Raw genomic sequence first — 226360 nt, 5'->3', positions numbered from 1 at the left:
CCCCCCCAGCCCCTGCGGGCTGATCTGTGCCTGGCGAATCGGATCGGCCTGCAGGCCGATCCGTGTCAATCCTTCAAATAAATATCCAGTCGCTGCGCCGCATTGCGCAGGTGCGTTTCGGCGGCGTGGGCGGCGGCGGCACCGTCGCGCGCCTCGATGGCGTCGAGAATCTGGTGGTGCTCGGTCTGCACGGCCATCACCAGATCTTGATGGTGGGTGACCGTGTTGGTGCGGGCCTGGCGGATGAGCCCGCGCACGTGCTGTTCGAGGTATTCGTTGAGCGCGATGAAGTGCGGGTTGTGCGTGGCATCGCAGATGGCCTGGTGAAAGGCGTAGTCCTCGCTGTCGCCGGGCTGGTCGTTGAGAATGGCGTATTCCATGCCCACCAGCGCGCGGCGGATTGCTTTCAGGTCGGCGGACGTGTGGCGCACGGCGGCGTGCCGCGCGGCGGCGGATTCGAAAGCCACCAGCAGCTCGATGATGTGCTCGATGGCGTCGTGGTCGTCGAGCGCCGTGCTGGAGAGCCGGAACGACTGTCGCGCGCTGCGCGCGTTGACGAACACGCCGCGCCCCTGGTGCGAACTGACCAGGCCCTCGGATTTCAGCTGGGAGATGGCCTCGCGCACGACCGAGCGGCTGACGCCGAATTGCTCGCACAGCTGTTTTTCGCTGGGCAGCTTGCTGCCCTCTGTGAGGCGATTCTGCTCGATTTCGTCCTTGAGCCAATCGACGATGCCGGTCGTCAGCGGCTGCGTGGGTGTATCCATGTTCCTGGTCGTCATATGCAAGGGGCTTTGGCCAGTATTACACGATATACAGGCCGCCGTTCACGTGCAGCGTCTCGCCCGTGACGAAGCTGGCCAGGTCGGAGCACAGGAAGGCGATGACGCTGGCCACTTCGGCCGCCGTGCCAAAGCGCTTCATGGGCGTGTTGTCCAGCAGCGCCTGACCTTTCTGGCGCATCAGGGGCTCGGCCATGGACGTGGCGATGATGCCGGGCGCGACGATGTTCACCCGGGTTCGGGGGGCCAGTTCGAGCGCGAGGCTCTTGCTCAGGCTGCTGACGGCCCCCTTGGAGGCTGAGTAGTGCGCGTGGCCCAGGCTGCCGCGGTGCCCTGCCAGGGATGACAAGGTGACGATGGCGCTGTGGTCGGTGAGGTGCGGGATGACGCTGCGGCACATGTAGAAGGTGCCGTCCAGGTTGATGCTCATGAGCTTGCGCCATTGCTCGTCGCTCATGTCCTCGACGCGCTGTTCCGGGTAGATGCCCGCCGAGTGCACCAGATAGTCGATGCCGCCGTGGTGCCGGGCCACGGTTTGTGCCAGCTGTCGGCAGGCCTGGGCGTCGGCGACGTCCACTGTGTGAGTGGAGGTGCCGCCGGGCGCCGCCGCCAGTTCGTGGGCCAGGGTGTCGAGCGCCTGGGTGGAGAGATCGCACAGGGCGACGTTGGCCCCAGCCAGGGCCATCTGCCGGGCCACCTCGCGACCAATGCCGCCGCTGGCGCCGGTGATGAGTACGGTTTTGCCGGTGAAAGAAATCATGTGGGTCTCCTCTTAGGGTTATTCCTAATGCTGTTCAAGCGATTGAAAACAAACGAATAATTCTTGTTGATCGAGAATTTGTCGCTCGTGCCACGGACTTTCGTTGACAAGCAATTTTCGACCTGACTAGAATTCTACAACTTGTCTGATAAGTGAAGCAAACATATCAGACAAGCATACATATGGATGATTACACAGGAGTGGCAGGAGTGAAGTACACAAAGATTGCAGCAATGATGTCGGTGTGCGGCTTGCTGGCCGTCGGCACCGTCCAGGCCGAACCGCTGAAGATCGCCTTGGTTGAAACTTTGTCCGGCCCGCAGGCCTCGACCGGGCTTCTGTACCGCACGGCGGTCAAGTACGGGCTGGAAGAAATCAACCAGGCGGGTGGCTGGGATGGCGCGCCGGTCGAACTGGCCGAATACGACAACCAGGGCGGGCCCGCGGGCGCGTCCGACAAGGTGAAGGCGGCGATTGCCGGTGGCGCCCGCGTCATCATCCAGGGCTCGTCCTCGGCGGTGTCGGGACAGATCACGGAAGACGTGCGCAAATACAATCTGCGCAACCCGGGCAAGGAAGTGCTCTACCTGAACATGGGCGGTGAGGCGCTCGAACTCACGGGCGACAAGTGCCACTTCTACCATTTCCGCTTCACCACCAACGCCCCGATCCGCGTGAAGACGCTGGTGCATGCCATGAAAGACGCGGGCGACCTGGGCACCAAGGTGTTCTCCATGAACCAGAATTATTCCTGGGGCATGGACATGCAAAAGGCCATCCAGGGCTTTGCCCAGGAGGGTGGCTACACCGTGGTCGAATCCGTCCTGCACGACGTCAACAAGATCCAGGACTTCGCGCCGTACACCTCCAAGATTCGCGCCAGCGGTGCCCAGACGGTGATCACCGGCAACTGGTCGAACGACCTGCTGCTGCTCATGAAAAGCGCGCGCAATGCGGGCCTGAACGTGCGCTTTGGCACGGTGTTCCTCGACCAGCCGGGCAATCTTGCCAACGCCGGTGAAACCGCGCTGGGCCACTACGTATCCACGGCCTTCAACCTCGGCCTGAACGACAAGACCGAGCAGTTCGGCGAGGCCTACAAGGCCAAGACCGGCCACTACCCGACCTTCATCGAGCCGCAGACGGTCTTTGGCATGGAAATGTTGGGCCAGGCGCTGAAGAACACGCCCGCCAAGGACGGCGCGATGCCGGTCAGCCAGCTGGCCCTGAACCTCGAACAGGTGAAGCTGCAGACCCCCATGGGCGAGCAGACCATCCGCGCGGCGGATCACCAGGTGGTGCTGCCCATCGTGGTGTCCAAAGTCAGCAAAGAGGCCAAGTACAAGGCCGACGACACCGACATGGGCTTTCTGGCCGTGAAGACCTTCACCGGCGAAGAAGCGGTCAATCCGGTGGAATCCACCTGCAAGATGAAGCGCCCCGCCTGATCCGGTAGCCGGGGCCGCCGCTGAAGGCGGCCCCGGCTGTCATCGTCTCCAAAAAAACGTCGTCCATCGCGCATGGCCTGGCCCTCGGCCCGGCGCTGCGCTACGGGGAATCCGCATGGAATTTTTCACCATCTCCTTGCTCAATGGCGTGATCTACGGATTGCTGCTGTTCATGGTGTCGGCTGGCCTGACACTGATTTTCGGCATGATGGGGGTTCTGAACTTCGCGCACGCGGCCTTCTACATGCTGGGGGCCTATCTGGCCTACAGTCTGCAGAAAGTGCTGGGGTTCTGGCCCGCCATCCTCCTGTCGCCCGTGCTGGTCGGGATCATCGGCGGCCTGGTCGAGCGCTACATGCTGCGCCGCGTGCACCAGTACGGCCACGGGCACCAGCTGCTGCTGACCTTCGGCGTGTCCTTCATCATCACCGAGCTGGTCAAGCTGTTCTACGGCAACTACCCGGTGGACTACCAGGTGCCGGCTTCGCTCGATTTTTCCGCCTTCAGCATCTTCGGGGCCAACTACCCCTTCTACCGCCTGCTGATCGGCGGCACGTCGGTGCTGATGTTCGCCCTCATCTACCTGCTGCTCACGCGTACCCGCGTCGGCATCGTGGTGCGTTCGGCCGTGTTCAAACCGCGCATGGCCGAGGCGCTGGGACACAACGTGCCCATGGTCTTCATGGGGGTCTTTGCCGTGGGCTCGGCGCTGGCCGGGCTGGCCGGCGCCGTGGCCGGGGCGTTCTATACGACCAATCCGAACATGTCGCTCGAACTGGGCGTCATGGTCTTCGTCGTCGTGGTGGTGGGCGGCCTCGGCTCGCTGGGGGGCGCCATGGTGGCCTCGCTGCTGATCGGCTTGATCACCTCGTTTGCCGTGGGCGTGGACTACAGCCTGGCCGACGGCCTGGGGCTGCTGGGCCTGGGCGATTGGGCCCGGCACGTGGGCGGCCTGCTGACGCTGAAAGTGTCGTCGCTGGCGGGCACCATCCCCTTCGCCCTGATGTTGCTGGTGCTGATGGTGCGCCCCTCCGGGCTGATGGGCAATCGGGAGTAAAAAATGATGTCAAGCCGTATTTTGACGCTGCTGGTGTTGCTGGCCTTGCTGGTGCTGGCGCCCCTGTACCTGCCCACGGCCCTGGTGAACGCCGGCATCCAGATGCTGATCGCCGCGCTGTTTGCCACGGCCTTCAACGTGCTGGCCGGGCAGGGTGGGATGCTGTCGTTCGGCCATTCGGCCTATTTCGCCATCGGCACCTTCGCCACGATCCACGCCATGAATGCCGTCGAGCAGATCGCCGGTTTTCCCACGCCGCTGTTGCCGCTGGCCGGACTGATCGGCGGCGGCCTGCTGGGCGTGGTGGCGGGCTGGTTCTCCACCCAGCGCAGCGGTGTCTACTTCGCCATGGTGACGCTGGCGCTGGCTGAACTGCTGCATTCGCTCGCGCCGCACCTGAGCGGCATCTTCGGCGGCGAGGGCGGGGTGTCGGCCATGCGCATGCCGGCCTGGGGCCTGGATTTCGGCTCATCCATCCAGGTGTACTACCTGACGCTGTTCTGGGTGGTGCTGGGGGTGGCGCTGCTGTTCTACTTCACCCGCACGCCGCTGGGGCGCCTGTGCGAGGGGCTGCGCGAGAACACGCACCGCCTGCGCTTCATGGGCTACGACGTGCACCGTCTGCGGCTCATGGTGTTCACCGTGTCGGCCGCCTTCTCGGGCCTGGCCGGGGCCTTGCTGGCCATGAACAACGAGGCCGCCAACTACGTGCTCTTCGACATGAATTTGTCGGCGCAGGTGGTGCTCAATGCCTACATCGGTGGCATCGGCGCCTTCTTCGGCCCAGCCCTGGGCGCGGCAGTCATGACGTTCTTCGGCTATGCCGTGTCCGACCTGACGCGCACCTGGCTGCTGTACCAGGGCGTGATCTTCGTGCTCGTGATGATGTTCATGCCCGCCGGGCTGTTCAGCATCGGCAAATGGTGGCGCCGCTACAGCGACCGCCATTCGGCGCGCCAGCTGGGCACGGTACTGGCGGGCTGGAGCGCCGCCTGCGTGCTGGGCGCCATCGGGCTGGTCTTCATCGTCGAGGTGCTGGCCGTGATCCTGGCCCAGGATTATCAATCGCTGCTCGTGGCCGGACAGCCGTGGCCCGCCATCCGGCTCTTTGGCCTGTCCCTGCTGCCGGGGCAGACGTGGGTGTGGCTGGTGCCGCTGGCCCTGATGGTGGCCGGGGTGCTGGGAGTGCTGGGTGTCAGCCGCCGCTGGGCCCGCTTGCGTGAGGAGTATGCATCATGAGTCAGGTACATCAGAGGGCGGCCTCGGCCCCGATCCTGCAGCTGTCCGGGGTTCACAAATCGTTTGGCGAGACGCAGATCATCCGTGGGGTGGACTTGTCCCTCATCGAGGGCGAGCGCCATGCCATCATCGGGCCCAACGGCGCGGGAAAATCCACGCTGTTTCACCTGATCTCGGGGCAGCTGCAGCCCACCAGCGGCACCATCACGCTGCAGGGGCGCGAGATCCAGGGCAAGACGCCGCGCGCCATCAACCAGATGGGGCTGGCCCGCTCGTTCCAGATCACCAACATCTTCCCCGGACACAGCGTGTTCGAGAACCTGCGCTTCGGGCTGCTGCGCCGCTATGGCCTGCAATACAACTTCTGGAGCCGTGTGAACCAGGCACGCCAGATCACCCGGGAAACCGAGCAGCTGCTCGACGAGCTGCGCCTGCTGCGTGCGCGCGATGTGCTGGCCGGCGAGCTGTCGTATTCCGAACAACGCTCGCTGGAGATCGGCATGGCGCTGGCCTCCGATCCCAAGGTGGTGCTGCTCGACGAGCCCATGGCCGGCATGTCGCGCGAGGAAACCGACTACACCGTGGGCCTCATCCGCGAACTGACGGCCACGCGCACGCTGATGATCGTCGAGCACGACATGGACGTGGTGTTCTCGCTCAGCGACCGCGTGAGCGTGCTGGTCTATGGCCAGATCATTGCCACCGGCACGCCCGATGAGATCCGCAACAACCAGCAGGTGCAGGAAGCCTACCTGGGCACGGAGGTGAGCGTATGAGCACCGGTCAGACGATACCGTCCGCGGCGCAGCCCTTGCTGTCGGTGCGCGGTCTGCACGCGCATTACGGCAAGAGCCATATTTTGCGTGGGCTCGATTTCGAAGTGGGGCGCGGCAAGGTGCTGAGCCTGCTGGGCCGCAACGGCGCGGGCCGCTCCACCACCCTGAAGGCGTTGATGGGCCTGGTGCCCCCGAGCGCCGGGCAGGTGCGCTTCGACGGCCACGAGCTGGCGGGCATGCAGCCCTATGCTATTGCCCGCCGTGGCATGGCGTTCGTGCCCGAAGAGCGCGACGTCTTTGCCAACCTGAGCGTCGAGGAAAACCTGGTGATGGGCATGCAGCCGCCCCGCAAGGGGGCGGCCCAGTGGACGATCGAGCAGATGTTCACGTATTTTCCGCGCCTCAAAGAGCGACGCAACACCCTGGCGGGCAATCTGTCGGGCGGCGAGCAGCAGATGCTGACCATCTGCCGTTCTTTGCTGGGCAACCCGCAGCTCATCATGATCGACGAGCCCACCGAAGGCCTGGCGCCCAAGATCGTCGAGGTGGTGGGCGAGGCCATCGAAGACATCCACCGGCATGGTGTCTCGGTCATCCTGGTCGAACAGAAACTCACCATCGCCATGAAGATATCCACCGACGTCTGCCTGCTGGGACACGGCCACATCGTGTTCAGTGGCACGCCCGGCGAACTTACCGATCAACCCCAATTGCTCAAGGACTGGCTGGCCGTATGACGACTCCCTACACACTCGATACCCTGCAGGGGCTGGCCCGCGGCCAAGGCTTCGCGGGCCTGCGCGACAAGGTCGTGGTCATCACGGGCGCGGCCAGCGGCATCGGGCTGTCCATGGCACATGCCTTTGCCGCCGTCGGCGCGCGCCTGGCGCTCATCGACCTGAACGGCGCGGCCCTGGAGGCCGCCGCACAGGGGCTGCAACAAGCCGTCCCCGATGCGCGGCTGGCGTGCCACGTAGCCGCGGTCAACGACGAAACCGCCGTGGCGCAAGCCTTTGCCGCCATCGACGCGCAGTGGGGGCAGGTGGACGTGTTGCTCAACAACGCCGGCATTTCCATGAACTGCCCCACGCTCGAACTCTCGGGCGAGGCCTGGCGCAAGGCGGTGGACGTCAATCTCAACGGCGTGTTCTATTGCGCGCAGGCGGCGGCCCGCCGCATGGTGGCGCGCGGCCAGGGCGTCATTCTCAACATGGCGTCCATGTACGGCGTGGTGGCCGCCCCCGAGCGGGCGGCGTACTGCGCCACCAAGGCGGCGGTGGCCATGCTGACGAAGTCCCTGGCCATCGAATGGGGCCCCGAAGGGGTGCGCGTCAACGCCATCGCGCCGGGCTACATCCGTACCGCGCTGGTGGACGATCTCGTGGCGCGCGGCCGCATGGATCTCGACGCCCTGGTGCGCCGCACGCCCAGCGGCCGCCTGGGCACCCCCGAAGAAATCGCCGCCCTGGGCCTGTTCCTGGCCTCGGATCATGCCGCCTTCATCAACGGCCACGTGGCCCTGGCCGATGGCGGCTGGTCGGCCTACAGCTATATCTGATCATCTCGTGGAGAGCACTCATGTCTAAACTTATTTCGCTGTCTCCCGCCGCCCCGTGGGCCGAATTGCGCGTCACCGAGGCCGACTGGAAAGCCGCCGACCCGGCTGTGCTGGGCACTTTGCTGGCGCACATGCACCTGATTCGCGCCTTTGAAGAAACCGTGGTGGGCCTGGCCCTGGACGGCCTGGTGCACGGCCCGGCGCACTCCAGCATCGGCCAGGAAGGCGGCGCCGCCGGGGCGCTGGCGATGCTCACGGCGGCCGACCAGGTCAATGGCTCGCACCGCGGGCACCACCACTTCCTGTCCAAGTCGCTGGCCTACCTCATGCCGTCCGGCGTGGATCCGCGCGCCGCACTGACCCAGCCCGTGCAAGCCCTGCTGCAGCGCACGCTGGCCGAGATCCTGGGCCTGTCGCAGGGCTTTTGCCATGGCCGTGGCGGCTCGATGCACCTGCGCTGGGAAGAAGCCGGCGTCACCGGCACCAACGCCATCGTGGGCGGCGGCGTGCCGCTGGCGGCGGGTTCGGCCTGGGCGCAGCGCCATGCGGGCAGCGATGCCGTGGCGGTCACCTTCTTTGGCGACGGGGCCGTCAACATCGGCTCGGTGCTGGAAACCATGAACCTGGCCGCCGCCTGGAAGCTGCCGCTGTGCTTCTTCATCGAGAACAACCGCTACGCGGTGTCCACCAACGTCGAGGAAGCCACCGCCGAGCCGCGCCTGTCGGCGCGCGGCCTGGCCTTCAACATCCCCAGCTGGAAAGTGGACGGCATGGATGTCTACGCCGTGCACCTCACCATGCAGCGCGCCCTGGCGCACATGCGCGCGGGCAAGGGCCCGGTGGTGATCGAGGCCGACGTCTACCGCTACCTGCACCAGAACGGCGGTTTCCCGGGCAGCGCCTTTGGCTACCGCAGCAAGGAAGAAGAAGCCGCCTGGCGCAAGCGCGATCCGCTGGATCACCTGGCCGCGCGCATGCAGGCGCTGGGCATGATCACCGCCGCCGAGGTCGAGGCCTTGCGCGCGCGCATGCAGGCCGCCATGCAGCAGGCGGTGGACGCCCTGACCGAGGCCGACCCCGCGGGCAAGGCGGGCAAGAAGCGCATCCGCCCCGAACTGTGGCCCGATCCGGGGTTTCGCGACGTGGGTCTGCGCGGCGACCTGCGCGAACTCGACGGCGCCCGCTGCGAGGAGGAATCCAGCTTCCAGGGGGCGCTGCACGAACGCAAGTTCATCGACGTGATCGCCGATACGCTCGATCGCCGCATGGCAGCCGATGAGCGCATCGTCGTGCTGGGCGAGGACGTGCACCGCCTGAAGGGCGGCACCAACGGCGCCACGCGTGGCCTGAAAGACAAGTACCCCACGCGTGTGCTGGGTACGCCCATCAGCGAGAACGCCTTCGCGGGCCTGGGCGGTGGTATGGCGATGGACGGGCGCTTCCGGCCGATCGTCGAATTCATGTATCCCGACTTCCTCTGGGTCGCGGCCGACCAGGTCTTCAACCAGATCGGCAAGGCGCGGCACATGTTCGGTGGCGACAGCAAGATGCCGCTGGTGCTGCGCTCAAAGGTGGCCATGGGCACGGGCTATGGCTCGCAGCACTCGATGGACCCCGCCGGTATTTTCGCCACCAGCCCCGGCTGGCGCATCGTGGCGCCGTCCACGCCCTTTGATTACGTGGGCCTCATGCATGCCGCGCTGCAGCTGGAAGACCCGGTGCTCGTCATCGAGCACGTCGATCTGTACGCCAGCAGCGGCCTGGCGCCGGTGGACGATTTCGACTACCAGACCGCCTTTGGCAAGGCCGCTGTCCGGCGCGAGGGTTCGGCGCTCACCGTGCTGACCTACCTGTCCATGGTGCGCCACTCGCTGGAAGCCGTCGAGCAGACGGGCGTGGACGCCGAGGTGATCGACCTGCGCTGGCTGGATCGGGCCAGCCTCGATTGGGAAACCATCGGTGCCAGCATCCGCAAGACCAACAACGTGCTCATCGTCGAGCAGGGTGCGCGCGGCACGTCGTACGGCGCCTGGCTGGCCGACGAAATCCAGCGGCGCTTCTTCGACTGGCTCGACCAGCCGATCCAGCGCGTCACGGGTGGCGAGGCCTCGCCCAGCATTTCCAAAGTGCTGGAGCGCGCCGCGTGCGCGCGCACCGAAGAGGTGGTCGAGGGGCTGGAGCGGGTGATGCGCGAACAGGGCGCGCCCCTGCGCCCGTGAGGCCGATGCTGCTCGTATCCCCTATCGACGCCCTTGCTGTCGTCGTACGTCAGGCAAGGGCAATCATGATCAATCTTGAACAAGGAGGGCGGTGACATGGCCGTTCTATTACAGATGCCCGAGGTGGCTGCCAATATGGAATCCGCCACCATCGTGGCCTGGAGCAAGGCCGAGGGTGACCCGGTGGCCGTCGGCGACTGCCTGGCGGAGATCGAGACCGACAAGGCGGTCATCGAGTTCAACGCCGAATCCGACGGGGTACTGGGCAAAATTCTGGTGTCCGCGGGCCAGGCGGCGGCCGTGGCCGCGCCCATCGCGGTGCTGCTGTCCCCCGGCGAAACAGACGCGGATGCGGCGGCTTTGATGGGGCAGGTGCGCGATGCGGCAGCGGCCCAGGTGGCTGCGCCGCCGTCGGCCCAAGCAGCCGGTGCGGGTGTGTCGCCTGCCGCTGGCGCGGCAGCCTCTGTTTCGGCGGCGTCGCTGGCCGACGCGCAGCAAGGCCGCGTGTTCGCCAGCCCCTTGGCGCGTCGCCTGGCCGCTGACGCAGGTTTGGCGCTGCAGGGCTTGCCGGGCAGCGGGCCGCATGGCCGCATCGTGCGGCGCGACGTGCAGGCCGCCTTGCAGCAGCCTCGGGCACCCGTTGCGACCGCAGCAGCTGGCGCCGCCACCGCGGGTGCTGCCGCGCAGGTTGCCGGCACGGCAGCCGCCTCAGCGACAGCGGCCGATCAGCCCGGCGTGACGCGCATCCCGCACACGGCCATGCGCCGCACCATTGCCCGCCGCCTGCTGGAGAGCAAGACCACGGTGCCGCATTTTTACCTGCGTGCCGACTGCCGCATGGACGAGCTGCTGGCCTTGCGCCAGCGCATCAATGCCAGCGTGGCACAGCGCATCTCGGTCAACGACCTGATCGTCAAGGCGGCGGCCGTGGCGCTGGCCGAGCTGCCACAGATGAACGTCAGCTGGACAGACGACGCCTTGCTGCAATACGACGCGGTGGACGTGTCGGTGGCTGTGGCCACCGAGTCTGGCCTCATCACGCCCATCGTGCGCCAGGCCGACCAGAAGGCGTTGTCGGCCATCAGCACGGATATCGCCGACCTGGCGGCCCGCGCGCGCGAGGGCCGCTTGCAGCCGCACGAGTACCAGGGCGGCAGCTTTACCGTCAGCAACCTGGGCATGCACGGCGTCACCGAGTTTGCCGCCATCATCAACCCGCCCCAGGCCGCCATCCTGGCCGTGGGCGCCACCGAAAAGCGGGCCATCGTCGATTCGGAAGAGCAGGTTTTCGTCGCCTCCATGATGACGGTGACGCTGTCGGTCGATCACCGTGCCATCGATGGCGCGCTGGCGGCCCGCTGGCTGAAGGTCTTCAAGCGCCTCATCGAGGCGCCCATGAGCATCTTGATCTGAGGGCACCATGGCACAGACTGCATATGACTATGACGTCGCCGTCGTCGGCGCGGGGCCCGGCGGTTACGTCGCCGCCATCCGTGCGGCGCAGTTGGGGCTGCGCACGGCCCTGATCGAAAAGGCCGACCTGGGCGGCATCTGCCTCAATTGGGGCTGCATTCCCACCAAGGCGCTGCTGCGCTCGGCCGACGTACTGCGCCTTGCCCGCGCGGCGGCGCAGTTTGGCGTGCAGGTGACCGAGCCGCGCGCCGACCTGGCCGCCATGGTGGCCCGCTCGCGTCAGGTGGCGGGCCAGCTGCAGCGCGGCGTGGCGCACCTCATGAAAAAGCACGGCGTCGAGGTTATCCGCGCGCAGGCCAGCCTGGCCGGGCGCGGCTGCCTGAACCTTGCCGCCGTGACGGGTGACCAGACGCCGACCCGGCTGCGGGCCAAGTCCATCATTCTGGCAACCGGCGCGCGCGCCCGTGAGCTGCCGGGGCTGGCGCCCGACCCGGCTTCGGTCTGGTACTACCGCGAGGCCCTGGCGCCCACGTTTCTGCCCCGGCGCTTGCTGGTGGTGGGCGCGGGGGCCATCGGCATCGAGTTCGCCAGCTTCTATCACGCCCTGGGCGCGCAGGTGCAGGTGGCCGAGATGGCCGAACACGTCCTGCCCGCAGAAGACGTCGAGGTCAGCGTCCACATGGAAGCCTCCCTGCGCAAGCAGGGCATCCGCCTGCACCTGGGCACGCGCATCACGGCCACCCGCCGGGTGGCGGGGGCCTGGCAGGTGACGCTCGAAGGCCACGAGCAGCCCTGCGACGTGGACGTGATCCTGGTGGCGACCGGCATCCAGGGCAATGTCGAGCAGCTGGGGCTGGAGCGCACCGCTGTGCGCGTCGAGAAGACGCACATCCTGACGGACGCCTGGTGCCAGACTGGCGAGCCCGGCGTCTACGCCATCGGCGATGTGGCCGGAGCCCCCTGGCTGGCGCACAAGGCGTCGCACGAGGCCGTCCTGTGCGTGGAAAAGATCGCCGGGCTGGATACGCACCCGCTGGTGGCCGCGCGTGTTCCGGCGTGCACCTACAGCCATCCGCAAGTGGCCCACGTGGGCCTCACCGAAGCGCAGGCGCGCGCCAACGGGCGCGCCGTCAAGGTGGGCAAGTTTCCCTTCGTGGCCAACGGCAAGGCCATCGCGCTGGGCGACACCGAGGGCTTCGTCAAGGTGATCTTCGACGACGCCAGCGGCGAGTTGCTGGGGGCGCATATGGTGGGGGCGGAAGTGACCGAGATGATCCAGGGCTATGGCATTGCCATGGGGCTGGAAACCACCGAGGCCGAACTCATGCAGGCCATTTTCGCGCATCCGACGCAATCCGAAGCCATGCACGAGGCCGTGCTGTCCGCTTACGGCAGAGCCTTGCACGTCTAGTGCGCTGTTTGTCGGGTTTGCGTGCCCGCCCCGGTATCCGTGGCGTGCACGCTGCGTTGTACTGATGGGCAATTGCCGTTGCTGACGCACACATGGGATGCCGCAGGCCGCCCTGTGGCATGGATGTTCGCCGGGTGGTGACTCCTGTGCGTCGTTTTTATGTGCGACAACATAGGGTTTTACATATTTGAAGCGCTTCATAATTGGTGCTAAATTTGAAGCGCTTCAATTTTGCGAGCGAGACAATGAAACTGATCGATCATGGGAAGGGTGGCGACGCGGCGTGTCTGCGGCTCGTCGAGGCGCCTGTGCCCCGGCCCGGCCCCGGGCAGGTGCTGATTGCCGTCCAGTATGCCGGCGTCAACCGGCCCGACGTGCTGCAGCGTTCGGGCTCTTATCCGCCGCCCGCCGACGCTTCACCTTATCTGGGGCTCGAAGTGTCGGGCCGCGTGTCGGCGGTGGGCGAGGGCGTCACCCAGTGGCAGCTGGGCGACGCCGTCTGCGCGCTGACGCCGGGTGGCGGCTACGCCGAATACTGCGTGGCGGACGCCGGCCACTGCCTGCCGGTGCCCAAGGGTCTGACGATGACGCAGGCCTGTGCCCTGCCGGAAACCTATTTCACGGTCTGGACCAACGTCTTTCAGCGCGGGCGCCTGCAAGCGGGTGAAAGCGTCCTCATCCATGGCGGTTCCAGCGGCATCGGGCTCACCGCCATCCAGCTGGCCAAGGCCCACGGCGCGCGCGTGCTCACCACCGTGGGCAACGCGGCCAAGGCGCAGGCCTGCCGCGAACTGGGGGCCGATGTGGCCATCCAGTATCGCGAGCAGGATTTTGTGGATGTGGTGGCGCAAGAGACCGGAGGGCGCGGCGTGGACATGGTGCTCGATATGGTGGGTGGTGACTACATCCCGCGCAACGTGCGCTGTCTGGCCCTTGAAGGGCGGCTGGTGCAGATCGCCTTCCTGCAGGGCAGCCAGGTCGATTTCGACTTCATGCCCATGATGCTGCGCCGCCTGACACTCACGGGCTCTACCTTGCGGGCGCGCCCGGCGGCACAAAAATCGGCCCTGGCCGCCGAGGTGCACAAGCACGTCTGGCCCTTGCTGGAGCAGGGCCAGTGCCTGCCCGTCATCCACCGCGTGTTTGCCATGGATCAGGTGCAAGAGGCGCATCGCCTCATGGAAAGCAGCCAGCACATTGGCAAGCTGGTGCTCGACATCGCGGGAGAACAGCATGCGGCATGAAGATCGGGTCGTTCTGGTGACGGGCGCAACGGGCGGCATCGGCAGCGCCCTGGTCGAGCGCTACCTGCGCGAGGGCGCGCGCGTGGGCCTGGTCGATCTGGATGACGCGCGCGGCCAGGCTGCCGTGCAGGCCTGGCGCCAGCAGGGGCATGCCGTCAGCTTCGCGGCGGCGGATGTCAGCCGGTACGACGCCTGCGCGGCGGCCGTCGAACAGATTCGCGCCGAGCTGGGCGAGATCGACACCCTGGTGAACAACGCGGGCATTTCACCCAAGCACGATGGGGCGCCGTCGCCGGTGCAGGCCATGGACGCGCTCGAGTGGGATCGCGTGGTGGGGGTCAACCTGAACAGCGCGTTCTACCTCACGCGCCTGCTCGCGCCGGGCATGATCGCCCGGGGGTTTGGCCGCATCGTGTCCATGTCGTCGGTGGCGGGCAAGGTGGCCATCAGCAGCATCGTGGGCGCGCACTACAGCGCCACCAAGGCGGCGCTCATCGGCTTCACTCGCCACGCCGCCGCCGAGCTCGGGCCCCACGGCATCACCGTCAATGCGCTGGCGCCGGGGCGCATCAGCACGCCACTGCTCAGCACCGTGGCCGATGCGGCCAACCAGGCCGTCATCCGCGAAACCGCGCTGCGGCGCCTGGGCAAGCCTAGCGAAGTGGCCGACGTCTGTGCCTTTCTTACGTCGAACGAGGCGGCGTTCGTCACCGGCCAGGTGGTGGACGTGGCGGGCGGCTGGTTGATGACCTGAACGCAGGCGCATAGACCCCCGGCCAAACCACCCGTGTCCCGTTTGGTTGAACCGTATATTTAAATTCGGATGGATACGCGGCATGGCTGCATCAGCGACGAATTTAGGCACGAGTATTAACCAATACGGGATCCCGGATAGGGGCCGATCAAGACTGATGGAGCGACTTTCTCATGATCAACGGAAACACCCGACTCTTCGCCATTGTGGCCGACCCCATCGCGCAGGTGCGCACGCCGCAAGTGCTCAATGCCTACTTCGAGGCGCGCGCGCTCGATGCCGTGCTGGTGCCGGTACACGTGGCGCCCGAAGGCCTGGCCGCCGTGGTCGAGGGCTTTCGCCGCACCCGGAACCTGGACGGCTTCATCGTCACGGTGCCGCACAAGACGGCGGTGGCGGCCTTGTGCGACGCGCTGGGCCCGGCGGCCCAGGCCACGGGCTCGGTCAACACCGTGCGCCGTGACCCTGATGGCCGTTTGGTGGGCGACATGTTCGATGGCGCCGGTTTCGTGCAAGGCCTGCGCACCCAGGGTCATGATCCGGCGGGCAGGCGCTGCCTGCTGCTGGGGGCGGGCGGCGCGGCCGGGGCCATTGCGTTTTCGCTGGCGCAGGCGGGGGCCGCGCAGGTGGTCGTCGCCAACCGCACGCGCGCCAAGGCCGATGCCGTCGTGCAGCGTGTGCGCCAGGCCTTTCCGCAGGCCGATATCCAGGCCGGAGACGCCGACCCACAGGGCTATGACGTGGTCGTCAACGCCACGTCGCTGGGCATGAAGCCGGACGACCCCCTGCCGCTGGCGATCGACCGGCTGCAGCCGCACACCCTCGTGGCCGAAATCATCATGAAGCCGGAACTGACCCCCTTGCTTGCCCAGGCGCAGGCGCACGGCTGCCCGGTGCACTTTGGCCGCCACATGCTCGACGAGCAGGTGCGGCTGATGGCACGTTTCATGTTGCGGGATTGAGGCATCGAGCGGGGCGGACATGCAAGAGTATGACTACGTCATCGTCGGCGGCGGCACTGCGGGCTGCATCCTGGCCAACCGCCTGACGGCGTCCGGCAAGCACCGCGTGCTCTTGCTGGAGGCGGGCGGCGAGGGGCGCGGGTTCTGGATTCCGATTCCCGCAGGCTTCAGCAAGCTGCTGGTCGATCCGCGTTTCAACTGGCGCTTCGAGACCGCGCCCGAGCCCAACACCCTGGATCGCGTCATTGCCGTGCCGCGTGGCAAGGGCCTGGGCGGCTCGTCGCTCATCAATGGCATGATCTACGTGCGCGGCCAGCCCGCCGACTACGACCACTGGCAGGCGCTGGGAGCCCATGGTTGGGGTTGGTCAGACGTCGAACCCTATTTCCGCAAGCTCGAAAACTACGCCCAGGGCGGGGCCGCGCGCGGACACGACGGGCCCATGTACCTGAGCGAGGTGGGCGAGCGCCACGTTCTGGCCGACGCCCTGCTGGCCGCCGCCGCCCAGGCGGGCCAGCCGTATAACGCCGACTACAACGCGGGCGAGCAGGAGGGCTTTGGTTATTACCAGGTGCTGCAGCGCCAGGGTCGGCGCTGGAGCGTCACCCAGGGCTATCTCGATCCGGCGCGCGGCCGCGCCAACCTGACGGTACACACCCAGGCCCAGGTGCTGGGGCTCGACCTGGACGAGGCCCAGCGCCGCTGCGTGGGGGTCAGTTACCTGCACAATGGACAGCGCGTGCAGGTGCGCGCCCGGGCCGAGGTCATCCTGGCCGCCGGCACGGTGCAGTCGCCGCAGATCCTCGAACTCTCGGGCATTGGCGATCCGGGCGTGCTGCAGTCCATCGGCGTGCCGGTGCGCCATGCCCTGCCCGCCGTGGGCGAGAACTACATCGATCACTTCTGCACGCGCATGAACTGGCGCGTGCGGCACACTCAGACGCTCAATGAGCTTACACGCGGTTGGCGGCTGGGGCTGGCGGTATCCGAGTATTTTGCCCGCCACACCGGCATCCTGACGCTGGGTACGGGCCTGGTGTTTGGCTTCGTGAAAAGCCACCCCGATCTGCCCGCACCCGACGTGCAGTATTTTTTCATGCACGCCAGCTATGCCAATGCGGCCGAGCGCAAGCTCGATCACCGCCCCGGCATGACGCTGGGTGTGGCCCAGTTGCGGCCGCAGTCGGTGGGCAGCATTCACGCGCGCAGCGCCGATCCCAACGTCGGCCCGGTCATCCGGCCCAACTTTCTCGATTGCGTGGGCGACCAGGACAGCCTCATCGGCGGCATGCGGCTGGCGCGCCGCATCATGGATCAGCCCGCCATGGCCCGCTACGTCGAACAGGAACTCAGCCCGGGCGCGCAGACGCAGTCGCGCGACGATTGGCTGCGCTTCGCCCGCGAAAACGGCCAGACCATCTACCACCCCATCGGCACGTGCCGCATGGGTTCGGATGCCGCCAGCGTGGTGGATACCGAGCTGCGCGTGCGCGGGCTCGACGGCCTGCGCGTCGTCGATGCTTCGGTCATCCCGGCCATGGTGTCCGGCAATACGCAGGGGGTGGTGATGATGGTGGCGGAAAAGGGCGCCGATCTCATTTTGCAGGCCGCCGCCCGCTGATTGCGAATTCGGGGGCTTGCCGCCAGAAGGCGTCCAGGGAAACGTTTTACTTGGACAGCAGGCGCATTGCCTGTTCCAGGCCGTCGATCGTCATGCCGAACATGCGCTCGTGCATCAGCTCGCGCACCAGGGCAATCGACTGACGGTACTGCCACGAACCGGAGGGCTCTGGGTTGAGCCACACGGCGTGCGGCCAGTGGCCCAGCAGACGCTGCAGCCAGGTTGCCCCCGTCTCGGTATTGTGGTGCTCGATCGAGCCGCCCGGGTAGAGCAGCTCGTAGGGACTCATCGAGGCGTCGCCCACCAGGATCAGGCGCCAGTCTTCGCCATGGCTGCGCAGCAGGTCTTGCGTGTCGATGCGCGTGCTGCGGCGGCGTTCGTTGTGGCGCCAGACCGATTCATATGGGCAGTTGTGGAAATAGAATACTTCCAAGTGCTTGAATTCGCTGCGCGCCGCTGAAAACAGCGCTTCGATGCGGGCGATGTGATCGTCCATGCTGCCGCCCACGTCCAGCAGCATCAGCACCTTGACCGTGTTGTGGCGCTCGGGCACCCAGCGCAGGTCGAGCAGGCCGGCTTGTTCGGCGGTGCCGCGGATCGTGCCGGGCATGTCCAGTTCCAGGGCGGCGCCCTGGCGCGCGAAGCGCCGCAGCCGCCGCAGCGCCATCTTGAAGTTGCGCGTGCCCAGTGCCTGCTGGTCGTCGTAGTCGCGGTAGTGGCGCTGTTCCCAGACCTTGACCGCCGTGCGGTTGCCCGCCGAGGGGCCGCCGATGCGGATGCCCTCGGGGTGGTAGCCGCCGTGACCATAGGGCGAGGAGCCGCCCGTGCCGATCCATTTGCTGCCGCCCGCGTGGCGTTCTTTTTGTTCGGCCAGACGCTCGCGGAACATCTCCATCAGGCGATCCCAGCCGTATTTTTCCAGCGCCGCCTTTTCGGCATCGCTGAGATGCTTGCGGAAGGTTTGCATCAGCCAGTCGGCGGGAATGTCCGCACCCTTGCCCGCGCGGGCTTGCAACTGGCCGATGAAGCTGGCAAAGACCCGGTCGTAGCGGTCATAGCGGGTTTCGTCCTTGACCAGCGCCATGCGCGCCAGGTGGTAGAAATCTTCCGTGCTGGTGGGGGCGGCGGGGCTGCTCAGCAGTTCGAGCAGGCTGAGGTATTCCTGGGTGGAGACCGGGATGCCGGCCGCGCGCAGCTGGGTGAAGAAATCGATCAGCATGGGGTGCTCGATGGGAAGCGCCTAGCGCCCACCGCGCTGGGTGAGCGCGGCGAGCCGCCGCAGCAGGCCGAGGTCTTGCTCGTTCTTGAGCAGGGCGCCGGCCAGCGGCGGGATGTCCTGGCGGGCCAGTGTTTCGGGGGCGACGGATTCCGCCAGCAGCAGGCGCAGCCAGTCGAGAAACTCAGAGGTGGACGGGCGCTTTTTCAGGCCGGGCACCTCGCGCAGGCGAAAGAAGACATCCAGCGCGGCGCCGAGGATGTCGGCCCGCAGCTCGGGAAAGTGCACGGCGACGATGTCGCTGAGCGTGGCGCGGTCGGGAAACTCGATGTAGTGAAAGAAGCAGCGCCGCAAAAAGGCGTCGGGCAGGTCTTTTTCGTTGTTCGAGGTGATGATGATGAGCGGCTTGTGGCGCGCCTGGATGGTCTGCCGGGTTTCGTAGACGTGGAATTCCATGCGGTCGAGTTCGCGCAGCAGATCGTTGGGAAATTCGATGTCGGCCTTGTCGATTTCGTCGATGAGCACGACGCTTGGCGCTTCGGCTTCAAAGGCCTGCCACAGTACCCCGCGCACGATGTAGTTGCCGATGTCGTGCACCGAGGCGTCGCCCAGCTGCGAGTCGCGCAGCCGCGAGACGGCGTCGTATTCGTACAGCCCTTGCTGTGCCTTGGTGGTGGACTTGATGTGCCACTGCAAGAGCGGGCGGCCCAGGGCCTGCGCCACTTCTTCGGCCAGCATGGTCTTGCCCGTGCCGGGTTCGCCCTTCACCAGCAGGGGGCGCTGCAGCACCAGGGCGGCGTTGACGGCCATCTTCAGGGCATCGGTGGCGACGTAGTGCTCGGTTCCCTGGAAGCGGGGAGAGGCGTTGGAGGCGGTGGGGGTGGTCATGATGTCCCGGAAAAGAGGGTGAAAGGTGGCGGGCGGCCCATGCTGTATCAGGGTTTGCTATAGGGTTCAACCGTTTAAGGCTGTCTGTATCAGGTAACTATCGTACAATCGGTAGGCCTCATCGGTCAGGGTTTGAGGGTGGCCGATGCCGACACTAAAACACGAAACACGAGACAAGAGGCCATATGAAGTCAGTCAGATTGACGCGTCATGGTGCGGTCGCCAGTGTGGTGGCATCGTTTCTGGTAGCCGGTTCGGCCCTGGCCGCAGACCCCCCCGCCGTTCAGGGCAATGCGCAGGCGGGTTCTCAGAAAGTATCCATGTGCATCGGCTGTCACGGCATTCAAGACTACCGCGCAGCCTACCCCGAGTTGTACCACGTGCCCATGATCGCCGGCCAAAACGCGGCCTACATCGTCGCGGCGCTTAAAGAATACGCCAGCGGGGCCCGCTCGTTTCCCACCATGGATGCCATCGCGCAGTCCCTGTCGCCTCAAGACATGGCCGATGTCGCTGCCTACTATTCCAGTCTCAAATAGGAAGCCCCCATGCGAACCGTCTCGATTGCTCTCCTGGCCCTGGGCCTGATGTCCGCGGGCGCGCAGGCCGCCGATCTTGCCGCTGGCCAGGCCGCCTTCCAGAAATTCACCTGCTTTTCCTGTCACGGGGCCGACGCCAAGTCACCCATCCAGCCCGATTACCCCATTCTGGCCGGCCAGCACCGCGACTACCTTGCGCATGCCCTGGTGGCCTATCAGCGCGGCCAGAAGGGCGAGCCCGCCTCGGCCAACGTGCGCAAGAACGCCGTGATGGGGGCCATGGCGGCGCAGCTGTCGGCCAGCGACATCGACAACATCACTTCATGGCTGGCCACCTTGCCTTCGCCGCTGTCGGTGCACCCGGACAGCTTCAAATAGTCCGGCTACGCGGCGCTGGGCGCTTGCGCGCGGCATCTCAGCCAACGGTCAGCGCTGTCCGGGCGTGGTGCCAAGTGTGTTCTTTGCTGGCGACCGGGCGTCAGCGCCCGCGGCTGGCGTAGCGCCGGATCAGATCCAGATAGTGGTCATTGTCCAGCGGCGTGCCCAGCCGCTGGGCTTCCCAGACGACCTCGCCCAGCGCGTCCATGATGACGTGGGCGGCTTCGTGTTCGTCGTGCGTCTGCAGCAGGGTGTTCCAGGCCGCGCGGATGCCGGGCGGGTGATCGATCGAAATCTGTTCCTGGATGGCCAGGTGCATCGACAAGTGCAGGAAGGGGTTGGTGCGCCCTGCTTCGACGGGGTATTCGCGCGCTGCGGCCTCGGGGTCTTGCAGGTCGTCGTGGTATTCGGGATGGCGCTCGACCAGATCCGCGGCCATGGTCTCGAGCGGGGTCAGCACCCCGCCCGTGCGTCGCTTGCGCCAGGCCTCAGTGAAAAACTCGCGAACTTGCTCTTTGGACGGATTGAACATGCGGCGGCCAGCGGAAAGATGAGAACGATACACTCATTTTAGCGGCCTGGCGCGGCTATCGCCCGCCGGGCGGGATCAGTAGAATACAGGCGTGACCAGGGGGGCTGCGGTGCCCGTGGCATCGGGTGTACGGCGCCGGAGTGGCGCCAAGGCCCGGATCGGGCCGCAGCGCATTGGCAGGCAGAACGTGAGCGTCTTGATGGGCAGTTTACGTTAAACTCTTATATAAGACTCACACCAGTCACACCATCCTCTTTTTGAACAACAACCCCAGCAACACTGGAGCACTCATGTCTTATCAGCACATCAAAGTCCCGGCCGGTGGTCAGAAAATCACGGTCAATGCCGATTTTTCTCTCAATATCCCAGACGAACCCATCATCCCTTACATCGAAGGCGATGGCACGGGCCAGGACATCACCCCGGTGATGCTGAAAGTCGTGGATGCCGCCGTGGCCAAGGCCTATGCCGGCAAGCGCAAGATTCACTGGATGGAAGTCTATGCCGGTGAAAAGTCCACCAAGATCTATGGCCCGGACGTCTGGTTGCCCGAAGAAACCCTGGAAGCCGTGCGCGACTACGTCGTGTCCATCAAGGGCCCGCTCACCACGCCGGTCGGCGGCGGCATCCGCTCGCTGAACGTGGCCCTGCGCCAGCAGCTCGACCTCTACGTCTGCCTGCGTCCGGTGCGCTACTTCACGGGCGTGCCTTCGCCGGTGCGTGAACCCGAAAAGACCAATATGGTCATCTTCCGTGAAAACTCCGAAGACATCTACGCGGGCATCGAGTTCGAAGCCGAATCCGACAAGGCGCGCAAGCTGATCGAATTCCTGCAAAACGAACTGGGCGTCAACAAGATCCGCTTCCCGGCCACCTCGGGCATCGGCGTCAAGCCCGTCTCGCGCGAAGGCACCGAACGCCTGGTGCGCAAGGCCATTCAGTACGCCATCGACAATGATCGTGCCACGGTCACCCTGGTGCACAAGGGCAACATCATGAAGTTCACCGAGGGTGGCTTCCGCGATTGGGGCTACGCACTGGCGCAAAAAGAATTCGGCGCCCAGCTGATCGACGGCGGCCCGTGGTGCAAGTTCAAGAATCCCAAGACCGGGCGCGACATCACGGTCAAGGATTCCATCGCCGACGCCTTCCTGCAGCAAATCCTGCTGCGCCCGGCCGAATACGACGTTATCGCCACGCTCAACCTCAACGGCGACTATGTCTCCGACGCCTTGGCCGCCCAGGTGGGTGGCATCGGCATCGCCCCGGGCGCCAACCTGTCCGACTCCGTGGCCATGTTCGAAGCCACCCACGGCACGGCGCCCAAGTATGCCGGCAAAGACTACGTCAACCCGGGCTCCGAAATCCTCTCCGCCGAGATGATGCTGCGCCACATGGGCTGGACGGAAGCCGCCGACCTCATCATCCGCAGCATGGGCAAGTCCATCCTGTCGAAAAAGGTCACCTACGACTTCGCCCGCCTGATGGAAGGCGCCACACAAGTGTCGTGCTCGGGCTTTGGGCAAGTGATGATCGACAATATGTAATCGGTTTTCGACTGATTCATTGAAGTCTGCAAAGGCCCCGCTTTCATAGGAGAGCGGGGCTTTTTAGTGCCCGGTAGGGTAGGGCTGAATCCGGGGCCATCGCGTGAGTTTGGGGCCATAGTTTGGGGCCATATTTGCTATCATGGCCCCAAAATTTCAGGATCATGGCCCCATGTCTCGTGCTTTTGCCCACGCGCTGCGCCCCGTCGTCATCAATGCCGCCAAACCCAAGGACAGACCCTATGCCTTGACGGATGGCGGTGGGCTGTAAGCTCCATGAACGCCTTCGAGGATGGACGGGAATTGCGCCGCGCACTCTTGACCTATTGTATGCGCCGCGCTGGGTGTGCAACTGACCGCCCGGCCTGTGCATTCATAGGCAGGCCGTCACCGCACCAAAGGGGCAGCCAGCCAGTAGTGAGGTATTTGGCGAGGTATATTTTCCGGCACTGAACGAAACAGCCGCATAAACAAAGGCTCTTCAGGCAAATTACACAGAATGATCGACTGTTGGATCTTTGGCCAACTGCAAGGTTGGATGATCCGGGCCTCGCTCTTCTTGGGAGAGTGGGGCCTTTGCTTTTTCATGTGAATGAGCGTGTGAGGGGAGTGGGCACCTTGGTTTGTAGTCCGGGAAGGACTACAACAAGACCACGGAGAGATTTGCTGAATCATGGTTTGAAGTCTGAGGCGTGCGACGAACAGCCCGCCGGATCATCCTGCGGTCGTCGTAAACAGGCTTTGTGCGTCGATATAGTTGAAATCGCTGCGCAAGGCGTCGAAGGTGCCTGTGTCGCGGATTGTCCGAACCGCATTCCGGACGCTGCCCAGCGCCAGAGCCGTGAGCGCCGTGGCTGTGCTCAGGCGCTTGACCCCGGCGGCTTTCAGTTCAGCCAGGGGGGGCGTGGCGGCAACGGCCATGACGTTGACAGGGGCGTTCAGCGCCGTAGTGAACGCGCTGATTACTGGCACGTCGAGCAGACCAATGGGATACAGGCAGTCTGCGCCAGCGGCAAGATAGGCGCGGCCGCGGGCAATGGCGTCTTCCAGCGGCGCCTGAGGGTTGTCTTTGGCGTGCATCCAGGCGTCTACGCGGGCGTTGATGACGATGGGTACGCCTGCCTGGTCTGCGGCCTGGCGTGCGGCGCGGATGCGGGCGGCCGCTTCGTCGACCGGGCGCAGCGGCCCGTGTCCGGGCAGGCTGTCCTCCAGGTTGATGCCGGCGGCGCCGGCCTGGATGATGGCCCGCACGGATTCGCCGACGGCTTGCGCGCTGGCACCGTAACCGCCTTCAAAGTCGACCGTGACCGGGACCTTGACGACGCGCGTGATGCGGCCGACGGCGGCCAGCACCTCGGCGAGCGGCGTCTGTTCGCCGTCTCCGTAGCCCAGTGCCCAGGCGATGCCGCCGCTGGTGGTGGCGACGGCCGGAAACCCCTGCTGCTCGAAGACGCGCGCCGTGAGCACATCCCAGGCATTTGGCAGCAGCAGCACGTCCTGGCCGTGGTGCAGCGCGCGCAGCGTCTCGGCGCGTGCCGCCGATGTGTTCTTGTCCATGATGCGATGATCTCCTGAAGGTTGGCCGCAGTTCGATGGCCTGCCAAAGGCCGCGCTGCCGTGTCGTTGACTCGTCGAAGTAATAACATGTTTTGGCGTCCGCAACGGCGGTTCCCGCGAGCCCGACGCTGTCATCCCGTCCGCCCGGGGGCGGACGCCCGGTTCAAGTTCAATGCAAGCCCAGTTCAAGTGGGCGGCGCGCGTATCTGGAGGTTGCCGCATGAAGGTTCCTGTCTTGTCCAGTGCTCCCGAGGCTGGGCAACCGGCGCCGCCGGTCGATCCCCGTACCCGGTTGCGCGTGCTTGTCATTCTCACGATCTGGTTCTGCATGGCGCTGGTCGATGTCGGCATCGTCAATGTGGCGCTGCCCTCCATACAGGAAGATCTGGGCGCCAGCGCCGCCGACTTGCAGTGGATTCTCTCGGGCTATGCGCTCACCTTCGGGACGGTGCTGATTGCCGCCGGGCGCGCTGGCGACATCCTTGGTCATGGCGCGGTGTTTCTGGCCGGGCTGGTGGTTTTTACCGGGGCCTCGCTGGCCGCGGCGCTGGCTGTTTCGCCTGCCTGGTTGAATCTCATGCGGTTTCTGGCCGGTATCGGCGCCGGGGGCATGAGCCCGCAGGTTTACGGCATGGTGCAGCGCTACTTCTCGGGCGCGGCGCGTGGCCGGGCGTTTGGCACGCTGGGCATGGTGGCCAGCCTGTCCGTGGCGCTCGCCCCGCCCTTGGGCGGCGCCCTCATCATGCTGGGCGGCCCGTCTTGGGGCTGGCGGCTGACGTTTCTCATCAACGTGCCCATCGGCCTGGTCGGCCTTGTACTGGGCTGGTGCTGGTTTCCACGCCCCCTGCTTGTCCGTGGGCAGAAGACGGCGGTGCTTGCCGCGCTTGACGGGGTCGGCGGCCTGCTGGCGGCGCTGGCCGTGTTTTCCCTGCTGTTTCCCTTCGTGCGCTTTCATGAGGCGACGGGGCTGGCCGTATGGTCGTGGCTTCTTGTCAGCGGCGTTGCCACGTGGGCGTGGGTCGTCTGGGAGCGGCGACAAAAGCGGCTGCGGCGTCCGATGATGGTGGACGTTGCCGTGTTTGCCGAAGCCGGTTTCCGGAACGGGCTGGCGATCCAGCTGCTGTATTTTCTGGGCATGACCAGCGTCTGGGTGCTCGTCATGCTGTACGCGCAGCAACAGGCGCACCTGTCGGCGTTGGCGGCCGGGCTTTTGAGCGTTCCGTCGGCGGTCGCGGCCGCGTGCGCCGCGCGGTGGGCGGGGCAGCGCGTGCACCGGCTTGGGCGCCGCCTGGTGGTGCTGGGGCAGGCACTGGCGCTTGCCGGGGTCTTGCTTGCCATGGGGGCGCTTGCCGCCAATGCGCTTGCTGGCGCCAGCCTGTGGTGGGTGGCCGCTGCCTTGACGGTCTACGGCGCCGGGCAGGGGGCGATCATCAGTCCCAACCAGACGCTCACCCTCGAGCGCGTGCCGTCCGCTTATGCCGGCAGTGCCGGGGCACTGGTGTCGGCCACGCAGCGCGTTGGTGCCGCAGTCGGGATCGCCATCGTGACGGGCACCAGTTTTGCGGTGCTGGCGCGCAGTACGTGGGGCTGGGCCGCGCTGGCGGGCTTGCTCGTCATCGTGTGCATGATGCTCGTCGCCTTGGGCGTGAGCTGGCTGGACTTGCGCGGCGCGCGGGCGCGTGTTCCGCTGCCGGGCTGATGACGCTTCGCCAACCACCCCGCCGACCATCCTGATGCCCGCGGAATGCGGGCGTCAAATTGACGAATGTCGGCAGATGGGCTCTTTTCGTCCGGACAGGTATTTGACGCAGATGTAACAAGCCGTACAGAATCACAAGATCAACGAAAAGGAACCGTCAACATGACTACCGATGCATCCTGGCAGCAGGCCTCCATGGCCGAACTGGCCAACCATATCGTCAATACGCACCATGCCTACATGTACCGCGAACTGCCGCTTGTCGAGTCGCTGCTGACGGCGCACCTGCGCGCGCACTGGTTCAAGCATCCCGAGCTGCTCAAGGCGCACCAGCTGTTCCGGCAGATGCAGACCGAACTCATGCAGCACATGATCAAAGAAGAAACCGGCGGCTTCTCCCTGCTCAATGCGCGTGCGCAGAACCCCGAAATCTCCATCCAGCCATTTGTCGATTACATTGGCCAGCACCTGAAAGACCATGCTTCGGTGCACGAGCTGCTGGCGCAGATCCGGGCCGCCTTGCATGACTACGTACTGCCCGACGATCTGAAATCCGACATGGAAAGCACCTGTGATCGTTTGCGTCGGATCGAGGCCGATCTGGCACAGCACATTCACCTGGAAGATGACATCTTGTTTGCGAAGTGCCGCCAGGCATGAGCCTGGCCTGGGGCCTGAAGCGGCGCCCGGGCAGTCACAGCCCGCAGAGGTCGGGCATTTCGCGCACCTCGATGTGTACTTCGGCCTTGGTCATGGCCGCCGATGGCAGGGCATAGAGCGCATCCAGAAACGCCGGGATGAAGCTGCCTGGCCCCTGCGCCTGCTGCCCGGCGGCCTGCCCAGCCAGTTTGAAATGCGCGTGGGCGGCAATGGTGGCGTCAAAGGCACTGGCGCCTTCCTTGCAGCAGGCCGCCAGGTAGGCGGCCGTGAGCGAGCCCAGCGAGCAGCCGGTGCCGACGACGCGTGGCATCAATGCATGGCCGCCGCCCAGCCGGGCCACGCGAACCGTGCTGCCGCTGGCTTCGACCACGGCATCACGCGGCCCTGACACCGCCACGACAGCGCCCGTGGTCTGGGCCAGGCTCAGCGCCGCCGTCAGCACGGCATCGACCTCGTCGGTCGAATCCACCCCGCGTCCGCCCGTGCCCAGCCCCGCCAGGGCGGCGATTTCAGAAGCATTGCCGCGGATCACCGTGGGCTGCTGTTCGGCAGCCTGCCGGATGCGGGTGCTGCGATAGTCGATGACCCCGATGCTCACTGGATCGAGCACCCAAGGCTTGTGCAATGCGCGAGCCACGCGGATGGCCGCGTCCGCCGCCAGCAGCTGCTGGTTGGTGGCGGTGCCGAAATTGACGAGTATCGCATCGGCGAGGGCGGCGAACTGGCCCGCGTCGGCCTCGTGATCCAGCATGGCGGGGGCCGCGCCCACGGCCAGCAGCACGTTGGCGCTGAACTGCTGTACCACCGTGTTGGTGATGTTCTGAATCAAGGGGGCTGTGGCCAGCAGCCGTGCATGCAGGGCGGGTAAATCCAGTGCCATCGCGAGTCCTGTCCATCTAGATCAAAAGTCAGAAGGATCTATTGTGCGCCCGCGGGCCACTTGCCGATATGATGATCGTGTCTCCGGGCACGTTGCCCGGGCGTCCGACAAACACCAGGAGAACCTCCATGCTAGGTCGTATTGCCATCCACCTGAGTGACGATCATGACTGCGCCCGGCGCATCGAAGCCGGCCTCATGCTGGCCAGGCAGCACGGCGCCGAGGCCGTCGGCCTGTACGCGCCCGGCGGCAATCTGGGGCGCATGTATGAAGAAAACCTCTTGCCACCCGAGGCCAGCCAGATTCTGCACCAGCGCTACCAGGCCGACCATGATCGTGTGCGCGAACTGTTTCTCGATCGGGCCGCCGCCGTGGGCGCCGCTGCCCAATGGCGGGCGCTCAAGGGGCAGACCGACGTCGCCCTCAGCCTGCACGTCCGCTATTGCGACCTGCTCGTCATGAGCAAGAGCGCCAGCACGGATCGCATGTCTTCTCTGGTGTCCAACCTGCCCGAGGCGGTGATGATGGCGGCCGGGCGCCCCGTGCTGATGATCCCCAATCATGGCACCTTCGATTCCATCGGCCAGCGCGTCCTGTACTGCTGGGATCAGCGCCGCGAAGCGGCCCGCGCCTTTGCCGACGCGGCGCCGCTGCTGCGCCAGTGCCAGTCGCTGGCTGTGCTCGAAATCGACCGCGACACCGAGATGCTGAAAGAACAGGGCCTCACTCCCGACGATTTCGACCACTATTGCGTCAGCCTGGGCTACCCCGGCCCCCAGCACTTGCTGAAAGACAGCGAAGGCTACGGGGTGGGCAACACCATTCTCAACACCGCCGCCGATCTGGGCAGCGACCTGATCGTCATGGGCGCCTACGGGCACAGCCGCATGCGCCAGTGGATCATGGGCGGCGCTTCGCGCACGCTGCTGTCCACCATGACGGTGCCGGTGCTGCTGTCCAACTGAAATACCGCCCGCCACGGCCTGGCGCCCGCCAGGCTGTGGCGTCCGCCCGGATACAAGGCGCCGCGCGCGGTTTTTCACGTTTTCCCTAATTATGAAGTGTCCGGCCCTCGGCATATGATTTCTGACATGTCAGCTTAGATATGCATAGACATTCAAACTGGCATCAACTGCGATTGCCATCCTCCGGTTAAGCCAAGGGTCACCGCAATGAAAAAATTCTGCAAAAGTCTGTTCGGGCAAGTCGTGATCGCCCCTGGTTCTGGGCGTGGTGGTGGGGCTCGAATTCGCCGTGTCGGCAATTGCGTGGGCACGGTGGTCATCGGCGCCTGGGAAGGCGACGTGGATTACCAGCGGGCCCACGACGTGCTGGATGGCCGCGTGACGGTCGATCTGCGCGACAGCGAAAGGGAAGCCGATGAGCCACTGCCGGATGCGGGCCTGCCGCCTGTGGACGCCCCCGTTCGTGCCGGACATGCGTAGATGAAAGATATTCTGCTGGCCGATCAGGCCTTTCAGGCGGTGCGCGGGCTCTTGCTGGATGGCAGCGTGCGGGCGGGCCAGCTGGTGTCGGTGGCCGAACTGGTAGAGGCCACCGGCCTGCCGCTGGCGCCCGTGCGCGAAGCCGTCAAGCACGCCGAGTCGGTGGGCCTGATGCAGATCTTGCCGCGTCGCGGGATTCTGGTCATCGAGCCCGTGCCCCAGACCGTGCTGGCCTGCTTCAATCTGCGCTATCTGTTCGACCAGGAAGGGGCCCGCCTGCTGGCCTTGCACCAGCAGGTGGATGCCCTGGCCGCGCTGCGACAGCAGCACGTCGATGTGCGCCAGCAGGCGGCGCGCGAGATCACCCCCGAACTGCAGCACCGGGCCATCGAGGTCGATTGGCAGCTGCATCAGTCGCTGGCGCAGGCACTGGACAATCCCCTGGCCATCAAGGCGTACACCAACAACCTCGACCGCATCATCGTGCTGCAGCGCTCGCGCCGCCTGCTGCCCGAGCGCATCATCCCGGCCATGGACGAGCACATGAAGATCATCGATGCCGTGCTGGACGGCCAGGCCGAAGAGGCCATGCAGGCGGTCAGAGACCACCTGTCGGGCACGCTGCGCTGGTGGGGCGTACTGAACGCCTTTTAAAGGGCCGCCTCGCGGCGCACAGAGGGCAGGGCGGCATGCGCCGCACCGCGCGCGCCCGTGTGGTTGAACATCAGGTTCAGCACGATGGCCACGACCGCGGACGAGCTGATGCCGGATTGAAAAATCGTCGAGAACCAGGCGGGGAAAGCGTCATAGAAGCGCGGCGCGACGATGGGGATCAACCCGGCGCCCAGCCCTGTGGCGACGATGACCAGGTTGGCGTTGTGCTCATAATCGACGCGTGCGAGAGTGCGGATGCCGCTGGCCGCCACCGTGCCGAAGAGCACGATGCCCGCGCCGCCCAGCACCGGGGCGGGGATGCTGGCGACGAGTCGGCCCATTACCGGCGCCAGGCCCAGGGCAATCAGGATCAGCCCGCCAAAAGCCACCACGAAGCGGCTCTTGACGCCGGTGACGGCCACCAGGCCGACGTTCTGTGCGAAGGCGCTTTGCGTGAAAGAGCCGAACACCGGGGCGATCATGCTGGACAGCATGTCGGCGCGCAGGCCGTTGCCCAGGCGCCGCGAATCGATCTTGGTTTCGATGATGTCGCCCACGGCCAGGATGTCGGCCGAGGTCTCCACCAGCGTCACGATCATGACGATGAACATCGAGACGATGGCCGCTGCCTGAAAGGTGGGCCAGCCGAAGTGAAAGAGCGTCGGCAGCCCCAGGTACGCGCCCTGGGTGACGCCCGAGAAATCAGCCTGCCCCGTGGCGGCGGCGATCGCGGTGCCGATGAGAATCGCCAGCAGGATGGACAGGCGCGCCACGGCCGCGCTGCCCAGGCGGCTGAGCACCAGTACGATAGCCAGGGTGCCCGCGGCCAGGCCGATGTGCCCCATGCTGCCGAAGTCGGGGGCGGCGCTGTTGCCGCCCATGGCCCACAGGGCGGCCACGGGCATCAGGGTCAGGCCAATGGTGGTGATGACGATGCCGGTCACCAGCGGTGGGAAAAAGCGGATGATGCGCGAAAATACCGGTGTGACGAGCAGGCCGAGCAGGGCCGAGGCCATGACGGCGCCGAAGATGGCGGGCAAGCCGCCGCCCGTGTTCAGGATCGCGATCATGGTGGCCACCCCGGAGAACGACACGCCCTGCACCAACGGCAGCTGTGAGCCGAACAAGGGGATGCCCAGGGTTTGCAGCAGGGTGGCCAGGCCACCCATGAACAGACAGGCCGTGATGAGCAGGCCCAGCTCGCCAGGCGGCAGCCCGGCAGCCTCGCCGATGATGAGGGGGACGGCGATGATGCCGCCGTACATGGTCAGCACGTGCTGAAAGCCGAAGGCCAGATTGGCGAGCAGGCCGGGGTTCTCGTCTTCGGGGCGGGTCGATCCGGGCTTAGTGTCGGTGTCGGTCATGGGATGTCTCCTGATTATTGTGGTGAAAAGCGGCGCCGATGCCTGTCGGCCCGCGATGGGGCGCTGAAATGTGTGATTTAGTGTTAGGCCCGGTGGCGCAGCCGCTGCGCGGTGGCTGTATCCGGTTGGCTTCCTGTCGTGCTGCGATCCTGGGCATGATAGGCACGCGTTGTGCCGTGGCCTATTGATGGGCCATGATGTCGGTCATTTGCCGTTCGATATAAGTGCGCTGTTCCCCTATGAACCGGCTTCACTAGGGACATCCCTAGGTGTCAGTTCGGGCGCCAACCTGCATAATGCAGCCCATGCAGGTGAGGAGACAGCCCTGCTTGGGCACTGGCGCTGCGAAGATGGCGCTTTCATTTGTAGCAGTACCCATAAAAACGAAAACCTGACGAGGCCGGTGATTCATCACCGGCCTCGCTCATTCGTGTCCGCTTTATATCCGCTGTCGCCAGTGTCGCGGTGCCGCCCCTGTTTCGGCGTCGTCCGGGTTCGGCGTCGTCCGGGTTCGGTGTTGCGCGCGGCGCTTCAGTGTCCGCCCGAGGCCGAGAACACATTCAGCACCAGCACACCCGCCAGAATCAGGCCAATGCCGATCAGGGCCGCCGCATCCAGCGTCTGGCCAAAGAAAAAATAGCCGATGGCGGCAATGGCCACGATGCCCACCCCCGACCAGACGGCATAGGCGACGCCCACCGGAATCGTCTTCAGCGCCAGGGCCAGCAGGTAAAACGCCAGGCCGTAGCCGACGATAGTCACGATCGACGGCGCCAGGCGGCTGAAGCCTTCCGATACCTTCAGCGCCGAGGTGGCGATCACTTCCGCCACGATGGCGATGAACAAATAAAGCCAGCTGGCATGCATCGGGTTCTCCGTGGACGCGCGCCGGGGCATGGCGCGCAGGCCAATGTTTATTCAGCGGGCCCCTTGTGCGGCAGCCGCAGCAAGACCGTGACGGCGCCGGCCCCGCCGTCGCGTTCTTTGCTCTGCACCCAGGCCTGCACGGCTTCCAGGCGACACAGGTGCTGGCGGATGGGGGCGCGCAACACGGACTCGCCCTGGTGCGAGCCGATGCCTTTGCCGTGGATGATGCGCACGCAGCGGACGTCGTGCTCCAGGCACGAGAGCAGGAAGCGCTCCAGCCGCTCTTGCGCCTCTTCGAGCGTGCTGCCGTGCAAGTCGAGCGTAGCCTGAGCCACCCATTTGTCGCGCCGCAGGCCGCGCAGCAGGTCGGGGCCGCAACCCGGTTGCAAAAATGCCTCGGCGTCCGGGTCGAAGGCCTGCGCTTGCCGGGGACGGTGGCGCGCGGGCCGGGCGCGCGCGGCGGGTTCCGGCCCGCCCTGGGCGTGTTCGCGGCGCGCTTGCAGCAGCGTATCGGGGTCGCGGTGCGCCAAGGCACGAGCGCGCGGCCCGTGGTCGGGCAGCGGCTGCACGAAACGCATGGCCTGGCGAAACAAGGCGCGGTCGGCGGCATCCAGCAACGACGCATCGGGCGGCACCCGCCCGGGCGCGTCGGGCCGAGCCTGCCCGGCGGCGCGTGCCTGTGTACCGGCTTGCACCGATGTCGTGCCTCGTGCCTGCGTGTCGGCCTGTGCCCGCTTGCCGCCTCGCGCCGGGGCGTCCTCCTGGCCGGTGGCGTGTGCGGCCGCCTTCTGGCGCCGCTGGCGGGTCTCGGCCGCGCTTTGCACCTGGCCTGGGCTGATCATGCCTTTGTTGCGCCGGACGGCTGCCGGGCGCGGCGGCTGGGCTGCGGGGGCTGCGTCTTGCTGGTGGGTGAGCTGGCTGGCGGCCGCCTGCAGCCTGCGCAGGTCGGCCAGGGTGGGTTTAGCGTGCTTCATCCAGCCAGCGCTGTGCGTCCAGGGCGGCCATGCAGCCCGTGCCGGCGCTGGTGGTGGCCTGGCGGTACACGTGATCTTGCACGTCGCCCGCGGCGAACACGCCTGGCACGGACGTCATCGTGGCCAGGCCCTGGCGGCCCGTGCGAGTGATGATGTAGCCGTTTTCCATATCGAGCTGGCCTTCAAAGAGCGCCGTGTTGGGCTTGTGGCCGATGGCGATGAAGGTGCCCGTGACGGCCAGGTCTTCGGTGGCGCCCGTCTGCTTGTTGACGAGCCGCGCGCCCGTGACGCCCGAGGCGTCACCCAGCACCTCTTGCAGCTCGCAAAAGAGCTTCAGGCGCATGTTGCCGTTGTGTACCTTGTCCATCAGTTTGTCGACCAGGATGGGTTCGGCGCGGAACTTGTCGCGGCGGTGCACCAGCGTGACCGTACGGCAGATGTTGGACAGGTACAGGGCCTCTTCGACCGCCGTGTTGCCGCCGCCCACCACCAGGACGTCCTGGTTCTTGTAGAAGAAACCGTCGCAGGTGGCGCAGGCCGACACCCCGCGCCCCATGAAGCTGTGTTCGGATTCGAGCCCCAGGTATTGCGCCGAGGCGCCCGTGGCGATGATGAGCGCATCGCAGGTGTAGGTGGCGCCGGTGTCGCCGGTGAGCACGAAAGGCCGCTGCGACAGATCGACGCGGGCAATGTGGTCGAACACCATGTCGGTGCTGAAGCGCGCCGCGTGTTCCATGAAGCGCTGCATCAGGTCGGGGCCCTGGACGCCCGCCACGTCGGCGGGCCAGTTGTCGACCTCGGTGGTGGTCATGAGCTGCCCACCTTGTTCCAGCCCGGTGATCAGCACCGGAGACAGGTTGGCGCGCGCGGCGTAGACCGCCGCGGTATAGCCGGCCGGGCCAGAGCCCAGAATCATCACTTTCGCGTGTTTTGCAGTAGACATCACAGAAATTCCGTTCCTCTCAACCCGGCAATTATAATGTCGTGATGGCTAGAATTCCGGTTACCTCTTCCCGATCCACGCGCAACGTCCGTAACGGCCCCTCGCCCCTGCAGGCGCGGCTCACCGGCCTGTTGCGCGAAGCGCGCTGGATTCTGCTCGCGGCGGTCGCAGGCTGGCTCATCCTGGTGCTGGCCACCTGGCACAAGACCGATCCGGGCTGGTCGCATTCCATGACCTTCGGCACGCCGCAAAACTGGGGCGGCACCTTCGGCGCCTATGTGGCCGACCTCCTGCTGTATCTGTTCGGCGGGGCCACGTGGCTCTGGATCCTGCTCATGCTGCGCCGGGTCGCCATCGGCTTCTACCACCTCACCCGCATCGTGCTGCCCAACAAGGTGCCCGAACTCCTGCCGCGCGTGCGCTGGGAAGTCGGCATCGGCTTCACCCTGCTGTTTCTGGGCTGCATGGGGCTGGGTTCTTTACGCCTGCCCACGCTGGGGGCCGCGCTGCCGGCCGGCACCGGGGGGCAGCTGGGCCACGTACTGGCCTCGATGCTCACCGAGGCCGTGGGCGGGGCGGGGGGCACCTTGTTGCTGCTGGCCTTTGTCGTGGTGGGCTCCAGCCTGTTTTTCGGCTTTTCGTGGCTCACGGTATCCGAGCGGGTGGGCTGGTTCATCGAGACTGTCGTGCGCCGCGTGCGCGACATGCGCAACGCGCGCCAAGACCGCCAGGTAGGGGTCGTCGCCAAGGCCGAGCGCGAAGAAATCGTCGAAACCCGCCAGACCCAGCTCACGCACGAACAGCCCGTGCGCATCGAGCCCACGGTCACCTCGGTGCCCAAGTCGCCACGCGTGCAGCAGGAAAAGCAGCAAACCCTCTTTACCGTCAAGGAAGACCCGGCGCTGGCAGGCAGCCTGCCCGCCCTGTCGCTGCTCGACCCCGTGCAAGATTCACAAGAAACCGTCTCACCCGAGACCATCGAGTTCACCTCGCGGCTCATCGAAAAGAAACTGTCCGATTTCGGCGTCAACGTCACCGTGGTGTCGGCGCAGTCCGGCCCCGTCATCACGCGCTACGAAATCGAACCCGCCACCGGGGTCAAGGGCAGCCAGATCGTTAATCTGGCCAAAGACCTGGCCCGTGCGCTCAGCCTGGTGCGCATCCGGGTGGTCGAGACCATCCCGGGCAAGAGCCTCATGGGGCTCGAACTGCCCAATCCGCGCCGCCAGATGGTGCGCCTGTCCGAAATCCTCGGCTCGCAGGTGTATCACAGCAGCGCCTCGCTGCTGACCATGGCGCTGGGCAAGGACATCGCCGGCAACCCGGTGGTGGCCGACCTCGCCAAGATGCCGCACCTGCTGGTGGCGGGCACCACGGGTTCGGGCAAGTCGGTGGGTATCAACGCTATGATCCTGTCGCTGCTGTACAAGGCCGATGCCAGCCAGGTCAGGCTCATCCTCATCGACCCCAAGATGCTCGAAATGTCGGTCTACGAAGGTATCCCGCACCTGCTGGCGCCAGTGGTCACCGACATGCGTCATGCCGCCAATGCCCTCAACTGGTGCGTGGCCGAGATGGAACGCCGCTACAAGCTCATGAGCAAGCTGGGGGTGCGCAACCTGTCGGGCTACAACGGCAAGATCCGCGAGGCGCAGAAAAAAGAAGAACCCATCCCCAACCCCTTTTCGCTCACGCCCGACGCGCCCGAGCCGCTGGGTACTCTGCCCATGATCGTGGTGGTGATCGACGAGCTCGCCGACCTGATGATGGTGGTGGGCAAGAAGGTCGAAGAACTCATCGCCCGCCTGGCGCAAAAGGCCCGTGCGGCGGGCATCCACCTCATTCTGGCCACCCAGCGGCCCAGCGTGGACGTCATCACGGGCCTCATCAAGGCCAACATCCCCACGCGCATCGCCTTCCAGGTGTCCTCCAAGGTCGATTCGCGCACCATCCTCGACCAGATGGGCGCCGAAACCCTGCTGGGGCAGGGCGACATGCTTTACCAGCCGCCCGGCACCAGCGTACCCACGCGGGTACACGGGGCCTTCGTGCATGACGACGAGGTACACCGGGTGGTCGAAGCCCTCAAAGAGGCGGGCGAGCCCGATTACGTCGATGGCCTGCTCGAAGGCACCGCCGAGGGCGAGACGGGCGACGGGGTCAGCTCGGTCACGGGTTTCGTCGATCAGGAAAACGACCCCCTGTACGATCAGGCGGTGGAAGTCGTGATGCGCAGCCGCCGGGCGTCCATCTCCTTCGTGCAGCGCAACCTGCGCATCGGCTACAACCGCTCGGCCCGCATTCTCGAACAAATGGAACACGCCGGGCTGGTCAGCCCGCAGCAGCCCAACGGCAATCGCGATATCTTGGTGCCGGCCAAGCCCGGCGAGGATGAGTAATATGGTTTTCCCCGTTTTTGGGCGCCGCACCTGGATGGGCGCTTTGGTCTTGGCGTGTGCCATCGTGCTGCCCGGGGTGGCCCAGGCCGTGGACAGCGCCCAGCTGCAGCTCGAATCCTTCATCCAGAAGGTACAGTCGGCCACGGGCCAGTTCCAGCAGGAACAGGCCGGCAAGGACGGCGTCAAGCGCGCGCAAAGCGGCACCTTCGCCTTTCAACGGCCCGGCAAGTTCCGCTGGCAGGTCGTCAAGCCCTATGCGCAGCTCATCGTCTCCGATGGCCAGCGCGTCTACCAGTACGACCCCGATCTTGAACAGGTCACCGAGCGCAAGGCGGGGCAGGCCATCGGGGCATCGCCCGCCGCCCTGCTGTTTGGCTCGGGTTCGCTCGATGACGCCTTCAAGCTGCAGGCCCAAGAAGACCACGACGGCCTGCAGTGGCTGCGCGCCGTGCCCAAATCGCCGGATGCCGGTTTCGTGCACGTGGATATCGGCTTTTCCGATGGCTTGCCGCGCCAGCTGGTGCTGCTCGATGCCTTCGGCCAGACCTCGCGCATCCAGTTTGCCGAGCTGAAGGCCAATCCGGGTATTGCCGCCAGCCAGTTCCAGTTCAGCGTCCCCAAAGGGGCCGCGCTAGTGAAAATGAATTGACGGTGCGCTGATGGTCACGCAAGGAGACCTCCTGGGCGACGCGCCTGACGGCCCGAACGCCGCCCCTGGCTTGGGCACTGATTCTGGCCCGGGCGCCGCTGCTGGCGTGCGCCGTTCCCGGCGCGCCAGCCCGGCGCAGGCCGCGGCGGGCGTTGCCGCGGCGCCTGCCGCTTCCTTGGCCGATCGCGCGCATGCGCCGCTGGCCGAACTGCTGCGCCCGGCCACGCTTGACGAGGTCATCGGTCAGACGCATCTGCTGGGCGAGGGCAAGCCGCTGCGCCTGGCCTTCCAGTCGGGCAAGCCGCATTCCATGATCTTCTGGGGGCCGCCGGGCGTGGGCAAGACCACGCTGGCGCGGCTTACGGCCTCGGCCTTCGATTGCGATTTCATCGCCCTGTCGGCGGTCTTCTCCGGGGTCAAGGACATCCGTGCCGCCATGGCGCAGGCCGAAGGCGGCCAGGCGCGGGGGCGGCACACCATCCTCTTCGTGGACGAGATCCACCGCTTCAACAAGTCGCAGCAGGACGCCTTGCTGCCTTATGTGGAAAGCGGCCTGGTCACGTTCATCGGCGCGACCACCGAGAACCCGTCGTTCGAGGTCAATTCGGCCCTCTTGTCGCGCGCCCAGGTCTATGTGCTGAAGTCGCTCACCGAGGACGAACTGCGGCAGCTGGTGCGCCGGGCACAGGCGCAGACTATGGGCGATCTGGCCTTTGATGATCTGGCCATCGACACCCTGGTCGGCTATGCCGATGGCGACGCCCGGCGACTGCTCAATCTGCTGGAGCAGTGCCAAAGCGCGGCGCAAGCCAGCCGTGTCAACCAGGTGGATGCGGCTTTCATCGAAAACGCGCTCACGCTCAACGCACGGCGTTTCGACAAGGGCGGCGACAACTTCTACGATCAGATTTCCGCCTTGCACAAATCGGTGCGTGGCTCGCACCCGGATGCCGCCCTGTACTGGTTCACGCGCATGCTGGATGGTGGTGCCGACCCCCGCTACCTGTCGCGGCGCATCGTGCGCATGGCCTGGGAAGACATCGGCCTGGCCGACCCGCGCGCCCTGCAGATCGCCAACGATGCCGCCGCCACCTTCGAGCGCCTGGGCAGCCCCGAAGGCGAGCTGGCCCTGGCACAAGCCGTCATTTATCTGGCCATCGCCGCCAAGAGCAATGCGGGCTACGTGGCCTACAACCGGGCACGTGCCTTCGTGAAGCAAGACAAGAGCCGCGAGGTGCCGGTGCATTTGCGCAACGCCCCCACCAAGCTCATGAAAGAACTGGGCTACGGGCACGCCTACCGCTACGCGCACGACGAGCCCAACGCCTATGCCGCGGGTGAAACTTACCTGCCCGACGGCATGGCGGAACCCGGTTGGTATCAGCCTGTCCCGCGCGGCCTCGAACTCAAAATTGCCGACAAATTGGCGCAGCTGCGCCAGTGGGACGACGAAGCGGGCAATTGACGCCGTGCCGCCGGATTATGCCTGCCGCCGTGCCGTTCATCTTCCATTCATCCATGGTGCGCGATGATGCAGCTAGTTTTTTTCAGCTGTTTTTCAGGAAGCCATCCATGTCCGCTCCCAGCCGTTATTCTCCTTTGTCGATCAGCTTGCACTGGCTCACTTTGCTGCTGCTCGTTGTCGTCTACACGACCGCCGAGCTGAAAGGCTTTTTCCCGCGTGAAAGCGCCACCATGGCCACCTTGAAGATGCTGCATTCTTCCTGCGGCTTGACGGTGCTGGTATTGGCCGTGCTGCGCCTGGGAGCCCGGCTCGCGCAGCACGCGCCCGGGATCACGCCCGCGCCCGCCGCCTGGGAGACCCGCCTGGCACAGTTGATGCACGTTGCCCTGTATGCCCTCGTCATCGGTCTGCCGCTGCTGGCCTGGTTTGGCATCAACGCCGCTGGCGGCAGCCCGCGGCTGTGGGGCCTGCCCCTGCCGGTGCTCTCCGCTGAAAACAAGGCGCTGGCCAAGTCGGTGCTGGGCGCCCACAAGCTGATCGCCAATATCGGCTACGGCCTGATCGGACTGCATGCCCTGGCGGCGCTCAGGCACCACTACATCCGCCGCGACGATACCTTGCTGCGCATGCTGCCCGCGCGCAACTGAAATTCCTTGTAATTTGTGCCCTACAATTCTCCCTTCGCCTGCCCGAAGCAGGTCTGGAGAACACAGTTGGATTGCAAGACCGCCCCCAACCAGGGGCATGCGGCGGCCCCCTCTACCCTGGGGGGCACCATGATCGTCGCCGGCACCGTGATCGGTGCCGGCATGCTGACCCTGCCCATCATTGCGGCGGGGATGTGGACAGGCTGGACGCTGGCCGTGCTGGTGCTGTCGTTTTTCATGATGCGCGCCAGCGCGCACATGATTCTGCGGGCCAACTTGCGTTATGCGCCGGGGGCCAGTTTCGACACCGTCGTACGCGGCACCCTGGGCCGCGGCTGGAACCTGCTCAACGGCCTGTCGGTGGGCTTCGTGCTCTACATGCTGATGTATGCCTACACCAGCGGCGGCGGCGCCACGCTCGGGCACAGCCTGGGCTTGTCCTGGCCCCAGGGGCTGGTCAGTCTGTGCTTTGGCCTCTTGCTGGCGGCCTGTATCTTCTGGAGCACGCGAATAGTCGATCGCCTGTCCGTCATCCTGATGGTGGGGATGGTCGTGGCCTTCGTGGCCGCGCTGGCGGGCATGCTGCCCGCCTTTCGCGTAGAGCACCTGGGCGACGGCGGCACGCTGGTCGCGGGTGGCGAGCGGCTGCCCAGGGCCTGGTACGTGCTGGCCACTTTGCCGTACTTTCTCACGTCGTTCTGTTTTCATGCCAGCGTGCCCAGCTTGGTCAAGTATTACGGCCCGGACGAAAAGCGCATCGGCCGCTGCATCTTCTATGGCCTGCTGATCGCGGGTCTGTTCTACGCCGCCTGGATTCTCACCGGTTTTGGCGTGCTCAGCCGCGAGGGCCTGCGCGCGGTCTATGCGCAGGGCGGCAACATCAGCCACTATCTGGCGGCGGTGGAACAGGTTCGCGCCGATGCCTGGCTGGGGCAGGCGGTCTCCGTATTTGCGTTCTTGGCGGTGGTCACCTCGTTTCTCGGAGCCGGGCTGGGGCTGTTCGACTACATCGCCGATGCCTGCTCGTTTGACGACCGTGTGCCAGGCCGCGTGAAGACGGCGCTGGTGGCTTTTGCCCCGCCTGTGCTGGCGGGCACGATTTTCCCGGACGGCTTCATCATGGCGATTGGTTTCGCGGGCTTTGCCGCCGCCATCTGGTCAGTCATCATCCCGGCTCTGATGGAGTGGAAGAGCCTGCTTGCCCACCAGGCAAACCGCGGGCGCCTTGCGCTGGTGTGGCTGGTACTGATCTATGGGCTGCTGTCGGCGGGGTTTCATCTGCTGTCGCCCGACGTGCTCGACATCCTGCCGGTTTACCGCTGATCTCCCGGATACAGGTTCAGGCGCGCGTCGGCCAGGCGCGCGCCCGGCGTAAGCGGGGTCAGCCCCAGCTTGAAGAAGGGCACGTAGTCCAGCGTGATGTGCAGGGTGTCGCCTGTGTCCAGCAAACGTTCGCCACCCAGGTGGGCCGGGAAGCTCGCGCGAAACCGCCCGTGCAGGCAGTGCAGGATGGTGTCGCCGGGGCGCAGCGGCAGCTGTTGTTCGCGTGTGCGCAGATCGACGCAGCCGTGGCCCTGCTTGCGGCGGAACATCAGGTCGAAGGTGTGTGTCGGGCCTTCCGGCAGCGTGGCCCGGTAGGGTGTCTCGCCGGCAAAGTACAGGCGGCCCCCGTAATCCAGCCGTGTGTCGCGCTGCTGTTCTGTGTGGGTCAGGCACAGGGGCGTGTCGCCAGTGACCAGCAGGATGCGATCAATGTCCACCCAGGCATCCAGGGGCCCGTCTTGGCGGATGTCGGTGGTGCTCACGCGCCACAGAAAATCATCTGCCGATGCCTGGGCCGGATACTGCGCCAGCTGTCGGGTGATGGCCGCGTCGTGGTGGCAGGGCGCGCTGGCAAGTTCGTGTGCGTGGATGAGGCGGATAGTGTCGTGCATAGGTGCCCAGTGTACGTGGCCCCAGGCTGAATTGAATACAATGTCCGATTCCCGAATACCGTCATTATCTCGACCATCACTATGCTAGATACCAATCTGCTGCGCAAAGACCTGGATCGCGTCGTGCGCGCCCTGGCCCGCCGCGGCCTTGCCTTCGATACCGACCGCTATCACGCGCTGGAGGCGCGCCGCAAGGCGGTGCAGGTGCAGACCGAAGAACTGCAGGCCCGCCGCAATGCCCTGGCCAAGCAGATTGGGCAGCTCAAGTCCCGGGGCGAAGACGCCTCGGCGGTGCTGGCCGAATCCCAGGCCATTCCCGAGCAGCTGAAAACGCTGGAACAAGACCTGGCCGCCGTGCAGCACGAACTCACCCAGTGGCTGATGACCATTCCCAATCTGCCCGACGACAGCGTGCCCGAGGGCTTGTCCGAGGCCGACAACGTCGAAGTGCGCCGCTGGCTGCCGGGCGCGGCGGACGCTGCGGGCAACCCCGCGGGCTTGGGCTTCGAGCCGCGCGATCACGTGGCGCTGGCCGAACCCTTTGGCCTCGATTTTGAATCCGCCCGCCTGCTGGTGGGGGCGCGCTTCATGATGCTGCGCGGCCCCATCGCCCGCCTGCATCGTGCCCTGGCCCAGTTCATGCTCGACCTGCAAACCGGCGAGCACGGCTACCAAGAATGCTACACCCCTTACATCGTCAACAGTTCCACGCTGTTTGGCACGGGCCAGCTGCCCAAGTTCAAGGACGACATGTTCTGGGTCACCAAGGGCGGCAAGGGCAGCACGCCCGACGATGAAGGCCAGGCCGAAGACCTCTACCTCATTTCCACGGCTGAAATCCCGCTCACGGGTACGATCCGCGAGCGCATTCTGGATGCGCATGATTTGCCCATCAAGCTCACGGCGCACACGCCGTGCTTCCGCTCCGAGGCGGGCAGCGGTGGGCGCGACCTGCGCGGCCTCATTCGCCAGCACCAGTTCGACAAGGTCGAGATGGTGCAGGTCGTACACCCCAGCCAGTCGTGGCAGGCGCTCGACGAAATGGTCGGCCACGCCGAACACGTGCTGCAGGCGCTGGGCCTGCCGTACCGGGTGGTGTCGCTGTGCGCGGGCGACATGGGCTTTGGCTCGGCCAAGACGTTCGACCTCGAAGTCTGGCTGCCCGCGCAGAACACTTGGCGCGAGATTTCGTCGGTTTCCAACTGTCTGGATTTCCAGGCGCGTCGCCTGCAGGGGCGCTTTCGCCCCGAAGGCCCCAAGGCCAAGCCCGAATACGTGCATACGCTCAATGGCTCGGGCCTGGCTGTGGGTCGTGCCCTGGTGGCGGTGCTCGAAAACTATCAGCAGGCCGATGGCAGCATCGCCATTCCGGCCGTGCTGCAACCGTATATGGGCGGGCTGGACGCCATCCGCGCCTGAAAGCCTGGGATCGGCCAAGCCAGGCGCCGCGCAGCGTGTCTGACGCGAGCGCGGGCTGCCTGGTCGAGTCCGCCGCCGCCTGATCACACTCGATTGCGTGCGAGTGTGTGGTGGTGCCTGTTTCCTGGTCGCCGAGTGTGTTGCGCGCGGCTTTCGCGGGTATCAGCCCGAGTGCTTATGGGGCTTGGGGCCGCGATAGTGCGGCATGCCCGGGATGACGGGCGGCGCGGCCTGTGTCGAGGCTTTGGGTTCGCGCTGGGCGCCGATGCGCGTCAGCAAATACAGCACCAGCACCCAGAAGACGAGACTGGCCCCGGTGGCCAGCAAGCTGTTGAAACTGGCGTAGCCTGTGGCGGCCGACGCCTGAATGCCAAACGTGTTGGCCACGAGGGGGATGTTGCCCAGACCTTCGACCAGCAGGCGCCCGGGCAGGGTGACACCCCATTTGAGGGCATCGATGACTTCCCAGCTGGAAATGCTGCCATTGCCGTCGATGTCGAGCACGAAATGCAGAGCCTGGATGTTCATGATGGCCTCCGAAAGCTTGCGATGCCTGAATTCACTATAAGCGGTCTGTCAGCTTTCAACAATATGGGCGGGCGAATTGCATGAGCCAAATTCCGTGCTAGAATGCCGGACTTGACCGCAGTCGAACCGGAGAGGTGGCAGAGTGGTCGAATGTACCTGACTCGAAATCAGGCGTACGGTAACCCCGTACCGTGGGTTCGAATCCCACCCTCTCCGCCAGTTTGAAAAACCTGCCTCGGTCAAGCCGATGCAGGTTTTTTTCTGCATCCTCAAAACCAGGCGGGATGAGCGGTCAAGCCCTAAGCGTCCAGCGCCGCTGCGTGCCGAGGTGCCAGCAGCACCACCAATAGCGTCAGCACCGCCGCCCACAGCATGCCTGTGTATACCTGACGGGTGGACAGATCGAAGGCGGTGAGCAGGAACTGGTGGCTGGCCGTGCCGGGCGCTTCGGTCTGCAGCACACTCACCAACTGGCTCACCGGGGGCAGGGTGTCCGTCAGCGCCGCCGGGGCGGCCGCCAGCTGTTCGCGGATCGTGTGGTTGAACAAGGCGCCGACGATGGCCGCCCCCAGGCTTTGTCCCAGGTATCGCGACCACATGTTTGCGCCAGTGGCGACACCGCGCTGCTGCCACGGCACGGCGGCCTGTACGCCCACCAGCAGCGGCGTGGACAGCATGCCGAAGCCCGCGCCCAACAGAATCTGGTCGGCGGTCACCAGCCAGACGGCGGGGTGCTCGGGCAGCAGGGTAAAACCCAGCACCGCCAGCAGAATCAGCAGGCCGCCAAACAGGGCCGTGTCGCGAAATCCGTACCGCAGGTACAGCCGCCCCGACCAGGCCGAGGCCGACACCCAGCCCAGGCTCATGCTGGCCAGCACCAGGCCGGCGGCGATGGGCCCCAGGCCCAGCACCGACTGGGCAAAGATGGGCAGATAGGTGTCGGGCGCCATCATGATGAGCCCCATGCCCAGCACCCCCAGATTGGCACCCAGCATGGTGCGGTCTTTCCAGACCCAGCCCGGCATGATGGGCTCCGCCGCGCGGCGCTCGCGCCAGACGGTGGCGGCGACCAGCGCGGCGGCCAGGGCGAAGGTCAGCAGGCTGGGCAACGACCCCCAGGCCCAGGCATTGCCGCCTTGCAGCAGGCCGAAGACCCCGACGGAGCCCGCCAGCATCATCAGGATGGCGCCGCCGTAGTCGATGGCATGGCGGCGGCTGGGCGCCTGCTCGTGCAGGAAGTGGGCGATCAGGCCGATCGCGGCCAGGCCGATGGGGATGTTCACCAGAAACACCCAGCGCCACGTGGCGTATTCGGCAAACGCGCCTCCCAGCGTGGGGCCGACGATGGCGGCCACCCCCCAGACGCTCGACAGCCAGCCCTGGATGCGGGCGCGCTCGCGGGTGGAATACAGGTCGCCCGCCAGCGTGTTGACGGTCGCCATGATCGAACCCGCCCCCAGGCCCTGCAGCCCGCGAAAGACGATCAAGGGCACCATGCCCCAGGCCAGGGCGCAGGCCGCCGACCCCAGCAGAAACAGCGAGGCGCCGCCAATGAGCACCGGCTTGCGGCCATACAGGTCGGCCAGCTTGCCGTAGATGGGAATCGTCACTGTCTGCGCCAGCAGGTAGATGGAGAACAGCCAGCTGAACTGCTGGAAGCCGCCCAGATCGCCCACCACCTGCGGGATGACCGTGGCGACGATGGTGATGTCCATGGCCGCCAGCGACATGGTGAGCATGAGGGCCGCGAGAATCCAGCCCCGGTGGGCAACGGGGGGTATTTCGTCGGCGTCGGTGTAGGGGCTCTCCTGCTTTTCCGGAGTGATCGCGTTCATAATGACGGCTATGCAATAGGGCCTCAATGTTAGCCCACGTCAACACAGGAAACACGCATGCACGAGATCAAGCAACCGCTTCGGGCGGGGCACGGAGAATACAAGGTTCCTGGCGGCAAGCTGGTCGTGATCGATCTGTCCGTCGAAGCCGGCCACCTGAAGAACGTGCAGCTGTCGGGTGATTTTTTCCTCGAACCACCCGAGGCGCTGGACGCGATCAATGCGGCGCTCGAAGGCCTGCCTTGCAACGCGGGCGCCGCCGGGCTTGCCCAGGCCGTGCGCGAAGCCCTGTCGGACGATGTGCAGATGTTCGGCATCAGCCCCGAAGGGGTGGCCGTGGCCGTCGAGAGGGCACTGGCATGAGCACCGTGACGACACCCCGCAGCCAATGGGCTGATTTCGACTGGCAGCTGCTGCATCCCGAGCCCCTGCTGCCGCTGCAGCACATGGCGCTTGACCAGGTGCTGCTTGACGAGGTTGCGGCCGGACGGCGTGCGCCGACGTTGCGCATCTGGGAATGGGCCAAACCGGCGATCATCATCGGTATCTTCCAGTCGCTGAAAAACGAGGTGGACGCCCAGGCGGCGGCTGCCCACGGTATCCAGGTCGTGCGCCGCATCACCGGCGGCGGCGCGATTTTCGTCGAACCTGGCAACACCATCACGTATTCGCTCTACACGCCCCTGTCCCTGGTCGAAGGCATGAGCTTCAAAGAAGCCTATGCCTTCATGGACGACTTCGCCGTGCAGGCACTCAAAGACCTGGGTATCAAAGCCTGGTATCAGCCGCTCAACGACATCACGTCCGATGGCGGCAAGATCGGCGGCGCCGCCCAGGCGCGGCGCGGCAAGGCCGTGCTGCACCACGTGACCATGTCGTACGACATCGATGCCGCCAAAATGGTGCGGGTGCTGCGCATCGGGCGTGAAAAACTGTCCGACAAAGGCACCGTCTCGGCGGTCAAGCGGGTCGATCCCCTGCGCAGTCAGACAGGGCTCGAACGCGACGTCATCGTGCAGCGCATGCTCGATACTTTCCGCCGCCGGGCCAGCTTGCATGAAGACGTGCTGCGGGCTGCCGAACTGGCCCAGGCCGAGCGCCTGATTCAAGAGAAATTCGGCACCGAGGCCTGGCTGGCCAAGGTGCCCTGAGGGCGGCCTGGCAGTGTGTGCATGGCGGCAGGCCACCTTTCGTGAGGCGCCAGGGGGTGGCGGAAATGATCGGTTTCCTGCTGTACCCAGGCGGCTGATGTGATCGGGCGCGAGAACAAATACCCCTGGATCGCATCGCAGTGGTGCGTGAAGAGAAAGTTTGCCTGGGCCTGCTGCTCGACCCCTTCGGCGATGGTGCGCAGTTTCAGTTTGCGCGCCAGCAGCAGGATGACCTGCACGATCGCGGCGCTGCCGGCCTGCTGAGGCAACCCGTCGATCAGGCTCTTGTCGATTTTCAGTTCGTGAATCGGCAGTTTCTGCAGCTTCACCAAGTTGGCGTACCCCGAGCCGAAGTCGTCGATCGAAAACCGCACCCCCTGTGCCGAGAGCGTGTTCATGTGCTGGATGGCCTGCTCGTTGTTTTCCAGATCGATGTCCTCGGTGATTTCAAAGATCAGGCGCTGGCCATCGACGCCGGTGTCTTTGATGATCCGCAGGGCTGTCTGGATGAATTGAGGGTCTGTCAGTGTGACGGGGCTGACGTTGATCGACAAAGGGTAGGTTTGCCCGAGCGCCGTCAACTGGTCGATCAGCTGGCAGGCGTGCGCCAGCATCTGGCACGTCAGCAAGGTAAGCTGGCCCTGGCCCTGCGCCAGGGGGATGAACCGGCTGGGGGGGATGTCGCCCAGCTGGGGGTGCTGCCAGCGGGCCAGCAATTCGGCGCCGATCACGTTGCCTCGACGATCGATCTGCGGCTGGACGCAGGCGTGGATTTGCTGGGTGGTGACGGCGTGCGCCAGGTCGCGTTCCAGGTTGCGCTGATACCACAACTCTTGTTGTATCTCGTGGTTGAACAGGATGACCCGGTTGCCGCCCAGGGTTTCGGCCCGGCCCAAGGCGATGCGGGCCTCTTGCAGGCAGTTTTCCAGCGTGGAAGACGCGTCGCCCAGCAAGGTCACGCCGATGCTGATGCGCACGGTGCAAGGTTGTCCGTCGATGACCATGGCGCGATGGGTGAGGGCGTGGTGCAGCTTTTCGGCGATGTCCATGGCCTGGTGGGCTGCTTCCTGTTGTTCGCCGCTCAAGGTGGTCAGCAGGATGGTGAACTCGTCCCCATCGGTGCGGGCGATCGTATCCCTGGGGTAGGTGTTGTGGATCAGCGTTCGCGCGATCTCTTGCAGTACGTGGTCGCCCACCGTGAGACCGTGGCGCTCGTTCACCAGGTTGAGGTCGTCGATGTCCAGGATGAGCAATGCCCCTTTGGCCTTTTGGCGTTGGGTCAGCACCAGGGCCTGTTCGACGCGCGTGTGCAGTATCTGCCGACTGGGCAGGCTGGTGAGTTCGTCGAAGAAGTGCCGCTGCCCGTGCCAGTGGTAATAAGCGCCTGCCGCCAACAGCGAGACGAGCGCCAGGGGCAGCAGCACGATCCAGCGCCAGTCGCTGGTGGTTGAAGCCGACGGTGCCATGCCCCAGTGGGCCAACGCCTGGTAGTAGGGGGATTGCGGGTCTTCCTTCCAGGCTTGCAGGTGCTGGTCGATCTGCGCCAGCAGTGCGGTTTCGTGCCCTTTGGGGGCGGCAAAAAAGATCGGGCTCGACTCCAGCAGCAGGGGTGAGGCGGACAGATGGTAGCGCGCGGCGGATAGCGCGCCGGATATGTCGCCTGCGACAGCGGCGTCGGCGTTGCCTGTTTGCACGAGGCGAAAGCCGTCGACCAGTTCTTTAGTGGCAATCAGGCTGGCGGAAACCCGCTGTTCCTGCAGCTTGTCCGCCAGAAGCGTGTATTGGACAGAGCCTCCGAGCACGGCAATCCGCTTGCCTTCCAGGTCTTGCCAGTGTGTCGGCTCGTGCTGTTCCGGCGCGAAGATCAGTGAAGACCGGGTCAGGGCGGGAACCTGATTCAAATCCAACTGCAGCGCGCGTTCGTTTGAATAGCGAACGTTGGGCAACAGATCGATGGCACCTGTCCGCAGCAGTGCGAGGCAGTCGAGCCAGTGGCAGGGTTGCGCCTGCAGCTCCAGCCCTTTGTCAGCCGCGATAGGCGTGAGAATGTCCGCCAGGATGCCGCCGACCCGCCCGTCTGGCTGCAGATAGATGTCGGGTGGCAGGTCTGGCACCCCCACGCGCAGGGTAGCGGCCAGCGCCCAGGGGCCTGTGCACCAGAGCAGCAGGCTGAGCAGCAGCATCCGGGCCACCCGCCACGACGGATGCGCGGCAGCCAGGCTGGGCACGAGAAAAAAGGTGTGCATCGGCGGTCGTCAGGCGCCCAGCAGGGGGATTGCCGCCTTGTCGAGGCTGGGCGGTCGCATGGGCACCTGGTGACGGGTTTGCCCGGCGCGCGCCTGGCGGTCGGTGCCGATCTGGAAGGTGGCGACCAGCTGGGCCAGGGTGTCGGCCTGTTCTTGCAGGCTGCTGGCGGCGGCCGATTCTTCCACCAGGCTGGCATTTTGCCGGGTGACATCGTCCATCTGCGTGATGGCGACGTTGATTTGTTCGATGCCCGTGGTCTGTTCGTGGCTGGCGGTGGTGATGTCGGCCATGATGCCGCTGACGCGCTGGATGCCGTCCACGATGGCCCGCATGTCGCTGCCGGCCTGCTGGGCTTGGGTATTACCGTGCGCCATGACTTCAGCCGCTGTGTCGATCAGGGCCTTGATTTCTTTGGCCGAGTTGGCGCTGCGCTGTGCCAGCGCGCGCACTTCGGCGGCGACGACGGCAAAGCCGCGGCCCTGCTCGCCCGCGCGTGCGGCTTCGACGGCGGCATTCAAGGCGAGGATGTTGGTCTGGAAGGCAATACTGTCGATGACGCCGACGATTTCCGCGATCTGCTGGGATTTCGTGTGAATGTCGCCCATGGTGAGCACCAGTTTTTCGACCGTGGTGCCGCCTGTTTGGGCGGACTGCGTGGCCTGCCTGGAAAGATGGTCGGCCTGTTGGGCGTTGTCGGCGTTCTGCCGCACGGTGGCCGTGATTTCTTCCATCGAGGCCGCGGTTTGTGCCAATGAGGCAGACTGCTGTTCGGTGCGTGCGGAAAGATCAAGATTGCCCATGCTGATCTGGCTGGCGGCGGTGGCAATGGCATTGGCCCCGCCATGGACTTGCCCGATGGTTTCGCGCAGCCCGGTCACCATGGCATCCAGGGCTTTTTCAAGCTGGGTGATTTCGTCGCGCCCCAAGGCGGTGATCGAGGGGCTGAGGTCGCGGTGGGCAACCTGGGTGGCCAGTTGCACGGCCTTATTGAGCGGGCGTGTGATAGATCGGGTGACGCTGCGGGCAAACCAGGGGCTGAAAACCAGGGCAAGCAGCGTGGCGATGCCGCTGACCCAGAGCCCTTCGTCGATGTCGTGGACGATTTGCCGCTGGGCTTGATTGACGCTGTCGGTCTGGTAGTGCGTAAAGGCTTCGACCTGGTCGATGTAGGTGGTGACAAGCGATGGCATTTCCTGATTGAAAAAGCGCTGGGCATCCTGGGTGTGGCCCGATTCCATCGCGGCCAGCGCGGCATTGCGCCGGGTGACGAAGTCGTGGCGCAGCTGTTCCAGTTTCTGAAATAAGGTGCGGGCCTTGGGGTCTTGGATGCCTTGATCCAGCGACTTGACCAGCGTGGCCGCCTTGGTGGTGGCTGCCTGGATTTCCTGGTCGAAATCTTCGTTGGTGGTCAGCCCCTGCGCCCTGGCGGCCGCCAGGCTGTAGGCCGTATTCAGTTTGATGGCGGTTTCCAGCTCGAGGGCCGTCACCACCAGCGCCTGGCGCTCAATGCTTTTTTGGTTGCTGTCGCGCGTGCCCATCATGAGCCAGCCGTTTTGGATCGCCAGCAGAACCAGCAAGAGGATGAGAACGCCAAAGCCGAGGGTCAGGCGGATGCCGATGGTTAGATTTCGCATTGATGTGGGTGTGGAGGTTTGACCGGGCGCGCGCGGCGCTGCATGACGTGTGTCAAAGGCCCTTATTTTGCGGTTCGGCCAGGCGCCGGACAAGCCACGTTCTGGTTAAAATTCGATCATTTCCAGCCATTACAAATGTAATTTCAATGTTCGCCCAGCCTGATCATCCTTGCCTGCCGCGTCGCCAGCTTGCACTGCTGGTCTACGACGGTATCGGGGCGACGCAATTGGCCGGGCCTTTGATGGTGTTCGATCCTCAAAGCCTGGGCACAAATGCCGTCAAGGTCCGCTGTGTGGCGGTTGATGCCGGGGTCATCAAAACGGGGGCGGGGTTTTCCATCCAGCCCGAAGCCGGGCTGGGGCACCTGCAAAGCGCCGATGCCGTTCTGGTACTTGGTTGGCCTGGGCCCGATGCGCCGGTGCCGCGGGCCTTGAAACAAGCCTTGCGCCAGGCCTGCGCGCGAGGGGCGCAAGTGGTGGGCTTGCACCTGGGCTGCTTTGTCCTGGCCGAAGCCGGCCTGCTGGATGGGCGGCGTGCGACCACGCATTGGCAGTATTCCCGCCTGTTTGCCCAGCGCTTCCCCAGGGTGGACATCGACCCCGACATCCTCTACGTGCGCGACGGCAATCTCTGGACTTCCGCGGGGGGATGTGCGGCGATCGATCTGTGCCTTTTGCTGCTGCGGTATCTGGCCGGGGCCGCGGTGGCCGACCAGGTGGCGGCCAGTCTTGCCGTGGGCCTTTTGCGCCATGGTGACCAGCGGCAGCACATCGACGCGTCCTTTTTTCTTGACGACAGCAGCCGCGAGCTGCGGGGCTTGCTGGTCTGGATGCGAACGCACCTGCAAGAGCAGCAAAACCTGAAGATATTGGCCGACCGCATGCACGTATCCGTGCGTACCTTTACCCGCCGTTTTCATCAATTGACGGGGCTGACGGTCAAGCAATGGCGTCTCAAGCAGCAACTTGCCAGCGCCCAGCAGCTGCTTGAATCCACCGACCAATCGGTCGAGCACGTGGCGACACAGGTGGGGTTTGGGTCGGCGCTGGCGCTGCGTCGTCATTTTCGGGCGTTTGCCGGCCTCTCGCCCAGCGAATATCGGCGGCGCTGTGGCACCGTCAACGGCCTGCGGGCCGTCGCGCAGGCGCCTGGCCTGCCACCGGCCGCCGGCGCCAATTTTTTATCCGATCCCTGAAACACATCTTCAGCGCGCTGCATCCAATGGGTTGAAAGCAGCGATTCGCGCTGCGTGCTTCTGGAGATTCTCATGAAACGTTCATTCTTGACCGCGGCGGCCGCCGCCCTGGCACTATCCGTGGGTTCCGTTGGCGCGTATGCGGCGCAGACCTCCGTCGAGCAGGCCCCGCCCGCAGCCCCCTACAAGGCCGTCAGCTCGCTGGTCAAGCTGCCTGATTTCATCCCCGGCCTGGGGCAGCTGTTCGTTGATCCGTCCACCCTGCCGGCCGGCCCCTTCCTGGGCTACGACCACCATGGCAAGCTGGTCAGCACCACCTATATGATCCCCATCGCGCAAATGAAGCCCGATATGCACTTCCAGGATCTGAAAGCGCCCGCGGGCCACGTGGATCACGTGGACATCCAGTACAACGCGGGGCACCCCGGCGTGGCTGAGCCGCATATCCACATCATTCTGTGGAACGTGCCTGCCGCGCAGGAAGCGAGCGTCGCCAAATGAGCACCGCCGCCTTCAACCCGCAGCGCCGCCGTCTGCTGGCCATGGGCGGCGGTCTGCTGCTGACGGCAGCCGTCATCCGGCGTGCCGGTGCGGCGGAGGCGGTCGAAATCCAGATGTCCGGCACCCCTTCGGGTTCCCAGGTCTGGTTTCGGCCCCATGGCCTGCTGATTCAGCCGGGACAGACGGTGCGCTGGGTGAACAGCGACACGGGCAATGCGCACACCACCACGGCCTACCATCCCAAGAACCACAAGCCGCTGCGCATCCCGGATGGCGCAACGCCTTGGGATTCCGGCTATCTGCTGCCCGGCCAGTCGTTCGAGGTCGTGCTGAGTGTGCCCGGCGTGTACGACTACTTTTGCCTGCCGCATGAGATGGCCGGCATGGTCGGGCGCATCGTGGTGGGTACGGCCGATGCCGCGCACAAGCCCTATGCCGCCACCGATGCGCAGTTGCCCGCCGTGGCGCTGGCGCAGTTTCCCGATGTCGCCGCCATCCTGAAAAGCAAGCGTATCGACTAGGCGGCGATGCGGGCCGTTGGATCGTGTGTCTGCCGCGTGTTCATGGGCGGTCAGCCGGCCCCGGCCCAGCCGCCGCGAGCGCCTGTCGCATCATGCAAAACCCCTCGGCAAACCAGACGTGAGCCTGGTTTGCCGAGGGGTTTTTGCGCAGCGCGACACGTCGTGCGTCATGCCCGTGCGCCTGCTGCCTGCTGGCGTGCGTATATTTACATCGAGGCTTCGTCTTCGGGATGCAGCCCTGCGGCCCGCATGCGCGCGTGCACGCCGGCGACGATGCGGGCGCAGCGTTCACCGGCAAAGGAAAAAGCACTGGCTGCCTTGGGGTCGAAGTCGTGTTTCATGGCGGCTTGCAGCAGGTGGCGGGCGCGCATGAAACGCACCCGCACGGTGGCTTCGGGGATGTCGAGTACCTGGGCGACTTCGGTGGCGGACATTTCTTCCACGCCGCGCAGCATGAAGACCGTGCGGTAGATGTCCGGCAGGGCATCGATCTGCTGTTCGATGTTGTGCCGCAGTTCTGCGCGCCAGGCCGACTGGTCTGGCCGCGAGGACTCTGGGGCGGGGAGGGTAGCGCCGGGAGGGAGCATGTTGTCGGAATTGCCTGATACCTGGTACGCCGATTGGATGATAGTTTCGCGCGATTTGTTTCGCCGTCGGCGCATGAGCGCCTCGTTGACCGCGATGCGCGTCAGCCAGGTGGCGGCCTGGGCGTCGGCGCGAAAGTCTTGCAGGTGCTGGAAGGCCTTCCACCAGGCCTCTTGCACGGCGTCTTCGGCCTCGGCCTCGTCGTGAAGAATGCTGCGGGCCGCGCGGTACAACTGCTGGTTGTGGCGCTTCATCAGGACGTCAAAGGCTTTCAAATTACCCGCGCCGCACAGGGTGATCAGCGACAGGTCGTTGGCCGTGTTCAAGTCGTGCTGAATTTGGGTGTCCACTTCGCCTCCGGAAATTCATGTGATGCCATTGGATGACGGCAGCCTGATGAACGTTTCATCCGCATGCCGGACAGGGACAGTTCAGGCTGGCCGGGCTGTCCGGGCAACGACGCCGCGCACGGGTGCGCGGGCGCGCCGTACGTGCGGGGGATGATTCAGGGGTGCGTGTGCGGGTGCAGGTTTTCGAGTGTCTGCAAGGCCAGGTTGGAGTGCGCGTAGGCGCCGCCCGCGCGCATTTCGGCGGCCACCCAGATGGCTTCCATGATTTCGGCGTCGCTGGCCCCGGCGCGCGATGCGCCTTCGGTGTGGCCCTTGATGCAGTAGGGACATTGGGTGACGTGGGCGACGGCAACGGCGATGAGCTGCTTGGTCTTGGCGTCGAGGGCGCCGGCGGCGAAGACCGCCTTGCTGAAGGCCTTGAAGGCGGCCAGGGGTTCGGGAGCCAGTTCGGCGCGGCGCTTGGCCAGATCAGCGGTGGCGTGGGGATACATGGGTGCGTCCATGGTGGTGTTCCTTTGTTCTGTGGGTTGACTTCATCATAGACCCCGGGCAGGGGATAGGCCAGGGACGCCCCGGTTCCTGGCCGGGTTAATCGGCGATCCGTTGCGCGCCGGACCTGGGGCCGCCACCGACCCGGCCTACAATGTGTTTCCGACAACAGCAGATCGAGAGCAAACGTGGAAAGTCGTCAACCCATGGATGGTCTGGCGTCCGGCCTCATGCTGGTGCTGTGCCTCATCTGGGCGCTGCAGCAGATTGTCCTGAAGGCCACCACCGCGGATTTTTCCCCGGTGTACCAGATCGGCCTGCGTACGGCCATCGGTGGCGTGCTGGTGGGGGCGGTCATGGCCTGGCGCCGCGCCGAACCCCTGGACGAGGCGCTCAAGCTCTGGCGCCCCGGGCTGCTGGCGGGGGCCCTGTATGCGCTCGAGTTTCTGCTGGTCGGCGAAAGCCTGCGCTTCACCACGGCGGGCCACGTGGTGGTGCTCTTGTATACCGCGCCCATCTTCGCCGCCATCGGCCTGCACTGGAAGCTGCCCGAAGAACGTCTGGCCGCCGCGCAGTGGCTGGGGGTGGGGCTTGCTTTCGCGGGGGTCGCGCTGGCCTTTCTGGTGCGCGATACCGGGCATGCGACGGTGGCGGGGGCCATGCTCTGGGGCGACATCCTGGCCCTGGCGGGGGGCGCGGCCTGGGGGGCGACGACAGTGCTGGTGCGCGTCACGCCGCTGGCGTCGTTGCCCGCCAGCCAGACGCTGCTGTATCAGCTGCTGGCCGGAGCCATCCTGCTGCTGGCGGCTGCCGTGCTGATGGGGCAGACCACGTTTCACGCGACGCCGCTGGTCTGGGCCAGCCTGGCGTTCCAGTCCGTCTTCGTGGCGTTTCTCAGCTATCTCGCGTGGTTCTGGCTGCTGCGCAAGTACCTGGCGTCGCGGCTGGGCGTGTTTTCCTTTCTGACCCCGTTTTTCGGCGTGATCCTGGGCGCCTGGCTGCTGGGCGAGCCGATTGGCTCCGGCTTTCTCCTGGGGGCGCTGCTGGTGGTGGCCGGTGTCGTGATGCTGAGCGGCTACGGCTGGTTTGTCCAGTGGCGTGCGACGCACGGCTGATATGTCCCTGGACTGGCCTGCACCGGTGTGCGTGTGACCTGCGGGTTGCCTGCCAGAGGCATCTTTACCGACAGCAACCCTTAACCGGCAAACCCGCCCGCGTCGAGAAAGGCCTGTTCTTCAGGGGTGGTCGCGCGCCCCAGCGCGGCGTTGCGGTGCGGGAAACGGCCAAAGCGCACGATGATGTCCCGGTGCATGTTGGCCCAGCGGACGGAGTCGGGCACGTGCTGTTGGTACAGCGCCAGCGCCTCGTCCTGGACGGCCAGGCTTTCGGCGTGCATGAAGGGCAGACAGACGAAGTTGCGCAAGCCGGGCTCGATCTGGTCGAGCAGCGGCAGGCTGCGCCGGGCATAGGCCAGGGCCAGGCCGTCGGTGGCGAACATGTGGCCCGTGCCGCGAAACGCATTGCGCGGGTATTGATCCAGCAACAGAATCACCGCCAGGGCCGACAGCGGCTGGCGCAGCCAGTCTTCGAGCTCTTGCCGGGCGGCGGCGTAGTGCGCGTCGTAGAAGCGGCTGCGAAAGGCCGCGTCGAAAGCCGCGCTCTTGGCGAACCACTTGGCCGGGCCCGCTTCCTGCCAGAAGTCGATCATGGCCTGGGCCGTGTGCGGGATGGAAGACGGTGCAGGGTGGCTGGATGTCATGGGCTTGGGCAACGGACGTGCGTGAACAGACTCTCTGTACGGTACTCCAAATCCAGACCGTGCGCGGGCTGCGCGGCGCCGCCTACAGCAGCTCGCGGCGCAGGTCGGCGGCCGACTTGGGTGAGAGCAGGCCGGGCGCGACGTCGAACACCGTGCGGGCGCCGGTTTCGCCCGCCCGCTTCAGGCGCCAGGCCGCGCGCGCATAGGCCACCAGTACGCTGGAGGTGAATCCGGGGTTGCTGGCGAGCTTCAGCGAGTATTCCATCACCTGCTGGTCGCCCGCGCCCGACTGGCCGCTGCGGATGACGAAGCCGCCGTGGGGCATGCCCGCGTGCTCGCGGCGCAGGGTGTCGGCGTCGATGAAGTGCACCGTGGTGTCGTAGTCGGCGAAGTAGTCGGGCATGGTGACGATGGCCTGGCGCACTTGGGCGGCGTCGGCGCCGGCCTGCAGCACGACGAAGCACTCGCGGGTGTGTTTGTCGCGGGTACTGAGCTGCGGCTGTTCGCCCGCCCGGACGCGCTCGACCGCGGCGGGCACGGGCAGCGTGTATTGCACCCCCGCGGCCACGCCGGGCACGCGGCGAATGGCGTCCGAATGCCCCTGGCTGAGCCCCTTGCCCCAGAACGTATAGGTGGCGCCCGCGGGCAGGATGGCCTCGCCCATCAGCCGGTTGATGGAAAACAGGCCCGGATCCCAGCCCACCGCCAGGATCGACAGAGTGCCGTGCTCGCGGGCGGCGCGATCCACGGCGTCGAAATACTGGGGGATGCGCGCGTGGGTGTCGTAGCTGTCGATGGTGGTGAACCATTGCGCCAGCCGGGGGCCTTGCTGCGGCAGATCGTCTTTCGAGCCGCCGCACAGGATCAGCACGTCGATGTCCTGCCGGTGGGCGGCGGCGTCGTCCAGCGACCACACCGGCACCGAGGGGTCGGCCAGCGCCAGCGATGCCGGGGCGCGCCGCGAGAAGACGCCTGCCAGGTGCATGTCGGGCTGCTGCGCGATGGCCGCCAGTGCGCCGCGCCCCAGGTTGCCGTAACCGGCGATGCCGACGCGGATGGGTGATGAAGCCATGGGTGTCCTTGTGAAAAAATGGGCGGGCCCGGCCAGCGCCGGGCGGATGCGTCATTTTATCGATTCGTGGCCGCGCCGTTGTCGAGGTAGAATGGCGGCCATTTCCAATTTCCAGTTGGGCACGGGTTTCTCTCCGCGAGATGTTGGGCAAGGCGCATTGTGTTGATCTTCCTGGTCCGTGACCGGACACTCACCAAGGAGCCTTCCCGATGGCGTCTTCCGCCTCCAAACCCAATCCTCTTCTTCAGTTCGTCACCAACGGCAGCTTGGTCATGCAGATCGTCATCGGCCTGGTGGCGGGGGTCGTGCTGGCCTACGTCTCGCCGGATGCCGCGCGCGCGGTCAGCCTGCTGGGCAATCTGTTCGTCACGGCGCTGAAATCGATCGCGCCTCTGCTGGTGTTCGTCCTGGTGGCCGCCTCCATCGCCAACCACCAGAAGGGGGCCAAGACGCAGCTGGGCCCCATCCTGATCCTGTATCTGGTGGGCACGTTCGCCGCCGCCGTGGTGGCCGTGGGCGCCAGCTTCCTGTTTCCGCTGACGATCCAGCTGCAGCTGGGCGACTCGACGCTGAATCCGCCCAGCGGCGTCATCGAGGTGCTGCGCAACCTGCTCATGAGCGTGGTGGACAATCCGGTACACGCGCTGCTGGAGGCCAACTACATCGGCATTCTCGCCTGGGCCGTGGGCCTGGGCATCGCCCTGCGCCATGCGCATGGCTCCACCAAGAACGTCATGTCCGACCTGTCACTGGGCCTGTCGTACATCGTGCGCATCGTCATCCGCATGGCGCCCATCGGCATCTTCGGCCTGGTGGCCGCCACCATCGCGGAAACAGGCTTCGCATCCCTGCTGGACTACGTGCGCCTGCTGGCCGTGCTGTTGGGCTGCATGGTGTTCGTCGCGCTGGTGGTCAATCCGCTGATCGTGTTCTCGCGCCTCCGCGCCAACCCGTATCCCCTGGTCTTCACCTGCCTGCGCGAATCCGGCGTGACAGCGTTCTTCACGCGCAGCTCGGCGGCCAATATCCCCGTCAATATGGCGCTGTGCGAAAAACTGGGTCTGGAAGAAGACACCTATTCAGTGTCGATTCCGCTGGGCGCCACCATCAACATGGCGGGCGCCGCCATCACCATCACGGTGCTCACGCTGGCCGCCGTCAACACCCTGGGGGTTTCGGTGGATTTTTTCACCGCCTTGCTGCTGAGCATCGTGGCGGCGGTCTGTGCCTGTGGCGCCTCGGGCGTGGCGGGCGGCTCTTTGCTGCTGATTCCCGTGGCCTGCAGCCTGTTCGGCATTTCCAACGACCTGGCGATGCAGGTCGTTGGCGTGGGTTTCATCATCGGTGTGTTGCAGGATTCCGCCGAGACGGCGCTCAACTCGTCCACCGACGTGCTGTTTACCGCGGCGGGTTCGTATCGCGCTGTTGCCAACGCTGGATGATGGGCCAGAGGTCGGCGGGCGAGCGGGCGATGATGTCCGCCTGCCAGCTGGCCGGATCGTCCGCGCAATAGCCGTAGGCGGCGGCCACGGTGGCCATGCCGGCGGCCTTGCCCGCCTGGATGTCGCGCGCGTCGTCGCCGATGTAGATGCAGTGCTCGGGGCGCGCGCCCACCTGGCGTGCCGCGTAGAGCAGGGGTTCGGGGTGGGGCTTGGTGTGCGGGGTTGTGTCGCCGCCCACGGTGACCGCGCAGCGCGCGTCCAGCCCGAAGTGCCGCACGATGGGCAAGGCCAATGCCTCGACCTTGTTGGTAACGATGCCCCAGGCCAGCGCCTGCCGGGCCAGCTGCTCGATCAGTTCGGCCACCCCTGGAAACAGTTGGGTGTGTACCAGCATGGCTTGGGCGTAGTCGTCCAGAAACTGCTGCCGGACGCGCGGGTAGGCGTCGTCGTCCGGGTTCAGGTCGAGCGCGGCCTTCAGCAGGCCGCGCGCGCCATGCGAGGCATGGGGCCGCAAGGCCTCGTAGGGCAGGGGCGCCAGCCCCTGGCGCGTGCGTTGCCGGTTGGCGGCGGCGGCGAGGTCGGGGGCGGTGTCGGCCAGCGTGCCGTCGAAGTCGAACAAGATCAGCGGGGACATGGCGTTCATTCCGGGCGGCGTGCCGCCATCAGGTAGTTGACCCCGGCGTCAGAGGACACCTGATATTGCCGGGTGAGGGGCAGGTACTGCAGGCCGTTGACGGCGCTGACCTCGAGCCCGGCCTGGCGCGCGGCGACCGCCAGCTCGCTGGGGGTGATGAACTGCTCGTAGCTGTGGGTGCCCCGCGGCACCATGCGCAAGATGTATTCCGCCGCCACGATGGCGAGCAGGAACGATTTGGCGTTGCGGTTCAGGGTCGAGAAGCAGACCAGCCCGCCGGGGCGCACCAGCTGGGCGCAGGCGCGCACGATGGCTGCGGGATCGGGCACGTGTTCGAGCAGTTCCATGCAGGTGACCAGATCGTACTGCCCGGCCTGCTGCTGCGCGTGGTCTTCGGCGCTGATGCACTCGTAGTGCACCCGCACCCCCGATTCGTGTCCGTGCAGGCGGGCGATCTGCAGCGATTGCTGGGCGAGGTCGATGCCCGTGACCTGGGCGCCTTCGGCTGCCATGGCCTCGGCCAGCAAGCCGCCGCCGCAGCCGACGTCCAGCACCCGGCAGCCCGCCAGCGTGCCCGCCTGGGTGCGAATCCAGCCCAGGCGCAGCGGGTTGATGTCGTGCAGGGTTTTCAGCTCGCCTTGCGGGTCCCACCAGCTGGAGGCGAGTGCGCCGAACTTGTCGAGTTCGGCTTGGTTGACGTTGGCGGTTTGCATGCGGTGTGGGCTCCAGAAATGAATAAGGCCCCGCACGCGCGGAGCCCTAAGTACGGCCATGCCGCAGCATGGCCGTTTCGTGCGGTGAACCGAATTACTTGCGGGTGCCGACGATTTCGATTTCCACGCGGCGGTTTTGCGCGCGACCTTCACGGGTCTTGTTGGTGGCGACCGGATCGGCCTTGCCCTTGCCTTCGGTGTAGATGCGGTCAGCGGGCACGCCTTGGCTGATCAGGTATTGCTTGACCGAAGCGGCACGGCGATCGGACAGCTTGAGGTTGTAGGCCACCGTGCCGATGGAGTCGGTGTAACCCACGGCGATGATGGTTTCGAGGTTGATCGACTGGGCTTGTTGGGCGACTTGGTCGAGCACCTGCTTGCCTTCGGGCTTCAGGTTGGACTTGTCGAAGTCGAAGAACGTGTCGGCATTGAGGACGACCTTGCTGGCGGTCGGGGCGACGACGGGCGCTTCGGCGACGGGCTTGCCGCAGCCTTCGGCGGCGGTAGCGGGCGTCCAGAAAGCATCGCGCCAGCAGTTTTCGCCGCTGGCATCTTTCCAGACGTGGCCGTCAACGTTGGTCCAGTTGTCGGAAGCCGACGCAGTACCGACGGCGGCCATGGCTGCGATGGCGAGTCCAATAGCGATTTTGGAGGGTTTGTTCATGTTTCTCCTCGTTTGAGCATGATGCTTGAAAGTGACCGCAGCGAACCCCCGCCGCATATCTGAAAGAACGTTTCCAGTATAGCAATGTCCAGTTCGGAAACTATGAATTGCGCTGGGTTTGATGCGTGTTAGCCGAAATCTTAAGGCATTTTCCAGGGCCTGGTTAAGTGTTCGGGCGTGTGTGGCCGCTCTGGGCGCGATTTCTCCCGGGGGGAGCGCCAGCCTGTGGGATTTTTGCAACGCCTGGCGGATTTGCCCGGCCGTGCCCCGCGCCCGGGCCGAATGCCCGGAATACCGGCAAAACCATGCTGTCCGAGGGTGGATGATAGAATCAGCGGTTGGCCCAGACTTGTTTTACGCCTGCAGCTTTCGGACGAAACCATGGAATCCTTCGCTAAAGAGACATTGCCCATTTCGCTAGAAGACGAGATGCGCCGCAGCTATCTCGATTACGCCATGAGCGTGATCGTGGGGCGTGCCTTGCCCGACGTGCGCGATGGCCTCAAGCCAGTTCACCGGCGCGTGCTGTTTGCCATGCACGAGCTCAACAACGACTGGAACCGCTCGTACAAGAAGTCGGCCCGTATCGTCGGTGACGTCATCGGTAAGTATCACCCCCACGGCGATACCGCGGTCTACGACACCATCGTGCGTATGGCACAAGATTTTTCACTGCGCTACATGCTGGTCGACGGCCAGGGCAACTTCGGCTCCATCGACGGCGACAACGCGGCGGCCATGCGCTACACCGAGGTGCGCCTGGCCAAGATTGCCCACGAACTGCTGGCCGATATCGACCAGGACACCGTCGATTTCGGCCCCAACTACGATGGCAGCGAACAAGAGCCGCTGCTGCTGCCTTCGCGCCTGCCCAATCTGCTGGTCAACGGCAGCGCCGGCATTGCCGTGGGCATGGCCACCAATATCCCGCCGCACAACCTGTCCGAGGTGGTCGAGGGCTGCCTGTATTGCCTGCGCAATCCCGATTGCACCATCGACGAACTCATCGAACGCATCCCGGCGCCCGACTTCCCCACCGGCGGCATCATCTACGGCATGGCCGGGGTGCGCGAAGGCTACCGCACGGGCCGCGGCCGCGTCATCATGCGCGCCAAGGCCCACTTCGAAGACCTGCCGCACGGCAGCCGCCAGGCCATCGTGGTCGATGCCATCCCGTATCAGGTCAACAAGAAAACCCTGCAAGAGCGCATCGCCGAACTGGTCAACGAAAAGAAGATCGACGGCATCTCCGACATCCGCGACGAGTCCGACAAAGACGGCATGCGCCTGGTCATCGAACTCAAGCGCGGCGAAGTGCCCGAGGTGGTGCTCAACAATCTGTACAAGAACACCCAGCTGCAAGAAACCTTCGGCATGAACATGGTGGCGCTGGTCGATGGCCAGCCGCGCCTGCTCAATCTCAAGCAGATGGTGCAGTATTTCCTGCAGCACCGCCGCGAAGTCGTCACGCGGCGCACCATCTTCCAGCTGCGCAAGGCGCGCGAGCGCGGCCACGTGCTCGAGGGCCTGGCCGTCGCCCTGGCCAACATCGACGATTTCATCGCCATCATCAAGGCCGCACCCACCCCGCCGGTGGCGCGCCAAGGCCTGATGGATCGCACCTGGGATTCCTCCCTGGTGCGCGAAATGCTGCTGCGCGCCGACGCCAACGTGGCCTCGGGCGGACGCGCGGCCTATCGGCCCGAGGGGCTCGAACCCCGCTATGGTCTGCAGGACGACGGCCAGTACCGCCTGTCCGAAGTGCAGGCGCAAGAAATCCTCAACATGCGCCTGCAGCGCCTCACGGGCCTCGAACAGGACAAGATCGTCGGCGAATATCGCGACATCATGGACACCATCGCCGATCTGCTCGACATCCTGGCGCGCCCCGAGCGCGTCACCACCATCATTGGCGACGAGCTGCAGGCCGTGCGCGCCGAATTCTCCGACCCGGCCCGCGATCCGCGCCGCTCCGAGATCGAATTCAACGCCACCGAGCTTGAAACCGAAGACCTCATCACTCCCATGGACATGGTGGTGACGCTCTCGCGCAGCGGCTATATCAAGAGCCAGCCGCTGTCCGAATACCGCTCGCAAAAGCGCGGCGGACGCGGCAAGCAGGCCACCACCATGAAAGATGACGACTGGATCGACCAGCTCTTCATCGCCAACACGCACGATTACCTCCTGTGCTTCTCCGACCGCGGCCGCGTGTACTGGCTCAAGGTCTGGGAAGTCCCCCAGGGGTCGCGCAACTCGCGCGGCCGGCCCATCGTCAACATGTTCCCGCTGGTCGACGGCGAAACCATCACCGCCGTGCTCACGGTCAAGGCCTTCAGCGAAGACCAGTTCGTCTTCATGGCCACCTCGCGCGGCACGGTCAAGAAAACCCCGCTGTCCGACTTCTCCAATCCGCGCAAGGCCGGCATCATCGCCGTGGGCCTGGACGAGGGCGACTTCCTGGTGGGCGCCGACCTCACCGATGGCAAGCACGACGTCATGCTGTTCTCCGACGCGGGCAAGGCCGTGCGCTTCGATGAAAACGACGTCCGTCCGATGGGCCGGGCGGCGCGCGGCGTGCGCGGCATGTCGCTCGAAGACGGCCAGGCGGTGATCGCGCTGCTGGTGGCCGAGGACGAAAGCCAAAGTGTGCTGACGGCCACCGAAAACGGCTATGGCAAGCGCACCTCCATCGTCGAGTACACGCGCCACGGGCGCGGCACCAAGGGCATGATCGCCATCCAGACCTCCGCGCGCAATGGCAAGGTGGTCAGTGCCGTGCTGGTGCAGCCTGAAGACGAAATCATGCTCATCACCACCGGCGGCGTGCTGGTGCGTACGCGCGTTGCCGAAATCCGCGAGATGGGTCGCGCCACCCAGGGCGTCACGCTCATCAACGTCGATGAGGACAGCCGCCTGTCGGGCGTGCGCCGCGTGGCGGAAAGCGATGCCGACGACGAAGACGGCGCCGATGACGACACCACCGACGCGAACCCCGCGCCGGATGCAGGCTCTGATACGGATGGCGCCAATGGCCATCCCGGTTCTGGCGCGGCGCCGACAGACGACACGCCGGATGATTCCTCCCTTTCCTAAGGACTCTTCATGAATCGCCCCTGGAATTTCGCTGCAGGCCCGTCCACTTTGCCTCTTGAAGTCTTGCAGCAGGCGGCTGCCGACATGTGCGATTGGCAGGGCAGTGGCACCTCCGTGATGGAAATGAGCCATCGGGGCAAGCACTACAGCCGCATCCGCGACGAGGCCGAGGCCGATCTGCGCGCCTTGCTGGCCGTGCCGGACGACTTCGAGGTGCTGTTCATGCAGGGGGGGGCCTCGGCGCAAAATGCCCTCGTCCCCCTGAACCTCATCGGGCGCAACGGCAGTGGCCGCGCCGACTACGTGCTCAGTGGCCACTGGGCACGCAAATCATTCAACGAAGCCAAGCGCTACGGCGACATCGCCGTGGCGGCCAGCGCCGAGGGCGCGGCCGAATTCGATGGTCGCCGCTACGGCGACTGGTGCTGGCTGCCCGCGCAATCCCAGTGGAAAGTGCGCGCCGATGCCGCTTATCTGCACCTGTGCGCCAACGAGACGATCGGCGGGGTCGAACAGGCCGTCATGCCGGACATGGCCGCGCTGGGGGCGCCCGAAGTACCGTTGGTGGCCGACATGTCCTCCAACATCCTGTCGCGGCCCATCGATTTCTCGCGCCTGGGCCTGGTCTATGCCGGGGCGCAGAAAAACGCCGGCCCGGCGGGCGTCACGCTGGTGTTCGTGCGCAAAGATCTCATCGGTCATGCGTCGGCACAGTGCCCCTCGGTCTTCGACTACAGCAATGTGGCCGGGGCCGACTCCATGTTCAACACGCCGCCCACCTATGCCATCTACATGGCCGGCCTGGTGTTCAAGTGGCTGCTGCGCCACGGCGGCGTGGCCGCCATGGATGCCGCCAGCGCACAAAAGTCGCAAGCCCTGTACCAGTACCTGGATGGCTCTGCGCTGTACGAGAACCGCATCCAGCCGGCAGTGCGCTCGCGCATGAACATCCCCTTCTTCCTGCGCGACGAATCGCTCAACGCCGCCTTCCTGGCCGAATCCGAAGCCGCCGGGCTGCTGGCGCTCAAGGGCCACAAGTCGGTGGGCGGCATGCGCGCATCGCTGTACAACGCCATGCCCCTCGAAGGGGTGCGGGCGCTCATCGCCTTCTTGCGCGATTTCGAGGCCCGCCATGGCTGAGCCCAGCTTGCAGGCCAGCCTCGAACCGCTGCGGGCACAGATCGACTCGCTCGACGAGCAGATCCTGCAGTTGCTCAACCAGCGCGCCCAGGCGGCCTTGCAGGTGGGCGAGGTCAAGAAGCGCTTCGACGCCGCCGGGCCCATCCTCAAGCCCGAACGTGAAGCGCTCATCATCCGTCGCCTGCAGACCCTCAATCCCGGGCCGCTGCCCGAGGCCGCCGTGGCTGCCGTATGGGGCCAGGTGATCTCCGCCTGTCGCGGGCTCGAAAGCATGCTGACGGTGGCCTTCCTGGGGCCGCAGGGCTCGTTTTCCGAGCAGGCGGCCTACGAGCACTTCGGTCGGGCCATCACGGGCCTGCGCTGCGAATCGTTCGACGAAGTCTTTCGCGCCGTCGAGGCGGGCCAGGCGGACGTCGGCATGGTGCCGGTCGAAAATTCCACCGAGGGCGCCGTCAACCGCAGCCTCGATCTGCTGCTCCATTCCTCGCTCAAGGTGCTGGGTGAGCGCACCATTCGCATCCACCACAATCTGCTCACGCTCACGGGCGGGCTGGAAGGCGTGACGCGGGTGCTTGGCCACCCCCAGGCGCTGGCGCAGTGCCAGGCCTGGCTCAGCCGCAATCACCCGGGGCTCGAACGCATGCCGGTGGCCAGCAACGCGCAGGCCGCTCGCATGGCGTCCGAAGACGCCAGCTGTGCGGCCATCGCCGGCGATGCCGCGGCGGCTGCCTGGGGGTTGAGCACCGTGGCCAGCGGCATCCAGGACGATCCGCAGAACCAGACGCGGTTTCTGGCCGTTGGATTGCAAGATGCCGGGCCGACAGGGCGGGATAAGACCAGCCTGGTGCTCGCTGTCCCCAATCGGGCTGGTGCCGTCTACGACATGCTGGCGCCGTTTTCCCATCATGGCGTGTCCATGACGCGTCTCGAGTCGCGCCCCGCGCGCACCGGCCAGTGGGAATACTATTTCTACGTCGATCTGCTGGGTCATCACGACGATGAGCCCGTCAGCCTGGCGCTGGCCGAGCTGCGCCAGCAGGTCGCGTTTTTCAAGATACTGGGTTCCTATCCCAGGCAATGAGGTGATGACGTCATGACTCAGCCCTTGGCTCCCGATCACATTCTGGCGATCGCGCCCTACCGGGCGGGCAAGCCCATCGAAGAACTGGCCCGCGAATTCGGGCTCGACCCGGCGGGCATCATCAAGCTGGCCTCCAATGAAAATCCGCTGGGCTGCTCGGGGCGGGTGCGCGAAGCGCTCAGCGAGGCCGCGGGCGCGCTGCAGGGGCGCTATCCCGACCCCAACGCGTTCGATTTAAAAGCCGCCCTGGCGGCGCATCACGGGGTGCCCGCCGACTGGATCACGGTGGGCAACGGCTCCAACGATCTGCTCGAACTCGCTTCGCTGGCGCTGCTCGATGCGGGCTCGTCGGCCGTCTACGCCGAGCACGCCTTCGTGGTGTATCGCCTGGCCACCCAGGCGCGCGGCGCGCGCCACCGGATGGTGGCGGCCAAAGACTACGGGCACGACCTGCCCGCCATGCTCGATGCCATTGCGGAAGACACCCGTCTGGTGTTCATCGCCAACCCCAATAACCCCACGGGCACCCACCTGGCGCCCGAGGCCATCGGGCAGTTTCTCGCCGCCGTCCGGACGCGCCACGGCAATCGTGTCGTGGTGCTGCTCGACGAGGCCTACGACGATTACCTTGACCCCGCCGAACGCACGGACAGCACCCAATGGGTGCGTGCCTATCCCAACGTGATCGTCACGCGCACTTTCTCCAAGGCCTATGGCCTGGCGGGGCTGCGGGTCGGCTACGCCCTGGCACAAGCCGGGTTGACCGACGTTCTCAACCGCGTGCGCCAGCCGTTCAACGTCAGCGTGCTGGCGCAACTGGCCGCCCGGGTGGCTTTGGCGGATCAAGAGTTTCTCGCCCGCACCTATGCGCTGAACCGCGACGGCCGCATCCAGCTGCAAGAAGCCTTTGCCGCCTTGGGGCTCGACTTCGTGCCCAGCCATACCAATTTCGTCCTGGTCAAGGTGGGCGATGCGGCGCGCATCGACACCGAACTGCTGCGCCGCGGCATCATCGTGCGGCCCGTGGCGGGTGACGGCCTGCCGCAGCACCTGCGTGTCACGGTTGGCCTGCCCCAGGAAAACGCGCGCTTCATCGAGGCTTTGTCCGACATCCTCGCCCAATGAACGACGCGGCCGATCCTCTGGTTCCCGTGCTGGCCGTCGTCGGCACCGGCCTCATTGGCGGCTCGTTCGCGGCGGCCCTGCGCCGGGTCGGGCAGGTGGGCCGGGTGCTGGGGGTCGGGCGCAACCCGGCCTCACTGCGGCGCGCCCAGGCGCTGGGGCTCATCGACGAGGCGGTCGATCTCCCCCAGGCCGCGGCGCGGGCCGATCTCATCTTCCTGGCCACGCCCATCAGCGCCATGGCGCCCGCTTTGCGGGCGCTGGCTCCCGTGCTGCGCCCCGATACCCTGCTCACCGATGCGGGCAGCACCAAGTCGGACGTGGCCCGGCTGGCGCAAGAGGCGCTGGGCGAGCGCTATCTGCAGTTCATCCCCGGTCATCCCATCGCCGGGTCGGAAATGACCGGGCCCGAGGCCGCCGACCCCTTGCTCTACCATGGCCGCAAGGTGGTGCTCACGCCGTTCGACGATACGCCGGGCCTGGCGCAGCACCGGCTGATCCGCGTCTGGGAAGCCTGCGGCGCGCGGGTGCAACTGATGCGCCCCGATGCCCACGACCGCGCCCTGGGCTGCGTCAGCCACCTGCCGCATTTTCTCGCGGCGGCTTACATGGCGCAGGTGGTGCGGGCCGAAGACGCCGACACGCGCCTGGGGCTGGCGGGCACCGGCTTTCGCGATTTCACCCGCATTGCCGCGGGCTCGCCCGAAGTCTGGCGCGACATCTTTTTTTCCAACCGCGCGGCTGTGCTGGGCGAGCTGGCCGACTTCGAGCGCGTGCTCGGGCGTTGGCGTGCCGCTCTGGAAGACGACAGCCATCCCGAGACCCTTGAAGCCATGCTCGAGCAGGCCGCCCTGGCGCGCCGCTTTTGGGGCGGGCGCAACCAGATGTCATGACCGATCACACCGCTTCCCTGTGTCTGCCGCCGTCCGTGCGTGCGCGCGGCACCATTACCTTGCCGGGCTCGAAGAGCATCTCCAATCGCGCGCTGCTGCTGGCCGCTCTGGCCGAGGGCAGCACCGAACTGCACGGCCTGCTCGACTCCGATGACACCCGCGTGATGCAGGCCGCTTTGCAGGCCTTGGGCGTTTCGCTGCAGGCGCACGGCCCCGGCTGCGTGCGCGTGACGGGCGCGGCCCGCTGGCCGGTGCGGGCGGCCCGCCTGTTCCTGGGCAATGCGGGCACGGCTTTTCGGCCCCTGACGGCGGCGCTGGCGCTCATGGGCGGCGATTACCATCTGTCGGGGGTGCCGCGCATGCATGAGCGCCCCATCGGCGATCTGGTGGATGCGCTGCTGGGTCTGGGCTGCGTCGTGGACTACGAGGGGCAGGCAGGCTATCCGCCGCTGTGCATCCGTCCGGGCGCGCTTCAGCTGCAACAGCCCATCCGGGTGCGTGGCTCGGTGTCCAGCCAGTTTCTCACGGCGCTGCTCATGGCCGCGCCCATCGCGGCGGGCAGGGCGGGGCGCGACGTCGTCATCGAGCTCGACGGGCCGCTCATCTCCAAGCCCTACATCCTCATCACGCTGAACCTCATGGCGCGCTTTGGCGTGCAGGTGCGGCGCGACGGCTGGGCGCGCTTCGTCATTCCGGCCCATGCCCGCTACGTCAGCCCAGGCCGCTATCAGGTCGAGGGCGACGCGTCTTCGGCTTCGTACTTCCTGGGGCTGGGGGCGATTGCCGGCGGGCCGATCCGGCTCGAAGGGGTCGGGGCCGACAGCATCCAGGGCGATCTCGCCTTCGCCCGGGTGGTCGAGGCCCTGGGGGCCACGGTGCGCTACGCGGCCGATGCGCTGGAGGTCGAGGGCGTGGTGGTCGCGCAGGGGGCGCGCCTGCGTGCCTTCGACGAAGACTTCAACCTGATTCCCGATGCCGCCATGACCGCCGCCGTGCTGGCCCTGTATGCCGACGGCCCCTGCCGCCTGCGCAACATCGCCAGCTGGCGCGTCAAGGAAACCGACCGCATCGCCGCCATGCACACCGAGCTGGCCCGGCTGGGGGCGAAGGTCGAGTCCGACGCCGACAGCCTTACCGTCCATCCCCTGGCCGATGACCAATGGCGCGCGGCGGACATCCGCACCTATGACGATCACCGCATGGCAATGTGCTTCTCGCTCGCTGCCTTCGGGCGTGCGCCCGTCACGATTCTTGATCCTGGCTGCGTGGCCAAGACCTACCCGGCCTATTTCTCCGATTTTCAAAGCCTTCTGCAATCATGAGTCCTGTTTCGTCTTCTCCGGATGCACTTCGCATCCCCGTCATCACCATCGATGGGCCGACCGCCTCGGGCAAGGGCACCATCGCGCAGCGCGTGGCCGATCACCTGGGCTGGCATGCGCTCGACAGCGGCGCACTCTACCGTCTGACGGCGCTGGCGCTGCAGCGGGCGGGCGGCGACGGGCAGGACGAGGCGCTGGCCGCGCGCCTGGCGCGCGCGCTGGACGTGCGCTTCCAGGGTGAACGCATCCTGATGGGCGGCCAGGACGTCGCCGGGCTGATCCGCCACGAGGCCGTCGGCAACCTGGCCTCGGAGGTGGCCGCGCTGCCCGCGGTGCGCGCGGCCCTGCTCGAACGCCAGCGCGACTTTCGCCAGGCCCCGGGTCTGGTGGCCGATGGCCGTGACATGGGCAGCGTCGTCTTTCCGGATGCCGACCTCAAAATCTTCCTTGACGCCGACGTTGAAATTCGCGCGCACAGACGCCATAAGCAGTTGAGTGGCAAGGGAATTTCTGCTAATCTAGACGACCTTTTAAGCGATCTTCGGGCGCGTGATGCACGCGATCGGGGTCGGGCGCATGCGCCGCTCGTAGCGGCTGCCGGTGCCATCACGATCGATTCGTCCCGTCTCGGGATCGATGACGTCGTGCAACAAGTGCTTGGCCTTTGGTCGGCACGCGGGCCTGCCTGATACCACGCCATCCGTCTGGCGGGCTTCTCGCAGGATTTTTGCTCACTCCGCCGGGGTCTTTCCCGGCGTGTCATGATTGCCCCTCGGGGCTTATGGATTATTGTTCATGTCCACCCTTACCACCGAAGCCGCTCTGGGCGGCGAAAGCTTTGCCGATCTGTTTGCCGCAAGCATCAAAGATCAGAACATGCGCTCCGGCGAGGTCATTTCGGCCGAAGTCGTGCGCGTCGACCACAACTTTGTCGTGGTCAATGCCGGGCTGAAGTCCGAAGCCTACATTCCGCTGGAAGAATTCCTGAACGATCAGGGCGAGCTCGAAGTCCAGGACGGCGATTTCGTGTCCGTGGCCATCGATTCTCTCGAAAACGGCTATGGCGACACCATCCTGTCGCGTGACCGCGCCAAGCGCCTGTCGGCCTGGCTGCAACTCGAACAGGCCCTCGAGTCCGGCGAGCTGGTCAACGGCACCATCACCGGCAAGGTCAAGGGTGGCCTCACCGTCATGACCAACGGCATCCGCGCCTTCCTGCCGGGTTCGCTGGTCGATCTGCGTCCCGTCAAGGACACCACTCCCTACGAAGGCAAGACCCTCGAATTCAAGGTCATCAAGCTCGACCGCAAGCGCAACAACGTCGTGCTGTCGCGCCGTGCCGTGCTCGAAGCCAGCATGGGCGAAGAGCGCGAAAAGCTGCTCGAAAACCTGCACGAAGGCGCCATCGTCAAGGGTATCGTCAAGAACATCACCGACTACGGCGCGTTCGTCGACCTCGGCGGCATCGACGGCCTGCTGCACATCACCGACATGGCCTGGCGCCGTGTGCGTCACCCCTCCGAAGTCCTGCAAGTGGGTCAGGAAATCGAAGCCAAGGTGCTCAAGTTCGACCAAGAAAAGCAGCGTGTCTCGCTGGGCGTCAAGCAGCTGGGCGAAGATCCCTGGATCGGCCTGGGCCGCCGCTACCCGCAAGGCACCCGCCTGTTCGGCAAGGTTACCAACCTCACCGACTACGGCGCGTTCGTCGAAGTCGAAGCCGGCATCGAAGGCCTGGTGCACGTCTCCGAAATGGACTGGACCAACAAGAACGTCGATCCGCGCAAGGTTGTCACCCTGGGCGAAGAAGTCGAAGTCATGGTTCTGGAAATCGACGAAGACCGCCGCCGCATCTCGCTGGGCATGAAACAATGCCGTCCCAACCCCTGGGAAGACTTCGCCGCCAACTTCAAGCGTGGCGACAAGGTTCATGGCGCCATCAAGTCGATCACCGACTTCGGCGTGTTCGTCGGCTTGCCCGGCGGCATCGATGGCCTGGTGCACCTGTCCGACATCTCCTGGACGGAAACCGGCGAAGAAGCCGTGCGCAACTTCAAGAAGGGCGACGAGATCGACGCCGTGGTGCTGGGCATCGATACCGACAAAGAACGCATCTCGCTGGGTGTCAAGCAGCTCGAAGGCGACCCGTTCAACAACTTCGTGGCTACCTACGACAAGGGCGCCGTGCTCACCGGCACGATCAAGTCCGTCGAACCCAAGGGCGCCGTCGTCACCCTGTCCGTCGATGTCGATGGCTACCTGCGCGCTTCCGAAATCTCGGCTGGCCGCGTCGAAGACGCCACCACCGTGCTGCACGCCGGCGATCAGGTCGAAGCCATGATCATCAACATCGATCGCAAGGCGCGTTCCATCCAGCTGTCCATCAAGGCGCGCGACAACGCCGAAACGGCTGAAACCATCCAGCGCATGACCGAAGCCAGCGCTTCGTCGGGCACCACCAACCTGGGCGCCTTGCTGAAGGCCAAGCTCGATCAGCAGCGCGACAACTGATGCCAGGCCTGACCAAGTCCGAGCTCATAGCCGTGCTGGCGGGTCGCTATCCTCAATTGGCGATCCGCGACATGGATCTCGCGGTCAAGACGGTGTTGGATGCCATGGCCGATGCGCTGGCCCAAGGGCAGCGCATCGAAATACGCGGCTTTGGCAGCTTTTCGCTGTCGCAACGCCAGCCGCGTGTCGGGCGCAACCCCAAGTCAGGCGAAAAAGTGCTGGTGCCAGCCAAGCTGGTGCCGCACTTCAAGCCGGGCAAAGAACTCCGTGAACGGGTCGACCAGGGGCCGCAAACCCCGGGTGCCGACGAACCCGCGACCGTGGCTGACTTGTATCAGATGCATCTGTTCAACGAATGAGCCGACCATTCCGAAGCCGCCCCGCAAGGCGGTTTCGGGCCGGTGACGTTCGGGCGGCCTTCGGGCCGCTATTTTTTTCCCCTTACAATGTCGTGATTCTCTTTCAAGGAGCTGGGCATATGCGCTATCTGGTCTGGTTGTTGCGCTTGGTGATTTTCGTCATCGTGCTGTTGTTCGCCTTGAAAAACACGGCGCCGGTCGATGTGGGTTTCTTCGCCGATCACGTCGTGCAGCAGGTGCCGCTCATCGTCGTCATGCTGGCCGCCTTCGTGCTGGGGCTGGTGTTCGGCCTGCTGGTGGCCTTCTCCGCGGTCTTGCGCCGCCGCCGCGAAATCAACCGCCTGCGCCGCGAGCTGGCCCGCGCGCAAGACGCGCTGGCGCATCCGCCGGTGCATTCGGGCCCCGTCATTCCCGAAACCGTGGCTCCTCTGGCGCCCCTCTGATCAGGACGCATTGCCGTGGATTTTGAACCCTGGTGGCTGATCATCGTCCCTGTCCTCTTCGGTCTGGGATGGCTGGCCGCGCGCTTTGATTTCCGGCAGATGCTCTCCGAGACGCGCGCACTGCCCGATTCCTATTTCAAGGGCCTCAATTTTCTGCTCAACGAAGAGCCCGACCGGGCTATCGACGCCTTCATCGAGGTGGCCAAGCTCGACCCCGAAACCACCGAACTGCACTTTGCCCTGGGCAGCCTCTTTCGCCGTCGCGGCGAGATCGAGCGCGCCATCCGCGTGCACCAGAGCCTGCTGTCGCGTGAAGACCTCCCCATGGCCGACCGCGAAAACGCGCAATTCGAACTGGCGCAAGATTTTCTCAAGGCGGGGATGCTCGATCGCGCCGAGCACGGCTTCCAGGCCATCCTCCAGACGCGCCACGCGCAAGCGGCCATCCGCGCCCTGATCCGCATCTACGAGTCCGAGCACGATTGGCACCGGGCCATCGAGGCGGTGCAGCAGTTGCGCGGACGCACGGAAGAGCCGGTGCCGCAGCTCGCGCATTATTACTGCGAACTCGCCCAGCAGGCGCTCGAACAGAAAGAACCCGATTTTTCCGCCGCCGCCGATGCGCTGGACGCTGCCGACAACGCGGCTCGCCAGAACGGCTCCAGCGACGCTTCGAAGACGCGTGTGCACCTGCTGCGAGCGCAGTACGCCGAACGCCGGGGCGATCTCGAAGCGCAGCGCGTGCAGCTGCAGGACGTGCTGGTGAGCGCCCCCGACTACGCCGGTCTGGTGGCCGATCTGCTGCTGGCCTGCTATGGCGCGCAGGGACGCGCGGACGAGGGCCTGGCCCTGTTACAGGCGCAGTACGAACAATCGCCCACGCTTGATCTGTTCAACGTGGTGTTTCGCGCCCTGCGCACGCGCGATGGCGTCGAGACCGCCTGGGGCTTCGCACGCCAGGCACTGCGGGCGCACCCGTCCCTGCTGGGGCTCGATCGCCTGCTCGAAGTCGAACTGGCCCAGGAAGGCGATCACGGCACGGTCAATCGTCTCGTTCCGGGGGCCGATCTTGGTTTGCTGCGCAGCCTCATTCACAAACATACGCAGCGTCTCGACCGCTATGCCTGCAGCCAGTGCGGTTTCGAGGCGCGGCGTTTCTATTGGCAGTGTCCGGGCTGCAATGCCTGGGAAACCTACCGGCCGCGGCGTCTGGAGGAGATTCGATGATGGTGTTTCCGGCCTCGGCGGTACAGGCGGCACGGATTCTCGTGGTGGGCGACATCATGCTCGACCGCTATTGGTTCGGCGAGGTGGATCGCATTTCGCCCGAGGCCCCGGTGCCGGTCGTGCGCGTGGCGCGGCGCGAAGATCGCCTGGGCGGGGCGGCCAACGTCGCCCGCAACATCGCCGCATTGGGGGCCCAGGTGAGCCTCATGGGCATCGTCGGCGCCGACGAGGCGGGCGCACGGGTGCGTGCGCTCATCCGCGAGTCGGGCATCCGGGACGGCCTGGTCGAAGACGCCGAGGGCATGGACACCACGCTCAAGATGCGTGTGCTCGGGCGCCAGCAGCAGCTGCTGCGGGTCGATTTCGAGCAGGGGCCCGGCGAGCGGGCCCTCGATGCCCTCGACGCCGGGCTGGCCGATGGCCTGCGCGGCGTCGATCTCCTGGTGCTGTCCGATTACGCCAAGGGGGCGCTGGCGCGCGTCGAACATCTCATCGCGCTGGCACGCGATGCCGGGGTGCCGGTGCTGGTCGATCCCAAGGGCCATCGCTACAAGCGCTATCAGGGCGCCACCCTGGTCACGCCCAACCGCAGCGAGATGCAGGATGCCGTGGGTCGCTGGGATTCCGAGGAAGACCTCACCGCCCGCGCGCAGGCCCTGCGCACGGAGCTGGCGCTCGAGGCCTTGCTCATCACCCGTTCCGAGCAAGGCATGACGCTGTACACGCAGGCCGGGCGCCAGCACGCCGACGCGCAGGCGCAAGAAGTGTTCGACGTCTCGGGGGCGGGTGATACGGTGCTGGCCACGCTGGCGGTGATGCGCGCCGCCGGGCTGGGCTGGTATGACGCGATGCTGTGGGCCAACCGGGCGGGTGGCATCGTCGTGGGTAAACTGGGCACATCGATTGTGACCGCACAGGAGTTGTCAGCATGATCGTCGTCACAGGCGCCGCCGGGTTCATCGGCAGCAATCTGGTTCGTGGCCTCAATGCACGGGGCGTATTCGATATTCTGGCCGTCGATGACCTCACCGACGGCGACAAATTCCGCAATCTGGTCGATCTGCGGATCGCCGATTACCTGCACAAAGACGAATTCCGCCGCCGCGTGCTCAGCGGCGAACTGCCGCGCCCGGATGCGGTCTTCCATCAGGGGGCCTGCTCGGACACCACCGAGCGCAACGGCCAGTTCATGATGGACAACAACTTTCGCGTCACGCTCGAACTCTTCGAGTATTGCCAGACGCGCGAGGTGCCCTTTTTGTATGCCTCGTCGGCGGCGGTGTATGGCCCCGGGCCGCGCTACATCGAAGACCCGGCCAACGAGGCGCCGCTCAATGTATACGGTTACTCGAAGCTGTTGTTCGACCAGGTGCTGCGCCGCCGCATGGACACCCTCACCGCCCAGGTGGTGGGGCTGCGCTATTTCAACGTCTACGGCCCGCGCGAGCAGCACAAGGGGCGCATGGCCTCGGTGGCGTTTCACAACATGAACCAGTACGTCGCCGAGGGCCACGTCCGCCTGTTCGGCGGCTGGGACGGCTACCCCGACGGCGGCCAGCAGCGCGATTTCGTCTTCGTCGACGACGTGGTCAAAGTCAATCTGCATTTCCTGGATCACCCCGAGGTCTCCGGCATTTTCAACTGCGGCACGGGCCGCGCGCAGCCCTTCAACGACGTGGCGCAGACCGTGGTCAACAGCCTGCGCATCCACCAGGGGCAGCTGGCCCTGCCGCGCGAAGAACTGGTGGCGGGCGGCCAGCTGCGCTACATCGCCTTTCCGGACGATCTCAAGGGGCGTTACCAGAGCCACACCCAGGCCGACCTCGCCCAGCTGCGCGCAGCCGGGTATACGGGCGCCTTCAGCGACGTGCAGACGGGCGTTTCAGCCTATGTGCAGCGCCTGCTTGAGGCCGGGCAGCTGCGCCTCCGCTGAGATCCGGGCGGCGGGCGGTTCGCCACTCGCTGTGGTGGCTTCCTTATGCCGAAAACTGCGCCGTGACAAATTTGGTCACGGCGCCTGCCGCAAGCGTTCGGCTTGCTGCAAGATATCCAGACCCTCGTTTCCATGAACAGGAGTCTGAATATGAACCCCTTTCTGCATGACACCGTGGCCCGGCCCCAGCCGTCCGCGGCCACGCCCGCGCAAACGTCCGCCGTCGCGGCTTCTGTGCCGTCCGTACGAGCACCCGCCGCCGCCGTCGCTGTTCCTGCCGTAGTTGTGCGGCTTCCCACGGCAGTCGTTCCTGCCGCGCCTGGGCGGCGGTCTGCCGCATCGGCCCCGCCGCGCGCGCCCGCCTCGGGCCACCGCGTGCGCACTCGGGCAGGAAATCCGCTGGCCCGAGCCTTCTGCGTCCTCAGCCTCACCACGCTGGCCTGGGCGGGGGCTGTCGGCGCCGTCGATCTGAACTCGGCCAGCCTCGATCAGCTCAAGGGCATTCGGGGCATCGGGCCCAAGACGGCGCAGATCATTCTCGATGAACGCAGCCGGGGCGGGCGCTACCTGTCGTTCGCGGATTTGTCCGATCGCGTGCGCGGCATCGGCCCGCGGCGGGCGCAGGCCATGCAGTCGGCGGGCCTAACCATCGATGGCGGCGGAACGCGGGTCTCGGGGCAGGGCGCGCAGGCGCGCCAGGCGGCTGAGCCACCGCCCGCGGAAGCCCGGGCCTCCCGCCCAGAGGGCGCGCGTCGCGCGGCTTCGCCCGTCCGGCGCTGAGCGCTTGTCCAAAGCCATGCCTGGTGCCTGCTGGTGCGTAGCGCGTGGCGTCTCTGGCGGGTGGATATCGCCTGTGGCGATATGCTTATTTCTCGAGATCAGATGTCCGGCTGGCCGCGCTGGCCGGGTGTATGATCTCGGGGATGAAAACCTACCCCACCATCGAAGAGATCGTCGGTTCCACGCCTCTGGTGCGCCTGCAGCGCCTGGCCCAAGAGGTGGGTGAACCGCGTGGCAACGTCATTCTGGCCAAGCTGGAAGGCAACAACCCGGCAGGTTCGGTGAAAGACCGTGCGGCGCTCAGCATGATCCGCCAGGCCGAATTGCGCGGCGACATCCGGCCGGGCGATACGCTCATCGAGGCCACCAGCGGCAATACCGGCATTGCCCTGGCCATGGCCGCCGCCGTGCGCGGCTACAAGATGATCCTGCTCATGCCGGACAATTCCTCGCAAGAGCGCTGCGCCGCCATGACGGCCTACGGCGCGCAGCTCATTCTCACGCCGGCGGATCAAGGCGGCATGGAATTCGCCCGCGACGAGGCCCTGCGCATGCAGGCCGAGGGCAAGGGTTTCGTGCTGGATCAGTTTTCCAACGAAGACAACCCGCGCGCGCACTACGAAACCACAGGCCCCGAAATCTGGCGGCAGACCGATGGCCAGGTCACCCATTTCGTCAGTGCCATGGGCACGACGGGCACCATCATGGGGGTGGCCTCCTACCTGCGCGAGCGCAATCCCAAGGTGCGGATCATCGGTGCGCAGCCCGCCGATGGTGCCCATATTCCGGGCATCCGCAAGTGGCCCGAGGCCTATCAGCCGCGCATCTATCACCCGACGGCTGTCGATGCCTTCGAGCCCATCACGCAAGAACAGGCGGAATCCATGGCGCGGCGCCTGGCTGCCGAAGAAGGCATCTTTGGCGGCATCTCGTCAGCGGGCGCGGCGGTGGCCGCCCTGCGGGTGGCCGCCAGCGTGCGCGATGCCACCATCGTCTTCATCGTCTGCGACCGTGGCGACCGCTACCTGTCCACCGGGGTATTCGGCTAAGACGCACGCATCATGAACCCATGCGGTCCGCGATTTCGCGGGCCAGATCGGCTACCGATGCCGCATAGAAATAGCTGCGGTTGTATTTCGTGATGGCGAAGAAGTTGGGCGTAGCGCAGCGGTACTCGTGCGTGCCACGAATTTCGTCCTGCAGATCGATCACTCCCAGCGGCTGGGACTGCCAGCGGCTGCCCGCGCCCGGCAGCGCCCGCGCACCCTCGGCTTCGAGGTGCGTCCAGTCGCTCATGGGTTCGAGCCCGTCTTGCGTGAGCTGGCTGGCGTTGGCGGGCAGCCGGACGGGCGCGAAGACCGGCACGTCGCGTACCCAGCCATGCGCCTGGAGAAAATTGCCCACCGAGGCAATGGCGTCTTCGGGGCTGTTGGTGAGATCGACCTGGCGCCTGCCTTCATAGCTGACGGCATAGCGCATGAGGCTGCCCGGCATGAACTGCGGCAGGCCCATGGCCCCGGCAAAAGAACCCTCGACTGTCCAGGCGTCGAGCACCCCCTGGTGGTTCAGGAGCATGAGGTCGGCCAGCTGGCCGCGAAACATGGCCTGGCGCTCTGGACGTTTGGGGTCGGGATAGCGGAAGCCCAGCGTCGTGAGCGTATCGAGCACCCGATGGTCGCCCGTGTACTGCCCGTAGACAGTTTCGATGCCGATGATGGCCACCATGATGGCGGCGGGCACCCCGGTGCGCGCGCTGACCCGTTCGAGTGCCGTGTGGTGATCCTGCCAGAACTGCACGCCACGGCGGATGCGGATGGGATCGACGTGGCGCGTGCGGTAACTGAACCAGGCGCGGCGGATGCGGCCCGTGCGCGTGGGCGGCGTCATCAGGCGCACGGCGGTGGCGTCGTAGCGCGCGGACTTGAGCAACGCCTCGACCTCGTCGAGCGGCAGCTGCTGGGTGCGGGCGGTGTCTTGCGCGAAGGCTTGCAGCTCGGGCAGCAGCTGCCCCTGGCTGTTCAGGAAGTCGCCCGGCACCGAGAAAGATTTGCCTGGCCTGCGGCTTCTGCTAGAATTAATACGATCGTTTGAAACGATTGTTTGATTTTGAGACTGGGCTGTGTCCGCCGCCGTGGCTTGCGGGCCGTTGCCGCTGGTGGCACAGCCGGATAAAAACAACGACGCTACGGCAACTTGCAAAATACGGGTTGGTCTGAACATAATCGCCCTTATGGAGACGCTCTATATTACTCATCCCGCTTGCCGCCTGCATGAAATGGGCGCCTGGCATCCCGAATGCCCCGCACGGCTCGACGCGGTGTCCGATCAGCTGGCGGCCAGCGGCCTGATGGATTTTCTGCGCCAATGTCAGGCCCGGCCTGCCACGGCGGCTGACGTGCTGCGGGTGCACACGCCGGAATACCTGTCTTTTCTGCGCCAGCATGCGCCTGCTCATGGCTATTTTCCCATCGACCCCGACACGATCATGAACCCGGAAACCCTCGAAGCCGCCTGGGCCGCCGCCGGGGCCGGGCTGACGGCGCTCGATGAAATCATGGCGGGCCATGCGCAGACGGCTTTTTGCGCCATTCGCCCGCCGGGGCATCACGCGCGTCCCGGCCAGGCCCTGGGTTTCTGCTTTTTCAACAACATCGCCATTGCCGCCCGCTACGCCATCCAGCACTACGGCCTCGAACGCGTGGCCATCGTCGATTTCGACGTGCATCACGGCAACGGCACCGAAGAAGCTTTCCTGCACGAAGACCGGGTGCTGATGTGCAGCTTCTACCAATATCCACTTTTCCCGGATACGCGCCAGGAACACGTCGGGCCCAATATGGTCAACATCCCGGTGGATGCCTATTCCGACGGGCAGGTGGTGCGCGATCTGGCCATGGAACACTGGCTGCCCGCCCTGCGCCGCTTCCGGCCCGAGCTGATCCTCGTGTCCGCCGGTTTTGATGCCCACCGTGAAGACGACATGGGCAGTCTCAAGCTGGTCGAGGCGGATTACGCCTGGATCACCGAACGCCTGGTCGAGGTGGCCGCCGAATCCGCCCACGGGCGCATCGTCAGCTTCCTGGAAGGCGGGTATGACCTGTCCGCCCTGGGGCGCAGTGCCGTGGCGCACGTGCGGGCGCTGGGGGGTTACTGATGAAGGCGCGTCAGTCGGCGTCCGCTGTCTGGCGCATTCATTCTTTTTTCTTTTCGTTCTGGAGTTAGCTCGATGAAGGTCTTAGTGCCAGTCAAGCGTGTCGTTGACTACAACGTCAAGGTTCGCGTCAAATCCGATCACACCGGCGTGGACATCGCCAACGTCAAAATGTCCATGAATCCGTTCGACGAAATCGCCATTGAAGAAGCCACCCGCCTGAAAGAAAAGGGGGTGGCCACCGAGGTCATCGCCGTGTCTTGCGGCGTGGCGCAGTGCCAGGAAACCCTGCGCACCGCCATGGCCATCGGCGCCGATCGCGGCGTGCTGGTGCAAACCGACGCCGAACTCCAGCCGCTGGCGGTCGCCAAGCTGCTGGCCGCCCTGGCCCAGAAAGAGCAGCCGCAGCTGGTCATCCTGGGCAAGCAGGCCATCGACGACGACGCCAACCAGACCGGCCAGATGCTGGCCGCCTTGCTCGACTGGCCGCAGGCCACCAACGCCAGCAAGGTCGAGGTGCAGGGCGATCACGTGCAGGTCACCCGCGAAGTCGATGGCGGCCTGGAAACCCTCAGCCTCACGCTGCCCGCCATCGTCACCACGGACCTGCGCCTCAACGAGCCGCGCTACGTCACCTTGCCCAACATCATGAAGGCCAAGAAAAAGCCGCTCGAAACCCTGGCGCCCGCCGACCTCGGCGTCGATGCCGCCCCGCGCTTGAAAACCCTGAAAGTCACCGAGCCGCCTACCCGTTCGGCGGGTATCAAGGTGCCCGATGTGGCCACGCTGGTCGAGAAACTCAAGAACGAAGCAAAGGTGATTTAAATGAGCGTGCTGGTTATTGCTGAACACGATAATGCCCAGCTGGGCGCGGCTACCCGCAACGTGGTGGCTGCCGCCGCCAAGCTGGGGGCCGACGTTCACGTGCTGGTAGCCGGTGCCGGGGCGCAAGCCGTGGCGCAGCAGGCTGCGCAGACGGCGGGCGTGGCCAAGGTGCTGCTGGCCGACGGCCCGGCGCTGGCCAACGGCCTGGCCGAAAACCTGGCTGCGCAGGTGCTGGCCGTGGCGGGCGACTACAGCCACATCCTGTTCGCCGCCACGGCGTCGGGCAAGAACGTGGCGCCGCGCGTGGCGGCCAAGCTCGACGTGGCCCAGATTTCCGACATCGTCGCCGTCGAATCCGCGGACACCTTCGTGCGCCCCATCTACGCGGGCAATGCGCTGGCCACGGTGCAGTCCACCGATGCCAAGCGGGTCGTCACGGTGCGCACCACGGCCTTCGATCCCGCAGCGGAAACCGGCGGCAGCGCCGAGGTCGCCGCGATCGACGCGGTGGCCGATTCCGGCAAGTCGGTGTTCGTGGGCCGCGAACTCGCCAAGAGCGACCGTCCCGAGCTGACGGCGGCTTCGGTCGTGGTGTCCGGCGGGCGTGGCCTGGGCAGCGCCGAGAACTTCAAGCTGCTCGACCCCCTGGCCGACAAGCTGGGCGCGGCGTTGGGGGCCTCGCGGGCCGCCGTTGATGCGGGCTACGCACCCAACGACTGGCAAGTGGGGCAGACCGGCAAGATCGTGGCACCGCAACTGTACATCGCCATCGGCATTTCCGGGGCCATCCAGCACCTGGCCGGGATGAAAGACTCCAAGGTCATCGTGGCCATCAACAAAGATGCCGAAGCGCCCATCTTCGGCGTGGCCGACTACGGTCTGGTGGCCGACCTCTTCGAGGCCGTGCCCGAGCTGGTGAAGGCGCTTTAAACCGTCTTTCGCCAGCGGGCCCCGCAGGCGCCCGGTACGGGTTTGCGGGCGGAGCATGCCGCGCCGCCCAGCCTGTCCCGGCGGCTGCGGGGCCCGTTTTCGATGCTTGCCGCAGTGCCGCGTGCGGGCACTCGCCGGGGGCGCCGCCGCGTCTGCCACCCCCCTTTCTCACAGGAATGATCATGACTTATCAGGTGCCTACCCAGGATGTCCGTTTTGTGCTGCGCGAGCTGGCTGATCTGCCAGGCGTGCTGGCCTTGCCCGGTTTCGAAGAGGTCAGCGACGACCTCGTGGACGCCGTGCTGGATGAGAATGCCCGCTTCGTCGAGCAGGAAATCGCCCCCCTGAACCGCGCGGGCGACACACAGCCCGCGCGCTGGGACGACGGCGTCGTGCACACGACTCCCGGCTTTCGCGCCGCCTTCCAGGCCTTCGTGCAAGGGGGCTGGCAGGGGCTGCCGCACGAGGCCGAATTCGGCGGCCAGGGCCTGCCCAAACTGTTGGCCGCTCCAGTCACCGAAAGCATCAATGCGGGCAATTTGTCGTTTTCCCTGTGCCCCCTGCTCACCGACGGGGTGATCGAGGCGCTGTCGATGGTGGGCACGCCCGAACAGAAGGCCCGCTTCATCCCCGCGCTGCTCGAAGGCCGCTGGACGGGCACCATGAACCTCACCGAACCGCAAGCCGGCTCTGATCTGGCCTTGCTCAAGACCCGCGCGCTCAAGCAGGATGACGGCAGCTACCGCCTCAGCGGCCAGAAGATCTTCATCACCTATGGTGATCACGACATGGCCGAGAACATCATCCACCTGGTACTCGCCCGCACGCCGGACGCGCCCAAGGGGGTCAAGGGGATTTCGCTGTTCATCGTGCCCAAGTTCCTGGTCAACGACGACGGCGGCCTGGGCAAGCGCAATGACGTCTACTGCGCCTCGCTGGAACACAAGCTGGGCATCCACGGCAGCCCGACGGCGGTGCTGCTGTACGGCTCGGGCAAGGGCGACGTGGGCGAGGGCGCCGTGGGCTACCTCATCGGCGAGGAAAACCGTGGCCTCGAATACATGTTCATCATGATGAACGCCGCGCGCTACGCCGTGGGCCTGCAGGGCGTGGCGGTGGCCGAGCGGGCGCTGCAGCACGCGGCCGCGTATGCCGCCGAGCGGGTGCAGGGCAATGCGCTGGAGGGCTCCGCCGGGCCGGTGGCGATCGCCAACCACCCGGACGTGGCGCGCATGCTGGGCGTGATGCGTGGCCTGGCCGAGGGCGCGCGCGCCGTGGCCTACGTGGCTGCGGGCTATCGCGATAAGGCGGCGCACGCCGCCGACGAGGCCGAACGGGCTCGCTGCAAGGCGGTCTACGAATATTGCGTGCCCATCGTCAAGGCGTTCTCCACCGAATCGTCGGTGGAGGTAGCGTCCCTGGGGGTGCAGGTGCACGGCGGCATGGGCTTCATCGAGGAAACCGGCGCGGCCCAGTACTACCGCGATGCCCGCATCCTGCCCATCTACGAGGGCACGACGGCCATTCAGGCCAACGATTTCATCGGTCGGAAAATCGTGCGTGATGGCGGTGCCGTGGCGCACGCGCAGATTGCCGGCATGCGTGCAACCGCCGCCGCCTTGCAGTCCGCCCCAGGGGCGCATGCCGAAGCCCTGAGTGCCATCGGCGCGCGCCTGGATGCGGCGGCCCAGGCCTATGAGTCCGCGGTCGGGTACGTGCTGGGGCACGTGCGCGAGGACGTGCGCGGGGTGTTCGCCGGCAGCGTGCCCTGCCTGATGCTGGCCGGCACGGCGCACGCGGGCTGGCAGCTGGGACGCGCCGCCCTGGCGGCTGCGCGGGCGCTCGAGTCCGGCGCCACTGATGCGTTCTTCACGCGCAAGATCGCCACGGCGGTGCAGTATGCCGCGCACGTGCTGCCGCGCACGGGTGCCCTCGACGCGGAGATTCAGGCCGGCGGCCTGGCCGACCGCTATGCCCGTCACGCGTAAATATAGTTATTACATTCTTGTATTTTTATAGCGTCCTATATTCTGCAAGAATCTTAAGTGTCTAAACCAATTCGTCGCCCGGGATGTCCGGGCGACAGATACTTAAGGAGTTATCGATGGCCTCTTTGCGTTTGGGTGACATTGCCCCCGACTTCGAACAAGAATCTTCCCTGGGGAAAATCAAGTTTCACGAGTGGCTGGGCGACAGCTGGGGGGTGCTGTTCTCGCACCCGGCCGACTTCACGCCGGTGTGCACCACCGAACTGGGCTACACCGCCATCGTGTCCGGCGACTTCGCCAAGCGTGGCGCCAAGGTGATTGCCGTCTCGGTGGATGGCAAGCAGTCGCACATCGACTGGATCAAAGACATCAACGATACGCAGAAAACCGACGTCCAGTATCCAATCCTGGCCGATGAAGACCGCAAGGTCGCCACGCTCTACGACATGATCCACCCCAACGCCAGCACGACGGCGACGGTGCGTTCCGTGTTCGTCATCGATCCGAAGAAGAAAATCCGCCTGATCCTCACGTACCCGGCCAGTACGGGTCGCAATTTTGATGAAATCCTGCGGGCGCTGGATTCCATCCAGCTGACCGACAACTACAGCGTCGCCACGCCGGTGAACTGGAAACCGGGTGAAGACGTCATCATCGCGCCGTCCATCAAAGACCCCGCCGTACTGAAAGAAAAATTCCCCAAGGGCTACAAGGAAATCCGCGCGTACCTGCGCACCACCCCGCAGCCCAATCTGTAAACCGCAAGCGGTACGCGCCCGTGGCGGCACGCGCCTTGAACGGTGTGCGCTTTGGACGCGAGCCGCGCGCCCCGCGGGCAAAAGACCCAGCCCTGGTGCTGGGTCTTTTGCATCTGGCGCGCCGTGCAATGACGCGTGGTGCCTGTGTGTGCGCCGGTATCGCCCCTCTTGTCATCAACGCTGTATTTTTGTACAGTAATTCTGTGCCGCGCAAAAACACCTTCTTCCAACAGGCGGCGCCGGGAGACCACACATGGCAAGCACATCCGCATCCGCATGGCAGGCAGGCCAACTGGCCTATGGGCCACAGCGGCCACAGGCCGTGCGCCCGGTTCCGCGCAAGGCCGCCCGCCGGGCCATCCCCTGGCGGCAGGTGTGGCCCTTGCTGGCCGACGTCCTCATGGTGGCGCTGTGGGCCGCCATGGTGCCTGGCCTGATGTGGCTCGGTGCAGCTGCGGGGTTCTGATATAATCCCTGGTTTACCGCATCCTCTGCCACGGCATCCATTCAACCAACAGCCTGTGCCCAAGATGCTTCGGAGCCCTCAGTGAATCTCATCGAAACCATCGAACAAGAAGAAATCGCGCGCCTGACCGAAGGCCGCACCATCCCCGAATTCGGCCCTGGCGACACCGTCGTGGTCGGCGTCAACGTGGTCGAAGGCACGCGCAAGCGTACCCAGGCCTACGAAGGCGTGGTCATCGCCCGCCGCAACCGTGGGCTCAACTCGGCCTTCACCGTGCGCAAGATTTCGTCGGGCGAAGCCGTCGAGCGTACGTTCCAGCTGTATTCTCCGCAAATCGCCAGCATCGAAGTCAAGCGCCGCGGTGACGTGCGCCGCGCCAAGCTGTACTACCTGCGCAGCCGTACCGGCAAGGCCGCCCGCATCAAGGAAAAGCTGGTGCGCAAGTCCGCCTGAAGGCAGGCCGCGCCACTGGCATAAAAAAAGACACCCGGGCGGGTGTCTTTTTTTATGCATGCCCGCGGTCTGTCACAGGCAGTACACTGACCACAGTGTGTTCCTGTCGCAGAGCCCTTTTCTGGAAGCCATGACGCCCCCGATTCCGCCGCTGGACGCTCCGCAGTCCGCCAGTTTCGACCCGGCCATCCAGCCGCTGCTGTCCTGTCCCGCGCTGCCCAGCCTGCCCGCCGAATGCCTGCGGCTGGATTTCATCCGCCAGGCCTTCGCGCAGCCGGTCGCCTGGCAGGTCGAACCCCTGTTCGCCCAGGCGTTTGCCCCCGATCCCGCCGCGTTGGCCCGGGCGCGCCAGGCGGCCGTCCTGATGCCGCTGGTGCAGCGCCCCGGCGGCCTGGCGGTGCTGTTCACCCGGCGCTCGGATCGCCTGCACGAGCACGCGGGCCAGGTCAGTTTTCCAGGGGGGCGCATCGAAACCAGCGACCCCGATGCGGTGGCGGCCGCCTTGCGCGAAACCGGCGAGGAAATCGGCATCGCGCCGCAGTTCGTGCAGGTCATGGGCCTGCAGCCCACCTTGCTGACCACCACCCGATTTCTGATGACGCCGGTGGTGGGCGAGCTGCTGCCGGGCTTCCAGATCAAGGCCGACCAGGCCGAGGTAGCCGAAGTCTTCGAGGTGCCGCTGGCCATCCTGATGGATCCCGCCCGGCATCAGCTGCATCAGCTGCAGACGGCCTGGGGGCATGGCCGCTGCTATTTTTCCATGCCCTGGCAGTCGCACTTCATCTGGGGCGCGACGGCCATTCTGGTGCGCAATTTCTATCGCTTTTTGGCCGCCGCCGCGGGGCTGGCCGGCCCCGGCCCCCGCTGACACACCGAGTCCCGGCCGGATGCCCCAGGCCCGGGCCGCAATCGGCCTGCCGGGCCGTGCCTGCGCGGTTTGTCTCAGTAGCGCCGTGCCGCCTCGTTTTCGGCCAGTATCCGCAGGTACAGCGCGTGGCGCTGCGCGGTGATCTCGCCGCGCGCCAGGGCGGCCAGCACCCCGCAGCCTGGCTCGTGCTGGTGCGTGCAGTTGTAGAACCGGCACTGGGCGATGGCCGGGGCAAATTCGGGAAACCCCTGCTCGATGTCGTGTGCGCTGAGATGCTGCAGGCCGAAGGCCTGGAAGCCTGGCGAATCGATGAGGTCGCCCCCCATGGGCAGCGGGTAGAGCCGCGTGTGGGTGGTGGTGTGGCGGCCCGTGCCAAGCGCCTCGGAGTGCGCTTGCGTGGGGGCTGCGGCCTCGGGCACCAGGGCGTTGAGCAGGGTAGACTTACCCATGCCGCTTTGTCCCAGCAGCAAGGTGCAACGTCCCTGCAGGACGGGCCCCAGCCGCGCGCGTGTCTGTTCGGTGTCCAGGGCGCTGAGGGTGGTGACGGCAATGCCCAGCGACTCGGGCAGCGCCAGCCGCGCGCGCGCCCGCGCCGTGCCGGGCAGGTCGGCCTTGTTCAGCACGATGTGCGCGGCGATGTCGGCGCTGCCGGCGGCCACCAGCGCGCGTCCCAGCAGGTCGTCTGAAAATTCGGGTTCGGCGGCCAGCACCAGCAGCAGCTGGTCGATGTTGGCGGCAAACAGCTTGCTGCGCTGCGCATCCGAGCGGTAGAACAGGTTGCGCCGTGGCAGCACTTCGATGATGACCCCTTCGTTCAGACCTTCGGGCAGTACGAGCACCCGGTCGCCGACCGCCGGGCCGGCCTTTTTGCCCTTGGTGTAGCAGTGGCGGGGGGCTGGCGAGGCATCGAGGACGACCCGGTAGTGGCGCCCGTGTGCCGCCACGACCCGGCCCGGCAGGGCGGACTCAGCCCTGCTCATGGTGCAGGTGTGCAATCCGCACGGCGGCCGAGGGGTGGCTGTCGTACCAGGCGGAGTGGATGGGGTCGGGCGTCAGGGTGGCGGCGTTGTCGTCGTACAGCTTGACCAGGGCGCTGCTGAGCGGCGCCGCGCCGCATTGCCGGACGGCGTATTGGTCGGCCTGGAATTCGTCGCGGCGCGACATCAGGCTGGCAACGGGTGTGAACCAGAAAGTAAAGACGGGCAGGGTCAGCATGAAGAGCACCAGGGCCAGGCCGTCGTTGGGCCGCCCCAGCTGGGGGATGATGCCCAGGCCGGTGTAGAACCACAGCTGCGTGGACAGCCAGGCCAGCAGCTGCAGCAGCACGCCCGCCGTGATGAAGCTGACGACGATGCGGCGCAGGATGTGGTGATGGGCAAAGTGCCCCAGCTCGTGGGCCAGCACGGCCTCGACCTCGTCGGCGTCCAGCTTCGAGAGCAGTGTGTCGAAAAAGACGATGCGGCGGTGTCGGCCAAAGCCCGTGAAGTAGGCGTTGCCGTGCGCCGACCGCCGCGAGCCGTCCATCACGAACAGGCCCGACAGCCCGAAGTGGCAGCGTTCGGCCAGGGCGTGGATGCGCTGGCTGAGGGCCGGGTCGTCCAGTGGGCTGAAACGGTTGAAGAGCGGAGCGATGAAGCTGGGGTAGAGCCACAGCACCAGCAGGTTGAAGCCGACCCACAGGCCCCAGGCCCACCAGGCCCAGCTGGCGCCGGTGGTATCCATCACCCACAGGATGGCGGCCAGCAAGGGCGCGCCGAGCACCAGGGTGACGAGCAGCATTTTCAGGGCGTCGGTGACGAAGAGCCTGGGCGTCATGCGGTTGAAGCCGTAGTGCGCTTCGAGCCGGAAGGTGCGCCAGGCCGAAAACACGAGGCCCACCGAGCCGAGCAGGGCCAGTACGACGCCGACCAGCGACATCTGCCGCCAGAGTTCAGATTCGATGACGCGCCCGAGGTGCAGGTCGATGGCCTGCAGCCCGCCCAGCAGCGTCAGCCCCAGCAGCAGCGCCGCCTCGACGATGCGTTCGACCATGGCGAACTGGCAGCGAGCGACGGTGTAGTCGGCGGCGCGCTGGTGGCTGTGCAGGCCGATGCGCCCGGCAAAGGCGGGGGGGATGTCGTCGCGATGCGCTTCGACGTGGCGAATCTGGCGTCGAGCCAGCCAGTAGCGGATCAGCAGATCGCAGATCAGGCAGGCAAGGAAGAGGAGGGTCAGCGTGTCCATCGAGCCAGTGTGCGAAAATCTGGTTTTTGGTTGAGAGGATTATAGGTGATGGCTGCGAACGATCAGCGCCTGATCTGGCTGGACATGGAAATGTCCGGCCTGGACCCCGAGAAAGAGCGCATTCTCGAGATTGCCATGATAGTCACCGAGCCCGATCTCACCGAAGTGGCCCGCGCGCCGGTGCTGGTGGTGCATCAGGCCGACGCGGTGCTCGACGGCATGGACAAGTGGAACCAGTCCACGCACGGCAAGAGCGGTCTCATCGGGCGGGTGAAAGCGTCCGCCCTCACCGAGGCCGACGTCGAAGACACCTTGCTGCGGTTTCTCGCGCCGCTGGTGCCCGCGGGCAAGTCGCCCATGTGCGGCAACACCATCGGCCAGGATCGCCGCTTCATGGTGAAATACATGCCGCGGCTCGAAGCCTACTTCCACTACCGCAACCTCGACGTCAGCACCCTCAAAGAACTGTCGCTGCGCTGGAAACCCGAGGTCTACCGCAGTTTCACCAAGGCCAGCAAGCACGAGGCGCTGGCCGACATCGAAGAATCCATCAACGAGCTCAAGCATTACCGCGAGCATTTTCTGCGTCTGTAGCACGGACGGCCCGGGGCCGCGCCCCGCGCCAGCGGCGCGCCTCTCGCGGGCCCGGTTTTCAAGGGGGGCACATGTCACATCCAGGCATTGCCGGCATCGGCACCGACTTGCTGCGCGTGGCGCGCATCGAACACATCTACGCCCGGCATGGCGCGCGCTTCGTCGAGCGCGTGCTGGGGGCCGACGAACAGCTCGTGCATGCGCGCCGCAGTGCGCGCGACCCGCGGCGCGGCATTCTGTACCTGGCCACCCGCTTTGCCGCCAAAGAAGCCTTCTCCAAGGCGATCGGCCTGGGCATCCACATGCCCATGACCTGGTCGCGGGTGCAGGTGCTCAACCGGCGTGGCGGGGCCCCCGAAATCCACCTGTCCGGTCCGCTGCAAACCTGGTATGCCCAGCGTTTTGGTCGCGCGCACGTCTCCATGACCGACGAATCGGACATGGTGGCCGCCTTCGTGATTGTTGAAGGGCTGCCGACCGGCGCCCACTCTGGAGATTGATCATTATGCAGAACCCCTTGCCCCCGGGCCCCGTGATGGTGGACGTGGCGGGCTTCGAGCTCACCGAGGCCGAACAGGCGCGCCTGCGCCACCCCCAGGTGGGGGGCGTCATTCTGTTCACTCGCAATTTTGCCGACCGGGCGCAGCTCACGGCCCTGTGCCAGGCCATTCACGCGGTGCGCAGCGAACCGCTGCTGATTGCCGTCGATCACGAGGGCGGGCGCGTGCAGCGTTTTCGTACCGATGGCTTCACGCCGATTCCGGCCATGCGCGCGCTGGGCGAGTGGTACGACCAGGATCCCCAGGCGGCGCTGCATGGGGCCACCGAAACCGGCTTTGTGCTGGCCAGCGAACTGCGCGCCTGCGGGGTCGATTTCAGCTTCACGCCGGTGCTCGACCTCGATCACGGCGTCAGCCAGGTCATCGGCAACCGCTCGTTTCATGCGGATCCCGCAGTCGTGTCGCTGCTGGCCCGCGCGCTGGTGCAAGGTCTGGCGCAGGCCGGGATGGCGGCCTGCGGCAAGCATTTTCCGGGGCATGGCGCGGTGGCGGCGGATTCGCACCTGGCCATTCCCGTCGATGACCGCCCCCTGGACGACATTCTTGGCGCCGATGCGGCCCCCTACGGCTGGCTGGGCGACCTGGTGCTGCCCGCCGTCATGCCGGCGCACGTCATCTATCCTCAGGTGGCGCCCGAGCCCGCCGGGTTCTCGCGCCGCTGGGTCACCGGCATTTTGCGCGAGCAGCTGGCCTACGATGGCGTGGTGTTCTCTGATGATCTCACCATGGAAGGCGCCAGCGTGGCGGGCGACATCCACGCCCGGGCGCAGGCCGCCCTGGCCGCGGGCTGCGACATGGTGCTGGTCTGCAACCGTCCCGACCTGGCAGACACCCTGCTGCTGGGGCTGGCCGGGCGGGCCATCGATCCGCACGCCGTGCGCCGCATCCGGCGTCTGATGCCCCCCCGGCCCGCGCCCAGCTGGGCGGGGCTTTTGTCCGACCCGAGGTATCTGCGTGCCCGAAGCCTTCGATCTGAAAACCTTCCTGGCTGATCTCCCGCATCTGCCCGGGGTCTATCGGCACATCGATGCCGAAGGCGAGGTGCTGTACGTCGGCAAGGCGCGCGACCTCAAGCGCCGGGTGAGTTCATATTTCCAGAAGACCGGCCACGGCCCGCGCATCGAGCACATGCTGGCGCGGGTGGTGCGCACCGAGGTCACCATCACGCGCACCGAGGCCGAGGCGCTGATCCTGGAAAACAACCTCATCAAGCGCCTCAAGCCGCGCTACAACATCCTGTTCCGGGACGACAAGTCGTACCCTTACCTGCACATCACCGACCACGAAGCGCCGCGCATCGTGTATTACCGCGGCAGCACGCAGGGCAAGGGGCACTTCTTCGGCCCCTATCCCAATTCGTGGGCCGTGCGCGAGACCATCAACATCCTGCAGAAGGTCTTCAAGCTGCGCACCTGCGAAGACAGCGTCTACGCCCACCGCACGCGCCCGTGTCTGCTCTACCAGATCGGCCGCTGCTCGGCGCCATGCGTGCTGAAGATTTCGCTTGAAGACTACCGGGCCGATGTCGAGCGCGCCATCCGTTTTCTCGAAGGCCGCACCACCGAGGTCATGGAAGACCTCGAAAAACGCATGATGGCGGCCTCCGACCGGCAGGATTTCGAGCAGGCCGCCGTGCTGCGCGACCAGATGCGCGCCCTGGCCAAGGTGCTGCAGCAGCAGACCATGGAACAGGTGGGCGACGACAGCGCCGACATTATCGCCGTCGAGGTCTCGGGCGGGCGCGTGTGCGTCAATCTGGCTATGGTACGCGCCGGGCGTCACCTGGGCGACAAGCCGCTGTTTCCCACCCAGACGCAAGACGAGCCTGCCGAAGAAGTGCTGGCGGCCTTCATTGCCCAGCATTACGCCGACAACCCGGTGCCGCCCGTGCTGGTGTGCTCGCATGGCGTGCCCGATGCCGACCTCATCGCCATGCTGGCCGAGCAGCACGGCCACAAGATCCGCGTGCTCACGCGCCCGCAGGGTACGCGCCGCACCTGGCTTGAACAGGCCCAGCGCAATGCCCACCTGGCGCTGGCCCAGCGTCTGTCCGAGTCCAGCGCGCGCGAGGCGCGCACCCGGGCGCTGGCCGTCGAACTCGACCTGGATACCGACGACGAGGCGCTCGCCGCGCTGCACATCGAATGCTTCGACATCAGCCATACGGCGGGCGAGGCCACGGTGGCCTCGTGCGTGGTCTACAAGAACCACGCCATGCAGCATTCTCTCTATCGACGTTTCAACATCGCCGGCATCGAGCCGGGCGACGACTACGCGGCCATGCGCCAGGCGCTCACCCGGCGCTACGCCAAGGTGGCCGACGGCGAAGTCTCCCTGCCCGACATCGTGCTCATTGACGGCGGCGAAGGGCAGGTGAGCATTGCGCGCCAGGTGTTCGAAGAACTGGGGCTGGACGTCAGCCGCATCGTGGGCGTGAAAAAGGGCGATCACCGCAAGGTGGGGCTGGAAACCCTGGTCTTTGTGGATGGCCGCCCCTCGGTAGCCCTGGGGGTGGAATCCGCCGCCCTCATGCTGGTGGCCGAAGTGCGCGACGAGGCGCACCGCTTCGCCATCACCGGCATGCGTGCGCGCCGTGCCAAGGCGCGCAACGTGTCGCGCCTGGAAGAAATCGAAGGGGTCGGCCAGCATCGACGCAAGAATCTGTTGGCGCGCTTTGGTGGCTTCTCGGGGGTGGTCGATGCCAGCATCGACGAGCTGGCGGGTGTCGAGGGCATTTCGCGCCAGCTGGCCGAGCGTATTTACCACGCTTTGCGCTGATGCGTTGGCAGTGCGCAGCAACAAGGTGCCGGTTGCGCCGTGTTGTGCCGCGGCCTTACATCAGATAGCGCAAGCACGTTTCATCGTGAGGCGCGAGCCCTGTTTCAGCACCCGTTTGACTCCGCACGACCAGCGGTGATGTACAGGTGCCCTGCATGGGGTAGTATTACGTTCATCATGCCGTTCAATATTCCCATCGCCCTGACGTGGCTGCGCATTGCCATGATCCCGCTGCTCGTGGGATTGTTCTATCTGCCCGATGCCTGGACAGGCTCGGGCTGGCGCGACCACATCGCCGCCATCGCCTTCATCATCGCCGCCGTCACCGACTGGTTCGACGGCTACCTAGCCCGCCGCTGGAACCAGACCTCGGCGTTCGGCGCGTTTCTCGACCCCGTGGCCGACAAGCTCATGGTCGTGGCGGCCTTGCTCATCCTGCTCGACCTGGGGCGCGTCGATCTGCTCATCGCCCTGGTCATCATCGGCCGCGAACTCACCATCTCGGCCCTGCGCGAATGGATGGCCAAGATCGGTGCGGCCAGCAGCGTGGCCGTGCACCGCCTGGGCAAGTTCAAGACGGCGGCGCAAATGGTCGCCATTCCCTGCCTGCTGTACTGGCAGCCCATCGAGGGTGTCTCCACCCGCCTGGTCGGCACCGTGCTCATCATCGTGGCCGCCATCCTCACGGTGTGGTCGATGTGCTACTACCTGCAAAAGGCCTGGCCGGAAATGCGCAGCCGCAGCTAGTGTGTCGATGAGCTGGTTGTTTCAGTAAGCTGCCCTGGCAGGGCCGACAGCTTGAATGACACCCATCGCTCGTGCAAAAATTTCCTGATGGGAAATGGTGGTTGGAGGCTCGGATGATCGATTTCACTGATGCAGTGCGCATTGCCAAGGACAGCATTACCACCTTGCAGCCTGATGCCCGAAACATCAAATTGGAAGAGGTGATCCTGTCTGAGGATGATCTTCTTTATCAAGTAACGCTCAGCTACGATTTTGGTGACAAGGCTGAGCAGCAGTTTGACAACCCATCTGGCAACGGGCTGTCAAATCTGGCTAGGCTGGCAGCCTTGATGCAGGAAAAACGGCAGCACAAGGTTTTCTTGGTCAGCCATAGCGATGGCGTGTTCAAGGGGTTCAGGGACCGCAAAGGGGGTTAACCATCGTGATGGCCGACAAGTTGATCATCGATGCAAATCTGCTTCTTTTGTTGGTTATCGGGGCTCTGGACAATGGCGGGCAGATCAAGAACTCAAAGCGGTTGGGTGGCTACGATTGGGCTGATTACGAAGTGGTGGTCAAGCTCATGGGCACTTTCAGAAGTGTTCATATCACACCCTACATTGCAGCCGAAGTCTCGAATCTCATTGACCTAAGAAACCAGGCGCGAACACGCGCCTTTGCCGTTGCGAAAGTGCTGTTTTCTGAATTTGGCCAAGTTGACTCCCTGATCAGCCGGGATGTCGGTGGCCCGGTATTTCTTGGGTTCGGCATTACGGATGCCTCGCTGGTCGAACTGGCAAAAAGTTACACGATACTGACAAACGACAGCCGCTTGTTGCCCTTACTCTGGGCGTCTTGCGAAGCAAATATCTTGCCCTTCGATCAAGCCAGGCAAATCGTGCGCCAAGGCTCGCGTTAATATTGCGTATGTGATTTTTATTGCCGCAGGGTGCGCGTTTGCCCTATTTCCTTGGGCTGAAAACTGGCGCGCCAGGGGTTGATGTCCAGACCGCCGCGGCGCGTGTAGCGGGCGTACACCAGCAGTTCTTCGGGCGCGCAGCGCGCCATGATCTCGCCGTAGATTTTTTCCACGCACAGCTCGTGGAATTCGCCATGGCGACGCAGCGACACGATGTAGCGCAGCAGCCCGGCGTGGTCGATGCGCGGCCCGGCATACTGGATTTGCAGGCTGGCCCAGTCGGGCTGGCCGGTGACGGGGCAGTTGGATTTCAGCAGCTCGGTCACCAGGTTTTCGCGCACGAAGGGCGCGGGCTGCGCGCATACCAGGGTTTCGGGCGTGGGGGCCGCCGTTGGCGCGAACTCGATGTCCTGGTCGTCGATGCAGGTGCCGCGCAAGGGGGCGCAGCTGAGCTCGAAGGCCGGGCGCACCGACAGAATCTCGACATGCACTTCTTTGCCGGATGCCTTGGTGAGGTCGCTGTGCAGGCGCTGCTGCACGATCTCCGGGTATTCGAAGCGCTCTTCATTGAAGCTGTTGAGGTACAGCTTGAACGACTTGGATTCGATCAGGCTTGGACTGGCCGCCGAAAAGGTGAAGCGGCCCATGGCCACCACCGGGCGCCCCTTGGCGTTGAGCCAGGACAGTTCGTAGGCGTTCCAGATGTCGGCCCCGTAAGGGGCTTGGGGTGCGTCCAGGCCCGTGCGGGTGTCGCTGCGTGCAATGGGAAACAGCAGCGTGGGGTCGTAGTGATCCGCGCCTTGGGTGCTGTGGCCCAGCGGGCTGTGTTCGAGTGCGGTGGTTTCCATAGTCCGTCCATTGTACTGTGCCGACCCGCTCTTTTTCACATGATGAAAGTATGGTTTTGTGATGTGAAAAACTTATGCTGCACTGCGTTGATCGGCATTTCATCTCAAGAAAAATAATTTCATGACATGAAATGATTTGCGTAAATCAATGATTAATATGAATTAAATTTTCAATCTTATATAAGACATAGGTCTTATGTGCGGTGCAGCATCCGCGTACACTATTTTGCATCGGTTTCTTGTTTTGTCTTTCTCAGGAGCAACACCATGACCTCTCGCGAAACAGAAGTGCGCAACCTGCAACGCAGCTGGGCCGAAGACCCCCGTTGGCAGGGCATCAAACGCGGCTACAGCGCCGACGAAGTCGTGCGTTTGCGCGGCTCGGTGGTGGTCGAACACACCCTGGCCCGCCGCGGCGCCGAAAAACTGTGGGGTCTCCTGCACACCGAAGATTTCGTCAACGCGCTGGGCGCGCTCACCGGCAACCAGGCCATGCAGCAGGTCAAGGCAGGGCTCAAGGCCATCTACCTGTCGGGCTGGCAGGTGGCGGGCGATGCCAACATCACTGGTGAAATGTACCCTGACCAGTCTCTGTACCCCGCCAACTCGGTGCCCAGCGTGGTCACGCGCATCAATAATTCGCTCACCCGCTGTGACCAGATCCAGTGGATGGAAGGCAAGAACCCGGGCGACGAAGGCTACATCGATTATTACGCGCCCATCGTGGCCGATGCCGAGGCCGGGTTCGGCGGCGTGCTCAACGCCTTTGAACTGATGAAGTCCATGATCGTGGCCGGTGCCGCGGGCGTGCACTTCGAAGACCAACTGGCATCCGTCAAGAAATGCGGCCACATGGGCGGCAAGGTGCTGGTGCCCACCCGCGAAGCCGTTGCCAAGCTGGTGTCCGCCCGCCTGGCCGCCGACGTGCTCAACGTGCCCACGCTGCTGGTGGCCCGTACCGACGCCGAAGCCGCCGACCTGCTCACCAGCAACATCGACGAAAACGATGCGCCGTTCGTCACCGGCGAACGTACGGTCGAAGGCTTCTACCGTACTCGTGCGGGCCTCGATCAGGCCATTTCGCGCGGCCTGGCCTATGCGCCGTATGCCGACCTGATCTGGTGCGAGACGTCCACCCCCAATATCGAATACGCGCGTAAGTTCGCCGAGGCGATCCACCGCCAGTTCCCGGGCAAGATGCTGGCCTACAACTGCTCGCCGTCGTTCAACTGGAAAAAGAACCTCGACGATGCGACGGTCGCCAAGTTCCAGCGCGAACTGGGCGCCATGGGCTACAAGTTCCAGTTCATCACGCTGGCTGGCTTCCATGCCCTGAACTACAGCATGTTCGAACTCGCCCACGGCTATGCCCGCACGCAGATGAGCGCCTTCGTCGAACTGCAGCAGAAAGAATTTGCCGCTGCCGACAAGGGCTTTACGGCGGTCAAGCACCAGCGCGAGGTGGGGGTCAGCTATTTCGACGCGGTCACCCAGACCATCGAAGGCGGTCAGTCGTCCACCACGGCGCTGACGGGGTCGACCGAAGAAGCCCAGTTCGACGAAGCGCAGGTGGCCTGAACGAGGCGGCTTTGCCGCACTGATTTTGAAGTTGTATTACCGAGAGGACAGGGGGGAAGAGGGGCCCCCCTGCGGTGTGCTTTTGGGAAGGCCTTGCGCCTTCCCATTTTTTTTCACGCTTTTTGCGCGGCGGTTTCGTGCGGCAGGATGACGACCCGGCCGTTCGCCAGGAAGTAGTAGATGATGGCGCCGATCGGGGCCCCGATGAACCAGCCGAAGTCTTTGATCTCGGAGAAGGCGGGCAACAGAGCGATGCTCAGCGACACGATGGCCGACGGAATCAGTGCGTACAGGGCGTAGTGGCTGACCCCTTTGTTGTAGTAATAGATCGACTCGGGCGTGGGCAGGTACATGTGGCGGATGCTGAACTTCTGCTTGCGCACCAGGTAGTAATCGACGGCCAGGATGCCGAAGAACGGCCCCAGCAAGGCCCCCAGGCTGCCCAGGAAGTAGCCCACCACTACCGGGTTGTTGAAGTAGTTCCAGGGGGTGACGATGATCGAGGCGATGGCCGTGATCAGGCCGCCCGTGCGGAAACTGATGCGCCGCGGGTTGATGTTGGAGATGTCGAAGGCCGCCGAGACGAAGTTGGCCACGATGTTCACGCCGATGGTGGCGAAGACGAACGAGATCGTGCAGACGTAGAACATGATCGAGTTATCGACGTGTTCGAGCAGGATGCCGGGGTCTTTGATGTCGTTGATGTCGGCATTGAGCACTTGCGCAGCGGCGACGGTGGTGACTACCGAGGTCACGGCAAAGGCTGTCCAGTTGACGGGCAGGCCCCAGGCGCAGCCCGTGACCACCGATTTGCGGCTGGGCGAGAAGCGCGCGAAATCAGAGAAATTGAGCATCAGGGTGGCCAGGGTGCCCACCGTCTGCGCGCAGGCGATGAGGATGTTGCGCATCTGGGTGCTGCTGTCGAGCTGCTTGCCGTCCGGGCCCGAGAACCAGTCGAAATGCCAGTTGGCCTTCGACAGGAAGTAGAACATCAGGACGAGCATGATCACCCAGATGATGGGGCCGGCCAGGCCCTGGAAGTGGCGCACGGCTTCCATGCCGCGGCGCACGATGATGAGCTGCAGTATGGACAGCAGCAGGAAGCAGATCCACCCGCCCAGCGACAGGTTCAGGAAACTGGGCGCGGTGCTCAGGCTGAGTTCGCGGAACATCGGGAAGGCGCGCGAGAGCAGGGCGTTGAGGGCGATGGAGGCCAGGTAGGTCTGCACCCCGTACCAGGCGATGGCGACGATGCCGCGCACCACGGCAGGGATGTTGGCGCCCCAGATGCCCCAGGTGATGCGGCTGATGACGGGGTAGGGCGTGCCGGTGTCGTGCCCCATGAAGCCCGACAGGCAGCAGCCCGCCAGGATGATGAGCGAGCCCAGGAAGATGCCGAGCGTGATGTCGAAGGCCGACATCCCGAGGCCAACGAACAGGCCGGCCGCCCAGGTGTAGTTGCCCGCGTTGTGGGCGTCGTTCATCCAGAGGGAAAACAGCTGGTAGCCGTTCCACTTGCGGTGGGTGGGGTGGGCGGGGGCCAGGTCTTCGTTGAACAGTCGGCCGTCCGGGTCTTGGCGGGCGAGTTCTTCGTTGGGGATATGCTCAGCGTGTGTCGTGCTCATGCTGAAAGCCTCGGAAAGGGTGGGTGAGGGGGGCTAGCGGGCTCAGGGCAGGGGCCAGCCACTGAGTTTTTTGGGGCGGGCCGGTGCGTAAGTGCGCACCTTGGAGGTGGACAGCTTCATGCGCACCAAGCCTTCCGCCAGGGCGACGGCGGCGGCCACTCCGTCGACGACGGGCGCGCCGGTTGCTGCGGAGACGGCTTCGTCGAGCCCGGCCATGCCGCCGCAGCCCAGGCAGATGACCTCCACGCCGCGCTGCTCGACGATTTCCTTGGCTTTGGCGACGATGGCCGCGACGGTGCGCGCGTGATCCTGTTCGAGTTCGAGCACGCTCAGTCCGCTGGCGACGATGGCGCTGCAGCGCCGATCCAGGCCTGCCAGCAGCAGCCGGTCTTCGATGAGAGGCACCGTGCGATCCAGCGAAGTCACGATGCCGAATTTGTGGCCCAGCAGCCCGGCCGTGATGGCGGCGGCTTCGGTGATGTCCACCACCGGCACGTCCAGCGCTTCTTGCAGGCCTTCGCGGCCATGCTCGCCGAAGCCCGCCTGGATGACGGCGTCGTATGGCTCGGGATACTTGAGCACCTGGTCGAGCACCCCCAGGGCGGCGAGGTAGCTTTCGACGTTACCCTCGCAGGAGTCGGCGCCGAAGCGCGGGGTCAGGCCGACGATTTCGGTGCCGGGCGCCGCCGCGGCGCGGGCCGAGGCGACAATGCCTTCGGTCATGGATGGGGTCGTGTTGACGTTGACAACCAGGATACGCATGGTGCCTCCTTGGGGCCGGGAGTGTCTTGCTTGATTCGTGCTGTGGTCGTCTTCTGACATGTCAGCAAATATTTAATCGTGCATGTATGAAGATATCTGACAGATCATAGGCCTGTCGCAAGACGATGCGAACTGGGGAATTACCCTGAGCAGGGCGCCCGCAGGAGTGCGCTCATGTTGGGCGCACACAAAAAAAGCGACCACATCGTGGTCGCTTGATGGTATCTGAACCGGCTCAGGCCCTGGGGGCCCGGGGTTTCAGCCGTGGTGGTGTGCCAGGTGGCTGGGCTTGAACAGAGACAGCAGTTGTTGTGCCAGTGTCACGTGCCGGTCGGCTTGTTGCGCGCGCCGGGTGAAAGCGTTACGCCGTTCGATGGCCTTCACCAGGGATTTGTCTGCAAAGCGTGCGTAGATCATCATGGTTTGCTCCTGAGTTGTTCGACGGTGCTTATCTGGAAACAATTGTAGCATCGTATTAGGGAAAACCCTAGTACTTGACCCGCGTGGCAGCGGGGTGCTGTCCATCACGGATTGGGGTGGCCTCGCCCGGCCTCGTCCGGCGAGCGCGGCTTGCGCCCCGGCGTCCGGGTGATGGCGGCCTCTATCGTTGTCTTGTCTACTATTGAGCTCTAAATCACGACGATGACAGCGTTTGCGGGGGTTTATTGATCTGCGTCAAGGTTGGCCGATGGCCGTCTGGCTATAGTCGCGCCATGCACGCCACTTCATTGTTGACGCCTCCGCCCCACATGACCGATGCCATGCGCCGCGCGCGCCGGCACATGCTCGCCCGTACCGGGCTCGCCTGGCTGGTGATGATGCAGGTCATGATGCTGGCCTTTCCCGGCTACCTGCGCCATGGCGCCCGGGCGGCGGAATCGCAGCTGGCGCTTGAGCAGGCCATCGTGCTCATGAACTGGCTCAGCCTCGTGCTCTGCGTTCCCCTGGTGCTGTACTGCGCCTGGCCCGTCTGGCACGGCGCCTGGCGCAGTCTGGCACGTGGCCGCGTAGGCATGGACGTCCCCGTGGCGCTGGGCATTCTGGCGGCTTTCGTCCCCAGCGTGGTGGCCACCTGGCGCGACGCGGGCGAAGTCTACTTCGATTCCGTATCGATGTTCGTGGCCTTTTTGCTGACGGCCCGCTTTCTCGAACTGTGCGCGCGCCAGGCCGTGGGCGAGCACGACGAAGCCGATGCCGGCCTGCTGCGCCAGGCCGACCGCCTGGCGTTCTGGTTCGTCTGCGTCCAGATCCTGCTGGCGGCCGCCGTGGGCCTGGCCTGGTGGCAGCTGCAGCCAGAGCGGGCCGTGGCGGTCACCGTCGCCCTGCTGGTCATGAGCTGCCCCTGTGCCCTGTCCATGTCGGTGCCCGCCGCGCTCGCGGCGCGTCGCGCCGCGCAGCTGCGCGCGGGCCTTGTGCCGGGCGCGCCGGCCGCGGGTCATGGTGCCCGGCGCGCCGCGGCCTCGCCGCGCGCCACCGATCCCTTGCACGCGGCCACGCGCCGCGTCGCCGCGCAGAATCTGCTGGGTTCGCTCGTCTGGCACGTGCTCATGACCCCGCTGGCGGCGCTGGGTTTCGTGCAGCCCTGGCTGGCGGCCATCACGATGCTGCTGTCTTCGCTGGCCGTGGGCACCAATGCCTGGCGCCTCGTGCGCCGCCCGGCGAGCCCGCGTGCGCCCCTGGCGGCCGAAGCGGGCTGAGGCGGCGCGGTGGACGGCCTGTTTCTTCTTCTGCCGATTTCCCTGCTGTTCGTGCTGGGTATCGGCGTGGCGTTCTGGTGGGCGATCTTCGCGGGCCAGTTCGATGATACCCAGGACGCGGCCACGGCCATCCTGGATGACGATGATCGATCACTTAAACCTTGCTCTGAGGGGAACATCTATGAGCACGACCGGGAGAACCGGAATACCGGCCGAAACCTTTAATTACAGGATCGTCCGCCAGTTCACGATTGCCACCATTTTCTGGGGCGTCGTGGGTATGGGCCTGGGCGTCCTGATCGCCTCGCAGCTGATCTGGCCCGAGCTCAATTTCAATACGCCGTGGTTCAGCTATGGGCGCTTGCGCCCGCTGCACACCAATGCGGTGATTTTCGCCTTTGGCGGCAGCGCGCTGTTCGCGACCTCGTATTACGTCGTGCAGCGCACCTGTCAGGCGCGCCTGTTCTCCGACAAGCTGGCCGCCTTCACCTTCTGGGGCTGGCAGGCCGTGCTGCTCGGGGCCGTCATCACCCTGCCCATGGGTTTTACCTCCACCAAGGAATACGCTGAGCTCGAATGGCCGCTGGACATTCTCATCACCCTGGTGTGGGTGGCCTACGCCATCGTGTTTTTCGGCACGATCGCCAGGCGCCGCGTCAAGCACATCTACGTGGCCAACTGGTTCTTCGGTTCGTACATCCTCACCATCGCCATCCTGCACATCTTCAATAACCTCGAACTGCCGGTGTCGCTGTGGAAGTCGTACTCGGCCTACGCCGGGGTGCAGGACGCCATGGTGCAGTGGTGGTACGGCCACAACGCCGTGGGCTTCTTTCTCACCACCAGCTTTCTGGGCATGATGTACTACTTCGTGCCCAAGCAGGCCGAGCGCCCCATCTATTCGTACCGCCTGTCCATCGTGCACTTCTGGGCGCTGGCCTTCACTTACATGTGGGCCGGGCCGCACCACCTGCTGTATACCTCGCTGCCCGACTGGACGCAGTCGCTGGGCATGACGTTCTCGCTCATCCTGCTGGCGCCGTCGTGGGGCGGCATGATCAACGGCATCATGACGGTGTCGGGGGCCTGGCACAAGCTGCGCACCGACCCCATCCTGAAGTTCATGGTGGTGGCGCTGTCCTTTTACGGCATGTCCACGTTCGAGGGCTCGATGATGGCGATCCGCACCGTCAACGCTCTGTCGCACTACACCGACTGGACCATTGGCCACGTGCACTCGGGGGCCCTGGGCTGGGTGGCCATGATCACCTTCGGCTCGATGTACTACCTCATCCCGCGCCTGTATGGCCGCCAGAGTATGGCGCGCCCCGAGCTCATCAACCTGCACTTCTGGCTGGCGACGCTGGGCGTGGTGCTGTACATCGCCGCCATGTGGATCGCCGGGGTGATGCAGGGGTTGATGTGGCGCGCCACGGGCGACGACGGCATGCTCACCTACAGTTTCGTCGAAGTGGTGAAGTCCACCTATCCGTTCTACGTCATCCGCATGATCGGCGGCCTGTTCTTCCTGTCAGGGATGTGCCTGATGGCCTACAACACCTGGCTCACCGTGCGCGGCCAAGAGGGTGTCGATCCGCTCGTGCCGCTCGACAGCCCGGATGCCCGCGCCATCCCTGTAACCGCCGTGCCGGCATCGGCCTGAGGAGTTGACCATGTCTGCCAGCAAGAAACGCTTTTCGCACGAGATGCTCGAACGCAACGTCGGCCTGCTGATCATCTTCAGCATCCTGGTGGTGTCGTTCTCGGGCCTGGTGCAGATCATCCCGCTGTTCTTCCAGCATTCCACCACCGCGCCGGCCGAAGGGGTCAAGCCGCTCGAATCGCTGCGACTGGTGGGGCGCGACATCTACATCCGCGAGGGCTGCGTGGGCTGCCACTCGCAGCAGATCCGCAAGCTGCAGTCCGAAGTGCAGCGCTATGGGCCGTACTCGATTGCCGCCGAATCGGTCTACGAGCATCCCTTCCTGTGGGGTTCCAAGCGCACGGGGCCCGATCTGGCCCGCGTGGGGCAGCGCTATTCCGACGAATGGCACCGCATCCACCTGCGCAACCCGCGCGACGTGGTGAAAGAATCCAACATGCCCGCCTATTCCTGGCTGCAGCACAACACGGTCGAGGGCTCCGACGTACAGGCGCGCATGCGCGTGCTGCGCACCCTGGGGGTGCCCTATACCGATGACGACATCGCCAAGGCCCCCGCGGCGCTGAAGGGCAAGACGGAAGAAGACGCCGTCGTGGCTTATCTGCAAGGCCTGGGGGTGGGCTCGCGCGCCGCGGCTGAAGAAGCCATGCAGCGCGGGGGGCGCTGAGATGCTGGCCATCGTCAACGGCTTCATCACGGGCCTGGGCCTGCTCACTTTCGCGGGCATCGTCTGGTGGGCCTGGTCGGCGCACCGCGCCGAGGCCAACCGCCAGTCGGCGCTGCTGCCCTTCGCCCTGCCCGAGGAATATCAGAACGACAAGAAAACCGGGGATACCCATGAGTGATTTCACTAGCAGTTTCTGGAGTTACTACATCGCCATCATTGCCCTGGGGGGCATCATCTGGTGCGTGTACCTGCTGTTCTCCCAGCGCGCCTGGCTCAAGCGCGACGTTCAGCCCACCACTGTCGAAAGTACGGGACACGTCTGGGACGGCGACCTGACCGAGCTGAACAACCCCGTGCCACGCTGGTGGACGGTGTTCTATCTGGCCTTGTGCGCGTTCGCCCTGGGCTACCTGGTGCTCTACCCGGGCCTGGGCAGCTTCAAGGGCACGCTGGGCTTCACGGCGGGTGAGCAAGTGCTGCAAGAGCAGCAGGCGCTCAATGCCCGTATCGAGCCCATCTACCAGCGCTTTGGCGACATGCCCATTCCCGAGATTGCCAAGGATGCCCAGGCGCGCGACATCGGTCAGCGGCTGTTTCTCAACAACTGCGCCCAGTGCCACGGTTCGGACGCCAAGGGCGGTAAAGGCTTTCCCAACCTGACCGACGACGACTGGCTGTGGGGTGGTGCGCCCGAGCAGATCCTGCAGACCATCACCAAGGGCCGCCATGGGGTGATGCCCGCCTGGGGCGCGGTGGTCAAGCCTGAAGAGGCCGCGGCCATCGCGCAGTACGTGCGCTCGCTCTCGGGCCTGGCGCACGACCCCCTGCGGGTGAACGCGGGCAAGCGCGGCTTCGAGACCTACTGCGTGGCCTGTCACGGGGCCGAGGGCAAGGGCAATCCCCTGATGGGCGCCCCCAACCTGACCGACGGCGTCTGGCTGTATGGCAGTTCCGAGGCCACGATCATCGAGACGATCCTCAACGGACGCGACAACCAGATGCCAGCGCAGGAAGGGCACCTGACGCCCGAGCAGATCCGTCTGCTGGCCGCCTGGGTGTGGGGCCAGTCCAACCACTAAGCAAGCGGGCCGCCTCTGTCTGAGCCGAGGCGGCCGCTGTTTGACGAACCGGCTCAGAAGGGCTGTCACACAGACCAGTCAGCATCACAGAGGACATCATGCAAAACGATCCCCCGAAACAGGCCGCCACGCCCGCAGCGCGCGACGACCCGGCCTGGCAGCCCGTGCGCCGAATCCGCAAGGGCTCGGGCGGGGGGACGTCGCCCCAGGTGGAAAAGGCCCTGGCCGAAGTGCGCTCGAAAATCCACCCGCGCTCGGTGCAGGGTCATTTCGCGCGCATCCGCGTGCTGATGGTGTTTCTCACCCAGGCGGTGTTCTACGGGCTGCCCTGGATTCAATGGGGCGGACGCCAGGCGGTGCTCTTCGATCTGGGGGCGCGCAAGTTCTATCTGTTCGGCATGGTGTTGTGGCCGCAGGACGTCATCTATCTGGCCGTGCTGCTGGTGCTGTCGGCGTTTGCGCTGTTCCTGTTCACGGCCATGGCGGGGCGGCTGTTCTGCGGCTATGCCTGTCCGCAAACGGTGTACACCGAAATCTTCATGTGGATCGAGGCCAAGATCGAAGGCGATCGCCTGGCCCGCATCCGCCTCGACGAGGCCCCCTGGAACGCCCGCAAGCTGCGCCTGAAGGCCAGCAAGCACTTCCTCTGGGTGCTGCTGGCTTTGTGGACGGGCTACACCTTCATCGGCTATTTCGCGCCGATCCGCGAGCTGGGTGCCCACCTGCTGGCCTTCGACCTGGGGCCGTGGCAGTGGTTCTGGATGCTGTTCTACGCTTTTGCCACCTGGGGCAACGCCGGGTTCATGCGCGAGGCCGTGTGCAAATACATGTGCCCGTATGCGCGCTTCCAGAGCGTGATGGTGGACGACGACACCTTCGTCGTCACCTATGACCACGTGCGCGGCGAGCCGCGCGGGGGGCGCTCGCGCAAGATCGATCACAAAGAAGCCGGCATGGGCGATTGCGTGGACTGCAGCCTGTGCGTGCAGGTGTGCCCCACGGGCATCGACATCCGCGACGGTCTGCAGTACATGTGCATCGGCTGCGGCGCCTGTGTGGATGCCTGCGATTCGGTCATGGACAAGATGGGCTACGAGCGCGGCCTCATTCGCTATACCTCGGGCAATGCCATCACCCAGGGCCTCACCCAGCCGCAGGTGCGCAAGCGCATGCTGCGCCCGCGCGTGCTGGCCTACTCGGCGCTGCTGGGGGCCATTGCCATCGGCTTTGTCTTTTCTCTGGCCACCCGCACCACGCTGCGCGTCGATGTGATCCGCGACCGGGGCGCGCTGGGCCGCGAGGTGGCGGGCGGATTGGTTGAAAACGTCTATCGCCTGCAGATCATCAATTCGGCGGAAGCGCCCATCGAACTCGATCTTTCCGCGACCGGCGTGCCGGGGCTCGCGCTGCAGATGGCCGACGAGGGTGGCACCCGGGTGCGCGTCGAAGGCTCCTCCAATCGTCTGGTGCCCGTGGTCTTGCGTGCGCCGGTCAATGGCCTGAAGCCCGGCCTGTATGACGTCCGCTTCGAGACGGTGGGCACGCGCGCGCCCGGCGACACGGATACCGTGGTGGAACAATCCAGTTTCTATGTGCCGAACTGAGGCCGCGCGCGATGCGTGACCAGAGCGGTGTCCATGACAAGAGGTGAGCATGAAAGCAGCCAAGCATGATCCGGATCAACTCTCAGAAGGGCGGCCCTGGTGGCGCCATCGCTGGCCCTGGCTATTATTATTGGGGCCTGCGGTGGTGGTGGTCGGCTGTGCCGTCACGGTCTTCCTGGCTTTCCAGGCCTACGGCAGCCAGGAAATCCACGACGGCGGCACGCGTCACGGGCTGGTGGTCACAGCGCCGACGCAAAACACCCGATAATCAATGCATTCTCCAGGAGATTCGACCATGAACGCACGCAATCTGATGTGGATTTTGTGGCCGTCGTTTCTCATGGGCGGGCTGGCCTCTGGTGTGGTCTTTGCCCTGGTCGATCCGCTCGACCTGGTGTTTCTGGGGCAGTTTCGCGCCACCCGCCCCACGGTGTACACCCTGGGCTTCTTTCTGTTCTGGCTGATGGCGGCGCTGTCCAGCGCGCTGACGCTGCGTATGGCGCCGCGCGGCGTGGTGCTGGACGAGTTCGGCGACCCGATCGACTGACGCGTCCGGACGGGGGGCGTTCAGCCGCAGTCCGCGCCCGAGAGTTCTTGCAGGCCGGTGAGATCGAGGATGTGCACCTCGCGCTGCTGCACCCGGATGAGCCCCTCGCGCGCAAAGCGCGAGAACAGGCGGCTGACGGTTTCCAGCGTCAGGCCCAGGAAGTTGCCGATTTCTTCGCGGCTCATGCGCAGGATGAATTCGTAGGGAGAATAGCCCAGCACCTGCAGGCGCTGTGACAGGTTGAGCAGAAAAGCGGCCAGGCGCTGTTCGGAGCGCAGGCTGCCCAGCGACAGCAGCTGCTGGTGCGAGCGGCTGATTTCCTTGCTCATCAGGCGGCGCAGCTGCAGGTTGAGCGAGGGCAGCTGGGGAGCCAGGCGATCCATTTCATCCAGCCGGATGATGCACACTTCAGAGTCTTCCAGCGCCACGGCGTGCGACACCTGCTGCGACTGCATCAGGCCGTCCATACCGAGGATTTCGCCGGGCAGCAGAAAGCCGGTGATCTGTACCTGGCCGCTGGCGTCTTCGATCTGGGTTTTCATCGAGCCCGAACGCAGGCCGTAGATGGCTTCGGCGGCGTCGCCCTGGCGATAGAGCGAGCCGCCCTTGGGCAGGCGGATGCGTTCTTTGATGAGTTCGTCCATCTTGGCGATGTCCTGGCGCGCCATGCCCAGGGGCAGGCAGATCGCGTTCAACATACAGGTGGAACACCGGGTGGATTCGGGCGCCACCGGAATGCGCCTGAGCGAATTGGTTCTGGGAGTCTGTCCGGGGGGGGGATGATCAGCCAGCAAAGTAGGGTCCACAAAAATAAAAGCGTCAGGGAAAAACCCTGAACGTCTGCAGGGAGATTATAGGTTCTCTGCCTGATGATGTGGGGTTTATCCCCTTGCGCGGATCAATTTCTTGCCCGAGTAATTGCGCTTTGTCGTCTTGTGCGGTGGTTTTGCATCATCGAAGCGTGAAACATCTGTACAGTAGAATGTCAGCATTCTGTGCTTCGACAGTTTAAACAAGCATCATTACAACCTCAACCATCTTAACTATCGCAGGAGCGCTCATGTCCTTGATCCGACGCATGTTTACGGGCTTGCTGCTGGCGGCGGCCGGGCTGGGTTTCAGCAGCCCCGGCTGGGCCGACCACGGCCCCGCCGGACACGGCAGCCAGGACGTCAGCTATAAGCCGGACGTCACCTTCACCTTGCGCACCTCGATTGCCGACGGCAAGCTGGTGTTCATCGGCGACCGGGGCGAGATCGCCAATCAGGTCAACCCGGATCTGAAAGTGCCCGAAGGGGCGGTGGTGCAGATCAACCTCATCAACGGCGATGGCGCCACGCACGACATCGCCGTGCCCGATTTCAAGGCGCATTCGGATCAGATTTCCGGCAAGAACGCCGCCACGGCCATCGTTTTTCGGGCCGCCAAGAACGGCACCTTCGAATACCTCTGCACGCTGCCGGGCCACAAGGCGGCCGGCATGGTAGGCAAGGTGGTGGTGGGCGAGCCGTCCGCCGAGGCGCAGGTGCAGGCGCCGCAGATCGCGCATGATCCCGCGCAGGTGGGCACGCCCGTGGGCAAGCGCGGCCCGCAAAAGGTCACGGTCGATCTGCTGACGACCGAAATCGAGGGGCGCCTGGGCGACAGCAGCACCTACCGCTTCTGGACGTTCAACAACAAGGTGCCGGGGCCTTTCGTGCGCGTGCGGGTGGGTGATACGGTCACCCTGAACATCAGCAACGCCAAGGACAGCACGCACATCCACTCGATCGACCTGCACGCCGTCACCGGCCCGGGCGGCGGGGCGGCGGTCACCCAGGTGCCGCCGGGGCAGACCAAGTCGTTCACCTTCAAGGCCAACCACGTGGGCCTGTTCGTCTACCACTGCGCCACGCCCATGGTGGCGCAGCACATCACCAACGGCATGTACGGCATGATCCTGGTCGAGCCCGAAGGGGGCTTGCCCAAGGTGGATCGCGAGTTCTACGTCATGCAAGGTGAGCTCTACACGGCAGAGCGTCACGGCGCCAGCGGCCTGCAAGAGTTCTCGCTTGAAAAACTGCTGGCGGAAAACCCCGAGCACGTGATGTTCAACGGCTCGATGGATGCGCTCACCAAGGTCTACCACATGGAGTCCAACGTGGGGGATACCGTGCGCATCTTCTTCGGGGTGGGCGGGCCTAATCTCACGTCCAGCTTCCACATCATCGGCGAGGTGTTCGACAAGGTCTACGACCAGGCGTCGCTCACCAGCAAGCCGCTCACCGACGTGCAGACCACGCTGGTGCCGCCGGGCGGGGCCACCATGGTCGAACTCAAGACCGACTATCCGGGCCGCTACCTGCTGGTCGATCACGCCCTGTCGCGGGTGGAAAAGGGCGTGGCGGGCTTCCTCACCGTCAAGGGCAAGGCCGACCACGCCATTTTCCATAGCGACGAGGCCATCGACCCCAACTCGGGGCATTGATGAATCCCCGCGCTGGTGTGCGTGTCATGGGCTGATGCGTATGGCGATTTGATGCGTATGATTTGACGCATATGATTCAGGGCCTTATGATTTCAATAGAAATCAATTTTTAGGGGCTCTGAATCACCATGACGACTGAAACGGATGCGCAGCAGGCGTACGACCTGCGTATCTTGCGGGCCTTGCGCCGCATCACGCGTGCCGTGGCGCTGCATTCGCGGCAGCTGTCCGCCTGCAGCCGCATCACCGGCCCGCAGCTGATCTGCCTGCGCACCGTGATCGACAAAGGGCCCATCACGGCCACCGCCATCAGCCGCGAGGTGCACGTCAGCGCCAGCACGGTGGTCGGCATCCTCGACCGGCTCGAAGACAAGGGGCTCATCGTCCGCGAGCGCGGCCGCGCCGACCGGCGCATCGTCTTCATCAGCGCCACCGAAGCCGGCCGCCAGCTGGCTCACGACACCCCGTCTCCCCTGCAGCAGAAGCTGGCCGAAGCCCTCAAGGCGCTGCCCGAACTCGAACAGGCCACCATCACCTTGTCGCTCGAACGGGTGGTGGGCCTCATCGAGGCGGACACCGGGCTTGCGCCCGCCGCCGACGCGCAGTCGCCCCTGCTGGACGTGCCGGCCACCGGGGTGGCACCCGAGTCGGGGCTGGTGGTGTGATCGCGGGCGCGCACCTGTCCGGGGCGCCGCCGACCCGGCTGCGTCCTCCCCGCCGGGCCGACGGCCCGCGCCTGCATGCGCTGGTGGCGCACTGCCCGCCGCTCGATCTGAATTCCCTCTATCTCTACCTGCTCCTCACCGAGCACTTTCCCCAAACCTGTCTGGTGGCCGAAGACGATCACGGCGTCCTCGGCATGGTCTCGGCGTACCTGCCGCCCGGGCGCAGCGAGGTGCTGTTCGTCTGGCAGGTGGCGGTGCACCCGCGGGCCCGCGGACGGGGGCTTGCCCTGAGCATGCTGCGGCGCCTGCTGCGCCGCCCCGGCCTGCGCCAGGTGCGCTGGCTGGAAACCACGGTCGGGCCGGGCAACGAGGCGTCCCGGCGCCTGTTCGCCCGGCTGGCCGGAACCTTGAATGCTCCCTTGCGGGAGTCGGCGCTGTTCGACGCGGCGCTGTTCGGCGTGGATGCGCACGAGGCAGAGCCCTTGCTGCGCATTGGCCCGTTTCCCTTGTCGGCAGTGAACTGAGTTGCTGTCGTCTATTCGAACGTCAACAAGGAGGAACCCATGGATTTGAAAATTTTTGACCGGATGGAGTCGGAGGTGCGCGGCTATGTCCGGTCGTTTCCGGTGATCTTCGCCAAGGCGCGCGGGTCGGAACTGTTCGACGAGGCCGGGCGCGCCTACATCGATTTTTTCAGCGGTGCGGGCACCCTGAACTATGGCCACAACAACACGGTGCTGCGTGAGCGGGCCGTGGATTACCTGGGCTCGGATGGTGTGGTGCATGGCCTGGACATGGCCACGAGCGCGAAGAAGTACTTTCTGCAGGCCATGGATCGGCTGATCCTCAAGCCGCGCAATCTGGAATATACCTTGCAGTTTACGGGGCCCACCGGCACCAACGCCGTCGAGGCGGCGTTGAAGCTGGCGCGCCAGGTGAAGGGGCGCCAGAACGTGATTTCGTTCACCCGCGGGTTTCACGGCGTGTCGATGGGGTCGCTGGCGGCGACGGCCAACCAGAAGTTCCGCCGGGCCGCCGGCGTGTCCCTGGGCAATATCAGCTTCATGCCCTTCGACGGCTATTTCGGGCCGGACGTCAACACCATGGCCTATCTCGAGCGGCTGCTGGATGATCCCGGCAGTGGCCTGGATCATCCAGCAGCCGTCATCGTCGAGACCGTGCAGGGCGAGGGCGGCGTCAACGTGGCGTCGCAGCGCTGGCTGCGCGAACTGGAGCAGCTCTGCCGCCGCCACGACATGTTGCTGATCGTGGACGACATCCAGGTGGGCTGCGGACGCACGGGCCACTTCTTCAGCTTCGAGACGGCGGGCATCTCGCCCGACATCGTCACGCTGTCGAAGTCTCTGTCGGGCTTTGGCCTGCCCATGTCGCTCGTCCTGCTCAAGCCCGAGCTGGACGTCTGGCAGCCGGGCGCGCACAGCGGCACCTTCCGCGGCAACAACCTGGCCTTCGTCACGGCGGCGCAGGCGCTGGAAACCTACTGGTGCGACACGGCGCTCTCCGAGAGCGTTGCCGCCAAAGAGCGGCTGGTGCGCGACTGGCTGGAAAACCTGGCGCACAGCTGCCGGGGGGCCGGCCTGAGCGTCAGGGGGCGGGGCCTGATTCAGGGGCTGGTCACGCCGGTGGGCGACGATCTGGCCAACCGGATCGCCCGCCGCGCCTTCGAGCTGGGGGTCGTCATCGAGACCTCGGGCGCCTGCGACGAGGTGCTGAAGGTGCTGCCCGCGCTGACCATTCCCCGCGAGCAGCTTGAACGGGGGCTCGAGGTGATCGAGCGCAGCACCACCGAGGTGCTGGCCGCCGCGGGCAAGCAGCCGCGCGTCGTGCACGTCGCGGGAGGCCGCTCATGATCGTGCGCCACGTGGACGAAGTGAAAGGCACCGCGCAGGAAATCGTCACCGCCAACTGGACGAGCCGCCGCGTCTTGCTGGCCGCCGACCGGATGGGCTTTTCCTTCCACGAAACCATCATCCATCCGGGGACGGAAACCCACATTCACTACTGCAACCACCTGGAGGCCGTGTGGTGCATCGAGGGCGACGGCGAGATCGAAACCATCGCGGACGGCCGCAAGTACGCGCTGGGGCCGGGGGTGGTGTACGCCCTGGATCAGCACGACGAGCACTGGCTGCGCGGCGGCACCCGCCCGCTGCGCGTCCTGTGCGTCTTCAACCCGCCGCTCAGTGGCCGCGAGGTGCACGATGCGTCGGGGGTGTATCCCCTGGAGGTGGCCTGACATGCAAGACTGCTATGTATCCCGCGTCGGGCGCACGGCGGCGTTGATGGCCCGCCGCGATCCCGTGGTCTATGAGGACGGGCGCTACGCCCGGGCGCTGGACGCGGCGCAGCTGCGGCAGTACGAGGAGGACGGCTTCCTGGTTCTGCCCGGCGTGCTGGGCGCCGATGAGCTCGACGGCCTGCGCGCCGAGGTGGCGGCGCTGGCGGACGACCCTGCGCTGCGCGAGGCCGAAGAGCTGATCCGCGAGCCGGACAGCAGCGCCGTGCGTTCGATCTTCCGGGTGCACGAACTCGGCGCCCGCCTGGCCGAGCTGCCCCGGGATCCCCGCCTGCTGGAGGTGGCGCGCCAGATTCTCGGGTCGGAAGTCTACATCCATCAGTCGCGCGTCAACCTGAAGCCGGCGCTCGATGGCCGGGAGTTCTACTGGCATTCCGACTTCGAGACCTGGCACGTGGAAGACGGCATGCCCGCCATGCGGGCGCTGAGCTGCTCGGTGCTGCTCACGGACAACACGCCGTTCAACGGGCCGCTGATGCTGATTCCCGGCTCGCACCGGCAGTTCGTCGCCTGCGTCGGTGAAACCCCGGAGGCGCACTACCGGCAGTCGCTGCGGCGCCAGGAAGTAGGGGTGCCCGACCCCGTCAGCCTGCGCTACCTGGCCGAGCAGGGCGGCCTGCGCGCCGTGACGGCCCCGGCGGGCGCGGTCGTGTTCTTCGACTGCAACACCCTGCACGGCTCGGGCGGCAATTTGTCGCCCTGGCCGCGCAGCAACGTGTTCATGGTCTACAACAGCGTGCACAACCGGCTGATGGCGCCGTTTCACGGGCTCGCGCCACGCCCGGCGCACATCGCTTCGCGCCGCGTCGGCGAGGTGCTCACGCCCTGGCGTCGATGAAATTCTTCAGGAAGTCGCGGGTGCGCGCCTCGCGGGGGTGACTGAACATCACCTCGGGGGCGGCCTCCTCGACGACCACGCCCTGGTCGAAGAAACAGACCCGATCCGAAATCCGGCGGGCGAACTCCATCTCGTGGGTCACCAGCAGCATGGTCAGGTCGTGTTCTTCGGACAGCCGCTGGATCACGCCAAGCACCTCGCCCACCAGCTCCGGGTCGAGGGCCGAGGTGGGCTCGTCGAACAGCATGATGCGCGGGCGCGTGGCCAGCGCCCGGGCAATGGCCACGCGCTGCTGCTGGCCGCCGGAGAGCTGGCTGGGGAATTTGTCCGCGTGGCCGCTCATGCCCACGAGCTCCAGGTATTGATAAGCCCGCCGTCGGGCCTCGGCGCGTGAGAGGCCCTGCACGTGAATCGGTGATTCGGTGACGTTGCGCAGCACGGTCATGTGCGGAAACAGGTTGAACTGCTGGAAGACCATGCCCATTTCCTTGCGCATGGCGCGCAGGTGCGCCTCGCTGGCGGGGACGAGCCCGCCCTTGCGGTATTCGTGCCAGAGCGGCTTGCCCGCCACGTGGATCAGGCCGCCGTCGATGCGTTCCAGCGTCATCAGGATGCGCAGCACGGTGGACTTGCCCGACCCCGAGGGGCCGATGATGGTGACTTTTTCGCCCTGGGCCACCTGAAAATCCAGGGCGTTGAGCACGGTGGTTTCGCCAAAGCGCTTGACGACCTTGTCCATCGTGATGATGGGCGCGTCGGCGCGGGGCGGTGCGGGCGTGGCGGGGGTGGTCATCGGGTGGAACTCCGGAAAAGGGACGCGGGCCTCAGCCGCGCAGCGGGATGCCGCGCTTGGGCAGGCGCTCGTCCAGGTAGCGGATGAGCGCCGAGGCGATCAGGGTCAGAATCAGGTAGAGCCCGCCGACCAGGGTGAGCGGCACCATGTAGTTGAAGCTGCGGTCGCCGATGATGCGGGCCACGTTGAGCATTTCGAGGATCGACACCACCGAGAGCACGGGGACGTCCTTCATGATCGAGACCAGGTAGTTGCCCAGCGCCGGGATGATGCGCGGGATGGCCTGGGGCAGGATGATGTCGCCAAACGTGCGCAGGGGCGAGATGTCCAGCGCGCGCGCCGCCTCGGTCTGGCCGTGGGTGATCGATTCCAGCCCGGCCCGGTAGACCTCGGAGAGGTAGGCGCTGTACTGCACGCCCAGCGCCAGGGCGCCGGTGAGGAAGGCGGGCAGCACCAGGCCGTATTCCGGCAGCACGTAGTAAAGAAAGAACAGCTGCACCAGCAGCGGCGTGTCGCGCAGAAATTCGGTGAGGAGGGTGGCTGGCCAGGCGATGATGCGCAGGCGCGCGCCCTTGAGCGCCGCGAGCACCAGGCCCAGCGCGGCGGCCACCAGGAAGCCCAGGCCGGTGGCCTCCAGGGTGACCAGCATGCCGCGCAGCAGGATGGGCAGGATCGACCAGGCGAAGGCCCAGTCGTTGACGGTGTTCCATTCGATGCCGAACAGCATGCTCAGGCCCTCCGGTGGCGCCAGCGGCCCACCGAGCATTCCAGGATGCGCATGGCGCCCGCCAGCACCAGGGCCATGCCGAAATACAGCAGGAGCAGCAGGCTGTAGACCGGCACGCTGTCTTGCGTGAAATTGCGGATGCGCTCAGCCTGGAAGGCCATGTCGCCCAGGCCGATCAGCGACACCAGCGCGGTGTCCTTGAGGTTTTGCACCGCCAGGTTGCTGAAGCTGGGCAGCATTTCGGGGATGGCCTGGGGCAGGGCGATGCGCCACAGCGTCTGGCGCGCCGTGAAGTCGAGCGCCTGGGCCGCCTCGTATTGCCTGGGCGGGACGGCCTGGATGGCGCCGCGCACGACTTCCGCCCCGTAGGCGCCGATGTTCAGGCTCAGGGCAAGCGTGCCCGCGAGCACCGGCGGCAGGCGCAGGTCGATGCCCAGCGCCTGGCCCAGCATGGGCAGGGCGAAGAACAGCCAGAACAGCTGCACCAGCAAGGAGGTGCCGCGAAAGAGCTCGATCAGGGCGATGCACGTCCAGCGCCAGAGCCGCTTGCGCGACAGGCGGCCCAGGCCGAACAGAAAGGCGAACAGCCCGCCCAGCACGGTGGAGTACAGCGTCAGCTCCAGGGTGACTCGGGCGCCGGTGGCCAGCGGGGCGAGGTAGGACAGCCAGTTCATGCGCGTGCGGGCTCAGCCCTTGCACAGCTGGGCGGTGGTGCGCTCGAACGATTGCCGGGCGTCGTCGGCGGAAAAGCCGTAGTGATGCATGATCTGCCGCCAGTCGTCGGTCTGCTTGAACGTGGCGAGCGCCTGGTTGACCGCCTCGCGCAGCTGCACCGAGCCGCTGGCAAAGGCGAAGCCGCCCCAGCTGCGCACCGGCTGGCCGTTGACGACGGGGTCTTTGAAGGGCGTGGCCGCCGCGACCTTGCCCTGGCCCTTGTCGGCCAGCTGGCTGACGGTGAGGCTGGTGGCGGCGTAGCCGTCGGCGCGCCCGGTGGACACGGTCGAGATGGCGTCCGCGTTGCTGGAGATGGTGACGATCTGGCTGGCCGGCACGTGCAGCGCCTGCAGCATGTCGAGCTGGTCGGCCCCGGCCATGATGGCGATCTTGTTGCCGGATCGGGCGAAGCTGGCGTAGTCGTGGATGTTTTTCGGATTGCCCTTGGCCACCAGCAGGCCCTCGCCGTACGAGCTGTCGGGCTCGGAGAAGGCCACTTGCTGGCAGCGCTGCGGCAGGATGGCCATCTCGGCGGCCACCATGTCGTAGCGGTCGGCCTGCAGGCCGGGGATCAGCGAGCCGAAGCTGGTGGTCGTCCACTGGATGTGCGGGATGCCCAGGGCCTTGGCCAGGTGCTTGGCCACGTCCGGCCCCACGCCCTTGGCCTGCCCGTCGAGATCCATATAGCCATAGGGGATTTCGTTGGCGATGGCGATGCGCAGGGTGCCGGCTTGCCGGATGGCGGCGAGGTCGGCGGCTTGTGAGCCGCCGGCCGGGCCCAGCGCGCCGAGCAGGGCGCTCGCCAGCAGGCAGGTTCGTAGGGTCTTTTGCATGGCAGTCTCCTGGTACGCCGGGGGCAGGCGCGCGGCCCGCCGCCCGGATGGGCTATGGGTGCTGGACAATGCATTCATATCGAATGATGCGATGATGAATGATATGCAAGCGAACGATATATTATAGAAATGATTAGTGTACGAATCAATTAAGAGAAAATCATGCAGGGCGACTCACCTGGGGGCGCATCACCGAGGGGCGATGAAAGGCAGGCAATGAAGGGCGGGCGATGAAGAAGGGCGGGCGATGAAGGGCCAGCATCCGGCCGGAACAGGTTCTTGCCTGCCTCGATTGGCTGTGCTAGGATTAACCAATGCACGCGATCCCGTATTTCTTTTATTTTTTTACGTTTCCAAAGCCGCTGGTGGAGGAAGGGAATCGCTGTACTAAAAGGTAGTCAACCAATTTCCCAAAAGCCGCCGGCGGTGCCAGGCGGCTTTTTTGTTGCTGCCTTTGCCATCCGGTTCATCATTGGAGCAAGACCGTGTCACACAATACCGACGATACCCGCATCCGAGAGATTCGCGAACTGGCCCCCCCGGCACACGTGATGCGTGAGTTTCCGTGCTCCCCCGAGGTCTCGGCGACGGTGCACCATGCGCGCCACGCCATTCACGACGTGCTCTACGGCAAGGACGACCGGCTGGTGGTGATCATTGGCCCGTGTTCCATTCACGACCCCAAGGCCGCGCTGGAATACGCCCGCCGCCTGGCCGCCGAACGCCAGCGCTACGCGGGCGAACTCGAAATCATCATGCGGGTGTACTTTGAAAAGCCCCGCACCACGGTGGGCTGGAAAGGGCTCATCAACGACCCCAACCTGGACGGCAGCTTCGACATCAACCAGGGTCTGCGCATGGCGCGCGAACTGCTCATCCAGGTCAATGCGCTCGACCTGCCCGCCGGCTGCGAGTTCCTCGACATGATCACGCCGCAGTACATCGCCGATCTCGTCTCGTGGGGGGCCATCGGCGCGCGTACCACCGAAAGCCAGGTACACCGCGAACTGGCCTCGGGCTTGTCGTGTCCGGTGGGGTTCAAGAACGGCACCACGGGCGATACCCGTATCGCCATCGACGCCCTGAAAGCGGCCTCGAACTCGCACTATTTCCTGTCGGTCACCAAGGGCGGGCATTCGGCCATCGTGTCCACGCGCGGCAACGAAGACTGCCACGTGATCCTGCGCGGCGGCAAGACCCCCAACTACCAGGCCGAATACGTGCAGGCCGCCGCCGAGGCGCTGGAAAAGGCCGGCATGCGCGCGCGCATCATGGTCGATGCCAGCCACGCCAACAGCCATAAAGACTACACGCGCCAGCCCGAGGTCATCGAAGACATCTGCCAGCAGGTCGAAGGCGGCGACGCGCGCCTCTTCGGGGTGATGATCGAAAGCCACCTGGTGGGCGGGCGCCAGGATCTGGTGCCGGGCCGCTCGCTGACGTATGGCCAGAGCATCACCGATGGCTGCGTCGATTGGGATACCTCCGTGGCGCTGCTCGAACGCCTGGCCAAGGCCGTGCGCGGCCGCCGCGCGCACCAGGCGCAGGCCCGCAAGCAGGCCATCGGGAGCGCGGCATAATGGACACCTTGCATCTGGCGCAGCAACCCAGGCCCTTGCCGAGCGGCTTTCTGGCGGCCTTGCAGGCGCGCTTTGGCGAGCGCTGCGCCACGGGCCAGGCGGTGCGCGAGCACCACGGGCGGGATGAATCCCCCTATCGCCCCATGCTGCCCGATGCCGTGGTGTTCGCCCAGTCGGTCGAAGACGTCGTCTGGGTAGCGCGGCATTGCCACGCGCACGGCATCGCCCTCATTCCCTATGGCGCGGGCTCGTCGCTCGAAGGCCACGTGCTGGCCGTGCAGGGCGGGGTGTCGCTCGATCTCTCGGGGATGAACCAGATTCTGGCCGTGCATGCCGAAGACTCCACGGTCACGGTGCAGGCGGGAGTCACGCGCAAGCAGCTCAACGAGGCGCTGCGCGACACCGGGCTCTTCTTTCCCATCGACCCGGGGGCCGATGCCAGCCTGGGCGGCATGTCGGCCACGCGCGCGTCGGGCACCAATGCGGTGCGCTACGGCACCATGCGTGAAAACGTCATGTCGCTCAAGGTGGTGCTGGCCGATGGTCGGGTCATCGAGACGGCCAACCGGGCGCGCAAGTCGTCGGCGGGCTACGACCTCACCCGCCTGTTCGTGGGCAGCGAAGGCACGCTGGGCATCATCGCCGAAGTCACCGTGCGCCTGTATCCGCAGCCCGAGGCGGTGTCGGCGGCAATCTGCAATTTTGCCGATCTCGATTCCGCCGTGCAAAGCGTCATCCAGATCATCCAGATGGGCATCCCCGTGGCGCGGGTCGAGTTCATGGATAGCGGCGCCGTGCGCGCCACCAACCGCTACAGTCACCTCAGCCTGCGCGAATCGCCCCTGCTGCTGTTCGAATTTCACGGCAGCCCCGCAGGCGTGCGCGAGCAGGCCGAACTGGTGCAGCTGATCACGCACGAGCACGGCGGGCAGGATTTCGAATGGGCCGAGCGCCCGGAAGACCGCAGCCGCCTCTGGACGGCGCGGCACAACGCCTATTTCGCCGGTCTGCAGCTGCGCCCCGGCTGCCGCTCCAGCACCACGGACGTCTGCGTGCCCATTTCGCGGCTGGCCGAGTGCGTGGGCGAGACAGCGCGCGAACTCGATCAGGCTTCGTTTCCCTACACCATCGTCGGTCACGTGGGCGATGGCAACTTCCACGTGCTGATGCTGCTCGACCCCGACAATCCCGACGAATGGGCCGAATCCGAGCGCCTGAACCAGCGCCTGGTGCAGCGCGCCATCGACATGGATGGCACGTGCACGGGCGAGCACGGCATCGGCCTGCACAAGCAGGCCTTCATGCGCGCCGAGCACGGTGACGACGCCCTGGACGTCATGCGCGCGCTGAAGGCCGCGCTCGACCCGGGTGATATCCTCAACCCTGGCAAGATGCTGCCGCCTCCGACCGCCTGAACCCCGAGGAACCGCCATGGACATTGCCACGTCGTCGCCCGAGCCGCAGGCCGCCACGCCTGATTTCGCGGGCTTTCTGGCCCAGATCGGGCAGCTGCTGCCAGCGCACTGCATCCTCACCCGTGTCGATCAGACCCGGGCGTACGAATGCGACGGCCTGACCTTGTTCCGAGAGCTGCCGCCCGTGGTGGTGCTGCCCGAAAACGAAGCGCAGGTGATCGGCCTGCTGCGGGCCTGTCGCGAGCACAATGTGCCGGTGGTGCCCAGGGGCTCGGGCACGGGCCTGTCGGGCGGGGCCACCCCGCACCCCCAAGGGGTGGTGATCGGCCTGGCCAAGCTCAACCGGATCATCCGCCTCGACCCCGAAACCTGTACGGCGGTCGTCGGGCCCGGTGTGCGCAATCTGGCGATTTCTGAAGCGGCGATCCCGCACGGTCTGTACTACGCGCCCGACCCCTCCAGCCAGATCGCCTGCTCCATCGGCGGCAACGTGGCCGAGAACTCGGGTGGCGTGCACTGCCTGAAATACGGGCTCACCGTGCACAACGTGCTGCGCGTGCGCCTGGTCACCATCGAAGGCGAAGTCGTCGAGCTGGGGGGCGAGGCGCCCGACACGCCGGGCCTCAATCTCCTGCAATCCTTCATCGGTTCCGAGGGCATGCTGGGGCTGGTTACCGAGGTCACGGTGCGGCTCATCCCGCGGCCCGAACTCGCCCAGGTGGTCATGGCCAGCTTTCCCAGCGTCGAGCTGGCGGGCGAGGGAGTCACGCGCATCATTGCCGATGGCATCATCCCCGCCGGGCTCGAACTCATGGACAAGCGTTCGGTGCACATGGTCGAACCCTTCGTGCAGGCGGGCTACGATCTGGATGCCGAGGCCATCCTGTTGTGCGAGTCGGACGGCACGCCCGACGAGGTGGCCGACGAAATCGCCCGGGTCGAGGCCCTGTTGCGCGATGTGGGGGCCAGCCGCCTGCAGGTGTCCTCATCCGAGGCCGAGCGGCTCAAGTTCTGGGCCGGGCGCAAGAATGCGTTTCCCGCCGCCGGGCGTATCTCGCCCGATTATTACTGCATGGACGGCACCATTCCGCGGCGCCACCTGGGCAAGGTGCTGGCCGCCATCGCGCAGATGGAGTCGCAGTTCGGCCTGCGCTGCTCGAACGTGTTTCATGCCGGCGACGGCAACCTGCACCCCCTCATCCTGTTCGACGCCAACCAGCCGGGCGAAGTGGACAAGGCCGAAGCCTTCGGCGCCGCGATCCTCGAACTCTGCGTGCAGGTGGGGGGCACCATTACGGGCGAGCACGGGGTGGGCATCGAGAAGATCAACCAGATGTGCACGCAGTTCTCGCGCGAAGAGCTGGATGCCTTCTCGGCGTTCAAGCGCGCTTTCGATCCCTACGGCCTGCTCAATCCGCTCAAGCTGATTCCCACCCTGGTGCGCTGCGCCGAGTACGGCAAGATGCATGTGCACCAGGGCGAGCTGCGCTTTCCCGATATCCCACGCTTTTAAGTCGATCCTATGGAATTCGTTCTGTCCGAATTGTGCGATCAGGTGGCCACGGCGCGTGCGGCCAAGCGGCCCTTGATGATCCGGGGCGGGGGCACGCGCCTGTTTTACGGCGAACCACTGCCCGCGGACGACAGCTTCAGCTGGCTCGACCTGTCCGCGTACCGTGGGGTGGTGGCCTACGAGCCCGCCGAACTGGTGCTCACCGCGCGCGCCGGTACGCCACTGGCCGAGGTCGAGCAGACCCTGTCGGCGCAGGGCCAGATGCTCGCCTTCGAGCCGCCGCGCTTTGGCGCGGGTGGCACGCTGGGCGGCTGCGTCGCGGCAGGTCTGTCGGGGCCGCGCCGCCTGTCGGCGGGGGCCCTGGGCGACTACGTGCTGGGCACGCGCCTGCTGAGCGCCGACGGCAGCGTGCTGCGCTTTGGCGGCGAGGTCATGAAAAACGTCGCCGGCTATGATCTTTCCCGCCTGCTGGCCGGTTCCCTGGGCATCCTGGGGGCGCTCGTCGAGGTCTCCATCAAAGTCATGCCCCAGCCCCGCGCCGAGGCCACGCAGGTGCTGCATCTCGACGAGGCGCAGGCGCTGCGGCAATGCCTGCGCTGGCGCGCGCGGCCCGTTCCCGTGTCGGCCACGGCCTGGCTGCCCGACGCGTCGGGCGCCTTGGGGACGCTCACAGTACGCCTGTCGGGCAATGAATCGGCGGTGCGCCAGGGGCAGGCCGTGATCGGCGGCGAGACATTGGCCGACGAGTCGGCGCGGGCCTTCTGGCTAGCCTTGCGCGACCAGACGCATCCCTTTTTCCGCCAGCGCCCCTTGTGGCGCATTGCGCTGCCGCCTCGGGTGGCGCCGCTGGCCCTGGGCCCCAGCCTGCACGAATGGGGCGGCACCCTGCGCTGGCTGTCCGGCGAGCAGGACGCCGCCGCCCTGCGGGCGCGCGTCCAGGCGCTGGGCGGTTCGGCCACCCTGTACCAGCGCGGCGGCACGGCGCGCGACGTCCCCACGTTTCATCCACTGGCCGCGGGCGTGTTGCAGATACACCGGCGGCTCAAGGCGGAGTTCGACCCCTCGGGCGTGTTCAATGCCCGCCGCCTGGTGCCGGAACTCTAAGGATCGATCATGCAAACCCAACTTGCTTCCTGGGCGCAGGACACCGACTTTGGCCGCGAGGCCGATGAAATCCTGCGCCGCTGCGTGCACTGCGGCTTTTGTCTGGCCACCTGTCCCACCTACCAGATACTGGGCGACGAGCTCGACAGCCCGCGGGGGCGCATCTACCAGATGAAGCAGGTGCTCGAAGGCGTGCAGCCCACCTACGTGACGCAGCAGCACCTCGACCGCTGCCTCACCTGCCGCAATTGCGAGACCACGTGCCCGTCGGGGGTGGAATACGGTAAGCTCGTGGACATCGGCCGTCAGCTGGTCAGCGAGCGCGTCCAGCGTCCCTGGCATCAGCGCCTGCTGCGCGGCGCCTTGCGCCGCCTGCTGATGTCGCGCGCCTTTGCGCCGCTGTACCGGGCCGGGCGCTGGGTGCGACCGGCGCTTCCCCCCGTTTTACGGGGCAAGATCACCGAGGCGCGCCCCGCCGGGCCGCTGCCCGTGCAGCCCCGGCGGCATGCGCGCCAGGTGCTGATGCTGGCCAATTGCGTACAGCCCGCCATGCTGCCGTCCATCGATGCCGCCACCCAGCGCGTGCTGGACGCGGTGGGCGTGGGCAGCCGTTTTGCCGCGGGCTCGGGCTGCTGCGGCGCCATCAATTTCCACCTCGATGCGCAAGAGGCCGCCCGCGAGCAGATGCGCGCCAACATCGATGCCTGGCTACCCCTGCTCGAATCCGGTCAGGTCGAGGCCGTGATCGTCAACGCCTCGGGCTGCGGCGGCATGATCAAGGATTACGCCCATCACCTGCAGCACGACCCGGCCTATGCCGAGCGCGCCGCGCGGCTGATGCCTTTCGTGCAGGACATCGCCGAGTTCCTGGCGCCGCTGGCCACCGAGGTGCGCGCCAAGATGCGGCGCGCGCCGGGCCGCACGGCCTTTCACCCGCCCTGTACCCTGCAGCACTGGCAGGGCCTGCGCCCGCTCACCGAGCGGCTGCTGGCCGAGCTGGGCTTCGACCTGCAAGCGTTTGGCGAGCCGCACTTGTGCTGCGGTTCGGCCGGCACCTATTCCATTACCCAGCCGGGCCTGTCCAAATCCTTGCGCGATCGCAAGCTGCAGGCGATTCAGGCGGCGCTGCCCGAGACCATCGTCTCGTCCAACGTCGGCTGCATCTGTCATTTGCAAAGCGGCACCGATACCCCGGTGCGTCACTGGATTGAAACTGTGGATGAGGTCATGCGTGACTGAAGAAGTCGTATCTGTGGACGGGATGCCGACGCGCGGCGCCCGGGTCGTCGTGGGCATGTCGGGCGGGGTCGATTCCTCGGTCACGGCCTGGCTGCTCAAGCAGCAGGGCTACGAGGTCATCGGCCTGTTCATGAAAAATTGGGAAGACGATGACGACAGCGAATACTGTTCGTCGCGTCAGGACTGGCTGGATGCGGCCAGCGTGGCCGACGTGGTGGGTGTCGATATCGAGGCGGTGAATTTCGCCGCCGAATACAAAGACCGCGTCTTTGCCGAGTTTCTGCGTGAATATTCGGCGGGGCGCACGCCCAATCCGGACGTGCTGTGCAACGCCGAGATCAAGTTCAAGGCCTTTCTCGACCACGCCATGGGGCTGGGGGCCGATTACATCGCCACCGGCCATTATGCGCGGGTGCGCCGGGTGCGCACCGCGCAGGGGCTGCAATCGCAGCTGCTCAAGGCGGTGGACGGCAGCAAGGATCAAAGTTATTTCCTGCACCGGCTCAACCAGGCGCAGCTGGCGCGCACCGTGTTCCCTCTGGGCGAGGTGCGCAAGACCGAGGTGCGCCGCATCGCGCGCGAGATCGGCCTGCCCAATGCCGCCAAGAAAGATTCCACCGGCATCTGCTTCATCGGCGAGCGGCCTTTCCGCGAATTTCTCAATCGCTACCTGCCCACGCAGCCCGGCCCCATGCGCACGCCCGAGGGCCAGGCGCTGGGCACGCACCAGGGTTTGGCCTTCTATACGCTGGGTCAGCGCAAGGGGCTGGGGATCGGCGGCGTGCGCGGCGCGCAGCGCGACGATGGCACCGCCGACGCCTGGTACGTGGCACGCAAAGACCTCGCCCACAATACGCTGTACGTGGTGCAGGGGCACGACCATCCCTGGTTGCTGAGCCCGGCGCTGGCGGCGGGGCAGGCCAGCTGGATTGCGGGCGCGCCCCCGGCGCCGGGGGTCTATGGCGCCAAGACGCGCTACCGGCAGGCGGATGCCGCCTGCCGCCTGCGGGTGCGGGATGCGCAGGCGTTCGAGTTGGCGTTCGATGAGCCCCAGTGGGCGGTCACGCCCGGGCAGTCGGCCGTGCTGTACGACGGCGACGTGTGCCTGGGGGGCGGGGTGATTGCCTGATGCCGGTGGGTGTCAGGCTGCGGGCGGGCGCGTCGAAATGAACGAGGGGCGCGCGTCGAGTTTTTCGGCCAGGCGGGCCAGGTTGGCGTGCTGGTCGCGCCAGCCCAGCGTGGGGCTGCGCAGGTCGAGATAGCCCAGCGCCGTGCCCACGGCGATGTCGGCCAGGCACAGGTTGACGCCCATGCAGTAGGCCTGTTCGCCCAGCAAGGTGTCGAGATAGCTGAGCGCGGCCTGGATTTTGCTTTCCTGGCGTGCCAGCCAGTCGGCCCATTGCAGCCCCTGGGGGCGGCGGTGGGCTTCGAGGAACATGGCTGCGGCCGCGTCCATGATGCCGTCGGCGGCGGCTTCCCAGCGCTTGACTTCGACGCGTTCGCGCCCCGGCGGCGGGATGAGCCGACCGACGGGCGAGAGGGCGTCGAGGTATTCGACGATGACGCGCGAATCGAACAGCGCCTCGTTGTCGTCGAGCAGCAGACAGGGCACCTTGCCCAGCGGGTTGTAGGCCGTCACCTGGGTGTCTGGCGTCCAGGGGTTGTCCAGAATCAGTTCGTAGTCTAGCTTCTTCTCTGCCAGCACGATTCGAACCTTACGGACATAAGGGCTGGACAGGGAACCGATCAATCTCATGGCAAGGCATCATAGTCTAAGGCTCAAAAAGTATAGCAGGGCGGGACGGTGATCCCGGATCGGTGAGAGTCCCTAGTCGGCTTTTCGGACGGATTGTGCAAACGGTGTGGTTTATCCGCCCAATTCCTGCGTCGTACTTGACAGCCAGGCCCCGATGTTAGAATGGCGCCTGGGTTTTTGCCCGTCTTTCCCCGCCTCTTATCCGTCCTTTATCCGCCCATCCCCATGCAGATTGATTCTTCCTTAAGTGCGCTGAACGCGCTGTCGCCTCTCGATGGGCGCTATGCGGCCAAGGCCGACGCCTTGCGGCCCTTTTTGTCCGAAGCCGGTTTCATGGCGCACCGCGTCGAAGTCGAGATCGCCTGGCTGATCGGCCTGTCCGAGGCCGGCCTGCCCGAACTGCCCGCTTTTTCGGCGGCGGCGCGCCAGCGCCTGCAGGCGCTGGTCAGCCAGTTCTCAGAGGCCGATGCCGCGCGCATCAAGGCCATCGAACGCACCACCAACCACGACGTCAAGGCGGTCGAATACTGGCTGAAAGAGCAGGTGGCCGACGACGCCGAGCTGTCCCGGGCCGCCGAGTTCATCCATTTTGCCTGCACCTCGGAAGACATCAACAACACCTCGCATGCGCTGATGTTGGGGCGCGCGTGCACGCGCAGCCTCGTGCCGGTGCTGGAAACCGTGCTGGCGCGCCTGCGTGCGCTGGCGCACGAGCACGCCGACCAGCCGCTGCTGTCGCGCACGCACGGCCAGCCCGCCACGCCCAGCACCATGGGCAAAGAGTTCGCCAATGTGGTGGCGCGCCTCGAACAGGCGTTGGCCGCCATCCGCGCCGTGCGACCCCTGGCGAAGATGAACGGCGCCACGGGCAACTACAACGCCCACCTGGCGGCGTATCCCGAGATCGACTGGCCCGCCTTCGCCGGACGCGTGCTGCGGGGCCTGGGGCTGACGCAAAATCCGTACTCCATCCAGATCGAGCCGCACGACTGGATGGCGGCCCTGTTCGACGCCATCGCCCGGGCCAACACCATCTTGCTCGACCTCAACCGCGACGTCTGGGGCTACATCTCGCTGGGCTACTTCAAGCAGCGCCTCAAAGAAGGCGAGGTGGGCTCGTCCACCATGCCGCACAAGGTCAACCCCATCGACTTTGAAAACTCCGAGGGCAACCTGGGGCTGGCCAACGCCATGCTGCGGCATTTGTCCGAAAAACTGCCCATCTCGCGCTGGCAGCGCGACCTCACCGATTCCACCGTGCTGCGCAATCTGGGGGTGGCCCTGGGCTACAGCCTGGTGGCGTACGACGCCTGTCTGCGCGGCCTGGGCAAGCTCGAGATCAACACGGCGGCCATCGACGCCGACATCGATGCCTGCTGGGAAATCCTCGCCGAGCCGGTGCAGACGGTGATGCGCCGTTACGGCCTGCCGCAGCCCTACGAGCAGCTCAAGGCCCTGACGCGCGGCAAGGGCATCACCGAAGAAGCCCTGCGCGGCTTCATCGCGGGTCTCGATCTGCCCGAGGCGCCCAAGGCGCGCCTGCTGGCCATGACGCCGCGCAGCTACGTGGGCCTGGCGGCCACGCTGGCGGCGGCCATCTAGCGCGATTCGACGGCGGTTGCGCGGCGGGCGGATGCCCTGCCCGCGGATGCGCAAAAAGGCGGGGTTTGCCGGGATGCAAACCCCGCCTTTTTCGTCTCCGCTTTTCGCTGGAGAGGCTAGGTCAAACGGCTGATATGGGGCGTTTGAAAAAATTCGTAGCATCAGTGTGTAGTACGAAACAAGCTGATTACCTCGTGCTGATTCAATTGCCTGCGGTGTCACCGAAACCGCTCACCACTGATCAGGGATGCCATGGCCGCCAATACGTTTTCCACCGAGTCCGGCAGTTTGTCCCTGAAGCAGCTGTGCGCCATGCTGCTGGCGCGCCGCAGGCTCGTCTGCTTCGTGACGGCGCTGATCTTCGCTCTGACGGCGCTCATCACCGCGTTGCTGCCACGGGTCTGGACGGCCTCCACCAGCATCTATATTGACTACAACGAGAGCGATCCGATCAAGGGACAGCAACTGTCGGCCATGCTGGACGACAGTTACATGCAGACACAGCTTGAGCTGCTGCGCAGCTCGCGGGTGGCCGCCATCGTGATCGACACGCTACGGCTGCGCGAGACGCCGGAATACCGCCAGGATGTCGCCAACGACGGCCAGGCGCGGGCCGATCAGGCCTTGGTCAAGCGTCTGCTGAGCAACCTGAAGATTCAGCACGCACGTGGCAGCCGGGTGGTCAGCCTGGATTACAGCGACCGGTCGCGCGACCTGGCCCGTGATGTGGCCAATGCGTTTGCCGGGGCCTATCGCGAGCTGGGCGAGCAGATGGCCGCCTCCGCCGCCCGCAGCCGCTTCGAGCAGTACGACGCCCAGCTGGGGCAACTGCGCAAGGAAGTGGACACCATCCAGGGTCAGCTGACGACGTACCAGCAGCACAACGATATCCTCAACGTGCAGGATCACGGTGATCAGGAAACCCGCAAGCTCAATGAACTCAATGGCACGCTGACCGCTTTGCAGACCAGCCTGCAGGCGGCGCGGGCCGAACAGACGGCTACCCAGGCGCTGCTGAAGTCGGGCATCCAGCCCTACGAGACGCCGATTGCCAGCCAGTCGCCGGTGATCACCGCGCTCAAGACCCAGCTGGGCGACATCGACCGGCGGCTGGGGGACGTCAAGGGGGCGCTGGGGCCTCGGCATCCCCTCATCCGGGGGCTGAATTCCGAGCGCGGACGCATCGTCTCGCGCCTGGGGCAGGAATCGCGCGCGCTGTTGGCGGGGGCGGACAGCAACATTGCCCGCCTGTCCGCGCAGATTGCCGAGCTGCAGCAGGAAATCGAGCAGCAGCGCCAGAAGGTGCTCAAGCAGATGCGGCAGCGCAACCAGATCGCCGCCTACCAGCGGCAGCTGGCCAGCGCGCAGCAGGTCTACAACGCCGCTTTGCAGAAGTACGACACCCTCATCATGGCCAGCACGATCCAGTCGCCCAACGTGGCGGTGCTGCGTTCGGCCGAACTGCCGTCAACGCCCAGCAAGCCGCGGGTGCTCGTGAACCTGCTGCTGGGCCTGCTGGTGGGGGCGGCCAGCGGCGTGCTGCTTGCCCTGTTGCTTGAACTGCTGAACCGCCGGGTCAACATTGTCGAAGACCTGCTGGGCGACCCTGATCTTCCCGTGCTTGGGCTGATCGGCCTGAAGGAGAGTCATGCATGAAAGTGTCTCCAGAATTCCTGCCCGATGGGGCGGGCGCCGCGCACCCGTTGCCGGCCAGCCACCTGAACGCGGTTCTGGCCGCCGATCCCCGGCTGGCGCGGGCAGCGCCCGAGCGCATTGGTGATCTGTTCGTGCGCACCCGGCGGCTGTCGCCCGCCGAAGTGGCGCACATCGCCCAGGTACAGGAAGCCAAGAACCTGCGTTTTGGCGATGCCGCTGTCTCGTTGGGCCTGCTCAGCGAACAGGAAGTGTGGCAGGCCCTTTCCAGGCAATACCAGTATCCGACCGCGCCCCTCGATGGCCGTTTCACGACCTACCCGGTGGTCGGCGCCCCGTATTCGCAAGAAGCCGAGGCCGTGCGCAAGCTGCGCACGCAAATCCTGCTGGGGCTCGACATGCGCCATCTGCAGTCCCTGGTCGTGGCCGGGCCCCATGGCGGAGAAGGCAAGACCTACCTGGCTGAAAGCCTGGCCTTTGCCTTTGCGCAAAATGGCCAGCGCACTTTGCTCATCAATGCCGACTTGCGCGCGCGCCAGCAGTCGGGCCTGTTCGACAGCCAGCGGCAGCAGGGCCTGTCCCTGGTGCTGTCGGGGCGCCAGCCGCTGCAGCAAAGCCTGGTGGACACGCCCTTTCTCGACCTGAAAGTGCTGGATGCCGGGCCCTTGCCGCCCAACCCGGCGGAACTGTTCTCGGCCCCGGCGCTGGATCAGGTGTTCAACGAGCTGCGCGGCCAGTTCGATCTCGTGCTCATCGACACGCCCGCGGTCAGCCGCTTTCCGGACGTGCAGCTCATCGCCCAGCAGGCCAGCGCCTGTCTGATCGTCGCCCGGCAACACCGGACTTCACTGAGCGACATCCAGCGGGCCAAGCGCCTGGTGCAGGTGGCGGGCGGCAGGCTGCTGGGCAGCGTCTATAACGTTTTTCCCCGATAGGCATGGCCGTGCGCAAGCTGCATCTCGTCACGGGTGCGCTGGTTGCCTACAGCTTCGTCGTGTCGCTGGTGCCGACGACGCTGAGCTACCTGAACCCGGAGGCGCTCGAAGACATCAGCCTGACGTCGGGCTCCCTGGCCAGGCAGCTGCAGCTGTCTCTGCTGTTTCTGGTGGCCGCGATCGTGCTGTACCGGCATCGTCGGCAGATGTCCGCCGTCGTCCGGCAGCTCAATCCGTTCTTGCTGCTGCTGCTTGCGTATTGTCTGCTGTCCGTCCTGTGGTCGCCCTATCCGGTGGTGACCCTGAAGCGGGTGATCATCTTGCTGGGGCTGCTGCTGGTGGGGCTCGGCGTGTCGCCGGTGCTGGCGGGGGCGCTGCAGTTTCCCCGCATCTTGCTGGCCACCCTGATGGCCATCTGCCTGCTGTCGGCGGTGACGGCGCTGGCCTTTCCGGAAATCGGCATCGACCCGGTGCATGGCACGGCGTGGCGCGGCATCACTTTCCAGAAAAACACGCTCGGGCTCGTGGCGGCCTACGGGCTGGTGCTGTGGGTCTTCGAGTGGTCGCGCGGCGAGTTCCGGCGATCCCTGTGTCTGGCCGGGCTGCTGTTCAGCGCCTTTGTGCTCGTCATGGCCCGCAGTTCGACGTCGATCCTGATGGCGGTGCTGGGCGCCTGTGTGTACGGCTACTGGCAGCGCCGCTGGTTCACCGGCGATTTTTCCAACGGCATCCTGGCGCTCGTGGCGCTGCTGTTCTTGCTGCTGCTGGGCCATTTCTACTATGTCCTCTTCGGGCAGTGGCTTAGCTGGGCCGAGCTCGCCGGGCCCATCGCCGGCCTGTTCGACAAGGGGACGGATCTCACCGGGCGCACCAGCATCTGGCATTTTTTGCTGGCGACGTTTCAACAGCATCCCGTCCTGGGCATCGGGTACGGGTCGTTCTGGCTGGGCGAGGGCAGCCCGGCGCAGGCGATTGCCGACGCCCTGGGCTGGATGCCGCCCCAGGGGCATGACGGTTATCTCGACCTGCTCAACGAGCTGGGGGTGGCGGGCTTCGGCCTGTTCGTCCTGATGCTGGCCTGGCACCTGCGCAGCATCGTTCAGCTGATGCGCTTCGATCGATCCGAGGCGGCCCTGCATCTGGCCTTTTTGTGCATCATCCTGGCAAGCAACGTCACCGAAACTGATTTTCTCAGTGATACGGCCTTTCAGAACATCGTCCTGATTTTTTCCTCGACCAGCCTGTCGGCCCGGGTCTTCATGCTGCGCCAGCGGCATCCGGGTGCGCGGGTTCCGGCGCCGCATCTGGGGCGCGTGCCCGGACTGGGGCGATGAAGCACCGGCTCGCGCGGCTTGCCGCGGCCGGGCTGCTGGTCTGCCTGGCCGCGCCCGCCGCGCCGCGGGTGTTCGCGGCGTTTGCCGAGCTGCCGGACGGCGGCATGTTCTATCCCTTCACCGTGGATGAAGACCGGCTGGCGGGCGCGCCGGATCAGTCCGCGTTGAACCATCCGCTGGGGCCCGCCGACCGGCTGTTCGTCAAGCATCATCATTTTTATGCCGTCGGGCCCGATGGCCTGCCGGACACGGCCGACGACGTGCGCGTGCGCCTGTTCGGGGCCAACCTGAGCTTTGGCGCCAACTTTCCGGCGGAATCCGGGGCGCGTGCCGCCGCGCGGCGCCTGCGCAAGCTGGGGTTCAATGCCGTGCGCCTGCATCACCTCGATTTTCACCTGAGCGACGCGCCGGATGCCGCCCCCCAGGGGGTACTCACCACTGGCCCTTATCCCAGCTTCAACCCCGTGGCCATCCGGCGACTGCGCGCCTTCATCCAGGCGCTGTCCCAGGAGGGCATCTACATCGACCTGAACCTGCACGTCAGCTACCGCTTCAGGCCCGACGTGGATGGCGTGCCGCCGGTCGCCGGGGCCGATCCGCGTGCCGAGGTGGGGGTGCCGATCGGGGTGTACTATCCCGCCTTGATCGAAAAGCAGAAGCGCTATGCGCGCGGCCTCATCGAAGCCTTGGGGCTGGGAGACAGCCCGGCCCTGGCCCTGGTTGAAATCAATAATGAGTCGTCCTTGCTGGATGCCTGGCAAAGCGACGTCTGGCACGGTGAAAACTGGCCGAAGGCGATCCCGCCCGGCTATGGCGAGGTGCTGCAGGCGCAGTGGCGGCGCTGGGTCGTGCGGCGCTACGGCAGCGTGGCGGACGCCTGCGCGGCCTGGCGCCGCTGCGCCGACCCGGATGTGTTGGCGCTGCCGAAGACAACGCTGTATGGCACGGGGGCGGCCGGCCCGACGACGGCCCAGCGCTGGATGGCGCGGCTTGATCGCGTCACGCGGCACATCCCCTGGCTGGACGGCGGGCCGGACGTGGAAGACCCGCAGCGGGCGTACGACCTCGACTTCCTGCAGTTCCTGATCGACACCGATCGCGCGTATTTCGACCAGATGAAGGCGGTCGTGCGCGAGGCGACGCAGGGCGCGGTGCCGGTGACCGGCACCCAGATGGGCTATGGCGGTGTACTCAATTTTGATGCCCAGGCGGAGATGGACTATATCGACAACCACCTGTATGTCAGCCATCCGGTGTATGCGGGCAGCGGCCCCTGGCAGTCCACCGACTGGCGCGTGCCGGACGTGTCGGCCTCGGGCGCGGGGCTCGAACGTATCCTGGGCCTGGCGTTGCGTCGAGATGCCGACAAGCCCTTCGTCGTCAGCGAATTCAATCAGCCGTTTCCCTCGCCCAGTGGCAGCGAGATCACGCCGATCCTGGCGGCTGTCGCCGCCCAGCAGGACTGGGATGGCCTGTTCTTCTACGACTATGACGACGATGCGCAGCCCAAGCAGTCGCCCGCCAGCTTTGCCTTGAGCGGCAACTGGGGGCAGTACGCCCTGGTCGGCCAGAGCGCGCGGATCTTCCGGCAGCCACTCGTCCCCGCCTTGCAGCCCCGCGTCCTGCTGCCCTTGTCGCGGGCGCAGCGCAACGCCCTGGCGCTGCAGGGCAACATCGACACGCAGACGCTCGAACGGTGGCTGCGGAAAACCCATGGCGTGGACGTGGACGCGGTGCTGCGGGTGCAGCTGGCCGAGGACGTCCTGTCGGCTCAGAGGCCAGAGGCGGGGCAGGCGTTGTCCGGGGCGCCGATGCAGGCCGCATCCTCCGCCCCTGGGGCGCTGCGCCGCGACGCGCAGGCGCAGCGCCTGGTGCTGGATGCGCCCGATGTCTGGGGCGTGTTCGGCCCGCTGACGCCGGGTGCCGTGGTGTCGGGGCCGGATTTCGGCGTCCGGCTGCAGGCGCGCCAGGCGCAGCCCGTTCAGCTGCTCGTGACGCCGCTCGATCACGTCGCGCTGCGTGCGTCCCGGCATTTTCTCGTCAGCCTGGGCGGGTTCACGACCGGCACGCAGCCTGGCTCCGCGCCGCCGCGTCCGCAGCGGGTCGTGCCATACCCCGGCAAGCCGGGGTGGTTGACCCTGGAGCCGGATCCCCGACACCCGGGGCCGACCGGCTGGCGCGACACGCGGGCGCCAGCCTGGATGCAGCGCCTGGATGTCAGCCTCGCGGTGCCCCATCCGGCGGCCGGGCTGGCCGTGTATGCGCTGGACGGCGCCGGGCAGCGGCGCATCCGCCTGCCGGACAGCGCGATCACCCCGGATGCCGATGGGCGGCGTGTCTGGGTGCGGCTGCAGGGGGCGCTTGAGTACGCCAGCCCCTGGTACGAAGTGGTGCTGTCATGAAGGCCGCCGGGGCGGCGATCGATTATCGGCCGGACATCGATGGCCTGCGCGCCCTGGCCGTGCTGGCCGTCGTGGTCTATCACTATGCGCCCGTCCGGCTGCCGGGTGGTTTTGTCGGCGTCGATATTTTTTTCGTCATCAGCGGCTATCTGATCACCAAGGTGCTGATCAGCGACTTCGAGGCGCATGCCTTCAGCCTGCTGGTGTTCTACAAGCGGCGCATCCACCGGATTTTCCCCGCCTTGATCCTGATCCTGGCGTTGTGCCTGCTGGTGGGCTGGTTTTTGCTCTTTCCGACGGAGTACGCCCGCCTGGGCAAGAGCGTGGCGGGGGGGGCCTGGTTCGTCGAGAATTTCGTCCTGTGGCAGGAGGCGGGGTATTTCGACACCGATGCCGTGCTCAAGCCCCTGCTGCACTTGTGGAGCCTCGCCGTCGAGGAGCAGTTCTATATCTTCTGGCCGCTCATCCTGTGGTTCTCCATCCGGCGGCGCTGGCCGCTGACGCGCGTCGTCGCGCTGACCACGCTGCTGTCGTTCCTCGTCAATCTGCTGTCGCTGCGTCTGGACGCCACCGCCGCTTTCTACCTGCTGGGCTCCCGTGCCTGGGAGCTGATGGCGGGGGCCTGGCTGGCCGCCCGCCATCATGCGGCGGGCACCCCCGGCGGCAGCAATGTCCAGGCCTGCGCGGGGCTGCTGTTGATCGGGGTGGGCGTGTGCTGCATCCGCCCCTGGTTCGGGTTTCCCGGGTACTGGGCCTTGCTGCCCGTGCTGGGTTCCGCGCTGCTGATTTCAGCGGGCCCCGGGGCCTGGATCAACCGCCACCTGCTCGCGCGCAAGCCCATGGTGTGGGTCGGGCTCATCAGCTATCCGCTGTATCTCTGGCACTGGACGCTGTGGTCGCTGATCACGGTGGTGTTCGACGAGTTCGGCAATCCGCTCAAGCGGATCGTCAAGGTGGCGGCCCTGGCCGCCGCCTTCCTGCTTTCGTGGGGCACGTATGTCTGGCTCGAAAAGCCGATCCGCCGGCAGCCCTTGGGTAGGACAACGTGGGGCTTGCTGTTCACGGTGCTGCTGCTGGGGGCCGCAGGCCTGTCGGTCTATCTCGCCCAGGGCTTGCCCGGGCGCGGCACGAATACGGCCACCGTGAAACAGTATCTGGCCTCCGTGACGGTCAGCCCCCTGTCCGGGCAATGCTTTGGCGCGGCCTTGCTGCGGGGGGAGCGGCTGGCGGGACGACCTTTCTGCGAGGTGGGCGACGTGGCCGCGCCGCGCTGGGTGCTGGCGTATGGCGACAGCCATGCCCGCAGCCTGCTGCCCGCGCTGGACGCCTACGGCAAGGCCGCGCATGTCCGGGTCGTCTTCGCGGCACTGCCCGGATGCCTGTCGCTGGTGGACTTCGCATACACCAGCCAGCCGGCGGGCGACGCCTGCGCGCGCCTGGGGCCCGTGCTGGCCGACAAGGCCTGGACACAGAAGGCGTCGGCCGTCGTCCTCATCGACTCCTGGATCAACTACGTGGGCAGCGTTGCCGCCGTCGTGCCGGAAGCGCGCTTTCGCCAGGCCTTGGGCGCGACGCTGGACGCCTATCAGGCGCGCGGCATCCCGGTGGTGCTGCTGGAAGACAATCCCCATCAGCGCATGGGCCTGCTGGGGACGCTGCGCTTTGGCACCGTCACGGATCGCAAGATCAATGCGTCCGCAGTGTCGCTGGCCGAGCACCGCGCCTCGCAGGCGGGGGCCAATCAGCTGCTGGAGGCGCTGGTGGCCGGGAGGCCGCTGGCCAGCGTCTTGAGCCTGGATGACGCGCTGTGCCGGGGGGGCGTGTGTCCGTGGGTGCGGGCGGGCCGGTTCTTGTATTTCGACAGCAGCCATCTGAGTGTCGAGGGCGCGCGCCAGGTGTACCCGACCCTGGCCCGGCGGCTGGATGAAATCCTGCGCTGATCAGGGCGTACCGCCGCGCGGGGCGCTGGCCGGCCAGCGCTGCTGTTCCAGCCGTTGATAGAGGGCGCGATCCACCGGCATGATTTCCACAGGCCTGCCGAACAGGCCGAAGGCGCTGCCCGAGACGAAGCCGGGGATGGGCGTCTGCACGGTGCGCAGCAGGCCGCTGCGCGTGCTGGCGGCGCTGTCGTATCCCAGGAAATTTTTGAGTGTGGCCACCAGCTCGAACTGCGACAGCTGGTCGCGGTTGCGCGTGGCCGCGGCGGCCAGCGCGTCGCTGGGGTAGTTGGTGAGCACCAGCAGCGGCACCATGGCCACTTCCACCCGGGACGTGGCCATCGAGTTGCAGTGATCCGTGCCGGGGCCGTCGCCGATGTTCAGGCCGTGATCCGCCGTGTAGAAGATGGCCACCCGCCCCGAGGGGGCGGTTCGCAGCAGCTGGTGGAAGAACTGACCCGTCTGGTAATCGACCGAATCCACCGCCTGGATGCGCCGCGTGTCGGCCTGAACGTAGGGCACCTGGCGCGCGGGCGAGGCCGAGCGGTACGTGGGCGGGTATTCCTGGCTGTAGGGGAAGTGGGTGCCCTGCTTGATGACATAGGTGAAGCTGGCCGACGTCTTCCAGGCGCGCATCAGGTGCTGGATCAGGTTTGTGTCGTGTCCCGTGCGTACCTCGGGCCGGTGTTCGATCAGGGCGCGTTCGGTTCGGTCGAAGTAGTCGTGCCCCTCGCCATGGTGCTGCGCGTCCAGCAGCCAGGTGGAAAAGCCCGCGTTGTGGGCCAGGCTCCAGACCAGCGGCTCGTGGTAGAGATCCCGGGCGATGTGTTCGAACGAGACCAGCTTGCGCAGCATGATGTTGGTTTCGGCGCTGCAGTCGGCCATCGCGGTGGCTGCGCCGAAGTCGTAGATGTGCCAGACGGAAGACTGCTGCCGGATATTGGGCAGTACGACGTGGGTGAAAAGGTCGTAGCGGGTGCCTTCATCCACGATCAGGGCCAGGTGATCGGCGCCGCGAGGGCCGTCCGGGCGCCGGTCGGTCGTGTAGCGGTAGGCTTCGGGCGGGCGGTCGAAGGCCGCAGCAATCATCATGCCATACAGATTGGTGGCGCCGGGCAGCCTTTCGGTGGCGCGCCCCTGCCGGGACACGCACAGCGCGACGAACAGGCCAATGGACAGGCCCAGCGCGGCCAGGGCCCAGGGCCATGTCCGCCGACGCGATGGGCGCAGCAGCAGGTAGGCCAGCAGCAGCGGAGCCAGCTGGGCAAGCGCCAGGATGGTGGCGCTGGCGTATTGGCGACTGGCGTTGTCGAAGTCGGCCCGGGCGCGCCACAGGATGACCCAGTCGGGGTAGCCCATGGGCAGGTGGGACGCCTGGTAAAACACGCTGTTGACGCTCATCGAGAGGGCAAACAGGACGAACAGCGGCCATTTGACCGTCCCCTGGCACAGGCCCCCCAGCACGACGGCCAGCAGCGCCAGCCCGTAGAGCGCGAGGATGATGGCCGAGCGCAGCAGGAATTCGAGCGTGCCGTGTTCGGTGTAAAAGCGCTGCAGCGAGGCGCCCAGAACGGTCGGCTGCAGCGCCAGCGCGGTCAGGATGAGCGCCACGCCGAGCAGCGTGCGGGTGTGCGGGTGAAGGGAGGCGGGGGCTGTGCGCATGCTTGGCCGGGGCGATATGGGGGCGTGTTCCGGCTAGCGGGCAGTCGCCCGGTTCAGGCGCGTGAAGTGGTCGATGGCCTCGCCCACGGGCAGCACGCGGTGCCGTTGCTGCTGCGCCGCCTGGATGAAGGCCGTCAGTTCGTCGGGCGTGCAGCCGTATGGGCCGCAAGTGTCTTCGACCTCGTGTGTGCTGATGATCAGCCAGTCGCCTGGTTTCAGGGCGTGCAGCACTGCCTGCCAGGCGGCGGCCTTGCGTCCTGGGCCGTAGAACCGCTCGCAGCCCAGCAGGTGGAGATCGGCCCGGCCCCGGTGCACCCCGTGGCCCAGGATGCGAGCCGAGCCGCATTGCCGACGCGTGAGCCGCTTGCTGGCCAGGTCGTAGCGCCCGAAGGGGTAGGCGAAATGCGGGGGCTGATCCGTGGCCAGGTACGTGTGCAGAAAGCCTGCGTTTTGCCGCAGGTCGGCCAGCGCGGCCGACTTTGCCGCGCGGGCGTAGTCGATGTGCCCCCAGCCGTGGCTGGCAATCTCGTGGCCCCTGGCCCGCAGCAATCGCAGGCTGTCGAGGGTGTGCGTGGGCCGCCCTTGCTCCAGGCCCGCCGTGAGCGCGCCCGCCACGTAAAACGTGCCGCGGCAGCCGTACGCCTCGAGTATCCGGGCCCCCGCCTGCGCCGCCGAAGCCAGGATGTCGTCGAAGGTGATGCTGATGATGGCGTGCGGCCCCCCCAGGGCCAGCCATTGCCGCTGCGTGTGGCGGGCCATGAAGCGGCTGAAGCGGCTGATCGGCTGAAGATGGGCCATGGCGGTATCTGTGGGTGAAAACCGCGAGCGTTGCTTGGTGAGGGGCGCTCGTCGGTGTTGAACCCGGCCTGTCAGCCCAGGCCGATGGTCTTGCGCAGCCGCGCCAGCTGCCATTTCTTGAGCGCCTGGCGGAAGTGCGGGTCTTCGTATTGCGGCAGGCCGCGTGCCGCGGCGTAGCAGTAGCCGGCGATCATCAGCAGGCCGCCGATGACGTACGGTTTTTCGCGCATGCGGTTGATGCCGGTCGCCATGGCGTAGAGCGGGTGGTAGCCCATGTACCAGTTGCCCCGTCCCCAGCGCAGGCGGCCGATGTACAGATTGCGATCCGAGGACCCCATGATGCGGTGGTGCCAGAGCCAGGCGTCCGGGTCGAAGAAGCTGAGCGTTTGCCAGCCTTTCAGGCGTGCCTGATGCACGTCGATGCCGTCCCAGGCCAGGTGCTGCACGAACCCCCCGATGTCTTCGAAGGCGGCGCGCTTGTAGAGCTTGAATTGCCCGGCGACCTGTTCGGCAATGTGGCGTTCTTTGATGAATTTGCCGTTCTGCTCGCGGTAGACCTTGCCGGATGCCGCCGCCAGGCGCGGCTCGGATTGCAGCCTGGCAAGCATGGTCTCAATGTATTTTGGCCCGAACGACATGTCGCCATCCAGCTTGGCGATGTACTGGTAATCGGTGTGTTCGATGCGTTCCTTGCCGTAGTTGAAGGCGGCGATGACGCCGCCGCCCAGCTTGCGAAAGCCGCGATTGTCGCGGGAGACCAGGCGGATGAAGGGATGTCGGCTGGCGTATTCCTGGATGATTTCGGGCGTGTCGTCGGATGAGCCATCGTCCACCATGATCCATTCGACGGGCCGCGCCGTTTGCGCCACCACGGAATCGAGCGTGCGGCGCAAATATCTGGATTCGTCGCGCACGGGCGAAATGATCACCAGCGGGACGATGACCGGGTCGATGGCCGGCTCGGACGTGATGGGATGAAGTGCTGCCTGCGGGTTTCCTGCCATGGCAAAGTTCCTGGAAAAGGCGCTCTGAACATGGACTGTAGGCCGTTCCGTGGCGCGCGGCACTCCGGCATGAGGCGGATACCATGTCTGCACACAGACTGTTAGATTGTGTCGCAAAAATGGAAAGCCATGCATACATTTCATTCGTCGCGCGTGGTGGGCCAGACTTTCCTGTCATTTTGTGATCAGGCCTGGCTGAGCGCGCTGAACCTGGTGCTGGGCCTGGTGCTGATCCGCCTGGTCAGCAAAGAAGCCTATGGGGTCTATTCGCAGGTGTTCGCCGCGGGCCTGCTCGCCACCAGCGTGCTCGAGGCGCTCATCTCCAACCCGCTGGTCAATCTGGTGTCGGGCCATGACGCGGCCCGGCGCGCCCGGGTTCTGGCCGACATGAGCCGCTACCAGGGGCGCATCACCACGGTGCTGGCCGTCCTGCTGGCCCTGTTGTGCGCCTGGGCGCTGTGGGCCACGCGGCAGCCGCATCCGGCGCTGGTGGGGCTCGTCTTCGGGGTTTTCATCAAGGCCAATGGCCAGCGCGAGTACGCCAGAAGTCTGGCCTTCCTGCACTTCCAGACGCACCGGGTGCTGGCGCTCGACTGCTGGTACGGGGGCGGCGTGCTGCTGGGCCTGCTGCTCTTGCTGGCGCTCTCCGCGCTGGACGTGGCGGGCATTTTCGCCGTCTTTGCGGCGGCCAATGCGGGGGCCCTGCTGCTGTCCGGGCAATGGGCCGCCAACCGGGCCACCCGGCGTGCCGGTTATGCCGACACGGTGCACCAGGCCTGGCGCCGCGGGCGTCTGGGCCTGCCGGGGGCCGGGCTCGCCTGGGGCGGCAACTACAGCTATTTGTACCTGGCCGCAGCCTGGCTGGGCGCCACGGCGGTGGCCGAACTCACCGCCTCGCGCCTGCTGCTCATGCCCATTTCCCTGTGCGTGGTGGCCTGGTCGCGCGTGGCGCGCCCGCACCTGGGCAATCTGGTGGCCGAGGGCGGGGGCGGGCGGCTGCGGCGTTTTCTGCTGGTGTCCGTCGCCGGCCTGCTTGGCTTGTCCGTGCTGTATACCTTGGCGCTGCTGCTGGCCTTCCCGTGGCTCAAGGTACACGTGCTGGCCAGCAAGTATGACGCCGTCGGCCCCTTGCTGATTTTGTGGGGGATCTACTTCGCCGTCTATTCCGTGCGCCGCGTCGGCACCGACGCCTTGCTGGGACGCGACCGTTACGGTTTCATGCTGGTCGAATCCGTGCTCAGCTTCTCGGCCATTTTGCTGATGCTCAAGCTGGCGGTCGGCCGTTATGGCCTGCCCGGAGCAATCATCGCCATGATAGCTGTTGAAATTTTCAGTTTTATTTTGACGTGGGGGATGGTGTGGCGTCAGAGAGAAGCCTGAACGCGTCGGTCGCCGCGCTGGCTCGCGCGGCGTCGCATGCCGTGCCCGGCTGCTGGCTGGAAGTGCATGATGCGTTCGAGCCGCTGCAGGCCGCCTGGGCCGCGCTCGTCGACCAGTGCGATTGTTACGTGTTCCAGACCTGGCAGTGGAACATCGCCTGGCAGCGGGCGGTGGGCGAGCGCCAGGGGGTGCGGCCGCGCCTCGTGCGGGTGCTCGATGGTGCGGGCGGCACGGTGGCGCTGTGGCCTCTGTGCCTCTACCGGCAGGGCCGCTTGCGCGTGCTGGGCTTTGCCGGTGACCGGGTCTCTGATTACCGCGCGCCCCTGCTGTCCCCCGCCTGGCTCGGGCAGGTGGATGCGGCGGCGTTCGCGCGCTTGTGGGACGAGTGCCTGGCGCTCATCGCGGGGGTGGACATCGTCCGGCTCGAGCGCATGCCCGAGCGCTTTGCGCACACGGAAAACCCCATGGCCCGCCTGCCGGGGGCGGAGCACACTGAGAACGCCCATTTCGTGACGCTGCCCGCCACGTGCGAAGCGTACTTGCGCGGGCGTTCGGCGCAGATACTGGCGGGCAACCGGCGCAAGGCGCGGCGCTTGAAAGAACTGGGCGCGTTCGTGTTTACGCCGGATCATGCCGCCAGCGACTGGGATGCCGCCTTTTCAGCCCTGGTGGCGCACAAATCGCGGCGCTGGCGGGAAACCGGCAGCCGCGACCTCTTTGCCGAGGCGGGTTATCTCGATTTCTACCGCTCGCTCAGCGCACACCACATCGGTTCGGGGCTGGTCACCCTGGACAGCATCCGCGTGGCCGACGATTTCGTGGCCGTGCACTGGGGCTTGATGTTCCGTGGGCGCTATTACTGGATTTTGCCGGCGTATGCATCGGGTGCCTGGGATAAGTATTCCTGTGGCCGGATTCTGCTGCAGTACATGATCGAGTGGGCCATTGCGCGCAATATGCAGTGCTTCGACCTGACGGTGGGCGACGAGCCCTACAAGCAAACCTGGAGCACCGGTCGCCTGCGCCTGTATCGCTGGCACCGCGCCCGTACCTGGCGCGGCAGGCTGGCGCTTGCGGCCGGGCGCCTGCGCGAGCGGGCGCGTGCCGTGTCCTGCCTGCGGCGCTGGGTGGGCGGTGCCCGGCGCATCGCCGCCCGCTATCTGAGGTAGCGTGAACGACGCCCCTTGGGGCGGATGTCCGGGCCGTCGCCGCGCACGGCCCGTAACGAGTGTGTCGTTTGTCCAACAGGATCAATTGCCCATGAACATAGCCTCGCTCTTCAGAACCTCGCATCAGCCCAGGCGGCGTACCAGCGACGCGCAGCCCGCGACCCGGCGGCGCTCCGCCGCCGTGCCTTCGGTGAGCATCATGGTGCATCGGTCGCTGGCGGGCCTGGAGACGGTGTGGCGCACGCTGGAGGCAAGCGCCGACTGCTATGCCTTTCAAACCTGGGATTGGAACCGTGCCTGGTACGAATGCGTGGGTCGGCCCAAGGGTGTCGATCTATGCGTGATCCAGCTGCTGGACGACGACGGGACGACACGTGCCCTGTGGCCCTTGGGCATCTACCCGCGGCGCGGCCTGCGGGTGCTGGCCTATCTGGGCGAGCGGGTGTCCGACTACCGGGCGCCACTGCTGTTTCCGGGCTGGGCGCAGGCTCTGGGGCCTGCGCGGTTCCAGCGCCTGTGGCGCGAGTGCCTTGCAAGCCTGCGGCGCGTGGACGTCGTGATGCTCGAGCGCATGCCCGAACACTTTGGTGCGTCTGCCAATCCCATGGCGCAGCTGCGCGGCGCGCGGCCCGCGGAAAACGCCTATCTCATCCATTTGCCCGATGATGTCGATGACTACCTGGCGGGCCGCTCGACGCGGCTGCTGGCGGAGAACCGGCGCAAGGTCCGGCGGCTGCGGGAACTGGGCGATTTTCGTGTGCCGCGCGTCCACGATGCGCAAGAGTCGCACCGGGTGTTTGCCGAAATCGTCCGGCAGAAGTCGCGCCGCTGGCGCGAGACTGGCAGCCATGACCTGTTTGCCGATCAGGCCTACCTGAGCTTCTACGAGGCCGTCACCCGGTGCGGCGTGCCCACCGGCTTCGTGGCCGTGAGCAGCATGCAGGTCAACCGGGACGTGGTGGCGGCCCATTGGGGGCTGGTCTTCCGGGGCCGGTATTACGGCATTCTCACCAGCTTCGCGGCGGGCGGCTGGCGCAAGTATTCCTGCGGCGAGCTGCTGGTGCAGTTCCAGATCCAGTACGCTATCGATGCGGCGCTGAAGGTCTTCGACCTGACGGTCGGAGAAGAAGCGTACAAGAAGACCTGGGCCACCGATCGCCTGGCGCTATATCAGTGGCGCTGCGCCCGCTCGGTGCGCGGCCATTTGTACCTTGCCTGCGTGCGGTTCAAAGAGGCGGCGCGGCGCATCACGCTGCTGCGCCGCTGCGTCCAGTCGCTCAAGCGTGTCCGGGGGGGCAATGTCCACCACAGCCATTCCTCCTGCTGAGGTCAGCGTCTGCATCTGCACTTTTCGGCGGCCCGCCCAGCTGCAGGGTCTGTTGCGGGCCTTGATGGCGCAAAGCGCCATCGGCCAGGTGCTGGAGGTCATTGTGGTGGATAACGATCCGGGGCAGTCGGCCCGGCCCGTGCTGGCGCGCTGGCGCAGTCAGGGCCGGGTGCCGGTGGTGGCGCTGGGCTGTCCCGAGCCGAATATCTCGCACGCCAGGAATACGGCGATTCACGCGGCCCGGGGCCCCTGGCTGGCCTTCATCGACGACGACGAGATGCCCGAGCCGGACTGGCTCGAACAGCTGTTGCGCACGGCCCGGCACTGCCGGGCGGATGCGGTGTTCGCGCCCGTGGTGCCGGTCTATGGCGCGCAGATCGCGCCCTGGATCGTGCGCGGACGCTTTTTTGAGCGGCGGCGCCTGGCAAGCGGGGCCGCGGTGGGGCGCGGCGACGTGCGCTCGGGCAACGTGCTGATACGGCGCGCGCTGCTGCTGGGCGTGCCTGGCCCGTTCGACCCGCGATTCGGCCGGACGGGCGGCGAAGATACGTTGCTTTTCACTCGGCTGCTGCAAGACGGCGGCGTGCGCTTCGTCTGGTGCGACGAGGCGGTCGTGCACGAGCCAGTCGAGCCCGCCCGGGCCGCGCTGCCGTGGCTGCTGCGCCGCGCCTATCGCGGCGGGCAGTCTTTCGTGCTGGTCGCCATGCGGACGACGCCGCGCGGGGCCCGCGGGCGGCTGTTGGCCTGTCTGTTGGCGCGCGCGCTGGTGCAGCTGGGCGTGGCCGGAATATTGACGCTGCTGTCCTGGCCGTTCGGCCGTGCGGCTTGGGTCAAATGGCTGAGGCTGGCGTGCGCGCAGTGTGGAAAAATGACCGGAGCGATGGGATTTCATTACCAAGAATACAAACGGTAGCGCTTGTGAGGCGAGGACAATCATGAAAATCGTGGTGGTGGGCATAGGCTACGTGGGGCTGTCCAACGCCGTGCTGCTGGCGCAGCACGAGCAGGTGGTGGCGCTGGACGTCGATGCCGACAAGGTGCGGGCGCTCACCGACCGCCAGTGCCCCATCGACGATGCCGAGCTGACGACGTATCTGCGGGAAAAGCCGCTGGCGCTGTCTGCCACCCTCGATCCGGCGGCCGCCTATGCCCAGGCCGATTTCGTCATCGTCGCCACTCCCACCAACTACGACCCCCACACCAGCCACTTCGACACGCGCAGCGTCGAGGCCGTCGTCGCCGACGTCCAGGCGCTCAATCCGGCGGCCTGCATCGTCATCAAGTCCACCGTGCCGGTCGGTTTCACCGCCCGCCTGCGGCGCGAGACGGGCTCGGATCGCATTCTCTTTTCGCCCGAGTTCCTGCGCGAGGGGCATGCCCTGTACGACAATCTGTATCCCTCGCGCATCGTCGTCGGCGACACCTCGGCCAGCGCGTGGCGCTTTGCCGCGTTGCTGCAGCAAGGGGCTTTGAAAGAAAACGTGCCGGTGCTGTTTACCAATTCCACCGAAGCCGAGGCGATCAAGCTGTTTTCCAATACGTACCTGGCCATGCGCATCGCGTACTTCAACGAGCTCGACACCTACGCACAGACCTATGGCCTGGATTCCCGCCAGATCATCGAGGGCGTCAGCCTTGACCCGCGCATCGGCGACCACTACAACAACCCGTCCTTCGGCTATGGCGGCTATTGCCTGCCCAAAGACACCAAGCAACTGCTGGCCAACTACGACCGGGTGCCCAACAACCTGATCCGGGCCATCGTGGATGCCAACCGCACGCGCAAGGATTTCATCGCCGAATCCATCCTGGCACGCCACCCCCGCGTGGTCGGCATCTACCGTCTGGTGATGAAAAGCGGTTCCGACAACTATCGCTCTTCGGCGATCCAGGGCGTCATGAAGCGCCTGAAGGGCAAGGGCCTGGAGGTCATCGTCTACGAACCCACCCTGACGCAGGAAACCTTCTTCGGCTCGCGCGTGATGCGCAACCTGGATGATTTCCTGTCTCGCAGCGAACTCATCGTGGCCAACCGGGTCACCGATGAAATCCGGGCGCAGGCGCACAAGATCTATTCACGCGATCTGTTCGGCTCCAACTGAACCGTCACGACATTAGACAGCGTGCAACATCTTCTGTACGATGAGCCGCCAGCGTTCGCCACTGATGACCCCAGCCATGGATCAGGAATCGTCTCGTGATGTCCCGGCGCGGGCCCTGTTCGGGCTGCGCATTCTTTCCGCTGACTTCAATCAAGCCATGCGGCTGCTGGGTGCCGCCGCGCTGGAAACCGGCGGCCCGGCGCGCATCGTGGTCACGCCCAATGTCGATCACGTCGTCCGGCTCGAACGCGACGCGCCGTTCAAGGCGCGCTACGCCAGTGCCGATTTCATCTTTGCCGACGGCATGCCCATCGTCTGGGCCAGCCGCCTGCTGGGGCGCCCCCTGGCGCAGCGCGTCACGGGTGCCGATCTGTTCGTGGCCCTGTGCCGCCAGGCCGCGCAGGCGCGCTGGCCGGTGTCGCTGGTCGGGGGGCAGCCTGGCGCCGAAGCGCAGCTGCAAACCTTGTTCCAGTCCGTCTATCCGGGGCTGGACATCGACATCTGCTGTCCTTCCATGGGTTTCGATCCGCTGGGCGCCGAGGGCGATCGGGTGGCCGCCCGGATCCGTGCGCGGGCCCCCCGGCTGGTGTTCGTCTGCCTGGGGCTGCCCAAGCAGGAACAATGGGCCTTGCGCCATGCGGCTGCGTTTCCGGGCGGGGTGCTGCTGTGCGTGGGGGCCGCCATGGAATTCGCCCTGGGCCTGCGCGCGCGGGCGCCCCGATGGGTGCAGGGTCTGGGGGCGGAGTGGCTGTGGCGCCTGCTGTCCGACCCGTCGCACTTGTGGCGCCGCTATCTGCTGGACGACCCTTATTTCCTCATCCTGTGCTGGCGCGAGTGGCGCCGGGCACGCACGACGTACAAGGACGACGCATGATGTCGAGATATCGCGGCACGCTGGGCGTGTGTGTGGCCTGCCTGCTGCCTTGCGCCGCCCAGTCGGCTTCTCCGGGCGCGGTCGATTACGCCGTGCGCCTGCAAAGCAGCCTGCAGTCCGACAGCAACCCGTCGCTGGCGTCCGACGGCACCCAGGGCGTCCGGCGCAGCTCGCTCTGGGTCAATACCGCGGGCGCGGCCGCCCGCATCCCCCTGCTGTCCGACGACACCCGGCTGGACATCGCGGGCACGGCGGGGGTTGCCCGCTTTGGCCAGCAAAGCCAGCTGAACTACCAACCGCGCCGCTTCGATTCAACCCTGCATTGGCGGGCGGGGCGGCTGTTCGTCGGGCAGATCGGCTACCAGTACGAGCACGAGCGCTATACTTCCGACCGCATCTTTCCCGCAGGCGACACGGTGACCACGCGCGGCCTGGACGGCGTCCTGGGCATGCGGGTGAGCGAGGCGCTCACCCTGCCGCAAATTCGCGTCTTTCAGCAGCGCACCCGCTACGGTGCCACGGAAAACCAGCGGATTTTCGACCAGGACGACCGCGGGTTCGAACTCACGGCCGAATACCGCAGCCCCACGGGATCGTCCCTGAGCGGCGGGCTGCAACAGACCAGCAGCACGTTTCCCCTGCGTGGCGGGCCGGACACGGCGGGTCTGGCGGACAAGTACATCGATCGCGAGTGGTTCGTCAGAAGTACCTGGCGCTACAGCGTGAAGACGGCCCTGTCGGGCCGCCTGGGCTGGCTGAACCGCTCGTACCCGGACGGCACGCAGTCCGACGTGCATCTGCTCACGGCCGACCTGAGCGCCGATTGGCAGATGTCGCCCAAGACCCAGGTGCGCCTGGGCGTGTGGCAGCACCCTTACATCAACGACAACCAGCCGACGGCGCTGTATTCCACGCTGCGGGGTGGCGGGGTCGCCATCAACTGGCAGATGAGCCCGAAGACGGCGGTGGGGCTGCAGGGCTCGTACGAAACCCTGCGGGATCGCATCGCGGGGCAGGCCGATCAGCTCAGCACGCGCACGCAGTACGGCATGCGTTTCACCTGGCAGGCCTGGAAGGGCGGGGCCCTGGTGCTGGATGGCTACCGCTCGCAAGAGCGCAGCGACGAGCGCTGGAACCGCTATCGGCAGAACGTGGTGCGTGTGGGCATCGTGGTGTATCTCGACAGCGGCAACGCGGCGGTTCGGGAGATGCTGGTGCCGCGCAAATGCCAGTGGTCCTATGTGGAAGACAGCCTGTGCCGCTGAGGCTTCAGTAGGCGTTCTTGTCCCACAGCACGATCAGCACCGTCTTGAACAAGATTTTCATGTCCAGCCACAAGGACCAGCAGGTGATGTAGTAGCGGTCGAATTCCACCCGCCGTTCCATTTTTTCCAGCGTGTCGGTTTCGCCGCGCAAGCCATTGACCTGCGCCCAGCCGGTGATGCCGGGCTTGACGGTGTGGCGCAGCATGTAGCCGCGGATCTGGTGCCGGTACAGCTCGTTGTGCGACGTGGCGTGGGGGCGCGGCCCCACCAGGCTCATCGAGCCCTGCAGCACGTTGAAGAGCTGCGGCAGCTCGTCCAGCGAGAAGCGTCGCAGATAGTATCCCACCCGGGTCACGCGGTGGTCGTCCCGGCTGGCCTGCTGCAGGACGCCGTTTTGCGCAGCGTCGGTGCGCATCGAGCGAAACTTGTACACCTTGATGGGCAGCCCGTAGCGGCCATAGCGCTCCTGGCTGTACAGAATGGGGCCGGGGCTGTCCAGCTTGATGGCCAGGGCGACCAGCAACATGACCGGCCACAGCAGCGCCAGGGCCAGGCTCACCAGCACGATGTCCATGCCGCGCTTCAGAAATCCCGGCAGACCCAGCAGCGACGTCTCGTGCAGGGCCAGCAGCGGTACGCCGGCGATGTCCACGCTGTAGACGGCAAAGCCTTCCGAGACGTTGGGCTCGGGGATGTAGTAGATGTCGCTGGTCGAGTCGTACAGGTGCTCGGTGAGGACGTGCAGATCCTGGCTGTCGGCCTTTTCCGTCATGGCGAGAAAGGCCAGGTGGTTCTGGTGGATGTCGGGGGTGTGCAGCGCCTCTTTGTAGCTGCCCAGGTAGCGCAGCTGGTTGAGGGTGTCGTCCGGGTGGAAGCTGAGGGGGGCGTTCGCGTAGTAGCCGACGGGCTCGATTCCCAGTATTCGCGAGCGCAGCAGGCGCCGGGCCAGCTTGGCGGCCTCGGGGCCCAGGCCGATGAAGACCGCCTTGCGACGGTTCGCGGGCGAGTAGTTCACGCAGCGCACCAGCAGGCGCAGCACGGCCAGCAGGGCGCATTGCGCCGGGAACACGATGGCGATCCACTGCAGCAGGATCAGGCGGATGGTGGCGGGGCCCGTCTCGTCGTACAGGAACAGGAAGAACAGCAGAAGTGTGACCATCAGGATGCGCAGCCACCGGACGCTGGCCTGGCTGAGCATCCAGGTCAGGTTGCGGGCGCTGATCATCAGACGGAAATGGTAGAAGGTCGAGCAGGCGATACCCCCCAGCAGCAGCGAGATGGCCGTGCGATACAGGGGGTCGTAGAGGCCGTGCGAGCGCATCAGCCACCAGCAGACCCCGCCGTTGAGCACGCCCGACAGCAGGCCGGCCAGGATCAGAAAGCTGCGGTTGTGACGCCCGAGCCGCTCGAACTGCAGGCTGGCGCTGCCCGCAGGCATGGGGTGGCTGCGCCGCGCTCGTTTCGTATCAACAGAAGCAAGGTGTTTCTGCTCTACGGTACTGTTCACTTTTCGCCTCAACCTGAAGCATTAGGGATGGTTGAGACTCAACTTACAGGCCCTTTGATACCGATACAATTGGATTCATGGCTGTCAGGACTTACCCGGTCAGCCGTAGGGCCTAATGCTTTTGGCTAGAACCAGCGCTCGTCCACGTAGATGACGTCCCCTGGGTGAATCTCGTCGGTGAGCTTGGCCTTGGTGCTTGCCATCTGGCCGGTTTTGGGGTCGGTGCGCCGGATCGAGATGCGGCCATCGGCGGCGCGCGGCGTCAGCCCCCCGGCCAGCGCCAGGGCGCGCATCACGTTCATGCCCTGTTCGAGCGGATAGGCGCCGGGCTTGCCCACCTCGCCATAGGTGAAGAACAGCGGGGCCGCGGGCACGTAGACGATGTCGCCCGAGTGCAGCGCAAGCGCGCTGGCTTCGGGCGATGGCGCGGCGCGGCTGCTGACGACCACCCGGGTTTCGGCGCGCGGCCCGCTGGCCTGCGCGTCGGGGTGCATGACGGTGATGTGTTCGTCGGCGGTGTTCTTCAGACCGCCGGCCAGCGCCAGCAGTTCGAGCAGGGACAGCCTGCTTTCGATGGCGTAGCGCCCGGGCCTTTGGACTTCACCCAGGATCGACACGACCCGGCTGTTGACCTGCGCCACTTCGACTGACACAGTGGGGTCGGACAGATACCCGCCCTTGCGCAGCCCCGCCTCGATGCGCCGGGCAATGACGCCGGGTGATTCTTGCGCGACTGTGAGCACCCCCAGGAAGGGCACGGTGATACCGCCATCCGCCGAGACGGTGACCTGGGAGCTGAGGTCGGGCTGGCCGTAGATGGTGATCTGCAGCACATCGCCGGGCCCGACGCTGCTGACGGCCCCGCCGGCGCCCGGCAAGGCCTTGACGGGGAGGGTGGCCGTGGGCGGCAGGGTCTGTGCGGCCACCATGCCGCTGCCGAGGCACAGCCAGAGTGCCACGAGAGAGAGCCGCTTTTTCGAGTGTCCGTGCAAGATATCACTCCTTGGGGCGTAGGCATTTCATTGTATTGTCATGCCACAGATTGTTTGCAATTATGGCTGTCACCAAGGCAGCGGGTGACGAGACCCCGACCCGGGTTGCAGATGTCGTACGTGTTGCTGCTTTGTACCGATCGCCTTCATGGCGTAACTCATTGTCTGGCAAGAGGATCGATGATGTCCACACCTGTGCTGGTTCCCTGCATCGTGGCGGGTGGGTCGGGTACCCGCTTATGGCCGGTCTCGCGCGAAACGATGCCCAAGCCCTTCATCCGTTTGGCCGATGGCCAGAGCCTGCTGCAGAAAACGTTCGCCCGGCTCGCGCCGCTGTGCGCCTTGCAAGACACCGTCGTCAGCGTCGTCAATCATGAATTGCGCTATCGGGTGGTGGATGACTGCCAGGGGGTCAACGGCCTAGGCCGAAAAATAGAACTCATTCTCGAGCCTTTCGGGCGCAACACGGCCGCCGCCGTGCTGCTGTGCGCCCTGAGCGTGCAGGCCCGCTGGGGAGACGAGGCCATCGTGCTGGTGTCGCCGGCGGATCACGTCGTGGGCGACGTGCCCGCGTTCCACGAGGCCGCCGCGCAGGCCTGCGGCCTGGCGGCGCGCGGCTACATTGCGGCTTTCGGCCTGAAGCCGGATCGCGCCGAGACCGGCTACGGCTACATCGAGACGGGAGATGTCCTCCACGGGTCGGGCCGCCAGGTGCTGCGCTTCGTCGAAAAACCGGCCTTGCCGGACGCCCAGGCGTTTCTGGCAAGTGGGCGCTTTCTCTGGAACTCGGGCATGTTCTGCATGCAGGCGCGCGTCGCGCTCGAAGAGGCGGCCCGGCATGCCCCGGCGCTGCTTGACCAGGTCAGCGCCGCCTGGCGGCGCTCGCCGCATCACCAGGAGCCCAGCTACGGCTGCGTCGAACTCGACGCCGGTGCCTTTGCCGAGGTGGCCGACATTTCCTTCGACAAAGCAGTGATGGAGCATTCGTCGCAGCTGGTCGTGGTGCCTTGCGCGCTGCAATGGAAGGACGTGGGCTCGTGGCAGTCGCTCAGCGAATTGACGCCGCCCGATGACGCGGGCAACCGGGTCAGTGGCGAGGCGGTCTTGCGCGACGTGCGGGATTGCTACGTGGATGGCGCGGATCGGCTGATTGCCATGATCGGCGTCCACGACCTGGCGGTGGTCGACACGCCCGATGCGCTGCTGATCGTGGACAAGGCGCGCAGCGAAGAGGTCAAGGCGGTGGCCGGGCAGCTGAAGCAGGCGGGGCACCCGGCCTATCTGTGCCACCGCACGGTCAACCGGCCCTGGGGCCGCTACACCGTGTTGGTCGAGGCCGACGGCTACAAGATCAAGCGCATCGTGGTCAAGCCGGGGGCGTCCTTGTCGCTGCAGTCGCACTTTCATCGCAGCGAGCACTGGGTGGTGGTCAGCGGCACGGCGCAGATATCCGATGGCGTCGAATCGTCCCTGCTGCGCACCAACGAGTCCACGTTCATCCGCATCGGCGACAGGCACCGGCTGAGCAACCCGGGGCGCATCGACCTGGTCATCATCGAAGTGCAGAACGGGCAGTACCTGGGCGAGGACGACATTGTGCGCTACGACGATGACTATGGCCGCCTGCCGCCGCGCGACCCAGCCGAACCCGCCTGACGGGCCGTAGGTGGCAGTGGCGGTGGCAGTGGCAGTGCATGCGCCGTTTGCACGCGGCGCGGAATTTGTGTATATTCTTGTTCTTCGCGGAAAACGCGATGGGTTGTTAGCTCAGTTGGTAGAGCAGCGGACTCTTAATCCGTCGGTCGACAGTTCGAGCCTGTCACAACCCACCAGATTGATCGAGGGCTCAGGTGAAAACCTGGGCCCTTTTGTTTTGCTGGTATGCGACTGCAACCGTCCCTGCATTTCGCTTGAAATCCTGGCTGCCTGTGATGGCTTCTAAGCCATTCGCGCAGGGAGAAAGCCAGGAAATGAAGGCGACTGCTGATCATTCCGTATGCCTTTGTGGCTCAGGGCAGCGCGTCGCGCAGGGCCGTCAGCACCTGGCAGAAGCGGGCGGCGGGTAAAGAGGTGAGGGCGGGTTCGGGCCCTTCGCCGGTTTCGTGCGTCAGCACGAGGCCGCGTGTGCTGCGCAGCACCTGGCACAGGCCCTCGTGCTGGGCGAAACGGGCACGCAGGGCGCGCTCGACCAGATCGTGGTGCGCGCCCGAGCCAAAGGCGATGGGCTGCGGGCCCCAGTAGGCGTACTGCTTGCCGGCCCCCTTGCCGCAGGCCTTGGCGTCCCAGGCGCTGGAGATGAAGGCCCGTTCGCGCGCGGGGTGGCCAGGCGCGAACTTGATACCCTGGATGAAGCCCTCGACCGAGGCCAGCAAGACGTCGTCCAGCACGAACGGGTACAGGCAAAAATTGGACAAGGCCACGCCGCGCCAGTCGTCGGAAAGAAAAGAAACGTTGAGCGTCGGTGTGGACATGGGGTGGTCTGGTGCCTGTTCGGGTGCCGCCGAGTGTCGGCACGAAAGGGCAGTCTACCCGATCACTGGGCGATGGGCGTGGGCCTGCTCCGCGCACGCGAGCATCGGGGCAGCCAGCAGGTAAGATAAAGGCCTTCGTAGCATGAGTGTCTCCTGCCGTGGGGTCAGGGCCTTTGCAATGGGCCTTCAGCAGGAAAATCCTGTATTTACAAGTTTTGATGTCGCCTGAATATGGAAATTGTTTTTGCTTCCCGCCACGAATCCAGCCCGCACGCGTGGGTGCATGCCCTGCAGCAGGCCTTGCCAGAGCACCGGGTGCGCCTGTGGGACGCCGAGGGCCCCGCAGGCCAGGCCGATGCGGCGGTCGTCTGGGCGCCGCCCGCAGGGCTGTTCGCGCGCGAGCCGCGGCTGAAGTATCTGTTCAACCTGGGGGCCGGTGTCGATGCGCTGCTGACGCTGCCGGGCCTGCCCGACGCGGTCACGCTGGTGCGTATGGAAGACGGCGGCATGGCCGTGCAGATGGCCGAGTACGTGCTGCACTACCTCATCCGCCAGTCGCGCGACCTGGGGCGCTATGCCGGTTTTCAGGCGCAGGCCGCCTGGCGGCCGCTGGACGACATCGAGCGCGAAGCTTGGCCGGTCGGGGTGATGGGGGCGGGCGTCATGGGCGCGCGAGTGGCACAGGCGTGCGCGGCGCTGGAATACCCGGTGGCCGTCTGGTCGCGCAGCGGCCGCGAGGTGGCGGGGGCGCAGGCCTACGGCCAGGCACAGCTGCCGCAGTTCCTGGCCCGTACGCGCGTGCTGGTCAACGTGCTGCCGCTCACCGACGACACGCGGGGCATCCTGTGCCGCGCCACGTTCGAGCAGCTGCGGCCCGATGCCTACGTCATCAACATCGCCCGCGGCGAACACCTGGTCGCCGCGGATCTGCTCGCGTGTCTCGATAGCGGCCGTGTGCGCGGGGCCGCCCTGGATGCCTTCGAGCAAGAGCCCCTGCCGCCCAGCCATCCTTTCTGGGCCGACCGCCGCATCGAGGTCACGCCGCACATCGCCGGGGCCAGCCTGATGGGCCTGACCGTGCAGCAGATCGCGGGCAAGGTTCGCGCCGTGGTGCGCGGCGAGCCCATTACCGGGGTGGTGGATCGGGCGCGGCAATATTGATGGGCGGGCCATGCAGCGCCGGGGGCTGGCTGGCCCGGCTGCTCGTGCTGGGCTGCCTGTCCCTGGCGGGCTGCGTCTCCGCGCCCGCCGACGGCCCCCGCGCCGAGTCCATGTCGAGCGACCAGCTGGTGCAAAACGACATCAACCGGGTGCAGACGCTGGCCATGCGCGACAACCTGGACAGCCTGTCGCGCCTGCTGGAAAAACTGTACCGGCGCAATCCCATCGAGTGGCGCAAGACGGGCTTCACCGACCTGAAGGCCGCCCTGGCCCAGGGCGACGGCCGCATCCGCGCGGGCGAGGTGCCCAAAGAACTGGAAGGGCTGCAGGATATCGAGGTACTGTCCGTGGCGATGGATCCGCGCTACCCGGGAGACCGTGTCGCCGCTTTCGTGCTGGGGTTGGCGAACATGATCATCGTGGCGCATGGCGGGCGCACGCGCTTTCACGTGACGGATTCGGTCAGCGCGCAGCACGTCTTCAACGCCGCGCGCAACGTCGAGATCGCCGCCTGGATGCTGGCCACGCGCCGCGATGCCCAGGGCCGACCCCTGCTACTGTCCAATGAGCTGGGCAACGGCGTGGCCAACCTGAGCTTCGAGCGCGAGTTTGGCCGCATGATCGCCCGGCTGGATCTGGTGGCCGAGCTGCAGGACGAGAGCATGCGGCGTCTGGGCATCAATTATCTGCAGGGCCTGCTGTTCTTCAACTTTCTGCCGGTGCGTTAGATTTCTTTTTGAGGTACTTGCTGCGCCTGCTTGGCGATCTGGGCGGCCCAGGCCAGGCGCTGTTCGTGGTGTTCCAGCCCTTCGATGAAGCGGTCGGGGATGGCCTGGATGCCGCCGATGGCACCCGCCAGCGCGCCGGTCAGGATGGCCCGCGCCTGGTTCTGGCCGCCGCCGTTGACGGCGTTGAGCACGGCCTGCTCGAAATTGCCCTGGAAGCGCCCCGCCAGATAGTACGCGGCGGGAAACTGGTGATACACCGCGCACGGCATGCCGTAGACCAGCGACGCCTTCCAGGCGGGTTCGATGCGGATATCGGGGTCGGTGGCCGCGCGCACGATGCACGATGCCGTCAACAGCGCGTCGGGCGAGGGAAATTGTCCCGCGTGGCGCGGCGTCTCGGGGCCGACGGGGGGCGTTTGCTCGCCCGCGCGGGTGACCGCGTGAAAGGGCAGCGAGCCGTCGTGCACCCGCTGCATGAGGCGTTCGGACGTCTGGGCGTCCAGCGGCTCGCCGCGCACCAGGCTGCCCAGCACGCAGGCGTAGGCCACCGTCATGGCCATGACGGTGGTGTCGTGCTGCGTGAGCGCCGTGTTGGTCGAGGCCAGCTGGGCCAGCGCCGTCGGCTGCCAGGCGTAGCGCACAGCCAGCGCCATGATGCGCTCGGCGGCCTCGGTCGTGTCGGCCAGGCCCGACACCCGGCCCCAGGGCTGGTGCTCGCGTACGCGCAGGCGCCAGGCCTCGCGGATGGACTGGCTGGTATAGCCGCCAGGCCCGTTCATCGGCGTGCCGTCGATCCGGGCGAAGAGTTCGTCATCCAGGCGCTGGCAGAAATCAGCCTCGTCGTACTGGCCTTTTTCGGCCAGCGAGCGCACCAGCAGGTCGAGGATATAGCCCGCCTGCGACGATTGCCCCGCCTTCAGGCCCGCGTGATAGCGGTCGGGCTGGGGGTCGGTATAGTCGGTGATCCAGTTGCCATAGGCGCGGTGCAGCGCGTCGAGGTCGTAGTACCAGTGCGGGCCCAGCGCCAGGGCGTCGCCAATGTAGGCGCCCATGATGGCGCCCTGGGCGCGTTGTTCAAAGGTGATGTCGGTATCAGCCATCGGGGATTCCCCTATATTCGAGCAATGGTTCAGTATGAGGCGCCTGCCAGGCGAAATGCAAGGTGCGGGGCCTGTGGCCGGGCGTGCATCCGGGGTTGTCGCTGTCTGAGCCAGTCTTGCACGGGGTCAAGGTCACCATCTTGATGGTCGACGCCCCCGCTCTCGTATCCCGGGCATCGTCTGAGATTGGAAGCACGAGACCTTGTTCAGCCTGATCCGATGTTGGACAAGGCTGCCTACTTGCACACTGAAAATTTCTTGCTATAATTGCGTGCTTTGGCGCATTAGCTCAGCCGGTTAGAGCGACGGAATCATAATCCGCAGGTCCCCTGTTCGAATCAGGGATGCGCCACCAGAATTTCCCCTGTTAAATCAGGACATTGAAGCCACCCAATGCGGTGGCTTTTTTGTTGCCTGCGGCTGGGGTGTCAACCAAGTGTCAACGCAGGATTTGAGGGCGACGGTTGCTGATGCTGGCCTCTTCTTGTTGTAGTGCGCCCAATACTTCGGAACAGGTCACCTCATTGTTTGGAATGGTAAATTGCCTCCGTTACCTTTGTTACGAAGGCTCTGCAGCATCAGTTATCCACAGCTTCGCCGGTCAGGCACATTTCCCGCTCAGCCAGTCGCCTGTTGCACAGGCCGCGAACGAACTTGTCGTGTGACAGAGGGGGCGTTGCAAACATGCCCCCACGTTCAGGCTTATGCCATATTTTGAAAAGATTTACGGTTGACACGTACGGCAAATTGCCGCATCCTTTTATAAGGAGGTCTCTTACTATGCCTACGGCCATTTCTACCGCCCGTCTCGAAGCACGAATCAGTACCGATCTGCATTCGATGCTCAAACGTGCCGCTGAGCTTCAGGGACGCACCATGACCGACTTCGTGGTCACAGCTATCCAGGATGCAGCACAACGCGCCATCGAGCAGGCCGAGGTCATCCGTTTGTCGATGGCGGATCAGGAGTGCTTTGCTCAGGCGCTGCTATCGCCGCCGAAACAAACACCGGCCCTGAAACGCGCTTTTTCCCGCCGCAATACACTCCTGAGCGCTGAATGAGCAGTGCGCCGTTCAAACTTGTCCTGTTGGATGGCCAGCATGATCGTGCTGCGTTCAACAGCGATTCGGAGCCTTTGAATCGCTACATACAGACGCAAGCCTCGCAGGATGTTCGTCGTCGTGTCGCTGCTTGCTATGTTGCTTTGGCTGGTGAGCAACGAATCGCGGGCTACTATACACTTGCGTCGTCAAGTGTCTTGCTGACAGAGCTTCCCGCTAATATCGGCAAAAAGCTGCCGCGCTATCCGACGGTGCCAGCGGTTCGCATGGGCCGCTTGGCTGTGGATCAGGCTTTCAAGGGACAAGGGCTGGGTGGTGCTCTGCTGGCCGATGCGCTTGATCGTGTTGCCCGCGCCGAGATTGCCGCCTTTGCCATGATGGTAGATGCCAAAGACGATGCGGCCTCGGCCTTCTATCGGCATCATGGCTTCATTGCCTTGCCCGATTCGCCGCTGACTCTGTTCTTGCCTCTGGCGACTGTCCGGCCTTCCAAGTAGCGTTCCAGTCTCAGCCAAGCGCCAGTCGCGAGGCAAAATTTCAGGCCATGCCGGATGTTCGTCCCGGTTCCATTTGCCGAGCATCGCGTTTGGTTTATGCTTCACCCCGCACGCCCCTTTTCTTCCCCTGAATCTCCCGGCTGTCCCGACGACGTGGCAGTTGCCATCTCTGATGCTTGATTTTGCTACGCTCGATGCGCTTCGCACCCATCACCCCGCTTGGCGTCTGCTGCGCTCCGACCATGCGCCGCTGATTGCCAGCTTCTTGCAGCGGGTGTTCGTCGAACCCAATGTGCGCGTCATGGCGGCGGCCGATCTGGCCGAGGCGTTGGAAGACGAGCTGTATGCGTTGCGTCTGCAGCTGGGGGACAAGGGGGCAAGCGCATTTCCCAAGTCGGCGCTCGATTACCTGAATGACTGGGCGCAGCCGGATAAAGGGTGGCTGCGCAAGTTCTACAAGACGGGTACGGACGAGGCCCAGTTCGATTTGACGCCGGCCACTGAAAAGGCGCTGGTCTGGCTGGTGCAGCTGTCCGAGCGGCAGTTCGTGGGCACCGAGTCGCGGCTGCTGACCCTGTTTGACCTGCTCAAGCAGATCAGCGCGGGCAGTGATGCCGATCCGGACAGGCGTCTGGCCGATTTGCGGCAAAAGCGCGCAGAGCTCGACGCCGAGATCGCGCGGGTCGAAGCGGGCGAGATCGAGGTGCTGGACGAAACGGCCATCAGAGACCGTTTTCAGCAGTTTTTGCGCGGGGCGCACGAGTTGCTGGCCGACTTTCGCGAGGTGGAACACAATTTTCGTCAGCTGGATCGGCGCGTGCGCGAGCGCATTGCCCTGTGGGACGGTGGCAAGGGTGAGCTGCTGGAAGAAATCATGGGTGAACGCGACATGATTGCCGACTCCGACCAGGGCAAGAGTTTTCGCGCATTCTGGGATTTTCTGCTGTCCAGTCGCAGGCAGGAAGCGCTGACCGAACTGCTCGATCGCGTGCTGGCGCTGCCGGCGGTGGCCCAGTTACGGCCCGACGGCCGCACGCGGCGCATTCACTATGACTGGCTCGAGGCCGGTGAACACACGCAGCGCACGGTGGCCGCCTTGTCGCAGCAACTGCGGCGCTTTCTCGACGACCAGGCCTGGTTGGAAAACCGGCGCATCATGGATATCTTGCGTGGCATCGAAAGCAAGGCCCTGGCGTTGCGCGCCCAGTTTCCCGCCGCGGTTTCCATGTGGATCGACCTGCCGCAGGCCGAGGTCGAGCTGGTGATGGAGCGCCCCTTGCATACGCCCGCGCTCAAGCCGGTGCTGGCCAGCCTGGCGCTGCAGGCGGGCGATGAAGCCATCGATCCGGCGGCGCTGTTCGAGCAGGTGGTGGTGGACAAGGCCAGGTTGACGCGCCATGTGCGCCACGCGCTGCAGGGCAAGGCCCAGGTCAGTCTGGCTGAGCTCGTTGCCGAGCAGCCGCTGCAGCAGGGCCTGGCCGAGCTTGTCACATACTTGCAACTGGGTTGTGATACTTTCACGGTCGCCGTGGATGAGACCGCTTTCGAGTCAGTCGCCTGGCAGGCGTTGACCGAAGGGGGGCCGATCCGGCGTACGGCCCGGCTTCCCCGCGTCGTGTTCGTCCGTTAGCACAGTTGGCGAACCCATGCCGTCGCACCACCTTGTCGAGTAAGTCAGAGATGCAAGAAATTCAAATCCCGCCCGAAGAAGTCGCGCCGCCCGGGGCTGAGTTGTCGGTGCTGTTGATCGGGCTGCTGAAAGGGGTTCAATACCGGCAGCAGGACGAACGCCAGTGGGCCCGCCTGCTCGATTTGCAGGCCCGCGTGCGCGACTATGTCGCGGTGCTCAATCTCGACCTGGTGCTCGATGAGGCCGAAGGCTATGCCTTCCTGAAGGCCCGGGCGGAATCCGCCGCCGATGGGGCCGCGCCTGCCTTGCCCCGTCTGATGGCGCGACGCCCTCTGTCGTTTCCGGTCAGCCTGTTGCTGGCGCTGCTGCGCAAGAAGCTGGCCGAGTCGGACGCCGGGGGCAGCGACCCGCGCCTGGTGCTTTCGCGCGATGAAATCGTCGAGCTGATCCGGGTGTTTCTGCCTGATGACAGCAACGAGGCGCGGCTCATCGACCGGGTCGATGCCACCATCAACAAAGTGCTGGAACTCGGTTTTTTGCACAAACTCAAGTCCGCCCAGGGCACCGTCGGCGCCAGCTACGAGGTGCGCCGCATTCTCAAGGCTTTTGTGGATGCCCAGTGGCTGGCTGAGTTCGAGGCGCGCCTGGCGGGCTATCGGGCTGCGTTGGCGGATGATGCAAGCGATTCTGGAGAGCGGGATGAATGACGCGCAATCCCTGGGCCTGGATTTCGTCGCCGACGATGCCTTGTCCGGCTTTCGCCTCATGCGCCTCGAGGTCTATAACTGGGGCACGTTCGACGGGCGGGTCTGGACGCTGCAGCTCGATGGCAGAAATGGCTTGCTCACCGGGGATATCGGTTCGGGCAAGTCCACCTTGGTGGATGCCGTCACGACGCTGCTCGTGCCCGCCAACCGCATCGCCTACAACAAGGCGGCGGGGGCCGACGCCAAAGAACGCAGCCTGCGTTCTTACGTGCTGGGGCATTACAAGTCTGAGCGCAACGAGGTCACCGGGGCCGCCAGGCCAGTCTCGCTGCGCGATCACAACAGTTATTCGGTCATCCTGGGGGTGTTTCACAACGCTGGCTACGACCAGACGGTGTCGCTTGCGCAAGTATTCTGGATGAAAGAGTCGCACGGCCAGCCCGCGCGGTTTTTCGTCGGAGCCGAGCGCGAGATGGCGATCGCGACCGACTTTGCCGATTTCGGCACGGACATTGCGGTGCTGCGCAAGCGCCTGCGCGCCTCCGGCGCCGACCTGCAAGATACGTTTCCGCCCTACGCCGCGTGGTTTCGCCGCCGCTTTGGCATCGAAAACGATCAGGCGCTCGAACTCTTCCATCAGACGGTTTCGATGAAGTCGGTGGGCAATCTCACTGATTTTGTCCGCAGCCACATGCTGGAACCCTTCGAGGTGGCTTCGCGCATTCAGACCCTGATCGCCCATTTCGATGATCTCAACCGGGCGTACCAAGCCGTACTCAGGGCGCGCGAGCAAGTGGAGCACCTCACGCCGCTGGTGGCCGACTGTGGTCGCCACACACAGCTGGCAGCGCACGTGGGCCACTTGCGCCACTGCCGTGAGGGTCTACGCGCCTATTTTGCCCAACTGAAGCTCGCTTTGCTGGACAAACGCCTGGGCTTGCTGGCAGACGAGTCGCGCCGGGTCGAGTCGCAGATCGAGCGTATCGAAGCCGAGCGCGTGCAGCAGCAAGCCCAGGCCGACGAGCTCAAGCAGGCGATTCATGAGAACGGCGGCGACCGGCTGGGCCGTTTGGCGGCCGAGATCCAGCAAAAAAGCGTGTTGCGGGATCGCCGCCGTGACAAGGCCGAGCGCTATCGGCAGTTGGCCGTGCGGGTGCAGGCCGATGCGGCAACGGATGCGGCTGCTTTTGACCGACAGCAGACGTTCTTCAAGGACAGCCGCGAGGCCTTGAGCGCCCGCGAAGCCGACATGCAGAATGCCGTCACCGAGCAGGCCGTTACCCTGCGCCAGGGACGCCAGACGCATGAGCAGTTGAGCCTGGAGATCGACAGCCTCAAGCAGCGCCGCAGCAATATCGACGTGCAGCAGGTGCAGATTCGCGAGGCCTTGTGCGCCGCGCTGGGTCTGGACGCGGGAGACATGCCTTTTGTGGGCGAGCTCATCCAGGTGCGGGAAGACGAGCGCGCCTGGGAAGGCGCCACCGAACGGCTGTTGCGCGGTTTTGGCCTGGCCTTGCTGGTGCCCGATGAACACTATCGGGCCGTGGCCCAGTGGGTGGATGGCAATCACCTGCGGGGTCGCCTGGTGTACTTTCATGTGCGGGCACGCAAGGCGGCCCCCTTGCCCGTCCTGCACCCGGATTCACTGGTGCGCAAGCTGGCGATCAAACCCGATTCACCCTATTACGACTGGCTCGAGCGCGAGCTGGCGCACCGTTTTGACGTCGCCTGCTGCGCCAACCAAGACCAGTTCCGCCGCGAGGCGCGGGCCATCACGCGGGCAGGGCAGGTCAAAGACCCCAGCGGGCGGCACGAAAAAGACGATCGCCGTCGCATCGATGACCGCAGCCGTTACGTGCTGGGCTGGAGCAACGAAGCCAAGATTGCCGCCCTGGAAGCGCGCCGCGCTCAACTGGAAGCCCAGCTGGGCGAGGTGGGTGCCCGGATTGCCAAATTCGAAACCGAGCGCAAGGGGCTGCAGACGCAGCTCGATGCCTTGGCGCGGCTCGATGAGTTCACCAGTTTCGACGAATTGGATTGGGCTGGCGTGGCCACGGAAATCGCGGCCCTCGAACAGGAGTATCGGGCGCTGGAGCAGGCGTCGGACAGGCTCAAGCAGCTTAGCGAGCGCCTGGCGGCCCAGCAGCGGCTGCTCGAACAGACCACGCAGCGCTGGAAAGCCGCCCTCGAGAGCCGGGGTGACGTGCAGCAGCGCCAGCAGGCCGCGGCCGACTTGCGGGCGCAGACCGAGGCCTTGCTGGCTGAGTCGCTCGTCGATGCCGCGCTGGCGCCTGCCCTGCGGCAGTTGTCGGCCCAGGCTTTGGGTGCGCACCAACTGACGGTCGAGTCGTGCGACAAGCGCGAGCAGGATGTGCGTACCTGGCTGCAGGCCGACATCGATAATGAAGACGGCAAGCTCAAGCGCCTGGCCGAGAAGATCATCAAAGCCATGGTGTCCTTCAAAGAAGCCTTCAAGCTGGAAACCGCCGAAGTCGATGCCAGCCTGGAAGCCGCCGATGAGTTCCGGCGCATGCTGGATCGCTTGAATGCGGACGATTTGCCGCGTTTTGTGGCGCGCTTCAAAGAATTGCTCAACGTCAACGCCATCAACGAGATTGCCAACTTCAATGCGCAGCTGGCGCGCGAGCGGGAAACCATCAAAGATCGCATTGCGCGCATCAACCAGTCTTTGGGTGAAATCGATTACAACCCGGGGCGCTACATCGTGCTCGAATCGCAGCTGAGTCCGGATGTCGAGATTCGCGATTTCCAGCAAGAGTTGCGGGCCTGCACAGAGGGGGCCGTCACGGGTTCGGAAGATGCGCAATATTCCGAGGCTAAGTTCTTGCAGGTCAAGGCGATCGTCGACCGCTTCCGGGGGCGCGAGGGCCTGTCCGAGCAAGATCGCCGCTGGACGGCCAAGGTCACCGACGTGCGCAACTGGTTCCTGTTTGCCGCCAGCGAGCGTTGGCGCGCCGACGACAGCGAGCAGGAACATTATTCGGATTCCGGCGGTAAATCTGGCGGGCAGAAAGAAAAACTGGCCTATACGATCCTGGCCGCGAGTCTGGCCTATCAGTTCGGCCTCGAATGGGGGGCCGTGCGTTCGCGGTCTTTCCGGTTCGTCGTCATCGATGAGGCGTTCGGGCGCGGCTCGGATGAATCCGCCGAGTATGGGCTGACCCTGTTCAGGCAATTGAATCTGCAACTGCTCATCGTCACCCCGCTGCAGAAAATCCACATCATCGAGCCCTTCGTCTCCAGTGTCGGGTTCGTGCATAACGAAGGCGGGCGGGCGTCGCGCCTGCGCAACCTGAGCATCGAAGATTACCGGGCACGCAAGGCTGGCGATGTGGACGACCGCTAAAGAAGCCCGGGCCCAGGTGCAGCGCCTCTGGGATCGCGGCGAACTGCTGCGCGAGGCCTGTGGCGCCGCCACGCACTTTCCCTTGCGCCTGAGTCTGAAAAAGCCTGGCTCGGCGGATATCACCGAGCGCTTCGAGGCCGTGCGCGCCTGGGCCGCGGGGCTGCGCAATGCGCCGCCCTTGCGCATCGAGTGGCAGCCCGTGCGCCACCGGGTGCAGGGCGAGCAGCAGTTGCCTGCCGCTTTGTGGCTGGATGCCTTGGACGATGCCGTGCGTTGGCTGGACAAGCAGGCCGACTGGCAGCGTTTTGCCGACCTGGTGCGGATGACGCGCCAGCGCTGTCCGGACGTGCTGCCCTGGGTGTGCAAATACCCCTTGCAGGCCTTGGCGCTGCACCCCCAGTGGCCCGCGCTGCTGCAGGTGGTGGTGTGGGTACGGCAGCATCCGCGCCCGGCCGTTTATCTGCGGCAGGTGGATGCCCCGGGTGTCCATAGCAAATTGATCGAAACCCATCGTGCCGTGCTGGCTGCCTTGCTGGATCTCGCCCTGCCTGCCGAGTCAATCGAGGCGGATAGCACCGGCGTGGCGCAATTTGCCGCCCGTTATGGTTTTTTGGACAAGCCGGTGCGCATTCGCTGCCGCGTGCTCGATCCGGCCGTCCAGACGCTTGAGGGCCTGACGTGTCCCGACATGACGCTGGATGTTCACAGTTTCAGCCAATTGCGGCTTGCTGTCCGGCGCGTCATCATCACTGAAAACGAAATCAATTTTCTGAGCCTGCCCTCGATGCCTGGCGGCCTGGCCGTCTTTGGCGCGGGCTACGGCTGGGATGCGCTGGCCCAGGCGGGCTGGCTGCATCGGCTCCCCCTCTATTACTGGGGGGATATCGATACCCACGGCTTTGCCATCTTGAACCAGTTGCGCGGGTTTTTTCCGCAGGTGCGATCCGTCTTGATGGATCGGGCCACGCTGGAGGCGCACCGGGATTTTTGGGGCCACGAAGACAAGCCCCAGCAAGCCGACCTGCCTCACCTTACCGCGACGGAGCGTCAACTGTATGATGCCTTGCGCGACAACCACCTGCGCCAGGGGCTGCGGCTGGAGCAGGAACACCTGGGTTTTGCGTGGGTCAGTGCTCAGTTGCGGCAATTGCCGTAATCTCCGGGTTTCCTGTCCGCGACAAGGATACCCTCACTCAGTAATTCCGATGACTCAAGAAATCTCCCCCGCTTTTGTTGATCCGCTGGCCGACCTTGCCTCACGACAGGTGCAGATCGAGGCGGCACATCGGGCGCAAGGCGTATTTGCCCGCGTCTTTCGCCTGGCTGCCGACCCTGCCGGAGGCATCCAGCCGCTGGCCGAGGCGCGGCAGCAGTGTCACGACTGGTGCCGCGCGGGCGCGACGCCCGACGCGCAGGCGCTGCGACTGGGGCTGCTGCTCACCGGGCTGGATCAGTGGGGCGTGGCGTTCAGCCAGGCGTTCGAGATTGCCGCCATTCCACCCCTGACAATGCTCATCGGCGATTTGCGCACCGTACTGGATACCGCCGCCGAGGCGCGCTTCCAGCGGCACTTCGAACAGATCGAGGTCGACGAGGCCGCCGCGATCGATTTCAAGATCGAGCTGCGGCGCGCCATTCACATGGCGCTTTGGCACGCCATGTCGGCGGGGGCCGACCTGGCTGCCGCGCAGCCCGTGCTGCAAACCCTGGGCAGCCTGCTCGTGTCGCTCGACGCCCGCATGCCCACGCTGGGCTGGCGTTTGGTGGCCGACACCCTGGCGCATGTCCAGATCGGCCTGCTCGGCCATCCCGAACTGCCGACGCTCGCCCGCACGGGCACCCAGGCCTTGCTGCAGGCCTTGCGCGACACGCTGGCGCAAGCGCGCTACGAGCGCATCATGGCGCATGCCACGCGCGCGCTGCTCGACTGGCAGCAGGCGCGGGCGGCCACGCGGCAGTAAGCCGCGCGGCGTGTTCGTGGTGCTGTCGGCGTGTTGCGTGGGGTAAGTCCGTAGTCGGTCTGATTGAGTCCGCCTTTGTGCTTGGTGTAGTCTGCCCGGTATCGGCGCTCAGGTCTTTGAGGGGTCGGCATACTGTTCAGAGGGTAGGGGATGCGGGTTTGGCGACCGTCCAGAATCAATTTACGACAGCTGATCTTGATGTTGTCGGTGTGCAGCACGTTGGCCCTGCTGGTGGCCGGGGCCCTGGGGGTCTATCAGGCACAACGCGAACAGCTGATCTCCGATACGCTCGACACCAACGAAGCATTTGCGCAAAAGCTGGCGGCCACCATTTCGGACATCTTGCGCCAGGCGCAGCAAGACCTGGCCTATGCCGCCGGGCGCATGGGGCGCTCCGACATGGATGCCCGCGTGGTACAGACCGAGTTGCACCGCCTGCGCGAGCAGGGGGTCAGCTTCAATGCCGTCAGCATCACGGATAGCGACGGCATCATCTCGTTCGTGGTGCCAAAGACGCTACAGCTGGAAGGACGCCGGGCCAGCCAGCCCGGGCCGGACGTCGCCGATCGCTACCGTATCGCGACCATCAGTCGGCCTTTCGTGTCTTTGCTGGGTAACCTGGCCGTGCAGCTCACACATCCCCTGCAGACACCCGATGGCCGCTATCTGGGCTATGTCGCGGGCACGTTCTACCTGAAGGCGGACGGCGGTCTGTCGCGCCTGATCAGCCAGCAATTCTTTCGCAACGACACATACGTCTATGTCGTCGATGCCAACCGTCTCATGCTCTATCACCCGGAGACCGAGCGCATCGGGCATCCCGTGAAGGGCAACACGGTGATCGACGAGGTCTTGCAGGGGCGGGCAGGCCAGCAACGCCTCGTCAACAGCCAGGGGATCGACATGCTGGCGGGCTATGCCTATGCGCCTTTGTCCAAGTGGGGGATCGTCGTGCAGCGTCCCACGGCGGCGACCCTGTCGCGGCTCAGTGGGTTGATGCGCCATGTGCTGTGGCTCACGCTGGCGCCTGCCGCCCTGCTGATGATCCTGTTGTGGATGCTGTCTTACTGGATTGCACGTCCGCTGCGCGAGCTGGCCCTGCTGGTGCAGCACGGTTACGAGCAGGGCCTGGCGCGGCGCGTCCGCTCGGTGCGCGGCTGGTATTTCGAGGCACAACAGCTCAAGCGGGCGCTGCTGGCCGCGCTGGACATGGTAGAAGCGCGGATGGGGCAACTGCGCGACGAGGCCTACGTGGATGCCTTGTCCGGTCTGGGCAATCGTCGCGGCCTGAACGCGGCGCTGCTGGCCTGCAAGGTGGCCGGGCGGCCCTTTTCGGTCATGGTGCTGGACATCGATTTTTTCAAGCGCATCAACGATCAGTACGGACATGATGCCGGGGATCGCGTGATCCAGCAGGTGGCCCAGCTGATGCGCAGCCAGGCGCGCGAGGCCGACGCCCTGTTTCGCATGGGAGGCGAAGAGTTTCTGGCGCTGTTGCCTGGCACCAGGCTGGCCGCCGGGGTGCTGGTGGCCGAGCGGGTGCGCGCGGTGGTCGAGCAGACCGCGCTGCTGCCGGACGATGTGGTGACGGTGTCCATCGGCGTGGCCCCCTGGTGCGAGGGCGATTCTGCACTGACCCTGAAGGCGGCCGACGAGGCCTTGTACCGTGCCAAGGCGGCCGGGCGAAACCGCGTGATGGCAGCGCCCGATTGTTTGCAGGAGGGTTCGACGCAGGCATAGAGGGTATGGGCTGGGCTTGCGAAGGTTGGCTTCGCGAAGGCAGAGCCCTTGCATGCAAAGGCCCCACCTTCTGGTGGGGCCCTACTGCCACTGGGGCAGTCACACCGCGCTGAGGCGGTGCATAAGTCAACGCCGTTCGGGCGAAGAAGAGCTACCATCTGGTAGCAACTTCAGTATAGGCGTCCCGAGGGACGAGTGCATTGGGGGTTTCCCCAGGGCGTTGCGCTGGTCGTGCCCCGGCCTTCGGCGCGTGTCCGGGCCTTTGGCGGGTACGTCCAGACCAGGCGCGCGGGCTGCGGGTCGCGGCACCAGACGATGGCGTTCTGCCCGAATCGCCGGGCCAGCTGCAGGCCCTGGCGCAGGGGCAGGCCGGGCACCCACAGGCTGGGTTCGTCGGGCCACAGGTGCTGTGGATCGAGGCCGCAGGCGGGCAGATAGGCGCGGCCCAGCACGTCCAGCGCCCGCCGCAGGGCGCGCAGCCGCCGCTGGTTGGCCGCCGGGCGCAGGCGTCGGCTGCGCGGGTTGCAGGCAGTGATGAACACGCTGCTGGCGCAGCCGTGATGCTGGTGCAGCTGCGCCAGCGCGGCCGAGACCTGGCCGATGCGCAGCAAGACGGGGGGCGGGCCGTCGATGCGGTAGATTGCCTGCGTGTAAGCCTGCGCGTTGCCGCTCATGCCACTGGTGTCGCTGGACACGTAAGCCGTCCGTTCTTGTCCGGCCCGGCGCCTCAGCGGCGCCCCACCAGCGAACCCAGCAGGCCGCGCACCAATTGGTTGGCGGCATTGCGCATCATGCTCTTGGCCACGCTTTGCACCACGCCATCCCGGTGGCCGCCGCGCGGCCCCGTGGAGCCGAACAGGAAGTCGTTGAGCGCACCGCCCAGGCCCGCGGCGGGCGCTTGCGCCCCGGCTGCCGGTTGCGGCTGGGCCGCAGCCCCGGCGCGCGGCTGGGCCGCACCGCCCTGTGCCCGTTGCTGCAGGATTTCGTAGGCCGATTCGCGATCGATCGCTTGTTCGTACTTGCCCGCCAGGCTGGATGACGAGCGCAGTTGGGCGCGTTCGGCGGCGGTGGCCGGGCCGATGCGGCTGCCCGGCGCGGCCATCCAGACGCGCTCGGTGGGGGTGGGCTGGCCTTTGGCATCGAGCAGCGACACCAGCGCCTCGCCCACGGCCAGCTCGGTGATGGCGGCCTCGATGTCCAGCCCCGAGCGGGGTCGCATGGTCTGGGCCGCGGTCTTGACGGCTTTCTGGTCGCGCGGGGTGAAGGCGCGCAAGGCATGCTGCACCCGGTGGCCCAGCTGTCCCAGCACGGTGTCGGGGATGTCGCCCGGGTTCTGCGTGACGAAATAGACCCCCACGCCCTTCGAGCGGATCAGGCGCACCACTTGTTCGATCTTTTCGAGCAGGGCCTTGGGGGCGTCCTTGAAGAGCAGGTGCGCCTCGTCGAAGAAGAACACCAGCTTGGGCTTGTCGAGGTCGCCCACCTCGGGCAGGCGCTCGTACAGGTCGGCCAGCATCCACAACAGGAAGACGGCGTACAGCCGGGGCGATTGCATCAGACGGTCGGCGGCCAGGATGTTGACCATGCCGCGCCCCTGCGCATCGCTGCGCATCCAGTCGAAGACATCGAGCATGGGTTCGCCGAAAAAATGCTCGGCGCCCTCGGCTTCGAGGCGCAGCAGGCTGCGCTGAATGGCGCCGATGGAGGCCGTGGACACCTGGCCGTAGCGTGTGCGCAGTTCGGCGGCGTGGTCGGCCACGTATTGCAGCATGGTGCGCAGGTCTTTGAAGTCGAGTACCAGCAGGCCTTCGTCGTCGGCCACGCGGAAGGTGAGGGTGAGCACCCCTTCCTGCGTGTCGTTGAGATCGAGCATGCGTGCCAGCAGCAAGGGGCCCAGATCGGACACCGTGGCGCGCACGGGGTGGCCCTGCTCGCCGAAAATGTCCCAGAGCGTGGTGGGGCAGCCGCCCCAGACGGGCTCGGGCAGGCCCAGGGTCTGCAGGCGCTGCTTGAGCTTGTCGGTGGCGACCCCGGCTTGCGCGATGCCGGAGAGGTCGCCCTTGACGTCGGCCATGAACACAGGGGTGCCGATGCGCGAGAAGGCCTCGGCCAGCACCTGCAGCGTGATCGTCTTGCCAGTGCCGGTGGCCCCGGTGATGCAGCCGTGGCGGTTGGCCATGTGCGGCAGCAGGGTGGCCTGGCCCTGGGCGTTGCGGCCGATGATGAGCGGTTCTGTCATGACGGTATCCGGGCGGAAAGAGGAATCAGGATACCTGGATGTGCGGCGTGCCGGCCACCAGGCGACCGATGCGCGCGGCCTGTGTGCAGCCGTCGGCCTGCAGCAGGGCCATCACTTCACCCGCGGCCTCGGGGGCGCAGGCCACCAGCAGCCCGCCCGACGTTTGCGGGTCGGTGAGCAGCGCCTGCGCCTCGGTGGGCAGGTGGGCGGCAAGCGATACCTCAGCCCGGCAGGCGTTCCAGTTGCGCCCCGAGGCACCCGTCTGGAAGCCGGCGCGCACCAGGGCGGGGGCGGGCTCGAGCCAGGGCAGGGCGGCGTAGTCGAGCTCGGCGCGCAGCTGCGAGCCCCGGCACATTTCAAGCGTATGGCCCAGCAGGCTGAAGCCTGTGACGTCGGTGAGCGCGTGTACCTGATCGAGCCGCGCCAGCTGCGTGCCGGGGGTGTTCAGGCGCGTCGTGCTGGCGATCATGGCCTGGTAGCCGGCCTCGTCCAGCTGGTTTTTCTTCAGCGCCGCCGACAGCACGCCCACGCCCAGCGGCTTGCTGAGGATGAGCACGTCGCCCGCCTGGGCCTGGTCGTTGCGCTTGATGTGATCCGGGTGCGCCAGGCCCATCACGGCCAGGCCGTAGATGGGCTCGACCGAGTCGATGGAATGGCCCCCGGCGATGGGGATGCCGGCTTCCTGGCAGACGGAGGCCCCGCCCGCCAAAATGGCGTTGATGGTCTCAGGCGGCAGCGACTTGAGCGGCATGCCGACCAGGGCCAAGGCCATGATGGGCCGCCCGCCCATGGCATAGATGTCGGAGAGCGCATTGGTGGCGGCGATGCGGCCGAAGTCGCGCGGGTCGTCCACGATGGGCATGAAGAAATCGGTGGTCGCGATGAGCGCCTGCTCGTCATTCAGGCGATAGACGGCGGCGTCGTCCGACGACTGGGTGCCCACCAGCAGATCGGGGAAGGGGCCTGTGGGCAGCGCGTTGCGCATCAGCCCTGCCAGCACGTCGGGGGCGATCTTGCAGCCGCAGCCGCCACCATGGGACAGGGAGGTCAGGCGGGGAATGGTGGTTTCTGTCATGAGAAGAACACTCCAAGTAAATTGCGCTAGCGGCTGCGTGCCGCAGGTGTATCTGAAAATGATGCCGCTGCGGCGCTCAGGGCTGCGCGGCGTCGGCGGGCCAGGCGCCGCACTGGTGCAGCAGCTCGACCGCCTGACTGTGGCCGTCGGCCACGGTGGGGTCATAGCTGAAGGTCGGGGCTTGCGCCAGGCCAGTGTAATGGCTGTGGCTGCTGCGCCGGTAGGCCGGGTCGTAGTGCGTTTCGACCAGCGCCTGGAACAAGTCGGCCCGGCGGTCGCTATCGATGAGCGCGTGCCAGTCTTCGATGGTCTTGCGGCTGTGCAGGCTGATCAGGCGTTCGAGCAGTTGCTTGAAGTGCTCGGGCTGAGCGAACAGGTGGGCGTAGTCTTGCAGCAGGAACTCGATGCGCTGCGGCATGGCGACTTGCACCCGGACGCAGGGGCTGGCGTGCATGGCGCGCAGCAGGCTGTCGGGCAGGCTGAGCTGGCCGATGCGGCGGCTTTCCGCCTCGACGAAGACGGGCTGCTCGGGGGCCAGCGCTTCGAGCGCGTGCAGCAGCGCGGATTCAAAGCCGCGCTGGCTGGGCTGAGGGCGGTCGGGCAGACCGCCCAGCAGCGAGCCCCGGTGGCAGGCCAGGCCTTCGAGATCGAGTATCTGCGCGCCGGCGGCACCCAGGGCCTGCAGCAGCCGCGTCTTGCCCGAGCCCGTGGGCCCCGTCAGCACGACGTAGCGCCGTTGCGTCGGTGTGACTTCCAGCGCGTCCATGACGTGGCGGCGCCAGGTCTTGTAGCCGCCTTCCAGCTGCCGCGCCCGCCAGCCGATGAGATTGAACCAGGTGGTCATGGCGCCCGAGCGCTTGCCCCCGCGCCAGCAGTAGATCAGCGGCCGCCAGCCTTGCGGCTTGTCGGCAAACAGGGTTTCGAGGTGTTCAGCGATGTGGCGCGCCACCAGGGCCGCCCCCAGGCGCGTGGCCTTGAAGGGCGATTCTTGCGCATACATGGTGCCGATGAGCACGCGCTCTTCGTTGCTGAGCACGGGTGCGTTGATGGCGCCAGGCATGTGATCGTCGGCGTATTCGGCGGGCGTACGCACGTCGATGACATCGTCGAACTGGTCAAGCGTGTCGAGGCCGCAGCGCAGCGAGTTGGGGGGATGGGCGGGGCGATTCATGCAGGGGATTGTAAATCGGCCATCCGGGATGGTGGGTGCTGAGGGGCTCGAACCCCCGGCCTATGAAGCGGCCCCCTTTCATCAGGCAACCTGAAAGGGTTCGTAAGCTCTGATCCGTGGTTTCTAGCTCAGGCTGCCAACAGATTCTGCCCACCGGGAAAATACACATCATCTGGGCTTTTTCTGTCCAGCGCTTTGTGCGGGCGCTCCTTGTTGTACCAGTCGAAATAGGTCAAGAGTGCGCGGCGCAATTCCCGTCCATCCTCGAAGGCGTTCAGGTAGACGCATTCGTATTTTACCGAGTGCCAGAGCCGCTCCACGAAGATGTTGTCATAGCAGCGCCGCCGCCCATCCATGCTGATTCTCACCCCGTGGTCTTTGAGAACGCCCATGAGCTCGTCACTGGTGAACTGCGAGCCCTGATCCGTGTTGAAGATTTTCGGCGTGCCATAGCGCTGTAGCGCCCCCTCGAGAGCCTCTACGCAAAACGACGTATCCATGGTGTTCGAGACACGCCACGACAGCACTTTGCGCGTCGCCCAGTCGAATGAGGCGCTGCACGCGCTTGCGGTTGACGGCATGGCCCTGCCGGTTCAGGTGGTTGCGCCTCTCGCAAAGGGAATGATGCCGGGCCTGCTGGCCAAAAAATCGTTCTCCACCTTCAGCTGTCCAATCTGACGGTAGAGCTCAGCGATGGTCTGCGCCGAGTCGTCGTGCCGTGTGCCGTGCGCGAAGATCTCGGCGGCGTGCTCGGCAAGTTGTTTCTTCCAGTAGCTGATCATCGTCGGGTGGATGCCATACTTCTGGGCGAGCTGCACCACTGTCAGCTCTTCACGCAGCGCCTGCATGGCCACCTTCGCCTTGAACTCGGCGCTGTACTGTTTGCGTTTCTGACTCATTATCTTGTCCTCAATGATCAGAGCTTACGCCTCCGTCCGAATCCTTGGGGCCTCTTCACAGCGAGTGCGCGAACCATGGGCACAAGCAGGTATGCCAGATCAGTGATGGCGTCCAGCGGGATAGGCGTGCTTTGGCGAGAAGTCAAAGAGGCACCGCCCGCCTCGTTGTTGATGTTGACGAACATGCCGTCAGCTTTTTCTTGGCTGATCGCACCGCATTCCCAGTCCCACTTGGAAAGGTCGGCGTTCTTTGGCAGCGAACAACGCATGTAGGGGGAGGTGGCGATGGTATTTTTGAAGCACTTGTTGACCGTCGATGCGCCGAAGCCCTGCTGCAGTTCGGCGCGGGCAATCGTGATCCAGCGCTGGTCTGCGTCGGGATGGGCAGCAACGGTTCCCATCAGTGCGTTTTGGGACAAGCTAACTGTCCCAAATTTGTCCCAAAAACCGTGCTTTCAGCGATTTCTGGGCTCCACACAACAAAAAGCACCTAGGGCAATTAGCCTAAGTGCTTGATGTTCCGGGTAAAAATTTGGTGGGTGCTGAGGGGCTCGAACCCCCGACCTACGCCGTGTAAAGGCGCCGCTCTACCAACTGAGCTAAGCACCCGGACGTTGCACTGCTGAATCAGGCAAACAGGCGAGGATTATATAGGGGCATCCTGGCTGTGGGCAAATGCGATCCGGCCGCTGGTGCCGGGGGGCGTGATCGGGCCGCGTGGCGGCGGGGCGGGTGTTGCCGGGAGGCGTGCGTCGAAGTGCGTTGTGACAGAAACGCGAAAGGCCGCCTGGAAAGCGGCCTTTGCGGCGTGCGCCCGTCGCCCTGCCTGGCCCGCGTGGGCGGTGCCGCGCTGGTGCCGGGCGGCGGCGATCAGTTGACGGCGTCTTTGAGTGCCTTGCCCGGACGGAACTTGGGCACGCGCGCCTTCTTGATCTTGATCTCTTCACCGGTGCGCGGATTGCGGCCCGTGCGGGCGGCGCGTTCGGAGACGGCGAAGGTGCCAAAGCCTACCAAGGTGACGGAACCCTTCTTTTTGAGGGTGGTCTTCACCGCGCCGATGAAGGCTTCGAGGGCACGGCCCACGTCCGCCTTGGACAGATCGGTTTTGGAGGAAATATGCTCGATCAGCTCGGTTTTGTTCATTTGAAGAAACCCTTGATGTTTATTGTCAGCCGCTGGGGGCCCGGCGGCATATTTGATGGATGTGTCCGGTTGGCCGACCGACTGGCAGATGCTGCCCGCGCCCAAGTCGATGGCTAAGGCGTATTAGGCCTGGGAATGCCGCGCAGTGTCAAGAGAAAACGCTGAAGACCCGCGTATTTACTGATGTTTGTCTAAACAGTATGAGATGGTCGCCTGGCGCGCGCGCCCGGCGCGCCCCGGCGGTTGCCGCCGCGCGGACATGGGCGGGTGTCGGCGCGGCGGGGGCGGTGTGGATGTCAGGCAAGCGCGGCCGTAAAATCGTTGATCAGATCGGTTTCTTCTTCGATTCCGACCGAAATCCGCAGAAAACCGTCTGGAATGCCCATCAGTGCCCGGCGCTCGGCGCCCATTTCATAGTAGATGGTATGGGCGGCGGGCAGCACCAGGGTGCGGTTGTCGCCCAGGTGGGTGGCCAGGGCTGCGACCCGCAGGCGATTGAGCACTGCGAAGACGTCCACGTGTTCTTTCAGTACCACACCCAGCAGCCCGCCATAGAGACCCTGGAAGAGTTCGGTGGCGCGCTGGTGCTGGGGGTGACTGACGAGCCCGGGGTACTGCACGCGTTCGACGAGCGGGTGCCGTTCGAGCGCTTGCGCCAGCGCCAGGGCGTTGCCGCACAGGCGGTTCATGCGCAGGCCCAGGGTTTCCGCCCCGGCGGCGATGCGGTGCGCCACGTCGGACGACAGGGTGCCGCCCATGTCGCGCAGCCCCTTTTTCTTGATCTGCAGCAGGCCCCAGGTGTGCGAGTCGTCTTTCTGGTATTGCGGGTAGATGTGCGGGAAATCGGCCCAGTCGTACAGCCCGGTCTGCGTGACGGCGCCACCCAGGGCATTGCCGTGCCCGCCGATGTGCTTGGAGAGCGAATTGACCACCAGCGAGGCGCCGAAGTCGCGCCCGCGGCGCAGATAGGGCGAGGACAGGGTGCTGTCCACCACGTACACCAGCTTGTGCGCCTGGCACAGGGCGCCGATGGTTTGCAGATCGGCCACCTGCGTGCCCGGATTGGCGATGGTCTCGACGAACACCATGCGCGTGTTGGGACGCAGGGCCGCCTGCACCTGGGCGGCGTCGGTGGCATCGACCAGGCTGAGTTCCACGCCGAAGTTTTCCAGCGTCATCAGCAGGCTGTTGGTGTTGCCGAAGATGTATTTGCTGGCGATCAGGTGGTCGCCCTGGCGCAGCAGGGCGAAGAACACTGCGTTCAGGGCCGCCATGCCGGTGGCGAAGGCCACGGTGCCGTTGCCTTGTTCCATGGCCGTCACCTGGGCTTCGAGCGCCGCCGTGGTGGGCGTGCCCGTGCGCGCATAGGTATAGCCCTTCTGGCGGTTCTGGAAGACCGCCGCCAGCTGGTGCGCGTCGTGGTAGGTGAATTCGGTGGAGGGGTGGACGGCCGCGTGGACGGCGCCGTGCTGGGCGTCGTTGCGGTGGCCGAAGTGGACGGTCTGAGTGGTGAAGCCTGAGTCGGACATGAGTGGCGCGATGAACGAGAAAGAAAAAGTGAGCGAGGCAGCCTGCAGGCCCGCGCCCGGGCGAGCCGAGTGCGGGAGGTCGTGCCGCCCGAACCAGCCATTATGCGCTTTCGTGTCGGTGCGATGGCAGTCGCACCTTGTTTTGCTTATGTGGTTTTTTTATATGCCGATGGATTCTGTCGGACATGCGGATGTCTGCCGGGATGCCTGTGACCCGCCCGTGGCATGCGTAGCGGCTGTCGCATCAGCGAGGTGCCTGGTCTATGAGGCGGGCACCAGGCGTTGCCGCACGGTTTCGTACAGGCACACGGCGCTGGCGACGCTGACATTGAGACTTTCCACCGATCCCCGCATGGGGATGGATACCAGTTCGTCGCAGGTCTCGCGGGTGAGGCGGCGCATGCCTTCGCCTTCGGCGCCCATCACCCAGGCCATGGGGCGCCGGGCATCCACCTGGTGCAGGCCGTGGCTGGCCTGGTCGTCGGTGCCCACCAGCCACACGTCGCGTTCGCGCAGGGCACGCAGGGTGCGGGCGAGGTTGGTGACCATCAGATAGGGGACGGTGTCGGCGGCGCCGCAGGCCACGCGTTGCACGGTGGTGTTCAGGCCGACGGCGCGATCCTTGGGAGCGATGACGGCGTGCACGCCCGCGGCGTCCGCCGTGCGCAGGCAGGCGCCCAGGTTGTGCGGGTCGGTCACGCCGTCAAGCACCAGCAGCAGGGCGGGCTCTTGCCGGTCTTCGAGGGTGTCGAGCACCTCGTCCACCGTGATGGCCAGGGGCCGGGCGCTGGCCAGGGCCACGATGCCCTGGTGGCGTACGCCGCGTGCCAGGCCATCCAGCCGTGCGGCGTCGGCGGCGTGCCAGCGTACCTGGGCCGCTTCCAGCTGCTGGATGCAGCGTTGCATGCGGGCGTCCTGGCGTGTGGTGTCGAGGTAGGCGTCGCGAATCGAATCGGGCGCGTGGCGCAGGCGGGCTTGCACGGCGTGAAAGCCCGCCAGGATTTGTTGGGATGACATGTGGTTCTGCTGAAAAGTAACTGTGGGGCGCGTGCTCTGCCTGGTCAGTGCGCGCATTGACCAGGCAGGCCTGTCAAGAGCGTTTCTTGTGTGGGGTTTCCTGGCGGCTGTCCCGCTTGGCTTGCGCCCGCCGCTGGCGCGACGTGGTGCCTCGCAGGGCGGCGGGTTTGGTGCCGGCCGCCTTCTTGCGGGGGCGGGCGCCGGCGTCGTGCGGCTCGCCCTGGATCTCGGCTTGCAGCGATTTGAAGTCTTCGCCGCGTACCGGGCGGAAATCGATGCGCCGCGCTTCGAGATCGACACGCGAGACCTGCACCTGCAGGGCATCGCCCAACTGGTAGCGCAGGCCGGTGCGCTCGCCGCGCAGTTCGTTGAGCGCGTCGTTGTACTGGAAGTAGTCGCTGCCCAGCTCGGAGATGTGCACCAGGCCTTCGACGTAGAGCGTATCGAGCGTGACGAAAACCCCGAAGCTGGTGACCCCGGTGATGTGCCCGCTGAACACTTCGCCCACGTGTTCACGCACGAACCAGCATTTCAGCCAGGCCTCGACGTCGCGCGAGGCGTCGTCGGCGCGCCGTTCGCGCGCCGACAGCAGGGCGCCCAGCGCGTCCCAGGCGTCTTGTTCGTGGATTTTGGCGGGCAGGCCGGGATCAGTGGCCTGGCCCGGCAGCACGGGCGGCTGGTAGCGCTTCTTGTGCAGGATGCTGCGGATGACGCGGTGCACCAGCAGGTCGGGATAGCGGCGGATGGGCGAGGTGAAGTGCGCGTAGTGTTCGTAGGACAGGCCGAAGTGGCCGGTCTGTTCGGGGCTGTAGATGGCCTGCTGCATCGAGCGCAGGCACATGGTCTGGATGCTGTCGAAATCGGGCCGCCCCCGGCTTTCCTGGATGAGCTTGGCGTAGTCGCTGGTTTGCGGGTCGTCGCCGCCGCCGAGCGTGAGCCCCAGGTGGCGCAGCGCCTCGCGCAGAGCCTGCAGCTTTTGCGGTGTGGGGCCGTCGTGCACGCGGAACAGCGCCTGGCGCTTGTTGCGCACGATGAACTCGGCCGCGCAGGTGTTGGCGGCCAGCATGCATTCTTCGATGAGCTTGTGCGCGTCGTTGCGCGTGTAGGGCTCGATGCGCTCGATGCGTCCCAGCGGGTTGCAGACGATGCGGGTTTCGACCGTGTCGAAATCGATGGCGCCCCGTTTGCGCCGCGCCTGTTCGAAGGCCTGGAAAAGCTCGTAGGCAGTCTGTACGTGGGGATAGAGCGCGCCCAGGTTTTGCGCGGCGGGCCCGGTGGGCTGTTGCAGCGCCGCCCAGATGTCGGTGTAGGTCGTGCGGGCGTGCGAGTGGATAACGGCTTCGTAGAACTGGTAGGCCACGACGGTGCCCGCCTTGGTGCCGCCCGCCGGGATCATCATGTCGCACACCATCACCAGCCGGTCGACCTCGGGGTTGAGCGAGCAGATGCCGTTGGACAGGGCTTCGGGCAGCATGGGAATGACGCGGCGCGGAAAGTACACGCTGGTGCCGCGCTCGATGGCGTCGTCGTCCAGGGCCGAACCTGGCGTGACGTAGTGGCTGACGTCGGCGATGGCCACCAGCAGGCGCCAGCCGGGGCGCGCGCGCTTGGGGGTGCCGAGGTCGGTGGCGGTGCAGAACACGGCGTCGTCGAAGTCGCGGGCGTCTTCACCATCGATGGTGATGAAAGGCACGTCGCGCAAGTCGATGCGCCCGGCGTATTCGCCCTCGCGCACGTGATCAGGGATGGCTTCCAGCTGGCGCAGCGTGGCCTTGGAAAAATCGACCGGCACGTCGAACTTGCGCACGGCGATCTCGATTTCCATGCCGGGATCGTCGATCTCGCCCAGCACCTCGATGACGCGGCCCATGGGCTGCACGTGGCTGGCGGGCTGGCGCACGATCTGTACGGTGACCACCTGGCCCGGTTCGGCGCCGCCCGCGTCCTGCGCGGGGATCAGGATGTCGTGCTTGATGCGCTGGTCTTCGGGGGCTACCACGAAGGCGCCGTGCTCTTTCAGGAACCGGCCCACCAGCTTGACGGTGCGCCGCTCGATGACCTCGACGATGGCGGCTTCGGGGCGCCCGCGGTATTCGCCGCTGGGCCGCACGCGCACGCGGTCGCCATGCAGCACCTTGGCCATTTCGTGGGGTGAGAGGAACAGGTCGGGGCTGCCGTCGTCGGGAATCAAGAAACCGTAGCCGTCGCGGTGGCCCTGCACGACGCCGGCAATGAAGGTGGTGTTGCAGATTTGCAACCTGCCCTGGGCGTTGAAGCGCACCTGGCCGTCACGCTCCATGGCCTTGACCCGGCGGATGAAGCCGGTGGACAAGGGGATGGTGGCCTGGGTGGCGTCGGCCAGCGCTTCGAGCGAGAGCGCTTTGCCCGCGTGTCGCAGGGTATCGAGCATCTGCTCGCGGCTGGGAACCTGGGGGTCGAAATCGGGGGGTAGAGTAGTTGTCGGCACGGAGTAAGCGTCGTGGTTATTGTCGTTGTTGGTTCGCTTTTTCAAAGGCTGTTTGCATCCCAAAAAAATGTATTGTATAGTTCTGTCTTCGCTGAAACGCAGCAACAAACAAGCAGCGGTTTGGCGAAGACAATAGCATACACGTTATGCAGTGCCCAGGTGGCGGAATTGGTAGACGCGCATGGTTCAGGTCCATGTGCCGCAAGGTGTGGAGGTTCGAGTCCTCTCCTGGGCACCACTTCTTCTGACGAAGAAGTCCAAAGTAGTCCGATGCATTCCTGCATCAAAAAGCGAAACCCGCATAGGCGCTCAGTCTTGCGGGCTTTTTGCATTCAGTGGGCCCAGTAGCGTCCGATGCTCGTCCAGTTGAAGCTATTGCTTTTGAGTATCCGTTTGAGTATCTGGTAGGCCAAATACCCCGGGCGGTCAGGATATTTTGCGTCTCATGGATCTTTTGGCCCTTGATGAAGATGGCTCCAGGGAGAGGGAGGAGCGTCAGCGGCTTGGTAGGTTCGGCTGATTGAAGCGGCTGCGGCTATCGTGCGTCAGAATGCCCAAGCGCCATTCCGAAAACGTCCCGACCTCGAGATACAGCGTGCGGAGGCCTCTTCAGAGGGTGAAGGCGCGGGTTGGACGCCTGCTGATGGACTAGTTCACTGTCTCGGTAGCGTGCGATACCTTGATCAATCGCGTCATGGGCATCACAGTCGCCATGCTCGTGAGAATGATGCCCTCAGTCTCTGCTGCTTTGGGATCATTCCGATCTTCGATGATGACCCTGAATTTGATGTTCGGCTGCGCACCGGCGATGTCGACCATCTTCTTAAGAGCGCTACCGACCGAGATTGGGTGAGGATTGATGGCGATGACCGCTTCGCCTTCGATCATGAAGTCAAGCGCGTACTCCGTCTTCGACATGCCTGTGAAATGCGGGGCCGTTGTCACCCGGTCCCGACCTTTCCAAGCAATGAGGTGCATGGCGACGTCTTCGACAAATAGACTGATGTCCGGGCTCGTGCCTTCGCTTTCCCGTTCCCGCTGCGCGACAGCGAGAAGGCCGCTGATGTACTTGGCGAACGCGGCTTTGGAGTCACCCTCGTTCGCCCAGATTTCGATTACGTTTTGCTCATTCAACGTAAGGCCGAAAGGCTCAATCGCATTTCTGATGAACCGAGTGTTCATTTTCCCCTCGTCGTCTCCGAGCCCTCTGCCCAAAAAATGAAAGACGGTCTCGTTGTCGTCGAAGAACCGAATTTGCTGGCCGGACCGTTCGATAAACACGGGCAGGCCCTCACCATCATTGAAGGTGAAAGCTGTTTCGATGAGGGCCAGGCTGCCATTCTCGTTGAGAGAGTGGCAAGCGTAGCCTAGAAGCTCTGGTAGGTGTTGGCACGTCATGATGGCCTCAGCCGGAAGTCGAGAGGGCTTCCAAGGTCGGGACGAAATTCTATATTAGTCTGTTGGACGAATCGCGCCAAGACCTCATTGAAACCCCAGGCCGCCCACGTTGCGTCTCCGGGTTCGCGGTGTCGCCCAATGTGCTCGTGCGGCATCTGATGCTGGTCTTTCAGGATCCGGGGCAACACCTTGATTTCGAGCTGGTAAACGCGACCGTCGAGGGGCCTGCGACGCATAACGGAAAACTTGTAATGCGTGATCTTGGTCTTCTGGGAGACCTTCACGAACATTTCCACATAAAGATTCGTTCTCGCGCCGTCCCCATCAAGCAGCCCACAAGAAACTCTGTAGGCTTCTGGCGATGCCTTCGTAGTCGTCCATTCGCCGTAGTCCTCACAGGTATAGCGCGCTGCAAGAAGGGCGCGAGCCTCATCCTCAGGGACATCGTTTAGGTTCAATCAGCGCTCCATGTTCGTCTCTGCAACCCGACCCAACCCAACCCCACACCAGAAGGCGCGGCTATCCGTCCCATGCCTCGGATGGATCCTTTTGGGATCATGGCTACCAGTGGCATTTTTTTCAACAGGATGTAACTTGCGCCGTTATGATACAGCGCAAGTGGTCGCCGTGAGAAGGCGTCCGACGCCAGGAACAATGCGGCGTAGGCGACATCCCGGGCATCGCCCATGTGGCCCATGGGCACCTGTGCGTCGCGCGTGCGCCACATCGCCTCGATGTCGCCGTGTCCATATTCCTGCGCCAGGCTGGCAGCGGCCTCCACCATGGGGGTCTTCATCAGGCCGGGCACCACGGCGTTGATGGGGACACCGTCCGGCGCGTACTGGGCGGCGGTCGTGCGCGTCAGGTGGTTCATGGCGGCCTTGGTGGTCGAGTACGAGATCGAAGACCTGACCAATGAATTGGTGCTCAAGCTCTACCCTTGCCAGTCGGATTATTTCGAGATTGGCCAGCGCTGCCTGAATGCGATGCGGGATAAGACCGCGTATGAAGACGAACGCTTCATGCAGCATCGCAACGGAGAAATTTTCTGGGCGCGGGCCCGCGGCATCACGTTGACGCCGCAGAACCCGTTCGCGTTGATGATCTGGAATTTCGAGCGGATTCAGTATCGTCCGATCAAGACCGCGTCGTTGACCTCCAGAGAGCAGGAGATTGCCGGCTTCATCGCCAATGGCCTGACCTGCAAGGAAACCGCCACGCAGCTGGGAATCTCGCACCGCACCGTGGAAGTCCACCGGGGACGGATCATGCGCAAGCTCGCGGCCAAGAATACGGCGGAGCTGGTGTCCCGGATCATCATGGTGACGGAAGGCGACTGAGCGCCTGGCCGCCCGGCATCGCGCCGCCGAGGCGGGCTGCCGGCGGGTCGGTGTCCGTACAGAAGCGCGCCCTTCGTCCGTCAGCGCATGCCGCGAAGCCCGGCTGCTTCCATCCGCAGCAAACACGCCTGCGCGTCGCCGATCACCACCTGCGTGCTGCAGGCGATCATCAGGTTCAAGTTCAGGCCAAAGTCTTCCACCGTATAGCCTTGGGCATCGATGCGCCCCGTGTCCGCGCGGCGGGTGGGGATCTGCGCGATGAGCGGGCGCGCTTCCTGCGTATAGGCCCACACGGGCAGTCCGCGCGCGATGGCGTAGCCCACTTCAAAGGCCGTGCCTGAATCCGGCTCGGCGCCGCGAAACGGGTTGAGATTGGCCATGACGCAGTCGGCGCGATTCAGCAGGCCGATGTTCGCCTGGTAGATCCAGTGCGCCAGGGCCGCCCCGTTCAGCTCGGTCGGGGCCTGGTTGTCCAGCGGATACAGGCCTTCGAAGCCGTGCTGCCGACATAGCGCCTTCAGGTGCTGTCCGTGGGCGCTGGCGTCCGGGCGAAAGACGTCAAATCCGGCGAGATAGATGGTTTTCATCGAGGCGATCCATGCTCAGGAAAGTGGGTAAGGTCGTGCGGGGGGGGGCGCGTAGTTACCGATGTTGCGACGCTGTGCTCGATAGTAAGATGTCTGACAATGTTTCGCGCGGCTGGGGTTTTATCACGGCGCGCGCGCCGGGACATCAGGGGCTGTCATGGTATTGCATCAATTACGCGCAGCGGTGTGCGGGGCGGCGGTTGGCGCCGTGCTGGCCTTGTTCTGGCCTGCCTGGGCGCAGGCGCAGATAGCCAATTTTCATCCGTGCAATGCCCAGCCCGCGCTGCCTGTCTGCCAGCATGGCTACGGCAAGCGCATTGCCGTCAAGCGCTGGGGGGCCATACCCGACCCGCTCGACCCCGATGCCGCCGTCAATGCGCCGCTGGTGACGGGCAGCCCGGCTCGAGACGTGCGCAAGCTGCGGTCGAGCTCGGCGCTGGTGCAGGATGTTCGTTCCGGTGAAATTTTATTTGCCCGGGGTGCGGATGACGTGCGGCCCATTGCCTCCATCACCAAGCTCATGACGGCGCTGGTGGTGGTCGAAGCCGGGCTGCCCATGGACGAGACGCTGCGCATCGAGGCCAGTGATGTCCAGGTGCCCAGCGAGCTGCCCTCGCGGCTGGCGATCGGAACGCGGCTCAGCCGGGCCGATCTGCTGCACGTGGCGCTCACGTCGTCCGAGAACAGCGCCGCCCATGCCCTGGGGCGCACCTATCCCGGTGGCATGGGCGCCTTCGTGGATGCCATGAATGCCCGGGCGCACGCCCTGGGCATGGACGACTCCCGTTTCGTCGAACCCGTTGGCTTGTCCAACGAGAACGTGTCCTCGGCCAGGGATCTGGCAAAGCTGCTGGCCGCAGCCGCCCGGCAGCCGCTGATCCAGGCCTACACCACCGACACCGCCTACGAGACGGTGGGCCAGGTGTTTCGCAATACCAACATGCTGGTGGGGCGCGCCAACTGGGATATCCTGGCGTCCAAGACCGGCACCACGCGCGAGGCGGGCAACTGCCTGGTGATGATGGTGGCGCTGGCGGGGCGCCCGCTGGCGGTGGTGCTGCTCGATGCCCAGGGCATGAACGGGGCGCGCTTCGGTGATGCCGTGCGGCTGCGGCGCATCGTCAGCAGCCAGCTGGCCGCTGAGGCAGCCGCTGGCGTGCAGCCGCCGACGGTTGCCGGGGCACTGGCGGCCCAGTAAGCCTTCAGTGATCCAGAATCTGCTCTAGAAACAGCCGGGTGCGCGCGCTCTTGGGCTGTGAGAAGAATTCGGCGGGGGGCGCTTCTTCGATGATCTGGCCCCCGTCCATGAAGATCACGCGGTCGGCGATGGTCTTGGCAAAGCCCATCTCGTGCGTCACGCACAGCATCGTCATGCCCGAGCGGGCAAGCTCGACCATGACGTCGAGCACTTCTTTGATCATTTCGGGGTCGAGCGCCGACGTGGGTTCGTCGAACAGCATGATGTCGGGTTTCATGCACAGGGCGCGGGCGATGGCCACGCGCTGCTGCTGGCCGCCCGACAGCTGGGTGGGGTATTTGTTGGCCTGGTCGGGGATGCGCACGCGGTTCAGGTATTCCATGGCGGTGGCCTCGGCCTCGCGCCGCGGTGTCTTGTTGACCCACATGGGGGCCAGGCAGCAGTTCTGCATCACCGTCAGGTGGGGAAACAGATTGAACTGCTGGAACACCATGCCCACGCGGCTGCGGATGAGTTCGATGTCCTTGACGTCCGCCGTGAGCTCGACCCCATCGACGGTGATGTGCCCTTGCTGATGCTCTTCGAGCCGGTTGATGCAGCGGATGAAGGTGGATTTGCCCGAGCCAGACGGCCCACAAATGACGATGCGCTCGCCGCGCTGCACCGTCAGGTTGACGTCTTTGAGCACGTGGAACTGGCCGTACCACTTGTGGACGTTTTCGATGCGGATGACGGTTTCCGGGGTGCTGGTGCTGGACATGGGCGAGGGGCTCTCAGGCTGGGGCCTAGTCATCACCGGCCCCGGCGCGCAGCTTGCGCTCGAGGTTGCGGCTGTACAGGGACAGGCCGAATGTGAAGATGAAGAACAGGGCGGCGACGAACAGATAGGCTTCGGTGGTGACGTCGCCCCAGGCCGGGTCGGTGATGGTGGCCTGGATGGTGCCCAGGATGTCGAACAGGCCGATGATGAGCACCAGGGTGGTGTCCTTGAACAGCGCGATGAGCGTATTGACGATGCCCGGGATGACGGTCTTGAGGGCCTGGGGCAGGATGATGAGCATCATCTTCTTCCAGTAGCCCAGCCCCAGGGCGTCGGCGGCCTCGTATTGCCCCGACGGAATGGCCTGCAGCCCGCCGCGCACGATTTCGGCCATGTAGGCCCCCCAGAAGCAGCTGATGCCGATGAAGACACGCAGCAGCTTGTCGAAAGAGACCCCGTGCGGCAGAAACAGCGGGATCATCACCGAGGCCATGAAGAGCACGGTGATGAGCGGCACGCCGCGCCAGAGTTCGATGAAAGCAACCGACAGGCCGCGGATGGCCGGCATGTGCGAGCGCCGACCCAGCGCCAGCAAGATGCCGATGGGCAGCGATGCCACCATGCCGGCATAGGCCAGCACCAACGTGAGCATCAGGCCGCCCCACTTGTTGGTGGCGACGCTGGCCAGGCCAAAGAGCCCGCCGTGGATGAGGATGAAGCCCGCCACGGGCAGCACCGTGAAGCCGAGGATCAACAGTGGCCTGCGCCCCGGCAGGCGCGGCACCATCTGCGGCACGAAGCACAGGGCAATCATGGCGAAGACGATGTTGGCGCGCCATGTTTCGGTCTCTGGGTAGAAGCCGTAGATGAAGAAATCGAGCCGCTGGCCGACGAACACCCAGCACGCCGCCGTGCGGCTGCAGTCGGCTTCGGAGCTGCCCAGAAAGTGCGCATCGAAGACCGCCCAGTCGAGAAACGGCACGAGCAGGCGCACCAGCGCGTAGGCGAGCGCCAGCGTCAGCAGGCTGTTGTACCAGGTGGAGAACAGGTTCTTGCGCAGCCAGCCGAATACCCCGGCCTGGGCGGCGGGCGGGCGCAGTTCGGGTTCGGTGGCCGGAAGATCGGCGGGCGTGGTCATGAGCGGCCTCCGCGCAGGGCAACCCGTTGGTTGTACAGGTTCATGCCCAGCGAAATGAGCAGGCTGATGAGCAGGTAGACCCCCATGGTCATGGCCACGATTTCGACGGCCCGCCCCGTCTGGTTGAGCGTGGTGCCCATGAAGACGGCCACCAGGTCGGGGTAGCCGATGGCCGTGGCCAGCGACGAGTTCTTGAAGAGGTCGAGGTACTGTGTGGTGAGCTGCGGGATGATGACGCGCAGCGCCTGCGGAATGATGACCAGGCGCAGCGAGCGTCCGGGCCTGAGCCCCAGGGCCGCCGCGGCTTCGCGCTGGCCCTTGTTGACGGACTCGATGCCCGAGCGCACGATCTCGGCGATGAAGGCGGCGGTGAACATCGTGAGCGCGAACAGCAGCGCGCCCAGCTCGGGGATGAAGTTGATGCCGCCCCGGTAATTGAAGCCCTGCAGGCTGGGGATGCTCCAGTGCAGTGGCGCGCCCAGCGCCACGAAGACGAGGACGGGCAGGCCGAGCACCAGCGCCACGTTGACCCAGAAGACGGGCCGCTGGTGCCCGGTGCGGTCATGGTGGCGCCGCGCCTGGCGGGCCCAGCCCAGGCCCAGCGCGATGCCCACGAAAAAGGCGAGGACGACCCAGCCGAAACCCGACTCGGGCAGCGGTTCGGGCAGATAGACCCCGCGGTTGTTGATGGCCACCAGGCCAAACAGGCTGATGCTGTTGCGCGTGCCGGGCAGGCTGCGGATGACGGCGAAATACCAGAAGAAGATTTGCAGCAGCAGCGGGATGTTGCGAAAGACTTCGATGTAGGCCAGCGCCAGCCGCGAGACCAGCCAGTTGCCCGACAGCCGGGCGATGCCGATGACAAAGCCCAGCACGGTGGCCAGCACCACCCCGATGGCCGACACCAGGATGGTGTTGAGCAGACCGACCAGAAACACCCGGAAATAGCTCATCCCCTCGGAGTACGGGATGAGCGAGAACAGGATGCCGAACCCGGCGGGGTCGCCGAGAAAGCCGAACCCCGTGCGGATGCCGCGCTCTTGCATATTGGCCAGGGTGTTGTCGAACAGGCTGTAGCCCAGCCAGACGACCAGGGCCAGGGCAATGGCCTGAAACACCAGCGCGCGGACGTGGGGGTCGTTGCGCCAGCGATGCGCGGGCGTGTGAGGACGGTCTGCCACGGGCGGGGCCTTAGCGCAGCGGCATGGCGTACATCAGGCCGCCTTCTGTCCACAGGGCGTTGACCCCGCGCTTGAGCCCCAGCGCGCCGTGTTCGCCCACGGTGCGGTCGAACATCTCGCCGTAGTTGCCCACCTGCTTGATGGCGTTGTAGGCGAACTGGTCGGTGAGGCCCAGTTTCTTGCCCATGTGGTCGGAAGTGCCCAGCAGGCGCTGGATGAGCGGGTTGTCGGACTTGGCCATTTCATCGACGTTCTTGGAGGTCACCCCCAGTTCTTCGCCGCGGATGATGGCGAAGTACGTCCAGCGCACCAGGTCTTCCCATTGCTTGTCGCCGTCGGCCACCGCTGGGCTGAGCGGTTCTTTGGAGATCAGCTCGGGCAGCACGATGGCATCGGCGGGGTCGGGCAGCTTGACGCGCAAGGCGGCCAGTTGGGAAGAGTCGGACGTGAGGGTGTCGCAGCGCCCGTCCTTGAAGGCGGTGATCGAGGCGGCCGTGTTATCGACCACCAGCGGCGTGTACTTGAGCTTGTGCGAGCGGAAGTAGTCGGCCAGGTTGAGTTCAGTGGTGGTGCCCGTGATGGTGCAGACGGTGGCGCCCGAGAGGTCTTTGATGTGGTTGACCCCCAGCGACTTCTTCACCATGAAGCCCTGGCCGTCGTAGAACATGACGCCGATGAAGTTGACGCCCAGTTCGGCATCGCGCGTGAGCGTCCAGGTGGCGTTGTGCGAGAGCAGGTCGATGGCGCCGGTTTGCAGCGCCGTGAAGCGTTCTTTATCGGGCAGCGGCGAGAACTGCACTTTGCTGGCGTCGCCCAGGACGGCGGCGGCGACCGCGCGGCAGAAATCGACGTCCAGGCCCGTCCATTTGCCCTTGTCGTCGGGTGCGGCGAAGCCGGGCAGGCCGGTGCTGACCCCGCAGCGGACGTAGCCGCGCTGCTGGACATCGGCCAGTGTGCCGGCGCAAGCGCTGGCGGTGAAGGTGCCCAGGAACCCGAGCGCCAGGGTGGCGAGTGTCGCCTTGATGGTCGTGCGTCGCATGCTCATGTGTCAGTCTCCTTTGTGCCGGTCCGTTGTGGCGGCCGACGTTTTTTCTGTAAGCAGTTGAGACTCTACACCCATTATGATGAGGCTTCCATCCACCGGAATATCGTCATGACGCACTCTGCCAGCTGGTTTCACTGGGCGCTGCTCTCGGCCGTCTTTGCCGCGCTCACCGCCATTTTTGCCAAGATCGGGGTGCAGGACGTCGATGCCGATCTGGCCACACTGATCCGTACCGTCATCATCCTGGGCGTGCTGGCGGTGTTCGTGGTGGCCACGGGCAAGTGGGCCAGCCCCGCTGCCATCCCCGGCAAAACCTGGCTGTTTCTCGGGCTCTCGGGCCTGGCGACGGGGGCTTCCTGGGTCTGTTATTTCCGCGCACTCAAGCTGGGAGATGCGTCCAAAGTGGCGCCAGTGGACAAATTCAGCATCGTGCTGGTGGCCGTTTTTGCCTTTGCCTTTCTGGGCGAGCGCCCCTCTGTGCGCGACTGGTCGGGCATCGCCCTGATCGCGGGCGGGGTGCTGCTGCTGGCGTTCAAGCGCTAGCGCGGCGCCGGGGCCTTGTCAGAATGTGATGCAGGGCCAAAAGCTTCGTGTCAGGCCGCCGTCGTATCATGATGTCCAGAATATTCAAGGAGACAGCATGAGCAAGCCCAGCCTGGTGACGGGCCTGACGACGCCGGCCCTGCGCACGGAAACCATCGGTCAGGCACTCGAATTCGCCGCACGCACCTGGCCCGGACAAGAGGCCCTGGTATCCGTGCATCAAGGGGTGCGTCTCAGCTATGCGCAGCTCAATGCCCGGGCCGACAAAATCGGGGCGGGCCTGCTGGCCCTGGGCCTGAAGCGCGGCGACCGCGTGGGCATCTGGTCGCCCAACAAGGCCGAGTGGGCGCTCATCCAGTTCGCCACGGCCAAGGCGGGCATGATTCTGGTGAACATCAATCCGGCCTATCGCAGCAGCGAACTGGAATACACCCTCAACAAGGTGCAGATCAGCGCCCTGGTGGCCGCCGAGAGTTTCAAGAGCAGCAATTACGTCGAGATCGTCGAATCCCTGCTGCCCGAGGTGGCCGGCCATGTGGGCCCGCTGCAGGCCGCCGCCGCACCGGCGCTGCGCCACGTCATCAAGATCGGTGGCGAGCCGCGGGCGGGCTGGCGCCTGTTCGACGAGATCGAAACCTTTGCCACGGCGGCGCACGAACATGAACTGGCGGACATCGGCCAGCAGCTCGACTGCCACGACCCCATCAACATCCAGTTCACCAGCGGCACCACGGGGCTGCCCAAGGGGGCCACGCTCTCGCACCACAACATCCTCAACAACGGCTTTTTCGTGGGCGAATGCGTGGGCCTGCGGGCGGGCGACCGCCTGTGCATCCCGGTGCCGCTGTACCACTGCTTCGGCATGGTCATGGGCAACCTGGGGTGCCTGACGCACGGTGCCGCCATGGTGTACCCGTCCGATGCGTTCGACCCGCTGGCGGTGCTGCAGTGCATTGCCACCGAGCGCTGCACAGCGGTCTACGGCGTGCCCACCATGTTCATCGCCGAACTGACCCACCCGCAGTTCTCCAGCTTCGATCTGTCCAGCCTGCGTTCGGGCTGCATGGCGGGTTCGCCCTGCCCGGTGGACATCATGCGCCAGGTGATCGACAAGATGCACATGGCCGGGGTCACCATCGCCTATGGCATGACGGAAACCAGCCCGGTCAGTTTCCAGACCGCGGCTGACGACGACCTGGAAAGCCGGGTGTCGTCCATCGGCCGGGTGCAGCCCCACCTGCAGTGCAAGGTCATCGACGCCGGGGGGCGGGTCGTGCCGCGCGGCACGCCGGGCGAACTGTGTACCAAGGGGTACTCGGTGATGCTGGGCTACTGGGGCGACGAGCAAAAGACCGCCGAGGCCATCGACGCCGAGGGCTGGATGCACACGGGCGACCTGGTGGTGATCGACGAGCGCGGCTACGGCAACGTGGTGGGCCGCCTGAAAGACATGGTGATTCGCGGCGGCGAGAACATCTATCCGCGCGAGATCGAAGAATTCCTCTACAAGCATCCCGCCGTGCGGGACGTGTCCGTCGTGGGCGTGCCCGATGAAAAGTTCGGCGAAGAACTCTGCGCCTGGGTCATCCTGAAAGAAGGCACGTCGGCCGAGGTCACGCCGGAATCCATCCGCGCGTTCTGCCAGGGAAAGATCGCACACTACAAGGTGCCGCGCTACGTGCGCTTCGTCACCGAGCTGCCCATGACCGTCACTGGCAAAATTCAAAAGTACGAGATACGCAAGCGCATGATGGCCCAGCTGGGGCTGGACGAGCAGAAGACCGCCTGATGCCGCCTGCGGGTGCGGGCCGGGCGTGTTCCGTGCTGGAAACCGCCGCCCGCCGCCGGCGGGCTTATCGACTATTGGCTATTGGCGATTTGGCGATTTGGTGATTTGGTGATTTGGCCGGGCAGCTATTTATGTATAACTTGAAGTTGTAAGACAGGCGGTAATTATTCCTTAAAATTCTGACAACCCATGGTTATGTCGCCGCTTCGTTTTAGCGGCTTGTCGGAATACAGGAACATTCATGAAAGCGTTACCTCTCGTGCTGGCCGCCGCTCTGGCTGTCGGCGGCATCACGGCGGCGCAGGCGGACACCAGCCGCCTCGACCGCGTCAAATCCACCGGAGAACTCGTCATCGGCACGCGCGATGCGGCCATCCCGTTTTCCTACCTGGACGACCATCAGAAGTCGGTGGGCTACGCCATGGATATCTGCTATGGCATCGCCGACGCCCTGAAGCGCGATCTGGGCCTGCCATCCATCCGCATCAAGGAAGTACCGGTCACGGGCTCGACGCGCATTCCGCTGATCGCCAATGGCACGATCGATCTGTCGTGCGGGCCGGACACCAACAACGTGCAGCGCCAGAAGCAGGTGGATTTCGCCCCGGCCACCTTTGTTTCGGCGACGCACTTCGCTTCGCTGAAAAAATCGAACCTGCACGACCTGAAGGACTTTCAGGGCAAGACCGTGATTTCCGTGTCAGGCAGCACCAACCTGAAATGGCTCACCGAGATCAATGCCGAGCGCCATCTGGGCATGCGCATCATCACGGCCAGCGATCACGCCGAGGCTTTCCTGGCGGTCGCCAGCGGGCGCGCGTCGGCCTTTTTCATGGACGGGATTCTGCTGGCGGGCCTGGTGGCCAATTCGCACGACCCCAAGGCCTGGGTAATCAGCAAGCAGGCCTATACCTTCGAGCCCTACGGCATCATCGAGCCCAAGCATGATCCGCGCTTCAAGGCCGCCGTGGACGATGCCGTCAAGGCCATGATGAAGGATGGCCGCATCGATGCCCTGTACACCAAATGGTTCACGCAGCCGATTCCGCCCAAGGGGGTGAATCTGAACTGGCCCATGACGCCCGAGTTGAAAAAACTGCTGGCGCACCCCACGGATGCTCCCGAGCCTGAGATCCTGAAGCAAGAGTAAGAGACGCAGCAAAGGCGCCTGGTACAACGGCCAGGCTTCGCCCGAACAGGGCGGGGTCGGGCCGTTGTCGTGTGGGCGGTGGTTTGATGCGTTTCATGCCTTGATGCCGATGGGGCTATTGGCGGGATCGCATCTGGGACAGCATCTGGCGCGCAGACGTAAAAAGGGCTTACTGACCAAAATCAGTAAGCCCTTGCAATGTGGCGCGGCTGGCAGGATTCGAACCCACGACCCCTTGGTTCGTAGCCAAGTACTCTATCCAACTGAGCTACAGCCGCTAAAGAGGCGCTAATATAACACGTTTAATTTAACTTGTCACATCACGCGATTTCCGGTTTTGAATACGCTTTTTGAAGCAGCCTTGCAAGGCAAAACTGCCATGCAGACGTGAAATAAAGCATTTCAAGCCAAGTGGATCAAGCGGTCACCATCAGAACCTTGATTCTTGGGTGGCAGCAACCATGCCTGAACCGGAAAGACCGAAACTATATCACGAATTTTCGACTCCTGCATCAGGCTGAAGGCCGTCGAGAGCGCGTCGGCCGTGGTGGCGTCGGCGGCGCGTACGCTGACGCTGCGCCAGATGGGCTGCGCGCTGCCGGTGTGCGGGTCGAACAGGTGCGTCAGCTGGCCCGAGGCGTCCAGCGGTGTGCCGTAGCCGCCCGAGGTGGCGAGGGCTTGGTCGTGCAGTTCGATGGTTTCCAGCAGCTGCGCGGGGGCGTCCGGCTTGGCGATACCCGCCCGCCAGGGCCGGTCGCTGCCGGGTTGCCCGAGGCTGCGCGCTTCGCCCAGGTCGATCATGGCGTGTTCCAGGCCCTGGGTGCGCAGCAGCTCGGTCACCCGGTCGGTGATGTAGCCCTGGGCGATGCCGTTGAGGGTGACGGCCATGTCCGGGCGCCGGAAGCGGATGCGCTCGGCCTCGATGTCGATGGCCTGATAACCGATGCGTCGCAGGGTGGCGTCCACGGCGCGCGCGTCGAACACCGGGCGCGCGCCTTGCTGTTCGCGCTGCAGGTACCAGTTCCACAGCGGCTGCACCGTGGGGTCGAAGTAGCCGCCCGTCAGGCGCGCGAAGGCGCAGGCCTCGGACAGCAGGCGGCAGAGGTCGCCGGGTGGTGAGTCAAGCTGGCCGTCCCGGTTCAGCCTGACCAGGGCGCTGTCTTCGCGGTAGAGGCTGAAGACCTTTTCCAGCCGCTGGATTTCGCCCAGGGCCAGCTCGATGAGCTGTTCGGCCCGGGCGCGATCGGGGTGCAGCAGCTGCATCTGGGCGTCCGCCCCCAGCGCCACACCGCGCCAGACGACGGGCTCGGGCAGGGCGTCGGGACGGCTCAGGGCGGCATGCAGCGGGGTGCTGCCCAGCAGTGCGGCGCTGGCGGCGGTGATGCCCAGAAAGCGTCGACGGGAGAGCGTATTGGATGTCATGAAGGGTCTCCGGCAGGAGCGGGTGCGGAAGGGGTATCCGTGCTGGCGGCGCCTGGGTCGAGGTAGCGCAGCACGTAGTCTTCGGGCATGGTTTTGAAGTTGACGATGCGCCCGCCGTATTGCTGCTGGTAGGCCTGTGCCTGATCCAGTTGCGCAAAGGGCAGGGCGTCGGGCGCTCCCATGCCACCGACGGCGCGGCTTTCGATCAGGAAATACGCTTGGTGGGCATCGATCCAGGCATCCGCGGGCGGGTTGCCGTGGGCGTCGGCGCGGCCCATGTCCTGCACGTAGATGGCGGTGATGGTTTTGGGCTCTTCGGGCAGCAGGGTGTAGGCAAAGACCTCGCGGATGGTCGAGAACCAGACGGCGCGTGACTCGTCCCGCAGCAGAATCTGCCCCTTGGGGCCGACGTGCTCGTCGAGATTCATGCCGCAGTAGTGGCCCACGGCCTGGCTGGTCAGCGCCTGGGGCGCGGGGGGCGGGGTGTGGCGGTCGTCCGCGCCGCCGCAGGCGCCCAGCAGCAGGCTCAGGCCCAGGGCCAGGCCCGCCAGCCAGCGGGGCCGCGGGTGCGCGGCGGATGCGGTGCGGACGGTTTGAGGGCCTTGCGAGCCGCGGCTTGGCCGCGCGGCGGTGATGAGATGCGTCGAGGGTGTCATAGCGCCCTCCGGCCAAAGGCCCATGAAGCCAGCCCGAAGGGGATGGCGATCCACAGCAGCTGGGCTGCGAGCAAGGTGGTGGTGGACAGGGACGTCTGCTCGCTCAGGCCCGCCATGCCGGCGAACATGGCGATGTTCTCGTGCCCGGTCAGGTTGAGCAGGCGGTAGACGTCCGTGGGGTTGAACAAGAGGATGGTGTTGAGCAGCGGCGCGGTGATGACGCGCCCCTGATCGACCACCAGGATGCCCAGCAGGGCCATGTCGTAGATGACGACCAGAAACAGCCAGATGCCAATGGCGATGCCCGCCGCCGTCGGGCGTTCTTGCACCAGCGCGCTGATCAGATAGCCCAGCGACAGAAAGGCCGCGCCCAGCAGGATGCTGGCGGCGATCAGCAGGGCGAACGGCCCCCAGGCGCCGGGGTCGATACCGCCGAAGGCCAGCTGCAGGGCCAGCCCCGCCGCGCCGTAACCAGCACCGATCGCCAGGGCCAGGATCACCAGGTGGCCGCAAAATTTGCCGGCCATCACCTGGCGCCGCGAAATGGGGTAGCTGAGCAGCAGGTTCATGGTGCCCCGATCCACTTCGCCGACGATGGCGTCGTAGGACAGCAGCATGGCGATCAGCGGCACCAGAAAGATCGACAGGCTCGACAGGCTGACGACGGTGACGGTGAGCGGGTCGACCTTGACCGTGCCGGTCGGGGCGCTGCCCAGGAAGCCCAACGACAGGGCCAGCATGGCCAGCAAAATGGCGACAGCCAGCACCCAGCGGTTGCGCAGGCCGTCGCGGATCTCTTTCTGCATGAGGGTGAGGGTGGGGTTCATGCGTCCTCCCGCTGCAGGAAATGGGCGTACATCTCGTCCAGCCCAGGCTGGTCGATCTCGATGTCGCAGACGTGGTCGATCGTGTGCGCCTGGCGCAGCTGGTGCAGCTTGTCGGCTTCGGCGCAGCTCAGCTCGATGCGCCGCGCGCCGATGCGCTGCCAGCCCGCGGGCAGCGTGATGGGCTCGGTGTCCAGGCTCAGGCGGATGCGCACGGGCAGGTTGGCGTCGCGCCGCAGGTCGCCCAGCGTACCGTCGGCGATCTTGCAGCCCTTTTGCAGCACGACGACGCGGTCGGCCTGGCCTTCGAGTTCGGCCAGCGCGTGGGTGGACAGCAGGATGGCGCAGCCCGCGTCACGCAGTTCGCGCACGATGTCGTAGAACAGCAGGCGCGAGGCTGGATCCAGCCCGGTGGTAGGCTCGTCCAGCAGCAAGACCTTGGGGGTGCCCAGCAGGGCCTGTGCCAGGGCCAGGCGCTGGCGCATGCCCTTGGAATATCCGCCCACGCGCCGTTTGGCGGCTTCGGCGATGCCCACGCGCGACAGCAGGGCGGCGTTGCCGGTGGTCGGCAGGCCCTTGAGCCGGGCGTAGAAGGCCAGGGTCTCGGCGCCTGTGAGCGAGGGGTGCAGGGCCACGGTTTCGGGTAGATAGCCGATCTGACGACGGCTGCGCGCGGCGGCGCTGCTGCCCGCCAGTTCGCCCAGTACCCGGACGCTGCCCGCTTCGGGCCGGATGAGCCCGAGAATGAGCTTGATGAGCGTGCTTTTGCCCGCGCCATTATGGCCGGCGAGGATGACGCATTCGCCGGGTTCGATGTGCAGGCTGATGGCATCGACGGCACGCAGGGGGCCATAGCGTTTGGTGACGCTGCGCAGCTCGATGGGCGGGGCTGTCATGGTCATGGCAGAGCCTCGTATTTTTGCCAGGTTGGGGTGTCCGTGGGCGCCATCAGCGGCGCACTGTCGATCACCCCGCCCGGCAGGATGGCGGGAAACTGGGATTGCGCCCAGCGCACGATGGCCACGGCGGGGCTGTTGAGCAGCAGGCGGGCGTTGGGTGCGCGCCAGATGACCTGGTCGATCAGGCCGTTGGGGCGATAGGCCGTGTCGCCGATGCCGTCGCCGTCCAGGTCGAAGGCCGAGAGATCCGACCAGTAATTGCCGCGGCCCTGGGCGGACCATTCCAGATAGCGGGTGCCGACGTATTTCACTTGATTCTGGTTGCCGACGAAGGCGTTGCCGAAGATGCGGTTGCCCTCGGAGCCGGTGTAGTGCACACCGGTCTCGCAATCCTGGAAGCGGTTGTCGGCCAGTTCGTTGAGGTTGGCGTTGTAGACGAAGACGCATTTTTCGGCGCCGACGATGACGTTGCCATCAATGATGGAATCGTCGGTGGCGTTGAGCATCAGCCCCTGGTGGGCGCTGTGCGTGGCGATGTTGTCGCGCACGGTGAGCCGACGCGAGAACATGATGGCGTAGCCGATGTCGTTGCCCAGCGAGACGTTGTCGCTGACTTCGCTATCGTTGGTGTACATGTAGTGCACGGCGTAGCGCAGCTTGTGGAAGGTGTTGCGGCTGAAGACGTTTTCGCGGCTGTTGTTGGAAAAGATGCCGTCGCGGCCTTCTGAAATGTCGTTGTCGAGCACTTTCGAGCCGGGGGCGTTCCAGACCGTGATGCCGTTGCCGCGCTCGTTGACGCGCAGGCCCGTGTTGCCGACGATACGGTTGTGTTCGACCAGCGCATCGCGTACGCCCCACAGGTAGACGCCCACCGAATTGTCGATGATGTCGTTGTGCGTGATGTGAGCGCGGATGGCGGTTTTGTCGAGGAAAATGCCGGCGTCCATGTCGGGCAGGCTCAGGCCCGAGTGGCGCACGGTCAGGTTGCGCAGTGTGACGTCGGCGGCCTGGATCCAGATGGTGCGGCCTTTGCGCTCGCCCAGGATGCGGGCGTCGCGCCCGGTCGGGCCTTCGAGCGTGAGCGGCTTGTCGATGACGAGATTGCCCGGATAGTCGCCAGGCGCCAGGCGCAAGGTGTCGCCCGGCGCGGCGGCTGCCACGGCGGCCTGCAGGGACGCCCCCGCAGGCACGGCCAGCGTGGCCGCCCACGCCGATCCGCTGCCGCCGATGGCGGCCAGCAGCAGGCCGGACACCAGGTGCCGCAAACGGAGGCGGAGGGGCGGTCGCTTCATGGGCTCAGGCCTTCTTTGGTTTGACGTACATCTGGCCGGACATCTCCATGTGCAGCGCGTGGCAGAACCACTGGCAGTAGTACCAGTGCACGCCGGGACGCGAGGCCGTGAAGGTGACCGACGAGGTGGCCTGTGGGCCGATTTCCATGGCGATGCCATAGCCCGTCAGGGTGAAGCCGTGCGTCAGGTCCTCGATGCGCTCCATATTGGTGACGGTCACCGTCACTTCGTCGCCCTCGTTGACCTCGAAGCTGGGCAGGCTGAACACGGGGGCGATGGCCACCATGTACACGCGCACCTTGTTGCCGTCGCGGATGACGTTGGAGGCCGATTCCAGCGTGACACCGTCCTTGGCGGCCATCTGGCGGGCGTCTTCCCACATCGGATCGTTGCGATCCCAGATGTGCTTGGGACGTACCTTCGTGCGGTTCACCAGAAGCATGTCGTGCGGCTCGGCGAAGCTGGGGCCGTCGTGCACAAGCTTCATCTCGTCGCCCGAGATGTCGATGAGCTGGTCGTTCTCGGGCTTCAGCGGGCCGACGTTGAGGAAGCGGTCTTTCGAGAACTTGTTGAGCGACACCAGCCACTTGCCGTCGGCTTCCTTGGTTTCGCCCATGGTGGTGTGGTTGTGGCCCGGCTGGTACTGCACGTCCAGCTTCTGGATGATCGGATCGACCTTTTCGCCCTGGAAGGCTTTTTTGGCCTTCTCGATATTCCACTTGCACATCTGGCTGTCGATGAACAGCGTCGTGTAGGCGTTGCCGCGGCCGTCGAATGCCGTGTGCAGGGGCCCCAGGCCCAGCTGCGGCTCGGCGACCACCACGTCGCGCTCTTTGATCTTGTCGTCGAACAGATCGTCGAGCTTGCGCACGTCGATGACGGTGACGGTGGGCGAGAGTTTGCCGTTGAAGACGACGTGGATGCCATCGGGCGCGGCGTTGCAGCCGTGCGGCGAATTGGGCACCGGGATGTAGCGGGTGTATTTCGAGCCCTTGCGCCCGTCGATGACCGGCACGCCGTTCATCTCTTTGTAGTCGCCGTTTTTCACGGCTTCTTCGATACGCTTGAGGTTGAACACCACCGCCCAGTCTTGTTCGTTGGCCGACATCTCGGTGACGGTGAGGCCTTTTTCCGAGTTGTAGCAGGTGGCAAACGAGTACTTGCCCTGGTAGTCGGCGTCGCCGTTGTCCAGGTTGCCGTCCACCAGCACCTGCCAGGCCACCTTCATGGTGTCACCGTCCACGGCGGTGTAGATGGCCCAGAAGTTTTTCTTGGGGTCGTCCATCACGGTGCCGTCGTTGGGCAGGGGTACGATGTGCTCGCCGTTGCAGAACACGTAGCCGGTCTTCGGGTAGCGCTGTGGGCGCAGGCCGTGGATGCCGTCGGCGTTGGGGATTTCGAGGATCTTGTCGGTCTTCATCACGTCGCAGCGGATGCGCGCGACGCGCGTATTGGCCTTGTCGTTGATGAAAATGTAGCGCCCGTCGTAGGTGTTGTCCGTGAAGGACATGTGCGGGTGGTGCGCGTCGCCGTTGGGCAACACCGGCATGTGGTTGTCTTCAAGAAACTTGCGCGTCTCGGGCGTCAGGTTTTCGTTGAGGATCTTGCGGCTTTCATTGGTGCGGCCCCAGCCCGTGGCGCTGCACATGTTGAAGACCGGGATGCGCATCAGTTCGCGCATCGACGGCAAGCCCAGGATGCGCACCTCGCCCGACTGCCCGCCGGAGTTGAAGGCATAGTATTCGTCCAGTTCGCCGGGGGCGACCTCGACGCTCTGGTGACCTTTTTTCTTGTCGTCCTTGGCGTTGGCGCTCAGGTGCGTGGCGCCGACGGCAGCGGCGCCCGTAAAGGCGGCCGTGCCAAGGAAGCCGCGCCGGCTCAGACCGGACTTTTCATTGCTGTGGTCGGACATGAAGTTCTCCCAGGGGGTAGTCATAGCGGCCCGGCCCCGTGCCGGGCTTTGCGCTATGGGTTCGACGAAATGGGGGCGGCGTCAGCCGGTGTGCGGGGCCGGACGGTTGGCTTGCGGCTGACGACGACTTCGCCAGGCAGGCCCGCGTCGGGCGGGGGGGCCTTGTGGCGCTTGAGTTTGGCGTTTTTCTGGATCAGGTGCGGGCAGCGCCTTTCGTTGTGATAGAGCTGCTGACAGTTCAGGCACTGGATGCACTCGTTGGGATTGATGTCGCCTTCCGGGTTGATCGCCTGCACCGGGCACTCGACGGCGCACAGCTGACAGGGATTGCCACAGGTCTTGTAGCGGCGCAGCCAGTTGAAGATGCGCAGGCGTGCCGGGATGGCCAGGGCGGCGCCCATGGGGCACATGTAGCGGCAATAGAAGCGCTCGATGAACAGCCCCGGGATGAGCACGGCCAGGGCGAAGAGCACGAAGGGCCAGTCGCGCGCGAACTTGAGGATGATGGCGGTCTTGAAGGGCTCGACCTCGGCCATTTTTTCGGCCAGGCCCAGCTCGTACAGCGAGACGCCGAAGAGAATGAGGAAAATGATGTATTTCAGGCCCGCCAGGCGCGTGTTCACGCCGTGGGGCACCTTGATCTGCGGCACGTGCAGGCGCTTGGCCACTTTGTTGGCCAGTTCTTGCAGGGCGCCAAAGGGGCACAGCCAGCCACAGAAGGCGCCGCGGTTCCAGAAGATGAGCGACATGGCGGTCGCCACCCAGAGGATGAACACCAGCGGATCCATGAGGAAGTATTCCCAGCTGAAGTCGGTGCGCAGCGAGGTGGTGAAGGTGAGTACGTTGACCACCGACAGCTGCGCCTGGGCGTACCAGCCGATCCAGAACAGGGTGAAGATCAGAAAGCCCGTGCGAAAGCGTTGGTAGAAGACCTCGTGCTTGGTGAGCTGATCCTGGAAGAAAAATACCGCGATCAGGGTGAGCAAGGCGATCGCGATGACGATGATCTGCCCGATCTTGGCGGCCCACATCTGTTTCCAGAGGGCCGGGGCCTCTTCGATGCCGGTCTCGGTCTGATCCAGCGCGGCGTCGGGCGTGCCCGCCGCGGGCGGTGTCTGGACGGCGGGCGGCGTGGCTGCGACCACCTTGGTGTAGGCCTGGGGCAGGGTGTAGTTCAGGCTCAGGGTGGTGAAGGCTTTTTCCTTGACGCTCAGCACACGCTGTACGGTCAGTTGCAGGCGCCAGGGAGCCACCGGATCGAAGACGGCGTCGGTGGGCACCGTGAAGAGCGCGATTTCTTTCAGATTGGGCGCTCCGGCGGCCATCAGATCGGCCAGGCGTGTGTGGTCGAGGTCGGTGAAATGGAAGCTGTTTTCCTGCTGGATGACCTCGATGCGGTCGAATACGCCACCGCGCACATAGCCCGAGCCCTTGAACGAGTAGCGGCCATTGCCCGCCACCAGGATGGCCGATTGGCCCGGCGCGAGGCGGTCGCGCAGGTATTGGTATTCGGTGTCGCCCAGCAGGCTTTTGCCGATGCCCGGCGCGCTCACCAGGGCGGTGTACAGATCGACGAAGGTGTCGTCGGGGTCGCCGCTTTCGGGTTTTTCGGCCGCAGCGGCTTTGCCGCTTTGTTCAAAAGCCTTGTTGATGTCGGCCACCGTGACGTGCAGGCGGCTGACGGCGCCCGACTTCAGCAGCGCGTCCCAGGATTCTGTGGTGCTTTTCTCCATGTCGATGGCGCGCTGCTCGACAGGCGCCGCCTGGGCCTGGCCTGCGCGGCCGATGCCGTAGTCGCGCGCCACGGCCATGACCGAGCGCGTGATGCTGTCGCCGATCACCATCAGGGTGACGGTGGCGCCACTGACGATATCGACGGGCGGTGGCGCGCCGGGGCGTGGCGGTTCTTTGACGTAGTTCTTGCCGACGTAGCCCTGGATGAAGTTTTCGACCTTGGATTCGGGAATGCCGATGAGCACGATGGGTTCGTGGTGCTCGACCAGCTTGGCGCCCACGATTTCACCCTCGAGCGAAATGCCCACCAGCGTGTCGATGGGCTTGCTGGAGTAGCCGCGGGTATTGACGATGTCGGTGGTCAGGTAGACGTAGCCCAGCAGCTTGTCGCCCGCGTAGGCGCGCGCGATGGTGGGCTTGCCTTCTGGTGGGCCGATGCGGTCGGCGCCGGGGAAAATCTCGGTGGGGGTGACTTTCTTGAGGAAGGCGCCCAACCGTGGCCCAGCCCCCAGCGCCGTGCCGTTCTGGCCGAACTGGTAGGCCTGGTACTTGCCGTTGGCGGGGGCCTGGGCGAGGGCTGGTGTGCTGGCCAGAAAGGCCCATAGCACCATGCCCAGCAGCAGTGCCGGCCACAAAGAAGAGAGAGCGGGCAGAGACAAGCAGGGGCTGGCACGGCGCATGGCGGTAAAAGACGGGTCAGTCGATAACCACGCCATGGTAAGCGACATCCAGAGGGCTCGTCTTGCGCTAGATCAATTTGCAAAATTATGCGTAAGTTGATGAGACTTGATCGCAATTAGATGGCTAATATATAAGTTTTTAAGCTGTTGGAAAGCTTTGCAAATGCCCTTTTTTCAGCCATTTTGGCGGCTTGGCCGCGCCCGCCGGACAGCCAAGCCGTGCCGCGCCTGGCGCGCTGGCGCAGGCGTGATTGTTGTTTTTATGCGTCGGTTGACGGTTTACCTGGCCTTCTTGCCGGGGCGGCGGCTGACGGCCGGATGTCCCTCGACGTAGAAGCGCAGCGGTTTCTCGGCCCAGCCCTCACCGGCGTAGTCCACCCCGATGCGCGGGCTGGTGGCGATGTGCGCGGGCCGGGGGGCGTCGTCCTGGGCGAGCCAGAGCGCATCGCCGCACAGATCGATGCCATATTGTTCGAGCGTGATGCCCAGTGCCTTGCACAGGCGTCCGGGGCCGTTGGTGGCCACCTCGACCCCTGTGACGGGCGCCACGGCGCGCAGCAGGACGGCGGTGCCGCTGCCCTCCGGGCCGGTGACCGCGTTGATGCAGTGGTGCATGCCGTAGATGAGGTAGACGTAGGCGTGACCGGGGGGGCCGAACATGGCCTTGGTACGTGCCGTGCGGCCCCGGGAGGTATGGGCGGCCAGGTCGCCCGGGCCCAGATAGGCCTCGACCTCGACGATGCGGCCGATGCGCGGGCCCTGGGGGCCGGCGTGGATCAGCAGGCGCCCGAGCAGGTCGGGTGCCACCGTGAGGGCGGGGCGGTCGTAGAAGGCGCGGCCGAGCTTGCGGCATTCGCCCTGGATCGCGTCTGAAGGCAGGATGAGTTTGTCGAGTTTGAAAGCGGTGGACATGGTGGGGTGTTCAACCCTGGCTGGCCGCGTGCGCCAGCTGGTCGAGCAGGCGGTTCTTGTCGGGGGTGGGGAGAAACGAGGCGTGGATGCTGTTGGCCGCCAGGGTGACGAGTTCGTCGTGCGAGAGGTCGAGCGCCACGGCGCTGGCCAGGTAGTTGTCGAGCACGTAGCCGCCGAAGTAGGCCGGATCGTCGGCGTTGATGGTGACCATCGCCCCCGCGCGCAGCAGCCTGGCCAGGTTGTGCTCGGCCAAGGTCTTGACGACGCCAAGCTTGAGGTTGGACAAGGGGCAGACGGTGAGCGGAATGCGCTGGCGGATCAGCTGTTGGAGCAGATCCGGGTCGTCGCTGCTGCGCACCCCGTGGTCGATGCGGCTGACGCGCAAGGTGTCCAGCGCCGTTCGCACGTAGGCCGCAGGCCCTTCTTCGCCGGCGTGGGCCACCAGGCGGAAGCCCAGCTCGGCGCAGCGGGCGTAGACGCGGGTGAATTTCTCGGGCGGGTTGCCCCGCTCGGAGGAATCCAGGCCGATGCCGACCCAGAGGTCGCGGTAGGCTTCGCGCAGGGGCAGCGCGGCTGCGAGCGTGTCGAAGGCGTCTTCTTCGCTGAGATGGCGCAAGAAGCTGAGCAGCAGATAGCTGCTGATGCCCAGTGTGTCGCGGGCCTCGCGCAGGGCCCGCGCCAGGCCCGCGAACACGGTGTCGATCGCCACGCCGCGCTGGGTGTGCGTCTGCGGGTCGAACATGATTTCGACGTGGCACAGGCCGTCGGCGTGTGCCCGCCGCAGGTAGGCTGCGGCAAGGTCGTAGAAGTCTTGCTCGGTGACCAGGACACCGGCACCGGCGTAGTACAGGTCGAGAAACGACTGCAGATCGGTGAACTGGTAGGCCGCGCGCACGGCCTCGACGCTGGCGTAGGGCAGCGTCACGCCGTTGCGCCGGGCCAGCTCGAACATGAGCTCGGGTTCCAGTGTGCCCTCGATGTGCAGGTGCAGCTCGGCCTTGGGCAGGGTGCGCAGCCAGCGGCGCAGCTCGGGATTGGGGGTCTGGTCGGTCATGGGTGTCCTTCCGATGGAGCCCGGACGGGCCGCGCATCGATGCGAGAGCCTTCATTATAGGCAGCTGCCCGCGTTGTCCGCGCGGGGGCATCGCGGGTAGACTGGCCAGGGATGGTTCGCATGGAGGTGGGTGAGATGATGCCGCACGTACTGGATCAGAAGACGCACCAGGTGGAAAACCAGGTGCCCGATCTGCCCGACTGCAATCTGTTTCTGGCCGACCCGGCGCTCGTGCAGGGGGTGCGTCGCGAAGGCGGGCAGGGCTGCGAGCCCGAGCTCGACGCCTGGGGGCAGCGCCTGGGGCGGGCCGCGCTGGCGCGGCTGGCCGCCGAGGTCAACCGGGTGTCCCCCGTGCTGCGGGCCTATGACCGCGGCGGCCACCGTATCGACGTGGTGGATTTCCATCCGGGCTGGGCCGAATTCCTGTCCCTGGGCTTTGCCCAGGGCATGCACGGCGGTGCCTGGATGAACCCCGCTCCGGGGGCGCACGTGGCGCGTGCCGCCCACTATCTCATGCATGGCCAGGTCGAGGCCGGCTCGCTGTGCCCCCTCACCATGACCAGCGCCGCCATTCCGCTGCTGGCGCGCGAGCCCTGGTTTGCCGCGCTGCAGCCCAAGCTGGCCAGCCTGACGTACGACGCGCGCGACGTGCCGGTGGCCGCCAAGCAGTCGATGATGATCGGCATGGGCATGACGGAAAAGCAGGGCGGCTCCGATCTGCGCGGCAACACCAGCCAGGCCCGGCCAGTGGGCGACGGCTGGCATGCCCTCACGGGGCACAAATGGTTCTTCTCCTCGCCCATGTCCGATGCGCATCTCATGCTGGCGCTGGTCGACGGCGCGCCCACCTGCTTCTACGTGCCGCGCTGGCTCGAGGACGGTCAGCGCAATCCGGTGCACATCCAGCGCCTGAAAGACAAGCTGGGTAATCGCTCCAACGCCAGCGTCGAGGTCGAGTTCGCCGGGGCACTGGGGCGCCAGGTGGGCGAGACGGGGCGCGGGATCGCCACGCTGGTCGAAATGGCGTCCTACACGCGTATGGACTGCGTGCTGGGCAGCGCCGCCCTGCTGCGCCAGGCCCTGGTGCAGGGCATCCACCACGCCCGCCATCGGCGCGCCTTCGGGCGCTTTCTCATCGAGCAGCCCCTCATGCGCCAGGTGCTGGCCGACCTGGCTTTGGAAAGCGAGGCCGCGACGGCGCTGGCCTTGCGGCTGGCCCGGGCCTTCGATCACCCCGCGGATGCCGCCGAGCAGGCCGTGCGCCGCCTGCTCACGCCAGCGGCCAAGTTCTGGGTCTGCAAGCGCACCATCGAGGCCGCCGCCGAGTGCATGGAGGTCTGGGGCGGCAATGGCTACATCGAAGACGGGCCTATGGCGCGGCTGTACCGCGAGGCGCCAGTCAACTCCATCTGGGAAGGCTCGGGCAACGTCATGTGTCTGGATGTCCTGCGCGCCGCGCGCCACGATTTCCAGTACGTGGCTCAGGAAATCGACGCCCTGGCGCGGGCGCATGCCGACCAGCCCGCGCTGGGCAAGACGGCGGCGCGTCTGGTGTGCCACCTGCAGGCACCGCCCGACGAGCAGCAAATGTTCGCGCGGCAGATCGCGCAAGACCTGGTGCTGCTGGTACAGGCCGATCTGCTGCTGCGCCATGCGCCGGGCTGGCTGTCGCAGGCCTTCGTCAGCAGCCGTTTGCAAGGTGGCGGCGGGCGCGTGTATGGGGCTCAGGCCGTCGGGCTGGCGTCTGATGAACTCCTGCAGCGCGCCTGGGCGTCTGGCTGATCCCGCTGCCTCGCCTTCTTGCCGGTGCCGGGCGAGCCGTGCGAGGCCTGCCCGGCGCGCTCCCGTACAATCGGCGGTGTCGGCTGCCGTGGCGGCCCGTTTTTTCGTCGAACCCATGCACGTTTTTCATTTTCTTCGCGCACGGCCCGTGCGCCGTCTCGGGGCGCTGGCCCTGCTGGCGGGCGTGGGCTGGCTCATCAATTTATCCTTGCCATCTCAAGCAAGGGCGTATACGATCACTGGCCGTGTCGTCCACGTGGCCGATGGCGATACCCTCACCGTGCTGGTGGGGCGCGCGCGTCAGCGCATCCGTCTGGCCAGCATTGACGCTCCCGAAACCGGGCATGGTCGCGAGCGGCCCGGACAGCCCTACGGACAGGCGGCCAAGCGCGCCTTGTCCGCCCTCGTGGCCGGCAAGACGCTGGCTCTGACGTGTTACGAGCGCGACCACTACGGCCGCGACATCTGCGACGTACCCCTGCCCGATGGCCGCCTGGTCAGCCAGGTGATGGTGGCCAGCGGCATGGCCTGGGCCAACCGGCAGGCGGGCGGCAAGTATCTGCGCGATGCCAGCCTGCCCGGCCGTGAAAAATCCGCCCGCGACCGGCGTCTGGGCCTGTGGCAGCGGCCTGGGGCCGTGGCGCCCTGGGAGTGGCGTTCAAAATGCTGGAAAGCGCTTGAAGTTGGCCGATCCAGCCCCATTTGTTGAGCATGGCATTGAAAGTATTCGACCTCTCTTGCGAACATGACCACGTCTTCGAGGGCTGGTTCGCGTCCCAGGAAAGCTACGACGACCAGTTCGCCCGTGGCTTGATTCGCTGCCCGGTCTGCCAGAGCGGGCAGATCACGCGGCGCGTGTCGGCGCCGCACCTCAACGTCAGCCATCTGCGCCGCGAACCGGTGCGCGCCAGCGCGCAGCCCGAAGAGCGGGCCGAAGCCCCGGCGCCCGCCGCGGGGGGCCGGGCCGCGGTGGCCGCCCCGTCGAGCGACCAGCTGGCGCGGCTGCAAGCCGAGGTCTTGCGCCAGGTGCGCCGCATCGTGCGCCAGACCGAGGACGTGGGCGCGCAGTTCGTCGATGAGGCGCGCCGCATGCATAATGGCGAGGCCGAAGAACGGCCGATTCGCGGGGTGGCGTCCGTGGCCGAATGCAAAGAGCTGGCCGAAGAAGGCATTTCGATCATGCCGATCCCCGAAATACTGGACGACGACCGCTTGCAATAGGCGCAGGCCCTGTGCGAGCGCCATGAAAAAAGCCAAAGACTGCGAGGTCTTTGGCTTTTTTCATGGCGGCGCCCCCGATCGAGATGCCGCCGCGGCAGGCTGTGCGGCCCGTGGGGGCCGGACGCCTGGCCGCTTTATCGCTTTACATCACGCGGCTGCGGTATTCGTTGGTGCGCGTGTCGATTTCGATCTTGTCGCCGATGTTGCAGAACAGCGGCACGGACAGTTCGTAGCCCGTGTTGATCTTGGCCGGCTTGAGCACCTTGCCCGAAGTGTCGCCCTTGACGGCGGGTTCGGTATAGGTGATTTCGCGCACGATGATCGTGGGCAGCTCGACCGAGATGGCGCGGCCTTCGTAGAACACGACCTCGACGGACATGCCTTCTTCGAGGTAGTTCAGGGCGTCGCCCATGCTGTCGGCTTCGACTTCGTGCTGGTTGTATTCTTCGTCCATGAAGACGTACATCGGGTCGGCGAAATAGGAATAGGTGCATTCCTTGTTTTCGAGCACGACCTGTTCGAACTTTTCGTCAGCCTTGTAGACGGATTCGCTGGCGCTGCCCGTGAGCAGGTTCTTGAACTTCAGCTTGACGACGGCAGCATTGCGGCCAGACTTGTTGTACTCGGCCTTCTGGACGACGAGCGGGTCGCTGCCAACCATCACGACGTTGCCAACGCGCAGTTCTTGAGCGATTTTCATAGAAGAGAAACTCCGGGGAATTGACGTGCCCCGAGCATGAAGAACGCGTTTCGAGGCAAAGCAGAAAAAAGATTAACTGTGCATTCTAACTCTTCTGGCGCTGTTTCTGGCAAAAATTCACCAGATTGTGGGCCAGATCGGGCTGTGCGCCCAGTGTCTCGCACCAGCTTTGCGCCCGTGCCTGCCAGGCTTGCCAGGGGTCGGCCCGCAGGGCCTGGCCCAGCGCGTGCGCGACGCCCGCATCGTCCTGGCGGTTCCAGGCGCGCGTGAGCGCCTGGGCGGGGTCGGGCCAGCGGGCCCGCGCCAGCCAGGCGTCCAGCTTGTCCAGGTGCGCGTCGTCTTCCTGGCGGTAGATCTGCCAGACCAGCGGGGCGCCGGCCCAGAGCGCGCGCACCAACGAGTCTTCGCCGCGCACGAAGTTGAGGTCGCAGCACCAGAGCAGCGCATCGAAATGGGCCTGGGGCACGAAGGGGATGGACTGCACGCGCAGCGCCCCCTGGCTGCGCAGGCCGGGCGGGGGCGCACCGGGCACCAGCAGGCAGCTGGGCGTGTCCTGGCTGGCCAGCGCCTGTTGCAGGCCGGCCAGCGGCGCGTCGGGGTAGCAGAACAGCAGCAGATAGCGGCAGTCGGCGGGCAGCTGGCTGGGCGACAGGCCGGTCAGGGCGCGCAGGCGCCGCGTGCGATCCAGCTGTTGCGCCTGATTGCGGCGACGCAGCAGGTCGGGTTCGCGCAGCAGCCCGCCGGTTGCAGGGGTGAAGCCGGGGAAGTAGAAGTATTTTGCGACACCGCTGCCCTGCGGCGACGGCAGCCCGTGGCAGCCTTCCACCCAGGGTTCGGCGCTGAGGTATTCCAGGTTGATCCAGAGGCATTGCCGGGCGGCCATGGCCGCCGCGTAGCGGGATGGCAGGGTGCAGGCAAAGGCCTCGATGACGACGCCTCCCTCGGGCGGCTGGGCGTGTTCCGCCGCCGTCCAGTGGCCGACCTGCACGCCATGCACACGCTGGGCGTCGGCCTGGAGCGAGAGTTCTGGCAGCAGGCGCGCCAGCACGTCGGGCCGGTCGATCCACAGCTGGACTGCGTGGCCCAGCGCGGCCAGCTGGCGGGCCAGCCGCCAGCACACGCCCGCGTCGCCGAAATTGTCGATGACGCGGCAAAAGAGATCGAAGGCCAGGGTGGATGGCTGTCGGACGGACGGCACGGGACGCGGGTACGGTGGGCTCAGTGGAACTGCACGGGCGCCGGGTCGATTTCTTCGGGCAGCTCGGGGTGCTGCATTTCACCCAGCATGTTGGGGAAGTACGGCGTGCCGCAGTCTTCGCAGAATTCCAGGGGCTGCAGGCCGGGCAGGCGGCGCACGTCCTGGATGCCCGACTCGCGCAGCAGGGCCGCCAGGGTGTCCCAGGTATCGACCTGCCCTTCGGCGCCTTGTTCGAGTGCGGCTTCTTCGCGGTTGAGAGACGGCCAGACGCAGCCGTAGATGACGTCGTTGTTCTGCCGGGTGCAAAAGCCGATGCGGTATTCTTCGGCGCTTTGTTCGCCGCAGGCCACGATGGCGGCGCGCAGCTCGTTGGCGGGCAGGTGCGCCGCCGTCTGCAGCCAGGTGATGGCCGATTTGAGCGTCAGCGGACGGATGCCCTGGTCAGCCTGCCGGGTGCTGCTGTAGAAGGCTTCGGGCGGCAGGTATTCCACCTGGCAGCCAGTGAACAGTGCCTCGACGATGCCGGCGCAGCCTTGTGCCCACTGGGCCGCCACGGTGTCGCGCGTAGGCGGCTGGTCGGGCTGCCGGGTCTGCCACTGGAACACGGGCTGGCCTTGGGGCACGACTGCGACCCCCATGAGGAAATAGGCGTCGGCCAGCAGGTCGTCGGGGATGTCGGCGGGACGCACGATCGGGGCCTCGCGGCGGATGCCGAGCGCCTGTTGCGCCGCCGCCTGCACCCAGTTGCGGGTTTCGCGGAAGGATTGCGGCAGCTGGTCGAAGCGGATGAGTTCGGGCAGCAGGGCCAGACGGGTATCGGCCTGCAGCACGGCGGTGCGCAGCAGCGCGCTGAGTTGCTCGATGTGCGTGGCGTCGAGCTGTCCGGGCGGCAGCTGGTAGCGCGTCCAGGCCAGCAGGGGGGCCGACACCAGCAGGGCTTCGTAGGTCTGCCCTTCGTGGCTCAGGAGGATCGATTCGGAGTGCGCCTCGGCGTGCTCGACCAGCACTTCGTAGGCGGGCGAGCGGCTGTCGAGCAGCTGGTCGAGCGCGGTTTCGACCGCCTGGCCCTGGCGCGTGCTCAGGGCCTTGTCCAGGGCGTCGCCCAGCAGCTTGCCCCACCAGCTGTCTTCAGGCTGGCTGCCGGAGTGCACCAGGGCGTCGGCCAGGGCCATCAGGGAAAGCGACGTCCGGGATGGAGAGGATGTTCTTGAACGGGCGGGCATGGGATATGGGCAGCGGTTGCGGACGAGAAGGAAGAGATGCCAGGGGTGGCTGGTAGCGGGTCTGCCTGCGGCGCGGGGGCATCAGGCATCCGTCTCTAGTTTACCCCGAGCCTGCGGGCCGACCCAAAAGCGCGGCCCCGAGGCCGCCGGATGGATGTCCGGGGCCTCGGGGCCGCTGTCTCCGCCGGGAGGGCGTTCCGTATCGGCGGAACGCCCCGCTGGCGCCGTCAGGCGTCAACCGTGGCGGCGACCGCGGTGAAGTCTTCGATCTGGTCGAAGTTCATGTAGCGGTAGATGTCCTGCTTGTTTTCAGCCAGCAGGCCCATGGACTGCAGGTACTCTTCACGCGTGGGGATGCGCCCCAGGCCCGAGCAGATGGCCGCCATTTCCGCCGAGCCCAGGAACACGTTGGCGTTCTTGCCCAGGCGGTTGGGGAAGTTGCGCGTGCTGGTGGAAAACACCGTGGCGCCTTCGCGCACCTGCGCCTGGTTGCCCATGCACAGTGAGCAGCCCGGCATCTCCATGCGCGCGCCGGCCGTGCCGAAGGTGCCGTAATGGCCTTCCTTGGTGAGTTCGCTCGCGTCCATCTTGGTGGGCGGGGCCACCCACAGCTTGGAGGGCAGGTCGCGCTTGCCTTGCAGCAGCTTGGCGGCAGCCCGGAAGTGGCCGATGTTGGTCATGCAGCTGCCGATGAACACTTCGTCGATCGGCGTGCCGGCCACGTCGGACAGCGTCTTCACGTCGTCCGGATCGTTCGGGCAGGCGACGATGGGCTCTTTGATTTCGGCCAGGTCGATGTCGATGACGGCGGCGTATTCGGCGTCCGCATCGGGTTCGACCAGCTGCGGGTTGGCCAGCCAGGCTTCCATGTTCTTGATGCGCCGCGTGATGGTGCGCGCATCCTGGTAGCCGTTGGCGATCATCCACTTGAGCAGCGTGATGTTGCTGTTCAGGTATTCGATGATGGGCGCTTTGTTCAGGCGCACCGTGCAGGCCGCCGCCGAGCGTTCGGCCGAGGCGTCGGACAGTTCGAAGGCCTGTTCGATCTTCAGGTTGGGCAGGCCTTCGATTTCGAGAATACGGCCTGAGAAGATGTTCTTCTTGCCCTTCTTTTCGACCGTCAGCAGGCCCTGTTTGATGGCGTACAGCGGGATGGCGTTGACCAGGTCGCGCAGGGTGACGCCGGGCTGCATTTCACCCTTGAAGCGCACCAGCACGGATTCGGGCATGTCCAGCGGCATGACGCCGGTGGCGGCGGCAAAGGCCACCAGGCCCGAGCCCGCCGGGAAGCTGATGCCGATGGGGAAGCGGGTGTGCGAGTCGCCGCCCGTGCCCACGGTATCGGGCAGCAGCATGCGGTTGAGCCACGAGTGGATGATGCCGTCGCCTGGACGCAGGGCCACGCCGCCGCGGGTGCTGATGAAGGCGGGCAGTTCGTGGTGCGTCTTCACGTCCACGGGCTTGGGATAAGCCGCCGTGTGGCAGAACGATTGCATCACCAGATCGGCGGAGAAGCCGACGCAGGCGAGGTCTTTGAGCTCGTCGCGCGTCATGGGGCCGGTGGTGTCCTGGCTGCCCACGGAGGTCATGCGTGGTTCGCAGTAGGCGCCCGGGCGCACGCCCGTGCCTTCAGGCAGGCCGCAGGCGCGGCCCACCAGTTTTTGCGCCAGCGAATAACCCTTGCCGGTATCGACGGGGGCTTCGGGCAGGCGGAACAGCGTGGTGGGCGGCAGGCCCAGCGCCGTGCGTGCCTTGGCCGTCAGGCCGCGGCCGATGATGAGCGGGATGCGGCCACCGGCGCGCACTTCGTCGAGCAGCACGTCGGACTTCAGCTGGAATTCGGCGATGACCTGGCCGTCTTTCAGGGCCTTGCCTTCGTAGGGGCGCAGTTCGATGACGTCGCCCATGTTCATGGCCGAGACGTCCAGTTCGATGGGCAGGGCGCCCGAGTCTTCCATGGTGTTGTAGAAGATGGGGGCGATCTTGCCGCCCAGGCAGACGCCGCCAAAGCGCTTGTTGGGCACGAAGGGGATGTCTTCGCCGGTGTGCCAGATGACCGAGTTGGTGGCCGATTTGCGCGAAGAGCCGGTGCCGACCACGTCGCCGACGTAGGCGACCAGGTGGCCCTTGGCCTTGAGTTCGTCGAGCAGCTTGATCGGCCCCACTTGGCCCGGGGCGTCGGGCGTGATGCCGTCGCGCGGGTTCTTGAGCATGGCCAGCGCGTGCAGCGGGATGTCGGGGCGGCTCCAGGCGTCGGGCGCGGGCGAGAGGTCGTCGGTATTGGTTTCGCCGGTCACCTTGAAGACGGTGAGCGTGAGGCTTTGCGGCACTTCGGGGCGGCTGGTGAACCATTCGGCGTCGGCCCAGCTTTGCAGGATGGCCTGGGCGTGGGCGTTGCCGGCCTGAGCTTTTTCTTCGACATCGTGGAAGGCGTCGAAGACGAGCAGGGTCTTCTTCAGGGCGTCGGCGGCCACGGCGGCCAGTTCGGGGTGGTCGAGCAGTTCGATCAAGGCGCCGATGTTGAAGCCGCCCAGCATGGTGCCCAGCAGTTCGGTGGCGCGGGTGGGGCTGATGAGGGCACAGGTCTCTGTGCCCAGCGCCAGCGCGGCCAGGTAGGATGCCTTGACCTGGGCGGCGTCGTCCACGCCGGCGGGCACGCGGTGCGTAAACAGGTCGAGCAGGAACTGCCCTTCGCCCGCGGGCGGGTTCTTGAGCAGTTCGATGAGGTCGGCGGTTTGCTTTGCGGTCAGAGCCAGCGGTGGGATGCCGATGGCTTCGCGAGCGGCGGCTTCGGTGCGGTAGGAGTCCAGCATGGAGGGTGCCCCAGGATGAGAAGGGTTTGAGAACGGCGCTATTGTACGGGGCGAAACGGGGCTTCGGCAAGAGTCTTATATAAGATATAAGACTCTTGCCGAAGTGATCGAACAGACGGGGAATCAGAAACGGTAACCGACCCCCAGGGTGGCGACCCACGGGTTGATTTTGGCCTTGCCAATATCGGTGCCGTTCATGTGTACGGTAGAGGACATGTCGATGTAGCGTACATCGGCGTTCAAGAACCAGCGATCGTTGAGTTTGTAATCCACGCCGACCTGGGCGGCGACGCCCCAGGAATCGTCCAGGCTGATGTCGTTGCCGGACAGCGCACCCCGGGACTTGGTGTCGAAGAACGTCGTGTAGTTCAGACCCACGCCCACGTAGGGCTGGAAGGTGGCATCAGGCAGAAAGTGCCATTGCAGGCTGAGGGTAGGGGGCAGGGTTTGCGTCGAGCCGATTTCGCCCATGCCCTTGGCGTTGATCTTGTTCCTGAACGGCCAGGCTCCCAACAACTCGACGCCGATGTTGCGCGTCGCCATGTAGGTGATCGTGAAGCTGGGGCGGGTGCTGCCGTCGATGTCCAACTTGACCGCACCGTTGGCCACGGTGCCGTTGTTGGATTGAGGTTCGACGTGGCTGACGCCTACTTTGAGCAGGATGTCGCCGGCTTCGTGTGCCGGGGCGGGGCTGGCTGAGAGTGCTCCGGCAAGCAGGGTGCAGGCAAGAAGGGAGTGACGAACGTGGGATGACATGGGTAATTTCCATACACGTTGTGTGGTTATAGGAAACCTCATTTTCCCGGTTCACTGCGAGAGAAGACTTAACCCGGATCAAGAAAATGCTCGCTCGCGTCAATAAATTAACATCTTCGTGATTCAAGCAACAAAAAAACCTCCCGGAGGAGGTTTTTTTGTTGCTTCTGATTCTGAAATCACGCCTGGTGCGTTTGATGGGTGAGATCGAGATATTGTGGATGTCGGCGTATGAAGGCCGCTACGTACGAACACGCTGGCACGACCCGCCAGCCGCGCGCGCGGGCGGTTTCCAGCCCGGTACGCACCAGGTCGGCGGCAATGCCGCGTCCGCCCACCGCTGTTGGTACTCCGGTGTGGACGAATGCCGCCGTTGAACCGTCGAGTTCGTAGTCCAGTACGCACAGGTGGCCTTCCACCGTGCACTCGAAGCGGTGGGCAGCCTCGTTGTGTTGCACCGCGCGGGGCGTGGGCCCCGTGGATGCGCCCGGGCCCAGGGCTGAGGGCGACGGCATGCGGCGATCAGATGACATAGAGATCCACGTATTCGTGCACCGGCATGGCTTCGAGCCTGGCCTGATCCAGCGACACATCCAGGATGTGCTGCTGCTGGCGCGCCGGGAACTGCCGCGCCAGGTTGGTGCGGAACTTGGCCTCGAGCAGCGGAATGCCTTCTTTGCGGCGGCGCTTGTGGCCGATCGGGTATTCGCAGACAATTTCGTCGAGCTTCGTGCCGTCGTTGAACTCGACCGTCAGCGCATTGGCGATCGAACGCTTTTCAGGATCGTGGTAATCCTGCGTGAAGGCCGGGTCTTCCACGCACGTCATTTTCTCGCGCAGGGCGTCGATGCGCGGGTCGGCGGCAATGGCGTCTTCATAGTCGCCCGCCGTCAGGCGTCCGAAGATGATGGGCACCGCCACCATGTACTGCACGCAGTGGTCGCGGTCGGCCGGATTGTTCAGCGGCCCCTTTTTGTCGATGATGCGGATGCAGGCCTCGTGCGTGCGGATCGTGATTTTCTTGATGTCCGCTTCGGTCTTGCCCAGCGCCTTGAGCTTGGCGTGGATCTGCATGGCGCATTCCACCGCCGTCTGCGAGTGGAACTCGGCCGGGAAGGAAATCTTGAACAGCACGTTTTCCATCACGTAGCTGCCATAGGGGCGCTGGAACTTGAACGGCTGGCCCTTGAAGAGCACGTCGTAGAAGCCCCAGACCGGCGCCGTGAGCACCGAGGGATAGCCCATTTCACCCGTGCGGGCCATCAGGGCCAGGCGCACGGCGCGGCTGGTGGCGTCGCCCGCCGCCCACGACTTGCGGCTGCCCGTGTTGGGCGCGTGGCGGTAGGTGCGCAGGCTTTGGCCATCGACCCAGGCGAGCGACACCGCGTTGATGGTTTCGTCGCGCGTCAGCCCGAGCATCTGCGAGACGACCGCAGTAGAGGCCACCTTGACCAGCACCACGTGGTCGAGCCCCACCTTGTTGAACGAGTTTTCGATGGCGATGCAGCCCTGGATTTCGTGCGCCTTGATCATGCCTTCGAGCACGGCGCGCATGGTGAGCGGTGCCTTGCCCGCTGCGACCGCATTGCGCGACAGCCAGTCGGCCACCGCCAGGATGCCGCCCAGGTTGTCGGACGGGTGGCCCCATTCGGCGGCCAGCCACGTGTCGTTGAAATCGAGCCAGCGGATCATGCAGCCGATGTTGAAGGCGGCCTGGACGGGATCGAGCTGGAACTGGGTGCCCGGCACCTTGGCGCCGTTGGGCACCACGGTGCCGGGCACGATCGGGCCCATGAGCTTGCGGCAGGCGGGGTATTCGAGCGCCTCGAGCCCGCAGCCCAAGGTATCGATGAGGCAGTTGCGCGCGGTGTCGAGGGCGAGCGTGCTGTCGATCTTGTAATCGAGCACGTAATCGACGATGTCGACCAGCACCTGATCGGGCTGGGGACGAACGTTGGAAATAGTCGCAGACATTGTGTGTTCCTGAAAGGTTGCGGCTTATTTGCGTTTGGCCAGGGGGACGAATTTCAGATCTTCCGGGCCGACGTAATTGGCCGTGGGACGGATGATCTTGTTGTCGATGCGCTGCTCGATGATGTGCGCCGACCAGCCCGCGGTGCGGGCGATGACGAACAGCGGCGTGAACATGGCGGTGGGCACGCCCATCATGTGGTACGACACGGCGGAGAACCAGTCGAGGTTGGGGAACATCTTCTTGGCGTCCCACATGACGGCCTCGAGCCGCGCGGCGATGTCGAACATCTTGGTCGAGCCGGCGGACTTCGACAGGCGCTGGGCGACGGCCTTGATCACCTGGTTGCGCGGATCGGAGACCGTGTACACCGGATGGCCGAAGCCGATGACGACTTCTTTGGCTTCGACGCGGCGGCGGATGTCGGCTTCGGCTTCGTCGGGGGTGTCATAGCGCTTCTGGATTTCAAACGCGACTTCGTTGGCGCCGCCGTGCTTGGGGCCGCGCAGGGCGCCGATGGCCCCGGTGATGGCCGAGTACATGTCCGAGCCCGTGCCGGCGATGACGCGGCCCGTGAAGGTGGAGGCATTGAATTCGTGTTCGGCGTACAGGATGAGCGAGGTATGCATGGCGCGCACCCATTCGTCGGACGGCGCCGTGCCGTGCAGCAGGTGCAGGAAGTGCCCGCCGATGCTGTCGTCGTCGGTCTCGACGTCGATCTGCTTGCCGTTGTGGCTGTAGTGATACCAGTACAGCAGGGCCGAGCCCAGGCTGGCCATCAGGCGGTCGGCGATGTCGCGCGCGTCGGGCAGGTTGTGATTGTCTTTCTCGGGCAGCACGCAGCCCAGCACGGAGGCCGCTGTGCGCATGACGTCCATGGGATGGCTGGCCGCGGGCAGGGCTTCGAGCGCGATCTGTACCTGCACCGGCAGGCCGCGCAGGCGGCGCAGCTTGGCCTTGTAGGCGTCGAGTTCGGCCTGGTTGGGCAGCTTGCCATGGATGAGCAGGTGGGCGACCTCTTCGAACTCGCAGGTTTCGGCGATGTCGAGGATGTCGTAGCCGCGGTAGTGCAGGTCGTTGCCGCTGCGGCCCACCGTGCACAGTGCCGTGTTGCCGGCGGCGATGCCCGACAGGGCGACGGATTTCTTGGGCTTGAAGCCGGGGGCGGGCGTGGCCGCCGCAGTGCTGGCGGCAGCGGCGGCTTTGGGGGCGGCGGCTTTGCGCGTCGTGGCCTTCGTGGCCGGTGTTTTGGAAGTGGATGTCTTGGGTTCTTTCGCCATCAGAGGTCTCCTTGATTGCTGGAAATGAGCGGGTGCGCGCCCAGGGCGCCGCGCGCGCCGGTTGGGAACCGGCCCGCCGGGCCGCGCGTCAGGACGCCTTGCCTTTGCCTTGTTGAAACAGCGCGTCCAGTTGTGCTTCAAACTGGTGATAGCCGATCCGATCGTACAACTCTTCGCGGGTCTGCATCATTTCGATCACGGAATGCTGATGTCCGTCGCGGCGAATGGCGGTGTAGACCGCCTCGGCGGCCTTGTTCATGGCGCGGAAGGCCGACAGCGGGTAAAGCACCATGCCGACGCCCGCGCTAGCCAGTTCAGGCACCGTGAACAGTGGCGTCTTGCCGAATTCGGTGATGTTGGCGAGGATGGGCACGCTCAGGGCGCTGGAGAATTTTTTGTAGGTCTCGAGGTCGTAGGAGGCCTCGGCGAAGATGGCGTCGGCCCCCGCCTCGACGCAGGCATGGGCGCGCTCGAGCGCGGCGTCCACACCGCTGACGGCAATGGCGTCGGTGCGCGCAATGAGATAGAAGTCGCTGTCGGTGCGGGCGTCGGCCGCCGCCTTGATGCGGTCGGCCATCTCTTCGGTGCTGACGATTTCCTTGCCCGGGCGGTGACCGCAGCGCTTGGCGCCCACCTGGTCTTCGATGTGGCAGCCGGCCGCGCCGAACTTGATGAGCGACTTGACCGTGCGGGCAATGTTGAAGGCCGAGGGCCCGAAGCCCGTGTCGATGTCGACCAGCAGAGGGGTGTCGCAGACGTCGGTGATGCGGCGCACGTCGGTGAGCACGTCATCGAGCGTGTTGATGCCCAGGTCGGGCATGCCGAGCGACCCGGCGGCAACGCCGCCGCCAGACACGTAAATGGCGCGATAGCCCGCGCGCTTGGCCAGCAGGGCGTGGTTGGCATTGATGGCGCCCACGATCTGCAGGGGGGATTCTTCGGTGAGGGCCTTGCGCAGCAAGGCGCCGGGAGAGGCGGGACGGGTCATGAACGGCGCTCCGGTGTGCAGCCGCGCCGGGCAGACCCTGTGCGCGGCAAAGATCGCCCCGGTTGGGGCGGGATTCCAGCTGATGCGGCAGACCATGATGGGCGGGTGGCGCCCGATTGTCTGTCGTCGGCGGGACATTCGGCGCCGACCGCCGCCTGTCGGGCCGCGGCTGGCGCCAGGCCTGGCTGGCGGCACCGCGGTGCGGCGCCAGCCAGCCGGGCCGGGGGGTTACTTCAGCAGATCGGCGATGCCGTCGCGCTCTTCGAGCAGTTCGTTGAGCGTGTGATCCATGCGCTCGCGCGAGAAGGCATCGATTTCCAGGCCGGTGACGCGCGTGTATTCGCCATTGGCGGTGGTGACGGGCACGCCGTAGATGATGCCTTCCGGGATGCCGTAAGAGCCGTCCGACGGGATGCCCATGGTGACCCACTTGCCGTTCGTGCCCAGCACCCAGTCGTGGATGTGGTCGATGGCGGCGTTGGCTGCTGAGGCCGCCGAGGACAGGCCGCGCGCGGCGATGATGGCGGCGCCGCGCTTGCCCACGGTGGGGATGAAGGTATCGCGCACCCAGGCGTCATCGTTGATGACGGCTTGGGCGGGCTTGCCGCCGATGGTGGCAAAGCGCGTGTCAGGGTACATGGTGGGCGAGTGATTGCCCCACACGGCCAGCTTTTCGATGTCGGCCACGGCCGTGCCGGTCTTGGTGGCGATCTGTGCGAGGGCGCGGTTGTGATCCAGGCGCAGCATCGCGGTGAAGTTCTTCGCGGGCAGATCGGGGGCCGACTTCATGGCGATGTAGGCATTGGTGTTGGCCGGGTTGCCCACCACCAGCACCTTGACGTTGCGGCTGGCCACGTCGTTGAGCGCCTTGCCTTGCTCGGTGAAGATTTTGGCGTTGACCTGCAGCAGGTCTTTGCGTTCCATGCCGGGGCCGCGGGGGCGCGCGCCCACCAGCAGGGCCACGTCGGCATCCTTGAAGGCGGTGCGCGGGTCGCTGTGCGCGCTCATGCCCTGCAGCAGCGGGAAAGCGCAGTCATCGAGCTCCATCATCACGCCCTGCAGGGCCTTCTGGGCTTTTTCGTCCGGGATTTCCAGCAGCTGCAGAATGACGGGCTGATCCTCGCCGAGCATGGCACCGGAAGCGATGCGAAACAGCAGGGCGTAGCCGATCTGGCCGGCGGCGCCAGTGACCGCAACGCGCATGGCGGGTTTGGACATAGTGATTCTCCGATAGGATGAGAGGGGTATCCGGGTGTGCTAAAACGCGAAAGAGAGTAGTGTATTTCATCGTTCAGCGTCAAGACTCTTATATCTTATATAAGACAGAAGACTATTAGACATCCGCACTCGGAAATGCGAAAATGCGCACGTTCCAATTTGTAGCATGGGTCACCCTGCAGCGTTTTCGCCGACATGTCAGATTCTCACTTGATCGATCGCCAACAGCCCCTGGGGCGCGCTGCTCACAGCGCGGCATTCAGTCCGCTGTACCAGCAGATCAAGGGGCTGATTCTGCAAGGGCTCGACCGCGGCGAATGGAAGCCCGGCGAAGCCATTCCCAGCGAACTTGAGCTGGCGGCGCGTTTTCAGGTCAGTCAGGGCACGGTGCGCAAGGCCATCGACGAACTGGCCGCCGACAACCTGCTCATCCGCCGCCAGGGCAAGGGCACCTTTGTGGCCACGCACAACGAAGCCAAGGTACGCTACCGCTTCCTGCGCCTGACGCCCGACGACGGCCAGCCCGCCGCCTCCAGCAGCCAGATTCTCGATTGCCGCCGTGCCAAGGCCTCAGCCGACGTGGCCGCCATGCTCGATCTGCGGGCGGGCGACGCGGTGATCAGCATGCGCCGGGTGCTGTCGTTCAACGATTCGCCCACCATCCTCGACGAAATCTGGCTGCCGGGCAGCCTCTTCAAGGGGCTCACGCTCGAATTCCTGCAGCGCTACCGGGGGCCGGTCTATGCCATGTTTGAAACCGAATTTGGCGTAAGCATGGTGCGCGCCGAAGAAAAAATCCGCGCTGTGGCAGCCACCGAGGCCCAGGCCGAACTGCTGCGGATCGGCGCGGGCAGCCCCTTGCTGCAGGTCGAGCGCGTGGCCTACACCTATGGCGACCGGCCGGTGGAACTGCGCCGCGGGCACTACGTCACCGAGCGGTACTATTACCGCAATAGTTTGAATTGATTTCCAGATCGGCGAAAATGCCGTTTTAGGTTCCGAGTTCTTCCATTTACTACTACGAGGGCATTATGTCTGATTCAGCCACAAAGCCGCGTCCGCAGTTTCGTAATCTGGGGTTGACCGACCTCATGAGCTACAAGCTGCCACCCGCGGGCAAAGCATCCATCCTGCACCGCGTCAGCGGCGCACTGTTGTTCCTGGCGTTGCCGCTGGTGCTTCTGCCCTTGTTTGCACAAAGCGTGCACTCGCCCGACAGCTTCGCCACGATGAAGGCCTGGGTTGCCAACCCCGCCTGTAAGATCGTCCTGCTGGTGTTGATGTGGGGCTACTTCCACCATTTCTGCGCGGGCATCCGCTACCTCACCCTCGATCTGCACATCGGCAACGAGCGCATCCCCTCGCAGCGTTCGGGCGCCCTGGTCATCGGCGTGGCGCTGGCGCTCACCGTGGTGTTTGGTCTGAAACTCTTTGGAGCCTGGTAATGTCTGCTCACCACGAACGCATCGGTCGCAAGCGCCTGGTTGTCGGCGCGCACTACGGCACGCGCGACTTCATCGTCCAGCGCTGCACCGCCGTCATCATGGCGGTCTACACCCTGGCCCTGGTGCTCTATTCAGTCTTCGTCCCCAGCCTCGATTTCGAATCCTGGCGCGCTTTCTTCGCCTTTACGGTGGGCACCTTGCCGGTTGGCCAGCTGCTCGCCACGGTCGCTTTCCTGTCGCTTGCCTGGCACGCCTGGGTCGGCGTGCGCGACATCTGGATGGACTACGCTCATTCCGACGGCCTGCGTCTGTTCCTGCAGGTCCTGACCGCCCTCTGGCTCGTTGCCTCGGTGGTCTTCTTTGCTCAAATTCTCTGGAGTCTCTAACGTGGCTGCTGTCAAGAAATCTCTCCCACGCCGCCGGTTCGATGTCGTCGTGGTAGGCGCTGGTGGGGCCGGCTTGCGCTGCGCCCTGCAATTGTCCAACGCCGGGCTCACCGTCGCGGTGCTGTCCAAGGTGTTTCCCACCCGCTCGCACACAGTGGCGGCGCAAGGGGGCGTCAGCGCTTCGCTGGGCAACATGAGCGAAGACCACTGGCAATGGCACATGTACGACACCGTCAAGGGCTCCGACTGGCTGGGCGACCAGGATTCCATCGAATTCATGGTGCGTGAAGCCCCCAACGCGGTCTACGAACTCGAACACTTCGGCATGCCCTTCGACCGCAACCCCGACGGCACCATCTACCAGCGTCCGTTTGGCGGGCACACGTCCAACTTCGGTGAAAAACCCGTGCAGCGCGCCTGTGCCGCCGCCGACCGCACCGGCCACGCCATGCTGCACACGCTGTATCAGCGCAACGTCGCGGCGCGCACCAATTTCTTCGTCGAATGGATGGCGCTCGACCTGCTGCGCAACAACGATGGCGACGTGCTGGGCGTGACGGCCATCGAAATGGAAACCGGCGACATCTACGTGCTCGAAGCCAAGCACACGGTGCTGGCCACCGGCGGCGCGGGCCGCATCTGGGCCGCCACCACCAACGCCTTCATCAATACGGGCGACGGCCTGGGCATGGCGGCGCGCGCGGGCATCCCGCTGCAGGACATGGAGTTCTGGCAGTTCCACCCCACGGGCGTGGCGGGCGCTGGCGTGCTCATCACCGAAGGCGTACGCGGCGAAGGCGGCTTCCTGCTCAACAACAAGGGCGAGCGCTTCATGGAACGCTATGCGCCCCAGCTCAAAGATCTGGCGCCGCGCGACTTCGTCTCGCGCTCGATGGACCAAGAAATCAAAGAAGGCCGTGGCTGCGGCGACGGCGGCCACGTGCTGCTCAAGCTCGATCACCTGGGCGCCGACACCATCAAGAAGCGTCTACCGTCCATCCGTGAGATCGCCATCAAGTTCGCCAACGTCGATCCGATCAAAGATCCGATCCCGGTCGTGCCCACCATCCACTACCAGATGGGCGGCATTCCGGCCAACTATCATGGGCAGGTGCTCACGCACGTCAATGGCCAGGAAAAGGTCGTCAACGGCCTGTACGCCATCGGCGAATGCGCCGCCACCTCGGTGCACGGGGCCAACCGCCTGGGCACCAACTCGCTGCTCGACCTGGTCGTGTTCGGCCGCTCGGCGGGCAACTTCATCGTCGATCAGCACCCTGAAAAGCAGCACAGCCACCAGGTGCTGCCCGACACCGACATCGAGGCCTCGCTCGACCGCGTCAACCGCCTCGAAGCCCGCACCTCCGGTGAAAAGCCGCAAGACGTGGCCCACAAGATGCAACGGGCCATGCAAAGCCACTATGGGGTGTTCCGCAAGCTCGACGTGCTGAAAGAAGGCGAGAAGGTCATCAGCGACCTGGTGCCGGAAGTCAACAGCATGTACTTCTCCGACAAGTCCAAGGTGTTCAACACGGCGCGTCTCGAAGCCCTGGAGATCACCAACATGATCGAAGTGGCGCGTGCCACGGCCAAGTCGGCTGCCAACCGCCTCGAATCGCGCGGCGCACATGCCCTCGAAGAATACCCCGAGCGCGACGACGTCAACTGGCTCAAGCATTCCCTGTGGTTCTCCGACGACAAAGACGGCCACCTCGATTACAAGCCGGTGCGCATGAAACCCCTGACCGTGGATACCATCCCGCCCAAGGCGCGTACCTTCTAATCTGGATATTGTCATGACCAAACGAATCGTGAAATTCGAGATCTATCGCTACGATCCCGACAAGGACGAACGTCCTTACATGCAGAAGCTCGAAGTCGAACTACAGCCGTCCGACAAGATGCTGCTCGACGCCATCCTGCGCATCAAAAACGAGGTTGACGACAGCCTGGCGCTGCGCCGTTCGTGCCGCGAAGGCGTGTGCGGCTCCGATGCCATGAACATCAACGGCCACAACGGCCTGGCCTGCACCACCAACCTGCTCACACTCAGCGAGCCCATCGTGCTCAAGCCGCTGCCCGGCCTGCCGGTGGTGCGCGACCTCATCGTCGACATGACGTTCTTCTACGATCAGTACCACTCCATCAAGCCGTACCTGATCAACGACGAACCGCCCCCCGAGAAAGAGCGTCTGCAGTCGCCCGAAGAGCGCGAAGAACTCAACGGCCTGTACGAATGCATCTTGTGCGGGTGCTGCTCCACGGCCTGTCCGTCCTTCTGGTGGAATCCCGACAAATTCGTCGGGCCGGCGGGGCTGCTGCAGGCGTACCGTTTCATTGCCGACTCGCGCGACCGTGCCACGAGCGAGCGTCTCGACAACCTCGAAGACCCGTACCGGCTTTTCCGCTGCCATACGATCATGAACTGCACCGAGGTCTGCCCCAAGGGCCTGAACCCGTCGGCAGCCATTGGCAAGATCAAGGAAATGCTGGTTCGGCGGACGGTGTAGTCCGCATGTCCAGCGATCTGTCTGATCTGGATCGTGCCCGCCTGCGCTGGCGGGCACGTCGCGGCCTGCTCGAAAACGACCTCATCATCACGCGGTTTCTCGATGCCTTCGAGACCCAGCTGACCGAGGCCGACGTGCGGGCGCTGACGCAGCTTTTTGAAATGGGCGACAACGAATTGCTCGACGTCCTGCTGGGACGCACCGAGGTGTCTGGTGTATATGACACCGCCGACATCCGGCGGCTCGTCGAGCAGATGAAAGCGCTGTAACTTAAAGGAAAATCACATGCAGCTATCCGATAAAAAAGCCACGCTATCGTTCTCCGACGGCAGCCCTTCGGTCGATTTCCCCGTCTACCGGGGCACCGTGGGCCCCGAGGTGGTCGATATCCGCAAGCTTTACAGCCAGACCGGGATGTTCACCTTTGACCCCGGCTTCCTGGCGACCGCGTCGTGCGAATCGGCCATCACCTTCATCGATGGCGACAAGGGCCAGCTGCTGTATCGCGGCTATCCCATCGACCAGCTGGCAAAGAAATGTGATTTTCTCTCCATTGCCTACCTGATCATGAACGGCGACCTGCCGGACGCCCAGCAGAAGCGCGATTTTGACGATCTGGTCACGCACCACACCCTGGTGCACGAGCAGATGCACACCTTCCTGCAAGGGTTCCGCCGCGACGCCCACCCGATGGCCGTGCTCACGGGCCTGGTGGGCGCCCTGTCGGCCTTCTATCACGACTCCACCGACATCACCAACCCGGTGCACCGCGAAGTCTCAGCCATCCGCCTGATCGCCAAGATGCCGACGCTGGTGGCCATGGCCTACAAGCATTCCCTGGGCCAGCCCTTCATCTACCCGAAGAACGATCTGTCCTACACGGGCAACTTCCTGCGCATGATGTTCGCCACGCCGTGCGACGACTATGAAGTCAACGACGTGGTCGAACGCGCGCTCGACCGCATCTTCATCCTGCACGCCGATCACGAGCAAAACGCCTCCACCTCCACCGTGCGCCTGTGCGGTTCGTCGGGCACCAACCCGTTTGCCGCCATCGCGGCTGGCGTGGCCTGCCTGTGGGGCCCGGCACACGGCGGCGCCAACGAGGCCTGCCTGAACATGCTGGAAAACCTCCAGGCCAACGGCGGCGTGGCCAAGGTGGGCGAGTTCATGGAGAAGGTCAAGGACAAGAACTCGGGCGTGCGCCTGATGGGCTTTGGCCATCGCGTCTACAAGAACTTCGACCCGCGCGCCAAGATGATGCAGGAAACCTGCCGCGAAGTGCTCGACGCGCTGGGCCTGCACGACGACCCGCTGTTCAAGCTGGCCATGGAAGTCGAACGCATCGCCCTCGAAGACCAGTACTTCGTCGAGCGCAAGCTGTACCCCAACGTCGATTTCTACTCGGGCATCGTGCAACGCGCCATCGGCATCCCGACATCGCTGTTCACGGCGATCTTCGCCCTGGCCCGCACGGTGGGCTGGATCGCCCAGTGGAACGAAATGCTCTCCGACCCCAACTACAAGATCGGTCGCCCGCGCCAGCTGTACACCGGCGCTGCGGTGCGCGACGTGAAGTAACCTTTCTTCCGTCGCTTTCTTAGCAATAAAAACGGGCCGTTTGGCCCGTTTTTATTGCCTGGCTGTCTGTGTGGTGGGCGGAGGATTTCCTGCCAGGGCCAGGCGGCCCTTCGGGCTTCCCCGATCTGCCTCGTACGCCGGGGCGGTGCCCTATATCGTCCCTTCGGGCCGATCGAGGGCACCGACTTCCCCCCCGGCTCCCTTCGTCAGCATCGGGCGCCCGGCAACAGGCAGGAAATCCTCCGCCCACCACACAGACAGCCAGAGGGTAGACCGTTCTTCGCTCCAGCGGTTTGCGCCATTGCAGTCTGGTGGGTGTGGAAAGGGGTATTTGGGCCTGTTGGATGGCGCCCGATGCTGACGAAGGGAGGGCTGGAGGTTTCGGCGGGCGCTGTCTGAGGAGCGAAGCGACGAGTTCGCCCGCCGCCAGCCCGTACGAGGCAGATCGGGGGAGCCCGAAGGGCCGCCAGACCCTGGCCCAAATACCCCTTTCCACATCCACCAGACGGGTCAAGAACCCGAATAGCAGCATCAAGAAGCCAGATGACGGCATCAAGAACACAGATGGCCGTCTCGTGAGTCACCATAAAAAATGGGCGGGGATTCCCCGCCCATTTCGACAAGTACGACAGCGAAGCAACAGTCGGTCAGGCGACCTGGCCCGCCTCTTGCTGCGCGTCCACCACCGCCAACGCCGTCATGTTGACGATGCGGCGCACCGTCGAGCTGGTGGTGAGGATGTGCACCGGGCGCGCCGCGCCCAGCAGCACCGGCCCCATCGCCACCCCATGGCTGCCCGTCATCTTCAGCATGTTGTAGGTGATGTTGCCCGCGTCCAGGTTCGGCGTGATCAGCAGATTGGCCGGCCCCTTCAGCGCCGTATCGGGATAGGACTTCGTGCGGATCGTTTCCGACAAGGCCGAATCGGCGTGCATCTCGCCATCCACCTCGAGATCCGGTGCACGCTCGGCAATGATGCGGCGCGCTTCGGCCATCTTGCGGGAAGATGCCGTCGGGCGGCTGCCGAAGTTGGAGTGCGAGAGCAGGGCGATCTTCGGCACGATGCCAAAGCGGCGGACTTCCTCGGCGGCCAGGATCGTCATATCGGCGATCTGTTCGGCGTCGGGGTCTTCGTTGACGTGCGTGTCGCAGATGAACAGCGTCTGCGTCGGCAGCATCAGCACGTTCATGGCCGCATACGTGCGCGCCGTGGGCTTGAGGCCAATGACCTCCTGCACGTACTTCAGCTGATTGTCGAAGCGGCTGGCCACCCCGCAGATCATCGCATCGGCGTCGCCGCGCTGCAGCAGCATCACGCCGATGAGCGAATTGTGCTTGCGCACCATCGCCTTGGCGATGTCCGGGGTCACCCCGGCGCGGGCCTGCAGCTTGTAGTAGGCGTTCCAGGTTTCGTTGAAGCGGCTGTCGTTTTCCGGATCGACCACCTCGACGTTTTCGCCGGGCACCAGGCGCAGGCCGAACTTCTGGATGCGCATGTCGATCACCGAGGGACGGCCCACCAGGATCGGGAAGGCGAACTTCTCGTCGATCACCGTCTGCGCCGCGCGCAGGACGCGCTCGTCTTCGCCGTCGGCGTAGACCACGCGCTTGGGCGCCGCCTTGGCCTGGTGGAACAGCGGGCGCATCAGCTGGCCGGAGTGATAGACGATGCTCATCAGCGACTGGCGGTAGGCGTCCATGTCCTCGATGGGACGGCGCGCCACGCCCGAGGCCGCGGCGGCTTCGGCGACCGCGGGGGCCACCTTGACGATGAGGCGCGGGTCGAACGGCTTGGGGATGATGTAATCCGGCCCGAAGCTGAGATCCTGGTCGGCGTAGGCGCCGGCCACTTCAGCGCTGGCCTCGGCCTCGGCGAGTTCGGCGATCGCCTTTACGCAGGCGAGCTTCATCTCTTCATTGATGACCGTGGCGCCGCAATCCATGGCGCCGCGGAAAATGAAGGGGAAGCACAGGACGTTGTTGACCTGGTTGGGGTAGTCGGAGCGGCCCGTGGCCACCACGCAGTCCGGGCGCGCCGCCTTGGCGTCTTCCGGGCGGATTTCCGGGTCGGGGTTGGCCAGCGCCAGGATGAGCGGGCGGTCGGCCATGCTGCGCACCATGTCTTGCGTCAGCACGCCGGGGGCCGAGCAGCCCAGGAAGACATCGGCACCCCGGCAGACGTCGGCCAGCGTGCGCGCGTCGGTCTGCTGCGCGTAGCGCGCCTTGTTGGGTTCCATCTTTTCGTCGCGGCCCTGCCAGATGACGCCGCGCGAATCGACCACGTAGATATTCTTTTGCGCGATGCCCAGCTTGACCAGCAAGTCGAGGCAGGCGATGGCCGCGGCGCCCGCGCCCGAGCACACCAGCTTTACCTCATCCATCCGCTTGCCCACGACCTTCAGGCCGTTGAGCACGGCGGCCGAGGAAATGATGGCCGTGCCGTGCTGGTCATCGTGGAAGACGGGGATTTTCATGCGCTCGCGCAGCTTCTTCTCGATGTAGAAGCACTCGGGCGCCTTGATGTCCTCGAGGTTGATGCCGCCCAGGGTGGGTTCGAGCGCGGCGATGATGTCCACCAGCTTGTCGGGATCGTGTTCGTTGAGTTCGATGTCGAACACGTCGATGCCGGCGAATTTCTTGAACAGGCAGCCCTTGCCCTCCATGACGGGCTTGGCGGCCAGCGGGCCGATGTTGCCCAGGCCCAGCACCGCCGTGCCGTTGGTGACCACGCCCACTAGGTTGGCGCGCGAGGTGTATTTGGCCGCGGCGGCTTCGCCCTCGGCGTGGATCGTCATGCTGGCGATGGCCACGCCCGGCGAGTAGGCGAGGGTCAGGTCGTCCTGGTTGGCCAGCGGCTTGGTGGGGACGACGGAAATCTTGCCCGGCGTCGGAAACGCATGGTAATCAAGCGCCATTTTGGCGCGATCATCTTTCAGGTCCATGATGACGAGAGCTCCTGCTGATTTATTGATTTCATGTTGCCGGGATCGGCCATAGACAGGCTAATCCGCGACAGTGTTTGTTAATACCAACGCCAATCTCGTGAAAAGGGGCATAGACCGGGCGTTTTGGGCTGGTCAGTTTATACCTGCGTGGTAAGGCGGGTATACTTTACCCTTAATACGGCTTATGCAAGGCGTCGTACATCAGCCTTCTGCCCCTGCTATCCGCTATCCGGTCTGGCCGTGTCGCGGAAGGTTTTTTAATCTGCATCGTTCGGGTGAAGCACCCGTCAGGTGAAGCGCACAATGTCAACGGAACTAGAACTCCAGTCCAACTCCTATCTTTTCGGCGCCAATGCCCCCTACGTAGAAGAACTCTACGAAGAATATCTCAACGATCCGGGTTCCATTCCAGACCAGTGGCGCTCGTACTTCGATCAGCTGCAGCACCAGCCGGCCGCCGATGGCCGCGAAACCACCCGCGACCAGGCCCACGCGCCCATCATCGCCTCGTTTGCCCAACGCGCCCGTGAAAACGTCTTCCAGGTGCGCCCGGCCCAGGCCTCCGACCAGGCCCTGGCCATCGCCAGCAAGCAGGTCTACGTTCAGTCCATCATCGCCGCGTATCGCTCGATGGGCGTGCGCATCGCCCAGCTGGACCCCCTGAAGCGCCGCGAGCGCCCGCAGATCCCCGAGCTCGATCCGGCCTTCTATGGCCTGTCCGAAGCCGATCTCGACCAGATCTACTCGGCCACCAATACGTATTTCACCAAAGCCGACACGATGACCATGCGGGACATCATCAAGGCTTTGCAAGATACATACTGTCGCAACATCGGCGTCGAGTTCATGTATATCGCCGACCCCACCGTCAAGCGCTGGATTCAGGAGCGTCTCGAATCCACCCTGGGCGTGCCCGAATTCACAGTCGAACAAAAACGCAACATCCTGCAGCAGGTCACCGAGGCGGAAGGCCTCGAGCGCTTCCTGCACACCAAGTACGTCGGCCAGAAGCGCTTCTCGCTCGAAGGCGGTGAAAGCTTCATCGCCGCCATGGACGAAGTCGTCAACCACGCGGGCGAAAGCGGCGTGCAGGAAATCGTCGTGGGCATGGCCCACCGCGGGCGCCTCAACCTGCTGGTCAACGTCATGGGCAAGATGCCGGGCGACCTGTTTGCCGAATTCGAAGGCAAGCACACGCAGGCGCTCAGCGACGGCGACGTCAAATACCACAACGGCTTTTCCAGCGACCTCTCCACCCGGGGCGGCCCGGTGCACCTGTCGCTGGCGTTCAACCCCTCGCACCTCGAAATCGTCAACCCGGTGGTCGAGGGCAGCGTGCGCGCCCGCCAAGACCGCCGCGGCGATCCCGAAGGCGACCAGGTGTTGCCCGTGCTGGTGCACGGCGATGCCGCCTTCGTCGGCCAGGGCGTGGTCATGGAAACCCTCAACCTCGCCCAGACGCGCGGCTACGGTACTGGCGGCACGCTGCACATCGTCATCAACAACCAGATCGGCTTCACCACCTCCGACCCGCGCGACACGCGTTCCACGACGTACTGCACCGACGTGGTCAAGATGATCGAAGCGCCGGTCTTCCACGTCAATGGCGACGATCCCGAAGCCGTGGTGTTCGTCACCAAGCTGGCGCTCGATTACCGCCAGACTTTCCGCCATGACGTGGTGGTGGACATCGTCTGCTTCCGCAAGCTGGGCCACAACGAGCAAGACACCCCGTCGCTCACGCAGCCGCTCATGTACAAGAGCATCGGCAAGCACCCCGGCACGCGCAAGGTGTACGCCGACCGCCTGGTGGCGCAAGGCACGCTGGCCGAGAACGAGCCCGACGAACTGGTCAAGAACTACCGTCAGCTGATGGAAGACGGCCAGCGCACGGTCGAGCCCGTGCTCACCGACTACAAGAACAAGTACGCCACCGATTGGTCGCCGTTCCTGGGCGCCAAATGGACCGACCACGCCGATACCGGCGTGCCGCTGGCCGAACTCACTCGCATCGGCGAAAAACTGACCCAGGTGCCTGAAGGCTTCACCGTGCACCCCCTGGTCAGCAAGCTGCTCAACGATCGCCTGGCCATGGCGCGCGGCGAGCATCCCCTCGACTGGGGCATGGGCGAACACCTGGCCTTCGCCACCCTGGTGGCCAATGGCTATGCCGTGCGCATCACCGGGCAAGACTCCGGGCGCGGTACGTTCAGCCACCGCCATGCTGTCTTGCACGATCAAAAGCGCGAACGCTGGGATGCGGGCAGCTACGTGCCGCTGCAAAACGTCTCCGATGGGCAGGCACCTTTTACGGTCATCGATTCGGTGCTGTCCGAGGCCGCCGTGCTGGCCTTCGAATACGGCTACGCCACCACGCAGCCCAATATGCTCACCATCTGGGAAGCCCAATTTGGCGACTTCGCCAATGGCGCACAGGTGGTCATCGACCAGTTCATCGCGGCGGGCGAAGCCAAGTGGGGCCGTGCTTGCGGCCTGACGCTGATGCTGCCGCACGGCTACGAAGGGCAAGGCCCCGAGCACTCGTCGGGGCGCATCGAGCGCTTCCTGCAGCTGTGCGCCGACAACAACATGCAAGTGGTGCAGCCGACCAACGGCGCGCAAATCTTCCACGTGCTGCGTCGCCAGATGATTCGTCAGTTCCGCAAGCCGCTGGTCATCTTCACGCCGAAGTCGCTGCTGCGCAACAAGGCTGCGGCCTCGCCGCTGGACGACCTGGCCACAGGCACCTTCCAGCCCGTCATCGGTGAAGTCGATGCCGGCATCGTGGCCGCCGAGGTCAAGCGCGTGCTGGTGTGCTCGGGCAAGGTCTACTACGACCTCGTCCACGCTCGCGACGAGCAAGGCCGCAAGGACGTCGCCATCCTGCGCATCGAGCAGCTCTATCCCTTTGCGCACAAGTCCTTCCAGACCGAACTGCAAAAGTACCCCAACGCCAAAGAGCTGGTCTGGGTGCAGGACGAGCCGCAGAACCAGGGGCCCTGGTTCTACGTGCAGCATCACCTGTACGAAAACATGAACGACGGTCAGAAGCTGGGCTATGCCGGTCGCGCCGCGTCGGCGTCGCCCGCCGTGGGCTATATGGCCAAGCACCAAGAGCAGCAGAAGGCGCTCATCGAGCAAGCCTTCGCGCCCAAGCTCAAAAGCTTTTCGCTGATCAAGTAATCCGAAACCTCAAAGACAGATAAACGGGAAAACAACCATGGCTATCACTGAAGTCCTCGTCCCTCAGCTTTCCGAATCCATCTCCGAAGCCACCCTGCTCAACTGGAAGAAGCAGCCCGGCGAAGCCGTCGATGCGGATGAAATCCTCATCGAGGTCGAAACCGACAAGGTCGTGCTCGAAGTGCCGGCGCCCGCCGCGGGCGTGCTGGCCGAGATCGTGAAGGGCGACGGCGCCACCGTCACCTCGGGCGAGGTTCTGGCGCGCATCGATACGGCCGCCAAGGCGTCCGCCCCGGCGCCCAAGGCCGAAGCACCGGCTGCCCCCGCCGCCGCGCCCGTGGCCACTGCAGCTCCGGCCGCCAAATCGTCGGTGGCGTCGCCCGCCGCAGGCAAGATTCTCTCCGAAAAGGGCATCGATCCCGCCACCCTCGAAGGCACTGGTCGTGCTGGCCGTGTCACCAAGGGCGACGCCCTGGCCGCCTCGGCCGCGCCGGCCGCCGCGCCCGCCACGCCGACGGCGCCGGTGCCGGTGGGCCTGGACGGCCGCCCCGAACAGCGCGTGCCCATGAGCCGTCTGCGCGCCCGCGTGGCCGAACGCCTCATCCAGTCGCAATCCGAGAACGCCATCTTGACGACCTTCAACGAGGTCAACATGCAGGCCATCATGGACCTGCGCAAGAAGTACAAAGAAGCCTTCGAGAAAGAACACGGCGTCAAGCTGGGCTTCACGTCCTTCTTCGTGAAGGCGGCGGTGGCCGCGCTCAAGCGCTACCCCGTCGTCAACGCCTCGGTGGATGGCAAGGACATCATCTACCACGGCTACTTCGACATCGGCGTGGCCGTGGGCAGCCCGCGTGGCCTGGTGGTGCCCATCCTGCGCAATGCCGACCAGCTGTCGCTGGCCGACATCGAAAAGCAGATCGCCGACTTTGGTCGCCGCGCGCAAGACGGCAAGCTCACGCTCGACGAACTCACCGGGGGCACGTTCTCCATTTCCAACGGCGGCGTGTTCGGCTCCATGCTCTCGACGCCCATCATCAACCCGCCGCAATCGGCCATCCTGGGCATCCACGCCACCAAGGATCGGCCCGTCGTCGAGAACGGCCAGATCGTCATCCGCCCGATGAACTATCTGGCGCTGTCCTACGACCACCGCATCATCGATGGCCGCGAGGCCGTGCTGGCCCTGGTGGCCATGAAAGAAGCCCTGGAAGATCCGCAGCGCCTGCTGCTGAGCGTCTAAGCGCTTTCCATGACCCGCGTCATGCACCCGGCGTCTGTTCCGGGTGCATTGCCCTTCGCCGACCCCTTCGCCCGCCGCGCCGCCTGGCGTGGCGGGCGGG

General features: G+C 65.4%; 208 protein-coding genes, 6 tRNA genes and 1 pseudogene. 131 read left to right on the top strand and 84 right to left on the bottom strand.

The window, feature by feature from the left end; genetic code table 11:
• Positions 1-65: 65 nt before the first annotated feature.
• Together CCA01S_RS03365 and CCA01S_RS03360 are read right to left on the bottom strand one after the other, a co-directional pair.
• Entirely contained in the window at positions 66-767 is a 702-nt protein-coding gene (locus CCA01S_RS03365) for a FadR/GntR family transcriptional regulator (protein WP_232304960.1), read from the bottom strand.
• A gap of 37 nt (positions 768-804) precedes the next feature.
• A complete protein-coding gene (locus CCA01S_RS03360) occupies positions 805-1542 on the bottom strand; it encodes an SDR family NAD(P)-dependent oxidoreductase (RefSeq protein ID WP_066454035.1) in 738 nt (245 codons plus the stop codon).
• A gap of 209 nt (positions 1543-1751) precedes the next feature.
• Here CCA01S_RS03360 and CCA01S_RS03355 point away from each other — a divergent pair, with 209 nt between their 5' ends.
• The 13 genes from CCA01S_RS03355 to CCA01S_RS03295 all read left to right on the top strand — a co-directional run bounded on the left by CCA01S_RS03355 (position 1752) and on the right by CCA01S_RS03295 (position 17244).
• Positions 1752-2990, top strand: coding sequence for a branched-chain amino acid ABC transporter substrate-binding protein (locus CCA01S_RS03355; RefSeq protein ID WP_373278651.1), 1239 nt, complete (start codon positions 1752-1754; stop codon positions 2988-2990).
• Between the two features lie 115 nt (positions 2991-3105).
• Positions 3106-4047 (top strand): branched-chain amino acid ABC transporter permease, encoded by a 942-nt coding sequence (locus CCA01S_RS03350; RefSeq protein ID WP_066454030.1) that lies wholly within the window; start codon positions 3106-3108, stop codon positions 4045-4047.
• Positions 4048-4050: 3 nt separating this feature from the next.
• Positions 4051-5286, top strand: a complete 1236-nt coding sequence (locus tag CCA01S_RS03345; protein ID WP_084386409.1) for a branched-chain amino acid ABC transporter permease — start codon at positions 4051-4053, stop codon at positions 5284-5286.
• The gene (locus tag CCA01S_RS03340; protein WP_066454027.1) at positions 5283-6062 is read left to right on the top strand and encodes an ABC transporter ATP-binding protein; all 780 of its coding nucleotides are present in this window, start codon (positions 5283-5285) and stop codon (positions 6060-6062) included. The genes CCA01S_RS03345 and CCA01S_RS03340 overlap by 4 nt, the downstream gene beginning before the upstream one ends.
• A complete protein-coding gene (locus CCA01S_RS03335; protein WP_066454024.1) occupies positions 6059-6799 on the top strand; it encodes an ABC transporter ATP-binding protein in 741 nt (246 codons plus the stop codon). The genes CCA01S_RS03340 and CCA01S_RS03335 overlap by 4 nt, the downstream gene beginning before the upstream one ends.
• Positions 6796-7620, top strand: coding sequence for an SDR family NAD(P)-dependent oxidoreductase (locus CCA01S_RS03330; RefSeq protein WP_066454021.1), 825 nt, complete (start codon positions 6796-6798; stop codon positions 7618-7620). Before CCA01S_RS03335 ends, CCA01S_RS03330 begins: the two co-directional genes overlap by 4 nt.
• Positions 7621-7640: 20 nt before the next feature.
• The gene (locus CCA01S_RS03325) at positions 7641-9839 is read left to right on the top strand and encodes an alpha-ketoacid dehydrogenase subunit alpha/beta (protein WP_066454018.1); all 2199 of its coding nucleotides are present in this window, start codon (positions 7641-7643) and stop codon (positions 9837-9839) included.
• A gap of 96 nt (positions 9840-9935) precedes the next feature.
• Complete coding sequence (locus CCA01S_RS03320) at positions 9936-11252, top strand: pyruvate dehydrogenase complex dihydrolipoamide acetyltransferase (RefSeq protein ID WP_066454098.1); 1317 nt, start codon at positions 9936-9938, stop codon at positions 11250-11252.
• Positions 11253-11259: 7 nt separating this feature from the next.
• A complete protein-coding gene (gene lpdA, locus CCA01S_RS03315; RefSeq protein ID WP_066454015.1) occupies positions 11260-12663 on the top strand; it encodes a dihydrolipoyl dehydrogenase in 1404 nt (467 codons plus the stop codon).
• A 245-nt stretch (positions 12664-12908) separates the two neighbouring features.
• A complete protein-coding gene (locus CCA01S_RS03310) occupies positions 12909-13907 on the top strand; it encodes an NAD(P)H-quinone oxidoreductase (RefSeq protein ID WP_066454012.1) in 999 nt (332 codons plus the stop codon).
• Positions 13897-14661 (top strand): SDR family oxidoreductase, encoded by a 765-nt coding sequence (locus tag CCA01S_RS03305; RefSeq protein ID WP_066454010.1) that lies wholly within the window; start codon positions 13897-13899, stop codon positions 14659-14661. The genes CCA01S_RS03310 and CCA01S_RS03305 overlap by 11 nt, the downstream gene beginning before the upstream one ends.
• Positions 14662-14834: 173 nt before the next feature.
• The gene (locus CCA01S_RS03300; RefSeq protein WP_066454008.1) at positions 14835-15623 is read left to right on the top strand and encodes a shikimate dehydrogenase family protein; all 789 of its coding nucleotides are present in this window, start codon (positions 14835-14837) and stop codon (positions 15621-15623) included.
• A 19-nt stretch (positions 15624-15642) separates the two neighbouring features.
• Positions 15643-17244: a GMC family oxidoreductase gene (locus CCA01S_RS03295; RefSeq protein ID WP_066454005.1), complete on the top strand. Its 1602-nt coding sequence runs from the start codon at positions 15643-15645 to the stop codon at positions 17242-17244.
• A gap of 46 nt (positions 17245-17290) precedes the next feature.
• Here the strand turns inward: CCA01S_RS03295 and CCA01S_RS03290 are convergent, their stop codons facing one another.
• Both CCA01S_RS03290 and CCA01S_RS03285 read right to left on the bottom strand, forming a co-directional pair.
• A complete protein-coding gene (locus tag CCA01S_RS03290; RefSeq protein ID WP_066454001.1) occupies positions 17291-18463 on the bottom strand; it encodes a vWA domain-containing protein in 1173 nt (390 codons plus the stop codon).
• A 21-nt stretch (positions 18464-18484) separates the two neighbouring features.
• Positions 18485-19348, bottom strand: coding sequence for an AAA family ATPase (locus CCA01S_RS03285; protein WP_066453998.1), 864 nt, complete (start codon positions 19346-19348; stop codon positions 18485-18487).
• A 185-nt stretch (positions 19349-19533) separates the two neighbouring features.
• On the opposite strand from CCA01S_RS03285, the gene CCA01S_RS03280 reads away from it, so the two are divergent.
• Entirely contained in the window at positions 19534-19887 is a 354-nt protein-coding gene (locus CCA01S_RS03280; protein ID WP_066453995.1) for a c-type cytochrome, read from the top strand.
• A gap of 9 nt (positions 19888-19896) precedes the next feature.
• Positions 19897-20265 (top strand): c-type cytochrome, encoded by a 369-nt coding sequence (locus CCA01S_RS03275; RefSeq protein ID WP_066453993.1) that lies wholly within the window; start codon positions 19897-19899, stop codon positions 20263-20265.
• A 100-nt stretch (positions 20266-20365) separates the two neighbouring features.
• Here the strand turns inward: CCA01S_RS03275 and CCA01S_RS03270 are convergent, their stop codons facing one another.
• On the bottom strand, positions 20366-20797 hold the full coding sequence (locus CCA01S_RS03270) for a DUF1841 family protein (protein ID WP_066453990.1): 432 nt from the start codon (positions 20795-20797) through the stop codon (positions 20366-20368).
• Positions 20798-21087: 290 nt separating this feature from the next.
• Between CCA01S_RS03270 and icd the strand changes: the two genes are divergently transcribed.
• Entirely contained in the window at positions 21088-22344 is a 1257-nt protein-coding gene (icd, locus tag CCA01S_RS03265) for an NADP-dependent isocitrate dehydrogenase (protein ID WP_066453987.1), read from the top strand.
• Positions 22345-23058: 714 nt separating this feature from the next.
• Here the strand turns inward: icd and CCA01S_RS03260 are convergent.
• Positions 23059-23901: an isocitrate lyase/PEP mutase family protein gene (locus CCA01S_RS03260; RefSeq protein ID WP_066453985.1), complete on the bottom strand. Its 843-nt coding sequence runs from the start codon at positions 23899-23901 to the stop codon at positions 23059-23061.
• Positions 23902-24121: 220 nt separating this feature from the next.
• Between CCA01S_RS03260 and CCA01S_RS03255 the strand changes: the two genes are divergently transcribed.
• Both CCA01S_RS03255 and CCA01S_RS03250 read left to right on the top strand, forming a co-directional pair.
• On the top strand, positions 24122-25600 hold the full coding sequence (locus CCA01S_RS03255; RefSeq protein WP_084386407.1) for an MFS transporter: 1479 nt from the start codon (positions 24122-24124) through the stop codon (positions 25598-25600).
• A 162-nt stretch (positions 25601-25762) separates the two neighbouring features.
• A complete protein-coding gene (locus tag CCA01S_RS03250; RefSeq protein ID WP_066453984.1) occupies positions 25763-26260 on the top strand; it encodes a hemerythrin domain-containing protein in 498 nt (165 codons plus the stop codon).
• Between the two features lie 34 nt (positions 26261-26294).
• Here CCA01S_RS03250 and thiM read toward each other — a convergent pair whose 3' ends face one another.
• Positions 26295-27140: a hydroxyethylthiazole kinase gene (gene thiM, locus CCA01S_RS03245; RefSeq protein ID WP_066453977.1), complete on the bottom strand. Its 846-nt coding sequence runs from the start codon at positions 27138-27140 to the stop codon at positions 26295-26297.
• A 128-nt stretch (positions 27141-27268) separates the two neighbouring features.
• On the opposite strand from thiM, the gene CCA01S_RS03240 reads away from it, so the two are divergent.
• From CCA01S_RS03240 to CCA01S_RS03235, 3 genes are all read left to right on the top strand, one after another.
• Positions 27269-28105, top strand: coding sequence for a universal stress protein (locus CCA01S_RS03240; RefSeq protein ID WP_066453976.1), 837 nt, complete (start codon positions 27269-27271; stop codon positions 28103-28105).
• 207 nt (positions 28106-28312) lie between these two features.
• Positions 28313-28585, top strand: a complete 273-nt coding sequence (locus CCA01S_RS15590; RefSeq protein ID WP_103035935.1) for a hypothetical protein — start codon at positions 28313-28315, stop codon at positions 28583-28585.
• A complete protein-coding gene (locus CCA01S_RS03235; protein WP_066453973.1) occupies positions 28586-29239 on the top strand; it encodes a GntR family transcriptional regulator in 654 nt (217 codons plus the stop codon). It abuts the gene before it with no gap.
• On the opposite strand, the gene CCA01S_RS03230 is transcribed toward CCA01S_RS03235, so the two are convergent.
• From CCA01S_RS03230 to trxB, 4 genes are all read right to left on the bottom strand, one after another.
• Complete coding sequence (locus CCA01S_RS03230) at positions 29236-30603, bottom strand: nucleobase:cation symporter-2 family protein (protein WP_084386401.1); 1368 nt, start codon at positions 30601-30603, stop codon at positions 29236-29238. The two genes, CCA01S_RS03235 and CCA01S_RS03230, sit on opposite strands and share 4 nt — an antisense overlap.
• 531 nt (positions 30604-31134) lie before the next feature.
• On the bottom strand, positions 31135-31470 hold the full coding sequence (locus tag CCA01S_RS03225) for a DMT family transporter (protein WP_066453969.1): 336 nt from the start codon (positions 31468-31470) through the stop codon (positions 31135-31137).
• Between the two features lie 47 nt (positions 31471-31517).
• The gene (locus CCA01S_RS03220; protein ID WP_066453968.1) at positions 31518-32444 is read right to left on the bottom strand and encodes a Smr/MutS family protein; all 927 of its coding nucleotides are present in this window, start codon (positions 32442-32444) and stop codon (positions 31518-31520) included.
• Positions 32431-33387 carry a thioredoxin-disulfide reductase gene (gene trxB / locus CCA01S_RS03215; protein WP_066453965.1) on the bottom strand — a complete coding sequence of 319 codons (957 nt, stop codon included), beginning with the start codon at positions 33385-33387 and terminating at the stop codon, positions 32431-32433. Before trxB ends, CCA01S_RS03220 begins: the two co-directional genes overlap by 14 nt.
• A gap of 44 nt (positions 33388-33431) precedes the next feature.
• On the opposite strand from trxB, the gene CCA01S_RS03210 reads away from it, so the two are divergent.
• The 5 genes from CCA01S_RS03210 to CCA01S_RS03190 all read left to right on the top strand — a co-directional run bounded on the left by CCA01S_RS03210 (position 33432) and on the right by CCA01S_RS03190 (position 39870).
• Complete coding sequence (locus CCA01S_RS03210) at positions 33432-35786, top strand: DNA translocase FtsK (RefSeq protein ID WP_066453962.1); 2355 nt, start codon at positions 33432-33434, stop codon at positions 35784-35786.
• Position 35787: 1 nt separating this feature from the next.
• Positions 35788-36435, top strand: coding sequence for an outer membrane lipoprotein periplasmic chaperone LolA (lolA, locus tag CCA01S_RS03205; RefSeq protein ID WP_066453959.1), 648 nt, complete (start codon positions 35788-35790; stop codon positions 36433-36435).
• Between the two features lie 175 nt (positions 36436-36610).
• Positions 36611-37900, top strand: coding sequence for a replication-associated recombination protein A (locus CCA01S_RS03200; RefSeq protein WP_066454094.1), 1290 nt, complete (start codon positions 36611-36613; stop codon positions 37898-37900).
• A 107-nt stretch (positions 37901-38007) separates the two neighbouring features.
• Entirely contained in the window at positions 38008-38547 is a 540-nt protein-coding gene (locus CCA01S_RS03195) for a cytochrome b (protein ID WP_066453956.1), read from the top strand.
• 66 nt (positions 38548-38613) lie between these two features.
• Positions 38614-39870 (top strand): aromatic amino acid transporter, encoded by a 1257-nt coding sequence (locus CCA01S_RS03190; RefSeq protein WP_198149898.1) that lies wholly within the window; start codon positions 38614-38616, stop codon positions 39868-39870.
• Here the strand turns inward: CCA01S_RS03190 and CCA01S_RS03185 are convergent.
• Positions 39861-40481: a HutD/Ves family protein gene (locus CCA01S_RS03185; RefSeq protein WP_066453953.1), complete on the bottom strand. Its 621-nt coding sequence runs from the start codon at positions 40479-40481 to the stop codon at positions 39861-39863. The genes CCA01S_RS03190 and CCA01S_RS03185 overlap by 10 nt on opposite strands.
• Positions 40482-40562: 81 nt before the next feature.
• On the opposite strand from CCA01S_RS03185, the gene serS reads away from it, so the two are divergent.
• Complete coding sequence (serS, locus tag CCA01S_RS03180) at positions 40563-41900, top strand: serine--tRNA ligase (protein WP_066453951.1); 1338 nt, start codon at positions 40563-40565, stop codon at positions 41898-41900.
• 162 nt (positions 41901-42062) lie between these two features.
• Here serS and CCA01S_RS03175 read toward each other — a convergent pair whose 3' ends face one another.
• The gene (locus CCA01S_RS03175) at positions 42063-42428 is read right to left on the bottom strand and encodes a hypothetical protein (protein ID WP_066453949.1); all 366 of its coding nucleotides are present in this window, start codon (positions 42426-42428) and stop codon (positions 42063-42065) included.
• Between the two features lie 128 nt (positions 42429-42556).
• Here CCA01S_RS03175 and CCA01S_RS03170 point away from each other — a divergent pair.
• A tRNA-Ser gene (locus CCA01S_RS03170) sits at positions 42557-42647 on the top strand.
• 80 nt (positions 42648-42727) lie between these two features.
• Here CCA01S_RS03170 and CCA01S_RS03165 read toward each other — a convergent pair.
• Positions 42728-44263 carry an MDR family MFS transporter gene (locus CCA01S_RS03165; RefSeq protein WP_084386399.1) on the bottom strand — a complete coding sequence of 512 codons (1536 nt, stop codon included), beginning with the start codon at positions 44261-44263 and terminating at the stop codon, positions 42728-42730.
• Between the two features lie 57 nt (positions 44264-44320).
• On the opposite strand from CCA01S_RS03165, the gene lplB reads away from it, so the two are divergent.
• On the top strand, positions 44321-44626 hold the full coding sequence (gene lplB, locus CCA01S_RS15585) for a lipoate-protein ligase small subunit (RefSeq protein ID WP_066453947.1): 306 nt from the start codon (positions 44321-44323) through the stop codon (positions 44624-44626).
• Complete coding sequence (locus tag CCA01S_RS03155; protein WP_066453944.1) at positions 44623-45414, top strand: lipoate--protein ligase family protein; 792 nt, start codon at positions 44623-44625, stop codon at positions 45412-45414. The genes lplB and CCA01S_RS03155 overlap by 4 nt, the downstream gene beginning before the upstream one ends.
• Here the strand turns inward: CCA01S_RS03155 and CCA01S_RS03150 are convergent.
• Together CCA01S_RS03150 and CCA01S_RS03145 are read right to left on the bottom strand one after the other, a co-directional pair.
• Positions 45369-47660: a putative bifunctional diguanylate cyclase/phosphodiesterase gene (locus tag CCA01S_RS03150; protein WP_066453940.1), complete on the bottom strand. Its 2292-nt coding sequence runs from the start codon at positions 47658-47660 to the stop codon at positions 45369-45371. The two genes, CCA01S_RS03155 and CCA01S_RS03150, sit on opposite strands and share 46 nt — an antisense overlap.
• 9 nt (positions 47661-47669) lie before the next feature.
• Positions 47670-49295, bottom strand: coding sequence for a methyl-accepting chemotaxis protein (locus CCA01S_RS03145; RefSeq protein WP_066453937.1), 1626 nt, complete (start codon positions 49293-49295; stop codon positions 47670-47672).
• Between the two features lie 146 nt (positions 49296-49441).
• On the opposite strand from CCA01S_RS03145, the gene CCA01S_RS03140 reads away from it, so the two are divergent.
• From CCA01S_RS03140 to CCA01S_RS03130, 3 genes are all read left to right on the top strand, one after another.
• Positions 49442-50491: a GlxA family transcriptional regulator gene (locus CCA01S_RS03140; RefSeq protein WP_066453934.1), complete on the top strand. Its 1050-nt coding sequence runs from the start codon at positions 49442-49444 to the stop codon at positions 50489-50491.
• A 72-nt stretch (positions 50492-50563) separates the two neighbouring features.
• Positions 50564-50992 carry a DUF5602 domain-containing protein gene (locus CCA01S_RS03135; protein WP_066453932.1) on the top strand — a complete coding sequence of 143 codons (429 nt, stop codon included), beginning with the start codon at positions 50564-50566 and terminating at the stop codon, positions 50990-50992.
• Entirely contained in the window at positions 50989-51513 is a 525-nt protein-coding gene (locus CCA01S_RS03130) for a plastocyanin/azurin family copper-binding protein (RefSeq protein WP_066453926.1), read from the top strand. The genes CCA01S_RS03135 and CCA01S_RS03130 overlap by 4 nt, the downstream gene beginning before the upstream one ends.
• Positions 51514-51719: 206 nt before the next feature.
• On the opposite strand, the gene CCA01S_RS03125 is transcribed toward CCA01S_RS03130, so the two are convergent.
• Together CCA01S_RS03125 and CCA01S_RS03120 are read right to left on the bottom strand one after the other, a co-directional pair.
• Positions 51720-52448 carry an RNA polymerase sigma factor gene (locus CCA01S_RS03125; protein WP_066453924.1) on the bottom strand — a complete coding sequence of 243 codons (729 nt, stop codon included), beginning with the start codon at positions 52446-52448 and terminating at the stop codon, positions 51720-51722.
• 155 nt (positions 52449-52603) lie between these two features.
• Positions 52604-52951: a carboxymuconolactone decarboxylase family protein gene (locus tag CCA01S_RS03120; protein ID WP_066453923.1), complete on the bottom strand. Its 348-nt coding sequence runs from the start codon at positions 52949-52951 to the stop codon at positions 52604-52606.
• A gap of 174 nt (positions 52952-53125) precedes the next feature.
• On the opposite strand from CCA01S_RS03120, the gene CCA01S_RS03115 reads away from it, so the two are divergent.
• Positions 53126-54052: a DMT family transporter gene (locus CCA01S_RS03115; protein WP_066453921.1), complete on the top strand. Its 927-nt coding sequence runs from the start codon at positions 53126-53128 to the stop codon at positions 54050-54052.
• A gap of 80 nt (positions 54053-54132) precedes the next feature.
• Here the strand turns inward: CCA01S_RS03115 and CCA01S_RS03110 are convergent, their stop codons facing one another.
• Both CCA01S_RS03110 and CCA01S_RS03105 read right to left on the bottom strand, forming a co-directional pair.
• Entirely contained in the window at positions 54133-54696 is a 564-nt protein-coding gene (locus tag CCA01S_RS03110) for a DUF924 family protein (protein ID WP_084386425.1), read from the bottom strand.
• An 82-nt stretch (positions 54697-54778) separates the two neighbouring features.
• Positions 54779-55768, bottom strand: a complete 990-nt coding sequence (locus tag CCA01S_RS03105) for a diaminopimelate dehydrogenase (protein WP_066453916.1) — start codon at positions 55766-55768, stop codon at positions 54779-54781.
• Positions 55769-55977: 209 nt separating this feature from the next.
• On the opposite strand from CCA01S_RS03105, the gene sstT reads away from it, so the two are divergent.
• Positions 55978-57210, top strand: a complete 1233-nt coding sequence (gene sstT, locus CCA01S_RS03100; protein ID WP_066453913.1) for a serine/threonine transporter SstT — start codon at positions 55978-55980, stop codon at positions 57208-57210.
• Here sstT and CCA01S_RS03095 read toward each other — a convergent pair.
• From CCA01S_RS03095 to ompA, 3 genes are all read right to left on the bottom strand, one after another.
• The gene (locus CCA01S_RS03095; RefSeq protein ID WP_066453911.1) at positions 57167-57844 is read right to left on the bottom strand and encodes an HAD-IA family hydrolase; all 678 of its coding nucleotides are present in this window, start codon (positions 57842-57844) and stop codon (positions 57167-57169) included. The two genes, sstT and CCA01S_RS03095, sit on opposite strands and share 44 nt — an antisense overlap.
• A 5-nt stretch (positions 57845-57849) precedes the next feature.
• The gene (gene ubiG, locus CCA01S_RS03090; RefSeq protein ID WP_066453908.1) at positions 57850-58557 is read right to left on the bottom strand and encodes a bifunctional 2-polyprenyl-6-hydroxyphenol methylase/3-demethylubiquinol 3-O-methyltransferase UbiG; all 708 of its coding nucleotides are present in this window, start codon (positions 58555-58557) and stop codon (positions 57850-57852) included.
• 94 nt (positions 58558-58651) lie between these two features.
• Positions 58652-59221 (bottom strand): outer membrane protein OmpA, encoded by a 570-nt coding sequence (gene ompA / locus CCA01S_RS03085; RefSeq protein WP_066453907.1) that lies wholly within the window; start codon positions 59219-59221, stop codon positions 58652-58654.
• Between the two features lie 381 nt (positions 59222-59602).
• Here ompA and gyrA point away from each other — a divergent pair, with 381 nt between their 5' ends.
• The 15 genes from gyrA (at position 59603) to cysM (ending at position 76174) form a co-directional block, all read left to right on the top strand.
• The gene (gene gyrA / locus CCA01S_RS03080; protein WP_066453906.1) at positions 59603-62317 is read left to right on the top strand and encodes a DNA gyrase subunit A; all 2715 of its coding nucleotides are present in this window, start codon (positions 59603-59605) and stop codon (positions 62315-62317) included.
• A gap of 9 nt (positions 62318-62326) precedes the next feature.
• Complete coding sequence (gene serC / locus CCA01S_RS03075) at positions 62327-63457, top strand: 3-phosphoserine/phosphohydroxythreonine transaminase (RefSeq protein WP_066453905.1); 1131 nt, start codon at positions 62327-62329, stop codon at positions 63455-63457.
• Positions 63450-64538 carry a prephenate dehydratase gene (gene pheA, locus CCA01S_RS03070; RefSeq protein ID WP_066453903.1) on the top strand — a complete coding sequence of 363 codons (1089 nt, stop codon included), beginning with the start codon at positions 63450-63452 and terminating at the stop codon, positions 64536-64538. The genes serC and pheA overlap by 8 nt, the downstream gene beginning before the upstream one ends.
• 12 nt (positions 64539-64550) lie before the next feature.
• Positions 64551-65663 (top strand): histidinol-phosphate transaminase, encoded by a 1113-nt coding sequence (hisC, locus tag CCA01S_RS03065; protein ID WP_066453900.1) that lies wholly within the window; start codon positions 64551-64553, stop codon positions 65661-65663.
• Complete coding sequence (locus tag CCA01S_RS03060) at positions 65660-66553, top strand: prephenate dehydrogenase (protein WP_066453897.1); 894 nt, start codon at positions 65660-65662, stop codon at positions 66551-66553. Before hisC ends, CCA01S_RS03060 begins: the two co-directional genes overlap by 4 nt.
• Complete coding sequence (gene aroA / locus CCA01S_RS03055) at positions 66550-67875, top strand: 3-phosphoshikimate 1-carboxyvinyltransferase (RefSeq protein ID WP_066453896.1); 1326 nt, start codon at positions 66550-66552, stop codon at positions 67873-67875. The genes CCA01S_RS03060 and aroA overlap by 4 nt, the downstream gene beginning before the upstream one ends.
• Positions 67872-68564 carry a (d)CMP kinase gene (cmk, locus tag CCA01S_RS03050; protein ID WP_066453893.1) on the top strand — a complete coding sequence of 231 codons (693 nt, stop codon included), beginning with the start codon at positions 67872-67874 and terminating at the stop codon, positions 68562-68564. Before aroA ends, cmk begins: the two co-directional genes overlap by 4 nt.
• Before the next feature lie 106 nt (positions 68565-68670).
• On the top strand, positions 68671-70383 hold the full coding sequence (rpsA, locus tag CCA01S_RS03045; protein WP_066453890.1) for a 30S ribosomal protein S1: 1713 nt from the start codon (positions 68671-68673) through the stop codon (positions 70381-70383).
• An 8-nt stretch (positions 70384-70391) separates the two neighbouring features.
• Complete coding sequence (locus CCA01S_RS03040) at positions 70392-70742, top strand: integration host factor subunit beta (RefSeq protein WP_066454085.1); 351 nt, start codon at positions 70392-70394, stop codon at positions 70740-70742.
• A 119-nt stretch (positions 70743-70861) separates the two neighbouring features.
• Positions 70862-71185 carry a LapA family protein gene (locus CCA01S_RS03035; RefSeq protein ID WP_066453888.1) on the top strand — a complete coding sequence of 108 codons (324 nt, stop codon included), beginning with the start codon at positions 70862-70864 and terminating at the stop codon, positions 71183-71185.
• A 15-nt stretch (positions 71186-71200) separates the two neighbouring features.
• On the top strand, positions 71201-72412 hold the full coding sequence (gene lapB / locus CCA01S_RS03030; RefSeq protein ID WP_066453884.1) for a lipopolysaccharide assembly protein LapB: 1212 nt from the start codon (positions 71201-71203) through the stop codon (positions 72410-72412).
• On the top strand, positions 72409-73344 hold the full coding sequence (gene rfaE1 / locus CCA01S_RS03025) for a D-glycero-beta-D-manno-heptose-7-phosphate kinase (protein ID WP_066453875.1): 936 nt from the start codon (positions 72409-72411) through the stop codon (positions 73342-73344). Before lapB ends, rfaE1 begins: the two co-directional genes overlap by 4 nt.
• Entirely contained in the window at positions 73341-74345 is a 1005-nt protein-coding gene (rfaD, locus tag CCA01S_RS03020; RefSeq protein ID WP_066453860.1) for an ADP-glyceromanno-heptose 6-epimerase, read from the top strand. The genes rfaE1 and rfaD overlap by 4 nt, the downstream gene beginning before the upstream one ends.
• A 150-nt stretch (positions 74346-74495) precedes the next feature.
• Positions 74496-75125 (top strand): ComEA family DNA-binding protein, encoded by a 630-nt coding sequence (locus CCA01S_RS15180; protein ID WP_084386395.1) that lies wholly within the window; start codon positions 74496-74498, stop codon positions 75123-75125.
• A gap of 143 nt (positions 75126-75268) precedes the next feature.
• The gene (gene cysM / locus CCA01S_RS03010; protein ID WP_066453854.1) at positions 75269-76174 is read left to right on the top strand and encodes a cysteine synthase CysM; all 906 of its coding nucleotides are present in this window, start codon (positions 75269-75271) and stop codon (positions 76172-76174) included.
• 10 nt (positions 76175-76184) lie between these two features.
• On the opposite strand, the gene mltB is transcribed toward cysM, so the two are convergent.
• Positions 76185-77345: a lytic murein transglycosylase B gene (mltB, locus tag CCA01S_RS03005; RefSeq protein WP_066453851.1), complete on the bottom strand. Its 1161-nt coding sequence runs from the start codon at positions 77343-77345 to the stop codon at positions 76185-76187.
• 10 nt (positions 77346-77355) lie between these two features.
• Here mltB and CCA01S_RS03000 point away from each other — a divergent pair, with 10 nt between their 5' ends.
• From CCA01S_RS03000 to CCA01S_RS02965, 8 genes are all read left to right on the top strand, one after another.
• A complete protein-coding gene (locus CCA01S_RS03000; RefSeq protein WP_066453849.1) occupies positions 77356-78279 on the top strand; it encodes a histone deacetylase family protein in 924 nt (307 codons plus the stop codon).
• A gap of 72 nt (positions 78280-78351) precedes the next feature.
• Positions 78352-79101, top strand: coding sequence for an electron transfer flavoprotein subunit beta/FixA family protein (locus CCA01S_RS02995; RefSeq protein ID WP_066453846.1), 750 nt, complete (start codon positions 78352-78354; stop codon positions 79099-79101).
• Positions 79102-80031, top strand: coding sequence for an electron transfer flavoprotein subunit alpha/FixB family protein (locus CCA01S_RS02990; RefSeq protein WP_066453843.1), 930 nt, complete (start codon positions 79102-79104; stop codon positions 80029-80031). It abuts the gene before it with no gap.
• Between the two features lie 182 nt (positions 80032-80213).
• Complete coding sequence (locus CCA01S_RS02985) at positions 80214-82019, top strand: acyl-CoA dehydrogenase (RefSeq protein ID WP_066453841.1); 1806 nt, start codon at positions 80214-80216, stop codon at positions 82017-82019.
• A 116-nt stretch (positions 82020-82135) separates the two neighbouring features.
• Entirely contained in the window at positions 82136-82777 is a 642-nt protein-coding gene (locus CCA01S_RS02980; protein ID WP_066453838.1) for a peroxiredoxin, read from the top strand.
• Positions 82778-83030: 253 nt separating this feature from the next.
• Positions 83031-83243 carry a hypothetical protein gene (locus CCA01S_RS02975; protein ID WP_066453835.1) on the top strand — a complete coding sequence of 71 codons (213 nt, stop codon included), beginning with the start codon at positions 83031-83033 and terminating at the stop codon, positions 83241-83243.
• A gap of 81 nt (positions 83244-83324) precedes the next feature.
• Positions 83325-83696 (top strand): 50S ribosomal protein L19, encoded by a 372-nt coding sequence (gene rplS, locus CCA01S_RS02970; protein WP_066453833.1) that lies wholly within the window; start codon positions 83325-83327, stop codon positions 83694-83696.
• A 130-nt stretch (positions 83697-83826) separates the two neighbouring features.
• Entirely contained in the window at positions 83827-84564 is a 738-nt protein-coding gene (locus CCA01S_RS02965) for a CoA pyrophosphatase (RefSeq protein WP_084386423.1), read from the top strand.
• 74 nt (positions 84565-84638) lie between these two features.
• Here CCA01S_RS02965 and rsgA read toward each other — a convergent pair whose 3' ends face one another.
• Both rsgA and CCA01S_RS02955 read right to left on the bottom strand, forming a co-directional pair.
• Positions 84639-85544: a ribosome small subunit-dependent GTPase A gene (rsgA, locus tag CCA01S_RS02960; RefSeq protein WP_066453831.1), complete on the bottom strand. Its 906-nt coding sequence runs from the start codon at positions 85542-85544 to the stop codon at positions 84639-84641.
• The gene (locus tag CCA01S_RS02955; RefSeq protein ID WP_066453829.1) at positions 85531-86787 is read right to left on the bottom strand and encodes a M48 family metallopeptidase; all 1257 of its coding nucleotides are present in this window, start codon (positions 86785-86787) and stop codon (positions 85531-85533) included. Before CCA01S_RS02955 ends, rsgA begins: the two co-directional genes overlap by 14 nt.
• Positions 86788-86835: 48 nt before the next feature.
• On the opposite strand from CCA01S_RS02955, the gene orn reads away from it, so the two are divergent.
• The 7 genes from orn to CCA01S_RS02920 all read left to right on the top strand — a co-directional run bounded on the left by orn (position 86836) and on the right by CCA01S_RS02920 (position 92364).
• Entirely contained in the window at positions 86836-87381 is a 546-nt protein-coding gene (gene orn / locus CCA01S_RS02950) for an oligoribonuclease (RefSeq protein ID WP_066453826.1), read from the top strand.
• Between the two features lie 71 nt (positions 87382-87452).
• Complete coding sequence (gene acpS, locus CCA01S_RS02945; RefSeq protein WP_066453824.1) at positions 87453-87881, top strand: holo-ACP synthase; 429 nt, start codon at positions 87453-87455, stop codon at positions 87879-87881.
• Between the two features lie 5 nt (positions 87882-87886).
• Positions 87887-88933, top strand: a complete 1047-nt coding sequence (gene nagZ, locus CCA01S_RS02940; protein WP_066453821.1) for a beta-N-acetylhexosaminidase — start codon at positions 87887-87889, stop codon at positions 88931-88933.
• Positions 88896-90719 (top strand): excinuclease ABC subunit UvrC, encoded by a 1824-nt coding sequence (gene uvrC / locus CCA01S_RS02935; protein WP_066453819.1) that lies wholly within the window; start codon positions 88896-88898, stop codon positions 90717-90719. The genes nagZ and uvrC overlap by 38 nt, the downstream gene beginning before the upstream one ends.
• A 177-nt stretch (positions 90720-90896) precedes the next feature.
• A complete protein-coding gene (gene pgsA / locus CCA01S_RS02930) occupies positions 90897-91466 on the top strand; it encodes a CDP-diacylglycerol--glycerol-3-phosphate 3-phosphatidyltransferase (RefSeq protein WP_066453818.1) in 570 nt (189 codons plus the stop codon).
• A gap of 113 nt (positions 91467-91579) precedes the next feature.
• Entirely contained in the window at positions 91580-91882 is a 303-nt protein-coding gene (locus tag CCA01S_RS02925) for a hypothetical protein (protein WP_066453816.1), read from the top strand.
• Between the two features lie 5 nt (positions 91883-91887).
• A complete protein-coding gene (locus CCA01S_RS02920) occupies positions 91888-92364 on the top strand; it encodes a PIN domain-containing protein (protein ID WP_146030606.1) in 477 nt (158 codons plus the stop codon).
• 17 nt (positions 92365-92381) lie between these two features.
• On the opposite strand, the gene queF is transcribed toward CCA01S_RS02920, so the two are convergent.
• On the bottom strand, positions 92382-93212 hold the full coding sequence (queF, locus tag CCA01S_RS02915) for an NADPH-dependent 7-cyano-7-deazaguanine reductase QueF (RefSeq protein WP_066453805.1): 831 nt from the start codon (positions 93210-93212) through the stop codon (positions 92382-92384).
• Positions 93213-93479: 267 nt separating this feature from the next.
• Between queF and aceA the strand changes: the two genes are divergently transcribed.
• On the top strand, positions 93480-94790 hold the full coding sequence (gene aceA / locus CCA01S_RS02910; RefSeq protein WP_066453802.1) for an isocitrate lyase: 1311 nt from the start codon (positions 93480-93482) through the stop codon (positions 94788-94790).
• Positions 94791-94903: 113 nt separating this feature from the next.
• Here aceA and CCA01S_RS02905 read toward each other — a convergent pair whose 3' ends face one another.
• The 3 genes from CCA01S_RS02905 to CCA01S_RS15580 all read right to left on the bottom strand — a co-directional run bounded on the left by CCA01S_RS02905 (position 94904) and on the right by CCA01S_RS15580 (position 97597).
• Positions 94904-96415, bottom strand: a complete 1512-nt coding sequence (locus CCA01S_RS02905; RefSeq protein ID WP_084386393.1) for an NCS1 family nucleobase:cation symporter-1 — start codon at positions 96413-96415, stop codon at positions 94904-94906.
• Positions 96416-96457: 42 nt separating this feature from the next.
• Positions 96458-97177 carry an aspartate/glutamate racemase family protein gene (locus tag CCA01S_RS02900; protein ID WP_066453799.1) on the bottom strand — a complete coding sequence of 240 codons (720 nt, stop codon included), beginning with the start codon at positions 97175-97177 and terminating at the stop codon, positions 96458-96460.
• A gap of 258 nt (positions 97178-97435) precedes the next feature.
• Entirely contained in the window at positions 97436-97597 is a 162-nt protein-coding gene (locus CCA01S_RS15580) for a hypothetical protein (RefSeq protein ID WP_157076511.1), read from the bottom strand.
• Between the two features lie 293 nt (positions 97598-97890).
• Here CCA01S_RS15580 and CCA01S_RS02895 point away from each other — a divergent pair, with 293 nt between their 5' ends.
• The 9 genes from CCA01S_RS02895 to CCA01S_RS02855 all read left to right on the top strand — a co-directional run bounded on the left by CCA01S_RS02895 (position 97891) and on the right by CCA01S_RS02855 (position 104434).
• Positions 97891-98874: a P-type ATPase actuator domain-containing protein gene (locus CCA01S_RS02895; protein WP_066453791.1), complete on the top strand. Its 984-nt coding sequence runs from the start codon at positions 97891-97893 to the stop codon at positions 98872-98874.
• 9 nt (positions 98875-98883) lie between these two features.
• Complete coding sequence (gene ccoS, locus CCA01S_RS15175) at positions 98884-99099, top strand: cbb3-type cytochrome oxidase assembly protein CcoS (protein ID WP_103035485.1); 216 nt, start codon at positions 98884-98886, stop codon at positions 99097-99099.
• Complete coding sequence (gene ccoN / locus CCA01S_RS02885; RefSeq protein WP_066453789.1) at positions 99056-100537, top strand: cytochrome-c oxidase, cbb3-type subunit I; 1482 nt, start codon at positions 99056-99058, stop codon at positions 100535-100537. Before ccoS ends, ccoN begins: the two co-directional genes overlap by 44 nt.
• 10 nt (positions 100538-100547) lie before the next feature.
• Positions 100548-101204: a cytochrome-c oxidase, cbb3-type subunit II gene (gene ccoO / locus CCA01S_RS02880; RefSeq protein ID WP_066453787.1), complete on the top strand. Its 657-nt coding sequence runs from the start codon at positions 100548-100550 to the stop codon at positions 101202-101204.
• Position 101205: 1 nt separating this feature from the next.
• Positions 101206-101382: a cbb3-type cytochrome oxidase subunit 3 gene (locus CCA01S_RS02875; protein WP_103035486.1), complete on the top strand. Its 177-nt coding sequence runs from the start codon at positions 101206-101208 to the stop codon at positions 101380-101382.
• Complete coding sequence (gene ccoP, locus CCA01S_RS02870) at positions 101375-102283, top strand: cytochrome-c oxidase, cbb3-type subunit III (protein ID WP_066453785.1); 909 nt, start codon at positions 101375-101377, stop codon at positions 102281-102283. The genes CCA01S_RS02875 and ccoP overlap by 8 nt, the downstream gene beginning before the upstream one ends.
• Positions 102284-102381: 98 nt before the next feature.
• Positions 102382-103887 carry a cytochrome c oxidase accessory protein CcoG gene (ccoG, locus tag CCA01S_RS02865; RefSeq protein WP_066453782.1) on the top strand — a complete coding sequence of 502 codons (1506 nt, stop codon included), beginning with the start codon at positions 102382-102384 and terminating at the stop codon, positions 103885-103887.
• A 49-nt stretch (positions 103888-103936) separates the two neighbouring features.
• Positions 103937-104155 carry a hypothetical protein gene (locus CCA01S_RS02860; protein ID WP_066453780.1) on the top strand — a complete coding sequence of 73 codons (219 nt, stop codon included), beginning with the start codon at positions 103937-103939 and terminating at the stop codon, positions 104153-104155.
• A gap of 27 nt (positions 104156-104182) precedes the next feature.
• A complete protein-coding gene (locus CCA01S_RS02855; protein ID WP_066453777.1) occupies positions 104183-104434 on the top strand; it encodes a hypothetical protein in 252 nt (83 codons plus the stop codon).
• A 20-nt stretch (positions 104435-104454) separates the two neighbouring features.
• Here the strand turns inward: CCA01S_RS02855 and CCA01S_RS02850 are convergent, their stop codons facing one another.
• Positions 104455-105132: a helix-turn-helix domain-containing protein gene (locus CCA01S_RS02850; protein ID WP_066453774.1), complete on the bottom strand. Its 678-nt coding sequence runs from the start codon at positions 105130-105132 to the stop codon at positions 104455-104457.
• A gap of 362 nt (positions 105133-105494) precedes the next feature.
• Here CCA01S_RS02850 and nirK point away from each other — a divergent pair, with 362 nt between their 5' ends.
• The 6 genes from nirK (at position 105495) to thpD (ending at position 110721) form a co-directional block, all read left to right on the top strand.
• Positions 105495-106901, top strand: a complete 1407-nt coding sequence (nirK, locus tag CCA01S_RS02845; RefSeq protein WP_232304959.1) for a copper-containing nitrite reductase — start codon at positions 105495-105497, stop codon at positions 106899-106901.
• Between the two features lie 128 nt (positions 106902-107029).
• Positions 107030-107566 carry a MarR family winged helix-turn-helix transcriptional regulator gene (locus tag CCA01S_RS02840; protein ID WP_066453772.1) on the top strand — a complete coding sequence of 179 codons (537 nt, stop codon included), beginning with the start codon at positions 107030-107032 and terminating at the stop codon, positions 107564-107566.
• Positions 107563-108090, top strand: coding sequence for a diaminobutyrate acetyltransferase (ectA, locus tag CCA01S_RS02835; protein ID WP_066453770.1), 528 nt, complete (start codon positions 107563-107565; stop codon positions 108088-108090). Before CCA01S_RS02840 ends, ectA begins: the two co-directional genes overlap by 4 nt.
• A gap of 39 nt (positions 108091-108129) precedes the next feature.
• Positions 108130-109437, top strand: a complete 1308-nt coding sequence (ectB, locus tag CCA01S_RS02830; protein WP_066453767.1) for a diaminobutyrate--2-oxoglutarate transaminase — start codon at positions 108130-108132, stop codon at positions 109435-109437.
• A complete protein-coding gene (locus tag CCA01S_RS02825; RefSeq protein ID WP_066453764.1) occupies positions 109434-109823 on the top strand; it encodes an ectoine synthase in 390 nt (129 codons plus the stop codon). Before ectB ends, CCA01S_RS02825 begins: the two co-directional genes overlap by 4 nt.
• Position 109824: 1 nt before the next feature.
• Positions 109825-110721 (top strand): ectoine hydroxylase, encoded by an 897-nt coding sequence (gene thpD / locus CCA01S_RS02820; protein WP_066453755.1) that lies wholly within the window; start codon positions 109825-109827, stop codon positions 110719-110721.
• Here the strand turns inward: thpD and ehuA are convergent.
• Genes ehuA through ehuB form a run of 4 tightly spaced genes read right to left on the bottom strand, consistent with a single transcriptional unit; the run spans position 110702 to position 113788 of the window.
• The gene (gene ehuA / locus CCA01S_RS02815) at positions 110702-111514 is read right to left on the bottom strand and encodes an ectoine/hydroxyectoine ABC transporter ATP-binding protein EhuA (RefSeq protein WP_066453753.1); all 813 of its coding nucleotides are present in this window, start codon (positions 111512-111514) and stop codon (positions 110702-110704) included. The genes thpD and ehuA overlap by 20 nt on opposite strands.
• 31 nt (positions 111515-111545) lie before the next feature.
• Positions 111546-112241: an ectoine/hydroxyectoine ABC transporter permease subunit EhuD gene (ehuD, locus tag CCA01S_RS02810; RefSeq protein WP_066454075.1), complete on the bottom strand. Its 696-nt coding sequence runs from the start codon at positions 112239-112241 to the stop codon at positions 111546-111548.
• Positions 112242-112243: 2 nt separating this feature from the next.
• Positions 112244-112915 (bottom strand): ectoine/hydroxyectoine ABC transporter permease subunit EhuC, encoded by a 672-nt coding sequence (gene ehuC / locus CCA01S_RS02805; protein WP_066453751.1) that lies wholly within the window; start codon positions 112913-112915, stop codon positions 112244-112246.
• Between the two features lie 12 nt (positions 112916-112927).
• The gene (gene ehuB / locus CCA01S_RS02800; protein ID WP_066453749.1) at positions 112928-113788 is read right to left on the bottom strand and encodes an ectoine/hydroxyectoine ABC transporter substrate-binding protein EhuB; all 861 of its coding nucleotides are present in this window, start codon (positions 113786-113788) and stop codon (positions 112928-112930) included.
• 485 nt (positions 113789-114273) lie between these two features.
• On the opposite strand from ehuB, the gene aroG reads away from it, so the two are divergent.
• The 6 genes from aroG to mnmA are packed head-to-tail and all read left to right on the top strand — an operon-like array spanning position 114274 to position 121768.
• Entirely contained in the window at positions 114274-115368 is a 1095-nt protein-coding gene (gene aroG, locus CCA01S_RS02795) for a 3-deoxy-7-phosphoheptulonate synthase AroG (protein ID WP_066453741.1), read from the top strand.
• The gene (locus CCA01S_RS02790) at positions 115368-116783 is read left to right on the top strand and encodes an FAD-binding oxidoreductase (protein WP_066453738.1); all 1416 of its coding nucleotides are present in this window, start codon (positions 115368-115370) and stop codon (positions 116781-116783) included. Before aroG ends, CCA01S_RS02790 begins: the two co-directional genes overlap by 1 nt.
• A 16-nt stretch (positions 116784-116799) precedes the next feature.
• Positions 116800-118296, top strand: coding sequence for an FAD-linked oxidase C-terminal domain-containing protein (locus CCA01S_RS02785; protein WP_066453735.1), 1497 nt, complete (start codon positions 116800-116802; stop codon positions 118294-118296).
• A 9-nt stretch (positions 118297-118305) separates the two neighbouring features.
• Positions 118306-119400, top strand: coding sequence for a glycolate oxidase subunit GlcE (glcE, locus tag CCA01S_RS02780; RefSeq protein ID WP_066453732.1), 1095 nt, complete (start codon positions 118306-118308; stop codon positions 119398-119400).
• 9 nt (positions 119401-119409) lie between these two features.
• A complete protein-coding gene (gene glcF / locus CCA01S_RS02775; RefSeq protein WP_066453730.1) occupies positions 119410-120639 on the top strand; it encodes a glycolate oxidase subunit GlcF in 1230 nt (409 codons plus the stop codon).
• Between the two features lie 13 nt (positions 120640-120652).
• Positions 120653-121768 carry a tRNA 2-thiouridine(34) synthase MnmA gene (gene mnmA, locus CCA01S_RS02770; protein WP_103035488.1) on the top strand — a complete coding sequence of 372 codons (1116 nt, stop codon included), beginning with the start codon at positions 120653-120655 and terminating at the stop codon, positions 121766-121768.
• Positions 121769-121780: 12 nt separating this feature from the next.
• On the opposite strand, the gene CCA01S_RS02765 is transcribed toward mnmA, so the two are convergent.
• Entirely contained in the window at positions 121781-122395 is a 615-nt protein-coding gene (locus CCA01S_RS02765) for a glutathione S-transferase N-terminal domain-containing protein (protein ID WP_066453724.1), read from the bottom strand.
• 225 nt (positions 122396-122620) lie between these two features.
• Between CCA01S_RS02765 and purB the strand changes: the two genes are divergently transcribed.
• From purB to CCA01S_RS02735, 6 genes are all read left to right on the top strand, one after another.
• Positions 122621-123997 carry an adenylosuccinate lyase gene (gene purB, locus CCA01S_RS02760; RefSeq protein ID WP_066454067.1) on the top strand — a complete coding sequence of 459 codons (1377 nt, stop codon included), beginning with the start codon at positions 122621-122623 and terminating at the stop codon, positions 123995-123997.
• 252 nt (positions 123998-124249) lie between these two features.
• A complete protein-coding gene (locus CCA01S_RS02755) occupies positions 124250-125653 on the top strand; it encodes a GumC family protein (protein WP_066453721.1) in 1404 nt (467 codons plus the stop codon).
• Positions 125650-126585: a polysaccharide biosynthesis tyrosine autokinase gene (locus CCA01S_RS02750; protein ID WP_066453719.1), complete on the top strand. Its 936-nt coding sequence runs from the start codon at positions 125650-125652 to the stop codon at positions 126583-126585. Before CCA01S_RS02755 ends, CCA01S_RS02750 begins: the two co-directional genes overlap by 4 nt.
• 8 nt (positions 126586-126593) lie before the next feature.
• Complete coding sequence (locus CCA01S_RS02745; RefSeq protein ID WP_180984170.1) at positions 126594-127919, top strand: O-antigen ligase family protein; 1326 nt, start codon at positions 126594-126596, stop codon at positions 127917-127919.
• On the top strand, positions 127916-130321 hold the full coding sequence (locus CCA01S_RS02740; protein ID WP_066453714.1) for a hypothetical protein: 2406 nt from the start codon (positions 127916-127918) through the stop codon (positions 130319-130321). The genes CCA01S_RS02745 and CCA01S_RS02740 overlap by 4 nt, the downstream gene beginning before the upstream one ends.
• Entirely contained in the window at positions 130318-132261 is a 1944-nt protein-coding gene (locus CCA01S_RS02735; RefSeq protein ID WP_066453712.1) for an acyltransferase family protein, read from the top strand. Before CCA01S_RS02740 ends, CCA01S_RS02735 begins: the two co-directional genes overlap by 4 nt.
• Here the strand turns inward: CCA01S_RS02735 and CCA01S_RS02730 are convergent, their stop codons facing one another.
• From CCA01S_RS02730 to CCA01S_RS02720, 3 genes are all read right to left on the bottom strand, one after another.
• On the bottom strand, positions 132262-133920 hold the full coding sequence (locus tag CCA01S_RS02730; RefSeq protein ID WP_066453711.1) for a sulfatase-like hydrolase/transferase: 1659 nt from the start codon (positions 133918-133920) through the stop codon (positions 132262-132264).
• Positions 133921-133953: 33 nt separating this feature from the next.
• Complete coding sequence (locus tag CCA01S_RS02725; protein WP_066453708.1) at positions 133954-134718, bottom strand: polysaccharide deacetylase family protein; 765 nt, start codon at positions 134716-134718, stop codon at positions 133954-133956.
• 71 nt (positions 134719-134789) lie between these two features.
• Positions 134790-135722: a glycosyltransferase family 2 protein gene (locus tag CCA01S_RS02720; RefSeq protein ID WP_066453706.1), complete on the bottom strand. Its 933-nt coding sequence runs from the start codon at positions 135720-135722 to the stop codon at positions 134790-134792.
• A gap of 129 nt (positions 135723-135851) precedes the next feature.
• On the opposite strand from CCA01S_RS02720, the gene CCA01S_RS02715 reads away from it, so the two are divergent.
• From CCA01S_RS02715 to CCA01S_RS02685, 7 genes are all read left to right on the top strand, one after another.
• Positions 135852-137102 carry a lipopolysaccharide biosynthesis protein gene (locus tag CCA01S_RS02715; RefSeq protein WP_066453705.1) on the top strand — a complete coding sequence of 417 codons (1251 nt, stop codon included), beginning with the start codon at positions 135852-135854 and terminating at the stop codon, positions 137100-137102.
• Positions 137081-138271 carry a GNAT family N-acetyltransferase gene (locus CCA01S_RS02710; protein ID WP_146030607.1) on the top strand — a complete coding sequence of 397 codons (1191 nt, stop codon included), beginning with the start codon at positions 137081-137083 and terminating at the stop codon, positions 138269-138271. The genes CCA01S_RS02715 and CCA01S_RS02710 overlap by 22 nt, the downstream gene beginning before the upstream one ends.
• Before the next feature lie 91 nt (positions 138272-138362).
• Complete coding sequence (locus tag CCA01S_RS02705) at positions 138363-139598, top strand: GNAT family N-acetyltransferase (protein ID WP_066453700.1); 1236 nt, start codon at positions 138363-138365, stop codon at positions 139596-139598.
• Positions 139570-140511 carry a glycosyltransferase family 2 protein gene (locus CCA01S_RS02700; protein WP_084386389.1) on the top strand — a complete coding sequence of 314 codons (942 nt, stop codon included), beginning with the start codon at positions 139570-139572 and terminating at the stop codon, positions 140509-140511. Before CCA01S_RS02705 ends, CCA01S_RS02700 begins: the two co-directional genes overlap by 29 nt.
• 22 nt (positions 140512-140533) lie before the next feature.
• The gene (locus tag CCA01S_RS02695; protein WP_066453696.1) at positions 140534-141700 is read left to right on the top strand and encodes a nucleotide sugar dehydrogenase; all 1167 of its coding nucleotides are present in this window, start codon (positions 140534-140536) and stop codon (positions 141698-141700) included.
• Positions 141701-141776: 76 nt separating this feature from the next.
• Positions 141777-142574: a WecB/TagA/CpsF family glycosyltransferase gene (locus tag CCA01S_RS02690; protein WP_066453689.1), complete on the top strand. Its 798-nt coding sequence runs from the start codon at positions 141777-141779 to the stop codon at positions 142572-142574.
• Positions 142571-143839 carry a hypothetical protein gene (locus CCA01S_RS02685; RefSeq protein WP_066453687.1) on the top strand — a complete coding sequence of 423 codons (1269 nt, stop codon included), beginning with the start codon at positions 142571-142573 and terminating at the stop codon, positions 143837-143839. The genes CCA01S_RS02690 and CCA01S_RS02685 overlap by 4 nt, the downstream gene beginning before the upstream one ends.
• 4 nt (positions 143840-143843) lie before the next feature.
• Here the strand turns inward: CCA01S_RS02685 and CCA01S_RS02680 are convergent, their stop codons facing one another.
• Both CCA01S_RS02680 and CCA01S_RS02675 read right to left on the bottom strand, forming a co-directional pair.
• Complete coding sequence (locus CCA01S_RS02680) at positions 143844-145277, bottom strand: undecaprenyl-phosphate glucose phosphotransferase (RefSeq protein WP_066453685.1); 1434 nt, start codon at positions 145275-145277, stop codon at positions 143844-143846.
• A 194-nt stretch (positions 145278-145471) separates the two neighbouring features.
• Complete coding sequence (locus CCA01S_RS02675; protein ID WP_066453682.1) at positions 145472-146305, bottom strand: SLBB domain-containing protein; 834 nt, start codon at positions 146303-146305, stop codon at positions 145472-145474.
• A 213-nt stretch (positions 146306-146518) separates the two neighbouring features.
• Here CCA01S_RS02675 and CCA01S_RS02670 point away from each other — a divergent pair, with 213 nt between their 5' ends.
• Positions 146519-147994, top strand: coding sequence for a mannose-1-phosphate guanylyltransferase/mannose-6-phosphate isomerase (locus CCA01S_RS02670; RefSeq protein ID WP_066453679.1), 1476 nt, complete (start codon positions 146519-146521; stop codon positions 147992-147994).
• Between the two features lie 100 nt (positions 147995-148094).
• A tRNA-Lys gene (locus tag CCA01S_RS02665) sits at positions 148095-148170 on the top strand.
• Positions 148171-148347: 177 nt separating this feature from the next.
• Here CCA01S_RS02665 and CCA01S_RS02660 read toward each other — a convergent pair.
• Positions 148348-148809 (bottom strand): NADAR family protein, encoded by a 462-nt coding sequence (locus CCA01S_RS02660; RefSeq protein WP_066453676.1) that lies wholly within the window; start codon positions 148807-148809, stop codon positions 148348-148350.
• Positions 148810-149040: 231 nt separating this feature from the next.
• On the opposite strand from CCA01S_RS02660, the gene CCA01S_RS02655 reads away from it, so the two are divergent.
• Together CCA01S_RS02655 and CCA01S_RS02650 are read left to right on the top strand one after the other, a co-directional pair.
• Complete coding sequence (locus tag CCA01S_RS02655) at positions 149041-149970, top strand: 2-hydroxyacid dehydrogenase (protein WP_066453672.1); 930 nt, start codon at positions 149041-149043, stop codon at positions 149968-149970.
• Positions 149970-150698 carry a hypothetical protein gene (locus tag CCA01S_RS02650; RefSeq protein WP_066453670.1) on the top strand — a complete coding sequence of 243 codons (729 nt, stop codon included), beginning with the start codon at positions 149970-149972 and terminating at the stop codon, positions 150696-150698. The genes CCA01S_RS02655 and CCA01S_RS02650 overlap by 1 nt, the downstream gene beginning before the upstream one ends.
• Here the strand turns inward: CCA01S_RS02650 and CCA01S_RS02645 are convergent.
• Positions 150695-151798 (bottom strand): ADP-ribosylglycohydrolase family protein, encoded by a 1104-nt coding sequence (locus CCA01S_RS02645; protein ID WP_066453668.1) that lies wholly within the window; start codon positions 151796-151798, stop codon positions 150695-150697. The two genes, CCA01S_RS02650 and CCA01S_RS02645, sit on opposite strands and share 4 nt — an antisense overlap.
• Before the next feature lie 278 nt (positions 151799-152076).
• Here CCA01S_RS02645 and CCA01S_RS02640 point away from each other — a divergent pair.
• From CCA01S_RS02640 to CCA01S_RS02600, 9 genes are all read left to right on the top strand, one after another.
• Positions 152077-152153: transfer RNA gene (locus CCA01S_RS02640), tRNA-Met, on the top strand.
• A gap of 425 nt (positions 152154-152578) precedes the next feature.
• The gene (locus tag CCA01S_RS02635) at positions 152579-152860 is read left to right on the top strand and encodes a type II toxin-antitoxin system TacA family antitoxin (RefSeq protein ID WP_066453665.1); all 282 of its coding nucleotides are present in this window, start codon (positions 152579-152581) and stop codon (positions 152858-152860) included.
• Positions 152857-153357, top strand: coding sequence for a GNAT family N-acetyltransferase (locus CCA01S_RS02630; protein ID WP_066453662.1), 501 nt, complete (start codon positions 152857-152859; stop codon positions 153355-153357). Before CCA01S_RS02635 ends, CCA01S_RS02630 begins: the two co-directional genes overlap by 4 nt.
• A 172-nt stretch (positions 153358-153529) precedes the next feature.
• Entirely contained in the window at positions 153530-154987 is a 1458-nt protein-coding gene (locus CCA01S_RS02625) for a DUF3375 domain-containing protein (RefSeq protein WP_198149896.1), read from the top strand.
• Positions 154988-155037: 50 nt separating this feature from the next.
• The gene (locus CCA01S_RS02620) at positions 155038-155694 is read left to right on the top strand and encodes a DUF4194 domain-containing protein (RefSeq protein ID WP_066453659.1); all 657 of its coding nucleotides are present in this window, start codon (positions 155038-155040) and stop codon (positions 155692-155694) included.
• On the top strand, positions 155687-159061 hold the full coding sequence (locus tag CCA01S_RS02615) for an ATP-binding protein (RefSeq protein WP_066453658.1): 3375 nt from the start codon (positions 155687-155689) through the stop codon (positions 159059-159061). The genes CCA01S_RS02620 and CCA01S_RS02615 overlap by 8 nt, the downstream gene beginning before the upstream one ends.
• Positions 159045-160217 (top strand): Wadjet anti-phage system protein JetD domain-containing protein, encoded by a 1173-nt coding sequence (locus CCA01S_RS02610; protein ID WP_066453651.1) that lies wholly within the window; start codon positions 159045-159047, stop codon positions 160215-160217. Before CCA01S_RS02615 ends, CCA01S_RS02610 begins: the two co-directional genes overlap by 17 nt.
• 49 nt (positions 160218-160266) lie before the next feature.
• Positions 160267-161022: a hypothetical protein gene (locus CCA01S_RS02605; RefSeq protein ID WP_066453648.1), complete on the top strand. Its 756-nt coding sequence runs from the start codon at positions 160267-160269 to the stop codon at positions 161020-161022.
• Between the two features lie 198 nt (positions 161023-161220).
• Positions 161221-162762: a sensor domain-containing diguanylate cyclase gene (locus CCA01S_RS02600; RefSeq protein WP_066453645.1), complete on the top strand. Its 1542-nt coding sequence runs from the start codon at positions 161221-161223 to the stop codon at positions 162760-162762.
• Between the two features lie 170 nt (positions 162763-162932).
• Here CCA01S_RS02600 and CCA01S_RS02595 read toward each other — a convergent pair whose 3' ends face one another.
• The 12 genes and pseudogenes from CCA01S_RS02595 to rnr all read right to left on the bottom strand — a co-directional run bounded on the left by CCA01S_RS02595 (position 162933) and on the right by rnr (position 174347).
• Positions 162933-163457, bottom strand: coding sequence for a DUF3293 domain-containing protein (locus CCA01S_RS02595; protein WP_146030673.1), 525 nt, complete (start codon positions 163455-163457; stop codon positions 162933-162935).
• Between the two features lie 32 nt (positions 163458-163489).
• On the bottom strand, positions 163490-165001 hold the full coding sequence (locus tag CCA01S_RS02590; RefSeq protein ID WP_066453642.1) for a helicase HerA-like C-terminal domain-containing protein: 1512 nt from the start codon (positions 164999-165001) through the stop codon (positions 163490-163492).
• Between the two features lie 25 nt (positions 165002-165026).
• The gene (gene selD, locus CCA01S_RS02585) at positions 165027-166076 is read right to left on the bottom strand and encodes a selenide, water dikinase SelD (protein ID WP_066453640.1); all 1050 of its coding nucleotides are present in this window, start codon (positions 166074-166076) and stop codon (positions 165027-165029) included.
• Positions 166077-166152: 76 nt separating this feature from the next.
• Complete coding sequence (gene mnmH / locus CCA01S_RS02580; RefSeq protein ID WP_066453638.1) at positions 166153-167247, bottom strand: tRNA 2-selenouridine(34) synthase MnmH; 1095 nt, start codon at positions 167245-167247, stop codon at positions 166153-166155.
• Positions 167248-167375: 128 nt separating this feature from the next.
• Positions 167376-167801, bottom strand: a pseudogene (locus tag CCA01S_RS16275) (transposase); the annotation flags it as partial.
• Between the two features lie 39 nt (positions 167802-167840).
• Positions 167841-168146: a transposase gene (locus CCA01S_RS16270; protein WP_066453633.1), complete on the bottom strand. Its 306-nt coding sequence runs from the start codon at positions 168144-168146 to the stop codon at positions 167841-167843.
• Positions 168147-168163: 17 nt separating this feature from the next.
• Positions 168164-168565, bottom strand: a complete 402-nt coding sequence (locus CCA01S_RS02565; RefSeq protein WP_103035637.1) for a hypothetical protein — start codon at positions 168563-168565, stop codon at positions 168164-168166.
• Between the two features lie 114 nt (positions 168566-168679).
• Positions 168680-168755 (bottom strand) — tRNA-Val (locus CCA01S_RS02560).
• Between the two features lie 261 nt (positions 168756-169016).
• Positions 169017-169289, bottom strand: coding sequence for an HU family DNA-binding protein (locus CCA01S_RS02555; RefSeq protein WP_066453627.1), 273 nt, complete (start codon positions 169287-169289; stop codon positions 169017-169019).
• Positions 169290-169585: 296 nt separating this feature from the next.
• Positions 169586-170818 carry a cystathionine gamma-synthase family protein gene (locus tag CCA01S_RS02550; RefSeq protein WP_066453625.1) on the bottom strand — a complete coding sequence of 411 codons (1233 nt, stop codon included), beginning with the start codon at positions 170816-170818 and terminating at the stop codon, positions 169586-169588.
• A 261-nt stretch (positions 170819-171079) separates the two neighbouring features.
• The gene (rlmB, locus tag CCA01S_RS02545) at positions 171080-171835 is read right to left on the bottom strand and encodes a 23S rRNA (guanosine(2251)-2'-O)-methyltransferase RlmB (RefSeq protein ID WP_066453623.1); all 756 of its coding nucleotides are present in this window, start codon (positions 171833-171835) and stop codon (positions 171080-171082) included.
• Between the two features lie 73 nt (positions 171836-171908).
• Positions 171909-174347: a ribonuclease R gene (rnr, locus tag CCA01S_RS02540; RefSeq protein WP_066453621.1), complete on the bottom strand. Its 2439-nt coding sequence runs from the start codon at positions 174345-174347 to the stop codon at positions 171909-171911.
• 108 nt (positions 174348-174455) lie between these two features.
• On the opposite strand from rnr, the gene CCA01S_RS02535 reads away from it, so the two are divergent.
• Positions 174456-174540: transfer RNA gene (locus tag CCA01S_RS02535), tRNA-Leu, on the top strand.
• A gap of 410 nt (positions 174541-174950) precedes the next feature.
• On the opposite strand, the gene CCA01S_RS02530 is transcribed toward CCA01S_RS02535, so the two are convergent.
• From CCA01S_RS02530 to CCA01S_RS02520, 3 genes are read right to left on the bottom strand one after another with little or no spacing between them, the layout of a single operon-like run.
• Positions 174951-175700, bottom strand: coding sequence for a DUF1828 domain-containing protein (locus CCA01S_RS02530; protein ID WP_043681641.1), 750 nt, complete (start codon positions 175698-175700; stop codon positions 174951-174953).
• Complete coding sequence (locus tag CCA01S_RS15575; RefSeq protein ID WP_146030624.1) at positions 175697-176158, bottom strand: hypothetical protein; 462 nt, start codon at positions 176156-176158, stop codon at positions 175697-175699. Before CCA01S_RS15575 ends, CCA01S_RS02530 begins: the two co-directional genes overlap by 4 nt.
• Entirely contained in the window at positions 176155-176574 is a 420-nt protein-coding gene (locus tag CCA01S_RS02520) for an SDR family oxidoreductase (protein ID WP_084386383.1), read from the bottom strand. The genes CCA01S_RS15575 and CCA01S_RS02520 overlap by 4 nt, the downstream gene beginning before the upstream one ends.
• On the opposite strand from CCA01S_RS02520, the gene CCA01S_RS02515 reads away from it, so the two are divergent.
• The gene (locus CCA01S_RS02515; RefSeq protein WP_232304958.1) at positions 176573-177040 is read left to right on the top strand and encodes a response regulator transcription factor; all 468 of its coding nucleotides are present in this window, start codon (positions 176573-176575) and stop codon (positions 177038-177040) included. The two genes, CCA01S_RS02520 and CCA01S_RS02515, sit on opposite strands and share 2 nt — an antisense overlap.
• An 80-nt stretch (positions 177041-177120) precedes the next feature.
• Here the strand turns inward: CCA01S_RS02515 and CCA01S_RS02510 are convergent, their stop codons facing one another.
• Positions 177121-177627, bottom strand: a complete 507-nt coding sequence (locus CCA01S_RS02510) for a nucleoside 2-deoxyribosyltransferase (protein WP_066453607.1) — start codon at positions 177625-177627, stop codon at positions 177121-177123.
• Between the two features lie 157 nt (positions 177628-177784).
• Here CCA01S_RS02510 and CCA01S_RS02505 point away from each other — a divergent pair, with 157 nt between their 5' ends.
• Entirely contained in the window at positions 177785-178825 is a 1041-nt protein-coding gene (locus CCA01S_RS02505; protein ID WP_084386379.1) for a serine hydrolase, read from the top strand.
• Positions 178826-178829: 4 nt separating this feature from the next.
• Here CCA01S_RS02505 and CCA01S_RS02500 read toward each other — a convergent pair whose 3' ends face one another.
• From CCA01S_RS02500 to CCA01S_RS02485, 4 genes are read right to left on the bottom strand one after another with little or no spacing between them, the layout of a single operon-like run.
• The gene (locus CCA01S_RS02500; protein WP_157076509.1) at positions 178830-179585 is read right to left on the bottom strand and encodes an amino acid ABC transporter ATP-binding protein; all 756 of its coding nucleotides are present in this window, start codon (positions 179583-179585) and stop codon (positions 178830-178832) included.
• 25 nt (positions 179586-179610) lie between these two features.
• On the bottom strand, positions 179611-180723 hold the full coding sequence (locus tag CCA01S_RS02495) for an amino acid ABC transporter permease (RefSeq protein WP_066453598.1): 1113 nt from the start codon (positions 180721-180723) through the stop codon (positions 179611-179613).
• Positions 180720-181904, bottom strand: coding sequence for an amino acid ABC transporter permease (locus CCA01S_RS02490; RefSeq protein WP_066453596.1), 1185 nt, complete (start codon positions 181902-181904; stop codon positions 180720-180722). Before CCA01S_RS02490 ends, CCA01S_RS02495 begins: the two co-directional genes overlap by 4 nt.
• Positions 181905-181914: 10 nt before the next feature.
• Positions 181915-182943 (bottom strand): amino acid ABC transporter substrate-binding protein, encoded by a 1029-nt coding sequence (locus CCA01S_RS02485; protein WP_066454056.1) that lies wholly within the window; start codon positions 182941-182943, stop codon positions 181915-181917.
• 114 nt (positions 182944-183057) lie between these two features.
• Here CCA01S_RS02485 and CCA01S_RS02480 point away from each other — a divergent pair, with 114 nt between their 5' ends.
• The 3 genes from CCA01S_RS02480 to CCA01S_RS02470 all read left to right on the top strand — a co-directional run bounded on the left by CCA01S_RS02480 (position 183058) and on the right by CCA01S_RS02470 (position 186431).
• Positions 183058-183492, top strand: coding sequence for an EamA family transporter (locus tag CCA01S_RS02480; protein WP_066453594.1), 435 nt, complete (start codon positions 183058-183060; stop codon positions 183490-183492).
• A gap of 97 nt (positions 183493-183589) precedes the next feature.
• Complete coding sequence (locus tag CCA01S_RS02475) at positions 183590-185281, top strand: AMP-binding protein (RefSeq protein ID WP_066453591.1); 1692 nt, start codon at positions 183590-183592, stop codon at positions 185279-185281.
• Between the two features lie 241 nt (positions 185282-185522).
• Positions 185523-186431, top strand: a complete 909-nt coding sequence (locus tag CCA01S_RS02470; RefSeq protein ID WP_066453588.1) for an amino acid ABC transporter substrate-binding protein — start codon at positions 185523-185525, stop codon at positions 186429-186431.
• A gap of 201 nt (positions 186432-186632) precedes the next feature.
• Here the strand turns inward: CCA01S_RS02470 and CCA01S_RS02465 are convergent.
• The 10 genes from CCA01S_RS02465 to CCA01S_RS02420 form a co-directional block, all read right to left on the bottom strand.
• A tRNA-Arg gene (locus tag CCA01S_RS02465) sits at positions 186633-186709 on the bottom strand.
• Between the two features lie 124 nt (positions 186710-186833).
• A complete protein-coding gene (locus CCA01S_RS02460) occupies positions 186834-187853 on the bottom strand; it encodes an FAD:protein FMN transferase (RefSeq protein ID WP_066453585.1) in 1020 nt (339 codons plus the stop codon).
• Positions 187850-188509, bottom strand: a complete 660-nt coding sequence (locus CCA01S_RS02455; protein WP_084386377.1) for a nitrous oxide reductase accessory protein NosL — start codon at positions 188507-188509, stop codon at positions 187850-187852. Before CCA01S_RS02455 ends, CCA01S_RS02460 begins: the two co-directional genes overlap by 4 nt.
• A complete protein-coding gene (locus CCA01S_RS02450) occupies positions 188506-189336 on the bottom strand; it encodes an ABC transporter permease (protein WP_066453584.1) in 831 nt (276 codons plus the stop codon). Before CCA01S_RS02450 ends, CCA01S_RS02455 begins: the two co-directional genes overlap by 4 nt.
• Positions 189333-190229 carry an ABC transporter ATP-binding protein gene (locus tag CCA01S_RS02445; protein WP_103035638.1) on the bottom strand — a complete coding sequence of 299 codons (897 nt, stop codon included), beginning with the start codon at positions 190227-190229 and terminating at the stop codon, positions 189333-189335. The genes CCA01S_RS02450 and CCA01S_RS02445 overlap by 4 nt, the downstream gene beginning before the upstream one ends.
• A 2-nt stretch (positions 190230-190231) precedes the next feature.
• Positions 190232-191524, bottom strand: coding sequence for a nitrous oxide reductase family maturation protein NosD (locus CCA01S_RS02440; RefSeq protein ID WP_066453580.1), 1293 nt, complete (start codon positions 191522-191524; stop codon positions 190232-190234).
• 4 nt (positions 191525-191528) lie between these two features.
• Complete coding sequence (gene nosZ / locus CCA01S_RS02435; RefSeq protein ID WP_066453578.1) at positions 191529-193436, bottom strand: TAT-dependent nitrous-oxide reductase; 1908 nt, start codon at positions 193434-193436, stop codon at positions 191529-191531.
• Positions 193437-193489: 53 nt separating this feature from the next.
• Entirely contained in the window at positions 193490-195829 is a 2340-nt protein-coding gene (locus tag CCA01S_RS02430; RefSeq protein ID WP_232304957.1) for a NosR/NirI family protein, read from the bottom strand.
• 300 nt (positions 195830-196129) lie between these two features.
• The gene (locus CCA01S_RS02425) at positions 196130-196762 is read right to left on the bottom strand and encodes a DNA-3-methyladenine glycosylase (protein ID WP_084386375.1); all 633 of its coding nucleotides are present in this window, start codon (positions 196760-196762) and stop codon (positions 196130-196132) included.
• A gap of 10 nt (positions 196763-196772) precedes the next feature.
• On the bottom strand, positions 196773-197816 hold the full coding sequence (locus CCA01S_RS02420; protein ID WP_066453576.1) for an adenosine deaminase: 1044 nt from the start codon (positions 197814-197816) through the stop codon (positions 196773-196775).
• Positions 197817-197951: 135 nt separating this feature from the next.
• On the opposite strand from CCA01S_RS02420, the gene CCA01S_RS02415 reads away from it, so the two are divergent.
• From CCA01S_RS02415 to CCA01S_RS02405, 3 genes are all read left to right on the top strand, one after another.
• Positions 197952-199598, top strand: coding sequence for an acyl-CoA dehydrogenase family protein (locus CCA01S_RS02415; RefSeq protein WP_232304956.1), 1647 nt, complete (start codon positions 197952-197954; stop codon positions 199596-199598).
• 88 nt (positions 199599-199686) lie between these two features.
• Positions 199687-200307 (top strand): thermonuclease family protein, encoded by a 621-nt coding sequence (locus tag CCA01S_RS02410; protein ID WP_180984193.1) that lies wholly within the window; start codon positions 199687-199689, stop codon positions 200305-200307.
• A 2-nt stretch (positions 200308-200309) separates the two neighbouring features.
• The gene (locus tag CCA01S_RS02405; RefSeq protein ID WP_066453574.1) at positions 200310-200819 is read left to right on the top strand and encodes a DUF1178 family protein; all 510 of its coding nucleotides are present in this window, start codon (positions 200310-200312) and stop codon (positions 200817-200819) included.
• Positions 200820-200961: 142 nt separating this feature from the next.
• Here the strand turns inward: CCA01S_RS02405 and efp are convergent, their stop codons facing one another.
• The 10 genes from efp to CCA01S_RS02360 all read right to left on the bottom strand — a co-directional run bounded on the left by efp (position 200962) and on the right by CCA01S_RS02360 (position 212967).
• On the bottom strand, positions 200962-201519 hold the full coding sequence (gene efp / locus CCA01S_RS02400) for an elongation factor P (protein WP_066453573.1): 558 nt from the start codon (positions 201517-201519) through the stop codon (positions 200962-200964).
• Positions 201520-201604: 85 nt separating this feature from the next.
• Positions 201605-202690: an elongation factor P maturation arginine rhamnosyltransferase EarP gene (gene earP / locus CCA01S_RS02395; protein WP_066454041.1), complete on the bottom strand. Its 1086-nt coding sequence runs from the start codon at positions 202688-202690 to the stop codon at positions 201605-201607.
• Positions 202691-202737: 47 nt separating this feature from the next.
• Complete coding sequence (locus tag CCA01S_RS02390) at positions 202738-203940, bottom strand: DUF2863 family protein (protein ID WP_066453567.1); 1203 nt, start codon at positions 203938-203940, stop codon at positions 202738-202740.
• 227 nt (positions 203941-204167) lie between these two features.
• The gene (acnB, locus tag CCA01S_RS02385) at positions 204168-206753 is read right to left on the bottom strand and encodes a bifunctional aconitate hydratase 2/2-methylisocitrate dehydratase (RefSeq protein WP_066453564.1); all 2586 of its coding nucleotides are present in this window, start codon (positions 206751-206753) and stop codon (positions 204168-204170) included.
• A 123-nt stretch (positions 206754-206876) separates the two neighbouring features.
• A complete protein-coding gene (locus tag CCA01S_RS02380) occupies positions 206877-207509 on the bottom strand; it encodes an OmpW/AlkL family protein (RefSeq protein WP_066453561.1) in 633 nt (210 codons plus the stop codon).
• 179 nt (positions 207510-207688) lie between these two features.
• A complete protein-coding gene (locus CCA01S_RS15165) occupies positions 207689-208024 on the bottom strand; it encodes a GNAT family N-acetyltransferase (RefSeq protein WP_084386373.1) in 336 nt (111 codons plus the stop codon).
• A gap of 7 nt (positions 208025-208031) precedes the next feature.
• Complete coding sequence (locus tag CCA01S_RS02375) at positions 208032-209483, bottom strand: bifunctional 2-methylcitrate dehydratase/aconitate hydratase (protein ID WP_066453556.1); 1452 nt, start codon at positions 209481-209483, stop codon at positions 208032-208034.
• Between the two features lie 24 nt (positions 209484-209507).
• Positions 209508-210761 carry a bifunctional 2-methylcitrate synthase/citrate synthase gene (gene prpC / locus CCA01S_RS02370; protein WP_066453553.1) on the bottom strand — a complete coding sequence of 418 codons (1254 nt, stop codon included), beginning with the start codon at positions 210759-210761 and terminating at the stop codon, positions 209508-209510.
• Positions 210762-210849: 88 nt separating this feature from the next.
• Entirely contained in the window at positions 210850-211749 is a 900-nt protein-coding gene (gene prpB, locus CCA01S_RS02365; protein WP_066453550.1) for a methylisocitrate lyase, read from the bottom strand.
• Positions 211750-211977: 228 nt separating this feature from the next.
• Positions 211978-212967 (bottom strand): malate dehydrogenase, encoded by a 990-nt coding sequence (locus CCA01S_RS02360; protein WP_066453547.1) that lies wholly within the window; start codon positions 212965-212967, stop codon positions 211978-211980.
• A gap of 195 nt (positions 212968-213162) precedes the next feature.
• On the opposite strand from CCA01S_RS02360, the gene CCA01S_RS02355 reads away from it, so the two are divergent.
• From CCA01S_RS02355 to gltA, 7 genes are all read left to right on the top strand, one after another.
• The gene (locus CCA01S_RS02355; RefSeq protein ID WP_066453540.1) at positions 213163-213933 is read left to right on the top strand and encodes a GntR family transcriptional regulator; all 771 of its coding nucleotides are present in this window, start codon (positions 213163-213165) and stop codon (positions 213931-213933) included.
• A 65-nt stretch (positions 213934-213998) separates the two neighbouring features.
• A complete protein-coding gene (sdhC, locus tag CCA01S_RS02350) occupies positions 213999-214412 on the top strand; it encodes a succinate dehydrogenase, cytochrome b556 subunit (protein WP_066453538.1) in 414 nt (137 codons plus the stop codon).
• Positions 214412-214798: a succinate dehydrogenase, hydrophobic membrane anchor protein gene (gene sdhD / locus CCA01S_RS02345; protein ID WP_066453536.1), complete on the top strand. Its 387-nt coding sequence runs from the start codon at positions 214412-214414 to the stop codon at positions 214796-214798. The genes sdhC and sdhD overlap by 1 nt, the downstream gene beginning before the upstream one ends.
• Before the next feature lies 1 nt (position 214799).
• Positions 214800-216581, top strand: coding sequence for a succinate dehydrogenase flavoprotein subunit (sdhA, locus tag CCA01S_RS02340; RefSeq protein ID WP_066453534.1), 1782 nt, complete (start codon positions 214800-214802; stop codon positions 216579-216581).
• A 13-nt stretch (positions 216582-216594) separates the two neighbouring features.
• A complete protein-coding gene (locus tag CCA01S_RS02335; protein WP_066453532.1) occupies positions 216595-217308 on the top strand; it encodes a succinate dehydrogenase iron-sulfur subunit in 714 nt (237 codons plus the stop codon).
• A 5-nt stretch (positions 217309-217313) separates the two neighbouring features.
• Complete coding sequence (locus tag CCA01S_RS02330; RefSeq protein WP_066453530.1) at positions 217314-217577, top strand: FAD assembly factor SdhE; 264 nt, start codon at positions 217314-217316, stop codon at positions 217575-217577.
• Between the two features lie 16 nt (positions 217578-217593).
• Entirely contained in the window at positions 217594-218889 is a 1296-nt protein-coding gene (gene gltA, locus CCA01S_RS02325; RefSeq protein WP_066453528.1) for a citrate synthase, read from the top strand.
• 647 nt (positions 218890-219536) lie between these two features.
• Here gltA and CCA01S_RS02320 read toward each other — a convergent pair.
• Entirely contained in the window at positions 219537-221831 is a 2295-nt protein-coding gene (locus CCA01S_RS02320; protein WP_066453525.1) for an NADP-dependent malic enzyme, read from the bottom strand.
• 306 nt (positions 221832-222137) lie between these two features.
• Here CCA01S_RS02320 and CCA01S_RS02315 point away from each other — a divergent pair, with 306 nt between their 5' ends.
• Together CCA01S_RS02315 and odhB are read left to right on the top strand one after the other, a co-directional pair.
• Positions 222138-225017 carry a 2-oxoglutarate dehydrogenase E1 component gene (locus CCA01S_RS02315; RefSeq protein WP_066453522.1) on the top strand — a complete coding sequence of 960 codons (2880 nt, stop codon included), beginning with the start codon at positions 222138-222140 and terminating at the stop codon, positions 225015-225017.
• 37 nt (positions 225018-225054) lie between these two features.
• Entirely contained in the window at positions 225055-226260 is a 1206-nt protein-coding gene (gene odhB / locus CCA01S_RS02310; RefSeq protein WP_066453521.1) for a 2-oxoglutarate dehydrogenase complex dihydrolipoyllysine-residue succinyltransferase, read from the top strand.
• The last annotated feature ends 100 nt before the right edge of the window (positions 226261-226360 follow it).

The sequence above is a fragment of the Castellaniella caeni NBRC 101664 genome, assembly GCF_001592225.1.
Taxonomy (GTDB): Bacteria; Pseudomonadota; Gammaproteobacteria; order Burkholderiales; family Burkholderiaceae_B; genus Castellaniella; species Castellaniella caeni.
This window is presented reverse-complemented; position numbering and strand designations above follow the sequence as displayed.

Bases quoted from the DNA above. Each gene is read 5' to 3' on its own strand.
- CCA01S_RS03365 (WP_232304960.1), bottom strand. From the start codon at position 767: ATGGATACACCCACGCAGCCGCTGACGACCGGCATCGTCGATTGGCTC.
- CCA01S_RS03360 (WP_066454035.1), bottom strand. From the start codon at position 1,542: ATGATTTCTTTCACCGGCAAAACCGTACTCATCACCGGCGCCAGCGGC.
- CCA01S_RS03350 (WP_066454030.1), top strand. From the start codon at position 3,106: ATGGAATTTTTCACCATCTCCTTGCTCAATGGCGTGATCTACGGATTG.
- CCA01S_RS03345 (WP_084386409.1), top strand. From the start codon at position 4,051: ATGATGTCAAGCCGTATTTTGACGCTGCTGGTGTTGCTGGCCTTGCTG.
- CCA01S_RS03340 (WP_066454027.1), top strand. From the start codon at position 5,283: ATGAGTCAGGTACATCAGAGGGCGGCCTCGGCCCCGATCCTGCAGCTG.
- CCA01S_RS03335 (WP_066454024.1), top strand. From the start codon at position 6,059: ATGAGCACCGGTCAGACGATACCGTCCGCGGCGCAGCCCTTGCTGTCG.
- CCA01S_RS03330 (WP_066454021.1), top strand. From the start codon at position 6,796: ATGACGACTCCCTACACACTCGATACCCTGCAGGGGCTGGCCCGCGGC.
- CCA01S_RS03325 (WP_066454018.1), top strand. From the start codon at position 7,641: ATGTCTAAACTTATTTCGCTGTCTCCCGCCGCCCCGTGGGCCGAATTG.
- CCA01S_RS03320 (WP_066454098.1), top strand. From the start codon at position 9,936: ATGGCCGTTCTATTACAGATGCCCGAGGTGGCTGCCAATATGGAATCC.
- lpdA (WP_066454015.1), top strand. From the start codon at position 11,260: ATGGCACAGACTGCATATGACTATGACGTCGCCGTCGTCGGCGCGGGG.
- CCA01S_RS03310 (WP_066454012.1), top strand. From the start codon at position 12,909: ATGAAACTGATCGATCATGGGAAGGGTGGCGACGCGGCGTGTCTGCGG.
- CCA01S_RS03305 (WP_066454010.1), top strand. From the start codon at position 13,897: ATGCGGCATGAAGATCGGGTCGTTCTGGTGACGGGCGCAACGGGCGGC.
- CCA01S_RS03300 (WP_066454008.1), top strand. From the start codon at position 14,835: ATGATCAACGGAAACACCCGACTCTTCGCCATTGTGGCCGACCCCATC.
- CCA01S_RS03295 (WP_066454005.1), top strand. From the start codon at position 15,643: ATGCAAGAGTATGACTACGTCATCGTCGGCGGCGGCACTGCGGGCTGC.
- CCA01S_RS03290 (WP_066454001.1), bottom strand. From the start codon at position 18,463: ATGCTGATCGATTTCTTCACCCAGCTGCGCGCGGCCGGCATCCCGGTC.
- CCA01S_RS03285 (WP_066453998.1), bottom strand. From the start codon at position 19,348: ATGACCACCCCCACCGCCTCCAACGCCTCTCCCCGCTTCCAGGGAACC.
- CCA01S_RS03280 (WP_066453995.1), top strand. From the start codon at position 19,534: ATGAAGTCAGTCAGATTGACGCGTCATGGTGCGGTCGCCAGTGTGGTG.
- CCA01S_RS03275 (WP_066453993.1), top strand. From the start codon at position 19,897: ATGCGAACCGTCTCGATTGCTCTCCTGGCCCTGGGCCTGATGTCCGCG.
- CCA01S_RS03270 (WP_066453990.1), bottom strand. From the start codon at position 20,797: ATGTTCAATCCGTCCAAAGAGCAAGTTCGCGAGTTTTTCACTGAGGCC.
- icd (WP_066453987.1), top strand. From the start codon at position 21,088: ATGTCTTATCAGCACATCAAAGTCCCGGCCGGTGGTCAGAAAATCACG.
- CCA01S_RS03260 (WP_066453985.1), bottom strand. From the start codon at position 23,901: ATGGACAAGAACACATCGGCGGCACGCGCCGAGACGCTGCGCGCGCTG.
- CCA01S_RS03255 (WP_084386407.1), top strand. From the start codon at position 24,122: ATGAAGGTTCCTGTCTTGTCCAGTGCTCCCGAGGCTGGGCAACCGGCG.
- CCA01S_RS03250 (WP_066453984.1), top strand. From the start codon at position 25,763: ATGACTACCGATGCATCCTGGCAGCAGGCCTCCATGGCCGAACTGGCC.
- thiM (WP_066453977.1), bottom strand. From the start codon at position 27,140: ATGGCACTGGATTTACCCGCCCTGCATGCACGGCTGCTGGCCACAGCC.
- CCA01S_RS03240 (WP_066453976.1), top strand. From the start codon at position 27,269: ATGCTAGGTCGTATTGCCATCCACCTGAGTGACGATCATGACTGCGCC.
- CCA01S_RS15590 (WP_103035935.1), top strand. From the start codon at position 28,313: ATGAAAAAATTCTGCAAAAGTCTGTTCGGGCAAGTCGTGATCGCCCCT.
- CCA01S_RS03235 (WP_066453973.1), top strand. From the start codon at position 28,586: ATGAAAGATATTCTGCTGGCCGATCAGGCCTTTCAGGCGGTGCGCGGG.
- CCA01S_RS03230 (WP_084386401.1), bottom strand. From the start codon at position 30,603: ATGACCGACACCGACACTAAGCCCGGATCGACCCGCCCCGAAGACGAG.
- CCA01S_RS03225 (WP_066453969.1), bottom strand. From the start codon at position 31,470: ATGCATGCCAGCTGGCTTTATTTGTTCATCGCCATCGTGGCGGAAGTG.
- CCA01S_RS03220 (WP_066453968.1), bottom strand. From the start codon at position 32,444: ATGAAGCACGCTAAACCCACCCTGGCCGACCTGCGCAGGCTGCAGGCG.
- trxB (WP_066453965.1), bottom strand. From the start codon at position 33,387: ATGTCTACTGCAAAACACGCGAAAGTGATGATTCTGGGCTCTGGCCCG.
- CCA01S_RS03210 (WP_066453962.1), top strand. From the start codon at position 33,432: ATGGCTAGAATTCCGGTTACCTCTTCCCGATCCACGCGCAACGTCCGT.
- lolA (WP_066453959.1), top strand. From the start codon at position 35,788: ATGGTTTTCCCCGTTTTTGGGCGCCGCACCTGGATGGGCGCTTTGGTC.
- CCA01S_RS03195 (WP_066453956.1), top strand. From the start codon at position 38,008: ATGTCCGCTCCCAGCCGTTATTCTCCTTTGTCGATCAGCTTGCACTGG.
- CCA01S_RS03185 (WP_066453953.1), bottom strand. From the start codon at position 40,481: ATGCACGACACTATCCGCCTCATCCACGCACACGAACTTGCCAGCGCG.
- serS (WP_066453951.1), top strand. From the start codon at position 40,563: ATGCTAGATACCAATCTGCTGCGCAAAGACCTGGATCGCGTCGTGCGC.
- CCA01S_RS03175 (WP_066453949.1), bottom strand. From the start codon at position 42,428: ATGAACATCCAGGCTCTGCATTTCGTGCTCGACATCGACGGCAATGGC.
- CCA01S_RS03165 (WP_084386399.1), bottom strand. From the start codon at position 44,263: ATGAACGCGATCACTCCGGAAAAGCAGGAGAGCCCCTACACCGACGCC.
- lplB (WP_066453947.1), top strand. From the start codon at position 44,321: ATGCACGAGATCAAGCAACCGCTTCGGGCGGGGCACGGAGAATACAAG.
- CCA01S_RS03155 (WP_066453944.1), top strand. From the start codon at position 44,623: ATGAGCACCGTGACGACACCCCGCAGCCAATGGGCTGATTTCGACTGG.
- CCA01S_RS03150 (WP_066453940.1), bottom strand. From the start codon at position 47,660: ATGCACACCTTTTTTCTCGTGCCCAGCCTGGCTGCCGCGCATCCGTCG.
- CCA01S_RS03145 (WP_066453937.1), bottom strand. From the start codon at position 49,295: ATGCGAAATCTAACCATCGGCATCCGCCTGACCCTCGGCTTTGGCGTT.
- CCA01S_RS03140 (WP_066453934.1), top strand. From the start codon at position 49,442: ATGTTCGCCCAGCCTGATCATCCTTGCCTGCCGCGTCGCCAGCTTGCA.
- CCA01S_RS03135 (WP_066453932.1), top strand. From the start codon at position 50,564: ATGAAACGTTCATTCTTGACCGCGGCGGCCGCCGCCCTGGCACTATCC.
- CCA01S_RS03130 (WP_066453926.1), top strand. From the start codon at position 50,989: ATGAGCACCGCCGCCTTCAACCCGCAGCGCCGCCGTCTGCTGGCCATG.
- CCA01S_RS03120 (WP_066453923.1), bottom strand. From the start codon at position 52,951: ATGGACGCACCCATGTATCCCCACGCCACCGCTGATCTGGCCAAGCGC.
- CCA01S_RS03110 (WP_084386425.1), bottom strand. From the start codon at position 54,696: ATGACATCCAGCCACCCTGCACCGTCTTCCATCCCGCACACGGCCCAG.
- CCA01S_RS03105 (WP_066453916.1), bottom strand. From the start codon at position 55,768: ATGGCTTCATCACCCATCCGCGTCGGCATCGCCGGTTACGGCAACCTG.
- sstT (WP_066453913.1), top strand. From the start codon at position 55,978: ATGGCGTCTTCCGCCTCCAAACCCAATCCTCTTCTTCAGTTCGTCACC.
- CCA01S_RS03095 (WP_066453911.1), bottom strand. From the start codon at position 57,844: ATGTCCCCGCTGATCTTGTTCGACTTCGACGGCACGCTGGCCGACACC.
- ubiG (WP_066453908.1), bottom strand. From the start codon at position 58,557: ATGCAAACCGCCAACGTCAACCAAGCCGAACTCGACAAGTTCGGCGCA.
- ompA (WP_066453907.1), bottom strand. From the start codon at position 59,221: ATGAACAAACCCTCCAAAATCGCTATTGGACTCGCCATCGCAGCCATG.
- gyrA (WP_066453906.1), top strand. From the start codon at position 59,603: ATGGAATCCTTCGCTAAAGAGACATTGCCCATTTCGCTAGAAGACGAG.
- serC (WP_066453905.1), top strand. From the start codon at position 62,327: ATGAATCGCCCCTGGAATTTCGCTGCAGGCCCGTCCACTTTGCCTCTT.
- pheA (WP_066453903.1), top strand. From the start codon at position 63,450: ATGGCTGAGCCCAGCTTGCAGGCCAGCCTCGAACCGCTGCGGGCACAG.
- hisC (WP_066453900.1), top strand. From the start codon at position 64,551: ATGACTCAGCCCTTGGCTCCCGATCACATTCTGGCGATCGCGCCCTAC.
- CCA01S_RS03060 (WP_066453897.1), top strand. From the start codon at position 65,660: ATGAACGACGCGGCCGATCCTCTGGTTCCCGTGCTGGCCGTCGTCGGC.
- aroA (WP_066453896.1), top strand. From the start codon at position 66,550: ATGACCGATCACACCGCTTCCCTGTGTCTGCCGCCGTCCGTGCGTGCG.
- cmk (WP_066453893.1), top strand. From the start codon at position 67,872: ATGAGTCCTGTTTCGTCTTCTCCGGATGCACTTCGCATCCCCGTCATC.
- rpsA (WP_066453890.1), top strand. From the start codon at position 68,671: ATGTCCACCCTTACCACCGAAGCCGCTCTGGGCGGCGAAAGCTTTGCC.
- CCA01S_RS03035 (WP_066453888.1), top strand. From the start codon at position 70,862: ATGCGCTATCTGGTCTGGTTGTTGCGCTTGGTGATTTTCGTCATCGTG.
- rfaE1 (WP_066453875.1), top strand. From the start codon at position 72,409: ATGATGGTGTTTCCGGCCTCGGCGGTACAGGCGGCACGGATTCTCGTG.
- rfaD (WP_066453860.1), top strand. From the start codon at position 73,341: ATGATCGTCGTCACAGGCGCCGCCGGGTTCATCGGCAGCAATCTGGTT.
- CCA01S_RS15180 (WP_084386395.1), top strand. From the start codon at position 74,496: ATGAACCCCTTTCTGCATGACACCGTGGCCCGGCCCCAGCCGTCCGCG.
- cysM (WP_066453854.1), top strand. From the start codon at position 75,269: ATGAAAACCTACCCCACCATCGAAGAGATCGTCGGTTCCACGCCTCTG.
- mltB (WP_066453851.1), bottom strand. From the start codon at position 77,345: ATGTTCAGACCAACCCGTATTTTGCAAGTTGCCGTAGCGTCGTTGTTT.
- CCA01S_RS03000 (WP_066453849.1), top strand. From the start codon at position 77,356: ATGGAGACGCTCTATATTACTCATCCCGCTTGCCGCCTGCATGAAATG.
- CCA01S_RS02995 (WP_066453846.1), top strand. From the start codon at position 78,352: ATGAAGGTCTTAGTGCCAGTCAAGCGTGTCGTTGACTACAACGTCAAG.
- CCA01S_RS02990 (WP_066453843.1), top strand. From the start codon at position 79,102: ATGAGCGTGCTGGTTATTGCTGAACACGATAATGCCCAGCTGGGCGCG.
- CCA01S_RS02985 (WP_066453841.1), top strand. From the start codon at position 80,214: ATGACTTATCAGGTGCCTACCCAGGATGTCCGTTTTGTGCTGCGCGAG.
- CCA01S_RS02980 (WP_066453838.1), top strand. From the start codon at position 82,136: ATGGCCTCTTTGCGTTTGGGTGACATTGCCCCCGACTTCGAACAAGAA.
- CCA01S_RS02975 (WP_066453835.1), top strand. From the start codon at position 83,031: ATGGCAAGCACATCCGCATCCGCATGGCAGGCAGGCCAACTGGCCTAT.
- CCA01S_RS02965 (WP_084386423.1), top strand. From the start codon at position 83,827: ATGACGCCCCCGATTCCGCCGCTGGACGCTCCGCAGTCCGCCAGTTTC.
- rsgA (WP_066453831.1), bottom strand. From the start codon at position 85,544: ATGAGCAGGGCTGAGTCCGCCCTGCCGGGCCGGGTCGTGGCGGCACAC.
- CCA01S_RS02955 (WP_066453829.1), bottom strand. From the start codon at position 86,787: ATGGACACGCTGACCCTCCTCTTCCTTGCCTGCCTGATCTGCGATCTG.
- orn (WP_066453826.1), top strand. From the start codon at position 86,836: ATGGCTGCGAACGATCAGCGCCTGATCTGGCTGGACATGGAAATGTCC.
- acpS (WP_066453824.1), top strand. From the start codon at position 87,453: ATGTCACATCCAGGCATTGCCGGCATCGGCACCGACTTGCTGCGCGTG.
- nagZ (WP_066453821.1), top strand. From the start codon at position 87,887: ATGCAGAACCCCTTGCCCCCGGGCCCCGTGATGGTGGACGTGGCGGGC.
- pgsA (WP_066453818.1), top strand. From the start codon at position 90,897: ATGCCGTTCAATATTCCCATCGCCCTGACGTGGCTGCGCATTGCCATG.
- CCA01S_RS02925 (WP_066453816.1), top strand. From the start codon at position 91,580: ATGATCGATTTCACTGATGCAGTGCGCATTGCCAAGGACAGCATTACC.
- queF (WP_066453805.1), bottom strand. From the start codon at position 93,212: ATGGAAACCACCGCACTCGAACACAGCCCGCTGGGCCACAGCACCCAA.
- aceA (WP_066453802.1), top strand. From the start codon at position 93,480: ATGACCTCTCGCGAAACAGAAGTGCGCAACCTGCAACGCAGCTGGGCC.
- CCA01S_RS02905 (WP_084386393.1), bottom strand. From the start codon at position 96,415: ATGAGCACGACACACGCTGAGCATATCCCCAACGAAGAACTCGCCCGC.
- CCA01S_RS02900 (WP_066453799.1), bottom strand. From the start codon at position 97,177: ATGCGTATCCTGGTTGTCAACGTCAACACGACCCCATCCATGACCGAA.
- CCA01S_RS15580 (WP_157076511.1), bottom strand. From the start codon at position 97,597: ATGATGATCTACGCACGCTTTGCAGACAAATCCCTGGTGAAGGCCATC.
- CCA01S_RS02895 (WP_066453791.1), top strand. From the start codon at position 97,891: ATGCACGCCACTTCATTGTTGACGCCTCCGCCCCACATGACCGATGCC.
- ccoN (WP_066453789.1), top strand. From the start codon at position 99,056: ATGAGCACGACCGGGAGAACCGGAATACCGGCCGAAACCTTTAATTAC.
- ccoO (WP_066453787.1), top strand. From the start codon at position 100,548: ATGTCTGCCAGCAAGAAACGCTTTTCGCACGAGATGCTCGAACGCAAC.
- CCA01S_RS02875 (WP_103035486.1), top strand. From the start codon at position 101,206: ATGCTGGCCATCGTCAACGGCTTCATCACGGGCCTGGGCCTGCTCACT.
- ccoP (WP_066453785.1), top strand. From the start codon at position 101,375: ATGAGTGATTTCACTAGCAGTTTCTGGAGTTACTACATCGCCATCATT.
- ccoG (WP_066453782.1), top strand. From the start codon at position 102,382: ATGCAAAACGATCCCCCGAAACAGGCCGCCACGCCCGCAGCGCGCGAC.
- CCA01S_RS02860 (WP_066453780.1), top strand. From the start codon at position 103,937: ATGAAAGCAGCCAAGCATGATCCGGATCAACTCTCAGAAGGGCGGCCC.
- CCA01S_RS02855 (WP_066453777.1), top strand. From the start codon at position 104,183: ATGAACGCACGCAATCTGATGTGGATTTTGTGGCCGTCGTTTCTCATG.
- CCA01S_RS02850 (WP_066453774.1), bottom strand. From the start codon at position 105,132: ATGTTGAACGCGATCTGCCTGCCCCTGGGCATGGCGCGCCAGGACATC.
- nirK (WP_232304959.1), top strand. From the start codon at position 105,495: ATGTCCTTGATCCGACGCATGTTTACGGGCTTGCTGCTGGCGGCGGCC.
- CCA01S_RS02840 (WP_066453772.1), top strand. From the start codon at position 107,030: ATGACGACTGAAACGGATGCGCAGCAGGCGTACGACCTGCGTATCTTG.
- ectB (WP_066453767.1), top strand. From the start codon at position 108,130: ATGGATTTGAAAATTTTTGACCGGATGGAGTCGGAGGTGCGCGGCTAT.
- CCA01S_RS02825 (WP_066453764.1), top strand. From the start codon at position 109,434: ATGATCGTGCGCCACGTGGACGAAGTGAAAGGCACCGCGCAGGAAATC.
- thpD (WP_066453755.1), top strand. From the start codon at position 109,825: ATGCAAGACTGCTATGTATCCCGCGTCGGGCGCACGGCGGCGTTGATG.
- ehuA (WP_066453753.1), bottom strand. From the start codon at position 111,514: ATGACCACCCCCGCCACGCCCGCACCGCCCCGCGCCGACGCGCCCATC.
- ehuD (WP_066454075.1), bottom strand. From the start codon at position 112,241: ATGCTGTTCGGCATCGAATGGAACACCGTCAACGACTGGGCCTTCGCC.
- ehuC (WP_066453751.1), bottom strand. From the start codon at position 112,915: ATGAACTGGCTGTCCTACCTCGCCCCGCTGGCCACCGGCGCCCGAGTC.
- ehuB (WP_066453749.1), bottom strand. From the start codon at position 113,788: ATGCAAAAGACCCTACGAACCTGCCTGCTGGCGAGCGCCCTGCTCGGC.
- CCA01S_RS02790 (WP_066453738.1), top strand. From the start codon at position 115,368: ATGGACACCTTGCATCTGGCGCAGCAACCCAGGCCCTTGCCGAGCGGC.
- CCA01S_RS02785 (WP_066453735.1), top strand. From the start codon at position 116,800: ATGGACATTGCCACGTCGTCGCCCGAGCCGCAGGCCGCCACGCCTGAT.
- glcE (WP_066453732.1), top strand. From the start codon at position 118,306: ATGGAATTCGTTCTGTCCGAATTGTGCGATCAGGTGGCCACGGCGCGT.
- glcF (WP_066453730.1), top strand. From the start codon at position 119,410: ATGCAAACCCAACTTGCTTCCTGGGCGCAGGACACCGACTTTGGCCGC.
- CCA01S_RS02765 (WP_066453724.1), bottom strand. From the start codon at position 122,395: ATGAGATTGATCGGTTCCCTGTCCAGCCCTTATGTCCGTAAGGTTCGA.
- purB (WP_066454067.1), top strand. From the start codon at position 122,621: ATGCAGATTGATTCTTCCTTAAGTGCGCTGAACGCGCTGTCGCCTCTC.
- CCA01S_RS02755 (WP_066453721.1), top strand. From the start codon at position 124,250: ATGGCCGCCAATACGTTTTCCACCGAGTCCGGCAGTTTGTCCCTGAAG.
- CCA01S_RS02750 (WP_066453719.1), top strand. From the start codon at position 125,650: ATGAAAGTGTCTCCAGAATTCCTGCCCGATGGGGCGGGCGCCGCGCAC.
- CCA01S_RS02740 (WP_066453714.1), top strand. From the start codon at position 127,916: ATGAAGCACCGGCTCGCGCGGCTTGCCGCGGCCGGGCTGCTGGTCTGC.
- CCA01S_RS02735 (WP_066453712.1), top strand. From the start codon at position 130,318: ATGAAGGCCGCCGGGGCGGCGATCGATTATCGGCCGGACATCGATGGC.
- CCA01S_RS02730 (WP_066453711.1), bottom strand. From the start codon at position 133,920: ATGCGCACAGCCCCCGCCTCCCTTCACCCGCACACCCGCACGCTGCTC.
- CCA01S_RS02725 (WP_066453708.1), bottom strand. From the start codon at position 134,718: ATGGCCCATCTTCAGCCGATCAGCCGCTTCAGCCGCTTCATGGCCCGC.
- CCA01S_RS02720 (WP_066453706.1), bottom strand. From the start codon at position 135,722: ATGGCAGGAAACCCGCAGGCAGCACTTCATCCCATCACGTCCGAGCCG.
- CCA01S_RS02715 (WP_066453705.1), top strand. From the start codon at position 135,852: ATGCATACATTTCATTCGTCGCGCGTGGTGGGCCAGACTTTCCTGTCA.
- CCA01S_RS02705 (WP_066453700.1), top strand. From the start codon at position 138,363: ATGAACATAGCCTCGCTCTTCAGAACCTCGCATCAGCCCAGGCGGCGT.
- CCA01S_RS02700 (WP_084386389.1), top strand. From the start codon at position 139,570: ATGTCCACCACAGCCATTCCTCCTGCTGAGGTCAGCGTCTGCATCTGC.
- CCA01S_RS02695 (WP_066453696.1), top strand. From the start codon at position 140,534: ATGAAAATCGTGGTGGTGGGCATAGGCTACGTGGGGCTGTCCAACGCC.
- CCA01S_RS02690 (WP_066453689.1), top strand. From the start codon at position 141,777: ATGGATCAGGAATCGTCTCGTGATGTCCCGGCGCGGGCCCTGTTCGGG.
- CCA01S_RS02685 (WP_066453687.1), top strand. From the start codon at position 142,571: ATGATGTCGAGATATCGCGGCACGCTGGGCGTGTGTGTGGCCTGCCTG.
- CCA01S_RS02680 (WP_066453685.1), bottom strand. From the start codon at position 145,277: ATGCCTGCGGGCAGCGCCAGCCTGCAGTTCGAGCGGCTCGGGCGTCAC.
- CCA01S_RS02670 (WP_066453679.1), top strand. From the start codon at position 146,519: ATGATGTCCACACCTGTGCTGGTTCCCTGCATCGTGGCGGGTGGGTCG.
- CCA01S_RS02660 (WP_066453676.1), bottom strand. From the start codon at position 148,809: ATGTCCACACCGACGCTCAACGTTTCTTTTCTTTCCGACGACTGGCGC.
- CCA01S_RS02655 (WP_066453672.1), top strand. From the start codon at position 149,041: ATGGAAATTGTTTTTGCTTCCCGCCACGAATCCAGCCCGCACGCGTGG.
- CCA01S_RS02650 (WP_066453670.1), top strand. From the start codon at position 149,970: ATGGGCGGGCCATGCAGCGCCGGGGGCTGGCTGGCCCGGCTGCTCGTG.
- CCA01S_RS02645 (WP_066453668.1), bottom strand. From the start codon at position 151,798: ATGGCTGATACCGACATCACCTTTGAACAACGCGCCCAGGGCGCCATC.
- CCA01S_RS02635 (WP_066453665.1), top strand. From the start codon at position 152,579: ATGCCTACGGCCATTTCTACCGCCCGTCTCGAAGCACGAATCAGTACC.
- CCA01S_RS02630 (WP_066453662.1), top strand. From the start codon at position 152,857: ATGAGCAGTGCGCCGTTCAAACTTGTCCTGTTGGATGGCCAGCATGAT.
- CCA01S_RS02625 (WP_198149896.1), top strand. From the start codon at position 153,530: ATGCTTGATTTTGCTACGCTCGATGCGCTTCGCACCCATCACCCCGCT.
- CCA01S_RS02620 (WP_066453659.1), top strand. From the start codon at position 155,038: ATGCAAGAAATTCAAATCCCGCCCGAAGAAGTCGCGCCGCCCGGGGCT.
- CCA01S_RS02615 (WP_066453658.1), top strand. From the start codon at position 155,687: ATGAATGACGCGCAATCCCTGGGCCTGGATTTCGTCGCCGACGATGCC.
- CCA01S_RS02610 (WP_066453651.1), top strand. From the start codon at position 159,045: ATGTGGACGACCGCTAAAGAAGCCCGGGCCCAGGTGCAGCGCCTCTGG.
- CCA01S_RS02605 (WP_066453648.1), top strand. From the start codon at position 160,267: ATGACTCAAGAAATCTCCCCCGCTTTTGTTGATCCGCTGGCCGACCTT.
- CCA01S_RS02600 (WP_066453645.1), top strand. From the start codon at position 161,221: ATGTTGTCGGTGTGCAGCACGTTGGCCCTGCTGGTGGCCGGGGCCCTG.
- CCA01S_RS02590 (WP_066453642.1), bottom strand. From the start codon at position 165,001: ATGACAGAACCGCTCATCATCGGCCGCAACGCCCAGGGCCAGGCCACC.
- selD (WP_066453640.1), bottom strand. From the start codon at position 166,076: ATGACAGAAACCACCATTCCCCGCCTGACCTCCCTGTCCCATGGTGGC.
- mnmH (WP_066453638.1), bottom strand. From the start codon at position 167,247: ATGAATCGCCCCGCCCATCCCCCCAACTCGCTGCGCTGCGGCCTCGAC.
- CCA01S_RS16270 (WP_066453633.1), bottom strand. From the start codon at position 168,146: ATGAGTCAGAAACGCAAACAGTACAGCGCCGAGTTCAAGGCGAAGGTG.
- CCA01S_RS02555 (WP_066453627.1), bottom strand. From the start codon at position 169,289: ATGAACAAAACCGAGCTGATCGAGCATATTTCCTCCAAAACCGATCTG.
- CCA01S_RS02550 (WP_066453625.1), bottom strand. From the start codon at position 170,818: ATGTCCGACTCAGGCTTCACCACTCAGACCGTCCACTTCGGCCACCGC.
- rlmB (WP_066453623.1), bottom strand. From the start codon at position 171,835: ATGTCATCCCAACAAATCCTGGCGGGCTTTCACGCCGTGCAAGCCCGC.
- CCA01S_RS02530 (WP_043681641.1), bottom strand. From the start codon at position 175,700: ATGACGTGCCAACACCTACCAGAGCTTCTAGGCTACGCTTGCCACTCT.
- CCA01S_RS02515 (WP_232304958.1), top strand. From the start codon at position 176,573: ATGGCGGCCTTGGTGGTCGAGTACGAGATCGAAGACCTGACCAATGAA.
- CCA01S_RS02520 (WP_084386383.1), bottom strand. From the start codon at position 176,574: ATGAACCACCTGACGCGCACGACCGCCGCCCAGTACGCGCCGGACGGT.
- CCA01S_RS02510 (WP_066453607.1), bottom strand. From the start codon at position 177,627: ATGAAAACCATCTATCTCGCCGGATTTGACGTCTTTCGCCCGGACGCC.
- CCA01S_RS02505 (WP_084386379.1), top strand. From the start codon at position 177,785: ATGGTATTGCATCAATTACGCGCAGCGGTGTGCGGGGCGGCGGTTGGC.
- CCA01S_RS02500 (WP_157076509.1), bottom strand. From the start codon at position 179,585: ATGTCCAGCACCAGCACCCCGGAAACCGTCATCCGCATCGAAAACGTC.
- CCA01S_RS02495 (WP_066453598.1), bottom strand. From the start codon at position 180,723: ATGACCACGCCCGCCGATCTTCCGGCCACCGAACCCGAACTGCGCCCG.
- CCA01S_RS02485 (WP_066454056.1), bottom strand. From the start codon at position 182,943: ATGCGACGCACGACCATCAAGGCGACACTCGCCACCCTGGCGCTCGGG.
- CCA01S_RS02480 (WP_066453594.1), top strand. From the start codon at position 183,058: ATGACGCACTCTGCCAGCTGGTTTCACTGGGCGCTGCTCTCGGCCGTC.
- CCA01S_RS02475 (WP_066453591.1), top strand. From the start codon at position 183,590: ATGAGCAAGCCCAGCCTGGTGACGGGCCTGACGACGCCGGCCCTGCGC.
- CCA01S_RS02470 (WP_066453588.1), top strand. From the start codon at position 185,523: ATGAAAGCGTTACCTCTCGTGCTGGCCGCCGCTCTGGCTGTCGGCGGC.
- CCA01S_RS02460 (WP_066453585.1), bottom strand. From the start codon at position 187,853: ATGACATCCAATACGCTCTCCCGTCGACGCTTTCTGGGCATCACCGCC.
- CCA01S_RS02455 (WP_084386377.1), bottom strand. From the start codon at position 188,509: ATGACACCCTCGACGCATCTCATCACCGCCGCGCGGCCAAGCCGCGGC.
- CCA01S_RS02450 (WP_066453584.1), bottom strand. From the start codon at position 189,336: ATGAACCCCACCCTCACCCTCATGCAGAAAGAGATCCGCGACGGCCTG.
- CCA01S_RS02445 (WP_103035638.1), bottom strand. From the start codon at position 190,229: ATGACAGCCCCGCCCATCGAGCTGCGCAGCGTCACCAAACGCTATGGC.
- CCA01S_RS02440 (WP_066453580.1), bottom strand. From the start codon at position 191,524: ATGAAGCGACCGCCCCTCCGCCTCCGTTTGCGGCACCTGGTGTCCGGC.
- nosZ (WP_066453578.1), bottom strand. From the start codon at position 193,436: ATGTCCGACCACAGCAATGAAAAGTCCGGTCTGAGCCGGCGCGGCTTC.
- CCA01S_RS02425 (WP_084386375.1), bottom strand. From the start codon at position 196,762: ATGTCCACCGCTTTCAAACTCGACAAACTCATCCTGCCTTCAGACGCG.
- CCA01S_RS02420 (WP_066453576.1), bottom strand. From the start codon at position 197,816: ATGACCGACCAGACCCCCAATCCCGAGCTGCGCCGCTGGCTGCGCACC.
- CCA01S_RS02415 (WP_232304956.1), top strand. From the start codon at position 197,952: ATGATGCCGCACGTACTGGATCAGAAGACGCACCAGGTGGAAAACCAG.
- CCA01S_RS02405 (WP_066453574.1), top strand. From the start codon at position 200,310: ATGGCATTGAAAGTATTCGACCTCTCTTGCGAACATGACCACGTCTTC.
- efp (WP_066453573.1), bottom strand. From the start codon at position 201,519: ATGAAAATCGCTCAAGAACTGCGCGTTGGCAACGTCGTGATGGTTGGC.
- CCA01S_RS02390 (WP_066453567.1), bottom strand. From the start codon at position 203,940: ATGCCCGCCCGTTCAAGAACATCCTCTCCATCCCGGACGTCGCTTTCC.
- acnB (WP_066453564.1), bottom strand. From the start codon at position 206,753: ATGCTGGACTCCTACCGCACCGAAGCCGCCGCTCGCGAAGCCATCGGC.
- CCA01S_RS02380 (WP_066453561.1), bottom strand. From the start codon at position 207,509: ATGTCATCCCACGTTCGTCACTCCCTTCTTGCCTGCACCCTGCTTGCC.
- CCA01S_RS15165 (WP_084386373.1), bottom strand. From the start codon at position 208,024: ATGCCGTCGCCCTCAGCCCTGGGCCCGGGCGCATCCACGGGGCCCACG.
- CCA01S_RS02375 (WP_066453556.1), bottom strand. From the start codon at position 209,483: ATGTCTGCGACTATTTCCAACGTTCGTCCCCAGCCCGATCAGGTGCTG.
- prpC (WP_066453553.1), bottom strand. From the start codon at position 210,761: ATGGCGAAAGAACCCAAGACATCCACTTCCAAAACACCGGCCACGAAG.
- prpB (WP_066453550.1), bottom strand. From the start codon at position 211,749: ATGACCCGTCCCGCCTCTCCCGGCGCCTTGCTGCGCAAGGCCCTCACC.
- CCA01S_RS02360 (WP_066453547.1), bottom strand. From the start codon at position 212,967: ATGTCCAAACCCGCCATGCGCGTTGCGGTCACTGGCGCCGCCGGCCAG.
- CCA01S_RS02355 (WP_066453540.1), top strand. From the start codon at position 213,163: ATGTCAGATTCTCACTTGATCGATCGCCAACAGCCCCTGGGGCGCGCT.
- sdhC (WP_066453538.1), top strand. From the start codon at position 213,999: ATGTCTGATTCAGCCACAAAGCCGCGTCCGCAGTTTCGTAATCTGGGG.
- sdhD (WP_066453536.1), top strand. From the start codon at position 214,412: ATGTCTGCTCACCACGAACGCATCGGTCGCAAGCGCCTGGTTGTCGGC.
- CCA01S_RS02335 (WP_066453532.1), top strand. From the start codon at position 216,595: ATGACCAAACGAATCGTGAAATTCGAGATCTATCGCTACGATCCCGAC.
- CCA01S_RS02330 (WP_066453530.1), top strand. From the start codon at position 217,314: ATGTCCAGCGATCTGTCTGATCTGGATCGTGCCCGCCTGCGCTGGCGG.
- gltA (WP_066453528.1), top strand. From the start codon at position 217,594: ATGCAGCTATCCGATAAAAAAGCCACGCTATCGTTCTCCGACGGCAGC.
- CCA01S_RS02320 (WP_066453525.1), bottom strand. From the start codon at position 221,831: ATGGACCTGAAAGATGATCGCGCCAAAATGGCGCTTGATTACCATGCG.
- CCA01S_RS02315 (WP_066453522.1), top strand. From the start codon at position 222,138: ATGTCAACGGAACTAGAACTCCAGTCCAACTCCTATCTTTTCGGCGCC.
- odhB (WP_066453521.1), top strand. From the start codon at position 225,055: ATGGCTATCACTGAAGTCCTCGTCCCTCAGCTTTCCGAATCCATCTCC.